The 230,686-nt window shown below is 68.8% G+C and carries 180 protein-coding genes, 3 pseudogenes and 3 riboswitches (2 of these 186 only partly in view); of the genes and pseudogenes, 89 read left to right on the forward strand and 94 right to left on the reverse strand.

Annotated elements, in window-relative coordinates; genetic code table 11:
- Positions 1–376, forward strand: partial view of a periplasmic heavy metal sensor gene (locus ULB03_RS18260; protein WP_322484529.1) — the 3' portion only. 83 nt of this gene lie to the left of the window's left edge; the window shows 376 of its 459 coding nt (coding positions 84–459); the start codon falls outside the window, past its left edge; the stop codon is at positions 374–376.
- A 2-nt stretch (positions 377–378) separates the two neighbouring features.
- Here ULB03_RS18260 and ULB03_RS18265 read toward each other — a convergent pair whose 3' ends face one another.
- Together ULB03_RS18265 and ULB03_RS18270 are read right to left on the reverse strand one after the other, a co-directional pair.
- Positions 379–1,074 carry a LysE family translocator gene (locus tag ULB03_RS18265; protein WP_322484530.1) on the reverse strand — a complete coding sequence of 232 codons (696 nt, stop codon included), beginning with the start codon at positions 1,072–1,074 and terminating at the stop codon, positions 379–381.
- Positions 1,075–1,579: 505 nt separating this feature from the next.
- A complete protein-coding gene (locus tag ULB03_RS18270) occupies positions 1,580–3,061 on the reverse strand; it encodes a catalase (RefSeq protein WP_322484531.1) in 1,482 nt (493 codons plus the stop codon).
- 156 nt (positions 3,062–3,217) lie between these two features.
- Here ULB03_RS18270 and ULB03_RS18275 point away from each other — a divergent pair, with 156 nt between their 5' ends.
- On the forward strand, positions 3,218–4,096 hold the full coding sequence (locus ULB03_RS18275) for a hydrogen peroxide-inducible genes activator (RefSeq protein ID WP_322484532.1): 879 nt from the start codon (positions 3,218–3,220) through the stop codon (positions 4,094–4,096).
- A 9-nt stretch (positions 4,097–4,105) separates the two neighbouring features.
- Here the strand turns inward: ULB03_RS18275 and ULB03_RS27490 are convergent.
- From ULB03_RS27490 to ULB03_RS18295, 3 genes and pseudogenes are all read right to left on the reverse strand, one after another.
- Positions 4,106–6,627: pseudogene (locus ULB03_RS27490) on the reverse strand (DUF3141 domain-containing protein).
- Between the two features lie 207 nt (positions 6,628–6,834).
- Positions 6,835–7,257, reverse strand: coding sequence for a hypothetical protein (locus tag ULB03_RS18290; RefSeq protein ID WP_322484534.1), 423 nt, complete (start codon positions 7,255–7,257; stop codon positions 6,835–6,837).
- 189 nt (positions 7,258–7,446) lie between these two features.
- The gene (locus ULB03_RS18295) at positions 7,447–9,147 is read right to left on the reverse strand and encodes a methyl-accepting chemotaxis protein (protein WP_322484535.1); all 1,701 of its coding nucleotides are present in this window, start codon (positions 9,145–9,147) and stop codon (positions 7,447–7,449) included.
- A 482-nt stretch (positions 9,148–9,629) separates the two neighbouring features.
- On the opposite strand from ULB03_RS18295, the gene ULB03_RS18300 reads away from it, so the two are divergent.
- Positions 9,630–10,547 carry a hypothetical protein gene (locus ULB03_RS18300; protein WP_322484536.1) on the forward strand — a complete coding sequence of 306 codons (918 nt, stop codon included), beginning with the start codon at positions 9,630–9,632 and terminating at the stop codon, positions 10,545–10,547.
- Positions 10,548–10,573: 26 nt separating this feature from the next.
- On the opposite strand, the gene ULB03_RS18305 is transcribed toward ULB03_RS18300, so the two are convergent.
- From ULB03_RS18305 to ULB03_RS18315, 3 genes are all read right to left on the reverse strand, one after another.
- Positions 10,574–11,872 carry a DUF3667 domain-containing protein gene (locus ULB03_RS18305; RefSeq protein WP_322484537.1) on the reverse strand — a complete coding sequence of 433 codons (1,299 nt, stop codon included), beginning with the start codon at positions 11,870–11,872 and terminating at the stop codon, positions 10,574–10,576.
- A 111-nt stretch (positions 11,873–11,983) separates the two neighbouring features.
- Positions 11,984–12,724, reverse strand: coding sequence for an HAD family acid phosphatase (locus ULB03_RS18310; protein ID WP_322484538.1), 741 nt, complete (start codon positions 12,722–12,724; stop codon positions 11,984–11,986).
- Positions 12,725–12,738: 14 nt separating this feature from the next.
- Positions 12,739–14,199, reverse strand: coding sequence for a metallophosphoesterase (locus ULB03_RS18315; RefSeq protein ID WP_322484539.1), 1,461 nt, complete (start codon positions 14,197–14,199; stop codon positions 12,739–12,741).
- Between the two features lie 271 nt (positions 14,200–14,470).
- On the opposite strand from ULB03_RS18315, the gene ULB03_RS18320 reads away from it, so the two are divergent.
- Entirely contained in the window at positions 14,471–15,346 is an 876-nt protein-coding gene (locus tag ULB03_RS18320; protein WP_322484540.1) for a DUF4349 domain-containing protein, read from the forward strand.
- On the opposite strand, the gene ULB03_RS18325 is transcribed toward ULB03_RS18320, so the two are convergent.
- The 5 genes from ULB03_RS18325 to ULB03_RS18345 are packed head-to-tail and all read right to left on the reverse strand — an operon-like array spanning position 15,343 to position 20,154.
- Positions 15,343–16,104 carry an SDR family oxidoreductase gene (locus tag ULB03_RS18325; protein WP_322484541.1) on the reverse strand — a complete coding sequence of 254 codons (762 nt, stop codon included), beginning with the start codon at positions 16,102–16,104 and terminating at the stop codon, positions 15,343–15,345. The genes ULB03_RS18320 and ULB03_RS18325 overlap by 4 nt on opposite strands.
- 12 nt (positions 16,105–16,116) lie before the next feature.
- Positions 16,117–16,860, reverse strand: a complete 744-nt coding sequence (locus tag ULB03_RS18330) for a histidine phosphatase family protein (protein WP_322484542.1) — start codon at positions 16,858–16,860, stop codon at positions 16,117–16,119.
- A 4-nt stretch (positions 16,861–16,864) separates the two neighbouring features.
- Positions 16,865–17,983, reverse strand: a complete 1,119-nt coding sequence (locus ULB03_RS18335; protein ID WP_322484543.1) for a phosphotransferase family protein — start codon at positions 17,981–17,983, stop codon at positions 16,865–16,867.
- Positions 17,980–18,861: an SDR family oxidoreductase gene (locus ULB03_RS18340; protein WP_322484544.1), complete on the reverse strand. Its 882-nt coding sequence runs from the start codon at positions 18,859–18,861 to the stop codon at positions 17,980–17,982. The genes ULB03_RS18335 and ULB03_RS18340 overlap by 4 nt, the downstream gene beginning before the upstream one ends.
- A 54-nt stretch (positions 18,862–18,915) precedes the next feature.
- On the reverse strand, positions 18,916–20,154 hold the full coding sequence (locus tag ULB03_RS18345) for an acyl-CoA dehydrogenase family protein (protein WP_322484545.1): 1,239 nt from the start codon (positions 20,152–20,154) through the stop codon (positions 18,916–18,918).
- 78 nt (positions 20,155–20,232) lie between these two features.
- On the opposite strand from ULB03_RS18345, the gene ULB03_RS18350 reads away from it, so the two are divergent.
- Together ULB03_RS18350 and ULB03_RS18355 are read left to right on the forward strand one after the other, a co-directional pair.
- On the forward strand, positions 20,233–21,186 hold the full coding sequence (locus ULB03_RS18350) for a LysR family transcriptional regulator (protein ID WP_322484546.1): 954 nt from the start codon (positions 20,233–20,235) through the stop codon (positions 21,184–21,186).
- 36 nt (positions 21,187–21,222) lie between these two features.
- On the forward strand, positions 21,223–22,212 hold the full coding sequence (locus tag ULB03_RS18355; RefSeq protein WP_322484547.1) for a tetratricopeptide repeat protein: 990 nt from the start codon (positions 21,223–21,225) through the stop codon (positions 22,210–22,212).
- Between the two features lie 17 nt (positions 22,213–22,229).
- Here the strand turns inward: ULB03_RS18355 and ULB03_RS18360 are convergent, their stop codons facing one another.
- The 3 genes from ULB03_RS18360 to ULB03_RS18370 all read right to left on the reverse strand — a co-directional run bounded on the left by ULB03_RS18360 (position 22,230) and on the right by ULB03_RS18370 (position 27,443).
- The gene (locus tag ULB03_RS18360) at positions 22,230–23,669 is read right to left on the reverse strand and encodes a hypothetical protein (RefSeq protein ID WP_322484548.1); all 1,440 of its coding nucleotides are present in this window, start codon (positions 23,667–23,669) and stop codon (positions 22,230–22,232) included.
- A gap of 212 nt (positions 23,670–23,881) precedes the next feature.
- Positions 23,882–24,937, reverse strand: coding sequence for a LacI family DNA-binding transcriptional regulator (locus ULB03_RS18365; RefSeq protein ID WP_322484549.1), 1,056 nt, complete (start codon positions 24,935–24,937; stop codon positions 23,882–23,884).
- 205 nt (positions 24,938–25,142) lie between these two features.
- Entirely contained in the window at positions 25,143–27,443 is a 2,301-nt protein-coding gene (locus tag ULB03_RS18370) for a TonB-dependent receptor (RefSeq protein ID WP_322484550.1), read from the reverse strand.
- A gap of 342 nt (positions 27,444–27,785) precedes the next feature.
- On the opposite strand from ULB03_RS18370, the gene ULB03_RS18375 reads away from it, so the two are divergent.
- Positions 27,786–29,414 (forward strand): tryptophan halogenase family protein, encoded by a 1,629-nt coding sequence (locus ULB03_RS18375; RefSeq protein ID WP_322484551.1) that lies wholly within the window; start codon positions 27,786–27,788, stop codon positions 29,412–29,414.
- Positions 29,415–29,432: 18 nt separating this feature from the next.
- Here the strand turns inward: ULB03_RS18375 and ULB03_RS18380 are convergent, their stop codons facing one another.
- Positions 29,433–31,379 (reverse strand): S8 family serine peptidase, encoded by a 1,947-nt coding sequence (locus ULB03_RS18380; protein WP_322484552.1) that lies wholly within the window; start codon positions 31,377–31,379, stop codon positions 29,433–29,435.
- Here ULB03_RS18380 and ULB03_RS18385 point away from each other — a divergent pair.
- On the forward strand, positions 31,360–31,746 hold the full coding sequence (locus tag ULB03_RS18385; protein WP_322484553.1) for a hypothetical protein: 387 nt from the start codon (positions 31,360–31,362) through the stop codon (positions 31,744–31,746). The genes ULB03_RS18380 and ULB03_RS18385 overlap by 20 nt on opposite strands.
- A 159-nt stretch (positions 31,747–31,905) precedes the next feature.
- A riboswitch (glycine riboswitch) is annotated at positions 31,906–32,003 on the reverse strand.
- Between the two features lie 324 nt (positions 32,004–32,327).
- Here the strand turns inward: ULB03_RS18385 and ULB03_RS18390 are convergent.
- Positions 32,328–33,377, reverse strand: coding sequence for a LacI family DNA-binding transcriptional regulator (locus tag ULB03_RS18390; protein WP_322484554.1), 1,050 nt, complete (start codon positions 33,375–33,377; stop codon positions 32,328–32,330).
- 285 nt (positions 33,378–33,662) lie between these two features.
- Here ULB03_RS18390 and ULB03_RS18395 point away from each other — a divergent pair, with 285 nt between their 5' ends.
- The gene (locus tag ULB03_RS18395) at positions 33,663–35,147 is read left to right on the forward strand and encodes an MFS transporter (RefSeq protein WP_322484555.1); all 1,485 of its coding nucleotides are present in this window, start codon (positions 33,663–33,665) and stop codon (positions 35,145–35,147) included.
- On the opposite strand, the gene ULB03_RS18400 is transcribed toward ULB03_RS18395, so the two are convergent.
- Positions 35,091–35,597 carry a PaaI family thioesterase gene (locus ULB03_RS18400; protein WP_322484556.1) on the reverse strand — a complete coding sequence of 169 codons (507 nt, stop codon included), beginning with the start codon at positions 35,595–35,597 and terminating at the stop codon, positions 35,091–35,093. The two genes, ULB03_RS18395 and ULB03_RS18400, sit on opposite strands and share 57 nt — an antisense overlap.
- Before the next feature lie 195 nt (positions 35,598–35,792).
- Here ULB03_RS18400 and ppk2 point away from each other — a divergent pair, with 195 nt between their 5' ends.
- Positions 35,793–36,788, forward strand: coding sequence for a polyphosphate kinase 2 (ppk2, locus tag ULB03_RS18405; RefSeq protein WP_322484557.1), 996 nt, complete (start codon positions 35,793–35,795; stop codon positions 36,786–36,788).
- A gap of 164 nt (positions 36,789–36,952) precedes the next feature.
- On the opposite strand, the gene ULB03_RS18410 is transcribed toward ppk2, so the two are convergent.
- Complete coding sequence (locus tag ULB03_RS18410; RefSeq protein ID WP_322484558.1) at positions 36,953–37,741, reverse strand: class II aldolase/adducin family protein; 789 nt, start codon at positions 37,739–37,741, stop codon at positions 36,953–36,955.
- Positions 37,742–37,882: 141 nt separating this feature from the next.
- Between ULB03_RS18410 and ULB03_RS18415 the strand changes: the two genes are divergently transcribed.
- The 10 genes from ULB03_RS18415 (at position 37,883) to ULB03_RS18460 (ending at position 48,734) form a co-directional block, all read left to right on the forward strand.
- Positions 37,883–39,664, forward strand: a complete 1,782-nt coding sequence (locus tag ULB03_RS18415; RefSeq protein ID WP_322484559.1) for an ankyrin repeat domain-containing protein — start codon at positions 37,883–37,885, stop codon at positions 39,662–39,664.
- 3 nt (positions 39,665–39,667) lie between these two features.
- Positions 39,668–40,351, forward strand: coding sequence for a Crp/Fnr family transcriptional regulator (locus tag ULB03_RS18420; RefSeq protein WP_322484560.1), 684 nt, complete (start codon positions 39,668–39,670; stop codon positions 40,349–40,351).
- Between the two features lie 263 nt (positions 40,352–40,614).
- Positions 40,615–41,670, forward strand: coding sequence for an aspartyl protease family protein (locus ULB03_RS18425; RefSeq protein ID WP_322484561.1), 1,056 nt, complete (start codon positions 40,615–40,617; stop codon positions 41,668–41,670).
- A gap of 321 nt (positions 41,671–41,991) precedes the next feature.
- Positions 41,992–43,062: a retroviral-like aspartic protease family protein gene (locus tag ULB03_RS18430; RefSeq protein WP_322484562.1), complete on the forward strand. Its 1,071-nt coding sequence runs from the start codon at positions 41,992–41,994 to the stop codon at positions 43,060–43,062.
- A gap of 190 nt (positions 43,063–43,252) precedes the next feature.
- Positions 43,253–44,299, forward strand: a complete 1,047-nt coding sequence (locus ULB03_RS18435; RefSeq protein WP_322484563.1) for a retroviral-like aspartic protease family protein — start codon at positions 43,253–43,255, stop codon at positions 44,297–44,299.
- Between the two features lie 554 nt (positions 44,300–44,853).
- Positions 44,854–45,429, forward strand: coding sequence for an RDD family protein (locus ULB03_RS18440; RefSeq protein ID WP_322484564.1), 576 nt, complete (start codon positions 44,854–44,856; stop codon positions 45,427–45,429).
- A 26-nt stretch (positions 45,430–45,455) separates the two neighbouring features.
- Positions 45,456–46,049 (forward strand): RDD family protein, encoded by a 594-nt coding sequence (locus ULB03_RS18445; RefSeq protein ID WP_322484565.1) that lies wholly within the window; start codon positions 45,456–45,458, stop codon positions 46,047–46,049.
- Positions 46,050–46,147: 98 nt separating this feature from the next.
- On the forward strand, positions 46,148–47,560 hold the full coding sequence (locus tag ULB03_RS18450) for a short-chain fatty acid transporter (protein ID WP_322484566.1): 1,413 nt from the start codon (positions 46,148–46,150) through the stop codon (positions 47,558–47,560).
- Between the two features lie 81 nt (positions 47,561–47,641).
- Positions 47,642–48,070 (forward strand): hypothetical protein, encoded by a 429-nt coding sequence (locus tag ULB03_RS18455; protein ID WP_322484567.1) that lies wholly within the window; start codon positions 47,642–47,644, stop codon positions 48,068–48,070.
- A gap of 88 nt (positions 48,071–48,158) precedes the next feature.
- Positions 48,159–48,734: a GNAT family N-acetyltransferase gene (locus ULB03_RS18460; RefSeq protein ID WP_322485228.1), complete on the forward strand. Its 576-nt coding sequence runs from the start codon at positions 48,159–48,161 to the stop codon at positions 48,732–48,734.
- Here the strand turns inward: ULB03_RS18460 and ULB03_RS18465 are convergent.
- Positions 48,731–49,213 carry a glutathione peroxidase gene (locus ULB03_RS18465; RefSeq protein ID WP_322484568.1) on the reverse strand — a complete coding sequence of 161 codons (483 nt, stop codon included), beginning with the start codon at positions 49,211–49,213 and terminating at the stop codon, positions 48,731–48,733. The two genes, ULB03_RS18460 and ULB03_RS18465, sit on opposite strands and share 4 nt — an antisense overlap.
- A gap of 108 nt (positions 49,214–49,321) precedes the next feature.
- Positions 49,322–49,702: a hypothetical protein gene (locus ULB03_RS18470; RefSeq protein WP_322484569.1), complete on the reverse strand. Its 381-nt coding sequence runs from the start codon at positions 49,700–49,702 to the stop codon at positions 49,322–49,324.
- 292 nt (positions 49,703–49,994) lie between these two features.
- Between ULB03_RS18470 and modA the strand changes: the two genes are divergently transcribed.
- The 3 genes from modA to modC are packed head-to-tail and all read left to right on the forward strand — an operon-like array spanning position 49,995 to position 52,624.
- Positions 49,995–50,795, forward strand: a complete 801-nt coding sequence (modA, locus tag ULB03_RS18475; RefSeq protein WP_322484570.1) for a molybdate ABC transporter substrate-binding protein — start codon at positions 49,995–49,997, stop codon at positions 50,793–50,795.
- A 24-nt stretch (positions 50,796–50,819) separates the two neighbouring features.
- A complete protein-coding gene (gene modB, locus ULB03_RS18480) occupies positions 50,820–51,521 on the forward strand; it encodes a molybdate ABC transporter permease subunit (RefSeq protein WP_322484571.1) in 702 nt (233 codons plus the stop codon).
- The gene (modC, locus tag ULB03_RS18485; protein WP_322484572.1) at positions 51,521–52,624 is read left to right on the forward strand and encodes a molybdenum ABC transporter ATP-binding protein; all 1,104 of its coding nucleotides are present in this window, start codon (positions 51,521–51,523) and stop codon (positions 52,622–52,624) included. Before modB ends, modC begins: the two co-directional genes overlap by 1 nt.
- A 13-nt stretch (positions 52,625–52,637) precedes the next feature.
- On the opposite strand, the gene ULB03_RS18490 is transcribed toward modC, so the two are convergent.
- Positions 52,638–52,985: a winged helix-turn-helix domain-containing protein gene (locus ULB03_RS18490; protein WP_322484573.1), complete on the reverse strand. Its 348-nt coding sequence runs from the start codon at positions 52,983–52,985 to the stop codon at positions 52,638–52,640.
- Positions 52,986–53,104: 119 nt separating this feature from the next.
- Between ULB03_RS18490 and ULB03_RS18495 the strand changes: the two genes are divergently transcribed.
- The 5 genes from ULB03_RS18495 to ULB03_RS18515 all read left to right on the forward strand — a co-directional run bounded on the left by ULB03_RS18495 (position 53,105) and on the right by ULB03_RS18515 (position 56,807).
- Positions 53,105–53,806, forward strand: coding sequence for a PadR family transcriptional regulator (locus ULB03_RS18495; RefSeq protein ID WP_322484574.1), 702 nt, complete (start codon positions 53,105–53,107; stop codon positions 53,804–53,806).
- Between the two features lie 10 nt (positions 53,807–53,816).
- A complete protein-coding gene (locus ULB03_RS18500; protein ID WP_322484575.1) occupies positions 53,817–55,187 on the forward strand; it encodes an MFS transporter in 1,371 nt (456 codons plus the stop codon).
- 235 nt (positions 55,188–55,422) lie between these two features.
- On the forward strand, positions 55,423–55,776 hold the full coding sequence (locus ULB03_RS18505; protein ID WP_322484576.1) for a hypothetical protein: 354 nt from the start codon (positions 55,423–55,425) through the stop codon (positions 55,774–55,776).
- Positions 55,777–55,851: 75 nt separating this feature from the next.
- Positions 55,852–56,229 carry an NAD-dependent epimerase/dehydratase family protein gene (locus tag ULB03_RS18510; RefSeq protein ID WP_322484577.1) on the forward strand — a complete coding sequence of 126 codons (378 nt, stop codon included), beginning with the start codon at positions 55,852–55,854 and terminating at the stop codon, positions 56,227–56,229.
- Entirely contained in the window at positions 56,226–56,807 is a 582-nt protein-coding gene (locus tag ULB03_RS18515) for an NAD-dependent epimerase/dehydratase family protein (RefSeq protein WP_322485229.1), read from the forward strand. Before ULB03_RS18510 ends, ULB03_RS18515 begins: the two co-directional genes overlap by 4 nt.
- Here ULB03_RS18515 and ULB03_RS18520 read toward each other — a convergent pair.
- Entirely contained in the window at positions 56,797–57,681 is an 885-nt protein-coding gene (locus ULB03_RS18520) for a LysR family transcriptional regulator (protein WP_322484578.1), read from the reverse strand. The two genes, ULB03_RS18515 and ULB03_RS18520, sit on opposite strands and share 11 nt — an antisense overlap.
- Before the next feature lie 162 nt (positions 57,682–57,843).
- On the opposite strand from ULB03_RS18520, the gene ULB03_RS18525 reads away from it, so the two are divergent.
- The 4 genes from ULB03_RS18525 (at position 57,844) to ULB03_RS18540 (ending at position 61,307) form a co-directional block, all read left to right on the forward strand.
- Positions 57,844–58,596 carry an SDR family oxidoreductase gene (locus tag ULB03_RS18525; RefSeq protein ID WP_322484579.1) on the forward strand — a complete coding sequence of 251 codons (753 nt, stop codon included), beginning with the start codon at positions 57,844–57,846 and terminating at the stop codon, positions 58,594–58,596.
- Positions 58,597–58,631: 35 nt separating this feature from the next.
- A complete protein-coding gene (locus ULB03_RS18530) occupies positions 58,632–59,528 on the forward strand; it encodes an SDR family oxidoreductase (RefSeq protein WP_322484580.1) in 897 nt (298 codons plus the stop codon).
- Positions 59,529–59,782: 254 nt separating this feature from the next.
- Complete coding sequence (locus tag ULB03_RS18535) at positions 59,783–60,064, forward strand: hypothetical protein (protein WP_322484581.1); 282 nt, start codon at positions 59,783–59,785, stop codon at positions 60,062–60,064.
- A 280-nt stretch (positions 60,065–60,344) separates the two neighbouring features.
- Entirely contained in the window at positions 60,345–61,307 is a 963-nt protein-coding gene (locus ULB03_RS18540) for an NAD(P)H-dependent flavin oxidoreductase (RefSeq protein WP_322484582.1), read from the forward strand.
- Between the two features lie 74 nt (positions 61,308–61,381).
- Here the strand turns inward: ULB03_RS18540 and ULB03_RS18545 are convergent, their stop codons facing one another.
- The 3 genes from ULB03_RS18545 to ULB03_RS18555 form a co-directional block, all read right to left on the reverse strand.
- The gene (locus ULB03_RS18545) at positions 61,382–61,726 is read right to left on the reverse strand and encodes a hypothetical protein (protein WP_322484583.1); all 345 of its coding nucleotides are present in this window, start codon (positions 61,724–61,726) and stop codon (positions 61,382–61,384) included.
- An 81-nt stretch (positions 61,727–61,807) separates the two neighbouring features.
- On the reverse strand, positions 61,808–63,235 hold the full coding sequence (locus ULB03_RS18550; protein WP_322484584.1) for an O-antigen ligase family protein: 1,428 nt from the start codon (positions 63,233–63,235) through the stop codon (positions 61,808–61,810).
- A 129-nt stretch (positions 63,236–63,364) separates the two neighbouring features.
- On the reverse strand, positions 63,365–64,315 hold the full coding sequence (locus ULB03_RS18555) for a glycosyltransferase family 9 protein (RefSeq protein ID WP_322484585.1): 951 nt from the start codon (positions 64,313–64,315) through the stop codon (positions 63,365–63,367).
- 232 nt (positions 64,316–64,547) lie between these two features.
- On the opposite strand from ULB03_RS18555, the gene ygfZ reads away from it, so the two are divergent.
- Positions 64,548–65,468 carry a CAF17-like 4Fe-4S cluster assembly/insertion protein YgfZ gene (gene ygfZ, locus ULB03_RS18560; protein ID WP_322484586.1) on the forward strand — a complete coding sequence of 307 codons (921 nt, stop codon included), beginning with the start codon at positions 64,548–64,550 and terminating at the stop codon, positions 65,466–65,468.
- Here ygfZ and ULB03_RS18565 read toward each other — a convergent pair.
- Positions 65,437–66,633, reverse strand: coding sequence for a glycosyltransferase family 4 protein (locus ULB03_RS18565; protein ID WP_322484587.1), 1,197 nt, complete (start codon positions 66,631–66,633; stop codon positions 65,437–65,439). The genes ygfZ and ULB03_RS18565 overlap by 32 nt on opposite strands.
- Before the next feature lie 331 nt (positions 66,634–66,964).
- On the opposite strand from ULB03_RS18565, the gene ULB03_RS18570 reads away from it, so the two are divergent.
- Positions 66,965–69,304, forward strand: a complete 2,340-nt coding sequence (locus ULB03_RS18570) for a HAMP domain-containing protein (protein ID WP_322484588.1) — start codon at positions 66,965–66,967, stop codon at positions 69,302–69,304.
- 149 nt (positions 69,305–69,453) lie between these two features.
- Here ULB03_RS18570 and ULB03_RS18575 read toward each other — a convergent pair whose 3' ends face one another.
- Together ULB03_RS18575 and ULB03_RS18580 are read right to left on the reverse strand one after the other, a co-directional pair.
- Positions 69,454–69,870 carry a hypothetical protein gene (locus ULB03_RS18575; protein WP_322484589.1) on the reverse strand — a complete coding sequence of 139 codons (417 nt, stop codon included), beginning with the start codon at positions 69,868–69,870 and terminating at the stop codon, positions 69,454–69,456.
- A 162-nt stretch (positions 69,871–70,032) separates the two neighbouring features.
- Positions 70,033–70,413, reverse strand: a complete 381-nt coding sequence (locus ULB03_RS18580) for a winged helix-turn-helix transcriptional regulator (RefSeq protein WP_322484590.1) — start codon at positions 70,411–70,413, stop codon at positions 70,033–70,035.
- Positions 70,414–70,644: 231 nt separating this feature from the next.
- Here ULB03_RS18580 and ULB03_RS18585 point away from each other — a divergent pair, with 231 nt between their 5' ends.
- Together ULB03_RS18585 and ULB03_RS18590 are read left to right on the forward strand one after the other, a co-directional pair.
- A complete protein-coding gene (locus ULB03_RS18585; RefSeq protein ID WP_322484591.1) occupies positions 70,645–71,268 on the forward strand; it encodes an NAD(P)-dependent oxidoreductase in 624 nt (207 codons plus the stop codon).
- A 231-nt stretch (positions 71,269–71,499) separates the two neighbouring features.
- Complete coding sequence (locus ULB03_RS18590) at positions 71,500–72,243, forward strand: acetoacetate decarboxylase (RefSeq protein WP_322484592.1); 744 nt, start codon at positions 71,500–71,502, stop codon at positions 72,241–72,243.
- Between the two features lie 36 nt (positions 72,244–72,279).
- Here ULB03_RS18590 and ULB03_RS18595 read toward each other — a convergent pair whose 3' ends face one another.
- Together ULB03_RS18595 and ULB03_RS18600 are read right to left on the reverse strand one after the other, a co-directional pair.
- Positions 72,280–72,954, reverse strand: a complete 675-nt coding sequence (locus ULB03_RS18595; RefSeq protein WP_322484593.1) for a LysE family translocator — start codon at positions 72,952–72,954, stop codon at positions 72,280–72,282.
- A gap of 23 nt (positions 72,955–72,977) precedes the next feature.
- Positions 72,978–73,080, reverse strand: a riboswitch (ZMP/ZTP riboswitch).
- 19 nt (positions 73,081–73,099) lie between these two features.
- Positions 73,100–74,377 carry an MFS transporter gene (locus tag ULB03_RS18600; RefSeq protein WP_322484594.1) on the reverse strand — a complete coding sequence of 426 codons (1,278 nt, stop codon included), beginning with the start codon at positions 74,375–74,377 and terminating at the stop codon, positions 73,100–73,102.
- Between the two features lie 807 nt (positions 74,378–75,184).
- Between ULB03_RS18600 and ULB03_RS18605 the strand changes: the two genes are divergently transcribed.
- The 5 genes from ULB03_RS18605 to ULB03_RS18625 all read left to right on the forward strand — a co-directional run bounded on the left by ULB03_RS18605 (position 75,185) and on the right by ULB03_RS18625 (position 81,074).
- The gene (locus ULB03_RS18605; protein WP_322484595.1) at positions 75,185–75,748 is read left to right on the forward strand and encodes a RidA family protein; all 564 of its coding nucleotides are present in this window, start codon (positions 75,185–75,187) and stop codon (positions 75,746–75,748) included.
- A 90-nt stretch (positions 75,749–75,838) separates the two neighbouring features.
- Positions 75,839–77,431: a flavin monoamine oxidase family protein gene (locus ULB03_RS18610; protein ID WP_322484596.1), complete on the forward strand. Its 1,593-nt coding sequence runs from the start codon at positions 75,839–75,841 to the stop codon at positions 77,429–77,431.
- A gap of 10 nt (positions 77,432–77,441) precedes the next feature.
- Positions 77,442–77,840: a c-type cytochrome gene (locus ULB03_RS18615; RefSeq protein ID WP_322484597.1), complete on the forward strand. Its 399-nt coding sequence runs from the start codon at positions 77,442–77,444 to the stop codon at positions 77,838–77,840.
- Positions 77,841–78,123: 283 nt separating this feature from the next.
- Entirely contained in the window at positions 78,124–80,589 is a 2,466-nt protein-coding gene (locus ULB03_RS18620; protein WP_322484598.1) for a TonB-dependent receptor plug domain-containing protein, read from the forward strand.
- Positions 80,590–80,711: 122 nt separating this feature from the next.
- On the forward strand, positions 80,712–81,074 hold the full coding sequence (locus tag ULB03_RS18625; RefSeq protein WP_322484599.1) for a DUF1304 domain-containing protein: 363 nt from the start codon (positions 80,712–80,714) through the stop codon (positions 81,072–81,074).
- A gap of 64 nt (positions 81,075–81,138) precedes the next feature.
- On the opposite strand, the gene ULB03_RS18630 is transcribed toward ULB03_RS18625, so the two are convergent.
- Positions 81,139–82,155, reverse strand: a complete 1,017-nt coding sequence (locus tag ULB03_RS18630; RefSeq protein ID WP_322484600.1) for a DUF6607 family protein — start codon at positions 82,153–82,155, stop codon at positions 81,139–81,141.
- 128 nt (positions 82,156–82,283) lie between these two features.
- Positions 82,284–84,587 carry a TonB-dependent hemoglobin/transferrin/lactoferrin family receptor gene (locus ULB03_RS18635; RefSeq protein WP_322484601.1) on the reverse strand — a complete coding sequence of 768 codons (2,304 nt, stop codon included), beginning with the start codon at positions 84,585–84,587 and terminating at the stop codon, positions 82,284–82,286.
- A gap of 241 nt (positions 84,588–84,828) precedes the next feature.
- Between ULB03_RS18635 and ULB03_RS18640 the strand changes: the two genes are divergently transcribed.
- Genes ULB03_RS18640 through pnuC form a run of 3 tightly spaced genes read left to right on the forward strand, consistent with a single transcriptional unit; the run spans position 84,829 to position 88,831 of the window.
- Positions 84,829–87,009 (forward strand): TonB-dependent siderophore receptor, encoded by a 2,181-nt coding sequence (locus tag ULB03_RS18640; RefSeq protein ID WP_322485230.1) that lies wholly within the window; start codon positions 84,829–84,831, stop codon positions 87,007–87,009.
- A 34-nt stretch (positions 87,010–87,043) separates the two neighbouring features.
- Positions 87,044–88,234, forward strand: a complete 1,191-nt coding sequence (locus tag ULB03_RS18645) for a phosphotransferase enzyme family protein (protein ID WP_322484602.1) — start codon at positions 87,044–87,046, stop codon at positions 88,232–88,234.
- Between the two features lie 21 nt (positions 88,235–88,255).
- Complete coding sequence (gene pnuC, locus ULB03_RS18650) at positions 88,256–88,831, forward strand: nicotinamide riboside transporter PnuC (protein WP_322484603.1); 576 nt, start codon at positions 88,256–88,258, stop codon at positions 88,829–88,831.
- Between the two features lie 49 nt (positions 88,832–88,880).
- On the opposite strand, the gene ULB03_RS18655 is transcribed toward pnuC, so the two are convergent.
- Positions 88,881–89,162 carry a hypothetical protein gene (locus tag ULB03_RS18655; protein ID WP_322484604.1) on the reverse strand — a complete coding sequence of 94 codons (282 nt, stop codon included), beginning with the start codon at positions 89,160–89,162 and terminating at the stop codon, positions 88,881–88,883.
- Positions 89,159–89,518: a hypothetical protein gene (locus ULB03_RS18660; protein WP_145734627.1), complete on the reverse strand. Its 360-nt coding sequence runs from the start codon at positions 89,516–89,518 to the stop codon at positions 89,159–89,161. Before ULB03_RS18660 ends, ULB03_RS18655 begins: the two co-directional genes overlap by 4 nt.
- Positions 89,519–89,656: 138 nt before the next feature.
- Here ULB03_RS18660 and ULB03_RS18665 point away from each other — a divergent pair, with 138 nt between their 5' ends.
- From ULB03_RS18665 to ULB03_RS18680, 4 genes are all read left to right on the forward strand, one after another.
- Complete coding sequence (locus ULB03_RS18665; protein WP_145734628.1) at positions 89,657–90,145, forward strand: Lrp/AsnC family transcriptional regulator; 489 nt, start codon at positions 89,657–89,659, stop codon at positions 90,143–90,145.
- A gap of 62 nt (positions 90,146–90,207) precedes the next feature.
- On the forward strand, positions 90,208–91,029 hold the full coding sequence (locus ULB03_RS18670; protein ID WP_322484605.1) for a substrate-binding periplasmic protein: 822 nt from the start codon (positions 90,208–90,210) through the stop codon (positions 91,027–91,029).
- Between the two features lie 139 nt (positions 91,030–91,168).
- Complete coding sequence (locus ULB03_RS18675) at positions 91,169–91,954, forward strand: transporter substrate-binding domain-containing protein (RefSeq protein WP_322484606.1); 786 nt, start codon at positions 91,169–91,171, stop codon at positions 91,952–91,954.
- Between the two features lie 135 nt (positions 91,955–92,089).
- Positions 92,090–92,758, forward strand: a complete 669-nt coding sequence (locus ULB03_RS18680) for a hypothetical protein (RefSeq protein WP_322484607.1) — start codon at positions 92,090–92,092, stop codon at positions 92,756–92,758.
- 89 nt (positions 92,759–92,847) lie between these two features.
- On the opposite strand, the gene ppdK is transcribed toward ULB03_RS18680, so the two are convergent.
- The 3 genes from ppdK to ULB03_RS18695 form a co-directional block, all read right to left on the reverse strand.
- Complete coding sequence (gene ppdK / locus ULB03_RS18685) at positions 92,848–95,535, reverse strand: pyruvate, phosphate dikinase (RefSeq protein WP_322484608.1); 2,688 nt, start codon at positions 95,533–95,535, stop codon at positions 92,848–92,850.
- Between the two features lie 258 nt (positions 95,536–95,793).
- Positions 95,794–97,923 carry a glycine--tRNA ligase subunit beta gene (gene glyS, locus ULB03_RS18690; protein ID WP_322484609.1) on the reverse strand — a complete coding sequence of 710 codons (2,130 nt, stop codon included), beginning with the start codon at positions 97,921–97,923 and terminating at the stop codon, positions 95,794–95,796.
- 3 nt (positions 97,924–97,926) lie between these two features.
- On the reverse strand, positions 97,927–98,841 hold the full coding sequence (locus ULB03_RS18695) for a glycine--tRNA ligase subunit alpha (protein ID WP_322484610.1): 915 nt from the start codon (positions 98,839–98,841) through the stop codon (positions 97,927–97,929).
- A 383-nt stretch (positions 98,842–99,224) separates the two neighbouring features.
- On the opposite strand from ULB03_RS18695, the gene ULB03_RS18700 reads away from it, so the two are divergent.
- From ULB03_RS18700 to adhP, 4 genes are all read left to right on the forward strand, one after another.
- Complete coding sequence (locus tag ULB03_RS18700) at positions 99,225–100,916, forward strand: bifunctional aminoglycoside phosphotransferase/ATP-binding protein (protein WP_322484611.1); 1,692 nt, start codon at positions 99,225–99,227, stop codon at positions 100,914–100,916.
- 5 nt (positions 100,917–100,921) lie between these two features.
- Positions 100,922–101,905, forward strand: a complete 984-nt coding sequence (locus ULB03_RS18705) for a DnaJ C-terminal domain-containing protein (protein WP_322484612.1) — start codon at positions 100,922–100,924, stop codon at positions 101,903–101,905.
- Between the two features lie 4 nt (positions 101,906–101,909).
- Positions 101,910–102,284: a chaperone modulator CbpM gene (locus ULB03_RS18710; RefSeq protein WP_322484613.1), complete on the forward strand. Its 375-nt coding sequence runs from the start codon at positions 101,910–101,912 to the stop codon at positions 102,282–102,284.
- 113 nt (positions 102,285–102,397) lie between these two features.
- On the forward strand, positions 102,398–103,426 hold the full coding sequence (gene adhP, locus ULB03_RS18715; protein WP_145734636.1) for an alcohol dehydrogenase AdhP: 1,029 nt from the start codon (positions 102,398–102,400) through the stop codon (positions 103,424–103,426).
- A 28-nt stretch (positions 103,427–103,454) separates the two neighbouring features.
- Here adhP and ULB03_RS18720 read toward each other — a convergent pair whose 3' ends face one another.
- From ULB03_RS18720 to ULB03_RS18730, 3 genes are all read right to left on the reverse strand, one after another.
- Positions 103,455–103,712: a hypothetical protein gene (locus ULB03_RS18720; RefSeq protein ID WP_322484614.1), complete on the reverse strand. Its 258-nt coding sequence runs from the start codon at positions 103,710–103,712 to the stop codon at positions 103,455–103,457.
- 165 nt (positions 103,713–103,877) lie between these two features.
- Entirely contained in the window at positions 103,878–105,374 is a 1,497-nt protein-coding gene (locus ULB03_RS18725) for a class I SAM-dependent methyltransferase (protein ID WP_322484615.1), read from the reverse strand.
- 72 nt (positions 105,375–105,446) lie between these two features.
- Entirely contained in the window at positions 105,447–106,421 is a 975-nt protein-coding gene (locus ULB03_RS18730; protein WP_322484616.1) for a glycosyltransferase family protein, read from the reverse strand.
- Positions 106,422–106,742: 321 nt separating this feature from the next.
- Between ULB03_RS18730 and ULB03_RS18735 the strand changes: the two genes are divergently transcribed.
- Positions 106,743–108,695: a glycosyltransferase family 2 protein gene (locus ULB03_RS18735; protein ID WP_322484617.1), complete on the forward strand. Its 1,953-nt coding sequence runs from the start codon at positions 106,743–106,745 to the stop codon at positions 108,693–108,695.
- A gap of 18 nt (positions 108,696–108,713) precedes the next feature.
- Here ULB03_RS18735 and ULB03_RS18740 read toward each other — a convergent pair whose 3' ends face one another.
- The 6 genes from ULB03_RS18740 to ULB03_RS18765 form a co-directional block, all read right to left on the reverse strand.
- Entirely contained in the window at positions 108,714–111,557 is a 2,844-nt protein-coding gene (locus tag ULB03_RS18740) for a diguanylate cyclase (protein ID WP_322485231.1), read from the reverse strand.
- Complete coding sequence (locus tag ULB03_RS18745) at positions 111,557–112,222, reverse strand: ligand-binding sensor domain-containing protein (RefSeq protein WP_416211171.1); 666 nt, start codon at positions 112,220–112,222, stop codon at positions 111,557–111,559. Before ULB03_RS18745 ends, ULB03_RS18740 begins: the two co-directional genes overlap by 1 nt.
- Before the next feature lie 421 nt (positions 112,223–112,643).
- Complete coding sequence (locus ULB03_RS18750) at positions 112,644–113,906, reverse strand: MFS transporter (RefSeq protein ID WP_322484619.1); 1,263 nt, start codon at positions 113,904–113,906, stop codon at positions 112,644–112,646.
- Between the two features lie 127 nt (positions 113,907–114,033).
- Positions 114,034–114,618 (reverse strand): nucleotidyltransferase family protein, encoded by a 585-nt coding sequence (locus tag ULB03_RS18755; RefSeq protein ID WP_322484620.1) that lies wholly within the window; start codon positions 114,616–114,618, stop codon positions 114,034–114,036.
- A 148-nt stretch (positions 114,619–114,766) separates the two neighbouring features.
- A complete protein-coding gene (locus ULB03_RS18760; protein WP_322484621.1) occupies positions 114,767–117,037 on the reverse strand; it encodes a TonB-dependent receptor in 2,271 nt (756 codons plus the stop codon).
- A gap of 185 nt (positions 117,038–117,222) precedes the next feature.
- The gene (locus ULB03_RS18765) at positions 117,223–119,040 is read right to left on the reverse strand and encodes an alkaline phosphatase D family protein (RefSeq protein ID WP_322484622.1); all 1,818 of its coding nucleotides are present in this window, start codon (positions 119,038–119,040) and stop codon (positions 117,223–117,225) included.
- Between the two features lie 176 nt (positions 119,041–119,216).
- Between ULB03_RS18765 and ULB03_RS18770 the strand changes: the two genes are divergently transcribed.
- The 3 genes from ULB03_RS18770 (at position 119,217) to ULB03_RS18780 (ending at position 124,315) form a co-directional block, all read left to right on the forward strand.
- The gene (locus ULB03_RS18770; RefSeq protein ID WP_322484623.1) at positions 119,217–120,413 is read left to right on the forward strand and encodes a glycosyltransferase; all 1,197 of its coding nucleotides are present in this window, start codon (positions 119,217–119,219) and stop codon (positions 120,411–120,413) included.
- 368 nt (positions 120,414–120,781) lie between these two features.
- Positions 120,782–123,109 carry a TonB-dependent receptor gene (locus ULB03_RS18775; protein ID WP_322484624.1) on the forward strand — a complete coding sequence of 776 codons (2,328 nt, stop codon included), beginning with the start codon at positions 120,782–120,784 and terminating at the stop codon, positions 123,107–123,109.
- 63 nt (positions 123,110–123,172) lie between these two features.
- A complete protein-coding gene (locus tag ULB03_RS18780; protein ID WP_322484625.1) occupies positions 123,173–124,315 on the forward strand; it encodes a metallophosphoesterase family protein in 1,143 nt (380 codons plus the stop codon).
- Positions 124,316–124,317: 2 nt separating this feature from the next.
- On the opposite strand, the gene ULB03_RS18785 is transcribed toward ULB03_RS18780, so the two are convergent.
- A complete protein-coding gene (locus ULB03_RS18785) occupies positions 124,318–130,377 on the reverse strand; it encodes a tetratricopeptide repeat protein (RefSeq protein ID WP_322484626.1) in 6,060 nt (2,019 codons plus the stop codon).
- Positions 130,335–132,839 (reverse strand): tetratricopeptide repeat protein, encoded by a 2,505-nt coding sequence (locus ULB03_RS18790; RefSeq protein ID WP_322484627.1) that lies wholly within the window; start codon positions 132,837–132,839, stop codon positions 130,335–130,337. Before ULB03_RS18790 ends, ULB03_RS18785 begins: the two co-directional genes overlap by 43 nt.
- A 246-nt stretch (positions 132,840–133,085) precedes the next feature.
- On the opposite strand from ULB03_RS18790, the gene pseB reads away from it, so the two are divergent.
- Both pseB and pseC read left to right on the forward strand, forming a co-directional pair.
- Entirely contained in the window at positions 133,086–134,108 is a 1,023-nt protein-coding gene (gene pseB, locus ULB03_RS18795; RefSeq protein ID WP_322484628.1) for a UDP-N-acetylglucosamine 4,6-dehydratase (inverting), read from the forward strand.
- Complete coding sequence (pseC, locus tag ULB03_RS18800) at positions 134,108–135,325, forward strand: UDP-4-amino-4,6-dideoxy-N-acetyl-beta-L-altrosamine transaminase (protein ID WP_322484629.1); 1,218 nt, start codon at positions 134,108–134,110, stop codon at positions 135,323–135,325. Before pseB ends, pseC begins: the two co-directional genes overlap by 1 nt.
- Here the strand turns inward: pseC and ULB03_RS18805 are convergent, their stop codons facing one another.
- The 7 genes from ULB03_RS18805 to ULB03_RS18835 form a co-directional block, all read right to left on the reverse strand.
- Positions 135,326–136,564: a UDP-N-acetylglucosamine--peptide N-acetylglucosaminyltransferase SPINDLY family protein gene (locus ULB03_RS18805; protein WP_322484630.1), complete on the reverse strand. Its 1,239-nt coding sequence runs from the start codon at positions 136,562–136,564 to the stop codon at positions 135,326–135,328.
- Positions 136,565–136,649: 85 nt separating this feature from the next.
- Positions 136,650–138,980, reverse strand: a complete 2,331-nt coding sequence (locus tag ULB03_RS18810) for a PAS domain-containing hybrid sensor histidine kinase/response regulator (RefSeq protein ID WP_416211172.1) — start codon at positions 138,978–138,980, stop codon at positions 136,650–136,652.
- Positions 138,926–140,608, reverse strand: a complete 1,683-nt coding sequence (locus tag ULB03_RS18815; protein WP_322484632.1) for a PAS domain S-box protein — start codon at positions 140,606–140,608, stop codon at positions 138,926–138,928. Before ULB03_RS18815 ends, ULB03_RS18810 begins: the two co-directional genes overlap by 55 nt.
- Before the next feature lie 101 nt (positions 140,609–140,709).
- The gene (locus ULB03_RS18820) at positions 140,710–142,563 is read right to left on the reverse strand and encodes a prolyl oligopeptidase family serine peptidase (protein ID WP_322484633.1); all 1,854 of its coding nucleotides are present in this window, start codon (positions 142,561–142,563) and stop codon (positions 140,710–140,712) included.
- A gap of 445 nt (positions 142,564–143,008) precedes the next feature.
- On the reverse strand, positions 143,009–145,144 hold the full coding sequence (locus tag ULB03_RS18825) for a prolyl oligopeptidase family serine peptidase (RefSeq protein ID WP_322484634.1): 2,136 nt from the start codon (positions 145,142–145,144) through the stop codon (positions 143,009–143,011).
- A gap of 156 nt (positions 145,145–145,300) precedes the next feature.
- The gene (locus tag ULB03_RS18830; RefSeq protein ID WP_322484635.1) at positions 145,301–145,930 is read right to left on the reverse strand and encodes a helix-turn-helix domain-containing protein; all 630 of its coding nucleotides are present in this window, start codon (positions 145,928–145,930) and stop codon (positions 145,301–145,303) included.
- Between the two features lie 221 nt (positions 145,931–146,151).
- The gene (locus ULB03_RS18835) at positions 146,152–148,662 is read right to left on the reverse strand and encodes a methyl-accepting chemotaxis protein (protein ID WP_322484636.1); all 2,511 of its coding nucleotides are present in this window, start codon (positions 148,660–148,662) and stop codon (positions 146,152–146,154) included.
- A 244-nt stretch (positions 148,663–148,906) separates the two neighbouring features.
- Between ULB03_RS18835 and ULB03_RS18840 the strand changes: the two genes are divergently transcribed.
- Positions 148,907–149,434, forward strand: a complete 528-nt coding sequence (locus ULB03_RS18840) for a hypothetical protein (protein WP_322484637.1) — start codon at positions 148,907–148,909, stop codon at positions 149,432–149,434.
- Between the two features lie 232 nt (positions 149,435–149,666).
- Here ULB03_RS18840 and ULB03_RS27495 read toward each other — a convergent pair.
- The 3 genes and pseudogenes from ULB03_RS27495 to ULB03_RS18855 form a co-directional block, all read right to left on the reverse strand.
- Positions 149,667–150,698: pseudogene (locus ULB03_RS27495) on the reverse strand (diguanylate cyclase); the annotation flags it as partial.
- Positions 150,699–150,809: 111 nt separating this feature from the next.
- The gene (locus tag ULB03_RS18850; protein WP_322484639.1) at positions 150,810–151,028 is read right to left on the reverse strand and encodes a hypothetical protein; all 219 of its coding nucleotides are present in this window, start codon (positions 151,026–151,028) and stop codon (positions 150,810–150,812) included.
- A 45-nt stretch (positions 151,029–151,073) separates the two neighbouring features.
- The gene (locus tag ULB03_RS18855; protein WP_322484640.1) at positions 151,074–151,709 is read right to left on the reverse strand and encodes a PadR family transcriptional regulator; all 636 of its coding nucleotides are present in this window, start codon (positions 151,707–151,709) and stop codon (positions 151,074–151,076) included.
- 166 nt (positions 151,710–151,875) lie between these two features.
- Here ULB03_RS18855 and ULB03_RS18860 point away from each other — a divergent pair, with 166 nt between their 5' ends.
- The 5 genes from ULB03_RS18860 to ULB03_RS18880 all read left to right on the forward strand — a co-directional run bounded on the left by ULB03_RS18860 (position 151,876) and on the right by ULB03_RS18880 (position 155,644).
- Entirely contained in the window at positions 151,876–152,664 is a 789-nt protein-coding gene (locus ULB03_RS18860) for an SDR family NAD(P)-dependent oxidoreductase (protein WP_322484641.1), read from the forward strand.
- A complete protein-coding gene (locus tag ULB03_RS18865) occupies positions 152,661–153,056 on the forward strand; it encodes a Rieske 2Fe-2S domain-containing protein (protein WP_322484642.1) in 396 nt (131 codons plus the stop codon). Before ULB03_RS18860 ends, ULB03_RS18865 begins: the two co-directional genes overlap by 4 nt.
- Positions 153,056–154,012, forward strand: a complete 957-nt coding sequence (locus ULB03_RS18870; protein WP_322484643.1) for an RHO alpha subunit C-terminal catalytic domain-containing protein — start codon at positions 153,056–153,058, stop codon at positions 154,010–154,012. Before ULB03_RS18865 ends, ULB03_RS18870 begins: the two co-directional genes overlap by 1 nt.
- Positions 154,009–154,569 carry a GNAT family N-acetyltransferase gene (locus ULB03_RS18875; protein ID WP_322484644.1) on the forward strand — a complete coding sequence of 187 codons (561 nt, stop codon included), beginning with the start codon at positions 154,009–154,011 and terminating at the stop codon, positions 154,567–154,569. The genes ULB03_RS18870 and ULB03_RS18875 overlap by 4 nt, the downstream gene beginning before the upstream one ends.
- Positions 154,570–154,654: 85 nt before the next feature.
- Positions 154,655–155,644, forward strand: a complete 990-nt coding sequence (locus ULB03_RS18880) for a rhamnan synthesis F family protein (RefSeq protein WP_322484645.1) — start codon at positions 154,655–154,657, stop codon at positions 155,642–155,644.
- Positions 155,645–155,653: 9 nt separating this feature from the next.
- Here ULB03_RS18880 and ULB03_RS18885 read toward each other — a convergent pair whose 3' ends face one another.
- From ULB03_RS18885 to ULB03_RS18910, 6 genes are all read right to left on the reverse strand, one after another.
- Entirely contained in the window at positions 155,654–157,336 is a 1,683-nt protein-coding gene (locus ULB03_RS18885) for a methyl-accepting chemotaxis protein (RefSeq protein WP_322484646.1), read from the reverse strand.
- 174 nt (positions 157,337–157,510) lie between these two features.
- Positions 157,511–158,071, reverse strand: coding sequence for a TetR/AcrR family transcriptional regulator (locus tag ULB03_RS18890; RefSeq protein WP_322484647.1), 561 nt, complete (start codon positions 158,069–158,071; stop codon positions 157,511–157,513).
- Positions 158,072–158,075: 4 nt separating this feature from the next.
- Positions 158,076–158,540 (reverse strand): nuclear transport factor 2 family protein, encoded by a 465-nt coding sequence (locus ULB03_RS18895; RefSeq protein ID WP_322484648.1) that lies wholly within the window; start codon positions 158,538–158,540, stop codon positions 158,076–158,078.
- A gap of 134 nt (positions 158,541–158,674) precedes the next feature.
- Entirely contained in the window at positions 158,675–159,343 is a 669-nt protein-coding gene (gene ribB / locus ULB03_RS18900) for a 3,4-dihydroxy-2-butanone-4-phosphate synthase (protein WP_322485232.1), read from the reverse strand.
- A 169-nt stretch (positions 159,344–159,512) separates the two neighbouring features.
- Positions 159,513–159,669: riboswitch (FMN riboswitch) on the reverse strand.
- A gap of 95 nt (positions 159,670–159,764) precedes the next feature.
- Complete coding sequence (locus ULB03_RS18905; RefSeq protein ID WP_322484649.1) at positions 159,765–160,688, reverse strand: heme-dependent oxidative N-demethylase family protein; 924 nt, start codon at positions 160,686–160,688, stop codon at positions 159,765–159,767.
- Positions 160,689–160,691: 3 nt separating this feature from the next.
- Positions 160,692–161,774 (reverse strand): 3-oxoacyl-ACP synthase III family protein, encoded by a 1,083-nt coding sequence (locus tag ULB03_RS18910; RefSeq protein ID WP_322484650.1) that lies wholly within the window; start codon positions 161,772–161,774, stop codon positions 160,692–160,694.
- Between the two features lie 75 nt (positions 161,775–161,849).
- Between ULB03_RS18910 and pseG the strand changes: the two genes are divergently transcribed.
- Entirely contained in the window at positions 161,850–162,950 is a 1,101-nt protein-coding gene (gene pseG / locus ULB03_RS18915) for a UDP-2,4-diacetamido-2,4,6-trideoxy-beta-L-altropyranose hydrolase (RefSeq protein WP_322484651.1), read from the forward strand.
- A 3-nt stretch (positions 162,951–162,953) separates the two neighbouring features.
- On the opposite strand, the gene ULB03_RS18920 is transcribed toward pseG, so the two are convergent.
- The 4 genes from ULB03_RS18920 to ULB03_RS18935 all read right to left on the reverse strand — a co-directional run bounded on the left by ULB03_RS18920 (position 162,954) and on the right by ULB03_RS18935 (position 170,032).
- Positions 162,954–165,734, reverse strand: coding sequence for a TonB-dependent receptor (locus tag ULB03_RS18920; RefSeq protein WP_322484652.1), 2,781 nt, complete (start codon positions 165,732–165,734; stop codon positions 162,954–162,956).
- 107 nt (positions 165,735–165,841) lie between these two features.
- Positions 165,842–166,816: a FecR family protein gene (locus tag ULB03_RS18925; protein WP_322484653.1), complete on the reverse strand. Its 975-nt coding sequence runs from the start codon at positions 166,814–166,816 to the stop codon at positions 165,842–165,844.
- A complete protein-coding gene (locus ULB03_RS18930; RefSeq protein WP_322484654.1) occupies positions 166,813–167,310 on the reverse strand; it encodes an RNA polymerase sigma factor in 498 nt (165 codons plus the stop codon). Before ULB03_RS18930 ends, ULB03_RS18925 begins: the two co-directional genes overlap by 4 nt.
- A gap of 55 nt (positions 167,311–167,365) precedes the next feature.
- Positions 167,366–170,032 carry a TonB-dependent receptor gene (locus ULB03_RS18935; protein ID WP_322484655.1) on the reverse strand — a complete coding sequence of 889 codons (2,667 nt, stop codon included), beginning with the start codon at positions 170,030–170,032 and terminating at the stop codon, positions 167,366–167,368.
- Between the two features lie 368 nt (positions 170,033–170,400).
- Between ULB03_RS18935 and ULB03_RS18940 the strand changes: the two genes are divergently transcribed.
- From ULB03_RS18940 to ULB03_RS18950, 3 genes are read left to right on the forward strand one after another with little or no spacing between them, the layout of a single operon-like run.
- Positions 170,401–174,516 carry a DEAD/DEAH box helicase gene (locus ULB03_RS18940; protein ID WP_322484656.1) on the forward strand — a complete coding sequence of 1,372 codons (4,116 nt, stop codon included), beginning with the start codon at positions 170,401–170,403 and terminating at the stop codon, positions 174,514–174,516.
- 27 nt (positions 174,517–174,543) lie between these two features.
- A complete protein-coding gene (locus tag ULB03_RS18945; RefSeq protein ID WP_322484657.1) occupies positions 174,544–174,726 on the forward strand; it encodes a hypothetical protein in 183 nt (60 codons plus the stop codon).
- Complete coding sequence (locus ULB03_RS18950; protein WP_322484658.1) at positions 174,723–174,998, forward strand: type II toxin-antitoxin system RelE/ParE family toxin; 276 nt, start codon at positions 174,723–174,725, stop codon at positions 174,996–174,998. The genes ULB03_RS18945 and ULB03_RS18950 overlap by 4 nt, the downstream gene beginning before the upstream one ends.
- A gap of 6 nt (positions 174,999–175,004) precedes the next feature.
- Here the strand turns inward: ULB03_RS18950 and ULB03_RS18955 are convergent, their stop codons facing one another.
- The 8 genes from ULB03_RS18955 to pseI all read right to left on the reverse strand — a co-directional run bounded on the left by ULB03_RS18955 (position 175,005) and on the right by pseI (position 181,558).
- Positions 175,005–175,238 (reverse strand): hypothetical protein, encoded by a 234-nt coding sequence (locus ULB03_RS18955; RefSeq protein ID WP_322484659.1) that lies wholly within the window; start codon positions 175,236–175,238, stop codon positions 175,005–175,007.
- A 73-nt stretch (positions 175,239–175,311) separates the two neighbouring features.
- A complete protein-coding gene (locus tag ULB03_RS18960; RefSeq protein WP_322484660.1) occupies positions 175,312–176,616 on the reverse strand; it encodes an amidohydrolase family protein in 1,305 nt (434 codons plus the stop codon).
- Positions 176,613–178,142, reverse strand: a complete 1,530-nt coding sequence (locus tag ULB03_RS18965; RefSeq protein WP_322484661.1) for an amidohydrolase — start codon at positions 178,140–178,142, stop codon at positions 176,613–176,615. The genes ULB03_RS18960 and ULB03_RS18965 overlap by 4 nt, the downstream gene beginning before the upstream one ends.
- A 200-nt stretch (positions 178,143–178,342) precedes the next feature.
- Positions 178,343–178,633, reverse strand: coding sequence for an acyl carrier protein (locus ULB03_RS18970; protein ID WP_322484662.1), 291 nt, complete (start codon positions 178,631–178,633; stop codon positions 178,343–178,345).
- Positions 178,630–179,466, reverse strand: a complete 837-nt coding sequence (locus ULB03_RS18975) for an alpha/beta fold hydrolase (RefSeq protein WP_322484663.1) — start codon at positions 179,464–179,466, stop codon at positions 178,630–178,632. Before ULB03_RS18975 ends, ULB03_RS18970 begins: the two co-directional genes overlap by 4 nt.
- Before the next feature lie 2 nt (positions 179,467–179,468).
- Positions 179,469–179,702 carry a phosphopantetheine-binding protein gene (locus ULB03_RS18980; protein ID WP_145734682.1) on the reverse strand — a complete coding sequence of 78 codons (234 nt, stop codon included), beginning with the start codon at positions 179,700–179,702 and terminating at the stop codon, positions 179,469–179,471.
- 42 nt (positions 179,703–179,744) lie between these two features.
- Positions 179,745–180,509, reverse strand: coding sequence for a glycosyltransferase family protein (locus ULB03_RS18985; RefSeq protein WP_322484664.1), 765 nt, complete (start codon positions 180,507–180,509; stop codon positions 179,745–179,747).
- Positions 180,506–181,558, reverse strand: coding sequence for a pseudaminic acid synthase (gene pseI / locus ULB03_RS18990; protein WP_322484665.1), 1,053 nt, complete (start codon positions 181,556–181,558; stop codon positions 180,506–180,508). The genes ULB03_RS18985 and pseI overlap by 4 nt, the downstream gene beginning before the upstream one ends.
- A 122-nt stretch (positions 181,559–181,680) precedes the next feature.
- Between pseI and ULB03_RS18995 the strand changes: the two genes are divergently transcribed.
- Positions 181,681–182,466 carry a HEAT repeat domain-containing protein gene (locus tag ULB03_RS18995; RefSeq protein ID WP_322484666.1) on the forward strand — a complete coding sequence of 262 codons (786 nt, stop codon included), beginning with the start codon at positions 181,681–181,683 and terminating at the stop codon, positions 182,464–182,466.
- 5 nt (positions 182,467–182,471) lie between these two features.
- Here ULB03_RS18995 and ULB03_RS19000 read toward each other — a convergent pair whose 3' ends face one another.
- The 3 genes from ULB03_RS19000 to ULB03_RS19010 all read right to left on the reverse strand — a co-directional run bounded on the left by ULB03_RS19000 (position 182,472) and on the right by ULB03_RS19010 (position 187,235).
- Positions 182,472–183,467, reverse strand: coding sequence for a KpsF/GutQ family sugar-phosphate isomerase (locus tag ULB03_RS19000; protein WP_322484667.1), 996 nt, complete (start codon positions 183,465–183,467; stop codon positions 182,472–182,474).
- Positions 183,468–183,642: 175 nt separating this feature from the next.
- Positions 183,643–185,763 carry an O-linked N-acetylglucosamine transferase, SPINDLY family protein gene (locus tag ULB03_RS19005; RefSeq protein WP_322484668.1) on the reverse strand — a complete coding sequence of 707 codons (2,121 nt, stop codon included), beginning with the start codon at positions 185,761–185,763 and terminating at the stop codon, positions 183,643–183,645.
- Entirely contained in the window at positions 185,760–187,235 is a 1,476-nt protein-coding gene (locus tag ULB03_RS19010; RefSeq protein ID WP_322484669.1) for a tetratricopeptide repeat protein, read from the reverse strand. Before ULB03_RS19010 ends, ULB03_RS19005 begins: the two co-directional genes overlap by 4 nt.
- 126 nt (positions 187,236–187,361) lie before the next feature.
- On the opposite strand from ULB03_RS19010, the pseudogene ULB03_RS19015 reads away from it, so the two are divergent.
- Together ULB03_RS19015 and ULB03_RS19020 are read left to right on the forward strand one after the other, a co-directional pair.
- A pseudogene (locus tag ULB03_RS19015) lies at positions 187,362–187,625 on the forward strand (Rieske 2Fe-2S domain-containing protein); the annotation flags it as partial.
- Between the two features lie 277 nt (positions 187,626–187,902).
- Positions 187,903–188,457, forward strand: a complete 555-nt coding sequence (locus tag ULB03_RS19020; RefSeq protein WP_322484670.1) for an RHO alpha subunit C-terminal catalytic domain-containing protein — start codon at positions 187,903–187,905, stop codon at positions 188,455–188,457.
- Positions 188,458–188,475: 18 nt separating this feature from the next.
- On the opposite strand, the gene ULB03_RS19025 is transcribed toward ULB03_RS19020, so the two are convergent.
- From ULB03_RS19025 to ULB03_RS19035, 3 genes are all read right to left on the reverse strand, one after another.
- Positions 188,476–190,206: a DUF885 domain-containing protein gene (locus ULB03_RS19025; RefSeq protein ID WP_322484671.1), complete on the reverse strand. Its 1,731-nt coding sequence runs from the start codon at positions 190,204–190,206 to the stop codon at positions 188,476–188,478.
- 83 nt (positions 190,207–190,289) lie between these two features.
- Positions 190,290–191,528: a glycosyltransferase gene (locus ULB03_RS19030; protein ID WP_322484672.1), complete on the reverse strand. Its 1,239-nt coding sequence runs from the start codon at positions 191,526–191,528 to the stop codon at positions 190,290–190,292.
- A 172-nt stretch (positions 191,529–191,700) separates the two neighbouring features.
- A complete protein-coding gene (locus ULB03_RS19035; protein ID WP_322484673.1) occupies positions 191,701–192,363 on the reverse strand; it encodes a hypothetical protein in 663 nt (220 codons plus the stop codon).
- A gap of 327 nt (positions 192,364–192,690) precedes the next feature.
- On the opposite strand from ULB03_RS19035, the gene ULB03_RS19040 reads away from it, so the two are divergent.
- The 3 genes from ULB03_RS19040 (at position 192,691) to ULB03_RS19050 (ending at position 196,447) form a co-directional block, all read left to right on the forward strand.
- On the forward strand, positions 192,691–192,903 hold the full coding sequence (locus tag ULB03_RS19040; RefSeq protein ID WP_322484674.1) for a hypothetical protein: 213 nt from the start codon (positions 192,691–192,693) through the stop codon (positions 192,901–192,903).
- A gap of 422 nt (positions 192,904–193,325) precedes the next feature.
- A complete protein-coding gene (locus tag ULB03_RS19045) occupies positions 193,326–195,455 on the forward strand; it encodes a methyl-accepting chemotaxis protein (protein WP_322484675.1) in 2,130 nt (709 codons plus the stop codon).
- A gap of 11 nt (positions 195,456–195,466) precedes the next feature.
- Positions 195,467–196,447: a BMP family ABC transporter substrate-binding protein gene (locus tag ULB03_RS19050; protein ID WP_322484676.1), complete on the forward strand. Its 981-nt coding sequence runs from the start codon at positions 195,467–195,469 to the stop codon at positions 196,445–196,447.
- Between the two features lie 119 nt (positions 196,448–196,566).
- Here ULB03_RS19050 and ULB03_RS19055 read toward each other — a convergent pair whose 3' ends face one another.
- The 3 genes from ULB03_RS19055 to ULB03_RS19065 form a co-directional block, all read right to left on the reverse strand.
- On the reverse strand, positions 196,567–197,184 hold the full coding sequence (locus tag ULB03_RS19055; RefSeq protein ID WP_322484677.1) for a 2OG-Fe(II) oxygenase: 618 nt from the start codon (positions 197,182–197,184) through the stop codon (positions 196,567–196,569).
- A gap of 116 nt (positions 197,185–197,300) precedes the next feature.
- Positions 197,301–198,410 (reverse strand): bifunctional DNA-binding transcriptional regulator/O6-methylguanine-DNA methyltransferase Ada, encoded by a 1,110-nt coding sequence (gene ada, locus ULB03_RS19060; protein WP_322484678.1) that lies wholly within the window; start codon positions 198,408–198,410, stop codon positions 197,301–197,303.
- A gap of 126 nt (positions 198,411–198,536) precedes the next feature.
- Positions 198,537–198,713: a hypothetical protein gene (locus ULB03_RS19065; protein WP_186455939.1), complete on the reverse strand. Its 177-nt coding sequence runs from the start codon at positions 198,711–198,713 to the stop codon at positions 198,537–198,539.
- A gap of 61 nt (positions 198,714–198,774) precedes the next feature.
- Between ULB03_RS19065 and ULB03_RS19070 the strand changes: the two genes are divergently transcribed.
- Entirely contained in the window at positions 198,775–199,041 is a 267-nt protein-coding gene (locus ULB03_RS19070; RefSeq protein WP_145734696.1) for a metal-sensing transcriptional repressor, read from the forward strand.
- 139 nt (positions 199,042–199,180) lie between these two features.
- A complete protein-coding gene (locus ULB03_RS19075) occupies positions 199,181–200,371 on the forward strand; it encodes a hypothetical protein (RefSeq protein WP_322484679.1) in 1,191 nt (396 codons plus the stop codon).
- A 160-nt stretch (positions 200,372–200,531) separates the two neighbouring features.
- Here ULB03_RS19075 and ULB03_RS19080 read toward each other — a convergent pair whose 3' ends face one another.
- Positions 200,532–201,530, reverse strand: a complete 999-nt coding sequence (locus ULB03_RS19080) for a ParB/RepB/Spo0J family partition protein (protein ID WP_322484680.1) — start codon at positions 201,528–201,530, stop codon at positions 200,532–200,534.
- Positions 201,527–202,783 (reverse strand): plasmid partitioning protein RepA, encoded by a 1,257-nt coding sequence (repA, locus tag ULB03_RS19085; protein ID WP_322484681.1) that lies wholly within the window; start codon positions 202,781–202,783, stop codon positions 201,527–201,529. Before repA ends, ULB03_RS19080 begins: the two co-directional genes overlap by 4 nt.
- Positions 202,784–203,947: 1,164 nt before the next feature.
- Between repA and ULB03_RS19090 the strand changes: the two genes are divergently transcribed.
- From ULB03_RS19090 to ULB03_RS19140, 11 genes are all read left to right on the forward strand, one after another.
- Positions 203,948–204,895 carry a replication initiator protein A gene (locus ULB03_RS19090; RefSeq protein WP_145734700.1) on the forward strand — a complete coding sequence of 316 codons (948 nt, stop codon included), beginning with the start codon at positions 203,948–203,950 and terminating at the stop codon, positions 204,893–204,895.
- Between the two features lie 126 nt (positions 204,896–205,021).
- Entirely contained in the window at positions 205,022–207,121 is a 2,100-nt protein-coding gene (locus ULB03_RS19095) for a S46 family peptidase (protein WP_322484682.1), read from the forward strand.
- Positions 207,122–207,623: 502 nt separating this feature from the next.
- Positions 207,624–207,812 carry a hypothetical protein gene (locus tag ULB03_RS19100; RefSeq protein WP_322484683.1) on the forward strand — a complete coding sequence of 63 codons (189 nt, stop codon included), beginning with the start codon at positions 207,624–207,626 and terminating at the stop codon, positions 207,810–207,812.
- A 237-nt stretch (positions 207,813–208,049) separates the two neighbouring features.
- On the forward strand, positions 208,050–210,122 hold the full coding sequence (locus ULB03_RS19105) for a S46 family peptidase (RefSeq protein WP_322484684.1): 2,073 nt from the start codon (positions 208,050–208,052) through the stop codon (positions 210,120–210,122).
- A 300-nt stretch (positions 210,123–210,422) separates the two neighbouring features.
- A complete protein-coding gene (locus ULB03_RS19110; protein WP_322484685.1) occupies positions 210,423–211,487 on the forward strand; it encodes an HlyD family secretion protein in 1,065 nt (354 codons plus the stop codon).
- Between the two features lie 10 nt (positions 211,488–211,497).
- Positions 211,498–213,105 carry a DHA2 family efflux MFS transporter permease subunit gene (locus tag ULB03_RS19115; protein ID WP_416211159.1) on the forward strand — a complete coding sequence of 536 codons (1,608 nt, stop codon included), beginning with the start codon at positions 211,498–211,500 and terminating at the stop codon, positions 213,103–213,105.
- A 5-nt stretch (positions 213,106–213,110) separates the two neighbouring features.
- A complete protein-coding gene (locus ULB03_RS19120; protein ID WP_322484686.1) occupies positions 213,111–214,637 on the forward strand; it encodes an efflux transporter outer membrane subunit in 1,527 nt (508 codons plus the stop codon).
- Positions 214,638–214,670: 33 nt separating this feature from the next.
- A complete protein-coding gene (locus tag ULB03_RS19125) occupies positions 214,671–215,315 on the forward strand; it encodes a TetR/AcrR family transcriptional regulator (protein ID WP_322484687.1) in 645 nt (214 codons plus the stop codon).
- A 255-nt stretch (positions 215,316–215,570) separates the two neighbouring features.
- Positions 215,571–217,097 carry an efflux transporter outer membrane subunit gene (locus tag ULB03_RS19130; protein ID WP_322484688.1) on the forward strand — a complete coding sequence of 509 codons (1,527 nt, stop codon included), beginning with the start codon at positions 215,571–215,573 and terminating at the stop codon, positions 217,095–217,097.
- Positions 217,090–218,304: an acyltransferase family protein gene (locus ULB03_RS19135; protein ID WP_322484689.1), complete on the forward strand. Its 1,215-nt coding sequence runs from the start codon at positions 217,090–217,092 to the stop codon at positions 218,302–218,304. Before ULB03_RS19130 ends, ULB03_RS19135 begins: the two co-directional genes overlap by 8 nt.
- An 80-nt stretch (positions 218,305–218,384) precedes the next feature.
- Positions 218,385–218,732: a hypothetical protein gene (locus ULB03_RS19140; protein WP_322484690.1), complete on the forward strand. Its 348-nt coding sequence runs from the start codon at positions 218,385–218,387 to the stop codon at positions 218,730–218,732.
- 15 nt (positions 218,733–218,747) lie between these two features.
- On the opposite strand, the gene ULB03_RS19145 is transcribed toward ULB03_RS19140, so the two are convergent.
- Entirely contained in the window at positions 218,748–220,115 is a 1,368-nt protein-coding gene (locus ULB03_RS19145) for a sensor histidine kinase (protein ID WP_322484691.1), read from the reverse strand.
- A gap of 49 nt (positions 220,116–220,164) precedes the next feature.
- A complete protein-coding gene (locus ULB03_RS19150) occupies positions 220,165–220,836 on the reverse strand; it encodes a response regulator transcription factor (protein ID WP_322484692.1) in 672 nt (223 codons plus the stop codon).
- A 202-nt stretch (positions 220,837–221,038) separates the two neighbouring features.
- Here ULB03_RS19150 and ULB03_RS19155 point away from each other — a divergent pair, with 202 nt between their 5' ends.
- The gene (locus ULB03_RS19155) at positions 221,039–222,052 is read left to right on the forward strand and encodes an FkbM family methyltransferase (RefSeq protein WP_322484693.1); all 1,014 of its coding nucleotides are present in this window, start codon (positions 221,039–221,041) and stop codon (positions 222,050–222,052) included.
- A gap of 104 nt (positions 222,053–222,156) precedes the next feature.
- On the opposite strand, the gene ULB03_RS19160 is transcribed toward ULB03_RS19155, so the two are convergent.
- From ULB03_RS19160 to ULB03_RS19170, 3 genes are read right to left on the reverse strand one after another with little or no spacing between them, the layout of a single operon-like run.
- The gene (locus ULB03_RS19160; RefSeq protein WP_322484694.1) at positions 222,157–225,267 is read right to left on the reverse strand and encodes an efflux RND transporter permease subunit; all 3,111 of its coding nucleotides are present in this window, start codon (positions 225,265–225,267) and stop codon (positions 222,157–222,159) included.
- A 13-nt stretch (positions 225,268–225,280) separates the two neighbouring features.
- On the reverse strand, positions 225,281–228,496 hold the full coding sequence (locus tag ULB03_RS19165; RefSeq protein ID WP_322484695.1) for an efflux RND transporter permease subunit: 3,216 nt from the start codon (positions 228,494–228,496) through the stop codon (positions 225,281–225,283).
- On the reverse strand, positions 228,493–229,899 hold the full coding sequence (locus tag ULB03_RS19170; protein WP_322484696.1) for an efflux RND transporter periplasmic adaptor subunit: 1,407 nt from the start codon (positions 229,897–229,899) through the stop codon (positions 228,493–228,495). The genes ULB03_RS19165 and ULB03_RS19170 overlap by 4 nt, the downstream gene beginning before the upstream one ends.
- Positions 229,900–230,647: 748 nt before the next feature.
- On the opposite strand from ULB03_RS19170, the gene ULB03_RS19175 reads away from it, so the two are divergent.
- Positions 230,648–230,686, forward strand: the 5' end (the start) of a protein-coding gene (locus ULB03_RS19175) for a hypothetical protein (protein ID WP_322484697.1). The gene runs 207 nt beyond the window's last position; only the first 39 of its 246 coding nucleotides appear in the window; the start codon lies at positions 230,648–230,650; the stop codon falls past the right edge of the window.

Raw genomic sequence — 230,686 nt, forward strand, 5'->3', positions numbered from 1 at the left:
GTGGCGCCAGCGCGCGGCCCTGGGCACCCTGCCCCCGATGCTGGCCCGTTCCGCCGCTGGCAACGCCCTGGCCACCATCATTGGCCAGTTGGCGGAAGAATTGCCGCCGGAGGATAGCCGCCTGCTGCGGGCCGCCATCCTCAGCCACATGACGCAACTGGAGACGGCGCAGGGCCGCTTCGCCGACGCCATGAGCCAAGTCAGGGCCGAAATCGACCGCACACCGCTGAACCCAGACGCCCTGCGCGCCGCCATGGCCAACGCCCGCGAACAGCGCCAACCCATCGGCCCGGTGTTGGAGGACATCATGATGGAGGTGCTGCCCAAGATGTCCCCTGAAGGGCGGCACATCCTGGCCCGCTATCGCGGACGCTGACCTCATAGCGCCGCCCGCCACAGCTCCAGCGCCGCGAAGGCCAGGAAGGCCAGCCCGGTGGTGATGTCCAGGGCCCGGGCCAGGCGCGGCGCGATCATGCCGCGCAGGGTTCCCACCCCGGCCACCAGGACGGCCCACCACAGCATGGATCCGGCGGCCACGCCGGCGACGGTGGTGGTGATGCGCAGCCGCGCCATATCGGCACCCGCCAGGGTGGCCGCAGGCACGACGGCTGTCAGCATGGCGGCGAAGACGATGATCGTCGGCGGATTGGTCAGGGTCAGCAGGAAGGCGGAAACCCAGGCCCGGGGTAGGGACAGGGTGACGGCCGTGGGTGCGGCGTCCGCCCCCGGGGCGGCGGTGGGCTTGTGCCGCAGCGCGGCGACCGCCAGCCAGGCCAGGAACAAGCCGGCCGCCAGGTGCAGGGGCCGGCCATGGTCGGCCACGAAGGCCGACACCTCCGTCAGGCCCAAGGCGGCGACACCGGCGTAGACCCCGTCGCCGCTGGCGATGCCCGCCCCGGTGGCCAGGCCCAGGCGCCAGCCGCCGGCCAGGGTGCGTCGCATGCACAGGAAAGCCATGGGCCCCACCGGGGCGGCCACGCCCAGGCCCAGCAGCATGGCCTTGAGGAAGACGCCGGCGAAGGCGGCCGGCAGGAACAGGTTGGGCGCGATGGTGATCAGCGTGTCCAGGTCCATGAGAACCATCCCAATTTTAAAAGGTCGTTCCCGCGCCACCCTGGAAATGCAAGAGGGTGGGGCCCTCGCCCCCCTGGGGGCGGACGGCATCGGGCGGGATTGGGGAGTCGGAAATACAAAAAAGCCCCGCGGGCGGTGCTCGCGGGGCCTGTTATCGGGTGCGTGGGTGGCGGCGTTTAGCCGTTATCCCCCAATACCCCTGCCATAAACAGACAAAGCCCCACCCCAACCGGCACAGCGGTTTGCTGGCTAAATTGGGGGACGAGGCGCATCGGAATATGACCATTTGTTGTGATGGGCTGGAGGCTAAGCCGGCAGCCCGTCATCTCACAACCTGAAAGTGCGCGTTGCTGAAAGAAAAATGTGACCGGGTGGCTTTCAGGGCACACCCGGTCACTAGGCTCCCTGGTGCCAAGGCCGGTTCCCGGTAAGGGGACGTACGGGGAAGGGCCGGTTTGGGGGACGGGCTCCAGGGTGGGGGATGGCTAAATCAGAGGATGTCCAATCAGGGGACGGCGGTTTCCGGGCGGGCGGCACCGGCCGCCTGGGCCAGGGCCCGCCGCACGCCCTCGGCGTAGTCGGGGTGGACCTTGGCGAAGTGGCCCAGCTGACGCTCCACGATGGTTTCCGGCACCCCCTGCATGGCGGCGGCGATGTTGGCGAACAGCCGGTTCTTCTGGCCCTGGTCCATCAGATTGAACAGGGCGCGGGGCTGGCCGTAGTCGTCATTGCCGGCACGGTGGTCATGGCGGGCGACGTCACCCGACAGGCGCAGGGGCGGTTCCGCGACGCTGGGGTCCTGGGCGGGGCCGCCCAGGCTGTTGGGCTCGTAATAGGCATCGGGGTTGCCGGTGTCGTTGCGGAAGAAGCGCATGGCCCCGTCTTTGTGATAGTGGTGCACCGGGCACTTGGGCTGGTTCACCGGCAGCGCCTCGTAATGCGTGCCCAGGCGATAGCGGTGCGCGTCGGCGTAGGAGAAGATGCGGGCCTGCAGCATCTTGTCCGGGCTGTGGCCGATGCCGGGCACCACGTTGGACGGGCTGAACGCCGCCTGCTCGATCTCCGCGAAGTAGTTGTCCGGGTTGCGGTTCAGCTCGACCACGCCGACATCGATCAGCGGATAGTCGGCGTGCGGCCACACCTTGGTCAGGTCGAAGGGATTGTAGGGCGTCTTGTCGGCGTCGGCCTCGGGCATCACCTGGACCTGCAGGGTCCAGCGCGGGAAGTCGCCCGCCTCGATGCTGCCGAACAGATCCTCCTGGTAGCTTTCGCGCGACCGGCCGACCACCTGGGCCGCTTCGTCATTGGTCAGGTGCTTGTGGCCCTGCTGGGTCTTGAAGTGGAACTTCACCCAGAAGCGTTCGCCCTGGTCGTTCCAGAAGCTGTAGGTGTGGCTGCCGTAGCCGTTCATGAAACGCGGGCTGGGCGGCAGGCCGCGATCCGACATCAGGATGGTGACCTGGTGCAGGCTTTCCGGCGACAGGGACCAGAAGTCCCACATCGCCGTGGGGCTACGCAGGTTGGTGCGGGGATGGCGCTTCTGCGTGTGGATGAAGTCGGGGAACTTCAGCGGGTCGCGGATGAAGAAGACCGGCGTGTTGTTGCCCACCACGTCCCAGTTGCCTTCCTCGGTATAGAACTTGACGGCGAAGCCGCGCACATCGCGCTCGGCATCCGCCGCACCCAGCTCACCGGCGACGGTGGAGAAGCGGATCAGCAGGTCGGTCTTCTTGCCCACGGCGCCGAACAGCTTGGCCCGGGTGTAGCGGGTTATGTCGTGGGTCACGGTCAGGGTGCCGAAGGCGCCCCAGCCCTTGGCATGCACCACGCGCTCCGGAATGCGTTCGCGGTTCTGGTGCGCCAGCTTTTCCATCAGCTGATAGTCCTGCATCAGGACGGGGCCGCGCGGGCCGGCGGTCAGGCTGTTCTGGTTGTCGGCGATGGGGGCGCCGGCCGTGGTGGTCATGCGGGGCGGCTGCTGGGTCATGGCTAAGGTCCCTCGTCGTCTCATTGGCTGGGGCGCCCGCGGCGCCCGACACAGCAAAGCTAGGCCGTGAGGGCCCATTGGTAAAATCGATTGTTCAAATCGTGACGATAGGTCACATATATCAACGAGCCTATGACATGAGGTGAAGCGCGCCCCATGAACCTGCGTGACCTGCGATACCTGCTGGCGGTGGCCCAGCACCGCCATTTCGGCCGGGCCGCCGCCGCCTGCCACGTCAGCCAGCCGACGTTGAGCAGCCAGGTGGCCAAGCTGGAGGCGCGGTTGGGCGCCCCCCTGTTCGAGCGCACCAACAAATGGGTGGCGCCGACCCCCTTGGGCGAGGAGGTGCTGGTCCATGCCGCCCGCGCGGTGGCGGAGGCGGACGCCATCGTGGCGCTGGCGGGCGCGCGCGACCCTTTGGGGGGCCCCTTGACCCTGGGCGTCATTCCCACCCTGGGGCCCTATCTCATGCCCCGGATCTTCGCGCCCCTGCGCCAGCGCTGCCCGGCCCTGACCCTGGAATTGTGGGAGGACACCACCGACGCGGTGGTGGAACGGCTGCGCCGACGGCAGCTGGACGCTGCCCTGATCGCGACGCCCGTGGCGGGCGACGATTTGGTGGAGCGGCCGCTATTCCAGGAAGGATTCCTGGCCGCCCTGCCCCCCGACCACGCGCTGGCGGAAAGCGGCGAAGCGGTGGACGAGGCGGCCCTGGCCGCCGACCTGCTGGTGCTGGCGGATGGCCATTGCCTGCGGGACCAAGCCCTGGCGGCCTGCGCCCGGCCCGATCCCGGCGGCTGGTCCCTGCGCGCCACCAGCCTTGAAACCTTGTTGAACATGGTTGCGGCCGGCTATGGCACCACCCTGGTGCCGGCCCTGGCGGCCCAGGCCCACGCGGGCCGCCGGGACGTGGTCTTCCGCCCCCTGGCCGGGGCGGCCACGGGGCGGCTGATCCGCCTGGTCAGCCGCGCCACCTTCACCCGCCAGCCGGCGCTGGACGCGCTGGCCGGATTGGTGAAAGAGGCGACCGCCTGACCACCCGCGTCAGCGCCGGGGCACCGTGGCGCGACGGGGAGCGGGCGCACGCTTGGGTACGCTCGCCGGGGCAGTGGCAACGGGGCCAGCGGCAGTGGGGGCGGTGACGGGAGCGGTGGCAACGGGCCCCGGCTCGGGCGCCGCCGCGACGTCCACCGGCGGGGCGGCGGGCGCGTCGGTGATAACCGACGTCTCGGCCGGCGGCGGCTCACTGGGAGCGGGGGCCGCCTTGGCCCGGCGCACCTTGGCCGCGGCCGGCTTCGGTGGCTCCGGCGCGGGCGCCGGCTGGGGCACAGCGTCGCCGGGCGCCTTCTTGGCCGCGACGTCGCGGAATAGGGCCACGATGCTGTCCAGCCGTTCCTGGCCGCGCGTGTCCAGCGCGCCGGCGGCATTCGCCACCGCCACCAGGGTGTCCGACAGCTGGTGGATCTCCTCCGCCGTGGCGCCGGCCAGCAATTCCGGCAGGGTTTCCAGGGCGGCGGCCGGGTCCAGCAGCAGCATCAGGAACTGGTCCCGCACCAGTTGCTTGAACTCCGCCAGTTCCAGCCCACGACCGTGGGTGTCGCGCAGGCCGCGCAGGGCGTTGAAGCCCCGGGCGTCGGCCATGCGCTCGGCCAGGGCCACATGCAGCAGGGCGCGCAGGCCAGCCTCGCGCAGGCCGCCGACATGCAGGCGGCGGCGCAGTTCCGCCCCCTGCTCCGCCAGGAAGCGGCGGTGCTCCGGCGTTTCGCCCGGGTGGCTGCGCGGCGGGGCGTCATCGGCGTCCAAGCCGAATAGCGCCTGGGTCAGGGGATGGCCGTAGATGCCCATGAACAGCGCCTCGGCCGTCGCGTCGCGGCGGTCACGATAAACGTCCAGCGCCGTTTCCATGTGATGCGCCAGGTGCTGTTCCATGCGGCGCCACATATTCTCCTCCCCCACCGCGCGGCGGTCGCGCCGGGCGGCGGCGGCTAGCGCCGGCACCCCGTTCAGCCAGGGGTTGGTCTCGGAAAACAGCTCATAGCTGAGGCGCAGGGGGTGCAGGTTGCGCAGCGCCTCCGCCGTGGTTTCGCCCACCAGTTGCCGCACCCAGGGCTGCATGAAGTCGCGGTACAGCCCCAGGGTCACCCGCGACAGGCGGGCCACGGTGGCGAAGCGGCGTTCATCATCCGGCAGCGGCTGCACATGCGCCGCCACGTCATTGATGCTGCGCGCGGCGAAGCGCAGGACGTTGGGGTCGCCCTCCTGCCCCGACTTGCCGGAGGGGGCGGCCTCGGCCGGCAGGATTTGCGCCTCGTACAGGCCGGGGGGCAACACGTCGATGAAATCGATGTTGGACGCGAACTCGCGATGCTCCTTCCGCGCCACGGCGGCGGAGACGAAGATGCCCAGATGGCCCACGCTTTCATGCACGGCGTAGACGATGGTCTGGCCGTGGCAGCGGATGTCGTCCACGCTTTCATACAGGTCGCAGATCCAGCCCAGCGCCTGCGGCGGGGGGAGATGTTGTCGCCCTTGGAGCAGAAGACGATGATGGGGGAGCGGATGGCCCGCAGGTCGACGCGCACGCCGTCCTTGGTGACGATGTCGGCCGTGGCCAGGCGGTTGCCCACGAACAGCTTGTCGACGATGTACTGGATTTCCTCGCCGTTCAGCAGGACGTGGCCGTTCCACCACTTCTCAAAACCGAGATAGCGCGGGGCCTCGGTATCGACCTTGTCCCACAGGGCGTACTGCTTGCCGACCAGGGTATTGGCGGGGTTCAGGTTCTCAAAGTTCTGCACCAGCCAGGCGCCATCGAACAGGCCGGCACCCAGATCGCTCGCAAGCGCCGTCAGCCAACTGCCGCCCAGCAGGCCGCCACTGTAGCGCATGGGGTCCTTCCCCCGCTGGCCGGCCCAGAAGGACAAGGGCGTGCCGGCGATGATGATGGGGCCGAACAGGTCGGGGCGGATGGCGGCCGTCATCATCAATTGCCAGCCGGCCTGGCAGTTGCCGATAACCACCGGCTTGCCCTCGGCCTCGGGATGCAGCTCGATGACCTTTTCCAGGCAGGCGGCCTCGGCCGCGATCACATCCTCCACCGTCTGGCCCGGGATGGGCCGCGGCAGGAAGCCGATGAAATAGCAGGGATGGCCGGCACCCAGGGCCACGCCGATCTCGCTGTCCGACTTGAAGCCGCCGATGCCGGGGCCATGGCCGGCCCGGGGGTCGACAATGACGAAGGGGCGCTTCTTCAGGTCCAGCTCCACACCCGCCGGCGGGATGATGCGCTGCAGCGCATAATTCACCGGCCGGGGCAAGGTGGCGCCGTCCAGCACGGTTTCGCTCTCGAAGCTCAGCACCGTGGGGGCCGTCTGTGCCATGTGCTCGTGATACTGGGCGCCGCGCTGGCGCAGCACATCCATCACCAGGGCGGTGCGCTGGCAGGCGTCGATCGTATACGCCAAGCCATCCTGCCACAGGCGGAAAGGCCAATGATTGCTGGGATCCAGGAAACCCTCCGGCACCCGGAACGGGCCCTTAGGGCTGGTCGCGTCGGTAGAAGCCATCGGCTGTCCCTCTCCAATCCTTCCCGTCCCACTGCCAGGACGACGGAATAACCCCGCGGGGTGGGAGTATAGCCAACCGCTCCCGCAAGTGCGAAGAAGGTTTTGCGTCGCACAAAGGGGATAGGCCGCCGGGGGTCTCGACCGGCGGCCTATCCCGGGTCGGGGCGTTCGGGTGTCGCCCACCGCACCGACCGTTCCGTGCGCGGGTCAGTAACTGAGGCAGCGATCCCCGGCACCCGCCGCGCCGTCCAGCACGATGGCCAATTCGGCGGCCACCGTGCGGGCCTGCCGCCAGGAGGCGCAAGGGATGCGATAGCGCCAGGGCACGGGCTCGCCCGCCCACACCACGATCTGGGCCAGCGCTTCTGGCCGGGCGATGTCGGCCGGGCGGATGGGTTGGACCGTCACCTGTGCCAGGGGGAAGTCGCCCGCGCGGCGGGGGTCGCTGACCCACACCCGACCGGCGGCCATGTCCACGATGACGGAGCCGCCCGCCGGCAGGTGGGCGGGCGTGGCGAAGGACCAGTCTGCAGACCGGGGAGTGGGCCGGGGGGACGGCCCTTCAGAGGGGACGGCGCGTTGGGCCGTGGCGTGGGTGACGAGGTCGATCAGGGTGTTGAAGCCCAACATGGCGGCATATCCGGCAAGGGTCGTTCAGGCCCCCATTCAGCCGCCAGACGGGCATTAAAATTCCATAGCAGAAGGCCCTGCCGTTCATTAAAGCCCCCTTGAACCAGGCCAGGACGACCTGGCCGGCAGCGGGCGGCGCCCCCGGGTTCCCGCCCCCCGGGGCGCCACGCCAGCGCGACCCCGGCGGCCCTAGGCCGCCTTGACGCCGGTGATGAAACGCGCGACCTCGGCGTTCAGGTCCTCCGCCTGATGCGACACGTCGCGGGCGGAGTCCTGCAACTGGCCGGCGGCGGCGCCGGTCGCCACCGCCGCCTGATGCACGCCGGTGATGTTGCGGGACACATCCTCCGTCCCCTTGGCGGCCTCGTTCACGCTGCGGGCGATTTCCGAGGTGGTGGCCGACTGTTCCTCGATGGCGGAGGCGATGGCCATGGCGATGTCCGACATCTGGTTGATGGTGCGGCTGACGCTTTCGATGGCGGCCACGGCCTGGGTCGTCAGGCCCTGGATTTCGCCGATCTGGCTTTCGATATCGCCGGTCGCCTTGGCCGTCTGGTTGGCCAGGCTTTTCACCTCGCTGGCCACCACGGCGAAGCCCTTGCCCGCTTCACCGGCCCGCGCCGCCTCGATGGTGGCGTTCAGGGCCAGCAGGTTGGTCTGGCCGGCGATGTCGCTGATGAGTTGCACGATCTCGCCGATCCGGTGGGCGCTGTCGGCCAGGCGGCGCGCGGTGCCGCTGGTCTCGGTCGCCTCCTGGATCGCCTTGGTGGCGATGGTGCGCGACTTTTCCACCTGGCTGCCGATCTCCTGCACCGTCGCCACCATCTCATCAGTGGCGGACGCCACCGTCTGCACGTTGGCGGAGGCCTGCTGGGCAGCGGCGGCGACGGCACTGGACTGGGCGTTGGTTTGCTCCGCCGTGCTGGTCATGCTCTGCGCCGTAGCCTCCATCTCCGTGGCCGCCCCCGCCAGGGCGTCGACCAGCTGGGCCACCTTGGCCTCGAAGCCCTGAACCAGGTTTTCCAGCGCCTGGGCCCTACGTTCCTTGGCCTGGCGCTCCGCCTCCTGGGCCTGGGCAAGCTCCCGGGCCCGGACCATGCCATCGCGGAACACCTGCAGGGCACGGGCCAGGGTCCCCACCTCGTCACCGCGATCGGTGTCGGGGATGGCAACCGCCAGGTCGCCGGCGGCCATGGTCTCGACCACGCCCGTGGTGCGGGCGATGGGCCGGACCACGCCGGCGACGATGACCACCGTGGCGCCAACGCACAGCAGGGCGCTGACGGCTATGGCCGCCCAGGTCATCCACAGGGCGGCCGTGTACAGGGCCGCCCCCTGGTCGGCGGCCTTCTTGCCCTCAACCCGGTTGAAGTCGGTATCGGCCATGACGCTGCCCTGGGCGGCCTTGAACGCCTTGAGTTCATCGCCCAGGAACAGCGTCAGGGCCTTCGCCGCCTCCCCCTTGCGGGCCAGATCGTCCACCTGTGCGGCCATCGCCTTGTATTGGACCCAGGTGTCGTCGAAGGCCTTCATCAGGCGTTCGTCATCCGTGCCCACGGTGATCAGCGGCTGGTAGTCGGCCCGGGCCTTGTCGGCCGCGCCCACCGCCTCGGCGTACTGGGATTCCGCGGCCTTCAGCAGGGCGGCATCGTTGGCGGCGGCGGCGATGACCAGGCGCCCCTCCACCGCGCGGGCATCGGTCACCGCCACCCCCAGCCGGCCCAAAGCCGCGGTGGACGGCAGCCAGTTGTCGCGCATGTCGGCCGCGGTATTGCTCACCGCCTCCGTCCGGCTGAGACCGAACAGGCCCAGGCCCAGCGTCGTCAGAAACACCACCAGAAAAGCCGTCAGGATCTTGAGGCGGATGGAAAGGTTGCGCCAAGCTGTCATGATTTTTCCTTTCCTGGAGTCGGGTTGGGATGAGCCATCGATTGGGCCACACCATCACCATCCGTCATTCAACTTTTCCGGTTAAGGAGGAGTTAATCGCCGCGTCATCCCCGCGCTCGAGGCATCCTGTGCAAATCATTGATATAAATTATTTTATGGGCGACTTCCCTGTACTGGCAGGGTCCGAAACAGCGACAACGCGCGCAAATGCCGCACCCGCAAAAGTGGATTTATCGCGGTCGGCAGGACCGGCAGGTGGCGGCCTAGGCCGCAAGCGTTAACGACCGGCTAACCCTTGATGGCCTAGTCTCGGCCCCCATCGGCAACCCTGGTCCGAAGGATCAGCGGTCGCCGCGGGAGAAGGCCGCCGATAACGTCGGCCCCAACAAGGACCCCAAGCGGGAAATCCGCCGGCAGGGTCCGCCACCACCAAGCGAGAACGGCCCCTTTGGCAGAAGGCGGCCGCAGGATGTGTTTGCGCCATGCCCCTGCCCCCTCTTCACCGTTTATGCGCCCTTTGGCTCGCGTTCTGCCTGGTGGCGATGCCGGCCCTGGCCGCCGGCCGTAACGACGACCCCGTCGACATGGGCGGCCTGGCCGCACCGGTGGCCGCCCCGCCCACCCCGGCGCCGCTGGTGGTGCACGCCCTGAACCAGGGCACCGCCTCGGCCTATGTGCTGAAGGTGCTGAAGCTGGCGCTGGCCAAAAGCGGCCGGCCCTATGTGCTGAAGATCGACGACCACCCCCTGCCCACCGCCCGGGTGCTGCGCCTGCTGGAGCAGCCGGACAACGGCGTGGTGGATGTCTATTGGCTGCCCACGGCCCCGGCGCTGGAGGCCCATTTCCAGCCGGTGCGGGTGCCGTTGGACCGGGGGCTAATGGGGTATCGCCTGCTGGCGGTGGGTGAGGCCGGACAGGCCAAGGTGCAAGAGGGCCAACCCCTGGCCCTGGCGCAGGGAAGCGGGTGGCCGGAAGCCCGCCTGTTGCGCGCCGCCGGCCAGATCGTGCACGAGACGGCGGGCAACCCGTACACCGACATCGCCGACGGCGCCGCCGACGCCGTGCCCCGTAGCAGCCTGGATATCGATCAGGAGGTGGAGCGGGCGCAAGCGGCGGGCGTGCCGGTGACGGTGGCGCGCGATGTCGCCCTGTTCTACCGCGACTTCTACCTCTACTTCTTCGTGGCCAAGCATAACGACCGCCTGGCCGACATGCTGCTGGACGGCCTGTATGAGGCCTATGCCGACGGCTCCTTCATGGCGCTGTTCCGCAGCGACCCGCAAATCCAGGCGGCCCTGGCCTATACCAAGCAGGGGCGGCGGGTGCTGGCCCTGCCCAACCCCGACGCCACCACGCCCACCCGCGCCCTGGCCGCCAGTCTGACGGAAAGCCTGGAATAGCGGCCCGCCGCCCTTCCGCCGCCCCCCTACTCCACCAGGCCCATCGAAACGATGAAAACCAGGTAGAAGGTCAGCGCCAGCATGGCCACCCACAACAGGCCGATGGTGCGCCACAGGGCCCCGAACGTGCCCAGCCGATAAGCGCCCTTCAGGTGGGCGTACATGTGGATGGGGGGAACGAAGCACATCAGGACGCCGATGGCATCCGCCCCCAGCCCGGCCCGCGATCCCAGGGCCGCGACCGCCGTCAGCACCGCCATGAACGAGAGGGAGTGCAGGGCGAAGACCACATGGTCGTAGAGAAAGACGCCGCGCTTGAACAGGAACATCAGCCAGATGAAGGGCACCGACAGCGGCACCAGCAGGAAGGACAGCTTGGAGGCTGATTCCTTCATCTTGTAGAGCGTCAGTTCGGGATTGCGCAGGGCGTGGCGGACATGCTCCTCCAGCTTGGGCATGCCGAGATCAACGTCGAACAACTGCTTGGAATCGGCCAATTGCTTGGCGGAGCGGGCCCAGGCCGGTTCATCGCTGGTGGCGGGTTCCGCATCGGGGGCGGCCGGCCCCTCGGCCGTGGGGGCGGCCAGCTTCGTTTCCCCGCCCGTTTCCCCGCCTGCTGGCACCGGCACGGCTTTCCCAGCGTCCGGGGCAGGCGACGCGGTCGCGGCCTTGACCTTCAGGCCGGCCGCCGCCGCCGCGTCGAAGGCCTTCAGCATGGCCTCCGCCACCTTCAGTTCCTGCTGGCGCTTGTCCCGGACGGCGGTGGCATCGGCGGTGTCGCGCCCCTCACGCTGAGCCTCCGCCAGATCGTTTTCCGCGTCCTTGAGTTCCCCCTTGGCGTCGGCGACGGTGGACTCCAACTCCGCCCGGCCTTCCGCCAGGGACTGGTGATCCAGGCTTTTCAGCGGGTTGCCGCCCAGTGACTTCGCCGGCGTATCGACGAAGGACAGGGAGAAGAACATCAGGAAGACGCAGAACAGGAACAGCGCCAAGGGCGAGACATAGCGCACGCGATGCCCATGGACATAGCGCCGCGTCAGGCTGCCGGGGCGGAAGGCCAGCATGGGGAAGGTGCGCCACACCTTGCTGTCGAAATGTAGGATGCCGTGGAAGAACTCCTCCACGATGTGCAGCATGGACCGGTGGACGTGCCCCGGCTGGCCGCAGGCATGGCAGTAGGCCCCGGTCAGATGCGTGCCGCAATTGGCGCACCGATGGTGACCATCCTCATGGGTGACGGCAGCCTGATGCCGTTCGCCCTCGATCGCCCTGGCGACCAGGCCGGCTTCCGCCAGGCCGCCGGCCGCCTCAATCTCCCCGCTCATTCCCCTGCCCCCCAAGGCCATACCCCGCAGCGGCGCGAGGCCGGCGCCGAGGATGCGGGCAGCACGGCTTAATTGCAAGATTGGCGGGGCGCCCTACGGCGTTAGGACGGCTTAAGGGATGAAATAGAAGGGGTTGGGCAGTTTAAAGCCACGCTCGGCATGGCCGCCGGCCAAGTCGCTGTCCTGGTCGCCCATGTTGGCGATGATGGTGTAGCCCTGGGCCTCGATGCGCGCCCGCTCCGCCGCCTTGTAATCCGCCGCTGAGGGGCCGTGGGCCCCGGGCGCGCGCAGCACCAGGCCGGCCCAGCCCTCATAGCCCGCCGCCGCCAGGTTGCGGGCGGTGGCCTCGCGCTCCGTCTCCGGGCGGCCGGTGATGAAAAAGACGGCGACGCCGGCGGCCCGTGCCTGACGGTAGAGTTCCAGCGTCGGCGCGATGACGGCGGCCCGGCCCATCATCTCCCAGGCCGGGGCGGCACACGGGCCCCGCTGCAGGTCGCAGCCCCCCGCCGTGATGTAGCCGAAATCATTGATGCGCAATTGCGGCCAGTTGCTGAGCGAGGTCTCGTCAATGTCCAGCACCAGGGCCGGGCGGGCACCGGCCGGCAGGGTGGCGGCGCGCGCCTTGACCCAGGCGGCGGCCTCGCCCGCCACACGGGCCAGGTCGCGGTCATAGGCGCCGCTGTCGTGATAGGCCACCAGTTGGGTCTTCACCACGCCCAGGTTGGGCAGGTCCGACGCCGGCGCGGTCGTCGCCAGGGGCGCCTGATGGGCGCAACCGGCCAGCATGGCCAGCCCCAGGGCGGCCAAGGCCCGGATCGACCGGACCCGGATGGATGGGGCGCGAACGGACATGCGGGCGGGCTCCTTCAGGGCTGGGGACAAGCGCAGCGGGTGTAGCCATCGACCTGGGTCTGGTCCAGGGCGCACAAATACAGCGGCTGACTGTCCGGCGTCATGGCGGAGGCATCTGGCCGGGCGACACTGTAGACGGCGCGATAGCGCACCCTGGCCGGTCCGCTGTCGCGGATGTGGGCGATGATGTCGCGCAGCGCCTGGGAGGTCAGGACCGGCGCCCCCCAGGCCTGGGCCGTATCGTACTCGGGCAGCCAGCGGGCGGTGCGCACGCTGGGCCCATCGACCAGATTGGTCAGGTAGTAAGTGGTCAGGCGGGCGACCGAGCCGTCGGCCGCCGCCACCCCCAGCTTGAACGCCGGGCTTTGCTGGTAGACCGGGCTGACGGCCGGCGTCACCAGCACGGGCACCCCGGCATCGGGAGGACCCACCAGGCGCAAATCGTCCATATGGACATGACCGGCGAACAGCACCTTCACGATGTCATGGTAGGGCGCCAGCTCCGCCTCGAACCGCGCCTCCATGCCGGGGGCGAACAGTTCGACCGGCGCGGTGCAGGCGGGCGCCGGCTGGCCGGCGGTGGCCGCCTCCTTGCCCGCCTTGGCCCAGGCGCTGGCGGTGGCATAGCTGTCGATGCCCGGCACGACATGGGTGATCAGCCAGACGCTGTCGCCGGCCGCCCTGGCATCCGCCAGCGCCTGGTGCAGCCAGGCCAGCGTGGTCTCCTGCGGCGTGTCGCCGGGGCGCCCGCAGCTGTTCTTGTACTTGCGGGCCAGGGGCACCGTGTCGAAGGACACGATGCGCACACCCTTCAAGGTCGGATGGGGGATGACGTAGTTGCCGGCCAGGCGCCAGTCCTGGGCTATGGCCGCCTGATCCACTCCGCCGCCAAGACCGGGACCGAAGCCACGGGTCAGCAGCGGCAGGGTGTCCGCCAGGAAAGGACCGTTGGGCGCCACGGCATAGTCGCCGCAATAGCTGTCGTTGTTGCCCAGCGCCGTCAGCACCGGCACGCCGGGGAAGGTCTGCCGCAGGGTTTCCAGCAGCACCGTCACCGTCTTCAAGGTGAAGGCGCGGTAGGCCGCGTCATCCCCCTTGTGCGCCGGCAAGGTCTCCTCGAACGTGTCGCGGAAGTCATGGGCCAGCATGTCGCCGGTGTGCAGGATGTAGGCGGGATGCCGCTGGGCCTGCCGCATGGCCGCGAAGGTGGAGCGAAGCAGGAACCAGTTGCTGTCCCGGCCGAAGGGGGACAGGCGCTGGCCGGCGGTGCTGTCCAGGATGGCCGGCCACTCCTGGGCGGGCGCGGCGTCCAGCCGGGCGGCCAGGCTGGCATCATCCAAGGGATTGAAATGCAGGTCGCTGACCACCAGAAAGGGCGCGGCCGGCTTGGCCGCCGGTGTTCCGGGCTCCCCCAACAGGGACAGCCCCATCGCCACCGCCATGACCATGGCCGGCCAGGTCTTCCGCTTCACCACCAGCTGCCTCTTGGTTCGCACCCGCAGTATCACGCCCCGTTGATGGCGGGCCACCCCCGCCCTGTCAATGGCCCCGGGCGTCACGGCGTGAAAACATGACCAAATGGACAGGATTTTGACGACACGCGGATCGTGTCCTTGATGCCTCATCCACGAAGTACGCGCGAATATCGTGACCATTGCGGCAGGAACGCCACAAAATCCCCATAGATTTGCCGCCTCGGGTTGCCATGTTTCACCACCGTTCAATCTTTACGATGGGGATCGTGCCATGAGGGAGTGGAAGGGCGGGCTCTGCCTGCCGTTGGTGATGGTTGCCTGTTTGGCGCTGGGTGCCTGCGGCAAGGAGCCGGAAAAGAAAGAGGTGATAAGGGCCAGCGCGCCCGTCCCGGGCTCCAAGGAAAACTTCGTGGTGCCCTTCGGCGCGTCGCCGCCGGCACCGCAGACGATGCAGGGCAAGTACGTGGCGGTCAGCCATAGCTATACCCTGCGCCTGCCGGCGGATGCCGTGGAGGCCGTTCAGCGCCGCCACCTGGAAATCTGCATCAAGCTGGGCTGCGAGGTTGTCGAATCCCAGATGAACCGCAACGGAAACAGGGCCTGGGTCACCGCGCACACCAGTGTCCGCCTGCCCCCCGCGGCCCTGGCCTCATTCACGGCGGACTTGACGGCTCCACCGGTCGAGGTGACCGCCCATTCGGAGACCAGCGAGGACAAGACGCTGGCTGTCCTGGATGTCGACAAGCGGTTGGAGACCAAACTCGCCCTGCGCGAGCGGCTGACCACCCTGCTGCACCAGACCAACACCAAGAACGTGAGCGACCTGCTGAACGTCGAACACACCCTGGCTCAGGTCCAGGGCGATATCGAGAGCGCCACGGCCCAGCGCGACTACCTGCGCGCCCAGACGGAAATGGTGAAAATCGACATCCGGTATGAGGGGGCCCAGCCGGACGAACCCAAGCCGGATGGCATCGATTGGCGTCCCCTGAAGAACGCTGCCAAGGACTTCATCGACATCCTGGTGGAGTCGCTGGCCAATGTCATGACCTTCACCGCCCGCATCCTGCCCTGGACACCGGTGGTGGTGCTGGCCGGCTGGCTGGCGCGCCTGGTGTGGCGCCGTTGGCGGCGCAAGGCCGCTTAAGCCAACCGCGCCACCAGCGACAGGGGCAGCAGCTTCAGGATCGGCGCCATATAGGCCCAGGGCCAAGCGGGGACATGGGCCGTGGCGGGTTCCCGCTCGATGGCGCGGACCAGCAGGCGGCTGCCCACATCGCCGGGGATGGCGAAGGGCAGGCGCTTGGCGCCCGCGTTCAGTTCGGTGTGGATATAGCCGGGGAACAGGGTGGTGACCCGGATGGGGGTGCGCAACAGCTCGGCCCGGATGCCCTCCGCCAAGGCGGCCAGGCCCGCCTTGGTGGCGGCGTAGGTGGTCAGGTGCTTGGGCAGGCCGCGCAGCGCGCTCATGGACGAGACCACCACCAGATGCCCATTGTTCCGGGTCCGGAATAACTCAACCGCCGCCTCGCACTGCGCCAGGGCGGCCACGAAATTGGTCTGCGCCGTCGCCAGATTCTCGGCGAAATGGCCGGTACCGATGCGCCGGCCGGACCCGATGCCGGCGTTGACGATGATGCGGTCCAGCCCACCCATTTCGCTATCGAAAGCACGGAAGGTCTCGAACACCGCCGCGTGGTCGGTGACGTCCAGCGGCCGTAGGATGACACGGATGCCGGGGTAGGCCTGCAGCAGCTCTTGCCGCAAGGCCTCCAGCCGGTCGGTGCGCCGCGCGCACAGCGCCAAGTCCCGGCCGAGGGCGGCGAATTCCCGGGCCATGCCCAGGCCCAGGCCGGAACTGGCGCCGGTGATGAGGATCGTTTTCCGAATGGGACGGGCCGTCATGGGCGCCTCTCGCTAGCGATAGGTCAGCAGGCCGTCCGGCCCTTCCAGGCCCGCCTGCTCATTGAGGCTGGACAGCGACCAGCCGGGCCCCACCCGGCCCACGGCCCGGGTCGGGACCAGCAGCTTGGTGACGCCGCCATTGACCAGGCCCCAGTGAACCTGGCGCGCGGCGGCGGTATCCAGGCCCAGCACCGCCTGCACCGCCACCATGATGGGCCCGCCGGAGGTGAAGACCAGGACGGCGGCGGCTGTCTGTCCGCTGGCCTGTCCGCCCGCCTGCCCACCCGCTTGGGCCGCCCGCGCCAAGCCGGCCAGCACCCGGTTGCGGAACACGGGCCAGCTTTCGGCGTAGTCGGCATCGTGGTCCCCGGCCATCCACCGGGTCACCGCCTCGGCGAACAGCGCCTGATAGGCGCGGCGGGGATCGGGTGCCAGGGACAATTCCGCCCTGAGCGCGGCGGCGTCGGCCAAATCCGGCCGGTGGCGGGCGACCAGGTCGGCGGGATCGTACTCGTTGAGGTCCGTGTCGATGGTCACGGCGGTCCCGCCCCGGCCCATGGCCTCAAGACAGGCGGCGGCGGTGTCGCGGTGCCGGGTGAGGCTGCCGCTGACGGCGACGATGTCCGCCGCGCCCAACCGGGCGGCCAACTGGCGGCTCACCGTCTGGGCCTGCACGGCGCCCAGCGCCGACAGGCGGTCATAATCATCCGCCCCGAAGGACGCCTGGCCATGGCGGATCAGGTACAGCGCCACCATGGGGTCAGTGCCCGGCCCGGCGCAGGATGCGGCGGCAGCGCCACTCCAGATACGTGACCAGCAGCCAGAAGCGCTTGAACGCCGGGTTGCGGGTCTGGCGGTGGTGATAACGGTAGTAGATCTGCTGGGCGATGACGGCCAGGCGGAACAGGCCGAACACCTCATAGAAGGTCCAGTCCACCGCCTTGGCGTCCAACCGGTCCCCCATGGCCGCCAGATAATGGGCCACCACCTCGTCCCGGGTCAGCATGCCGGGCAAGTGGGTGGGCTGCCGGCGGGTGGAGCGCATGATGAAATCATCATCCGCCTGCACCCAGTAGGCCAGGGCCCCGCCCAAATCCATCAGCGGGTCGCCAATGGTGGCCATCTCCCAATCCAGCACGCCGATCACGCGCGTGGGGTCGGCGGCGTCCAGCACCAGGTTGTCGAAGCGCCAGTCGTTGTGGATGACGCAGGCGGCGCTGTCCGCCGGCGTGTTGGTCGCCAGCCAGGCCCGCACCCGGGCGAAGGAGGGCACGTTCCAGGTGCGCGCCTTGAGGTAGCGGCCGGACCAGCCCTCCACCTGGCGGCGACAGTACCCCTCGCCCTTGCCCAGGCCCGACAGTCCAGCGGCCTCCGGGTCCACCCGGTGCAGGGCCACCAGCTTGTCCACCATGGCCAGGCACAGGCGGCGCACCGCCTCCGGGCCCATGTCCAAGCCACGCGGCAGGTTGGCGCGGGGAATGATGCCGGCGATGCGTTCCATGACGTAGAAATCGGCACCGATGAGCTGATCGTCCTGGCACAGCCCCACCATGGTCGGAACCCAGGGGAAGACGGGCTTCAGCGCCTGCTGCACGCGGAATTCGCGCACCATGTCGTGCGCGGACTTGGCCTTGGTGCCGGCCGGGGGACGCCGCAGGATGAAGTCGCCCCCGGCCCCGTCCTCGCCATAGGCCAGGCGGTAGGTCCAGTTGCTGGCACCACCGGAATACTGCGTCACCTGCGGCTGGCCCGTCAGCGTGGGCCGCTGGTCCTTCAGCCAGCGATCGACCGGGACCACGTCCAGTTCCTCCCCCGCCCGCACCGGGCCGGCCCGGTCGGTCACGGGCCGGGGTGGGGCGTCACCCGGCGCCACCGTCATCGGGCGCCGGCCGCCGGCTGCTGGGCCGGGGCGGCGGCCGTGCGCGACGGTGTCGCCATGCTGCGGGCCCGCCGGTCGATCATGGCCACGTACCAGGCGCGGGGCATCAACCGCTTCATCAGCCAGAAGCGCCGCCCCTCCTTGTGCGGCAGCAGGTGGCAGCGGCCCACGGCCACGCCCTGGTAGACATACTCGGCCACGTCGTCGGCCGTGATGCCGGGGCGGTTCAGCAACTTGTCCACCCGGGCGCGCAGCCGGGGATCGGTGGTGCGCAGGCTGGATGCCAGGTTGGTCTTGAAAAAGGACGGGCAGATGACGCTGACGCCGATGCCGCTGGGCGCCAGTTCATGCTGCAAGGTTTCCGAGAGCGACACCACCGCCGCCTTGGTGGCGTTGTAGGCGCTCATGGTCGGCATATCGAGCAGGCCGGCCATCGAGGCGGTGTTGACGAAATAGCCGTGGCCCTGCGCCTTGAACATCGGCGTGAAGGCCCTGCAGCCCCGCACCACCCCCATCAGGTTGATGTCGATGATCCAGCGCCAGTCGTCCAGCGGCGTGTCGTCGATGTTGCCGGCCTGGGCCACGCCGGCGTTGTTGACGACGATGTCGACCCCGCCCCAGCGCTGGGTCAGGGCCTGGGCCGCGGCATCCAGGGCGCCGTCGTCGCGCACGTCGCACGGGATGGCGAAGGCATCCGGGGCGATGGCCGACAGCTCCGCCACCGCCGCCGCCAGGGCATCCGGGTTGATGTCGCCCACCGCCACGCGCCACCCGGCGCGGGCGTAGCGCTTGCCCAGCGCCAGGCCCAGGCCGCTGGCCCCACCGGTGATGAAGATGCGCCCGCCGCCGCTGCCCATCTTCGGTGTGATCGTCCCCATGCCGTCAACCCTCCCTTTATTGTTCAGCGACCTGTACCGGCACGCGCCGACGGCTCAGGCCGGGGCTTTCTTGTAACCGCGCTTGGCCAGTTCGATCCGGGCGATCATCGCCTTGTGCACCTCATCCGGCCCATCGGCCAGGCGCAGGGACCGCGCCTGGGCATAGAACCCGGCCAGGGGCGTGTCGCCCGACACACCGGCGCCGCCATGCATCTGGATGGCCGCGTCCACCACCCGCTCCAGCACGCTGGGCGCCACCACCTTGATGGCGGAAATCTCGGTCAGGGCGGCCTGGGTCCCCACCTTGTCCATCTTCCAGGCGGCGAACAGGGTCAGCAGGCGGGCCTGGTCGATGGCGACGCGGGCTTCCGCCACCCGCTCGCGGTTGCCGCCGAGGTCGATCAGCGGCCGGCCGAAGGCGGTGCGGGCCATGCCACGGCGGATCATGAGGTCCAACGCCGCCTCTGCCGCCCCCAGGCAGCGCATGCAATGGTGGATGCGGCCGGGCCCCAGGCGGCCCTGCGCGATCTCGAACCCCATGCCGGGCCCGGCGATCAGGTTGGCGGCGGGCACGCGCACCCGGTCGAACGTCACCTCGCCATGGCCGTGCGGCGCGTCCAGGGTGCCGAAGACGGGCAGCATGCGCTCGATGCGCACACCGGGCGCGTCCAGGGGCACCAGCACCATGGAATGCTGGTGATGCCGGTCGCGATTTTCATCCGGGGTGCGGGCCATGACGATGGCGATGCGTGCGCGGGGGTCGCCGATGCCGCTGGACCACCATTTGCGGCCCGTCACCACCACCTCGTCCCCCTCCACCACCGCCGTGGCCGCCATGTTGGTCGCGTCGGAGGAGGCGACCTCCGGCTCCGTCATGCAGAAGACGCTGCGGATCTCACCGGCCAGAAGGGGTGTCAGCCACTGTTCCCGTTGCGCCGGGCTGCCGTAGCGCCACAGCACCTCCATATTGCCGGTGTCGGGGGCGTTGCAGTTGAACACCTCCGGCGCCATGGCGCTGTGGCCCGTGGCCTCGGCGATAGGGGCGTATTCCAGGGTGCTGAGGCCGGCGCCCAGTTCCGCGTCGGGCAGGAACAGGTTCCACAACCCCTCCGCCTTGGCGCGGGCCTTCAGCTCTTCCATCTTCGGCGGCACGCGCCAGCCGGTCCAGTCGGGTCCGTCATGGGCCGCCACGTCGCGCCAGTACTGCGCCTCCACCGGCGCGATATGATCGGCGATGAAGCGGCGGACTCGGATTAGATAGTCCTGGGCCCGCGCGCTGGGCTGGAAGTCCATGGCGTCCTCTCCCTTTTGTTGAGGGAAGTGTAGCGCCGGATTGACATGAACAGTCCGGAAGTTTATGCGCGATAAATCATGAATGATGTTCATGATACGCGCCTGTTGGCCAGGCTGGACCTGAACCTGCTGCGGGTGTTCGACGCCGTTTACCGGGCGCGCAGCCTGACCCGCGCGGCGGATGAGCTGGCGCTGTCGCAATCGGCGGTGAGCCACGCCCTGGCCCGCCTGCGCGACCAGTTGGGCCCGCACCTGGGAACGGAAAACGAGGCCCTGTTCCCCCGCGACGGCCGGGGGGTGGCCCCCTCGGCCCTGGCGCGTCGCCTGGCGCCCCGGGTGAGGGAGGCGCTGGCCGCCCTGGGCCGGGCCCTGGCCGACGCGCAGGATTTTCAGCCGGACCGGGACCTGCGCCAGGCCATCATCGCCATGCCCGAGGCGGTGGAGCCGGCGCTGCTGCCGGTCATGATGGCGCGCCTGAGACAACAACTGGCGGAAGGGTCCAGCCCCCGCCTGGACAGCGTGCGGCTGGACCGCGCCACCATGAAGGCCGACCTGGCCCGGGGCCGCATGGATCTGGCGGTGGACGTGGCGCTGGCCCCCGACCCGGACCTGTGCCACCTGCCCCTGCTGCAGGACGATTATTGCCTGGTCGCGGCGGCCGGCCACGCGCCGGTGGATCTGGACGGATACCGGACGGCCGCCCACATCGCCGTCTCCTCCCGCCGCAGCGGGCCGGCGGTGGAGGACTACGCCTTGCTGCGCCTGGGCATACAGCGAAAAATCGCCCTACGCTGCCAACGGTATGAAACCGCCTGCCGCGTGGTAGCGGAAGCCGGCCTGAAAGGGGGTGGGTTGTTGCTGACCATGGGCCGGCACCATGGCCAGCCGCTGGTGGACGGCAGCCGGGGGGCCCTGATGATCCTGCCCCTCCCCCTGGACATGCCGCCATTGGCGTTTAATCTCTACTGGCATCGGACCAGCGACAACGACCCCGCCAGTCGCTGGCTGCGCGACGTTCTGCGCCCGGGTTGAGGCGCGCCGTCATCTCAAAGGTCAAGGACCACCGCCATGCCGCGATTCCTGCGCCCCGCCCCGTTGAGCCCCTGGTGCCGACGCATCCTGCCCCTGACCGTCGCCGTCCTGCTGGCGTTTGGCCTGGGGGCGGCCCCCGCCCGGGCCGACAACGCGACGGACCTGGCCATGGCGCGCCTGGCCATGGCCAAGCACGATTACGCGGAAGCCCTGCCCAAGCTGACGGCGCTGGCCCAACAGGGGGACGCCGGCGCCATGGTGGAGCTGTCCAAGGCATACGGCCAGGGCCTGGGCGTGACGGTGGACAAGGACAAGGCCTTGGCCTACCTGCGCCAGGCGGCGGACAAGGGCAATGCCCAGGCCCAGGTGGGCCTGGCGGTGCTCTATGACCAGGGCAGCAACGGCCTGCCCAAGGACCCGGCGGAGGCCGCGCGCCTCTACAAGCTGGCGGCGGACCAGGGCAACGCCCGCGGCCAAGTCAGCCTGGCCTGGCACTATGAACACGGCAGCGGCGTGCCCCAAGATGTGGCCGAAGCCGTGCGCCTCTACACCCTGGGCGCCCGGCAGGGCGATCCCGCCGGCCTCACCAACCTGGGCTGGATGTACCAGAACGGCACCGGCGTGCCGGCCAACCTCACGGAAGCGGCGCGCCTGTACAAGCAGGCGGCCAGCCAGGGCTTCGTCCGCGCCCAGGGCCAGATGGGGGCCATCTACCTGGCGGGCTTGGGCGTCACCAAGGACCCGGTGGAGGCCGCCCGCTGGAACATGATGGCGGCGGAACGGGGGTGGGCGCCGGCCCAGTTCGCCCTGGGCTTCCAGTATCGCCAGGGTGAAGGCGTTCCCCGGGACGACGCCAAGGCCCTGCAATGGCTGCGCAAGGCGGCCGACGGCGGGGAACAGGGCGCCATCACCCTGCTGGCGCAGATGTATGAAAGCGGCGACGGCGTGCCCAAGGACGTGGCGGAGGCCAAACGCTTGCGCGCCCTGCTGCCCGCGGACCGGCGGCCCGGCACACCGGCGCAGTAGCCCCGGCCCTGTTACCCTCAAGCCCCGGATGACTGCCGCGAATTGGCCAGCAGTTCCACGCGCGTCAGGCGGGCGATGTGCCGGGGTGTCATCGTCCAGCCGCCGATGAGGTCGCCGGCCACGAAGTCGGCGCCGACGCGGTCGATCAACGCCTCCGCCTCCACCGTGTGCACGCCCTCGACATAGAGCTTCAGGCGCCGCCGCTGCGCCTCCGCCGCAACCAGCCCCAGGTCGGTGGCCACCCGGTCGGCAAGGGGCCGTTCCGTTCCCGGGCCGTCCAGGGCCGTGGGAAGCGCCAGGGGGTCATCCACCCCCGGAAGGACGACGCCCACGCCCTTCACCCCCGCCGCCTCCAGGATGCCCATGTCCTGGCGTCCCAAGCGCACCTCCACGGTGACACCCCGGCCGACCGGGCGCAGGGCGGTGACGAAGTCGGCGAGGCGGCCGGTGGGCGTGCCTGCGGGCAAGCCCACGAGGTGATAGCTGAGAAAGGGCACGAGATGCGCCGGGATGCGGCTGGCCAGCGCCAGATAGGACCGGCGGCGGCGCATGGCGGCCAGGGTTTCGTAGTGGACGGGCAAGGACAGGTAGAACCGGAAACGGCTGTCGTAGAGGTCCAGATACACGGCGATGGCCTGGCGCACCGTCTCCTCATCCAATTCCAGGATGGCGGCGAGGTTCTCGGCGGACAGGCTGCCGGCGGCGGTCTGCGGAATGGTGTCGTAGCCGTAAACCGCCTGGCCCCCGCGCCGCACCCGCCGGCCACGCGCGACATATAGCGAGACGGACTGGTGGATGGCGTCCCAGACGGGGCGATAGACGATTTCCAGCGGCCCCAGCTGTCCCCGTGCCGCCCAGGCCGCGGTCACGTCATCCTGGCGGAAGGTGCCGCCCCCCTGCGCCGCCAGGGGCACCCATCCCGGCTCGCCCGGAGTACCACCGGCACCAGTCAGCGAGGCGGCCCGGCCTCCCGGTGGGGCCCCCGCCGTACCTTGGTGGTCGGCCCCCTCCGGCTTGGCATCGGACTCGCCCGCGGCATCGTCGGCGGCGGCGTCCGCCATCATGTCGGACAGACGGTGCGGCCGGACCACAAGGTCGCCGGAAACCTGGCGCACGGCGGTGCGCACCACGATGGTGGCGGCATCGGCGTCCCCCAGCAGCAGGCGCTGGAGGTCTTGCAGGATCCGGGCGCACAGCAGGCTGGCGGCGCGTTCGTCCAGGCGCGCGAACACCACCAGGTAGGTGTCGGTGCCATAGGGGAAAACGATATCGGCCGGATCCAGCGACTGTTTCAGCAACCGTTCGGTCAATTGATGCACCCGGTCCCGGACCGCCGGCCAACGGGGGCCCAGCCTGTCCCTGAGACTTTCCAGGCCCAGCAGTTGGACCGTGCCGGCGCAGATCCTGGCCTGGCGTTCCAGGATGGTGCTCAAGCGGTTCTGCAGGTCGTCAGACACCGACTCGGGCGTGACGGACTCAAGGGATGGTCGCCGCGCCGAAGCCGCCGGGCGCGGTCCGGGCGGGTCATCCCCCTGCCACCAAGCCGTTATTTTGGTGATCAGATTTGACATGCCGCCGTCTGTCGCCCCCCGCTTGCCCATGCGTCCTTTTCATGGTGCCGATACCAGCGAGCCAGGAGAACTATAACAGGCGGGGTAGCCCGGCGGGGTCAGCGGCGGACCCCTTTGGAGGGGGGCGCCGCCGTCGATTCCCGTACCACCACCTCAAACTCCAGCAAGCGGCGGGGCATGGGATGGCTCCACGGCTGACGCCGGACCGCCCGGTCGATCAGCAGGTCGGCGGCGGCCGCCGCCATGCGGGTGATGGGTTGGCGGATGGTGGTCAGCTGCGGCCAGATGATGCGGGCGACCGGCGTGTCGTCGAAGCCGGCGACCGACAGGTCGGCCGGCACGGACAGGCCCAGACGCTGCGCCACCGCGACCGAGGCGGCCGCCATGTCGTCGTTGCTGGCGAAGATGGCGGTGGGCCGGTCAGCCAGGGTCAACAGCTGTTCAGCGCAGGCCATGCCGGTGCGGTAGGAGAAGTGGCCCGGCCGCACCAGGTCCGGGTCCAGCGGGATGCGGTGTTCCGCCAATTCGTCGCGAAAGCCCTGGTAGCGCTGTTCCGTGGCGCCGTGGTCGGGATGGCCCAGCAGGAAACCGATGCGACGGTGCCCCAGGCTGATGAGATAGGCCGCCATCTGGCGGGCGGCGGCGTAGTCGTCCATGTAGACGAAGGGTGCCGTCTCGCGGTCTGTGTGGGGCGCGATGCGCACCAGTGGAATGCGGGAAGTCCGCAGGGCCTGCAGCACGCCGGCATGATCCACCAGCGGCGGGGTCAGGATGACCCCCTCCAGCCGCAACTGGGAAATGAGGTCGAGGACCTGGTCGCCGACGGAGGGATCCGTGCTGTCCCACGGTTCCACCAGCAGGTGGAAGCCGCCCTCGCGGCAGCGGGCCACGGCACCCGTCTGCACGTCGCTCATATAGTGGGCGCTGGGGTTGTCGTAAAACAGGCCGATCAGGAAGGAACGGTCGCCGGCCAAGCCCCGGGCGTTCAGGTTGGGGCGGTAGTCCAGACGATTGATGGCATCCTGGACGCGGCTCTGGGTCTCATGGGAAACGCCGGCCTCGCGGTTGATGACCCGCGACACGGTCTTGATGGACACCTTGGCCAGGTCCGCGACCTCCCGGATGGTGATCGACCGCTTCTCCGGCTGGACCATGGAGTATTCCAAATCAAGGGGTGTGGGGCGCCATCGTTATGGCGCCGGATGGGACGGCGTGAAAGGAATAAAGGATGGGCGGCGCGGAGGGCACCGCCCATCAAGGCGCAGGATTCGGGGAGAGTGCATCCTGCCAGGAAGGGTACCCGGGGCCTGGGAAAAACCATTCCCTAAGGCCCCGGGGTCAAACGCACGAACGAACGGGTCAGAAGCTGGCGCGGGCCCGCACGCCCCAGGTCTGGGGCGGCTGGTACACGGCGGTCCACACCGGGGTCGCCGGCCCGCCGAAGGCGCCGGCGTTGGTCTTGATGTTGGCGTTTTCCAGGTTCTGGACGAAGCCTTCCAAGGACCACCTGCCGCTGGGCGCGTCATAGCGGACGGACAGGTCAGTGCGGGTATAGGCCTTCTGCTCGTCATAGTTGGCGACGTTGAAGAAGGACAGGTAGCTGCGCGTCTCGAAATGGGTGGAGACGCGGGGCGTCAGCGTGCCGCCGTTGGGCAGATCGAAGACGTGCTCATACCCGACGGTGCCCGACAGGGACGGGGCGTGGGGCAGCTCGTTGCCCTTCAGCTCGACCAGGTGGGAAACGTCGCCGCCGCTGTACAGCCGGGCGTCGATGCTCTGCAGTTCCTCCAGCTCGGTATGCTGGGCGGACAGCGCCAGGTTGACCGTGTCTCGCGGGGTGATCTTGGCCGCCAGTTCGGCCTCCAGGCCATAGGCCTTGGCGCCCTTGGCGTTCTGGGTGACGATCTGCGAGCCGATGACATGGCCGGCGGCGTCACGGGTGGTGACCGCCTGGTTCACCTGATAGCCCGTGAAGTCCTCATAATAGGCCGCCACGTTGAAGGTGGCGCGGCCGCCGAACAGCGTCGTCTTGGCGCCGACTTCATAGTTGGTCAGCGTCTCGGGGCCGGCCAGCTTGCCGCCGTCCTCAATGTTGCCCGACTTGAAGCCCGTGCCGACGCTGGCATAGGTCATCAGCACGTCCTTGATGATGTCGGCGTCGGCCCGAACCAGCCAGGTGGCCTTGCTCCACTGGCCATAGACGTCGTTGGGCGACGCCGTGTAGCCGGGGATGGAGTAGGGATCACGGCCGAAGATGCCCTGGGTGCAGCCGTTGCAGGTGACGTTGCGGCCGCCGATGTCTTCCTTGTCGTCGCGGGTGTAGCGCACACCACCCGTCAGGCGGATGTCGTCGGTGACGTGCCAGGTGGCCTGGCCGAAACCGGCGGCGGATTCGATCTCACGATCCGACTGGATGAAGCTGCCGGCCCAGCTGAAGGTGCCCAGGCGATAACCGTTGGCCTGGTCGATGTCGAAGCGGATCTTGTTGGTTTCGTGGGAATAGTAGGCACCGACGATCCAGTCGACGGTGTGAACACCCGACGACTTCAGCTGAAGCTCATGGCTGAAGAACTCATAGCTGGACCAGACGGTGCTGTTCTGCTCGAACGCGCCGGACGGGGTGGTGGCGCTGGTCGGCGGCAGGGTGCCGGCGTCGGCGTCCACCTGGTTGTTGCCGCCCAGCCAAGAGGCGCCGGCGATGTAGGAGAACTGCAGGTAATCGTTGATGTCGTAGTCCATCTTGCTGTGGACGGACTTGGCGGTGCGGTCCTGGAACGGCGCCGTGTCGGCCTGCACCGACCACAGGTTGTTGCCGGGACGCGGGTTCTGCATCAGGGGTTCGACCGGGGTGCCGGTGTCCTCATACCACTCGAAGTTCAGATCCCAGCTGAAGCTGTCCGTCGGCCGCCAGGCGCCGCTGACGCGGAAGGACTTCTGGTCCCCCGCGTAGTATTTCGGGCCGCTGGTCACGTAGGCGGCGGGATTCACGCCCGGCACGTTGGGGGCAGGCTGGTAGTCGACATAGCCGTCGTGCTTGTCCGTCACGAAGGCGACGCGGAAGGCCAGCTTGTCGGAGACAGGCATGTTGAACATGCCGCGCGTGCCGAACCGGCCGTAGGAACCGGCGACGACCTCGGCGTTGCCGTATTCCTTGTCGAAGGTCGGCTTGGCGGAGATCAGGCTGACGGCGCCGACGGTGGCGTTACGGCCGAACAGGGTGCCCTGCGGCCCGCGCAGCACTTCCACGCGCTCCATATCGTACATCAGCACCGAGGCGCCCTGGGCGCGCGGCGAATAGATGCCGTCGACATACATGGCGACTTCGGGGTCGGCCACCTCGGTATAGGCGCTGTCGTTGCCGATGCCGCGCAGGGTCAGGGTGATGGCGTTCTGGTCGCCCTGCTGGCCAAAGGCCAGGCTGGGCACGTATTTGGACAGGTCGGTGATGTCCTTCACCTGCTGCTTGTCCAGGCTGTCCTGGCTGAACGCCGAAACGGCGATCGGGGTTTCCTGCAGCTTGGTTTCCCGCTTGGTCGCGGTAACGACGATTTCGGCAATGGTGTCTGAGTTGGCCGGAGCCGACGCGGTCTGCGCGTACGCGCCACCGGAAAGGGCAATCACGGCCGCAGCTTGCAGATAGAGTCCGAGTCTCGCCTTCATCTCGCTTCCTCCCTTTTATTCTAGCCCGATTACTCAAGGCGGATATTCAGCAGCGACCGCCACACGCGTTGGGTGCGGTGCTGTTGTGGCTGGCATGTTTAGCGGGGCGGCCCATGCTGTCAACAAAATTATGACAACGTTGTCGCACAGCGCTGTCATGTTGCACCAATCGTGATACTCTTGCCCCATGGTCCAAACGACACCCGCGGCGTTGCAATAATCAGTCTGCAACCAGGGGCGCGCCCGCCCCCCGCTGGTGGGGCGGTTTGACCTTAGGCGTTGAAATCATAAGAAAGTCCGCCACGGCGCCGCAGGGTGCCCAACGCGGGAGGGAGGATGCGAATGACCGTTGCGGAAGGCGCCCGGCGCCGGATCGTGATCGTGGGCGGCGGCACCGCCGGTTGGCTGACGGCGGCCTACCTGGCCAAAACCCTGGGCACGGGCCTGTCCGGCGGGACAGACATCACCCTGATCGAATCGGCCGACATCGGCATCATCGGCGTGGGTGAGGGCACCTTCCCCACCATCCGGTCCACCCTGGCGGCCATCGGCATCGATGAGGCGCGCTTCCTGCGGGAAAGCACCGCCACCTTCAAGCAAGGCGTCCATTTCGTGGATTGGGCGGAGGCGCCGGCGCCGGACGCGTCGCCCACCCAGGCGCTGGGCGCCGTGCCGGGGCACAGCCACTATTTCCACCCCTTCAACTTTCCCCACCAGGTCAAAGGGCCGGAATTGCTGCCCTACTGGCTGCTGGGTGCCGCCGGGGACCTGCCCTTCGCGGAAGCCGTGACCCTGCAGAAGGCGGTGGCGGACGCCTGCCGGGCGCCCAAGCGGCCCGTCGACCCGCCCTATCACGCGCCGCTGAACTACGCCTATCACTTCGACGCCAACCGCCTGGCCGTCCTGCTGCGCACCGTGGCGGTGGAACTGGGCGTCCGTCCCCTGGTGGGCACGGTGGACGAGGTGATCCTGGACGACACCGGCGCCGTGGCGCGGCTGAACACGCGCGAGCACGGCGGCCTGACAGCCGACCTGTACATCGACTGCACCGGCTTCCGGGCGCAAATCATCGGCCAGGCGCTGAAGGTGCCCTTCAAGCCCTGTGGCGACGTGCTGTTCAACGACCGGGCGGTGGCCCTGCAGGTGCCCTACGATCGACCGGACGCGCCCATCCCGTCCTACACCGTGGCCACGGCGCATGAAGCGGGCTGGACCTGGGACATCGGCCTGAACGACCGCCGGGGCACGGGCTATGTCTATTCCAGCCGCCACACCGACGACGCCCGCGCGGAAGAGGTGCTGCGCCGGTACATCGGGCCCATGGCGGCCGGGCGTGACGTGCGCCTGCTGAAGTTCGAGTCCGGCTGCCGCAGCCGGCACTGGGTGGGCAACTGCGTGGCGGTGGGCCTGTCCGGCGGCTTTTTCGAGCCGTTGGAGTCGACCGGCATCATGCTGATCGAGGTGGCGGCCCACATGATCGCCCAGTTCTTCCCCTGGGGACCATCAGGCCTGGACAGCGCCCAGACGGCGGCGGCCATGGCCGCCACCGCCCGGACCTACAACGCGCTGATGGCCGCGCGGTATGACCGCATCGTCGATTTCCTGAAGCTGCACTATTGCCTGACCCGGCGGACGGACAGCGCCTACTGGCGGGACAACGCCGACCCCGCCACCGTGCCGGACTCGCTGCGCGACCGCCTGGCCCTCTGGGCCCACCGGCCGCCCGGCAGGTTCGATTTCGTGGCCGACCACGAAACCTTCCTGCCGGCCAGCTACCAGTACGTCCTCTATGGCATGGGCTTCAAAACCGACCTGGAGCCGGCGCGGGCCCTGTACCGCCGCATGGACGAGGCAAAGCATGAGTTCCGCGGCCTGCGCACCGTGATGCCCCAGGCCCTGTCCAGCCTTCCCAGCCACCGCGACCTGGTGGAGGAGGTCTACCGCACCGGCTTCCGGCCCGGCGGGCGCTGAGCGGCGGACACTAAAAAGCTAACCCACCAGTCTCAGCAGCACGCCGCCGGTGGGTGCTGCCGACGCGACAAGCTGGCCGTCCCCGCCGGTGTTCAGGGTGAGGTGATAGGAGGACATGCCGGCATCGGGGGAATAGTCGAGCGCGCCGGTGGCCGCGTTGAAATTGAAGCGGAAGCCAAAGGTCGTGGTGTCGCGGATCACCAGCGCGTCGTTGATCGAGAAATCGGTGATGACGTCGCTGTTCAGCTGGGCGGCGCTGGCTTGGAAGACATCGTCGCCACCGCCGCCGGTCAGGACCTGGCCGCTCATCCCGCCGACGATGGTGTCGTCAAGGTGCGTTCCGGTCAGCTTCTGGGCCTGGTCATTCTCAATGACACCCGTGGCGGCGAAGTCGACGGCCGTGCCCTGGACCAGGCCGGCACCCGCCGTGGGGTTGCTGCCCGCCGGCGCGCCGGGGTTGTAGCGGTCCGTCATCGGGATGGCGCTGTCTTGAAGCAGGCTCTTGACGTCCGTGGGGCTCAAGGCGGGATCGGCCTGCAACATCAGGGCGGTCAGCCCCGCGACATGGGGCGCGGCAGCCGACGTGCCCAGGAAATTCGGCAGACCATCGCCGTCCGTGTCCGTGCCAAAGAAGGTGTTGTCGCCGCCATCCGGCCCGCTGACGGTCACGCCGGGCTGCACCCGCGGCGTGGCGAGCCGCTGCCCGTCGACGCCATAGGTGACCAGCGACGTGCCGGTGGAGGAAAACGGTTCCGAGGTCGGTGCCGCGGCGCCGAAGGCCGGCGTGTCCTGATAGTTGACGGCCCCGACGGTGATCGCGGCATCGCTGCCCATGTGGCCGAAGATCGTCCCGGCATTGGTGTTGGACGCCAGGGCGCCGAATTGCACGGGCGCGTTCTCATCCAAAGCCATCAGCTTGAAGTCACTGGGGGGCGGCCCGCCATTGAGCGCCACCTTGATATGGAAGGTGACGGGACTGCCTTGCGTGGTCAGGAAGAAGGACTCCAAGGGGTCGCCGCCGATATTCTGCTGGGCGGCCGCGAACAGCAGATTGTTCTGATCGTCATAGACAAGCACGTCCAGATTGGACTGGGCGCCATGGCCGGGGCTAACCGACGCGGCGGGGTCGTCCCATTGCAGCCGGAACGAGACGGAGCTGTTGGCCCCAATGGTGACGGGGATGTAGTCCTGCCCGGGCGCGAACTGGTGCAGTATCACCGTATTCGACCCGATGGTGACGGGCCCGGCCGCCGCGTTGAAGGCGGCCTCATACCCCCGGTTGCTGTTATTGCCGGCGGCGGTGACGTACACCACCCCTTCCGACACGACCTTTTGAATGGCCTGCGTGATCTCGCTGTCCTGATAGGTCGTTTCGTCCCGGATCATCCAATCATCGACGATGATTTTCGCGCCATCCGCCGCCAACTGAAGAATGGCGTTGGCCATGTCATGGATTTCAGTGCTGGTTTGGGAGGCGGCGACAAATTCGATGGACGCGCCGGGGGCGACGTCGTGGATGATCTGGGCCATGGCGCGGCCCTCGTCATTGCCGCGCACGCCTTCGGTCACGATCTTGGTATCGGTGGGCAATTCGCCATTGGCGATGTCGGCGCCCATCTGAGTCTTGAGATTGAAGCTGTCGGAAATGATGCCGATTTTCAGGCCGGTGCCGTCCACCTGGTCGCGGATCCGGGCCATATCGGTGCCCATGGCATGGTCCCCTTGGCTGATCACCCTGCCCTGGGGCGGCACATCCCACCGGCGGGTCGCGGCGGCGGACAGGAATTGCGCGCTCGCCTGGCCGACTGACCGCCTGCCGGAGGCCCCAATCGTGCCAACCGGGTCCATCGAGGCCTCATCAACGCGCCCAAGCTGCTGAAAGGCGGACGGCGACAGGGCCGCATAGCCCGGCTGGCCAGCGGGCACGCCGCTGGAGGAGACGGCGATGTCCACGCCGTGGGCCATGGAAACGGGTCCGCCATCATTCGCCGCCCGCCCGTCGTTCAGCGACGACGCCTTTGGCACGAGGATTCCCCTTTTCCAGCTTGGGAGAGCCTTGTCAGCCATCGTCTTTTACCCCTTGTGTTGGCATGATGGTTTCAAAAGCCAGAAACTTGGCTCCGGCCCAATGACGAAGTCCAGGCAAAGCGCCATTCATAAAAACCAAAATAAATTCATAGGATTTATTTTAAAGATTGGTCTTGAATATTCGAAAAAGGCACAGGAAGACCGTCGCGCAAACACGGCGCGCGATGCACTCATCCTGAAAAAACATTCCCTGCCGCCGCAAAAACTAGCGGCCGGCACCAATGGTCACGAAGCCCCTGGCTAGGAGGGGTTTAAAAAATAAGGAAGGGAGTCGAGGGAAGGGCCATGCGCCAAAATCCAGTGAACGTGAAGCTCAGGTCGGCGCCCCATCTGTCTTTTTGCCTGAGAGATTTGCTCCGTCGGCGGGCATGCCGGTGAACCGGCAACCTCTTTCCAGATTGTCAATGCCCGCACGGTCCTTTTGCCTGAGAGTTTCCGGGGCGGTTGCTCCTTCGGCGTCGGTGTTGCCTTGGCAACCCCGATCTCTCCCGTGCGATGCTTAGATAATTTCGTTTAAGAAAAACAAAATGTCAATTGCATCCCTGCGATTGATGCAATTATGACCGAAATATGATCCCCCGACCCACCTCCCTCACCCAGAGCCGCCATCCAGCGCCACCTCACCATCCCTAGAGGCATGGAGATGAAGGGGTAATCCGGCCCCCGGACCGTTGAGCCGGACGGGCGAGGCGGCGTTCCTGGACTCAGGATAGGGGCCCTTGGCCGCCGCGGGCGGGGCCGGATGTGCCAATCCGTCGCAGCGTCACCTGGGCGCCAGAGCCTCTCGCGCCAAGTGCGGCACGACGGGCGCGGAACGCCCAGCCCTCAGCCCTTGACGGGCGGGCGGGCGGTGGATTGGCGCAGCAGGATGGTGTGGGCCAGCACCTGGTGGGGCACGGGCTTGGGCCAGTCGACCTTGCCGCGCTGGGACAGCAGGCCGATCAGGATGTCGGCCGCTGCCTCCGCCATTTCGCGCACCGGCTGGCGTACGGTGGTCAGGGGGGGCCACATCATTTCCGCCAGGGGCGTGTCGTCGAAGCCGACGACGGAGAGCTGGGCCGGCAGGCTGAAGCTGCGGTTATGCGCCTCCGCCACCACGGCGGCGGCCATTTCGTCGTTGCTGGCGAAAATGGCCGTGGGCCGATTGTGCTGGTCCAGCAGGCGCCGGGCGCACGGCACGGCCGAGGCGTAGGTGAACTCCCCCTGCTCCACCAGCACCGGATCGACCGCCACGCCGGCGTCGGTCAGCGCCTGGCAATAGCCGGTGTAGCGCAGGATGGTGGCGGTGTGGTTGGCCTTGCCCTTGATGAAGCCGATGCGGCGATGCCCCAGCGCCAGCAGATGCTGCGTCAGGGTATAGGCGGCCTGCCGCTCATCGATGCGGACGGACGGGGAGGTTTCCGATTCCTGCTGCGGCGTGACCCGGACATAGGGCACGCCCGCATCCTCCAGGATGCGCAGCACGACGGGGTTGTCGGTCACCGGGGCCGTCAGCACCACACCATCCAGGCGCATCTGGTTGACGATGGCGCTGGCCCGCTGCTCCACATTGGGGCTGCGATAATCGATTTCTTCTATCATCAGGTGATAGCCGTGGTCGCGGCAGCGGTTCAGCAGGCCCACCTGGATCTCCAGGGTGTAGGGGCCGCCGGCGTCGCCGTAGAGGTGGCCGATGAGGTTGGACCGCTCGCTGGCCAGGCTGCGGGCCATCATGTTGGGCTGATAGCCCAACTCGGCCACCGCCTTTTCGATGCGCTCCTGCATGTCGGGGCTGACGTAGCGTTCCTTATTGATGACTCGCGACACCGTCTTGATGGACGCCCCCGCCAGGCGCGCCACATCGATGATCGTCGGCTTGCGGTCAGGCCCCGCCATATGTCCACTCCCCATTCCTCAACTATGCCGGCTCACAATCGCCCAAGGCGCCCGGTTGCGGCAATCCTGCATCGTTGGCGCAAAAAATCGCGCGCGTCCATCATTTGACCGTCTTTGCCCCCCACCTGGCCGAAAGGGACGCTGGCGCGACCACCACAGGATGTTGTTTCCTGGGGGCGGTTGGGGCGCTAGGGGGCGATGGCACCGCTGTCATTTCCCCTGTCGCCACCAACCCACGGATAAAGACCCCGGGGGAAAATGGCTTACGGACAGGCGCCCGTCGCCTTGAAGATAAAGCTGGGTTACGCCATCGGCGACCTGGGCCTGAACCTGCATTGGCAGGCGATGACCCTGTTCCTGGCCTATTTCCAGACGGACGTGCAGGGCGTGCCCCCGGTATGGGTGGGCGTGGGCTTCCTGGTGGCCGCCATCGTCGACGGCCTGGCCAACCCGCTGATGGGGGTCTGGGCCGACCGCACCAGCACCCGGCTGGGCCGCTACCGCCCCTTCATCCTGTGGGGGGGCCTGCCCCTGGGGGCGGTGATGGCGGCATGCTTCGCAGCGCCGGGCTTGGGCCAAGGGGGCCTGATCGCCTATGCCATCCTGAGCCATACCGTGTGGCGTGGCGTCTATACCATCGTCTCCATCCCCTACGCCTCGCTGTCGGCGCGCATCACCCAGGACGCGGAGGAACGGTCCAGCCTGACGGGCTATCGCATGACCTGCGCCTTCATCGGCGGCATCACCGTGTCCTTCCTGCTGCCGGCGCTGGCCGCCCGCATCGACCACATGGCGACCGGCGGACACGCCAGCGCCTATGGGGGTTTGGGGTACACCATCAGCGGCCTGGTGGTCGGCGCCCTGTCCGTCGCCCTGTTCTGGCTGTGCGCCAGCGTGGTGAAGGAGGAGCCGTGGCCGGCCCTGGCGCCGGCCTCCCGCGCCACGCTTGACAGCGATGTCGTCGGATTCCTGCGCACCCTGGGCCGGTCCGGCCCGCTGATGCGGCTGTTGCTGTCCATCGGCCTCATCCAGGTGGCCGGCGCCCTGCAGTTCCGCAACCTGGTCTATTTCTTCAAGTATGACGTGGGCGACATGGACCTGGCCGCCTATGCCATGCCCGCCTTCTCCGCCGCCAGCGCCATCAGCGTCCCCTTCTGGGTGTGGCTGTCCCGCCGCACCAGCAAGAAGGTGTCGTGGCAGTTGGGCACCGGCCTGGCGGCCCTGTCATCCCTGGCTTTCCTGCTGGCGCCCAGCGACCAGCCCGCCCTGGCGGTGGCGGCCATCGCCGCCCTGTTCGTGGGCTGCACCGTCCACGCCGTGGGCTTCTGGGCCATGCTGCCCGACCTGGTCGATTACAACGAATGGCGCTTCGGCCGCCGGGACGAGGCCAAGATTTTCGGCGTGGCCTCCCTGGCGCAGAAGGTGGCGCTGGGCCTGGCCGGCGCCCTGCTGGGTTGGCTGCTGTCCGCCATCGGCTTCGTGCCCAATGCCACGCAGTCGGCGGAAACGCTGAGCGGCCTGCGCCAACTGATGTCGCTGCTGCCCTGCGGCCTGTTCCTCGCCACCCTGGCGCTGATGGCGGGATATCCGCTGGACGGCGCCCTGCATCGCCGGGTGGTCGAGGCGCTGGGCGCGCGCGCGGCCGGGAACGTGCCCCCGGACCCGCTCCCCACACCTGCCCCCCTGGCGCCCCCCGCGGTGCCCCCCAGCGCCTCAGGCCTGGGGCGGCCGGGGATCGAACATCAGGCACGTGGTGGTGCCGTGGGCTAACAGCCGCCCCTTGCCATCCAGCAGCCGGCCCTCGGACGTGGCGGTGCGGCCGCCGGCGTGGATGATGCGCCCCTCGGCCCGCACCGGGCCCGTCGCCTCCGTCACCGCGCGGACGTAGTTGATCTTCAGTTCCAGCGTGGTGTAGCCGCGCCCGCCGGTCAGCGTGGTCTGCACGGCGCAGGCCATGCAGCTGTCCAGCAGGGTGGCGATCCACCCGCCATGGACCGACCCGATGGGGTTGTAATAGGCGTGAACCGGCGTGCCGGTGAAAACGGCGTAGCCGACCTCGGCATGGGTCAGCGTGAAGCCCAGCGTCTGGTTGATGGGCGGCGGGGGCAGGTCCCCGGCCATCATGGCGTGCAGGAAGGCCAAGCCATCCATGCGGGCCAGCGCCGCCAGGCGCTCCGCCTCACCCACCTGCTTTTCGGCATCGTTCACCAGGGCCGTCATCGTCCATCCTTTCATCAGGGCGTCGGACGCGATCCTGAGCCAGAGGCTTTCATCATGCAAGCCGCATAACCGAAGGGGCACATTGACATGGCGCATGGAGGGGGCGCCCCATTCGGGGACAAGGTGACGACGGGACCGTAATGGTTCACCCGCACACCCTTAACCCGCACACCCTTTCGGGAGGCCTGACGCGCCATGGCCGGCAAGTCCAAGAAGCACGCGAACCAGAACACGCAGAACGGCAACGGCGCCGCCCCAGGCGGCGAGGCGGGCGCTGAAACGGCGGACTCCACGCCGGCGGAAACGGCCGACGCCACCTCGGCCCCGGCGCTGGACGGCGAAATCCTGCGCAACGCCAAGGAGCACAAGCGCATCGAGGACCGCTGGAACATCCTGGGCCCGGGGAAGCCCGGCCGGCCGCCCAAGCACTACAAATACATCGATGAGATGGCCCGCCTGCAGTTCGAGCTGCTGAAGCTGCAGGAATGGGTGCGCATCCAGGGCCTGAAGGTCGTGGTGCTGTTCGAGGGGCGCGACGCCGCCGGCAAGGGCGGGGTCATCAAGCGCATCACCGAGAGCCTGAACCCCCGCATCTGCCGCGTGGTCGCCCTGGCCACGCCGACGGAGCGGGAGAAGGGCCAATGGTATTTCCAGCGCTATGTCCAGCACCTGCCCGGCCAGGGGGAGATGGTCCTGTTCGACCGCAGTTGGTACAACCGTGCCGGCGTCGAAAAGGTCATGGGCTTCTGCACCGACGATGAGTACCAGGAGTTCCTGCGCGCCTGCCCCCTGTTCGAGGAGATGCTGGTGAAATCCGGCATCATCCTGATCAAGTACTGGTTCTCCGTCAGCGATGAGGAGCAGGAGAAGCGCTTCGTGGAGCGCATGCACAATCCCATGAAGCGCTGGAAGCTGTCGCCCATGGACCTGGAGTCGCGCGGCCGCTGGGTGGAATATTCCAAGGCCAAGGACGTGATGCTGGCCCATACCGACCACGCCCACGCCCCCTGGTACATCGTCGACGCCGACAACAAGAAGAAGGCGCGCCTGAACTGCATCGCCCACCTGCTGCACCAGATTCCCTACAAGGATCTGAGCCCGGTGGACCTGCCCCTGCCCCCGCGCCAGCCGGACAACGGCTACAAGCGGCCGAAGAAGTCCAGCCAGCACTGGGTGGACGAGGGGTATTGATGGGACGGGGCGAGAGGTCGGGGCTTTTAGTGTGCCCTCAAGTGCCGGGCGCCGCCATGCGGCGGCTTGGCTTCCGCGCCTCACGGCGCGCGGCGGCAGTCGCCGCCGATACCAAGGAGTGATGTATGGGAATCATCGCTCCTTGGTATGACTGGGCGTGAGCGTCAGTCCTGATAGCCCGGCATCTGCCGCGCCAGGCGGCGCAGCAGGGCCGGCCAGACCAGCAGGTTGGCCGCCTGGGACACGCCCATGCGGCTGATCTGGATGTTGCGCTCGATCGCCTGATGGGCGGCGGGGTAGAGCGGCCGGCCCATGGTCAGGGTGCGCACCTGCATGGTGCAGGACCGTTCCAGGAAGTACATGCGGGTGAACGCCTCCGCCACCGTGCGGCCCACGGTCAGGGTGCCGTGGTTGCGCAACAGCATGGTGTTCTTGGTGCCCAGGTCGCGCTGCAGGCGCGGGCGCTCGTCATGCTCGAACGCCACGCCTTCGTAGTCATGATAGGCCAGGTCGTCGATCACCAACTGCGCCGTCTGGTTCAGGGGCAGCAGCCCTTCCTCCAAGGTTGAGACCGCCGTGCCGTCGGCGGTGTGCAGGTGAAGCACGCAGCCCGCGTCCTCGCGTACCTGATGCACGGCGGAATGGATGGTGAAGCCCGCCGGGTTCACGGGGAAGCCGGTGTCCAGCACCACCTTGCCGTCCATGTCGACCTTCACCAGGCTGCTGGCGGTGATCTCCTCGAACAGCATGCCGTAGGGATTGATGAGGAAGTGATGCTCCGGCCCCGGCACCCGGGCGGAGATGTGGGTGAACACGAGGTCGTCCCAGCCGAACAGGGCCACCAGGCGATAGGCCGCCGCCAGATCGACACGCAGCCGCCATTCCTCGGGCGAGACGCGGTCGCGTAACGGCGGCTGGTCGGCGGGGGCCAGCGTGGGCGCGGTGTCGAACATAGGGTCCTCCCGGTGTTTTTTTGAGGAGGTCAGCCTATGCCAGGACGGCTTCCAAGAGTGTCGCGGATTTGACAATTACCTCCGTTGTCCCCGGACCGCACTTGCGCTAGCCATTGAAGGCCACAACCTGGGTTTGAAGCCATGCGTCGCCTCTGGGCTCTCGCCGCCGTTCTGCTGCCCCTGTCCATCGCGAGCGTGGGAAAGGCAGCCGACAGCCCCAGCTTCGACTGCGCCAAGGCGGCCAGCCCCATCGAGAAGCGCATCTGCGCCGACCCCGGCCTGGCGGCGCGGGACCGGCAGATGGCCGATGCCTACAAGCGTCTGCTGGACGTCAGCGGTCCCCAGCATGACCGCGTGGTCCGGAACCAGCGGATGTGGCTGAAGGCGCTTCAGCTGTCCTGTGGACTCGCGGACGCGAACCCGGTGGACACGCCCGCCTGCGTGGAAACAGCCCAGCAGAACAGGCTGGAGGCCCTCACCCAATTGATGGAAGACATCCGGGGCGGCCTGGATGTCACCAAGGTGGATGAAGACTTGGCCGCCCAGGATGACAAAATCATCAACATCGCTTTCTCCGAGATGGCGGAGGCGCCGGCCGTCGCGACGGCCATCCTACGGGCTTATCACACGCCGACAGCCAAGATCGGCCTGGCGACGGCCCTGCGACTGACGTCGCGAAGACCAGCCGCCCATGCCGTCGAGGTGAGGCAGTTATTGCGGGAGGTCGCGGCCGATTTCGGAAAGGATGCCTTCCCTTACCTTCGCGAGGATGCGGAAAAGGACCAAGGCGACGCCAAGAGCCTAATTCCTTTTCTGCACGTGGTGGGAGATGAGGTGCGCCTCTCCTGTAAGCTATTGTATCAGCATCCAGAATTGATACGGGCCTTGTCCCCTGAAATCTACACGGCCGAAGCCCGCTTTACGCCAATGGCATCGTGCGACAAGAGCGACTTCCCCAACGATAGCATCGCCAAATACAGCGAGTTGGTGCACGCCCATGATGGCAGCGGCTTCGTCATGCCGTGCGGCGGGTCAGAAAGCACCAGGCTCAACGACCTGATGGCGGTATTCTATTCCGAAGCGATGACCGCCGCCCCGCAGTACCTTGCCCTCAAGGTGTCAGCCGGCGGCGGAGAGACAGATGATGGCCGGGCGTGGCAGCCCCCTCCGGTACCGCTTGAGGAATGGTCCTACCTCAGCGCCTGGAATCGGGCGAAATTCCAAGCGGTACAGGCTCAGTTCCAAACAACCACGCAGGAGGTGGCGGCCTACTACCAGCGGCATTTCAATATGCCGGCCGAACAGGCGCGACGCTATGCCTACATCAACTTGATCGCCGGATACGGCTGGACCTACGTCAGCGCTCCAGCCATCAATATAGCCATCATGAATGCCGACGTCCGGCCGTCCTTGGCCGATCTGTTAGCGAAAGGCACGCCTGTGGAGGTGCCGGCGGAGCAGAAGGGCGAACCGCTACTGTCCCTTGCCGTCGCACGGCCGGCGGCCATCGCCCCCCTGCTAGCGGCGCACGCTCCAGTGAACGCCGTGAACCCCATGGGCAAGACGCCGCTGATGACGGCAGCGCAGTTCAATAGCCCGGAGGCTCTGAGCACCTTCATCCAGGCGGGCGCCGAGGTGAACACTCAATCCCTGGCACCGGAAAAGATCGCCGACAACTACGAGTGTGCCGCATATCACATCACCCACGGCCAACGCACCGCCCTGATGTACGCGGCGGCCAATGCCGGGCTGCCGGTCATCCAGGCCCTGCTGGCGGCCGGTGCCGACACCAGGCCGCGCGACAGCCAAGGCGCCACGGCGCTGGATTACCTGGAGGGGCGCGGGCCCGTGCCCGCTAACCCGCTACTGTCCGGGGAGGAGCGGGAAACGGCCCGCCGACTGCTGACCCCACCGGCGCATTAACCCATGGACAAGCGGAACGCCGCGGCGGTTTTGGAAACCCGGGGTTGGCTGGCGGAGCAGCCGGCGGACCTGCGCGCCGAGATCCTGGCGCGGGGGCGGCTGCGGGCCTATGCCGACGGCCAGGCGGTGTATCGCGGCGGCGACGCGCCGGATGGGCTGTACGCCCTGGTCGCGGGCCGCATGCGCCTGGCCACCGTGCAGGAGGACGGGCGGGAGGTGGTGATCCTGCACGCCGGGCCGGGCCAGTGGTTCGGCGAGGTGTCCATGGTGGATGGCCTGCCTAGGGGACAGACGGCGGTGGCCAAGGGCGACAGCCTGGTGCTGCATCTGCCGGGCGATGCCTTCGCCCGCATCGTGGAGGCCAATCCCCGCCGCTGGGCCAACTTCGCCGGCATCCTCAGCCGGCACTTGCGCCAGGCCACCCATTACCTGGGGGAGGTGCTGGCCCTGCCCACCCCACAGCGCACCGCCCGCCTGCTGGCCCTGCTCTGCCGGCTGGAGGAGGGCGCGGAAAGCGGGCCGGTGCTGCTGCCCCTATCGCAGGAGGACTTGGCCGGCATGCTGGGCCTCAGCCGCCAGACGGCCAACCGGGCGCTGGGCCGGCTGGAGGCGGCCGGCCTGGTGCGCCGGGGTTATGGCGGGGTCGAGGTGCGGGACAGGGCGGCGCTGGAGCGTTTCGCGGATTAAGCCTCGCGGCTCGCCATATCGGTCCCCTCGGGGGCCGGCGCCATGACGGGCCACTTGACCATTCCCATGAGGGCATCACCGGCTGAGCGCATTGCGCGCCTCTCTAGAATTTTTGTTCCATCGCCCGCGCTCTTTGGCACTCTTGCCCTATCCGACCAGACTATGGCACCACCTGTCATGGCTTGAAGATTACCATTGGGGATCAAATGGATAAGTGCGTGTGGGCCTGTCAGGGACCGTCAACACGGCGGCGGCGGCGGTGGATGCAGGCTTTCGCCGCCCTGTCACTGATGGCAACCACCCTGGCGGCGATGCCGGCCGCCGGTGATGAGTGCAAGCTGGCGCGCGAAGCCGTGCTGCCCGTGATTGTGGATCAAGGCCGCCTGATTGTATCGGGGGCGGTGAACAATCAATCCCTGCGCCTGAAGGTCGCCACGGGCACACCGTATAGCTGGATTATGCAGGACTCCGCAGATCGGCTGGCTCTGCCCCGCATACAAGACCATTTGGTCACCAAGCGTGAATTGAAGGGGGGGCGGGCCGGGGGGCCCCGTACGCTCTATGTTGCGACAATTGACGAGTTGGCTCTGGGCGCCCCCGCAGTTTGGCGGGCACGGGACTTAGAGTTGCCCCTGCTGGACCTCAGCAATCCTTCCGACCCGCCCAATTACGATGGGATTCTTGGAGCTAATTTCTGGAGCGGTTATGATCTGGAGTTCGACTTGGCCCATAATCGCCTGACGCTGTTCAAACCGCAGCATTGCGAGGATACGGCTCTGGCTTATTGGGATGGCGGCTTTGAAGAGATGGATTTCGATTCCGCACACAAGGACTCCACCCTGCCCTGGCTGGGGGTGACGATCAACGGCACACCGTTGCGGGCCATTCTATCCTCCGACAGCAACGTCAGCATCTTGACGCGCGAGGCGGCGGCACGGTTGGGCGTTACCGCCGACAGCCCCGGCGCCAAGCCGACCGGGAGCACCCACGCGGTCGGCGACGACCTGACGGAGGATTTCGTTGCCCCCTTTGACGCCTTTTCCATCGCGGGCGAGAGCATTAAGCATACGCGCCTGCGCGTCGGTGACATCTATGGGATACGCGGTGCCGAAAACCGCCATAGCTTACCGGACATGGTGCTAGGCCTAGACTTCCTGACGGCACACCGTGTGATGCTGTCCTATGGACAGCGTAAAATTTACTTCAGCTATATCGGCGGGCCGGTATTCCAGCTAACTGGTCCTCGCAGAGCGTATAGTTCGGTGGAGGGCAACGCGTCTGATGAGAGACAAAAGAAGGACGCTCCTTACCCTCCTTGACGCGCCTCTTGCACTGGCGTTACGCATAGACAAGCCGCCTAGTCCGATCCTGTAGAGACGGCGAAGGCGGGAATGTCGGACTGTGACGAGGGGGAACCCGGTGCCGGTTGGGGATCGGCACGGTTCAGGCGCCGGGGGACGCCGGACCATATGCTTGACGCGGATGCCGGTGGACCGTCGCCTGACTGGGAAGCCCACTGCCCTGCAGTCGTTCATCACCGCCATGGAATTACCAATGGGGCGTGGCTCGGACATCGCCGACGTTCCAGCCTCACGCGCTAGCCGGCAGCCGCCGGCCTTCAAACCAGAGAGATGCTAACCATGACGACGCACCGCCGTGGCGCGTTTCGTAGCCTTGCCGCAACGTTGAGCCTGACCCTGGCTTGCCTGGCATCCGGCCCGCATGGCCGCGCCCAGGCGGGGGAGGATAAGCAGAGATGCCAGTTGCTGCATGTTGGCACCTTCAACCTGACCATGGACTCCAACATGCCCCTGCTGGACGTGTCCGTGAACGGCCATGACGGGTACCTGATGATGGACACAGGCGCCGCATACGGCATGATCACCAAGCCGGCGGCGCAACGTCTTGAATTGCGCCCGAAACTGGTTCCCGGCCTCCATATGGAAGGCGTTGGCGGGCTGATTAATGTCCAGGAAGCGCGGATTGATGATTTGCGGCTCGGCGACTGGACCGTCCACCATATGGATTTCCCGGTCGCCTCCAACCATGACCTGTCCGAGAATGAGAAAATCTTCGGCGTCCTGGGCGAAAATTTCCTGGCGAAGTTCGACCTGGATATCGACATCGCCCACAACAAGGTCACGCTATTTCAACCCCGGAATTGCGATGATACCACCCTGGCTTATTGGGGTGGGGACTTCAACGAAGTCGACATGGACCGCTTCTCAAAAGACGATCCGGTCATAACGCTGAACGTCCTTATCAACGGAAAGGAAGTCCGCGCCATTTTGGATACCGGCGCCTCCACCTCGATATTGACCGAGCGCGCGGCGGCACGGGCGGGGCTGACGCCGGAAAGCCCCGGTGTGAAACATGCCGGCAAGAGCAGCGGCGTCGGCGATGACGAGGTGGACGACTATGTCGGGGTCTTCAACACCTTCCGCTTGGGGGATGAGGAGATCAAAAATGTCCGCTTGCGGTTCGGAGAAATGTTCGGCCTCAGCGGATTGAACCCGGAGATGCTGCTGGGCCTGGACTTCCTGCGCGCGCACCGCATGTTCATCTCCCACAGTCAGCGCAAGATTTATTTCTCCTATGTCGGTGGCCCGGTCTTCCAGGTCATGGGCCCCCGCCTGCGCCGGGATGCCCCGCAGCCAGAGCCAGGGGCTGAAGACGCATCCAAGGACGAGACGCCGGAGGGCAAAAAGTAAGCGTCCGCGTTTGCCTTCCTGGCCATCACCGGGGTGCGATCCCCCTGGACCGCGCGCGCCACCGGCTCTGCGACAAAAAGCGCCCAACACGCGCTTGTGTTTCAGGTCCCGGGCATGAGACACGCCAAAGGACGCCATGCTGGGGCGCCGATGGCGGGAGCGGGGTCGGGGGATGACGCTTTGGAGCGGAATGCGGGGGCGGATCGCCGGTGCCGTCGTCGGGACGCTACTGGCCCTGCCGGCCGCCGCGGCGGAGTCCTCGAAATGCCAATTGCTCTCGGTCGGCACCCTGGACTTGATCATGGACGGCAACGCGCCCTTGGTGCCGGTTGAGGTGAACGGGCAGAAGGTCTACTTGCTCATGGACACGGGTGCCGCCATGGGCATGCTGACCACCCCCGCCGCCACGCGCCTGAACCTCACCCACCATTGGGTGCCTAACCTGTATGTCGATGGCATTGGGGGGCGGGTTAGCGTCGACGTCGCAAGGGTCAAGGATTTCAGCTTGGGTTTATGGACAACCCATAACCTGGATTTCCCGGTGGCGGGCAAGCATGACATCGGCCCCCCCAACGTCGTGGGCCTGTTGGGCGAAAGCTTCTTGTCCCGGTTCGACCTTGACCTCGACATCGCGCACAGCCGGGTGAAACTGTTCAAGCCTGAGGATTGCGACGACGTCGTGCTCGCCTACTGGGGCGGCACATACAGCGAGGCCGATATCGGCCGATCCAGCGAGACCAACCCCAAGATTTGGCTGACCGTCAAGGTGAACGGCACGGAACTCCGCGCCGCCCTGGACACGGGGGCCTATACCTCGGTGATGACGGAACGGGCGGCGGAAAAGGTGGGCATCACCAGGGATAGCCCCGGCGTCACCCGCAGCGGCCTGTCGCATGGCATCGGCAACGACGCCGTCGACGATTACATCGGGGTGTTCGACAGCTTTGAATTGGGTGGGGAGCAAATCAGGCATGTGCGCCTGCGCTTTGGCGAATTGTTCAGCCGCGGCGGGAGGGAAATACCGGAGATGCTGCTGGGCCTGGACTTCCTGAGGGCGCACCGCATGTTCGTGGCCCACAGCCAGCGCAAAATATACTTCACCTATGTCGGTGGGCCCGTCTTCCAGGTGACCGGCCCACGGCTGCGTCGGGTGGCCCCGCAGCCGGAACCCTTGGCCAATGACGCGCCCACGGCCGCACAGCCGGCGACCGCGACGGACGCCGACAAGCGCCCCTGAACACGTAAGACATTCCCGTTCCCGTGGCGGTTGGGCCAGGGGACGGGGGACGGGGCCAGGGGACGGGCGGTAGCCGATCCCCGCGCGATACCGACTCGCGGGGGCTTCGGCGCCCATGCGGATGGTTCCCCGAGGGCGGGCGCCTTATCGCAGGATTGCAAATGTGACCGGATCGCAAGAAAGACCAATCAAAAATTGAACTTCGATTTCCGATAAATCTGAGGCGGTGCAGAAACTGTCACAACCTGTCACAGCCCGACACTTAGTCAACAAACTATCATGCCGAACCCCTTGCCCTGTCGATCCCAGGGTGATATGCGTTGTCCCACAATAATCACAGCGTCGTTTACTTGGATGAACGGCCATTAACTCGGCAGAACACCCTATTTTAATGTAAACGGCGCTTTAATAGAGGCAATATTACGGACATTGCCGCTGCCTTCACAGGCCCCGCCTCATTCAAGGCGGTGACACACGTTGTGGCGGCATTGTCCTTATAGATGGCCGACCTATGTCCCTGAGGTCCGGCCTCTTTCATAGGATATCGAAGGTTCATGAGCGTCGACACGACCGAAGCCGCCTTCCCCATTGCCAACGCGGCCTTCCCCGCAGGATGGACCTATGGCGGTTTTTGGCGCCGGGCCCTGGCCGCACTTATCGACGGCCTGATCCTGTTTGTCCTCTCCTTGACCCTGGCCGTGATCTTCGGCTATCCGCTGGCGCCCCAGCCGCCTGAGACAATCGACATCGCCGCGCTGACACCGCCAACGGCGGCGTTGGTGAACATCAGCCTGTACCTGGGCTATCACACGCTGTTCGTCAGCAGCCGGATGCGGGCGACCCCGGGCAAGCGCTTCATGAACCTGGTGGTGGGCAGAACCGACGGCAGGCCTGTCAGCCCGGCCTTGGCCTTCGCGCGCATCGGGGTGCAGGAATTGATCACCGTGCCCCTGGTCCTGTTGCAGCCGCTGGCCAAGACGGCACCGCTGCTGTACGGCGGCGTGGCCCTGGTCGTCTGCGTGGCTATCCTGGTCAATTACCTGATGGTGGCCTTCACCGACCAGAAGACCGCCGGCCACGACCGTATCTGCGGCACCCGTGTATTCCATCGTCCGGACGACAGTGTATAAATAACTGAATATCGGCTTATGAACGGATGATGTCGATTATGCAAACTGGGGCTCTGGCACCAATAATACAATCCGCGACCGAAGACGCATTAACCCCAACCCCTCACGGGGGATATGCGGGATTTTGGACACGCGCCATTGCTACATGGGTTGATTTTCTTATTTATTTAGTCGTATCAGTTATATTTGCAGCATTTACCGCCATTGTTATCCATCTGATTTCCCCAAACAAGCACTTAAAAGATTTTGTTATGCTTTCCATATTGCTGACCATCCTGTTCATGGCGGCACGCGTCGCGTACGAAACCGCCTTTTGCGCATCAACCTGGCGGGCTACACCGGGAAAACGGGCGCAAAGACTTTTCGTTGGCAACCGCGACACCGGCCGGTTGACCAGCCGAGCCGCCTTCATGCGCGGTCTGGCTAAGCTAGCGTTCAATGCGCCCCCCATCATCCTGGGCCGAATGGATGAAGTAGCTGCGCAACACCCGCTCTTGATGCTGGCGACCTTTGTGCCCATGGGCATGAACTACGGCATGGCGTTGGTGACCCGCGAAAAAGCCGCCGGTCATGACCTGTTATGCGGGACGCGGGTTTTTCGGCGGCCACCATTGCCATAAAGCGTCAATCGGCTACCCCCCACCTTCCCGCTGGTTTTCCCCGCCCCCGCCGCTAAGGTTAATGGAGCGGCGAAAAGATCCGCGTGGAGGAAACGTGAATGGCAATCAATAAGATGGTGGATGCCGGGGTGGACGAGGGGCTGTTGGCGCGCAGCGCCATCGCGTTCACCCGCTGGGCGGAAAAGTGGTTCCCCGACGCCTTCGTGTTCGTTGTGCTGGGGGTCATCATCGTGGCGGCGGGCAACCTGGCGACGGGCGCACCGGTCGCCGCCGTCGCCACGGGCATGGGCGACGGCTTCTGGTCGCTGATCCCCTTCACCATCCAGATGTCCATGGTGGTGATCACCGGCTATGTCGTGGCCAGCTCACCGCCGGTGCTGCGGCTGATCGAGTGGCTGGCGCGCCTGCCGGCCACGGGCCGGGGGGCGGTGGCCTTCATCGCCTTCGTCAGCATGGCGGCGTCCTACCTGAACTACGCCCTCAGCCTGGTGCTGGGGGCCCTGCTGGTACGGGCGCTGGCGCGGCGGCGGGACATTCGCGTGGATTACCGCGCGGCCGGGGCGGCCGCCTATCTGGGCCTGGGCGCCACCTGGGCCCTGGGCCTCAGCTCATCCGCCGCCATGCTGCAAGCCAACCCCGCCAGCCTGCCCAAGGCGGTGGCGGACATCACTGGCGTCATCCCCCTCAGCCAGACCATCTTCCTGTGGCAGTCCCTGGTAATGGGGCTGGTGATCCTGCTGGCCTCCGTCGCCATCGCCTATTACTCGGCCCCCGGCGACGCGCAGGCCCGCACCGCCGCCGACCTGGGCATTGACGTGACCGAGGCCGCCCCGGAACAGGGCGTCGCCACCCGGCCCGGCGACTGGCTGGAACTGACCCCCCTGTTGCCGCTGGTCATCGTGGCGCTGGGCGCCGGATTCCTGGTGCACGAGTTCCAGAACAAGCCGGCGCTGACCGTCATCTCCACCCTCAATACCTACAACTTCTTCTTCGTCATGCTGGGCCTGTTGCTGCACGGCCGGCTGCGCGGCTTCCTGAACGCCGTGTCCAAGGCCGTGCCCAGCACCGCCGGCGTCCTGATCCAGTTCCCTTTCTATGGCGCCATCGCCCAGTTGCTGACCCAGGTGCCGGGGGCGGACGGGCAGTCCATCTCCCACCACCTGGCGCACCTGTTCGTCAGCCTGGCCAACGGCGGCACCTTCCCCGTGGTCATCGGCGTCTATTCCGCCATCCTGGGCTTTCTGGTGCCCTCGGGTGGCGGCAAGTGGATCATCGAGGCGCCCTACGTCATGCAGGCCGCCATAGACGTGAATGCCCACAAGGGCTGGGCGGTGCAGGTGTACAACGCGGCCGAGGCCCTGCCCAACCTGATCAACCCATTCTGGATGCTGCCCCTGCTGGGCGTGCTGGGCTTGAAGGCCAAGGATATCGTGGGCTTCAGCTTTACCCAGCTGCTGTTCCACCTACCTTTGGTGTTGTTCCTGTTGTGGCTGCTGGCGCCGGCGGCCTGACAGGGCGCCCCGCCCGAAATTGAACGCGGGCGCCGGCTTGGTCTATCCTGCCGGCGCCTCACCTTGCCAAGGGGTCCATCCATGAAGACCGCCGCCCTTCTCATCCTCGGTTCCGCCCTGCTGGCGGGGTGTGCCACCCAGCCCTTGACCACGGAGGACGCCGTTCACTACGCCGCCGCCGTGGCGCCCGACGTCTGGTCCGACACGTACGTCCTGGACGTGGTGGCGACGGGCCGGCAGAATGGCCGTATCTTCCTGAATTCCCAGGAAGATTATCGGGACCCGCACACCCTGACGGTCGAAATCCTGCCCAGCGCCCTGCCGGCGTTCAAGCAGGCGTACGGCCAGGATGCCGACGCCACCTTCAAGGGCCATCGCATCGCCGTCCTGGGCGAGGCGCGACGCGTGACCATCTGGTACCTGAACCAGAAGGGGGAGCGCACCGACAAGTTCTATTACCAGACCCACATCGTGGTGTCCGACCCGGACCAGATCAAGATCGAGTCCTGACAGGTCCAGGCCAGGGTGCCGTCATGACCGACGCGGCGGTGATCGCCGCCCCCCGATCCTGCCCATCCTGAGCGACGGTGTCGTCATTCTGCGCCCTTTGCGCGAGGATGACGCCATCGCCCGCCTGGCCCTGGGCCGCGATCCGGAAATCCATCGCCTGATGGGCTGGGACGGTAGCGGGGGGAACCCTCCCTACACACCGGCCGACGCCCATTCATGGATGACCGACCAGCTCAAGTTCCCCTACACCTGGGCCATCACCCTGCCGGAGCCTGGGGTCGCGGGGCCGGATGGCCCCGCACCGGGCGCCGCCTTGCCTGACCGTATGGTGGGCAGCGTCCGCCTGGGCGGGGTGAACGAGGCGCTGGCCCCCGGCCTGCGCACCGCCAGCCTGGGTATAGGCCTGCTGGACCCCACCGTTCTGGGCCGGGGCCTGGGCATGCGGGCGATGCGCCTGTTGTTGCCCTACGCCTTCGGCCCCTTGGGCCTGCACCGCATCGGCCTGCGGGTGCTGACCATCAACACCCGCGCCATCCATTGCTATGAGACGCTGGGCTTCCGCATCGAGGGACGCGAGCGGCAGACCTTTTCGCTGATGGGCCAATGGCACGACAGCCTGGTCATGGGCCTGCTGGCCGATGAGTACGGGGCAAGGTCCGGCTAAGCGTTCAGCGCCGCCTGGATGGCCTTTTCCAGCTGCTCGGGCTTGGCCAGCGGGGGATAGCGCTTCACCTTGCCGTCCTTGCCCACCAGGAACTTGGTGAAGTTCCACTTGATGGACTTGCTGCCCAGGAAGCCGCGGGCGCGGGCCTTCAGGTGCTCATAGAACGGGTCCGCGCCGGGGCCGTTGACCTCGATCTTGGCCAGCACCGGGAAGGTGACGTCATAGGTCAGGGAACAGAAGTTCTGGATTTCCTGCGCGTCGCCCGGTTCCTGCTGACCAAACTGGTTGCAGGGGAAGCCCAGGATGACCAGGCCCTGGTCCTGGTACTTGCGATAGAGGGCCTCAAGCCCCTTGTACTGCGGGGTGAACCCGCACTTGCTGGCGACATTGACCACCAGCACGACCTTGCCCTTGTAGGCCGCCATGTCGACCGGGGCGCCGGCCGCATCCCGCACCGTGAAGTCGTAAACCGTGGCCATGTCTGTCCCCCCATCCATCCAGACCGGACGACCTGGGGCCTGCCGCCCCAGGGAGCCGAATGGCCCTGAGGCTACAGGATCAATTTGATTGCGCGCAATGTAATTTGATTACACCAGCATGTTGAGCGCGCTGATCTGCGACCCTTGGCCGGCGCTATTGCTGGCGCTGCCATCATTGCTGCTACCGGATTGGCTGGAACCGCCCTGGCCGCCGCTGGCGGATTGGGTCGGCGGCGTGGTGGTCACGGTCGAGGAGCCGTCGGAATAGCTGACCGTGGTGGTGGTCGACCCGTCGGAGGCGGTGGTGGTGACCGTGCTGGTGACCGTCTTCGCGGAGGAGGCGCTGCTGGTGGAACCGCTGCTGTCGGTCGAAGAGGACGCCGACGACGACGCGGAGGACGCGCTGCTGGCGGTGGACCCGCCGCTTTGCAACAGCGAGGTGAGCGAAACCGTCATGTTGGTGCCGGTGGTCGACGAAATGCTGGTCATGGCGACATCCCCCAAAAGGCGTGACACGGGCGCGGGGAATGCCCCCGCCTACGGACAGACGCAAGGGTGGCGCGCACGGCCGTCCGCTCGCCAGCGGCAAGAGGGCATGCGGTCCGCCCATAAATACCGCGACTGTCTTTTCCCGCTACGACGTTGCCCCCGTATGCAGGCCCACCGGGGATGTTTCGGCACCCGCAAGACGATAGCGCGCCGGTTCCCATAGCGGCCCGCGCCGCCACACGCTATATTCATCGAGATATAGCGTTGGGATTAGGCGCGAGGGGGCAGGAACATGGGTAAGGTTTTGAATCGGCTGGTGCTGGCGGTGGTCTTGGTGATGGCGGTCGCGGTGGGGGCGTCCCCTGTGCGGGCGCAATCGGCGGGCCCGCTGGTGTTCGCGGCGGCCAGCCTGAAGAACGCCTTGGATGCCGCCAACGCCGCCTATGTCGCCGGCGGCGGGGCCAAGGCCACCGTGACATACGCGGCCAGTTCCGCGCTCGCCAAACAGATCGAGGCGGGTGCGCCCGCTGACATCTTCATCTCGGCCGATGAGGACTGGATGGACTATCTGGCCGGCAAGGGCCTGGTCCAGCCCGCCACCCGCCGCGACCTGCTGGGCAATCGCCTGGTGCTGGTGGCCGCCACCGACAGCAAAACCAGTGTCGAGATCAAACCGGGCTTCGCCCTGGATCGGGCGCTGGACGCCGCGCAGAAGGGCGGCCGCCTGGCCGTGGGCGACCCGGCCGCCGTGCCCGCCGGCAAATACGCCAAGGCCGCGCTGCAGAAGCTGGGCGCCTGGGACACGGTGCAGGACCGGCTGGCCCCGGCGGAAAACGTGCGCGCCGCCCTGGCCCTGGTGGCGCGGGGCGAGGCGCCGCTGGGCATCGTTTACGCCACCGACGCCGTGGCCGAACCGGGCGTGCGCATCGTCGCCACCTTCCCGGCCGACAGCCACGCGCCCATCCTGTACCCCATCGCCCTGGCCAAGGAGAGCACCAGCCCCCAGGCGCAGGCCTTCCTGGAGTTCCTGACCAGCCCCAAGGCGCGCCCCCTGTTCGAGGCCCAGGGTTTCACCGTACTGTCGGCGAAGTGACCCTCTGCTGAGCGACAGGCCTACATGATCGACCTTGGCTTCGGCCCGGATGAGGTGGCCGCCATCCAGCTCAGCCTGAAGGTGGCCATCTGGGCCACCCTGGCGGCGCTGCCCCCCGGCATCGCCGTGGCGCTGGCGCTGGCGCGTGGCCGGTTCTGGGGCCGCGACCTGCTGAACGGCGTCGTCCACCTGCCCCTGATCCTGCCGCCGGTGGTGACCGGCTATGGCCTGCTGCTGCTGATGGGTCGGCAGGGGTGGCTGGGCAAGCCCTTGTCCAGCCTGGGCATCGTCTTCGCCTTCAACTGGACGGGGGCGGCCCTGGCGGCGGGGGTGATGGGCTTCCCCCTCATGGTGCGGGCCATCCGCCTGTCCATCGAAGCGGTGGATACGAAGCTGGAGCAAGCGGCCGGCACGCTGGGGGCGCCGCCGTTGTGGGTGTTCGCCACCGTGACCCTGCCCCTGATGCTGCCCGGCGTGCTGGCGGGCGCCGTGCTGGCCTTCGCCAAGGCGCTGGGGGAATTCGGCGCCACCATCACCTTCGTCTCCAACATCCCCGGCCGCACCCAGACCCTGTCGGGCGCCATCTACACCTACACCCAATCCCCCGGCGGGGACGCCGGGGCCCTGCGCCTGGTGGCGGTGTCGGTGGCGCTGTCACTGATGGCGTTGCTGCTGTCGGAGGCGCTGGCGCGCAAGGTCGGGCGGCGCCTGGGCGGGGTGTCGTGATGGGCCAAGCCGCTGCGGCGCTGGACCTGGACATCGCCCTGCGGCAGGGCACCTTCCAGGTTGAGGCCAAGATCACCGCCGGCCCGGGCCTGACCGTGCTGTTCGGTCCGTCTGGCTCGGGCAAGAGCACCCTGGTCGACCTGGTGGCGGGCCTGAAGCGGCCTGACCGGGGCCGGATCGCCGTGGATGGCGTGCCTCTGGTGGACACGGCGGCGAGCCTCTGGCTGCCGCCCCACCGTCGCCGCGTCGGCTATGTGTTCCAGGAGGCGCGGCTGCTGCCCCACCTGACGGTGCGGCAGAACCTGCTGTATGGCCGGTGGTTCGCGCGGCGGCATCTGGCGCCGGACTCGCCCACCTGCGACTCGGTGGCCGACCTGCTGGGCATCGCGCCCCTGCTGAACCGGCGCCCCGCCGCGCTGTCGGGCGGGGAAAAGGCGCGGGTGGCCCTGGGCCGCGCCCTGCTGGCCCTGCCGCGCATCCTGCTGATGGATGAGCCGCTGGCCGCGCTGGATGAGGCGCGCAAGGCCGAGATCCTGCCCTATCTGGAGCGCCTGCGCGACCATGCCGGCCTGCCCATCCTATACGTCACCCACGCGGTGGCGGAGGTGGCGCGCCTGGCCACCACGGTGGTGATGATGGACCAGGGCCGGGTCCGCGCCATCGGCACCCCCTCCACCCTCTGGTCCCGCCCCGACCTGATGGACCTGACGGGCGGGACGGAGGCGGGGGCGCTGCTGGATGCCGTGGTGGGCCTGGCGAACGGTGATGGGCTGTTCGCGCTGGACACCCCCGCCGGCCGTATCCTGGTGCCCCATCTGCCGGCTCACCTGGGGCCCGGCAGCCGGACCCGCCTGCGCATCCCCGCGCGCGACGTCCTGCTGTCCGACCGGCCGCCGCAGGGGCTGTCAGCGCTGAACGTCCTGCCGGGCATGGTGGACGATGTGCGGGAGGACGCCGACGGCAGCCGGGTGGTGCGGCTGGATTGCGGGGGCGCGTCCCTGCTGGCCCGCGTCACCCGGACCAGCGCCACCGCGCTGGCCATCGCCCCCGGGCAGCCGTTGTGGGCCATCGTCAAGGCGGTGGCCTTGGACCAGGGAAGCTGACCCAGGGCAGGCCTCAATCGGCGGGGGCCCGCAGGCGGGCGGCCAGGCCGGCGCGCACATCCGCCGTGGCCGCCGCCGCCGCCTTTTCCATGGCGCGGTAGGCCGCCACCAGTTCCTGGCCGAATTCCGTCAACGCGGCCCCGCCGCCACCGCCGCCGCCGACCTGGGTGGTGACGGAGGGCTGGGCGAAAGTCTGGTTCAGGGCGTCCACCAGTTGCCAGGCGCGGCGATAGGACATGCCCATGGCCCGCCCGGCGGCGGAGATGGAGCGGTGCTCGGCGATGGCCTCCAGCAGACGGATCTTGCCGGGGCCGACGGCGCCTTGGTCACCGAAATCGATGCGGAGGGTGAGGCGGTTCATGGCCCGCGCATTGAATCGCGGGCCGGGCCCGCCTGCAAGGGGCATGCGCGACCCGCGTCGCAAAAGCCCAAGCGACGCCGGTTGATAGTTTAATCCAACTATATTAGTTTGATTAAACTATGAAAGCGGAACTCCTCATCCTGGGCGTGTTGCAGGGCGGCGACCTGCACCCCTATGAAATCAAGCGGCGGCTGACGGCGGCCCATGTCGACCATTACATCGACGTGGACGTGGGCACGCTGTACTACGCCGTGCGCAGCCTGGCCCGGGACGGCCTGATCGAGGCCAAGGGGGTGGAGGCGGTGGCCAGGGGCGGCGAGCGCACCACCTATGGCCTGACGGCCGCCGGTCGCGCCCGGTTCCACGCCCTGATGGCGGAGCGGTTGGCCGACCTGACGCCCCGCTATCATCCGCTCTATCCCGCGCTGATGTTCCTGCACCATGCGGACCCGGCCACGGTGGCGACGGCCCTGCGCCAGCGGTTGGAGGCGCAGCGCGACTATCACGCGCCCCTGAAGGCCTTGGCGGATTACTTGGCGCCCATCCACTCGACCGGCATGCGGGCCATCCTGGAAAACGGTCTGGCGCACCTGGAGACGGAGAACACCTGGCTGGCCAAGCTGGTGGAGACGCTGGAAACGGGCGACATCCGCCCGCCCGACTATGACGCCGCGCGCCGCCTGGGCCTGTTTCCCGGCGGCCAAGCCCCTTTCCTGCCACCTGGATACCAGCAACTGCCCCCACCGCCGGCCGCCAAGGCCGCGCGCGCCAAACGGTCCCGCAAGGCCCCCAAACCCACCCCCATCCCCCCATCGCCCTGAGGCCCCTCGCATGCGCCCCGAAGCCAAGCCCAAGCGTCCGCCCAACCCGCTGATGCGCGACCGGAACTTCCTGTGGCTGCTGAGCGGCGGCGTCATTTCCATGCTGGGCGACCAGTTCACCTTGCTGGCGATGCCCTGGCTGGTGCTGGCCGTCACCAACGACACGCTGGCCATGGGGGTGGTGCTGGGGCTGATCAGCCTGCCGCGCGCCGTGTTCCTGCTGGTGGGGGGCGCGCTGGTGGATCGCTACCCGGCGCGCAGCGTGCTGCTGCTGACCAAATATGTGAACGCGGTGCTGCTGGGCGGGCTGGGCGTCGGGGTGCTGACCGGCACCCTGACCGTGCCCGTCCTATGTGTCGTCGCCTTCAGCATCGGCCTGGCCAGCGCCTTCAGCATACCGGCCGGCACCACCATGCTGCCCCGCGTGGTACCGGGCGACCAGTTGCAGGCGGCCAACAGCATGATGATGGGCCTGCGCCAAGCCACCCTGCTGTTGGGCCCGTTGATGGCCGGTGGCCTGATTGCCGTGGTGGGCGGCAGCGGCAAGGCCGCCGCCGGGGCGCAGGCGGCCGGCGATCTGGCCGGCCTGGGCGCCGCCTTCCTGGTGGACTGCGCCAGCTTCGTCATCTCCGCCCTGACCCTGTACCGGGTGCGGATGCTGACCCTGCCGGGCGATGGGAAGCCGGCCCAGGTGGAACGGCTGGGCACGGTCTTCCGATCCATCGGCGACGGCATCCGCCACTTCTGGAACGACCCGGAGCTGCGCGCCCTCTGCCTCTACTTCTCCGCCACCACCTTCTTCATCGGCGGGCCGATGCAGGCGGTGCTGCCGGTCTTCGCCCGGGACCGGCTGGGCGATGGGGCGGATGGCTACGGCCTGATGATGGGCCTGCATGGCGTGGGCACCCTGGTGGGCATGGTTGTATCCGGTGCCCGGCCATCCTTCCGCCTGCGCACGCTGGGCGCCACCATCCTGCTGGTGGACACGCTGTTGGCGCTGGTGTTCATGCCCATGGGGTTGGCGCGGCACACCTGGCAGGCGGCCTTGCTGATGGGGGCAGCGGGCTGCCTGGCGGGCTTCATCCAGATCGGCGTCTTCACCTGGATCCAGCGCCGCATCCCACCCGCCATGCTGGGGCGGGGCATGAGCCTGTTCATGTTCATCGTCATGAGCCTGGCGCCCTTGTCCTCCGCCCTGTGCGGCTGGCTGATGCGCTCCCTGCCCCCGCAGATCCTGTTCCTGGGCAGCGGGCTGGCGCTGTGGGGCATCGTCGGCCTGGGCCTGACATCCCGGTCGCTGCGGGCCATCGCCCTGCCGCCCCGCACCCCACCCGCGGCCGCGCCGGCGGAGACGCCGTTGGAGACACCATCGGTGGTGTGACCGCCTTGCGGGACCTGTCAAACGGGGGGCTAGTCCGAACGGTCCTGCCCGTTTGGCAGCCTCCCGACCGGGGCGGCCGGATGGTAGGGTGGCGGCATCTCAGCATCCCGTCCCCGCCCGTCGGTCCCCCTCGCCCCGAAGGCTGGTCAACAGCCCCCCGAAGATGGGCCGGCACGGGTGCCAACGACCCTACGCGTAGTCCAGACCGACCACTTCCTTCCGAAGGAACGGCCCGATGACGCCACCGGACACTCCCGAGACCGACCCACAGGCCCTGTGCCCGGCCCAGCCCCCCGCCGGACTGGGCGACGGCATACCGTATGGCCAAGACCCGGACGGTGCCGCCGCCCGCATGCGCCACCTGTTTCACACCGGCACGGCGGCCCAGACCGCCGACTGCCGCGCGCTGGCGGAATTGCTGCTGAACGCCGCCACCGATCTCACGGCCGCCGACGCCCTGGCGGTGGAGGCCATCCTGCAGCGCCAGCCGGTGGAATTGCGGGGGTGGCTGCTGCAACGGGCCACCGCCTTGGCGGCCGCCACCGGCCGCGTCAGGCACAAGATCGCCACCGCCGCCAACCTGCAGTGACCGTATCCGGTTGCCGTACGGGGCGCGTCCGTGTCATTGAGGCGCCGGAAGAGACGGGGGATCGGGAAGGCGGACATGGCCAAGATCGTGGTGACCGGGGCCACCGGATTCGTCGGGCGCGCCCTGCTGCCCCGCCTGCTGGCAGGGGGCCATGAGGTCGTGGCCGTGGTGCGTGCGCCTGACACCCGCCTGCCGGCGGGCGTGGTGGCGGCGCCGGTGGGTGACATCGCCGGTCCCGTGGACTGGGCCCCGGTGTTGGCGGGCGCGGAAGCCCTGATCCACCTGGCGGGCCTGGCGCATCAGCGTCATGTCACGCCCACGGCATTGCGGGCCCTGAACGTCACCGCCACCGTCCGGCTGGCCGAGGCGGCTCACGCGGCGGGACTGCGCCGCCTGGTCTATGTCAGCAGCGTGAAGGCCCAAGGCGACCATAGCCCCCCGGCCGCCCCCTGACGGAATCGGACCCGGCGCGGCCGGAAGACGCCTATGGCGATTCCAAGCGCGCGGCGGAACAGGCGCTGCGGGCGCTGTGCCCGCCGGACGGCGCCCTGTCGCTGGCCATCCTGCGCCCGCCCCTGGTGCATGGACCGGGCGTCAAGGCCAACATGGCGGCGCTGGTGCGCCTGGCGACGGAGTGGCCCGTGCTGCCCCTGGGCGGCATCGACAATCGGCGCAGCCTGATCAGCCTGGACAGCCTGACCGACGCCATCGCCCGCGCGGTTGAGCGGCCGGAGGTCACCGGCACCTTCCTGGTCGCCGACCAGCCGGCCCTGTCCACAAGCCGCTTGGTGGCCCACCTGGCCGCCGCCGCCGGCAAGCACCCCTGGCTGGTCACCCTGCCGCCGGCCGCCTGGCGCCTGGCCGGCCGCCTGCCCCGCCTGTCCGGCATCGTCGACCGGCTGACCGGGTCGCTGGAGCTCGATGACACCGCGTTCCGCGCGGCCTTCGACTGGCAGCCGCCGCTCAGCCAGGACGACGCCCTGGCGCGCACGGTGAGCGCTCACCTGCGCGGCATCCGGTCTACGCCCTGAACAGCGCCGCGACCCAGTCCACGAATACCCGCACCCGCGGCGACAACTGCCGGTTATGCGGATAGAGCACCGATACCGGCAGGGCGGGCGGGGGATGCAGGGGCAGGACCTCCACCATCGTGCCCGCCGCCAGGTCCGCCGCCAAATGATAGCGCGGCACCTGGATGAGGCCCAACCCCAGGCGGGCCGCGGCGGTGAAGCTGTCGGCACCTGTTACGCTGACCCGTCCGGGCAAGGTCAGGCGCCGCGTTTCCTCCCCGACCGTGAATTCAAACGGGTAAGGCCGCCCGGTGGAGGAGGAGACGAAGTTCACCGCCTGGTGGCCTTCCAACTCGTCCAACGTCGCCGGTGTGCCGAAGCGTTCCAGATAGGCCGGACTGGCCACCGTGGCCTGGGGCAGCAGGGCCACCCGGCGCCCGATGAGGGCGCTGTCGCGCGGTTCGCCCACCCTCAGCACGCAATCCACCCCTTCCCGCACCAGGTCGACCAGCCGGTCGCCCTCGCTGATGCTCAGGTCCAAGCCCGGGTGGCGGGCCAGGAGGTCCGGCAGGGCGGGGAACAGGTAGCGGCGCGCCAGCGTGCCGTGCACATCGACCCGCAGCAAACCCTTGGGATCCGTGGCGCGAAAGGCCCCCTCCGCCTCCTCCACGTCCGCCAGCAGACGCAGGCAGCGCTGATAAAAGGCTTCGCCGTCCAGGGTGGGGCTGACATGCCGGGTGGTGCGGTTCAGCAGCCGCGTGCCCAACCGTCCCTCCAACTGTTGCAGGGTATGGGTCACGGTGGCCCGGGGCATGCCCAGATCCTCCGCCGCCGCGGTGAAGCTGCGGCGCTCGACGATACGGGTGAAGACGCGCATGGCGTCGAAGCGATCCATGGGGCTCGGAGATTGTTTATGAAATTTGGATAGTAATGCCACAGATCGGCTGTTTATCCAAAGGAACCTGAAAGCCCATCTTTTCTTCATCACCATTACGGGCGCGCCCCGCAACGGGCGGGTTCCCGACCGAAGGCCCCCACCGAAGAAAAGGATCACGCCATGACCACGACGGCCAACAAGACCGCCCCCAAGATCGCGCTGGTGACGGGGGCGTCCCGCGGCATCGGCGCCGCCATCGCCGAACGGCTGGGGCGCGACGGACATACCGTCATCGTCAACTATGCCGGCAACGTCGCCGCCGCCGAGGCCGTCGCCGCGACGATCGAGGCAGCGGGCGCCAGGGCCCTGACCGTACAGGCCGACGTGGCCGACGCCGACGCGGTGAAGACCATGTTCGACCGGGTGGAGGCCGCGTTCGGCGGTATCGACATCCTGGTGAACAACGCCGGCATCATGCCCCTGGGGGCCATCGGCGACATGGGCGACGACACCTTCGACAAGCTGGTGGACGTCAATTTGCGGGGCACCTTCAACACCCTGCGGGAGGCGGCGCACCGCTTGCGCGACGGCGGCCGCATCGTGAACTTCTCCTCCAGCATCGTGGGGCTGTACCCGCCCACGTACGGGGTGTACGCGGCCACCAAGGCGGCGGTGGAGACCCTGACCATCGTCATGGCGCGGGAGATGCGCGGGCGGTCCATCACGGTGAACGCCATCGCCCCCGGCCCCACCGCCACCGACCTGTTCCTGGACGGCAAGTCGCAGGAGGTGGTGGACCGCCTGGCCAAGCAGGCCCCGCTGGAACGGCTGGGACAGCCCGACGACATCGCCGCCGCCGTCGCGTTCCTGGCAGGTCCGGACGGCGCCTGGATCAACGGGCAGGTGCTGCGCGCCAACGGCGGCATCATCTGAAATCCGCACCCTGATAGAGACGCGAGGACCCGACCATGAAGCAGATCATCGTCATCACCGGCGCCTCCAGCGGTTTCGGCGCCCTGGCCGCCCGCGCCCTGGCCCGGGCCGGCCACACCGTCTACGCCACCATGCGCGACACAAGGGGCCGTAACGCCCCGCAGGTGGAAAAGGCCAAGGCCTATGCCGCCGAGCACGGCGTGGATCTGCGCACGGCGGAAATGGACGTGCAGTCCGACGCCTCCGTTGAGGCGGCCGTGGCCCAGATCCTCCAGGAGGCCGGCCGATTGGATGTGATCGTCCACAACGCGGGGCACATGTCCTTTGGCCCGGCCGAGGCCTTCACGCCGGAACAGTACGCCCAGTTGTTCGACATCAACGTGCTGAGCACCCAGCGGCTGAACCGCGCGGTCCTGCCCCACCTGCGGCGCCAGGGCAAGGGCTTGGTGGTCTGGGTGTCCAGCAGCAGCACCCGGGGCGGCACCCCGCCCTATCTGGCGCCCTATTTCGCCGCCAAGGCCGCCATGGACAGCCTGGCCGTCAGCTATGCCTCGGAACTGACACGCTGGGGCATCGAGACCGCCATCATCGTCCCGGGCGCCTTCACCAAGGGCACCAACCACTTCGCCCATGCCGGCGCCCCCGCCGACGCCGCCCGCGCGGCCGAGTATGACGAGGGGCCCTACGCCGGTGTGCCAGCCCGGGCGCTGGAGGGACTGGCGGCGTTGGAGCCGCCGGACGCCGACGCCGCCAGCGTGGCCGACGCCATCGTGCGTGTGGTCGACCTGCCCCACGGCAAGCGCCCCTTCCGCACCCATGTCGACCCCTCGCAGGACGGGGCGGAGGTGGTCAACGGCGTCGCCGACCGCGTGCGGGCCGAGATGTTCCGCCGCATCGGGCTGGAGGATCTGCTGTCGCCCAAGGTGTCGTAAGCTCAGGGCAGCCCTTCCTACACCAACCCGCGTAGGCCGGAAGGTGGTTCCCCAGTTCTGGCGCACACCCTTTTGTCATTGGAAAGACAAGGGCCAGAACTCACCCACCTTTCCGCCTACGTCGGACTGCTTCATGACAGGTGGCGGCACCCATGCTAGCGTTCCACCTGTGATTGGTTATTTGCAGGTCGATTTCCTGATCCGTGGATAAGACTTGGGGGCGTTGTTCAAACCCATGCCGACCGGAGAAAATCATGGAAAGTAATCGCCACCGTCTCCTTTGGCGCGGCCTTCTGGCTGCCGCCTCCCTGACCACCGTCGCCGCCTGCGGATCACCCCGGCCCGAGCGCGTGGACCTCAGCCACAGCTACCGCATGGTGGATGAGCGCGGCCGCACCGCCGGCCAGGTGGTGTTCTATCCCGCTGGCGGCGGCGCGGTTTACGACGCCGACAATAACCTGATCGGCAGCGTCGCCCCGCCCAGTTCCACCACCATGGCGCCACCCCCGGCGCCGGCACCGCGCAACTATCCTTAATGTCCCCCAGTTCCCAGTCTTGTGATCCCCCTCCCGTCTGAGGCGCCTCGGGTGGGGACCGGTGGCCCCGGTCCCCACCCGTTTTCTTGTGTGCCGGGCCCCTGAAAAAATTTATGCCGGCGGCAGTGGGCTGCGCCTGGGCTTTGCCGTTTCCTCTGGAAAAGCGGTCCCTTCCCCCGCATTGACGGCCCCAGGGCCCCATGGCATTGAGGCCGGATCGGCCGCCTGCAGCCGCACAAGAAACGCGGCCGTTCAAGAAATACAGGGGAGATGCCATTCCATGAGCCTGCCGCCCGTCCTTGCCCAGAACCTGGCGCTGCCGGTCATCGCCTCGCCCATGTTCATCGTGTCCAACCCGGATCTGGTCATCGCCCAGTGCCTGGGCGGCATCGTCGGATCCTTCCCGGCGCTGAACGCCCGGCCGAAGGAGGCGCTGGAGGAGTGGCTGACGCGCATCGACACCACCCTGGCCGACGCCCGCGCCGCCAATCCGGACGCCAAGATCGCGCCCTATGCCGTCAACCAGATCATCCACCAGTCCAACGACCGGCTGGAGCATGACATGGAGGTGTGCGTGCGGCACAAGGTGCCGATCATCATCACCTCGCTGCGGGCGCCGGGCGACATCGTGCCCCATGTCCACAGCTATGGCGGCCTGGTGTTCCACGACGTCATCAGCCTGCGCCACGCGGAGAAGGCGCTGGAGGCCGGGGTGGATGGGCTGATCCTGGTGGCCGCGGGGGCCGGCGGGCATGCCGGGGCGCTCAGCCCCTTCGCCCTGGTGGGGGAGGTGCGGCGCTTCTACGACGGCCCCATCATCCTGTCCGGCGCCATCGCCACCGGCGACGCCATCCTGGCGGCCCAGGCCATGGGCGCCGACCTCGCCTACATGGGCACCCGTTTCATCGCCACGACCGAGGCCAACGCCGCCGCCGCCTACAAGCAGGCCATCGTCGACGCCAGCGCGTCCGACATCGTCTACACGCCTTTCTTCACCGGCGTGGCGGGCAATTACCTGAAATCCAGCATCGTGGCCGCAGGCATGGACCCCGACAACCTGCCCCAGGTGGACCGCAGCAAGATGAACTTCGGCGCGGCGGCGGCCTCGGGCGCCAAGGCGTGGAAGGACATCTGGGGGGCCGGCCAAGGCGTGGGCGCCATTGGCGAGGTCATGCCCACCGCCGACCTCATAGCGCGGCTGAAGGCGGAATATGCCGCCGCCCGCGCCCGGTTGAGCCTGTAAAGGGAAGACGCCCCCAAGAAGGAAAAGGGGTGCGACGGTCCAGCCGTCGCACCCCTTTTCGCTTCACCGCGGCTTCAGTGATCGGAACCGTGCAGGATCTGGTCCCGGATGCCGGTGTCGTACGCCAGGCCTTCCTCGGTGATGATGGCGGCGTTGGGGAATTGCGACTTGATCAGGCCCTTGCGCTCCAGCGCCACCCAGGCGGCCGGGTTGGCCAGGCCGGTGGCGTCGGCCGACATCACGGTGTACGGGCCCAGGTGGAAGTGGTTGCCATGCGCGTGCGGGAAACGGTCGACCAGGACACCGCCCTCGACCACCGGCTGCCCCACGCCCTCGATCCCGGCCAGAACCTGCAGCAGGGTCAGGGTCTTGAGCTGCAGGGGATTCAGCTTCAGCGGGTTCTTTTTCGCGGGCGACATGGGCGTGTCCTCAAAGGAATGACGGGGAAGCGTTGATATGGGGGTGCCATTTACCCCCGCCAGCCCGCCGCCCGCAAGCCATCAGCGTTTTTGGCGCGCCTTCACCGCTCGTGCCTTCGCCGCTCCTGGGCCGCGCGCCCACCAGCCCGCCGGCAAGTTCAGTTCCAGCAGGCCCGCCGCCAGCATGATGCCGCACAGCCACCAGGTCTGCCACGCGCCGTAGGAGAAGCAGCCCACCGCGATGGTGGCGGCGATGGCCGCCAAGGCCGTGGCCTGGGCATAGGCGGGCAGGCGCCGCGTCGCCAAGGCCAGCCCCGCCCCCAGCCAGGTGTGCAGCACGCTGCCCACCACGCCCAGCTCCAGCAGCACCTGAAGAAAAATGTTGTGCGGATGCAGGGGGATGATGGGGGATTCGGGGTGGAACTTGGAAACCTCGCCCTCATCCGGGATGTTGCGGGAGCTGTCGAGCCCCCAGCCGAACACGGGCTTTTCCAGGATGCGGCGGGCGGCGACGTCCCATATCTCCACGCGATGACGGAAGCTCCACGGCATCCGCGTCTCTTCCGTCAGGCCGGCGCGGTGCAGGCCCAGGGAAATGGGGATGGACAGGATGGGCCCGGCCAGCAGCAGGGCGATCATCACCGCCCGCGCCGTGCGGGCCGACAGCCGCGCCAGGCCGTAGAACACCAGGCCGGTCCCCAGGCCCACCTTGGCCGAGGCGCTGGTGCCGCCCAAGGCCGTCAGGAAAAAGGCGGCGGGCATGACCCAGGCCCAGGGCATGGCGCGTCCCGCCGGGGGCGGCACCATCGCTGCCAGCGCCGGCAACCGGGCGAACGCGCCCCGGCCGGTGACCCAGGCCAGGCGGGCCAGGGCCAAGCCCAGGGGCCACGCCAGGGTGGCAAACAGCACGGCCGGCCGGTTCAGCGCCCGGTCATGATCCACCTTGGTGCCCTCCAGCGCCTTTTCCAGGCGATAGATGGGCTGATCGCCCAACACCTCGATGGCGAAGATGGCAAGACCGACGACCATGCCCAGGGTGGCCCAGCGCAGCAGCAGCCAGCGCCGCCGCTCATCCACCTCGCGCAGGGTGCCCATCCAGAATAGGAAGGGCACGACCGTGTAGAGGAAGGTCAGCAGTTGGGAGATGCCGTCCTTGCGCACCGGCGTCCACAACACGGACACAGCCCCCAGCGCCAAGCACAGCACCAGCGGCAGCATCGGGCTGGCCCGCCAAGTGGCGCGTGCGGTCAGGAAAGCGGGAAGACGCCGGGCGCGCAGCGCGTAAAGGATGCCCCCCAGGACCGACAGGCTGATCAGCGTGGGTGCCGTGCCCAGGGGCAGCAGCGCGCAGATGAAGCCGAGTATCGTCACCAGGAACAGCGTAAGCCCCATCCACGGCAGGCTGAACGGCAGCGCCTTGGTGGTGGAGAGGGTGTGCCCGATGGGATGAGGCGGGGGGAGAACCGGCGCTGTGGTCCGCAGGTCAGGCGTGGTCTGGGTCAACGACATCTTGCTCCAGTCTCTGTCCGATGGCTAAGAGCCCCCCAGCCCCGCCATGCAAGCCCCCTTCTTTTACTCGGGAATAGGCCCGCTCCCAGCGCTTTTTCACAGCATCACACCATTGGCACGATATCGGGGTCATACCCGGGCCAGCAAGTCGGCCGCGGCGGCCGCCACCTGCTCCAGCGAGAGCGCCGCCATGCGCGCCTCGGCCGTCGGTTCGTCCCCGCCATTCGGCGGGATCGGCGCCACCACGGCCTGGGCCCGGGGCCCCCACGGGGCGTAAAGATGCGACGGTGTGGGACCGAACAGGCCCACGGTGGGCGTCCCCGCCGCCGCCGCGACATGCATGAGGCCGCTGTCATTACCCACGAACAGGCGGGCGTGCTCCAGGCAGGCCCCTGCCAGCAAGGGATCGGTGCGCCCCACCAGATCAATGACGCGGTGCGCGCCCAATGCGGCGGACAGGGCATCCAACACCGGGGCGCAGCGCGGCCGCTCCGCCTCCGCCGCCAGGACCATGACCCGGGCGGGGGCGGGCCCGGTGGCCAGCGGCCCCGTAACCAGGCACTGGGCCAGCGTGGCGAAGCGGTCGGCGGGCCATTCCTTGCCCGTCCAATTGGCCGCGGGCCCCAGCGCCAGGATGGGCCCGCCATCGGGGCCGACCAGCGCGCGCGCCTGGGCGCGCAGGGCGTCATCCAGGAAAAGGCGCGGGCTGGGGGGCGGATCCAGGCCCAGCACCCGGCCCAGGGAGACGACCTTGGGCTGGCGGTCATCCCCGCCCCGGAAGGTGGCGCGGCGGCGGGCCAGGATCAGCCAGGAAACGGCGCTGTCGCGCAGGTCCACCACCAGATCCCACCGATGGCCCACCACGTGACGCCATAGCGCCAGCCAGTGGCCGGCCATGCGCCGCTTGGGCATGGCGATGATCTGGTCCAGACGCGGCACGGCGCGGAACAAGGGGGCGGCGATGGGACCGCAGGCGATGGTGAAACGCGCGTCGGGCAGGCTGTCGACCAGATGCCCCAGGAGACCGGTGGTCAGCACCGCGTCGCCCAGACGGGTGGAGGTGATGAACAGAACCCGCAACAGACTGACCCCCACACCCACGGCCGATTCCGGCGACGGCCCCTTATACAAGCGTCATCAGACGCTTGCCAATGCGGCGATGGCGGCGGACCATTGCCCTGGTATCGCAACCCGGGTTCGCGCCCACGCGCTTTCCCGGGAGGACGGCATGCAAGGCCCGCCCCTTGCGGCGACGGGCATCGTCCCTTACGTGTTGAAGCCATTCCCGGGAAAACTGTTCAGGTTCAGCATCATGACCGAAGGCGTCGCATTTTCATGGCCCCCCGCCCCGGCGGCGGGTGCCGGCCAGTTGGCGGACCGGGGAGTCCTGGCGCTGACCGGGCCCGACGCCCGCACCTTCCTGCAGGGCCTGATCACCAACGATGTCCGGCGCGTCGCCCCGTCGCGCGCCCTCTATGCCCTGTTCCTGACGGCCCAGGGAAAATTCCTGCACGAGATGTTCGTGGTCGCCCACGTCGACGCCACGGGGGAAGAGACGCTGCTGATCGAGACGGAGGCCGCGCGGGCAGCCGACCTGCTGCGCCGCCTGTCGCTGTACAAGCTGCGGTCCAAGGTGGCCCTGGCCGATGCCGGCGCGCGCTGGGCCGTGGCCGTCGCCCCCGGCGCGTCGGGGGACGGTGAACCCGGAAGCGCCTGGACGGTGGAGACGCCGGACGGAAGCGCCATCGCCTATACCGATCCGCGCCATCCCGGCCTTGGCCTGCGCCTCCTGCTGCCGCGCGCGGCGGCGGAGGCCCTGCCGGACGCGTCGGAGGCCTATGCCCGCCTGCGGCTGGACCTGGGCGTGCCCGATGGCAGCCGCGACCTGGTGCCTGAAAAATCCATACCCCTGGAAAACGGCATGGATCACCTGCATGCCGTCGCCTTCGACAAGGGCTGCTACATGGGGCAGGAATTGACGGCGCGCACCCATTACCGCGCCCTTATCCGCAAGCGTCTGATGCGGGTTGCCGCGACGGCCGGCCAGGCCCTGCCGCCCGCCGGGACGCCCGTCGTCTGGGGCGACCGCGAGGTGGGGGAGATGCGCAGCAGCTTGGGCGCGCACGGCCTGGCCCTGCTGCGTATCGAGGATGTGGAAAAGCCGGACGTGGCCCTGACCAGCGATGGGGTGCCGCTGGTGGTCAGTGGCCCGGTGCCGGCGCCCCGGCCTTAGGCGCCGCGCCAACCTCGGCGGACGCGGCGGACTCAGCGGACGCGACCAATTCGGCGTAGAGACGCTCCAGCGCCTCCAGGCTGGCGGCTTGGCTGTAGGCGGCCAGCGTGGGGCGATGGCGCAGGCGGATACCGGAGTCCCGGGCCTGCGCCACGGCGTTCAGCGCCACGCCCAGGGCCTCCGCCAAATCATCGGCATCGCCCAGCGCCGCCAGGGGCGCCAGCGCCAGCCCATTGCCCGTGCGCACACCATCCGCCACGCCAAAGGCGTCGTGCCCTTCCAGCGACGGCGGTTGCAGCACGGTGCGCGCCCCTTCAGAAGCGGAGGCCACCACCGGCACACCGGCGTCCAGGGCCTCCAGGAACACCAGGCCGAATGGTTCGAACCGGGAGGGGGAACAGAACAGGTCGGCGGCGTGGTAGAAATCCTTCACGTCGCCGCGGAAGCCCATGAGACGGATGGCCGGGCAATCCGCCGCCTGCTGGCGCAGGGGCCCCATCTCCGGCCCGTCGCCCACGATGGCCAGTTTCAGGTTCGGACGATCCAGACCCCGCACGGCGCTGACCAGCAGGTCGAAGCCCTTTTCCCGCACCAGCGGCCCCACGCCCAACACCAGCACGTCGCCGGGCAGTTCCGCACCCATTTCGCCGCGCAACGCGGCGATGCGGCCCTTGTCGGGGGCGGGGTGGGCCTGCTGCCACAGGTTGACCCGGGCGATGCGCCCCTCGAAACCGCCCAGCTTGGCCTCTTGCGCCTGCCAGTCCGTGGTCGCGACGACGGCGTCGTGATTCTGGTACCAGCGGCGGCGATAATCGGGATGCATGGTCGCCAGGACCGAGGGGCGCCCTGGCAGCAAGGGCCGGAGCCGGCCCACCGTTTGGCCCGCCCGGCCGCCATGGCAGTGGATGACATCAGGCCGGAACCGGCGGATATGACTCCAGATCCCCGGCGCCATGAGCCCGGGTCCCACCGTCACCACCCTCAACCCCGGCAGTTCGCCCGAACTCGGCAGTTCATCCCGGATGGACCGGCCGCCAGCGTCGGCACAGTCGGCCCGCACGATCAGCAGAACATCGTGATGGCGCGCCTGGGACATGGCCAGACTGGCCACGTGCCGCTCGGCCCCGCGAAAGCCCTTGGACAAGATAATCTGGACGATACGCATACAGGCCCTCGACACGAAACCCGCGCAGCCACACCGGTGCAGCCAACCGGGCCCCCGCAGCCAGGATCCAGGCATGTCATCCTGCCCGACCTGATCCTTCCTACGCCCTGGCCAGCGTGGGGGCAAGCCCAAGGCGGCCTCTGCCGCGCAAGGTCGCAGGGAACACTTGTTCTATCACGGGCCAGCGACGCCAACCTTTCGCCCGCCCCCCGGCCGAACCGCGCCGTACAAAGTAATTGACGAAGGCCGGCCACCCTTACACACCATGGCGCCTTGGGAATGGGTCGCCTTCCGGTGGCCCGGTGCGCGCGGGCGATAGGCGGGTGGGGGTATGAAGTCAGGGGTCAGTTCAACACCCACGGCCAGGAAGGGCGCGGCGAGGGGCAGCCTGCGTCACGCCAGCGGCTGGATCACCGCCCTGGTCATCGCCGCCTCGATCGCCCTGGTGGCGGCCGCGACCTATAACATGGCCTTGTTCAGCCGGGTCGATCGCTCGCTGGATGAAACGCCGGCCGTGGCCGCGGCCAAGTCCCGCGCCCTGGATGAGACGCGGTCGGCGCTGGGCAACGGTGGCCTGCTGAACGCCCTGGCCGTTTACGCCGAGACCGGCAGCGTCCAGGCGCGGGCCGACATTTCCCAGGCGCTTGAGACGGCCGACCGCAACGTTCGCGCCTTTGAAGGCAACCGCCTGACCACCGCCGAGTCGGACTTGGCGCGCGACCTGCACCGTTTGATCGACCGCTACCGGGCGGCGGTGAACGCCGCGGGCGACAAGCCACAGGCGCTCTCCGGCGCCACCGGCCTGTCGCTGATGACGCTGCACGCCGCCGTGGCCGACCGTATCGCCCAATTGCGCCGGCAAGAGGTGCAGGCCACGGCTGATGTCCTGGCGGGCCCCGCCCGCGCCGGGTTCTGGCTGGGCATCGCGGCCGTTGGCGCCATGCTGGCCACGGCGGCCGCCGCGCTGTGGCTGATCCGGCTGCGACTGCTGGGGCCGCTGGACCAACTGCGCGATAGCGTGGGCGGCGTGGCCCGGGGCGATTGGCGCGTGCCGGTGGCCGGCACGGACCGCGCCGACGAGCTGGGCGACATGGCCCGTGCCATCGAATCCTTCCGCCGCCAAGTGGCCGACCTGCCGGACGTCTCCATCATCACCGAGGACGGGCGGACGCGCCTGAAGTTCGACGGCGACGCCCGCGACCTGTTCGACCAGCTGACCAGTCGGCTGCGCAGCGCCGGCGACACCCTGGCCGGCAACGGCGACGCCGTGTCCAGCCTGGTGGCCGACACGCGGCGCGACCTGACGGCGCTGCTGGGGGACACGCGCCAGGAGCTGACCGACGGCGTGCGCCGCATGGGCGAACTGTGCGGCGCCGTGGCCAAGGCGGCCGGCGACAGCAACCGCGAGATCAAGGAGGCGACGGAGCTGTTGAGCCGCGCCGCCTTGCAGGTGCACGCCTTCGACGACCGGGGCGGCGGCGGCGGGCTGGACAATCTGGTGGAGGCCCTGCGCCGCAACGCCGAGCTGGTGGCCGGCACCGTCCTGACCGCGGGCGAGGACGTGGGCCGCGTGGTGCGTGGCCTGTCGGAAACGGAAGGCGCCTTGCGGCGCGCCACCGGCGACGCGCAGGAGGCCAACGAGCGCATGAACGCCGCCATGGGCGACCTGCAGGCCAAGTTGCTGGCCTCGGTCAAGCTGCTGCGCGCGTCGGGCGAGATGTTGGCCAGCAGCACGGCGGAGGCCACCAGCGGCCTGACCCGGGCGACGGAAGCCGTGGGCAACAGCGACCGCAACCTGCAGGCGGCCTTGGCCCATGCCGGCGACCGGCTGGAGCGCGTGACCGGCCGCGTGGAAAGCTCCGCCGAGCTGCTGCGCGGCACCGCGGATGAGGTCACGCGCAACCTGTCGGGCGCGCTGGACGGCCTGAACCGGGCCAACCGCCTGATCGAGACCGCCGCCGAGGCCAACAGCACCCGGCTGGAACCCGTGGCGGAAAGCCTGGCCGCGGTGCAGCGCGACCTGGCGGGCGCCGCCGCCGGGGTGGCACTACGCGCCGGCGAGATGACCCGCACCCTGGAGGGACTGGGCAAGGTGTCGGAGGCGATGCGCGCCGAGTTGGAGCGCCGCAGCGCCGACCCCGACCAGAAGGCCGCCGCCGACGAGGCCATCGCCCGGCTGGAGGCGACCGCCCATGCCCTGGGCGACCGGGCGGGCAGCATCGGCGACACCGCCACCCGCCTGTCGGACATGCTGAGCGCCGGTCTGGGCGACGCGGGCGCCAAGGTGGAGGGTGCGGTGCGCGACCTGCAGCGCGAGGCCGCCAGCCTGGCGACCGACGCCAGCGGCGCCACCAACGCGCTGAACCGCGCCTTGGCGCGCCAGGACGAGGCGACGGAGGCGCTGCGCGCCCTGACCGGCAGCCTGGCGGAGGCGCTGGCGCCGCGGATCGACCCCAACCTGGCCACCGTCGAGACACTGGCCGACGGGCTGCGCATCCGCATGGAGGCGGCCGACCGCACCATCCGCGGCCTGTTGGACCTGACCGACCATCTGAGGGCGCTGGTCGACACCAGCCGCGCCCATGAGCAGGCGAGCACCGCCGCGACCAAGGAACTGGGCGACCGCCTGGCGGCCATCGCCGAACAGCTGCGCGCCGCCACCGGCGGCTGAGGAAGCCGCTCCGGGGCCGGCGATGACGTGTCTGGCCGTTGTTTCCCGCGGCTTTTCCGCCTGAAATGCGGCGGTCGCACTTTGATACGATAATTAAAAAGGGCGGCGGCCGAGCAGCCGCCGCCCTTTTTGCTTCTGCAGCGACCGGCTTATTTCGCGGCCGGGGCGGCCGGCGCCGCTGGCGCGGTCGTCGGGGCCGGGGCGGCGGTGCCAACCGGCACCAACGTGACGTTCACGGGGCTGTCGTACTTGTTATCGGCGCCGCTGGCGCTATCGATCGCCCAACCAATACCGCCACCGGCCAGGATATTGCCGACCGTGGCGCCGGCGGTGCCGGATTTGTTCAGGAAGGTCGCTTCCTGGAATCCATCCTTGGTGCACCGGATAGTGATGTCGTGCTTGGTCTTCTTCACCGTGGCCGAGGCGGGGGTCTGGCTCACGCGGGCAATGACCGTGCCTTCCCGTTCCAGGGCGCAACTGGCGCCAGCGGGATTGGTGTTGATGGTGATTTCCTGGGAGGTGCCCTCAATAATGGAGGAGCAGGCCGACAAGCTGAATATGGCCAAGGTGGCAGCAAGCGCTAACCGAATATGCATAACGAGTCACCACTTAAGAGATAGCAAGACCCGCAGCATATTAGTTGCGACAGCGTTATTCATTGCACGAATGCGGTTAACGGCACATCGTCGCAGCGGCATAATGTCGCACATCCGCCAGAGCGTTGCGGCCTACTCCTCCCCGTCCAGATGGGCCGCGTCATAGGCCCGGCGGCTGGCGCGGATGGCGGGCTGGTGGTGCGTGGCCCACTGGGCCAGTTGCGCCAGATGGGTGGAAAAGCTGCGCCCCAAATCCGTCAGGGCGTATTCCACCTGGGGCGGGGTGGTGGGAAAAACGGTGCGGCTGGCCAGGCCGTCGCGTTCCAGCTTCCGCAAGGTTTGCGCCAACATGCGCTGGGAGATGCCGGCGATGGCGCGGCGCAGGGCGTTGAAGCGGGCCGGCCCCTGCTCAAGGTGGCTGATGACCAGCACGCTCCACGCATCCCCCAGGCGATCCAGCACATCGCGCACCGGGCAGACGCCGTCATCCCCGTCGGCCATGGGGCCGGCCATCACGAGATCCAAGGTGGTGGCGCTTTTTCCGGCGCCGCGCGGGGGTAACTGTCCATCGATGTCTCCTTGCAGGCCGGGCAATTCACACCGGCGCCGGGCGGTAATGCCGCGATAACCAGGGTACGCGCACATGCCTTCTTACAAACCGGCAGCCGAAATGGCATCTGGTTACCGAACGTAACCTAGTTCGCTGCGCGAGGGTTCGCCAGCGTCAAAACAGGAGTGACCCACATGAACATCGCCCTGATCGGCGCCACCGGCAATGTCGGCACCCGTATCCTGGCGGAGCTGCGCCGCCGCGGCCACACCGTCACCGCCATCGTCCGCAACGCCGCCAAGGTGCCGGCGCAGGAGGGGGTGACGGCCAAGGCCGGCGACATCGGTGACGCCGCCGGACTGGCGCCCCTGCTGGCCGGCCATGACGCCGTGATCAGCAGCATTCCCTTCAGCGGCCTGGACCTGACCTCGCTGGTGACGGCCGTCAAGACCGCCGCGGTGAAACGCCTGCTGATCGTCGGCGGCGCCGGGTCGCTGGAGGTGGCGCCGGGCGTGGCCCTGATCGACACCCCGGAGTTCCCCGCCGCCTACAAGGCGGAGGCCAGCGCCGGCCGCGATGTGCTGAACGCGCTGCGCCAAGGCATCGCCCAGGAAGGTGGGGTGGAGTGGACCTTCCTGTCGCCGTCCGCCTACATCTTCCCGGGCGAGCGCACCGGCCAATTCCGGCTGGCTGACGACCAGTTGCTGGTCGACGCCGAGGGCAAGAGCCACATCAGCTACGAGGATTTCGCGGTCGCCCTGGTGGATGAGGTGGAAAGCCCCGCCCACGCCAACCGCCGCTTCACCGTCGGTTATTAAGACCAAATTGAGGGCGGGGGTGCGGCCATCCGCCACCCCCCGCCCCCGTTTGGTTTAGGTGCGACGCAACAAAGATTACTCGGGCGGGGAATGGTTTTCCCGGGATGCGTCCGTCATCCTGGCTGTGCTCCGCCCGGGTATCGGTCCCATGCCACGTTAGCCCACCCGCCCCGTCGACCGGTCCCGGCACCTCACTTCCCCCATGGTCCCAACACCGGGAGTCGTGCCGACATGAATCGTGACGAGATCCTCTCCGCCAGTTCCATGCCGCTGTTCAGCCCCAGTTATCCGCGCGGCCCCTACCGTTTCATGCGCCGGGAATACCTGATCATCACCTATGAAAGCGACCCGGAGGCCATCCGCCGGGCCCTGCCCGAACCGTTGGAACCGGCGCCGGGCAACCTGTGCTTTTATGAATGGATGAAGATGCCCGACAGCTCCGGCTTCGGCGATTATGAGGAAAGCGGCACCGGCATCGTCGCCCAGTGGAACGGGCAGCCGTGCAACTTCTCCGTCCAGATGTACCTGGATGACGAGCCGCCCATCACCGCCGGCCGCGAGATCTGGGGCTTCCCCAAGAAATACGGCGTGCCCCGCCTGAAAGTGCAGAAGGACACCCTGACCGGCACCCTGCATTACGATGAGGAGCGGGTGGCAATGGGCACCATGACCTATAAGCACCACAGCCTGGCCGACCGCCTGGATGAGGTGGCCAAGGGCATCGGCAAGCTGAACGTGAACCTGAAGTTCATCCCCGATGTGGATGGCGGGCCCAAGGTGGCCCAACTGGTGGGTTACAACCTGACCGACGTCCATGTGCATGGCGCCTGGGACGGTCCCGCCCGCCTGCACCTGACGCCGCATGTGAACTGCCGCGTGGCCGACCTGCCGGTCCGGCGCATCGTCGGCGGACGGCACCAGGTGGTGGACTTCACCCTGCCCTTCGGACGGGTGCTGCACGATTATCTGGCGTAATGGGCCGGTGGGCGCATCCGCGCCCACCTTCCCCGCTCAACGGGCGGAGGCCACGTCGCGCACGGCATCCGCCATCAGGCGCAGGCCCAGCACGCCCATGATAGTGCCGGTCACCCGGTCGATGCCGCCTTTGGCCTTGAGATAGGCCCGGCGCGGCGCCCCCGCCGAGAAGGCCAGGGCCACCACGCTGTACCAGCCAGCCTCGATCAGGAAGATCAGGGGCGGCAGGACCAGCAGCAGGTGGCGCGGCGGTTCCCCGACCTGGGACTGGGCGGGCAGCAAGGCCGCGAAGATGCTGGCGTAGGCGATGGCGGTCTTGGGATTGCTGAGCTGGGTCGCCAGCGCCACGATGAAGGCGCGGCCCAGCGACGGCACCTGACCGCCCGCCGGCACGCCATCAGCCATGGCCGAGGGCATGGCAAGGGGCACGCCGGCACCCTGCCACAGGCGCAGGGCAAGATAGAGAAGGTAGAGGCCACCCGCCAGGCGCAAGGCCATGTTCAACCAGGCCACCTGGGTCAGCAGCGCGGTCAGGCCCAGCAAGGCCAGGGTGCCGAAAAAGGCGCCACCCACACCCATGCCGACAGCGGCGGCCAAGCCGTTGCGGCGGGATTGCGCGACGGCGGTGCGCGTGACAAGCACGAAGCTGGGCCCGGGGGACATGGCCCCCAGCAACAAGGCGACAAGAATGGGGATCAGGCTGGCAAGCATGGGGCGTCCCTTCCGTTGCGACGGTCGATGGCCCAGGCGCGCGGCACAGGATGCCCCCGCGCTTCCCGATGGTGCCCCATCTTGGACCCCGCCGTCGGGGGTCACGCGCCAGCCACGCGGATAGGGGAGCGTAACCGTTGTGGGCTTAGCCGGCAACGGCGGCATGCCGGTCGGCCCGCCGGCCGAAGGTGCCGGCCATGGCCAGGATGGCGAGCCCGCTACAGGCCATGACCAGGGGCGTGGGCAGCAAGGTCAGCAGCGTGGGCGCCGCCATCATGGCCACCAGCGTCCCCAGGCAGTCCAGCACCAGGAACAGGCGGAAGACGGCGGCGATTTCCCCGCCGGTGAACCGGGTCTGGCGCAAGGTGGTCACCGGAATCTGCGACAGCGGGCCACCGGTGGCGGTGGCCATGGCCGCCGCCGCCATGGCGGGCAGCGTCCAGGGGGCGGGCAGCAGCGTGGCCAGCGACAGCACGACGAAGCCGCCCCCGACCAGCCCGTCACCCGCCGCCACCAGGGCCAGCGGCCGCCGCGCGAGCAGGCCGCCCGGTGGCAGGCTGCCCACCACCAGGTTGCTGACCAGATTACCGGCACCGTAGGCGGAGAACAGCAGGGCCAACGCCGATAGGCCGCTGAGGCCGAAGCCCGCCACCCCCTGCTGGCGCACAAGCAGCGGCAGCGACAGCCAGATGGTCAGGGTCCACAGCCCGCCCGTCAGCCCGTTGCGCCAAAGCAGATAGGTGAAGGGCGGTTCCCGCCGCACCAGGCGCCAGCCCGCCAACAGCCGGGCGGACAATCCATCCGCGACCCGGGTGGGCGCCGCCGGCTCCGGCGCGGGCGGATCGGCCAGGTAGGGCCGCACGCTGAACACGGCGAGGGCGGAGGCCAGGAAGCTGAGGCCGTTCACCCCCATCAGGGCCACCGGCGGCATCAGGGTGGCCAGGGCCCCGGCCAGCGTGGGACCCACCAGGCGGGCCAGGCGCAGCGTGCCGTCGAACAGGGCGTTGGTGGCGGCCAGCAGGCTGCGGTCGCCCGCCAGCCGGGGCAACGACGCCTGAAGCGCGGGATCGAACAGGCCAGCCAAGGCGGACAGCGCCACCGACGGCACCACCAGGGTCCACAGCGTCAGGTGGCCGCCCAAGGCCGCCAGCACCGGCACCGCCGCCAGCCCGGCGCGCGCCAGGTCGGCCGCCATCATGACGCTGCCATGGTCCCACCGCCCCACCCAGGCGCCGGCCAGCAGGGCCACAGTCATCAACGCCAGCGTATCCGCCGCCGCCACATAACCGGTGTCCGCCCCCACCAGGCCCACGGCCAGCCAGACCAAGGCCATCTGGTGCAATTGGTCGCCCACGGCCGAGAGCGACAATGCGCCCCATAGACGGGCGATGGGGCCGTGCGTCAAAGGTTTCAACAGGCGCATGGTTGGGCTTTGGGCTGAGGACCGGAAGGGTGGGCGCGGGCCCCCTGCTTACAGCAAGCGCACGATCCGCGCAGTGCCGAACCCCACAGGGCCCGCATCGGTGGGCTTATCCACCCAAAAGCTGCACAGCTTTGCGGCAACATGCCTGTAACAATCCAGAACTGCCCAATCACTGGGCGCTGATCCCACCCTCCGCGCAGCCGAAATGCTTATATCGCAGCAGCGAAGCAACTGGCCCGGTTATTGCTGACATCCCCAGATAGAGTGAAAGCGGTCCCACGTCCCCTAAACGGGCGTCGGGCGGCACTTTTTTGGCAGATGGGTCGAGTAAAGACAGCAATAAACCAGTTTTCCCAACCCATGAATTGACAGAGACGAATGACGAAACGGGCCGTCACCATCATTGTCAAAGCCATAAACCGGATTCCGGACACTGATGTTCGGCGTCTCGTTACCGCAATTGGGACGAATACGACCCTCATTTCTTCGAAAATGCATAGTCACAACTTCCATATGGCTGCCCATCGGGGCGGCCATTTGCATTTGCGAACCTTCCATTACCCATCAACCCCAGCATGAGGCGATGCCCCGGGAGCCGAGCGCGGCGCTGACCCGGCAGCGCACCCCGTCACCGGCGGACCTTAACACGGTGCATCGCACCCGGGCCGCCGCCGATTACCCCACTCCGCCCGCCGGGTCTGACCCGGCGGGCCGGAGACGAAAGTCGAAGACGACGCCGCGCCCCCGTCACCCTTGGGGCGGGCGGATGCAGGACCACAAAAAATAACGGAACAGGAGAGCCTTGCCTTGACCACGAATCCTCCGCCGCGCACCGCGCGCCGCATGGCCCGTTTTCTGGGCGCCCTGGCCCTGACGGCCGTGCTGGCCGCCATCATCACCGAGGCCGGCGTCATCTCCTCCAGCGGCACGGCCAAGGCCAAGCAGCCGATCACCCGCACCGACGCGGGCAGCTTTCCCATTTCCGCCGCCGTATCCGTCCCGGCGGGAGCCGACGTCGTATACCTCAGCGGCATGACCCCGTCGGTCGCCGACCCGAACGCGCCCAAGGGCAGCATCGAGTCCTATGGCGACACCGCCACCCAGACCGTCAGCGTCCTGAACAAGATCAAGGACGCGCTGGCCGCCCAGAAGCTGACCATGGGCGACGTGGTCATGATGCATGTCTACCTGGTGGGCGATCCGGCCCACGACGGCAAGATGGATTTCGCCGGCATGATGTCCGGCTACACCCAGTTTTTCGGCACGGCCGACCAGCCGAACAAGCCCGCCCGCAGCACGCTGCAGGTGGCGGGTCTCGCCTCCCCCGGCCTGTTGGTCGAGATCGAGGTGATCGCCGCCCGCGTCCCCTGAGCCGGGGCGCCCGTCGCCAGGCCATCGCCCGGCGACGGAACGGCCAGACGATCGCTTCGACGCTGATGAGGAAGGTGCATATTGCCTGCCATGACCGAATTGCCCGGCGCCGGCGTGACCCGGCGTCATTTCCTGGAAAAGGCGGCGCTGCTGGGCGGCAGCGCCATGGTGATGACCGCGCTGAACGCCTGGGGCGCCGGCATCGCCTCCATGACCAGCGCGCCGCCCGCCCTGCGCGGGTCCGGCGCGGGGCACAAGCTGCTGATCCTGGGGGCCGGCGTCGCCGGCATGACCGCGGCGTATGAGATGTCCAAGCTGGGCTACCAGGTGACCATCCTGGAGGCCCGCGCCTTCGGCGGCGGCCGCTGCCAGACGGCGCGCAAGGGCTTCAAGCTGACGGAGCTGGGCGGTGAGGAGCAGGAGTGCACGTTCGATGAGGGGCTGTACCTGAACCACGGCCCCTGGCGCATCCCCTTCTGCCATCGCTCCACCCTTCATTACACCAAGACCTTCGGCATCCCGCTGGAGGTCCTGGTCAACGAGAACGACGCCAGCTACGCCCGCTTCGACACCGTGAAGGGGCCCCTGGCCGGCAAGCGGGTGCGCCAGTTCGAGGTGCGGGCCGACATGCGCGGCTACACCTCGGAACTGGTGGCCAAGGCGGCCACCTCGGGCAAGCTGGACACCGGCCTGGCCAAGGATGACGTGGAGCTGTTCGTCGAATACCTGCGCGGCGAAGGCTATCTGGAAAACGACCTCAGCTATCGCGGCACGGAAGGCCGGGGGTACAAGGTCAACCCCGGGGCCGGCATCGACGACCCCGGCCCCGGCGTGCCCAGCACGCCCTACGCCTTCCCCGACCTGGTGCAATCCAAGCTGTGGCGCATGGTGCAATCGGTCGGCACCTTCGACCAGCAGCACACCATGTTCCAGCCGGTGGGCGGCATGGACCGCATCGCCAAGGGCTTCGAGAAGCATGTCGGCCACCTGATCAAGTACAACGCGGAGGTAGAGCGCATCCGCCAGTCCGACGGCGGCGTGACGGTGGACTACCTGGACACCAAGACCGGCAAGCGCAGCACCATCAGCGCCGATTACTGCCTGTGCACCATTCCGGTCAGCGTGCTGCGCACCATCGACGCCGATTTCTCCGACGCCTACAAGCAGGCCATGGGCCTGCTGTCCTATGACCCGGTGTGCAAAATCGGCCTGCAGATGAAGCGCCGGTTCTGGGAGGAGGACGACGCCATCTATGGCGGCCATGTCTACACCGATGCGCCCGGCATCAATCTGATCAGCCTGCCGTCGTCCGGCTGGCAGTCGGCCAAGGGCGTGCTGCTGGGCTATTACATGTTCGGCGCCGACGCCACCGACATGAGCGGCAACACCCCGGCGGAGCGCACGGCCATCGCGTTGGATGTGGGGCAGCGCATCTTCCCGCAATACAAGGAGAACTTCGAGAACTCGTTCTCCGCCTCCTGGCACCTGATCCAGTACAATCTGGGCGGCTGGGGCAACTGGAGTGCGGAGGCGCGGAAGGTCGCCTATCCGGTGCTGAACAAGCCCGACCGCCGCATCTACCTGGCGGGGGAGCATATCAGCTACATCGGCGGCTGGCAGGCCGGCGCCATCGAATCCGCCTGGCACCAGATCGCGCAAATCCATCAGCGCGTCGTGGCGTGAGGGGGACAGGATGCGCGCAACCCTTCTTGTCGCCGCCCTTGCCACCGGCACCTTTCTGACCACGGCGCCCGCCCTGGCGCAGGACGTGGCCAAGGGCCAGGATCTGTTCAACCACAAATGCGCCGCCTGCCATCAGAAGACGGGCCTGGGGGTGAAGGGCGCCTTCCCCGCGCTGGCGGGGGATCCCTTCGTCGTGGGCGACCCCGAACCGGTGGTGCGCACCGTGCTGCAAGGGCGGGGCGGCATGCCCACCTTCGCAGCACTGCTGAGCGAGGATCAACTGGCCGACATCATCAGCTACATCCGGCAGGCCTGGGGCAACAGCGCGCCGGCCGTGAACACGGGCTTCGTCGTCACCGTGAAGACGAACGCCCATCCGCAGGACAAGGCGCCGACCGTCACGCATTGAGCGGAACGGCGGCAGGGTTTCAACGGGCCCCAAGGACATCGTGACCGGGTTGGACGTCGGGAAGCGTCCAACCCGGTTCCGGAACCGAGGGGCGGAGAAGGAAAGGAGCGCATCGGCAAGTCAAAGCGCCTTTGAAAAAGGCGATTTGACTTGCGCCAAAACAGTTGTTTGAGATTTCAAAAAAAGGCGGACGGGGCAATGAGCCGCCTTATTCTGAAAAAATGCGGGGAATCGCGCCATCAAGCGCCATGATCTAACAAAATCCAAAGATCAGGGGGCCAACATGACGCATACAAACAACACCAACGCCATAGGTGCGCGTGCCATCCGTGCGCGTAAAGCCTGGACCATCGCCCTGCTGTGCACGGCGGGCTATCTCGCCATGGGCACGGCCAGCGCCGCCACGGCGCCGGCACCGGCGGCCGACACCGACAGCCTGTCGGAAATCGTGGTGACCGGCAGCCGCCGCGTCGACCGGTCGGTCGCGGATTCGCCGTCGCCCATCGATGTCTTCTCGCCGGAGGATCTGTCCCGCCAGGCCGGCGGCGACACCAACGACCTGCTGCGCCAGCTGGTGCCATCGTTCAACGTCGCCCGCTTCTCCATCTCCGACGGGTCGACCTTCGTCCGCCCGCCGACCTTGCGCGGCCTGCCGCCCGATGAAACCCTGGTGCTGATCAATGGCAAGCGCTTCCATCGCTCCGCCCTGGTGCAGATCGGCGCCAACGGTCTGACCCAGGGGTCGCAGGGGCCCGACCTGGCGCAGATCCCCTCCATCGCCATCAAGCAGCTGGAAGTGCTGCGCGACGGCGCCGCCGCCCAGTACGGTTCCGACGCCATCGCCGGTGTCATGAACTTCACCCTGAAGGACAGCGCCGACCAGGGCACGGTGGTGGCCCAGTGGGGCCAGACCTATGCCGGCGACGGCGGCAGCGCCCACATCCAGGCCAATTCCGGCCTGCCCTTGGGCGACCGCGGCTTCGTCAACATCAGTGCCGAGTATGTGAAGAACGATCCGACGTCGCGCGGCACCCAGCGCCCCGACGCCGCCAAGCTGGCGGCCCAGGGCCTGACCATCCCCAACCCCGCCCAGCGCTTCGGCGACCCGGCGGTGGAGGCGGAACGCCTGTTCGTCAACAGCGGCATCGACCTGGGCGACAATTCCAAGATCTACCTGTTCGGCAACTTCGGCCACAGCTACGCCAAGGAAAGCTTCAACTACCGCAACCCCACCACGGTGTCGTGGCTGATCACGCCCATCACCCTGGACAGCGGCGCCACCTTCAAGTGGAACAGCGTCTTCCCCAACGGCTTCACGCCCTGGTTCTACGGCGACATCCTGGATAGCAGCATCACCGGCGGCTACAAGACGACGCTGAAGAACGGGCTGATGATCGATGCCAGCGCCAGCTACGGCAAGGATGAGCTGCGCTACAGCATCCGCAACACCGTCAACCCCTCGCTCGGGCCGAGCAGCCCGCACCAGTTCTACGTCGGCACCCAGATTCAGGAGGAAACCAACCTGAACCTGGACCTGACCTATCCCGTGAACCTAAGCTGGCTGGCCAGCCCGCTGACCCTGGCGGGCGGTGGCGAATACCGGCGCGAAACCTACACCATCAAGTCGGGTGACGTGGCCTCGTACCAGGCGGGCAAGTACTACACCTACGGCATGCCCATCGGGTCCAACGGCTATCCCGGCTTCACCGCCAGCGACGCCGGCCAGTATCCGCGCGGCAACTACGCCTTCTATGCCGACGCGGAAGCCGACATCATCAAGGACCTGAGCGCCGGCGTGGCCCTGCGCTATGAAGACTTCGACGATTTCGGCGACACCACCAACTGGAAGGTCTTCGGCCGCTATCAGCTCACCAACTGGCTGGCCATCCGCTCGTCCGTCAACACCGGCTTCCGCGCGCCGACGCCGGGGCAATCGCACATCAGCAGCACGCAGACCACCTTCAAGGCGGGCAGCCCGGAACCCATCGTGCTGGGCACCTTCCCGGTGGACAGCGCGGTCGCCCAATATTACGGCGCCAAGACGCTGAAGCCCGAGACCTCGTTCAACATCGCCGGCGGCCTGGTCTTCGACCTGCCGGGCGGGGTCAACCTGACCGTCGACTATTACAACATCAAGGTCGAGGACCGCATCGGCATCACCAGCGATTTCACCGTGTCCGCCGCCGACCAGATCAAGCTGGCGGCGCTGGGCGTGGTGGGCGCCAACACCCTGGGCAACGTCAACTACTTCGCCAACGCCTTCGACACCCGCAGCCAGGGCGTCGACATCGTCGCCAACAAGACCTTTGACCTGTATGACGGCGAACTGCGCCTGACGGCGGCGGCCAACATCAACCACACCGACGTCACCAAGTACGACTCCACCGTCATCGATGCCAACCGCAAGGCGGACATCGAGAACGGCCTGCCGCACTATCGCGTGAACCTGACCGCCACCTATGACATCGGCGCGTTCAACTTCATGTATCGCGGCAGCTATTACGGCGCCTGGCAGGACAACTCCAGCGCCGGTCAGCACTACGACCCCAATTGGATCTTCGACGCGGAGATCGCCTACAAGGTGACCGAGGACCTGACCGCCACCGTCGGCGCGCAGAACCTGTTCGACACCTATCCGCAGAAGAACCGCAGCGCCGGTCGCCTGAACTATGGCGACCAGTACCCGGACACGTCGCCCTTTGGCTATGACGGCGGCATGTATTATTTCCGCCTGGCGTATAAGTTCTGATCGCCCAACTGGGCGCAAGGGAAGGCCGTCCGGGAAACCGGGCGGCTTTTTCTTTGGGCGAACGCGGTCTTTCCCGTCATAGTGGCAGCCATAACAACGCAAAAATGGGGAACGCCCTTTTCATGAGCATGATCGCGAACATCCTGGTGGCCCTCGTGGCGCTGCTGCACGCCTGGATCCTGGTGCTGGAAATGGTCTTGTGGACCAAGCCCGCAGGCCTGCGGGCCTTCCGCAACTCTCCCGAAAGGGCCGCGCAAACGGCCGTGCTGGCCGCCAACCAGGGTCTGTACAATGGTTTCCTGTCGGCGGGCCTGCTGTGGGGCCTGGTCTACCCGGACCCGTCGGCGGCCCTGCACATCAAGACCTTCTTCCTGCTGTGCGTGATCGTGGCGGGCGCTTACGGCGCCTGGTCCGTCAGCCGCCGCATCCTGATGATCCAGGCCCTGCCGGCGGCCGTGGCCCTGGCGGCGGTTTGGCTGGCATGAGGATCTGAAAAAAAAGCCGGCGCCCCCGGTACGGGCGGGTAACGGGGGCACCGGCCGGGGGACGTCAGGCGCCGGACTTCGCGGAGCCTTGAGTCGCGTCGGCGATGACGCGGCGTGCTTCGGCGATGGCGTCGGGCGTGCTTTTGCCCCCCTTGGCGATGCTGTCGGCCAGGCCCATCAGCGCCTTGCCGGTGACGGAGCCGTTGTTGGCCTCTTCCACCACGCTGACGCCCTGGTGCCGGGCGATGACCTGGTCCCAGGCGGCGCGGACGGCCGCCCAGTAGGTCATGGTCTTGGTCCAGTACTCATCCGCCACGGCGATGGGGAAGGCGTTGGACCGGCTGTAGGTGTTGATCACCGTTTCATGCACGAAGGTGACCAGGCCCCCCTCCCGCAGCCCCAGCTTGGCATTATCCTGCTCATGCACCCAGCCGGCGGGCGTCAGCGCGTGGCGGTTGGTGCCGCTGTAGCGGTCATAGGGCGGATGGCGGGTGGCGTCACGGCGGGCCAGGGGGCGCCAGGTCTCGTCACTGGTCCAGCGCGAGACGCCGGCGTCGTGGCGCCAGCGGCCAACCCCGCCATACCGCGGGGAATCGTCCGTCTGCCACACGATCTGGGACCAGGCCCCCTTGGCCACCGCCCCATCCACCGGGGTCAGCGACCAGTGGCCCGTCCCCTGGTAGGCCAGCACGGCGACCGGCTGGTAGGTCCAGTCCTGCCGCCAGTGCTTGACCACCACGGGCAGGCCATCCTCACCATCCACCACCAGGATGTGCTGCAGGCGGATGACGGAACCGCCGTCCTCCACCACCCGCACCACCTCGTTCCCACCACTGACCTTGGGCGCGATGGGCGTGTAGTCGGGCAGGAAGGACGTGGTCTCACGGAAATCGAAGGTCACCTTATAGGTGCCGGCCATGCCCAGGATGGCCCGCCTGTCCTGGTCCGGGGCGGGACCCGAGGGATAGGTGGCCGTTTCGGCCGCGCGGGCCGCCGGCGGCAGGTGGGTGGCGACACCCAGCAGGGCGGCGCCGGTCAGGAAGGCGCGGCGGCCGGTCTTAAGCGTGTCACGCGGGATCATCGGGGTGCCCTCCTTGGGCAGCTCATGCGATTGGGGAGGAAGGTGGCGGCGGGCACGGGCGGGGCCCGCCGCCACCCGGATCCGGCCGGACGTCCCCCCGTCGGCCGGATCGGCTCAGCACGTCGGCGTCACAGCTTCAGGGTCAGCGAGGCGCCGACGTTGCGGCCCGGCTGGGTCCAGGCATCCAGCACGGTGGAGGTGGCGGACTGCCCGCGCACATCACCCCACCACCAGTACTTTTCATCCGTCAGGTTGAAGATTCCGACGCGCAGGCTGGCGTTCTCCGTCACCGTCCAGTAGGCCGTGGCATCCAGGATGGTGAAGGCCTTGGGCAGGAAGTAGGTCGCGCTGCTGACGTCGGACCGGTCCTTGGCGCCGGAATGGGTCATGGTCAGCTGGCCGCCATAGCGGCCGGCCGGATCGCGGTAGGTCAGGCCCAGCACCACCTTCCACGGATCGACGCTATCCAGCGGCGTGGTCACGCCGCCGGAGGTGCTGTCACCCTGGGTGTAGGAAAAGGCGGCCAGCGCCCCGATGCCGGAGTTCAGGGTGACCTGGCCCTTGGCCTCCGCCCCGCGCAAGGTCACCCGCGACAGGTTCACATACTGGTAGATCGCCGGGTTGGCGGCGGTGAAGGTACCGCCAACCTGCACCTGGTCGATGAAGTCGCGGTAGCGGCCGGCGTAGCCGGTGACGCTGGCATCCCAGCGGCCGCCGCCCAACACGGCATCGCCAGAACCCGCACCCGCCGCTTTTTCACCCCAGCCCCCGTTGAACTTGAAGCCACCCTCGATGGTCTGGCTGGTCTCCGCCTTCAGGTTGGGGTTGGAGACGGACTTGTAGTTCTGCGTGGGGTTGGCGAAGCCGTTGTTCACCTGCGACGGCGACGGCGCCTTGAAGCCTTCCGCCAGGTTCACGAACACGCCCACGTCCGGCAGCACATGGTAGAGGATGCCCAGCTTGGGCGAGACATGGCTGTCGTTCTTGGAAATGGGCGTCAGCGCCGTGAACAGCGGGTCGTCCTTCTTGGGCGACAGGTCGTAATAGTCGAAACGCACGGCGGGATAGAGCGTCAGCCGCCGGTCGAAGGCGTTGATCTCGTCCTGCACAAAGACGCCCGCCAGCGTGTAATCGGTGGTGGGATAGGCGCGCGACGGGAAGGCATCGCCGGCGGACGGCACCGTGCCGTCGCGCAGCGATTCCTGGTGGGTGACGGAGTAATCGCCGCCGTACACGAAGGTGTGCGTCAGGTCGTGGCCCAGCGTCTTGCTCTGCGCCTGAAGGTCGAAGCCGTAGACGTTGGTATCGAAGGTGCTGTCGCGCGTGCGGTCGGCGGCGGTGTTGCGATCCTCCGCCCCATATTGGGTGGCGTGGGTTTCCTGGTAGTAGGCCGTCCAGCGCAGACTGTCGATCACGGCCGCGCCGATATCATAGCGGTGGTCCAGGCTGACGCGGTTGCGGTCCTCGCGGTCGCGGGCGATGAGGCCCAGCACGCTGGTGGAGGACAGCGGCGGCTTGGCGATGGCGCTCAGCACCGTGGTGTTGGTGTGGTTGTCGTCATGGTCGAAGGTCAGGCGCAGGCGGTGCGCGTCCGACGGTTCATAGACCACCTTGGCCAGGACGGCGTTGGACTGCAGGTCCTGCGGGTTGGCGGTGGTGCGGTCGGTGTTGGCGGCGTTGTTGCCGCCATTGGTCGCGGTCTCGTTGCCGTCGCGCCGGGTATAGGCCACCAGGGCCTGCACCTTGCCCACCCGGCCCGCGGCCACGGCCCCCTTGGACCAGGCGCCGTCGGCGGAGGTGTAGCCGACCGAGCCCTGCGCCGCCCAATCCCTTGTTTTCCCATCTGGGCCCGCGGTCAGAAAATCTTCCGGATCCTTGGTGATGAAGCTGACGGCACCGGCCACGCCGTCGCTGCCATAGAGCGCCGAGGCGGGCCCGCGCAGGATTTCCACGGACTTCAACAGACCCAGGTCGACATAATCGCCACGCCCCATGTTCTGGGCGCCGAAGCTGTAGGCGTCGGGCACGCGGATGCCATCGGTCAGCATCAGGACGCGGTTGCCCTCCAGCCCGCGGATGTTGAAGCCGCTGTCGCCGTCACGCCCGGTGGATGATCCGGCCAAGGTGAAGCGCGCCGGGCTTTTGCGGACCGAGACGCCGGGTTCGTAGCGCACCAGATCCTTGATGTCCGTCACCAGTTGCTCATCCATCTGCTGGCTGGTGATGACGCTGACGCTGGCCGGGACGTCACTGATGTCCTTGGCCGTGCGCGTGGCGGTGACGGTGATCGTCGCCGTGGTGTCGGCATCGGCCGCGTCCGCCGGCGCCCCGTCAGGTGCCGCCGCCGCCAGCGCGGCATGGGACAGGGTGGCGCCCCCCAGCGCCGCCAACAGCCAAAGCGGAACGGTCGCCTGCAACAGCGTTCGCTGCATTTTTTCCCCCGTGAGGTTGGTTCCTGCCGCAGCTATATGACTAATGATATTAAGAATCAATCTCATTCTCATTGTGGCACTATTGCAACGGCGCAACCCGGCCCTGACCAGGCAAAGGTTTGACCCGGCGGCGGGAATCCGCCAAAAACCGCCCATCCCAATTCTGTTCGTGGCTTGCCCCACGCCGCCCTTCCCGCGGCGGACAGGACAGGCCGCCCCTTTCAGGATGACAGTCCCCGTGATGATTTCCCTCCGCCGTTCCCACCGCCTGATGCACTCCGTGGCGGCGATCGCCCTGGTGATGGGCGGGGCCGCGCAGGCCGAGCCGGCCGACCAACCGGCCACCGTCATCGTCACCGGCGTGCGCGATCAGGGCTTCCGCGCCACCGACACCCAGTTCGGCGCCGCCGGCACGGTGCTGGACACCCCGGCATCGGTCAGCGTCGTCACCCGCGACCTGATGGACGACCAGCAAGCCCGGCGGCTGAGCGACCTGATCCGCAACGACGCCTCCATCGGTGAGAACTACGCACCCGAAGGCTATTACGAGGACATCGCCATCCGGGGCTTCCCCCTGGATCTGGCCACCGGCCTGCAGATCAACGGCCTGACCATCGCCGGCGAACAGCCGGTGGCGCTGGAGAACAAGCAGCGGGTGGAGTTCCTGAAGGGCCTGGCCGGCGTGGATGCCGGCGTCGTGGCCCCGGGCGGCCTGGTCGACTACGTCACCAAGCGGCCGGCGGACGTGCGCAGCCTGACCCTGGGCACCGACAACCGGGGTGGTTTCTACAGCGCGGTGGACGTCGGTTCCGTCTTCGGCGAGCGCAAGCAGTATGGCCTGCGCCTGAACGCGGCGCATGAGGACATCGCCAGTTACGTCGACCATGCCGACGGCTACCGCAACTTCGGCTCCATCGCCGGCGATTGGCGCGCGACGGAGAACGACACCTTCAATCTGGACCTGGAATACCAGCGCCGGGTGCAGCACTCCGTCTCCGGCTATCAGTTGCTGGGCGGCACCGCCCTGCCGGCGCTGGACACCGTGTCGCCGGAGCGGATGCTGGGCGCGCAGTCCTGGACCAAACCCGTCACCATCAACGCCCTGAACCTGTCCGGCCAGTATGAGCACCGGTTCAGTGACGATTGGCGCCTGGCGGTTTCGGCCGGCCACAGCCGCACGGTCATCGACGACAACGTGGCCTTCGCCTATGGCTGCTACAACGTCCCCAGTTGCGCCGCCGGCGACTCCCCCGGCTACTACTTCGCGCCCAACGGCGACTTCGACGTCTATGACTACCGCAGCCCCAACGACGCGCGGGAGGATGACCAGGCCCAGGCCCTGCTGCTGGGCAAGGCGGCGACCGGTGCCATCGGCCACAGCCTGACCCTGGGCGCCAGCGTCTTCCGCCGCACGGTGACGCAGACCGACTACGTCTATGACTATGTCGGCAGCGACAACATCTATAACCCCACCCCCCTGGCCTTCGACCGTTCCCCCAACAACCCAGGCGCCAATTACCAGCGGCTGGACAGCCGCCAATATGCGCTCATCGGCATGGACAGGGTGGACCTGGGCGCCCTGGTCCGGGGGCTGGAGTTGGACGCCGGCGTGCGCGGCGTGTTCCTGCGCGAACGCGCCTATGACGTCAGCCACACCACCATCCGCAACACGGCGGAGACGCTGCCCCTGCCGCAGGCGGCCCTGGTCTACAAGCCGCTGGCGGCCGTGACCCTATACGCCAGCCATTCGCGCGGCCTGTCGCTGGGCGGCCAGGCGCCGGCCTGGGCCACCAACGCCAGCGAGATCCTGTCGCCGTCGCTGTCCTGGCAGGACGAGGTGGGCGCCAAGTACGATTGGAACGGCCTGCTGCTGGGCGCCAGCGTCTTCCGCCTGAGCAAGGCGTATGAGTACGCCAAGCCCGACGACAGCGCCTACGGCTTCACCTATGTGCGCCAGGGGACGGAACGGCACGACGGGCTGGAGCTGAACGCCGCCGGCCAGGTGACGGACGCCCTGCGCCTGACGGCCAGCGCCACCTTCATGCATGCCGTGGCCTATGGCACGGGCACGCCCGCCTATGACGGCCACCAGGCCATCAACGTGCCCCACGTGCGTACGGCGCTGTACGCCGATTACACCCTGCCCCACCTGGACGGCCTGGCCTTGCTGGCCGGGTGGCAGTATGTGGGCGCGCGGGCGGCGGCGCGCGACGCCGTGGCCACCGCGCCGGCCTATCATCTGTTCAACGCCGGCCTGCGCTACGCCCCCAGCGCACTGGACGAAAAGCTGACCCTGCGGCTGTCGGTCGACAACCTGCTGGATCGGCGCTACTGGAAGGATGTTGGCGAAAGCGCCGGCGACGCCTATCTGCATCTGGGGGCGCCGCGCACGGCGCGCTTCACGATCCAGTATTCCCTGTAAGGCCAACAGTCCCTGTAAGGTCCGTCCCCATTTCATGAGCGCCTCCCCCGCCCGGTCCCGGTTAGAGAGCCCGTCCCCCCTGGCCCACGGCATGGGCATGGACGCGGTGCTGCCCGACTGGCCGCCCCTGACGGTGGCGGAGGTGGCGGGCCTGCTGCGCCATTACCCGGACGCGGGCACGGTGCGCGGCATCCTCAGCCACAGCCCCCGCCCCTTTTCCGCCGCCTCGGTGGTGGCGATGGTGGGCGGAACCCGCGCGGCGGTGTTCGTGAAGCGCCACCACGCGCGGGTGCGCAGCGCCGCCCAGTTGGGGGACGAGCACGCCTTCATGGACCATCTGCGCCGCAACGGCGCGGCCTTGGGGTTGGGGATCTGCGACGTGCTGGTCACCGGCACCGGCACCCGCGCCGTGACGATGGGCGAGTGGACCTATGAGGTCCACGGCCTGGCGCCGGGCCTGGATGTCTATCGGGACGCGCCGTCCTGGACCCCGTTCCAGGAGGTTTCCCACGCCCACGCGGCGGGCGGGGTCATGGCCCGACTGCACCAGGCGGCGGCGGGCTTTGACCGACCGCGGCGCGCCGGCCAGCCGCTGGTGTCGGGCTTCACCCTGTTCGCCGGCGACGATCCGCTGGCGGCCATGGCGGACTACGTGGCCACCCGGCCCGCCCTGGCCGACTATCTGTCCACCCGGCCCTGGCGGGAGGACACGCGGCGCCTGCTGCTGCCCTTCCATGACCGGCTGAGGCCCCACCTGGGCCATCTGGCGCCGCTGTGGACGCACAACGACCTGCACGCCTCCAACCTCACCTGGACGGGTGCCGGCCCCACGGCGACGGTCGCGGCGGTGCTGGATTTCGGCCTGGCCGACCGCACCACCGCGCTGTACGACCTGGCCACGGCCATCGAGCGCAATACCTTGGAATGGCTGGCGTTGACGGAGTCACGGGCCCCCAAGGTGCATCACGACCAAGTGGCGGCCCTGCTGGCCGGCTATCACGCCGTCAGCCCCCTGGACGCCGGGCGGCGCCAGGCGCTGGCCGCCCTGCTGCCCCTGGTGCATGCGGAATTCGCCCTGGCGGAAACCGACTATTTCCACGGCATCACGCGATCCGCCGGGAATGCCGGCCTGGCCTACGAGGGGTATTTCCTGAGCCATGCCGAATGGTTCCACGGCACCGACGGGCAGGCCCTGCTGGCCTTCATCCGCGACCTGACCCTGTAACAACCAACGGCGCCGCCCCTCATGTCCCCGCTGGAAATCGTCGCCGTCATCATCAGCGCCCTGGCCGTCTGGACCACCACCCGCCGGTCCCTGTGGTGCTGGCCGCTGGGCCTGGCGTCCGTGGCGCTCTATGGCGTGGTCTTCCTAGAGGCCAAGCTGTATTCCGATATGGTGCTGCAGGCGGTGTTCGGCGCCTTCCTGGTCTATGGCTGGGTCTGCTGGCGGCGGGGCCTGCGCGATGAGGGACAGGTGGTGGTGCGGCCGCTTTCCGCCCGGGGCGCGATCCTGGCCCTGGCCGCAGGCGCCGTGGCCAGCGCCGCCTGGGGCTTGGCCATGGCCCGCTGGACCGATGCCTCCCTGCCCTATCTGGACGCCACCCTGGCCGGCTTCAGCCTGGTGGCCCAGTATTGGACGGCCCGCAAGCATATCGAGAATTGGTGGCTGTGGATCGCGGTCGACGTGGTCTATGTCGCCCTGTACCTGGTCAAGGACCTGTACCTGACCGCCGGCCTCTACGCCGCCTTCATCGTTCTGGCCATCCTGGGCCTGCGCAGCTGGCGGGCCGGCACCGAAGTCCCGGCCGTGCAGCCGCTTTAAGCTGTTCCCTCAATTGCCGGGCGGACGCGGTCGCGTCCTAATTTTTCCCTTAGACCGAACCGGCGACTTGATGCACGCCCACCACGTTGCGGAACAAGGCCGCCACCCGGTCGCTATACGCCGATGCCGTATCGGGCAGCTGGATGTCCACCTCCAGCATGTCCTCACCCGGAACGTCGGCGCGGCGGCGGGCGTAGACGTGTAGAGGCACGATGTCCAACCGGGCCAGCGTACCCATCAAGCGGGACAGCAGGCCGGGGCTGGCGTCGGCCGCCACCGAAAGCATGACGGGGCTGGAGTTCAGGGGCGCGGCGGCCGTCGCCGCGCTCATACCCGAGTCTCCGGCAGGCCGGCCACCGGCACGGCGGCCACGGCTACGGCCCGGCGCACGGCGGCCTCCGCCGCCTCGCCCTCATGCCCCACGACGACGGCGTGGGCCGTGGCCCAGGGCCGGCCAGCCCGCCGGTCGGCCTCACCCCGATGACGGGCGACCGATAGGGCGTAGTCGATGGCGGCATCCAGGCCGTCGGTGTTCTCCACAGGGTCCAGGCGGCTCCAGTCCAGGGTCACGTCCAACGGACCGGCACGGTTGACGGCCAGGGCGACGAAGCCTTCGCCGCTGCGCACCAGCGTCAGGGTGGGATGCAGGACGGCGTAATCGGCGGGAGAACAATCCAAGGGGGGCATGGCGGCGGCTCTTCAACAAATCGTGTTCCGATGAGAGCAACAATAGCGACCATGGCGCGCATAGTCTTTGCGAAGACGGTGTAATTTTGCCATTCTCAACATGGATCATGTTTCAAAATGCCATCATGGAAATGAGTCATGCGACATAAGCTGGATGGGCTGGATTGGAAAATCCTGGACGTGCTGCAGCAGGACGGCGCCGCCTCGGCCGCGGACGTAGGCGACAAGGTGGGGCTGTCGCAGTCCCCCTGCTGGCGCCGCATCCAGCGGCTGGAGGAAACCGGCCTGATCCGGCAGCGGGTGGCCCTGCTGGACCGGCGGGAGCTGGGCCTGAACTTCCTGGTCTTCGCCCATGTGAAGCTGGAGGCGCACGCTGGCGACAGCCTGGACGCCTTCCGCCGCGCCATCGCCGACATTCCAGAGGTGCTGGAATGCTTCGTGCTGATGGGCCAGGTGGATTTCCTGCTGCGCATCGTCGCCAAGGATGTCGAGGCCTATGAGGCGCTGTTCTTCAAGAAGCTGTCGCAACTGCCGGGCGTGCGGGAAATCAATTCGATGATGGCAGTGTCGACCGTCAAGGAGACGACCGCGTTGCCGTTGGGGCAGCTGCGCGCGGATCTAGGGTAGTTTAGGAACCTAACGTTTCCCACCTAAGCGGGAACGCCCTTGATACCGGCCGGCCGCCAACCATGATCTTGCACCGCCGCACCGTCCTGTCCCTGCTGCTGGCCTTCAGTGCCGGCGGGGTCCGCGTCGCCCCAGCCCAGGAAGTGATGCAGGCGCCACCACCCCCCATCCGCATGCTGGTGCCGGAACTGCCGGTTCTGGGGGAGCGTGATGCGCAAGGACACCCCACCGGGCTGGTGGTGGAGCAAGCCCAGGCCATCCTGGACCGCGCCGGCATTCCCGCCACCATCGAGCTGGTGCCGGCCGTGCGCCTGTATGCCGAACTGGCGCGGGCCGACCTGGCACCGGCAGGGGCGCCGATGGAAGCGGGCGGCCCCAAAACCTACGGCATGATCGCCCTGCCCATCCGCGCGCCCTATCAAGCCATCGTGCCCTTGGCCCTGACCATGTCCGCGCGCCTGGTGGCGGTCGCCCGCCGGGGGGTGCCACTGGCCACCCTGGAGGACTTGCGCCAAGTGGGCCCCGTGGCGATGAGCGCCACGGGCACCCAGGCGCTGGCGCCCATCATTCAACGCTACGGCCTGGCGGTACAGACGGTGCCCTCCATCGTGAACGGCCTGCGCATGCTGACCCATGGCCGGGTGAACGCCGTCCTGGGCATCGCCGCCGTCATCGATGTGGTGGCTCGGGAGGATGGCCTGACCGATCAGTTGGGGGACCGCCTGGAGATCACCACCATGGAGGCCTGGCTGGCCTGCGGCCCCACCGTTCGCACTGCGCCGGAAACCGCCGCCCTGCGTGACGCGGCCGAGGCGCTGTATCGCGAAGGTCGGCTGGAGGCCATCACCCGCCAGCATTTCCGCAAGGCCGACAGCGGCAGCTGAACCACCGGTCAGCGGGCGTGCTCCGGGGCCAACGTGACAGCTTGCAATTAGGTCAATTACGCATCGATTTGGGGTAGTCCAGACGGGGACGGTCGCCCACCTGACCGATGACGTCACCATTCCCAGGCCTGCCTGTCCCATGACCCTAGATCGCCGCGCCCTGCTGTTCGCGCTGCTGGCTGTGACCGCCAGCACCAAGGGGCGCGCCCAAGCGCAGGCACCAACGGGGCCGATCCGTTTGCTGGTGCCCGAATTGCCGGTATTAGGCGCGTGGAACGCCCAGGGGATGCCCACGGGGGTTATGGTGGAACAGGCGCAGTCCATCCTGGACCGGGCTGGCGTCCGCGGCACCATCGAACTGCTACCGGCCGTGCGCCTCTATACCGAACTGCTACGCGATCAGGGCAGCGGTGGCCCCAAGACCTACGGCATGATCGCGCTTCCCCTTGAGGCCCGTCACAAAGCCATCGCGCCCCTGGCCCTGACCATGCGCGCGAACGTGGTGGCTGTTGCCCGCCGGGGCGTGCCGCTGGCGACGCCGGACGATTTGCGCCGGTTGGGAGCGGTGGCGGTCAGTGGCGCCGGTATCCAGGTGCTGGCTCCCCTGATCCAGCGCTACGGGCTATCGGTGCAGGCGGTGCCCTCCATGGTCAATGGCCTGCGCATGGTGGCCCGGGGCCGGGTGGACGCCATGCTGGGCATCGCCTCGGTCATCGACGTGGTCGCGCGGGAGGATGGACTGAGCGATCAGTTGGGGGAGCGCCTGGAGATCACCACCATGGAGGCCTGGCTGGCCTGCGCCCCCAACACCCAAGGCGCGCCGGAAACCGCCGCCCTGCGCGAGGCGGCTGAGGCGCTGTACCGCGAAGGCCGGCTGGACGCCATCGCCCGACCGTATTTCCATAAGGCAGACAGCGACAGCTGAGCCGCACGCCGGTGGCGCGAATACAACTTTTAATAAAAATACATTTGCTGATGCATCCAAATTGGCGCACCGTGATGTTTGTTGCCCCGGTAACCCCGCCGGGGCTCAACACAGACATCCAGCGGGAGGATGCGCATGCTCACGCCCATGAAGGTGCCGCAAGGCGGCTTCAACCAAGAATTCAGACAGCACCCGAATTTCCCCGGCGGCTATATCTACAGCCACACCGGTGACAACTACGACGCCTATATGAGCGATATCTATCCGCTGCTGCCGGACCGGGTGTCGTTTTCCACCCATGAGCTGCCGAGCGACCTTCAGAAGGACCAGCCCGGGACCAACGGAATCCCGCAGACGGCGGTACTGTACCCCTATCCCGGCACGCCGCCGGCGGGCATGCCCTGGCGCATCACCCTGCGGGCGGGCCACGCGACGGTGGACTGCCTGCTGATCGCCCGCATTCTGACGATGCAGCCCGTGTCCGGGGACGACGGCACATCGGACGCCAGCGTCACCTGGTCCAAGGGGCTGATCGAGCGCCATACCGAAACCACCCTGCTGGCCGGCAATACGCTGTATGAGCTGGTGGGGGAGGACGGCGACCGCTATGCCCTGGTGGCGACGTTCCCGACGGACGACGGGTCCAGCGACGCGATCGACCTGCCCCCGCCGCCGCCCGGCTATCAGTATGAAACCAGCCCGCTGGAGGAGGACTTCGTGCTGACCTGCCACCAGTTGGCCCACATCCTTGTCACCAGCGGCTATAACTTCCAACGCTACGAGCGGGGAAGCCGCCCGGACTGAGGACAACCGGACAAGCGTGGGGCCGGGAAGTCGCCCTCCCGGCCCCGTTACCCGTTGATCACCCCTTGCGGGATTTACGCCTCGGGGCTTTACGCCTCGCTGGCCGGCCGGTCGCCCATCAGGGCCGCCTGCGCCGCCGCCAGGCGGGCGATGGGCACGCGGTAGGGGGAGCAGGAGACGTAGCTGAGCCCCACCTTCTCACAGAAGTAAACCGACGCCGGGTCGCCGCCGTGCTCGCCGCAGATGCCCAGCTTGATGTCCGGGCGGGTCTTGCGGCCCCGTTCGGCGGCGATGGACACCAGCTCGCCCACGCCTTCCGTGTCCAGGGTCACGAAGGGGTCGTGCTCGAAGATGCCGGCCCGCTGGTAGTCGGGCAGGAAGCTGGCGGCGTCGTCGCGGCTGATGCCGAAGGTGGTCTGCGTCAGGTCGTTGGTGCCGAAGCTGAAGAACTCCGCCGACTGGGCGATCTCCGCCGCCCGCAAGGCAGCGCGCGGCAGCTCGATCATGGTGCCGACCAGATAGTCGATCTGCACGCCGGAGGACTGCTTCACCTCGCCCGCCACCCGGTCGATCACGGCCTTCAGGATGTCCAGTTCCTTCTTGGTGCCGACCAGGGGGATCATGATCTCAGGGATCACGCTCTGGCCGTCCTTGCCCACCTCGACCGCCGCCTCGAAGATGGCGCGGGCCTGCATCTCATAGATTTCGGGATAGGAGATGCCCAGGCGGCAGCCGCGATGGCCCAGCATGGGGTTGGCCTCGTGCAGCTGCAGGGCGCGGTGGCGCACCCGCTGGATGTCCGTGCCGGCGGCCTTGGCCACCTCGTCCATCTCCGCCTCGCTGTTGGGCAGGAACTCGTGCAGCGGCGGATCGAGCAGGCGGATGGTGACCGGCAGGCCGGCCATGATGCGGAACAGCTCCACGAAATCCTGGCGCTGCATGGGGGCGATCTTGGCCAGGGCGGCACGGCGGCCGGCCTCCGTCTCCGCCACGATCATCTCGCGCACGGCGATGATGCGCTCGGTATCGAAGAACATGTGCTCGGTCCGGCAGAGGCCGATGCCCTCCGCCCCGAATTTCACCGCCGTGCGGGCGTCCAGCGGGGTTTCGGCGTTGGTGCGCACCTTCATGCGGCGGAAGCGGTCGGCCCAGCCCATCAGGATGGCGAAGTCGCCGGACAGTTCCGGCTGGATGGTGGGCACATGGCCCAGCATGACCTCGCCGGTCGAGCCGTCGATGGTGATGATATCGCCGGCGGCGATCTTCTCGCCGCGCACGGTCATCACGCCGGTCTTGTAGTCGATGCGCAGTTCACCGGCACCCGACACGCAGGACCGGCCCATGCCGCGCGCCACCACGGCGGCGTGGCTGGTCATGCCGCCGCGGGTGGTCAGGATGCCGGCGGCGGCGTGCATGCCGTGGATGTCCTCCGGGCTGGTTTCCACGCGGCAGAGGATGACGGCATCGCCCATCTGGGACAGGCGCTCCGCCTCATCGGCGGAGAACACCACCTTGCCGCAGGCCGCACCCGGGCTGGCGGGCAGGCCCTTGGCGATGATCTTGCGCTCGGCCTTGGGGTCCAGGGTGGGGTGCAGCAGCTGGTCCAGGGACTTGGGCTCGATGCGGCGCACGGCCTCGGCCTCGTCGATCAGGCCTTCCTGCGCCATGTCCACGGCGATCTTCAGCGCGGCGGCGGTGGTGCGCTTACCATTTCGGGTCTGCAGCATGTACAGCTTCTTCTGCTGCACCGTGAACTCGATGTCCTGCATGTCGCGGTAGTGCCGCTCCAGCTTCAGGCGCACGGCGTCCAGCTGCTGGAACACCTCCGGCATGCTCTCTTCCATGGCCGGCAGGTCGGACCCGTTGGCCTGGCGGCCGGCGATGGTCAGGTGCTGCGGCGTGCGGATGCCGGCCACCACGTCCTCGCCCTGGGCGTTGATGAGGTATTCGCCGTAGAAGGCGTTCTCACCCGTGGACGGGTTGCGGGTGAAGGCCACGCCGGTGGCGCAGTCGTTGCCCATGTTGCCAAACACCATGGCCTGGACGTTCACCGCCGTGCCCCAGCTGGCCGGAATCTCGTGCAGCTTGCGATAGGTGATGGCGCGCTGGTTCATCCAGCTGCCGAACACGGCGCCGATGGCGCCCCACAGCTGTTCCTGCACATCCTGCGGGAAGGGGCGGCCCAGCGCCTCCTGCACCACGTCCTTATAGCCCTCGATCACCGCCTGCCAGTCGCCGGCCTCCAGGTCGGTATCGTAGCTGAGGCCCCGGTCGCGCTTGTGGCTGTCCAGGATCTCCTCGAAATGGTGGTGGTCCACGTCCAGCACGACGTTGCCGTACATCTGGATGAAGCGGCGGTAGCTGTCATAGGCGAAACGCTCGTCCCCCGACCGCTTGGCCAGGCCGCGGACGGTGATGTCGTTCAGGCCCAGGTTCAGCACCGTGTCCATCATGCCGGGCATGGAGGCTCGGGCGCCGGAACGGACGGAGACCAGCAGGGGGTTGTCCGCGTCGCCGAAGGTGGCGCCGATGATGCCCTCAACCGCCCTCAACCCGGCGGCGACCTGGTCCTTCAGCTCGGCCGGGTACTGGCGGCCGTTGTCATAGAACCAGGTGCACACCTCGGTGGTGATGGTGAAGCCGGGCGGCACGGGCAATCCCAGATTGCTCATCTCCGCCAGGTTGGCACCCTTGCCACCCAGAAGGTTCTTCATCTCGGCCCGGCCCTCGGCCTTGCCGTCACCGAAGCTGTACACCCACTTGGACACGCTGCTCATGGTTCCTCACCCGATGCGTTCGGCGGGGCCGCGGCCGGTTGTCTGTTGGGCCGCCGCTCGCCAGTTTCCCCGAAGTTTTCACTGCGATTTATGTTTTTTCGGGGTCCGGCCAAGACCGGCCCCGTTTTGGTCACGCGTACTGATATCAAAGCCTTGCAAACAATCCCGGCCAGCGGAAGGGCCAAGATTGTGACCGCCCGATGCGGTGGGCGCGGGCGGCCATACGAAAACGGGGGCCGGTTTCCCGGCCCCCGCGACTCATCCCTCGATGACCGAGAAATCCGCCACATGGTTCAGCGTGCGACGGATGCCGGCCAGCAGACGCAGCCGGTTGGCCCGCAGGGCCGGATCGTCGGCGTTCACCGTCACCTTGTCGAAGAAGGCGTCCACCGGGCCGCGCAAGGTCGCCAGGGCGGCCATGGTGCCGACGTAGTCCTCGGCGGCCAGGGCCGGTTCGGACGAGGCGCGGGCCGTATCCAGCGCCGCCGCCAGCGCCTTTTCCTCATCCACCTGCAACAGCGCCGCGTCCGGCACGCCGTCATGGGCGTGGCCGTCCTTCTTCTCCTCGATGCGCAGGATGTTGGCGGCGCGGCGGAAGGCGGCCAGCAGGTTGGCGCCGTCGTCGGTGTTGACGAAGCCGGCCAGCGCGTCCACGCGGGCCAGCAGGCGGACCAAATCGCCCTCCGCCCGGCCGGCGAGCGCCGCCGCGATCAGGTCGTGGCGCACGCCCTTCTCGCGCAGGGCCACCACCAGGCGGTCCGCGAAGAAGGCCAGCAACTCGCCATCCAGGGCGGCGTTGTCCAGGGCCAGTTGGCCGCGCGCCACCAGGAACAGGTCGCTGAGGTCCACGCGCAGGCCGTTCTCCACCACCAGGCGGATGACGCCCAGGGCGGCGCGGCGCAGCGCGAACGGATCGCGGGAGCCTGTGGGCTTCTCATCGATACCGAAGAAGGCCACCAGGGTGTCGATCTTGTCGGCCAGGGCCACCGCCACGGAAACCGGCGCGGTGGGGCAGCTGTCGCTGGGGCCCAAGGGCTTGTAATGGTCGGCGATGGCCTCGGCCACGGCGGCATTCTCGCCCTGCTCATAGGCGATGTAGCGGCCGACGACGCCCTGCACCTCGGGGAACTCACCCACCAAGCCGGTCACCAGATCGGCCTTGGCCAAGCGGGCGGCGCGGCGGGTGGCGTCCACGTCGGCATGGATGGCCCGGGCGATGACCGCCGCCAGGCCTTGCACCCGCTGGACCTTGGCCGCCGTGGTCCCCAGCTTGGCATGGAAGGTGATGTCGGCCAGCTTCTCCGCCTGCTTCTCCAGCGGCACCTTGCGGTCCAGGTCCCAGAAGAACTTGGCGTCCGACAGGCGGGCGCGCAGCACGCGCTCGTTGCCGGCCACCACGGCCCGGCCTTCGTCCTCGGTGGTGCGGTTGGCCATCAGGATGAAGCGGGGCGCCAGCTTGCCGTCAGCCGTCTCCAGCGCGAAATAGCGCTGGTGCGTGCGCATGGAGGTGGTCAGCACCTCCGCCGGCACGTCCATGAAGGCCTGGTCGATGGTGCCGATCAGGCCCACGGGCCATTCCACCAGGCCCGCCACCTCTTCCAGCAGGCCGGGATCGTCGCGCAGGGTGAGGCCCTCGGCGGCGGCTAAGGCGTTGGCCTGTTCCAGGATGCGGGCCTTGCGCGCCTCACGGTCCAGCACGACGAAGGCGCCGGCCAGCTTTTGCTGGTAGTCGGCGAAGTCGGCGATGGTCAGCACGTCGGGCGCCAGGAAGCGGTGGCCGCGCGTGGTGTTGCCATAGGGCAGGGTGACGGCGGTGGGCTCACCAGCCAGGCACACGGTGCCCTCGGACGCCTCGGGCGCCGGCTCGGCCGTCTTCAGGGTGAGGTAGCCCGGCACCACCGCGCCGTCGAACAGCGCCAGGATGGACTGCAGCGGCCGCACCCAACGGAAGGTGTTGCCGCCCCAGCGCATGGATTTGGGCCAGGGCAATTCACGGATGGCGGCGTCGATGATGCCCGGCAGGGCGTCGATGGTGGCCCCACCCGGCTTTTCCACCACGGCGAACCAGAACACGCCCTTGCCGGTGTCGCGCTGTTCGCACTGGTCCAGGCTGGTCAGGCCGGCGCCGCGCAGGAAGCCCTGCACAGCCGCGTCGGGGGAGCCGACGCGCGGGCCCTTGCGCTCATCGCGCACGTCGGCCTGGCGCACCGGCAGGCCGGTCACGGCCAGGGTCAGGCGGCGCGGGGTGGAATGGGCGATAGCGTCGGTGAAGGACAAGCCGGCGTCGGCCAGCTTGGTGGTCACCAGGCGCTTGAGGTCATCGGCCGCGCGCACCTGCATGCGGGCGGGGATTTCCTCGGAAAACAGCTCGATCAGCAGCTCGGCCATGGTTCAGGCCCCCTTACCGGAAACGGGCCCAGGCAGGGTCCAGTCGACTTTCTTGTCCCCCGCCACCCAGGCCTCGCAGCAGGCCTTGGCCAGGTTGCGGACGCGCAGGATATAGCTCTGCCGCTCCACCACCGAAATCACGCCGCGCGCGTCCAGCAGGTTGAAGTTGTGCGAGGCCTTGATGCACTGCTCATAGGCCGGCCAGGCCAGGCCGCGCTTCAGCAGCTCGGCGCACTCATGCTCCGCGTCCTCGAAATGGCGCAGCAGCATGGCGGTGTCCGCCACCTCGAAATTATAGGCGCTCTGCTCCCGCTCATTGCGGTGATAGACATCGCCGTACTTCACGCCCTGGCCGTTGAAATCCAGGTCGTACACGTTCTCGACGTTCTGGATGTACATGGCCAGGCGTTCCAGGCCGTAGGTCAGCTCCGCCGCCACGACCTCGCACTCGATGCCGCCCACCTGCTGGAAGTAGGTGAACTGCGTCACCTCCATGCCGTCGCACCACACTTCCCAGCCCAGGCCCCAGGCGCCCAGCGTGGGGCTTTCCCAGTCGTCCTCGACGAAGCGGATGTCGTGCTGCGCCGGGTCGATGCCCACGCGGCGCAGGCTTTCCAGGTAGATCTCCTGCACGTTGGCCGGCGAGGGCTTCAGGATCACCTGGTACTGGTGATGCTGGTGCAGGCGGTTGGGGTTCTCGCCATAGCGGCCATCCTTGGGCCGGCGCGACGGCTGCACGAAGGCGGCCTTCCACGGCGTGGCGCCCAGGGCGCGCAAGGTGGTGGAGGGATGGAAGGTGCCGGCCCCCATCTCCATGTCATAAGGCTGGAGGATCAAGGCCCCCTGCTCCGACCAGAACTGGTGGAGCGTCAGGATTAATCCCTGGAAACTGAGCTTCGCCGCGCCTGAGGCCGCCATCGCCTGACCGTCTTCACACTGGAAGGGCGGAAAAGGAACCTTTCGGGCCCGAAAACCCGTCCTCCCCAGCCCTTTGTTGCGTTGCGGCGCACCTTACAAGGCGGGCGAACCCCAAATCAAGGCGGCGACCGGCGCGTTTGCCGCATGCGGCCCCCCTTTTGGCGCGGGTGTGGCAGGCATGTTTCGCGGGGCACCGGCGCCGTTTTGAAAAGGTCCCGTGCTGTTTCGCAAAGGCCCGCGCTGTTTTGCAAAGGAATGGGCCCGCTTGATCCCGCTCAACGCGGCGGAACCCAGGGCCGACGTATCGTTTTTCCAAGAGGAGCCTGCCGGCGCCCCCAGCGCCCCAGGTCCCCGCCCCCCTTTTCCCAGGGAGTTTGCCTTTCATGGACGACCAGACCGAAACGCTCGCCTTCCTGACCTATCCGGACTCCTTCGGCGCCCGGGGGCGGGTGGAGCGTATCGACACCCACATCTCCCACGTCTTCCTGGCGGGCGACCGGGCCTACAAGCTGAAGCGCGCCGTGCGCTATTCCTATCTGGATTATTCCACGGTGGAACGGCGGCGGCACTTCTGCCTAGCGGAGCTGGCGGTCAACCGGCGTTTCGCCCCCAACCTGTACCTGGGCCTGCGCCCGGTGCTGCGCACGCCCGACGGCCTGATGCTGGGCCCGGAATGGGCGGCGGGGGAGGATGAGCCGCCGCTGCCCGAGGGCCAGGTGGTGGATTGGCTGCTGGTCATGCGCCGTTTCGACCAGGACGCCCTGCTGGACCGCATGGCGACCCAGGGGCGCCTGACGCCGCAGCTGATGCTGGATCTGGCCGACCGCCTGGCCCGCCTGCACCGGGCCCAGCCCGCGCGGATGGATGGCGGCGGGGCCCAGGGCCTGGGCGAGGCCATCGCCATTACCCGCGCCAACCTGAAGCCGGGCGACGCCTTCACCGCCAGCGAAATCCGCGCCTGGAACGCCAAGGCGCAGGCGGCCCTGGCGGCGCAGGGCTTCCTGCTGGACGCGCGGCGCGACGCCGGCCGGGTGCGCGACTGCCACGGCGACCTGCACCTGGGCAACGTCTGCCTGGTGGATGGCGCCCCCACGCCCTTCGACGCCATCGAGTTCGACCCCAGCCTTGCGCGCACCGACGTGCTCTATGACCTGGCCTTCCTGCTGATGGACCTGTGCTTCCGCGAGCGGACGGATTTGGCCAGCCTGGTGCTGAACCGCTATCTGGACCTGACGGGGGAGGATGTGCCCAGCCCGGAGGGGCGGCCGGTGGGCGGCCTGCCCACCCTGCCCCTGTTCCTGTCGGTGCGCGCCGCCGTGCGGGCCCAGGTGACGGCCGCAGCCGCCCGGCGCCAGACCACGCCCACGCAGAAAACGGCGGGGGCGGTGGAGGCCGACCGCTATCTGCAACTGGCGCTGGAGTTCCTGCGCCGCGACCGGCCGCGCCTGGTGGCGGTGGGCGGCTTCAGCGGCACGGGCAAGTCCACCCTGGCCCGCGACCTGGCGCCCCTGCTGGGTGTCGCGCCCGGCGCCCGGGTGCTGCGGACCGATGTGATCCGCAAGCAACTGTTCGGCGTGGCCCCGGACCAGCCCCTGCCGGATGAGGCCTACACCCCCGCTGTGGGCGCCACCGTCTATGACCGCCTGCGCACCCAGGCGGTCGCCTGCCTGGCCGCCGGGCGCAGCGTCATCCTGGACGCGGTCTTCGCCCGGGCGGAGGAACGGGATCTGGCGGCAAAGGTGGCGGCGGAGGCGCGCGTGCGCTTCACCGGCCTGTGGCTGCAGGCGCCGCAGGATGTGCTGGCGGAGCGGCTGGCCCGCCGGGAGCAGGCCCCCGTCCGGGACGCGTCGGACGCCGACCTACCCGTCTTGCTAAGCCAGATGCGCCAGGGCGCCGGCGACGTGCGCTGGGCTATCCTGGATGCCGGCATGCCCCCCGCGGCGGTGCTGCGCCAGGCGGAAGAGCTGGCGCAGCGCCCGGCGGCGGAGGGCAGGACCGGCCGTCCACCCACTGGCCGCGCCGCCCGGTCCGTCGACCCCATTTTCGGCCCTGGTCCATTCCCTGGAATGAGGTAGCTCCGGTGGATCCCTATGCCCTGCTGGGCGTCGCCCGCGACGCCGATGAAAAGGCCATCCGCACCGCGTACCGCGCGCTGGCCAAGAAGCATCATCCGGACCTGAACCCCGGCAAGCCGGAGGCGGAGGCCAAGTTCAAGGAGATCGCCGCCGCCTACGCCCTGCTATCCGACCCGGAGAAGCGCGCCCGGTTCGACCGGGGGGAGATCGACGCCACCGGGGCGGAGACCGCGCCGCGCGGCCCGACCGGCGGAAGCGGTGGGTTCTATCGCCAGCACGCCGGTGACCCCTTCGCCAGCGGGCACGGGCGCTATCAGGCCGGCCCCGAGGACCTGGGCGGCTTCGACCATGAGGATCTGGAAAGCCTGCTGCGCCGCGCGTTTGGACAAGGTATGGGCGGGCACGGCATGGGGGGCCAACCCGGCGGGGGACAGCGCGGCGGCTTCCCGCTGAAAGGGACGGACGCGCACTATTCCCTGACCGTGGATTTCCTGACCGCCGCCAAGGGCGCCACCCGCCGCCTGACCCTGCCCGACGGGCAGGTGCTGGACGTGGCCATCCCCGCCGGGCTGAAGGACGGGCAGTCCCTGCGCCTGGCGGGCAAGGGCGGGCCGGGCCTGAACGGCGGCCCGCCCGGCGACGCGTTCGTGGAGGTGACGGTGTCGCCCCACCCGCTGTACCGCCGCGACGGCGACGACATCGTCATCGAACTGCCCGTCACCCTGAAGGAGGCGGTGCTGGGCGCCAAGGTCAAGGTGCCCACCATCCACGGCAGCGTCATGCTGGCCATCCCGCCGGGGTCCAGCAGCGGCACCCGCCTGCGCCTGAAGGGCCGGGGCATCCGTCAGGGCCACCAGGTGGTGGAACTGGCGGTGGTGCTGCCCAAGGGGGAGGAGCCGGAGCTGGCGGCCTTCCTGGAGGGATGGACGCCCCGGCACGACGCCGACCCCCGCGCGGGTCTGGCCGACCTGGACCGTGAGGGAGCTTGAGGCCATGAGCACGACCCTGTTGACGCTGGAGTCCGTGAGCGCGCGGTTTCCCGATATCGCCGTGCAGGAAATCCACTGGTGGGTGGCGCAGGGCTGGGTGCGGCCGGATGGCGACCGCGCGCCGGAGCATGCCGGCGACTGGCGCTTCCATCCCGTGGACGTGGCCCGCGTCGGCCTGATCCGCGACCTGCGCCATGACATGGGGGTGGCGGAGGACACGCTGCCCCTGGTCCTGTCCCTGATCGACCAGGTCTACAGCCTGCGCGCCGCCCTGCGCGGCGTGGCCGGCGTGCTGGACCGCCTGCCGCCCGAGGTGCGCCAGGTGGTGCTGTCGGCGACGGCGGAACCGGAGCCCGACGGGAACCGCCCCAAGCCTTGACCCATCTCAAGGCCAGGAGACGCGCGGGGGTGTCTTCTGTCGGCGACTGGACGGCCCCCACGGGGCGCCGCCCCACCCCTCCCGACAGAACCACGACAGGAAGGACCACCCCAATGTCTTTGCCCCGGACCATGAAGGCCGCCGTCGTCCACACCCTGGGCCAGCCCCTGGAGCTGCGCGAGGTGGCGGTGCCCGAGGTCGGCCCCGGCCAGATCCTGGTGCGCATCCAGGCCAGCGGCGTCTGCCACACCGACCTGCACGCCGCCGATGGCGACTGGCCGGTGAAGCCGCAGCCGCCCTTCATCCCCGGCCATGAGGGTGTCGGCTACGTCGCCGCCGTGGGCGCCGGCGTGACCAACGTGAAGGAAGGCGACCGGGTGGGCGTGCCCTGGCTGTACACCGCCTGCGGCCACTGCGAACACTGCCTGACGGGCTGGGAAACGCTGTGCACCGCCCAGCAGAACACCGGCTATTCCGTCAACGGCGGCTATGCCGACTATGTCCTGGCCGATCCTAATTTCGTCGGGGTGCTGCCCGACAGTGTGGGGTTCGAGGAGATCGCCCCCATCCTGTGCGCCGGCGTCACCGTCTATAAGGGCCTGAAGGAGACGGAGGCGCGGCCCGGCCAATGGGTCGCCATCTCCGGCATCGGCGGGCTGGGCCATGTGGCCGTGCAATACGCCAAGGCCATGGGCCTGCACGTCGCCGCCATCGACGTGGCCGATGACAAGCTGGAGCTGGCCCGCAAGCTGGGCGCCGACCTGACGGTGAACGCCCGCAAGGAAGACCCGGCCAAGCGCCTGCACAGCGACATCGGCGGTGCCCACGGCGTGCTGGTCACCGCCGTCTCCCGCCCCGCCTTCACCCAGGCCGTGGGCATGAGCCGCCGCCACGGCACCGTGGCCCTGATCGGCCTGCCGCCGGGCGAGTTCGGCCTGCCCATCTTCGACGTCGTGCTGAACCGCATCACCGTGCGCGGCAGCATCGTCGGCACCCGCGCCGACCTGGCCGAAGCCCTGGCCTTCGCCGGCGAGGGCAAGGTGAAGGCGGAGGTGGAGGTCCAGCCCCTGGACGCCATCAACACCATCTTCGACCGCCTGCGCGCCGGCACGGTCAACGGCCGCGTGGTGGTGACGCTGTAAACAAAGTATCCAGCGGCGCTGACATCCGTCAGCGCCGCTGCGGGCACTCGGGCTTGCCGCAGGGGGTGGAGTTGCGGGCGACGTAGGCGCCGCAAATGGCGCAGGCGTGCAAATCCTCGGCGGCGGGTTCCGGCGCCCGGGGGGCGGCGGCGCCAGGCGCACGCGCGGTGGGCGCCCCACCGACCGCCCCGCCGGCCATCTTGCGCCGCTGGGCCATGGCGCCCCACTGATACGCCTTCCACACCAGGACGACCAACCCGACCAGGACCACCAGCTTCGCCAGCATCAACGGCCCCGCGCGGCGGTGAAGGGCTGGGGGAACGGGGCGTGGGTCATGGGCGGGTCGTCTTGGGATAATAGATCAGGCGGCGGAGAGTAAGCCGCCGCAAGCCGGTCGTCAAAGCGGCATGCGCCGCTGGAGCGTCAACGCGGCATGAGCCGCTGGGGGGCGTCACAGCACGCCCAGCCGCGCCAGGCGGGACAGGGCGTCGGGCGGCATGACCACCTCACCCGCCCAATGGGCGGCCAGGGCGCCCATCTCCTCCACCGAAGCCATGACGCCGCCGCCGGTGACGGCGGAGGCCAGGCGTTCGGGCAGGCGGACCTCATGGTCCGGCGCGGCGCCCATCAGCAGGCTGTCGGCCAGCAGGGCCTGGTTCAGGCGGCGCACCCCCGGCAGGGCCGCCTGGATTTGCGCGTCGGCCAGGCAGGGGGACAGCACGTCGCCGGCCACGAGGATGGCCACCGCCCGCAGCAGGCAGCCGGCGCTGTCGGGACCCCAATCCGGCACCGTGCGCGCCAGATGCTCCACCAGGTCGGCCAGGGTGGCGGGGCCGCCGGCCAGCACCGCCAGCACCGGATGGAACAGCCGCGACACCTCGGGATCGGGGCTGCCCAGCGGCAGGGTGAAATCGGGCAAGGCGGCGCCGGGCTCGCCCAGGGCCACCAGGCGCAGGGCGCCCAGCCGGGCCACCCGCTGGCGGGCGTCCAGCGCCAGCGGCCCGCGCACGAAAATGTCCCGGCGCAGCGGCTGATTGGTGACGTAGTCCTTCACCGTTTCGGCCAGGGCGCGGGTGGGGGCGGACGCGGCCATGTCCTGCTGCGCCCGGGTCATCATCAGGTCGGGGAAGTTCTCCACCCAGGCGGCGCTGGCGGCATAGCTGAGCTTGGCCGCCGCCAGGTCGTCGGCCACCTGGGCGTGGTAGGCCGGCTGCCAGCCGCTGTGCATGTACTCATGCACCAGATAGGGCGCCGTGGCGCCGCGCAGGCGGTCGGTACGGGCACTGGCCGCCGCGTTGCCGGTGAAATAGCCGGCCCCCTGGTTCAGCAGGTGCAGCAGCAGGTCGCGTGCCTGGTCGCCGGCGGCGGCCTTGGGGCCGGGCAGCGCCTGGCCATAGGCGTTCAGCAGGAACTGCACCGGCATGGCCGCCGCCCATCCCGGCAGGCAGTTGTAGCTGAGATAGGCGGCACCGCCCGGCTTCAGCCGGCGGGCGATGAGGCGGGCGATATGCCGCCGGCTCTCATCCCCCACCCAGGTGTAGACGCCGTGCAGGGCCACATAATCCACCGGCGGCAGCAGGCCCGTCGTGTCTTCCGCCAGTTCCGCGAAGTCGGCCTCGACCAGGCGGATGTTGGCCAGGCCGGCGGCGTGGGCCAGGCGCTGGGCGCCATGGATGTGGGTGGGGTTGAAATCGACGGCGATGACCGTCATGTCCGGCCGGGCCGCCGCCAAGGCCAAGGCCGACAGCCCATGGCCGCAGCCCAGTTCCAGCCAGACCGGTCCCGCCCCTGCCGCCTGCGGCGGCGAACCATTCCCAACAGCCGCCTGCGGCGGCGCGACACCCGCCAGCGCCAGCGCCGTGTCCAGCCACAAGGGCGACAGTTCCCTGTACCAGCCCCGGGTGTAGTCGATGTCGGAGGCGTAGCCCCGGGTCCAGTCGGCGGTCATGGCGGTGTCTTCGCGGCTGAAAAATCACTGATAGTGCGGGGCTTAACCGGCGACAAGCCCGGCTTTGGGATGTCATCCCTGGGGGCGCCCCTGGGGGTGTTCCGGGGGGCGCTGGATCAGGCCGCGCCACAGCCCGCCGGCGACGGCGGCCAACTTGGCCCCGCGCCCCCGTTCCAGCACCGCGATCTTGACCACGGTGCTGGCCAGGATGCGCAAGGTCCACCCCGTGAGCGCCGGCACGGCGCGGCCATGCAGGCGCCAGGTCCACACCGCGTTGCGAGCCTGGAACCAGCGGCGCCGGGCCCCATGATGGGTCACGGCCAGGGACCGCCCCCCCACGAGCACCTGAGTGAGGGCGCCCAGCCGATGGTCCACCAGGGCATCCCGCACCGCCACCAGGCGGAAGCCGGCGCGGCGCAGGCGCAGCGCATATTCCACATCCACCCAGTCGATGAAAAAATCATCGCGCAGGGGGCCGCAGGCGCGGAAGGCGGCGGCGCTGACCAGGCTGCCCGAGGCCGGGGCCAGCAGCAGGTCGGACAGCAGCGGCCCCTCCATGCGGGGCACCACCGTCCAGCGCCGGCCATCGGCGCTGACCACCCAGGGGGTGTCGGGAACACCAGGTTCCACATTGCGTGCCGCCAGTAGGCCGGTATCCGCCGGGGCGGTGGCCAGGGCGGCGGCGAAGGCGGCCCGCAGGCCCGGCCGCGCCACGCTGTCCTGGTCCAGCAGCAGCAGCCAGTCCGCCCCCGCGGCCAAGGCCTGGACCGCCAGGCGATTCTGCGCCGCCGCCAGGCCGATGTTGGCGGTGTCGGTGGCCAGGCTGGCCCCCGCCGCCGCCACGGCCCCGTCCACCCGCGCGTCATCGGTGGCGTCCCGCCCCCGTTCCTGCTGGAACAAATGCACGCTATCCGCCACGGCGGCGGCGGCGGCCAGGCAGGCGGCCAGCCCATCGTCGGGCCGATAGGCGACGATGAGGGCGGCGATGCGGCCGGGAAACCGGGGGCCCAGGGGCGGCGGGGCGGAAGAAGGCGGTGGGGCGTCCATGACCGCCTTGCATACCAGCCGGCCCCCGCCTTGGCGACACCCGTCGCACGGGGGGCATGGCCTGGGGCAGGACACCAGGGGAGGCGCGCCGGCCCGCCCCCGCTTTGCCGCTTGACCCAGGGCCGCTCTGTCCCCCATGAATCGCCTGAGAATGACACGGGCGGCCCCGGGGAATACGGGGACTGGCCGGTTGGGGGAGCGCCGATCGGTGTGCGGGGAAACCTGGCACAGGGGTTGGCGCTTTGTTGTTTGTGGGCTTGGCGGCGCAAGGGGCGCCGCCAGACCCGAAAGCCGTTATCCAAGAGGCGGGGCGACCGGCACGTGGATCAGAAGAACCCGGACCACCCCGAGGCGGGGTCAGCGCAAGACGCCGCGGCCGCGCACGGTCAGGCCACCAGCGACCTGGAGGGCGCCCCCTTGGGGGCCGATCCCGGCAGCCTGCATGTACCGGGCACCGCCATCGACGCGGCCCCGCCGCCGCCCACCCGCCCCTTGCGTGGCCCCACCGGCATGGCCCTGGCCCGCGCCGTGAGCCGCATGGTCGCGCATGGGCAATTCGGCGACGTGGCCAGCCGCCTCTGGCAATCGCTGGCCCCACGATCCTTCTATCGCGCCTGGACCCTGCGCCGCGACGGGCCGCGCCGCACCGAGGCGGGCGAAATATCCGTCGCCCTGGCCCGCCTGCCCGCCCCGCCGCGCATCAGCCTGATCATGACAGGAGCCGAGGCGAGCGGCCTGAAGCCCGCCGCCTGGGCCACCGCCGTGCGCCGGACGGTGGACAGCCTGACCCGCCAGATCCATGACGCCTGGGAACTGTGGCTGCCCGCAGACACCGCCGTGGACTTCCGCGATCCGCGCGTGAAGCGCCGGGAGGCCGGCCTGCCCGTCCTGGGCCAGGTGGAAGGCGACACGGTGGCGCTGCTGACACCGGGCGACCTGCTGCCGCGCCACGCCCTGGCGCTGTGCGTGCTGGCCATGGCGCAGAACCCGGACACGGAGATCCTGTACACAGACGAGGAATGGACCGATCGGCTGGGCCACCCCTTGCGCCCGGTGCTGAAGCCCGCGTTCGACCCGGACCTGCTGTACGGGTCCAGCGGTGTCTACCCCGGCCAGTTGCTGCTGATGCGCACGGCGCTGGCCCGGCGCGCCATGGCCGTGGGCCAGCAGGCGGGGCAACTGGACCGCTACCGCCTGTTGCTGGAGGCCACCCACCTGGCGGGGCGGGGGCATATCCGCCACATGCCGCGCGTCCTGCTGCGCCGCCGCCGCCCCCTGCCCCTGGGCGGCCTGCCGGCCCTGCAATCCTTCCTGGCGACCTATCATCCGGGCGCGGTGGCCGAACCCGTGACGGAAAAGGACGGCAAGGGCGAGGTCCACACCGCGCGCCGGGTGATCTGGCCGCTGCCCGAGCGCCTGCCCGTGGTCAGCCTGCTGATGCCGACCCGCGACCGGGTGGAGATGTTACGCCCCTGTGTCGAGGCCATCCTGGGCGAAACCCGCTATCCCGCCTTCGAGCTGGTGGTGATGGACCATGAGAGCCGCGACCCGGAGGCCCTGGCCTATCTGGATGGGCTGCGCGACCGACCGGGCGCCCGGGTCATCCCGCACCGCGGCCCGTTCAATTTCGCCGACATGATGAACCGCGCCGCCGTCGCCGCCGCCGGCGAGGTGCTGGTGTTCCTGAACGATGATGTGGAGCCGCAGAACCCGGACTGGCTGCGCGAGCTGGTGTCGCAGGCCATCCGCCCCGATATCGGGGCCGTGGGGCCTAAGATCCTGGCGACCAACGGCACGGTCATGCATGGCGGCATCGTGCTGGGCCTGGGCAACGGCCCGGGTGCCGCCCGCCTGGCCGGGTCCCGTTTCGCCGGCCGGCCGGGCAACACCGTGGGCGACCTGGGCATCGGCCTGTGCGCCCATCGCGTCAGCGCCGTGGCCAGCGCGTGCATGGCCATCCGCCGTAGTTGTTTCGAGGCCGTCGGCGGCTTTGACGCCGACACCTTTCCCATCGCCTTCAACGATGTGGACATCTGCCTGCGGCTCGAACAGGCAGGGTATGCCACCCTGTGGACGCCCCACGCCGTGCTGACGGCGCTGGAGCCCTACGCCTCCGACCGCCGGGAACGGGTGGAGCAGGAGCGCCTGGCCTTCCTGGAGCGCTGGGGTGCGGCCATCGGCCACGACCGGTCCTGGAACCCCGGGCTGTCGCTGGACGGGCCGGAGGACTGGCTGGCGCTGCCGGGGCTGGTTCACGGTCCGGTGACGCGGTGACCGCGTGAGCCTTTCAGATCACTGGGAGGCTGCTTTCGGCAGGGTGCCATCGGGCGGCATGTCCTGGTCGGGGCTGGCCACCGGCCGGTTGTGGGTCTCGCGCTCGTAGGGGTCGACCAGGGCGGTGTCACCCAGGCCGGCCAGCCGGGCCAGCGGTTCCAGGGGACCGGCCGCCAGCGCCACGCCGTCGCCCGCCCCAGCATCGACCCCGCCAGCATCGCGCCCTGGGCCATTGCCGGTGGGGCCATTGCCGGTGGGGCCATCACCAGTGGGAACAATGGCCCATCCCTGGCGGGCGCTGCGATCCAGCGCGTCATAAGCCGACACCGTCCGGTTGCGGCCACCCTTCTTGGCCTGGTAGAGGGCGCCGTCCGCCCGCGCCAGCAAATCCTCCAGCGTTTCATCGGGACCGCGCCACTGGGCGACGCCCAGGCTGGCGGTCACCTGGGCCGTCTGTCCGTCATAAGCCACCTCCAGCGCCGCCAGGCCGATGCGCACGCGTTCCGCGACCGCCCGGGCGCCGGCAAGGTCCGTCTCCGGCAGCAGCATCATGACCTCCTCCCCACCGAAGCGGGCCAGCAGGTCCACGGTCCGGCAGGCTTGGCCCGCCTCCTTCACCGCCGCGCGCAGCACCTCATCCCCCATGAAGTGGCCATAGGTGTCATTGATGCGCTTGAAATGATCCAGGTCGAACAGGATGACGGAGAAGACGTGGCCGTAGCGGCGTGACCGGTCCCATTCCAGGCGCGCCAGTTCGAAGAAGCGGCGGCGGTTGAGTATGCCGGTGAGGGGGTCGGTGCTGGCCAGCTGTTCCAGCTTGGCATTGGCCGCCCGCAGATCCCGGGTGCGGGTGGCGACGATGCGGCCCAGCGCCCGCTCGCGCCGCATCTGCGTCTCGGTGCGCACCGCCAGCACGCAGGCCAACAGGGCCAGCAGGCCGAACAGCACCAGCAGCCGGAACCAGGGCTGCTCATACCAATGAGGGAGAACGGTGATGTGGAAGGCCAGTTCCGCCAGGGGCGGGATGGTCAGCGCGGCCATGGCGCCCGCCGTCGGCTGGGCCACCGGCTCGGCGTCCGGATCGAAGCCCACCACCGCCTCCTGCTTGTCCGACAGGACCAGGCCGGGCAGGTCGGTCCAGGCGCGCACGCGGAAGGTATAGTCGCCATGCGGCAGGTTGGTATAAACGGCCTGCGGCTGGGCGCCGCTAGCCTCCACCCAGTCCTCGTCGAAGCCATCCAGACGATAGGCGTAGCGGGTGTCGCGCGGCGCGCGGAAATCCAGCAGCGACAGGGCCAGACGTATTGTCTTGACCCCCGGCTTCAGCGTCAGCGTGCCGCCCGGCGTGGGCAGGCGGCCGGGCGGCTGCACCACGTGGTTGACATCCAGCGAGGTGATGGCCAGCACCCCGATCGGTACCGAGGGCGTCAGCAATTCCGGCCGGACGACGGTCAGCCCCCCCAGCCCCCCGAACAATACGCTCCCATCGGGCGACAGCGCGGCCGCCTTGATGTTGAAGGAACGAACGATGACGCCATCCCGGGCACCCAAGACCCGGGGCGGGAAGCCGGGGCCGCTGAATTTCACCAGGCTGGCGGCGGCGCTGGCCCAGATGTGGCCATCCCCGTCCACGGCCAGGGCGGATATGGCGTTGCTGGGCAGTCCCTGCGCTTCATCCAACACCTGGGGGACGACACCCAGCCGCCCGGCCAGGGCATCGCGCATCCGGGCCGGCGTCAGGACGACCACCCCGCCACCGTAAGTACCGGCCCACAGGTTGCCGACGCCGTCCAGGACGATGTCGTTGACCACGTCGTGCGTCAGGACGCCGACCGTCCCCGGCCGCGATTCGGTCCGCAGGGTATGGAAGCGCAAGCGCGGCAGGTCGCGCAGGTCGGCCACGGCCAGGCCGCCGGATGTCGCCAGCCAGACCGCGCCAGCCGGCGCGGTGACGTCGGGCAGCGTCACCACAATCTTGTTCACCTGATCGCCCGGCAGGCTCTGCGGGTCCGCCGGATCATGGACCAGATGGGTCAGGGTGCCATCCGGCCCCTGGATGAAAAGTCCGTCATAGCCACCCGCCAGCACGCTGGCGCCCCCGGCAGAGGGCACGATGGCGAGGGACAGCACGATGGTGCTGTCCAGGGCAGGTATCCAGGACGACCTGCCCACCAGGGTGTCAGGATCGATGCGGGTGACACCCCGGCCCCCCACCAGCACCCCACCATCGGCCATTATCACGACGGTGCAGATATCAATGCCCTCATCCGCCGAAGGCAGCTGGACATGACGCAGGACGCCGCTGGAATCCACGACGTCCACCCGCCCATGGCCAAGCCCCAGCCACACCCGGCCGGCGCCGTCCACGGCCAAGGCATGCACATCGGGATCGGCCAGGCCGGTGCCACCGGGGGCGGCCGTCTGAACCGTGGAAATCAGGCGCCGTCCCGCGTCCGTCCGGTCGGCGCCACGCTCCGTCCCCACCCAGACATTGCCGCTGTGGTCGCGCAGAAAGGCATGGACGACATCGGCGGCCAGCGAGGTCGCCACCATCTCGGAATGGGTCAGGCGGCCAACTTGGCCATCGGCGTCCCGCGTCACGATGCCGGCGCCATCGGTGGCCAGCCAGAGCGGACCGCCCGGGCCCTCGGGTTCGATGAAGGCGCGGATCATGTGCCGCGCCGCCGGGCTGTCCCGGTCCGTCAGGCCGCGCACCTCCTGCGCTCGGGCATGGACGGGGTCCCAGATGAAGGCGCCACTGTCGACGGTGCCAACCCATACACGGCCCTGGGCATCCTCATAGAGGGCCCGGATGTCATCCGCCAACGCGCGCGCCAGATCGGGGCTGCCGGCGGGCGCCATCACTCGGGTGAAGCCCACCTCGCCCGCGGCGCGCCGGAACAGCCCCGGATGCCCCCCAGCCACACGGTGCCGCGGCTGTCCTGCAGCACCGTGAACAGCCGGGTACTGATGCCCCTCGGGCCGGCATCAGCGATCGGCGTCGCCGTGGCCGTGGCCGGATCGTAATGGTCCAGTCCCTGGTCCGAGACGATCCAGGCGCCGCCGTCCTGGGCCCGCGCCATGCCCATGATGCGGGCGGCCGCGTCGTGGCGCACGATGGGCACGGGGCGGAAGCCATTGACGTCCGGGTCGAAGCGCACCAAGCCCCCGGCATTGGTCCCCACCAGCAACTCACCGTTTTCCAGGACCAGCAGGTTGCGCACATAGGCGTCGGGCATGACCCCGGCTGATGTGGGCGCACCTGGATCCCGCGTGACGGCGGCGCTGACATCGGCCGCCGCCCGGTAAATCTGCGCGCGATAACCGTCAAACCGCACCAGGCCGGCAGGCGTGCCCAGCCAGATGAGGCCCTTGCGGGTTTGCGCCACGCTGGTCACCACATCATTGGGCAGATGCTGCGAACTGATGAAATGATCGAATTCGGGCCCCGACAGGCGCGCCCAGCGGTCGGTGGCCTCGACCTCACCCCTCCGACTATCGGCTATCGGGCTGTCGACGGGCCGCATGTCCACGGTTCGCATGTCAACCGGTGGGTCGGATGGGGCCTCGGCCTGGGGTACGGATTGCGGCACGGGGCCGGCGTACGCGGGCGCGACCGCACAGGCGACCAGGAGCGCCGCGCCCAGTCGCCGCATCAGGGCGGTCGCCGTTCCGCCTGACCGCAAGAAACGCCGTCCCACCATGGCCGGGCTCAATGCCCCTTCCCAGTTTGAAGAATTCGCCACGACGGGCGACCTGGCGAGCATGTTTGGCCAGGAATTCTTACCAAATCCTCGCCACCAAGCGACATCGCCCTCGATTTTGGAAAATTACCTTGGTTGCGCGCGATAAAGACTGGGAATCGCGGGCGGAACCACCAGTGCAAAAGGTTAGGCGCCCCGGATGGGGCGCTTGGCGAAGGACGGCAGCGGCGGGAGCGGGAACGGGTCAGCTGTCTTGGCGGCGGGCGTGGGCCAGCAGCCAGCAGCCCAGCAGGGCCAGGGCGATGGCGCCCCCCGTGCCCGACACCGCCAGCCAGCCGCCATGGTCCCAGGCCAGGCTGGCCACGGCGGAACCGCAGGCTCCACCCACGAAGTAGGTGGTCAGGTAGACCGTGGTCACCCGCCCCCGCGCACCGTGGTTGCCGGCGTAGATGATACTCTGGTTGGTGATCTGCAGGCCCTGGACGCCAACGTCCAGCAACAGGATACCGGCCGTCAGGGCCACCAGCGGCCCGACAAGGCCGGAGCCCGGAAGGGATAAGGAGGCCCAGGGAACGACGGGCGCCAGCAGCGCCATGAGCAGCCAGGCCCCCAGGCAAGCGGCGGCGAACAAGCCCGTCGCCCGGTGGGCGTGACCGCCGTCCGCCAAGCGCCCCGCCCGGCTGGCCGCCAGCGCCCCGGCCAAGCCCGCCAGGCCGAACAGGCCGATGGTGGCCTGGTCGAAATGATAGGGCGCGTCGCTGAGCACGAAGGTCAGGCCCGTCCACAGCACGCTGAAGCCCGCGAAGCCCAAGGCCCCCATGAGGGAGCGCCAGCGCAGCACGGCATCGGTGCGGGCGAGGTGCAGCACCGAGGCCATGAGACGGCCATAGGGAATACGGGGCCGCGCCGGGTCGGCCGGCAGCGCCCGCGCCAGCAACAGGCCCAGCACCGCCATCGCCACGGCGGCGGTGATATAAACCGCGCGCCAGCCGGCATAATGGGCGATGGCGCCGGCGATGGTGCGCGCCAACAGGATACCCAGGATCAGGCCACTCATCACCGTGCCGACCGTGCGCCCCCGGCTGTGGTCCGGCGCCAGCGAGGCGGCGAAGGGCACCGCCACCTGGGCGGCGCAGGACAGCACGCCCAGGCCCAGCGACGCCGCGGCGAAGGTCAGGAAGGTCGGGCTGGCCGCCGCCGCCAGCAGCAGGGCGATGCACAGGGCCAGCAAGGCCAGGATCAGGCGCTTGCGGTCGTGGGTGTCGCCCAGCGGCACCACCAGCAGCAGGCCCAGGGCGTACCCCACCTGGGTCACGGTCACCAGCATGCCCGCCGACGCCATGCCCACCTGGAAGCTGGCGGCGATATCGGCCAGCAAGGGCTGGACATAGTAGATGTTGGCGACCACCACGCCACAGGTGATGGCGAACAACACCGTCAGGCCGGTGGACAGGTTATGGCCGGCATCAACGGTGGGCGCGGACGGCATGGGGGACGGCACGGACATGGGATAAGGCGACCTTCGCTGGAAACAAGGACGGCCACCCTCTGTACCGGGCATGGGTTAATTAGGAAACGGTTAGTTGCGAAAAGCAGGTCCGCCAGCCTGGCGGCTTGACGATCAACGGGGGTGATCAGTCCCCGTCCACCTGCAGCAGGGGCCAGCGCTCCAGCCACCGCTTGTCCCGCACCCGCTGCCGCACAATGCCCAGCTTGGTCCCGCGAAAGGCGGGCGTGGGGCGGATGATGCGACCGAACAGATCAGCCAATCCGAAGGGCGCCAGGATCTCCAACTCGTCCGCGTCCGTCAGGCGGATCGCCACGGCGGTGGCCGTTTCCGGCCAATGGCGCAACGCGTCAGCGGTGGAGGCATAGGGCGCGTCGCTGTTGCGGCTGTGCATGCGGGCCTGGTTTTTCACCGACCAGGGCGCGTCCGGCTCAAGCGCCAGCAGGCGATCGGTCAGGTCGCGATCAATCGCCAGGGAAGGTCGATCCGGATCGAACCACAGCACATCGACATCGCTTTCCGGCAAGTCGGTTTCCAAAGGCTGAACCGCCCGCACACGGTGCAGGTGATCCCAAACTGCATTGCGAACAAAGCCGGCGCCAATCCAGCAGTCGGGCAGGCCCAGCGCGCGGACGTGGCCCAGCAGGCGCATCCGGCGGGCATCGCCCCGGATGATGCCCTTCAGGCGATCACCGTAAGTCAGTTGCTGCATGAGGGATGCCCCGGCGCCGTTTCCACATAAGGTTGAGCCTCGCCAGTCTCCCGGCGAGGCTCTTTAGTGGTATCGGTCTTTGGTCAGGGGGAAATAGACCGCAAAAGGTCACATCCCAAAATGTCGCAGTTATGCAACCAACCCCGACTTAGAACTTCTTCCGCACGGAGACGAACAGGGCGGTGGGGGCACCGGCCTGCAGGGTCTGGAAGGTGCCCGTCGGGTCGCTGACGGTGTAGCCGTTGGTGCCGATGGACGACACATAGTGGCGATCGAACAGGTTGGTCACGTTGCCCTGGATTTCCAGGTCCCGCTGCCAGCCGCCGCCCTGGAAGCGGTAGCCGAAGGTGAGATCCACCGTCATGTAGCCGGGGACCTTGCCGTCGTCAATGTAGGTGTAATAGCGCTCGCTCATGTAATTGCCCGAGATGGCGCCGAACAGCATGCCGTTATCGAACGACAGTTCAGCCTTCACCATGTTCTTCGGGCTGTCCACCGTGGTCTTGCCCTTGGTGGCGGCATACAGGCTGCCGTCGCCATTCAGGGTGTCGTCGTCATAAGTGGACTTGTTGTAGGAATAGGAGCCGTACAGCGACCAGTTCTTCACGAACTTCCAGGTGCCGGCCAGCTCGACACCCTTGGAGGTGACGCCGCCGACGTTGGACAGGGCCGACGGGTTGCCCTGGATGCCGGAACCGACGGTGGTGGCCAGCAGGCGGTCGTGGAAGCTGACGTAGTAGGCGGCGGCGACGGCCTCGAAGGTGTCGACATGGGCGCGGTAGCCCAGTTCGAAGGCGTCCGAGGTTTCGGGCTTCAGCTTGTCCTTGATGGCGTTGAAGCCGGCCTGGGTGGTCGAGAACGGACCGTCGGTGTGCGAGCTGACGAAGGCGCGGGCGTTCTTGGCATAGTCGCCGAAGACTTCGCTGTTGTCGTTCAGCTGATAGTTGAAGCCGATCTGCGGCAGGAAGCCCTTGGAGGTGTCGATCGAGCCGTTGATGATGTCGCTGGCCGACGTGTAATGCTCGGTGTTGCTTTCATTGTCGACCTTGATCGACTTGAAGCCGTAATTGATCTTCAGCGCGTCCAGGAGCTGCCAGGTGTCCTGCAGGTGGAACACGTAGGTCTTGGTGTTGAAGGCGTACTGCCACTGGGTGAAGAAGGGGTTGTCCTGGAACTCATCCGCCGTGCGGCCGGGGCTGTTGATGCCCAGGCCGTAGAAGCGGCGGGCCTGGTCGAAATCGTTGTTCTCGAACCAGATGCCGCCTTCGATGGTGTGCTTGTCCAGGGTGTAGGTCAGGCTGTCCACCGTGCCGATGCGCGACACCGTGTATTCGGTGGTGCGCATGGCGATGGGGGAGCCGCCGAAGGCCGCCGGCGTGGCCACGTAGGGCGTATCCCAGGTGCCCATGCCCTTGTCATGATGGCCGTAGACCATGGCCTTCAGGGACAGGCGGTCGTTGATCGGGTATTCCAGCTTGGTGGAGCCGATGATGTCCTGGCGGTTGCCGGCGCCATCATAGTAGACGTCGTCGGGCGTGCTGTAGGGGGCCGGGATGGCCTTGCCCGACTGGTAAGCGGTGGCGATGGCCTTGGCCAGGGTGTAGTTGTCCGAGATGTTGTCCAGCTTGTAGCCGAACTTGCCGATCAGGGCCAAGGACAGGTCCTGGTAGTCGTTCTCATGCCGGTCGGAGTAGTTGACCATGGTGGTCAACGTGCCCTCGCCCACCGGCTGCACGAACTTGCCGTTGGCCTGCTGCTGCCACTGCTCGCCGCTGCCCTTCCACTTGTTGCCGTGCTGGTAGTCGTAGCTGATGTAGCCGCGGCCGCCGCCGTCGATCTCACCCGATTCGATGCGGCCGAAGGCGCGGACGGTGGCGTTGCTGCCGTAGGCGACGCTGGCCAACCCGCCGGCCGTCGTGTCCGGATCGACGGACGTGAACTTCAGCGTGCCGCCCAGGTTGGAGGTGGAGGCCGTGTCCAGGGCGCCGGTGCCCTGGGCCATCTGGGTCACGCCCAGGTTTTCGGACGAGATGGCGCGGCTGATGTGCAGGCCGTTGTCGTTGGCGTAGCTCATGTCGCCCAGCGGGATGTCATCGAGCGTGAAGCCCAGCTGGTTCTGGTTGAAGCCGCGCACGGAGATGCGCACCGCCCATTCATAGGCGCCGTAGGGATCGGCGGCCTGATAGTTCACACCCGGCAGCTTCGCGATCACCTTGATGGGGCTGGCGCCGGGGACGGCGATCTGCATGTCCGTGGGCGTGATGGCCTGCACCTGGCGGGTTTCACCGCGGCCGAACACCACGATTTCCTGCATCGCATCGGCATCCGCCGCGGCGTCCGGCGCCGTCTGGGCGAACGCGGCGGAAGAAACACTGAGGATCAGCAGGGACACACCCGCCAACAACCGATTCTTCAACATCGAATTTTCCCCCTTCGATTTATTGAAAGGCTTCCCATTTTGATAAATATACGGAAGCGGTATCCGCCTTTTGGCGGCTGACTTGACGTGCGTGCTGCATAGCAACACGGTATGAATATTTTGCTACAGTGCCGTGACCGATCTATTTACTGGTAACTGTGTGACATTTCGGCACCCAGTCGACGTCAGACCGGTTGCGGCCGCTCCACCCCCGGCGCGGTCGTGGCCGGCACCCGCCAGCGGCCCAGCGTGCGGGCCTGATAGGGCTTGGCATCGATGGTGACCGCGACCAGGTCCGCCACCGCCGCCTCATGCGTCAGCGTCAACAGGACGTAGCCCTTGGCTGTGTGGTCGTTCAGCAGCACCTCGGGGTTCTGCGCCTTCAGGATGTCGCCAAGCTGCGGCAGGCCGAGTTCCTCACCCGGGGAGGGGCTGGTGATGGAACTGGCCCCGAATTCCGCCGCCACGCGGGTGGTGCCGGCGGCGTCGCGCAACTCATTCACCCAGAAAGCGTGGCTGTCGCCCGACAGCACCACGGTGTTGCCGGCACGGCCATCCACCACCGCCGCCTTGATGGCATCGTAGACCCGCTCGCGGGCCGCCGGATAACCGTCCCAGCCGTCCAGGTCGTAGGGAATGTCGAAGCTGGCCATATGAACGATGGGCGCCAGCTTGGCCCGCGCCGTCTCGGGCAGGGCCCCCAGCCAGCGGGCGACACCATCGGCGCCCATGGCCTTTTCCAGTTTGGGCGCGATGGTGCGGGCCATCACCACCTCGTTGCCCAGGACCTGCCAGGGGGTGCCCGCGGCAACCGACGCCTTCAGCGTGGCCGCCAGCCATTCCTCCTGCCGCACGCCCATCATCTGGCGTTCGGGGTCGGCGCAGAAGGTGCGGATGGCATCCTCATCCGGGCCCAGGACATAGGGCGCCGGCGCCGAACCGCCAGCCTTCACCGCCGCCATGACCTTGGCCGTCACGCCGGCGTCGGCCACCTTGCGCCGGCTCTTGTCCGCCGCGACCTCGTAAACCGCCATCGGCAGGTCGCCCGGCACGCTCCATTCCAGCTGGCGGGACCGGGCCTGCAACCGCGTCTCCACCATGACCAGGGTGGCCAGGTCGCCGAACTGGAAAGCACGCTGGATCTCCTCCGCCGCCTGGCCGACGCGCGGCTCGCGGATGGGCATCCACTCGTAATAGGCGCGCACCGCCGCCGCCTCGCGCGTCAGGAAGGCGCCCTGCTCGGGATGATGGTTCTCCGCGCCGCCGGCCCAGGTGTCGTTGCACACCTCGTGGTCATCCCAGACGCAGATCCACGGGGCGCGGGCATGGGCGGCCTGCAGATCGGGGTCGCGCCGGTACTGGGCATAGCGCAGGCGGTAATCGGTGAGCGTGACGATGTCGTGCGGCGGCTCCGGGATGCGGCCCAGGCGGCGGCCGTTCTCCATGCCGTAGTCATCGTCCTTGGCGCCATATTCGTAGATGTAGTCGCCCAGTTCCACCACCGCGTCCAGGCGGTCCAGCTTGGCGATGTGGTCGTAGGCGTTGAAATAGCCGTTGGGGTAGAGGGCGCAGGTGACGGCGGCCATCACCACGCTGTCGATACGCCCCTGGGGCAGGGTGCGGGTACGCCCCACAGGCGATGTCGCCGTGCCGCAAGTGAAACGATACCAGTAGTCCTGGCCGGGCTTCAGCCCATCGACGTCAACCTTGGCGGTGTAGTCGCGGGCGGACGTGGCATCCACCGTGCCGCGCCGCACCGGCCGCTGGAAGGCGGCATCGGCCGCGACCTCCCACGCCAGACGCACGCTGGCCGCCGCCGCCGGGGCATCGGGCGTGACCCGCGTCCACAGCACCACCCGGTCAGCCAAGGGATCGCCACTGGCGACGCCATGGCGGAAGGCCACCCCCGACGCCGCCCACACAGGCCGCGCGCCAAGCGCCAGCGGGGCGGCGGCCCCCAGCAGCAGAAGCGACAGGGCCCGGCGGCGGCTCAGCACGGTCATCGGTGGTCATCCAGCAATGGTTAAGGAGGACCGTCCGTTACGCCATCCACTTGAAAGAACGAGGACATATTGATTAACGATTCATGACGACCCCACCCCGCGCGGCCGATGCTGGCGCCACGAGCCATGCTGAGGCACCTTAGGCGCCGGGGCCCGGACGCCCCGGGGGAGAGGTCATGCGTATCGTTCTGCTCAAGGGCCAGTCGCAGTATGGCTCGCTTCGGCTGCATATCGACCAGTTGGCGGCGGCCTTCGCCGCCATGGGGCACGAGGCCATCGTCGTCGACCTGGCGGCCCCGGACGGGGTTGCGCGGCTGAACGCCGCACTAGCCCGCCCCGTGCAGTTCTTTTACGCCCTGAACAGCATGGGCGTGGACCTGCGCGTCGGCGATCGGTCGCTGTACGAGGTGGCGGACGCCCTGTTCATCACCCTGCACGTCGACCATCCGGTGCATCTGTGGTCCCGGCTGGAAACGAAGATGGATCGGCGTTTCGTCGTCAGCTTCCTGGACGAGACGCATGTGAAGCTGGCGCGCGACAGCTTCCCGCCGGACCATTTCGCGGCCCTGTCCCTGATGCCGCCGGGGGCCAACACCAGCATCCCACCCGCCATGCCAGACGAGAGGCGGCTGTTCCAGCGGTGGGAGGATGACCGCGACATTCCGCTGCTGTTCACCGGCACCTACCGCGGCATGCCCCAGCGCGGCTGGCGCGGTGCCGAACGCAACTTCGTCACCACCCTGTTCGATGATGCCGCGGACCTGGCGCTGAGCCGGGACACCGTGGGGCTGGAGGACGCCATCGACCAGGTGCTGGCCGCCCGCGACACCAGTCTGCCGCCGGCCAGCCGCACCCAGCTGATCCAGAAGTCGCGGGAGGTTTATCAGTATGTCGAGGCCTACCGGCGCCACCAGTTGCTGGTGACCCTTAACCGGGCCGGCGTGCCCCTGGTGGTCTATGGCAAGGGGTGGGAGGATCGGCCCTTCCCCGCCTTCGACTGGCGGGGCGAGGGCAGTTTCGAACAGACGCTGGGCCTGCTGCGGCGCACCCGGCTGGTCCTGAACAGCAACAACAACTTCGTCGCGGGCGGCCATGAGCGGGTGTTCGCGGCCCAGATCAATGGCGCCGCCGTCCTGTCGGACACCAGCCGTTACTACGACCGGCACTATGCCGATGGGCGCGACATGCTGTTCTACCGCTGGATGGCGCTGGATGCCCTGCCGGCCCGCATCGAAGCGGCCCTGGCCGATCCAGTCGGCTTGGCCGCCATCGCCCGCGCCGGCTTCCACCAGACCGCCACCCACCACACCTGGGATGTCCGCGCTCGCCACATCGTGGACCTGTTCGCCGCCGTCAACATCCTGACGCGCTGATCGGCACGGACAACGGGGCGCTGCCGCTCGCCGCCAAGGGGCCGCGTCATAATGGCGCATGTGGCGAGCGCGCCTCGTGACACTCATTCTCAATATCCATCGGCTTTTTCCCCCGGCCCGGCCAGGATCGTGTCGCTGGACGAATGGCGCCCACCAATAGGACCCAAGTGATTCCGCGTAGTGCGGGTTGGCAGAGCTTGCCCACCGCTTGGATATTTAAATTCTAACGAAGCCGTTAATATTGATTCAGCCAGTATTATTTCTTTCGATGTAATAATTACGAAATAACACATCAATCAAAATTTAACGTGCACCCCCAAAGCGCCAAACCTAGTGAAGCGCAACGTTTTTCCTGGGGGAGCCGAAAAATGTTCAACAAAAGCAAAAGCAGCCGCTGTTTCCGCCCTTGCGGACTTCGCGGCCACGACCTTCTGGGCAGCGGCCTCTTACGCCGCGCCCTGCTGGCGGGCAGTGCCGTGGGCATGGTTTGGACGGCCAGCGCCTGGGCGGCGCCGGCCGACGCCGCTGCCGACGCGGGCGCCAGCCGCGCCACCGCCGGCACCGGTTCGGAAGGCGTGGAGGTGGACACCATCCTGATCGAGGCGGAACGCAACCGCGCGGCGGCCGAGGCGCCAGTGAAGGCGTCGCTGGACCAGAGCCAGCCGAAATCCATCATCAGCCGCCGGTATATCGAGCAATCGACGCCGGAGACGGGCGACATCACCACCACCGTCCTGATCGCGCCCAGCATCGGCGGCATCGCGTCCAACGGCGGCGGCGTGGGCGAAACCAACAAGACCACCCTGCGCGGCTTCGCCGACGGCCAGTACAACATCACCTATGACGGCATGGCCTTCGGCGACACCAACGACCCGACGCATCACCCGGCCTCCTACTTCCCGGCATCCACCATCGGGTCGGCCGTCGTGGATCGCGGCCCGGGCGCGGCCGGCGACCTGGGGCAGGCCAATTTCGGCGGCGCCATCCATTATTTCTCGCCCACCGTGGACGATCAGTTCGGCCTGTCGCAGAAGATCACCTTCGGCTCGTTCAACACCCAGAACTTCGTGTCCACCATCCAGACCGGCAAGCTGGACGCGCTGGGCGGCACCAAGATCCTGCTGAACTTCGACGAGCGGCAGTCGGATGGCGAGCTCAGCTTTTCTGGCGGTGACGCGCAAAACCAGCTGATCAAGATCCAGGTGCCGATCAGCGAGAAGTGGCAGGCGACGCTGTTCGCCACCCACAACCGCACGCACTTCTACCAGTCCGATGCCGGGCCGGGGGAGACATGGGCCCAGGTCGTGGCCTATGGCAAGGATTTCGCCCTGAACGACAATCCCAAGGATGAGCATTACTACAAGTACAACCAGCAGCGCAAATCCAGCGACTTCGACTACATCAACCTGAAGGGTGATCTGGGCGACGGATACAGCATCGACAACGACGCCTACACCAACTTCTATTCCAACCAGACGGAATCGGTAAACGACGTCACCGGCCTGGTCGGCGCCGCCAACACCTCCGCCCCCGGCAACAAGAAGCTGCCCAAGACCGACATCGGTGGATACAGCAAGGGCAACCGCTATCGCGTCTTCGGCGACATCCTGCGCGGCAACAAGGACTGGAGCTTCGGCACCCTGAAGGTGGGCGGCCTGGTCGAAACCTCCAGCACCGACCGCCACAACCTGTTGCAGGACCTGACCCAGGGCATCGACGACCTGAAATATTCCAGCCTGACCAAGCCGGTGGTGGCCAACGTCTCGAACGTGAAGACGCTGGAGGACAGTTCCTGGCTGCAGTACCAGATGTTCGCCGATTTCGAGCTGCGCCCCACCGACCGGCTGACCATCACCCCGGGCGTGAAGTACGTGAACTTCGACCGCACCGTGGACGCCGCCATGGAGAACAGCGGCGTCGCCAACTTCACCCGTGGGCCGCTGCACGGCGACAACGTCTATGACAAGACGCTGAAGTTCCTGACGGCCAACTACAAGATCACGCCGGACGTGGCGGTCTACGCCCAGTACGCCACCGGCTTCCTGATCCCGTCCCTGTCCACGCTGTACGTCAACAACCTGGACCTGAACGCCCTGAAGCCGCAGGAAACCACCAACTATCAGTTGGGCGCGGTGTGGAGCAGCAACAACGTGACCATCGACGCGGACATCTACCGCATCGACGTCACCAACCTGTCGGTGGCCGACCCCACCGGCCAGTTCTACGTGAACGCCGGCAACGCCCGGTACAGCGGCGTGGAAGGCCAGGCGGCCTATAGCTTCGACAACGGCGTGACCTTCTTCGCCAACGGCTCGATCAACGCCGCCAAGGACCTGACGGCGCACCAGGGCCTGACCAAGGTGCCGAAATGGACGGACGCCATCGGGGTGCTGTTCAACCAGGGGCCCTGGCAGATGTCGCTGAGCCGCAAGCAGGTGGGCCGCCAGGTCGTGGCCTATAACGGCGGCACCGCCACCACCACCGCCGACGGCACCTTCCTGACGCCGGGCCAGGCGTGGGAGATTCCCGCCTACACCACCACCGACGCCTCGGTCTCCTACGACTTCGGCATGGTGCGGCTGAAGCTGGCGGCCTTCAACCTGGCCAACGACCGGGCCATCACCACCTATGGCGGTGGCCTGTACACCTTCCAGGCCGGCCGCCAGATCCAGGGCACCATCCAGGTCAAGTACTGACCCATCCGGCCGGGCGGGGGATGGGCACGCGCCGTCCCCCGCCCCCACACAGGGAATTCCCCCATGATCCGCCCCGCCCGCCTGCTGGCCTTTGCCGGTGCCTGCCTGTCCGTTTCCGTGGCCTGTGCCGCCCCCGTCGACGCGCCCGCTGGCGACCCTGTGGTGTTCCACTTCGCCACCGTGGGCGACAGCCGGCAGGATCCGGACGACCCCCGCCTGACCATCCATGACGCGCCGTTCCTGCAGGCGACACGGCAACTGGCCCGCATCAACCGGGAGGTGGAGGCGGCGCACGCCCAGGCGCTGATCTTCCTGGGCGACATGGTCATGGGCTACAGCCCCGACCGGTCGCTGCTGGACCGCCAGTACGCCTATTGGCGCGGCATGATGGCGCCCCTGATGGAGGCTGGCACCTATGTCCTACCCGTGGCCGGCAACCATGAGACGGAAAGCAAGGTCAAGCAGCCGAACGGCAAGACCCTGAAGCTGGCGAACCCCGCCAATGAGGATGCCTGGCGCGCCAACATGGGCGACCTGCTGCTGGACACCGCGCTGTGGCAGAGGCTGACCGGCGTGCCCGCCACGCACTGGTCGGTGGACAACACCCCCGCCCCCGGCACCGACCGGATCACCAGCGACCAGCGCCAGCTGACCTACAGCTTCGACGCCGGCCCCGTGCACATCGCCGTCATCAACACCGACCCCAGCGGCGCCGACGGCACCGCCCCCGTCGCCTGGCTGGAGGCCGACCTGGCGGCGGCCCAGGCGCGCGGCGCCACCCATCTCTATGTCTTCGGCCACAAGATGGCCTACGGCTACGACTTCCCCGTGGCCAAGAACGGCAAGGCGGAGAAGGTGGAGAAGGAAACCGGCCTGGACGCGGGCGACGCGGCGCTGCGCGACGCCTTCTGGCAAACGATCGAGCGCCACCACGCGACCTACTTCTGCGGCCACGAGCACATCTTCCACGCCTGGCAGCCGACCCAGGCCCAGGGCGGCCAGTCCTGGCAGGTCATCATCGGGTCCGGCGGCTCCCCCCTGGCGGCGGTGAAGGCCGGCGGCACGCAGGAGGTGGACCGCCTTTTCGCCTGGGCGGAGGTCTGGGCCTACCGCAGCGGGCGCACCCATATCGCCATCCATGGCTTCGACGAAGGCGACGCGCCCAGCCGCACCCTGCAGGAATGGGACATCCCCGCCCAGCCCTGACGTCAAGGGGCCATAAGGCGGCGCAGCTCCATGGCCATGGCGGTCAGCGCCGCCGCCGGCCGCAGGTCGTGATCCTCCAGCGCGAACAGGCGGTGCGATGGGAACCAGGGCCGCACCCCCGTGCCCAGCGTGGTCCAGTCGCGCGATGCGAAGCGCCAGCAGGGGGTGCCCACGGCCCCGGCCATTTCCCCGACCGAAGTGGCGGCGCTGATCACCAGGTCGCAGGCGGCGGTCAGCGCCGCCGCCGTTTCCAGGTCGTCGCGCAAATCGGCGTCGGCGAAACGGTGCAGCGTGATGCCGTGGTCGCGCGCCAGCGCCGCGATCTCCTCCTCCGCCGGCTGATAGTGCAAGCTGACCGCAACCACCCCCGGCAGTGACAGCAGCGGCAGCCATTGCGGCAGGGTGGAGTAGACGCGGGACCGCTCGGAGCCCAGCTGCCCCGACCGCCAGGCCACGCCCAGCACCAGGGGCCGCCCCGGGGCGAGGCCCATCAGCCGACCCCGCCAGTGGTCCACCCGGTCCGCCTCGGGCCGCAGGAAGCCGCCGTCGCGGCCAGCGAAGCCCGCCAAAGTCGGCGCCAGATGGGCCGCCAGGTCGCCAGCCGCCACCGTCAGGTCGGCCCCCGCCGCCTCCAGCGCGCCCGCGCCCGTCCGGCGCGGCAACGGCAGGAAGCGCAGGGTGGGGAAGCTGCGCCCCAGCAGCCCGGCCAGGCGCGGATCGCATTCCACGGAAACCGCCTCGGCCCCCTGATCCGCCGCCAACGCGACCAGGGCGGGATAGAGGCTGGCGAACAGCAGTTCGTCCCCCAGGCCCTGTTCATGCCAGACCCTGAGGCTGCGCCCCGCCAGGCTTTCGCCGCGCCAGGCGGGCCGGTCGAAGCCGGGCGCATGGCCCTTGTCCTCCGCCGCGAAGCGATAGGCGTATCCCTGCCAGCCGCGGGGCAGCGCGCCCAGTTGCAGATCGACCAGGCCGCAGTTGAGGCGCGCCGTGGCCAGGGTGGGGTCCAGCGCCACCGCGCGGGCGTAGCTGTCGCCCGCGGCGGCGTACTGGCCGGCGTCGTTCAGGCAGCGGCCCCGGTTGTTCCACACCGTCGCCTGATCGGGCGCCAGCGCCACGGCCCGGTCCAGCCAGGGCAGGCCGGCGTAGAGGTTCCCATCCCGGCGCAGCGCCTCGCCCAGGCCGCAGAGGGCGTCGATGATGACCGGGTCCGGCGTTTCCGGCACCTGGCGCGGCGTCAACGCCCCGCCCAGCGCCCGGCGAAAGGCGTCGATGGCCGCCGCCGGCCGGTCCAGCGCCAGCAGGGCCGTCCCCAGGTTGGACGCCGCCGCCGCCAGGCCCGGCGCCAGGGCCAATGCCCGTTCCTGGCAGGCCGCCGCCTCTGCCGCGCGCCCCTGGGCCAGCAGGGCGTTGCCCAGGTTGGTCAGCACGTCCGGCCGGTCCGGCGTCGCCGCCAACGCCTGGCGATAGTGGGGCTCGGCCTCCGCCGGCCGCCCCAGCGATTGCAGCACATTCCCCAGGTTGGACTGCGCGGCGGCATAGCCGGGCATCAGGTCCACCGTCCGGCGCAGGAAGGGCAGGCCGGCTTCCGCTCGGCCCACTTGCGCCAAAGCCAAGCCCATGAGGTGCAAGGCCACCGGCTGGTCCGGCTGCCGGTCCAGCACTGCCCGGTAGAGCGGCAGGGCACCGGCGGCGTCGCCCGCCTGGTGCCGCGCCGCCGCGTCGGCCAGCAAGGCATCGACGTCAGGCTCCATGGCCCCGTCTATGGCCGGCTCCGGCATGGGAGGGGGCGGCGTTTGACGCAGCCGGTCCAGCGCCGCCACCACGGGCGCCGCCACGTCCGCGGCGCGGCCATCGGCGGGGGCCGGGACCACGGCCATGCTGGCGAACCACGGCCGCACCGCCGTGCCCAGCATAGACCAGTCCAGGCGCGTGCCCACCCGCCAGACGGGCACGCCCAAGGCGCCCGCCAGTTCACCGACGGAGGTGGGGGCCGTGACCACCACGTCCAGGCAGGCGGTCAGGGCGCCCGCCGCCTCCAGATCCTGGCGCAGGTCCGTGTCCGGCCAGCGGTGCAGGGTGACGCCCAGGGCAGCCTCCACCGCGCGCACCTCATCCTCGACCTCGCCATATTGCAGCATGACGGGTATCACCCCCGGCAGGCGCAGCAGGGACGCCCAGTCGGCCAGGCGGGTGTAGGCGCTGTCGCGGTCCAGGTCGCGCACCATGCTTTGCCAGCACAGTCCCACCCGCAGGCCGGGGCCCAGGGCATCCAGGCGCCGCCGCCAGTGGCCCAGCCGCGCCGGGTCCGGCGTCAGGTAGGGCTGTCCACCGAATTCGCCCAGCCGTGCGCGCAACAGCCGGGGCAACCCACCGGCGGGGATGTGCAGGTCGGCGCGGGCCGCCTGCGCGGTGATGAAATCCGCCACGACCGTCACACGGCCCGCCATACCTTCCGCCGCCGTCGCGAACGCCCGGGTGAAGTAGCCCACCAGCCGCGCGTCGCATTCCAGGACGAATTCCGCCTCGGGGTGCGCGGCGATCAGGTCGCGGTACAGGCTGGCGAACATCAGTTCGTCCCCCAGTCCCTGCTCCCGCCAGACCAGCAGGCGGCGGCGGCCCAACGCCTCCCCCTGCCAGCGGGGCTGGGGGAAGCGCCGGTCGGGCAGGGCTTGGCCGGCGGCGAAGCGGGCCTGATATCCGTCCCACCCCGCGTCCAGCCGCCCTTCCGCCAGATCCAGGACGGCCAGGTTGTACCGCGCCGGCGCGAAGTCCGGCCGCAGGGCCAACGCCCGCTGAAAACCCTCGCGCGCCAATGCCTGGCCGCGCCGGGCAACCTCGCGCGTGGGGCCGCGCTGGCCCAGCCAGGTAAGGGCCAGGTTGTTGGCGGCCTCGACATAGCCGGGGTCCAGGGCCAAGGCCCGTTCATGCTCCTGGCGGGCAGCACCCCACATCTCCTCCGCCCCCAGGGCCAAGCCCAGGTTGGTCAGGGTGTGGGGCGTCCGCTCCGCCGCCACGGCGGCCCGCGCGGCGTGCAGGGCCGGCCCCGTCCGCCGCAGGCCGGCCAGGGCGCGCGCCTGCTCCACCAGCACCCTGGCATAACCGGGACGCAGGGCCAGCGCCCGCTCCGCCGCAGCCAGCGCCGGGGCCCAGGCGCCCCGGTCATTGTGGGTGCCGGCCAAATTGCCCCAGGCTTCGGCATAATCAGGGGCCCGGTCGGTGGCAGCGGCGAAGGCCGCCTGCGCGCCCGCCAGATCGCCCAGGGTGCGCAGGGCCCCGCCCAGGCTGTTGTGCGCCTGGGCGAATCCGGGGTCCAAGGCCACCGCCTGACGCAGCAGATATGCCGCCTCCTCCACCTCGCCATCCTGCATAAGGACCACGCCCAGCAGATGCAGGGCGTCGACATCCTGCGGCGCCCGCGCCAGCACGGTGCGGTAGACGGCCGCCGCCACCACCAAGTCGCCCGCGCGGTGCGCGGCCATGCCGGACTCGACCGTCGGCCCATCGGGCGGGGCCGCCGCCTCTTGGGCCAGGTGCAGCAGGCTTTGGCGCATGGCGGGCACCACCTGCTCGGGCAGGCCCCAGCCCGACAGCCAAAGGCGTTGCGCCGGCAGCCAGGGCCGCGTGCCGGTGCCCAGGGCCGCCCAGCCCGCCATGTGCTGGAAGCGCCAGGTGGGCACGCCCAGGGCGGCGGACAGTTCCCCCACCGCCGTGCCGGCGGACACCACCAGGTCCAGCCCGGCCATCAGGGCGGCGACACCCTCCTGGTCGTTCCTGAGGTCCAGGTCCTCCCACAAATGCAGGGTCACGCCGGTGGCGGCCGTCACCTCCGCCATCTCCGCCGCGGCGTCACCGGCGTGGGCGTCATATTGCAGCACCACGAAATGGGTGTGCGGCACGGTGAGCAGCGGCACCATCTGCATCAGGGTCAGATACAGGTTCTGCCGCCCCAGGCTGCGCAGGCCGCTGCGCCAGCATAAGCCCACCTTCAGGCCGGGCCCCAGGGCGGCCAGCCGGTCCCGCCACGCCGCCACCCGTTCCGGGTCAGGCCGCAGCCAAGGATCGTTGGTGGTCGTCGGGAAGTCCCCAAGCGCCCCGCGCAGCAGGGCCGGCAAGCCGCCCATGGGCACATGCATGTCGGCATCGCGCGGCGTGTTGGTGCGGCCCCGCACGTCCAGGGCCATGCCCGCCGGCACCTGGGGGGCCAGCGCCCGGGCCAGCAGGCCGGAAAGCCGGGCGTCCATCTCCACCACCAGCCGGCGGCAGCCGCGCGCGCCCAGCCATCGCAGCAGGTCGGGCAGGCAGCTGGCGAACATGATCTCATCGCCCAGGCCCTGCTCCGCCCACACCAGCAAGGTGCGGTCCCGCACGTCGCCACCCGTCCAGGCCGGCAGGACCAGGTCCGCGCGGGCGGGGCTGTCCGGCACGGCGAAACGGGCGGGATAATCGCGCCACCCCGCCGCCAGCTCGCCATGCTCCAGCGCGGCATAGGCCATGTTGACCCGGGCCGCCGGCCACCCCGGCCGCAGCTCCAGGGCGCGGCGGTAATGGTCGCGGGCCTCCGCCATGCGGTGCATGTCATAGAGAAGGCGGCCGGTGGTGAGATGGATATCCGGACTGTCCGGCTGCAGCGCCAGGGCGGCGCGCAGATGGACCAGGCCGGCCCCCGGGTCGCCCAGCAACTGGCACAGGCTGGCCAGCCCCAGCAGGGCGGGAACCGAGGCCGGCTCAATCGCCAGCGCCCGCACGAAAGCCTCGCGCGCGGCGGCGGCCTCGTTCAGCTTGGTCAGGGCCAGCCCCAGGTTGACCCAGCCGCCGACCCAGGCGGGATCGGCCTCGGTCGCGCGGCGTTGCGCCTCCGCCGCCCCCCGCGCATCGCCCAGCGCGTCCAGCGCCAGGCCCCGGTTGGCGTGCAGGGCGGCGCGCCCCGGCGCCAACCGCAGGGCCCGGTCATGGCAGCGGAGGCCGTCCGCCGCCTGGCCCAGGCCCACCAGCGACAATCCCAGGCCGGACAGGGCGTCCGGATTGTCAGGATTCAGGGCCAACACCTGGCGATAGCGCTCGGCCGCCGCCGCCCACCGCTGTTCCCGCCGCAGCAGGCTGGCCAGCGCCGCCAACGCGGCGGCATGCCCGGCATCCGCCGCCCGGCCCAGTCGGTCGATGGCCATGTCCGCATCGCCGGCGTCCCGCGCCGCCAGACCTTGCGCATACAGCGCGTCGGGGGACGCGGGCGATGCCTCGATCCGCGCCGGTACGGCGGCGGCCAGGCTGGCCAGCCGCCACGCCAGGGCCGGCAGCGTCACGCCGATGACCTCGCCCTCCGGCGGGAAAACGGATTGCTGGCTGGCAAACCAGGGCCGGGCGCCCGTGCCCAGGCGCGTCCATTCGAAGGTGGGGCCCAGGCGCCAGCAGGGCACGCCCAGCGCGCCCGCCAATTCCGATACGGCGGTGCCGGCCGCCACCACCAGGTCCAGCCGGGACATGAGCGCGGCGACGGCATCCAGGTCGTCACGCTGGTCCAGGTCGGGCCAGCGATGGATGCGTATGCCCAGGCGCGCCTCCACCGCCGCGATCTCCGGCTCCGCCGCCGCCGCATCGTATTGCAGGCTGATGAACTGGACGCCGGGCAGCCGCAGCAGGGGGGCCCACTCGTCCAACTGCGGGTACAGGAGGCGCCCGCGTTCCGCGGTGCGCAGGCCGCTGCGCCAACACAGGCCCACCTTCAGCGCGGGGCCCAGGGCGGCCAGGCGTCCCCGCCAGGCGTTCGCCAGGGCCGGGTCGGCCGTCAAATAGGCGGGGCGCCCCTCCGCGAACCTTAACAGGGCGGGCCGCAGCAGGGCCGGCAGGTCCCCGGCCGACAGGGCGGCATCGACCGGCGGCGCGCCCTGGCCGCCGGGGGCGATGACGGCCCCGGGAAAGGCGCGGGCGAACAAGGCGGCCAGACGCGGGTCGCAATCGATGACCAGGCGCCCCACCCGGCCCAGGAGATCGGGGTAGAGGCTGGCGAACAGCAGCTCATCCCCTAAGCCCTGCTCGCGCCGCACCAGCAGGGTGCGCCCGTCCAAGGGCTGGCCGCGCCAGGGGGGGCCGGCAGCGGGGCCGCCGCCTGGCCCCCCAAGGCGCGATGGGCATACCCGGCCCAGCCGGCGGCGAGGTCGCCCTGGGCCAGGCGGGCCAGGCCCAGGTTGAAGGCGATCAGGGCGTCGCCGGGGTCGCGGGCCGCGGCGGCGGCCAGGCAGCGGGCGCCATCGGCCAGGCGGCCCTGGGCCACCAGCGCCGTGCCCAGGTTGCCCTGCGCGTGCGCCATGTCCGGCGCCAGCGCCAGCGCCCGCCGCGCCAGGGATTCCGCCTGCCACGGCGCGCCCAGGGCGGTCATGGTTCCCGCCAGGTTGACCAGCGCCTCCGCATTGTCCGGGGCCATGCGCAAGGCGTGCAGCAAGGCGGCCTCCGCCCCCGCCAAATCGTCGCGGTCGCGCAGCAGCGCCCCCAGGTTGGAGGCGGCCGGCGCCAGGGCGGGGTCCAGGGCCAGAGCGCGGCGGTAGGCGGCCTCCGCCTCCGCCGGGCGACCCAGCTGGCGCAGGATGTTGCCCAGATTGTTCAGCGGCATGGCCGACTGCGCGGGCGGCAACAAGGCCAGGGCTTGCTCGATAGCCGGCACCGCGCCGGCGGCGTCGCCCGCCTGGAAACGGGCCAGTCCCAGCAGGTGCAGGGCCTGCGCGCGGGCCGGCGGCGCCAGCGTGCCCCAGTGGAGCAGGGTGTCGAGGGCGGCCACCGCCTCGGCCGCGCGGCCCGCCGAGAAAAGATCGTAGGCCTGGACCAGCGTGGGCAGCACCGGCGGCGGTGACACTGGTGGCGGGGAAACTGGTGGCGGGGAAACCGCCAATTTTATTTCGGTATCGAAATCAGCAAGCGCAGCCAGGGCACCCTGCGCGCTTTCCAGGGCTTGGGCCACGGTCTTGGCCGAAAAGATGCGCATGGACGGATACCAAGGCCGGACGCCGGTCCCCAGCATGGACCAGTCGCCCTCAAGCTCCAGGCGCCAGATGGGTACACCCAGGGCACCGGCCAGTTCCCCGACGGAGGTGGGCGCGGTAATGACGAGGTCCAGGGCGGAAACCAGGGCGGCCACGCCCTCGATATCGTTGCGCTGGTCCAGGTCGGCGAAACGGTGCGGCAGGGGCACACCCTTCGCGGCAGCGGCCTGCCGCTCGGCCGTGACGTCGCTGTATTGCAGATCCACCCAGACGATGCCGGGCAGGGACAGCAAGGGTGCCCAGCGCGTCAACCCCAGGTAATTGGGGTCCCGGTGCGGCGCCTTGACCCCGGAGGTCCAGGACATGCCGATCTTCAGGCCCGCCCCCAAGGCCGCCAGCCGCTGGCGCCACCGCGCCACGGCCGCAGGTTCGGCGGTGAGCCACCCGCCGGCGCGCCCGGCGAAGGCGCGCAGGCTGTCGCCAAACAGGGCCGGCAGGCTGCCGGCGGGCAGATGCACGTCGAAATCGTCGCCGGCCTGGGGCTCGGGGCGCAGTTCCACGCGGCTGGCCAGATCTGGCAGCTCCCGCCGCAGGTAACGGCCGATCAGGCCCAGCAGCCGGGGTTCGGTGAGGATGACGACACTGCCGCCGGACGCCAGGGCGGCGCGAAGGGCCGGAACGTAGAAGGGGGAGAACATGAATTCGTCCCCCAATCCCTGTTCCCGCCAGATCATGAGACGCCGGCCGCGCAAGGCATCCCCCGTCCAGCGGGGCCGGTCGGGATAGCGCCAAGGCTTGGTATTTCCGACAGCGAAACGATAGGCGTAATCGTCCCAGCCGTCCCGCAGCCGGCCCAGGGCCAGCCGCACAGGGGCGCGGTTGTGGTGGGCGACCGGATCTTCGGGATACAGCGCCAGCGCGCGCGTGAACGCCGCGTCCGCCCCCGCCAGATCACCCTGGACCTGAAGCGCGTTGGCCAGGGCGATCAGGGCCGGCTGGCTGGTCGGATCCTGCGCCAGCGCCCGGCGCGCCATGATCAGCGCGCCGTCGCCATCGTAAAGCTGGCGCATCAGGTCGCTGAGACTGGACAGCGCCCAGACGTCCGTGGGGGCGATGTCCAGCAGGCTGCCGTACGCCGCCTGGGCCGCCGGATAATCATTCAACGCGCGATGGGCCAGGGCCAGCGACCGCCAGGCGGAGAGGGATCGCGGATGCAGGCGCAGGGTGCGGGTCAGCAAGGCCACCGCCGCCGCCGCGTCCCCCTGCTCCAGCAGCAGCAGGCCCAGGTTTTCCAAGGTTCCCTGGTCGTCCGGCCGCACCGCCAGCGCACGTTCCACCAACGCGCGCCCCTCCACCGACCGTCCCTGTTGGTGACAGGCCACACCGCAGAGGTTAAGCGCGTCGGGGTGCGCCGGGTCGATGGCCAGGACGCGGCGGTACAGCGCCTCCGCCCCCGCCAGGTCACCCGCGCGGTGCCGGTCCATGGCCTGGGCCAGCAGGCCAGCGGTGTCGCGGCCACCCTTCGCACCGTTCCCGGCCCCGCCGTGGACCATTCTTCACCTGTCAGGCACATTGTTTGGAGATCGAACCGCCCGCCGGCCGCCGCCCGTGGGGGTCTTCCCCGTGTAACCACCCCTTCAGGATAGCAGTTGTGGGGTGACTACATAAACCACACAGATTGTTGATACTTGCAGCGGTGTTGGCGCTATACTCCCGCAATTCATCCGGCGACCGTCCTTTGCGGCGATCTCCGCGACTTTCTGGCCGGGGGGACGGTCCCGTCGGCGGCGGGAGCAGACATGACGTCGAAATTCCTCAAATCCGCCATGGCCGATTTCAACGGCGCGTCCATCCTGATCACCGGCGGAACGGGGTCCTTCGGCCGCCAGTTCGTGCGCTATCTGCTGGAACACGCCAAGCCGCGCCGGATCATCATCTTCTCCCGCGATGAATTCAAACAGTACGAGATGCAGCAGCAGCTGGGCACCACGCATGAGGGCGTGCTGCGCTTCTTCATCGGCGACGTGCGGGACCGGTCGCGCCTGGAGATGGCGATGCGCGAGGTCGATTATTGCATCCACGCCGCCGCCCTGAAACATGTGCCCACGGCGGAATACAACCCCATCGAATGCATCCGCACCAACGTCTATGGCGCGGAAAACGTGGTGCATGCGGCGCTGGCCGCCGGCGTGCGCAAGGTCATCGCCCTGTCCACCGACAAGGCGGCCAGCCCCATCAACCTGTATGGCGCCAGCAAGCTGGCGTCGGACAAGATTTTCGTGGCGTCCAACAACCTCTCGGGGTCGGTGGGCACGCGGTTCGCCGTCGTGCGCTACGGCAACGTCGTGGGCTCACGCGGCAGCGTCATCCCCCTGTTCCGCCGCCTGATCGCCGAAGGCGCGGCGGAGCTGCCCATCACCGACGACCGCATGACGCGTTTCTGGATCACCCTGCAGCACGGGGTGGAGTTCGTGGCCTCCTGCTTCGGGATGATGCAGGGCGGCGAGATCTACGTGCCCAAGATCCCCAGCATGCGGGTCAGCGACCTGGCGCGCTGCATGGCGCCGGACCTGCCGCACAAGGTGATTGGCATCCGCCCCGGCGAAAAGCTGCATGAGGTCATGATCACCGAGGATGACAGCCGCCAGACCTTCGAAATGGAGGACCGCTACGTCATCGAGCCGGCATTCAACTGGTGGACACGGCAGGCCTACGTCAAGCTGGGCGCCAAGCCCGTGACCGACGGCTTCAGCTACCGCAGCGACAGCAACACCGACTGGCTGACGCCCGAACGCCTGGCCGTGCTGTTGCAGAGGCCGTGATGGCCGCGCCCCCGCCCTTCCTGCCCTATGGCCGGCAAAGCATAGACGAGGACGACATCGCCGCCGTCACCGCCGTGCTGCGGGGCGATTGGCTGACCCAGGGGCCCACCGTCACCCGTTTCGAACAAGCCTTCGCCGACGCCGTGGGCGCCCGGCATGCCATCGCCTGCGCCAACGGCACCGCCGCCCTGCACCTGGCGTGCATGGCGCTGGGCCTGGGGCCGGGCGACGCGGTGGTGGTGCCCAGCGTCACCTTCCTGGCCACGGCCAACGCCGCCCGCTATTGCGGGGCGGAGGTGGCGTTCGCTGACGTGGACCCCCGGACGGGCCTGATGGGCCGGGCGCAGGCGGAGGCGGCACTGGCGCGGGCGGAGGCGGCCGGCTGGCGGGTGCGGGCCCTGGCGCCGGTCCACCTGGCCGGCCAGGCGGCGGACATGGACGCCCTGGCCGACCTGGCCGAGGCGCGCGGCCTGGCCCTGATCGAAGACGCCTGCCACGCCGTGGGCAGCCGGCGCACCGGGCGCGGCGGGGGCAGCATCGCCATCGGCGCCTGCGACCGGTCCGCCATGGCCTGTTTTTCCTTTCATCCCGTCAAGACCATCGCCGCCGGCGAGGGCGGCATGGTCACCACCAATGACGACGCCCTGGCGCGCGCCCTGCGCCGCGACGTCAGCCACGGCATGGTACGCGACCCGGCGTCCTTCCAGGACCGCGAGGCGGCCTTCGCCGCCGATGGGACCGCCAACCCCTGGTATTATGAGATGCCGGCGCCGGGGTACAATTACCGCCTGACCGACATCCAGGCCGCCCTGGGCTTGAGCCAGTTGGGCAAGCTGGACCGCTTCGTCCGCCGCCGGGCGGAGATGGTGGCGCGCTATGATGACCGGCTGGCGCCATTGGCACCCGTCATCCGGCCGGCCGGGCGCAGCGGCGGGACGCCCGCCTGGCACCTGTACGTGGCGTTGCTGGACTTCGCGGCGCTGGGCCGGGACCGCGCCGCCGTCATGGCGCAGCTGCGGACGGCCGGTGTGGGCAGCCAGGTGCATTACATACCGGTCCACCACCAGCCCTATTACCGGGCCCGCTATGGCCGGCTGGACCTGCCAGGCGCCGATGGCTGGTACGGCGCCTGCCTGTCCCTGCCGCTGTTCCCGGCCATGACGGACGGCGACGTCGACCGGGTGGCGGCGACGCTGGCGCGGCTGGCCGGGGCGTGATCAGCCCGCCCGGGCGGCCAACCGGGCCAGTCGTTCCTGATAACCGGCCGGATAGAGCGCCAACTGACGGTGCATCAGCGGGCCGCCTTCCTGGTTGGCCTCACGGTAGATGGCGACGGCTTCCTGGGACTGCCCGGCACCGTCCAGCACCATGGCCAGCAACAACTTGGTCAGGGGCTGGTTGGGCGCCTGCGCGCTGGCCTGCCGCAGACTGGCCACCGCCTGGGCCAGGGCCCCGGTCTCGAACTCCACCAAGCCCCGGCACTGGTTGGCGAAATAGTTGCGCGGCTCACGCTGGCAACCCGCCTGGGCATGGGCCATGGCCTGGGTGGCATCCCCCCGCCGCAGCGCCACCACGGCGCGATAGCTTTCCGGCACGGCCCAGCCGGTATCGATCGCGGCGCACCGCGCGAAATGCTCCTCCGCCGCCGCCAGATCGCCGGCGCACAGGTCGCGCAGGCCCCATTGGTGCAGCAGGTTCTTGTCGTCGCCACCGGACCCTGAATCGGCGAGGTAGCGCTCAATCTCCGGCAGCGCCTCCTGCGGACGCACCAGCCGGACCAGGCAACGGATGACCTGGAAGCGCAGGTCCGGGCGGGTGGGCACCAGATGGCTGGCGACCTGCGCCGCCGCCAGCGCCAGTTCCGTGCGCTGCACCTGGCCATCGTTCCAGTAGGCGAACAGCGTGTTGGACACGTCGGCCAGGGCGGTCGCCACATCCTCCGCGGAGGCCGCCGGGATGTCCGTCGCCAAGGTCAGGGCGTGGGCCCAGGCGGCCAGCGCGTCGGCGGCGCGGCCCTCCACCTGGGCGGCCAGGCCGGCCAGGGCCGGCACGCGAATGTCGCTGGCGGGCGCCTGCGCCGCCACGCGGCGGACCCAATCCGCCCCTTCCGCCTTGCCATCCTTCAGAAGCCGGGCGGCCAGGGCGGCGCAACCGTCCAGCCACAGGGCCGGCGCGCGAGCCTGCAGGTCAGCCTGGCGCTGGCGGGCCGCGTCGGCATGGCCCAGCTTTTCCTCGGCCAGCACCAGCAGGGGGTAGACGATGGCGAGATCGGGCTGAATCTCCATGGCGCGCTGCAAGGCGCCGTGAGCCGCCTGGGCGTCGCCCCCCATCAGCAGGGCGATGCCCATTTCGAAATGATAGTTGGCGAAGGTGGTCTGGCGTATGCGGTCCCGCCAGCGGCCGATCGCCGCCTCGTCCAGCGCGATTGCCGCCTGTGCCCCTGCCGTCACGCTCATCTCCTGCCTTTGGTCGACGCCGAACCGTCGGCGCACTCTATCAGGGCGCCCCGTCCCCAATCCATGGCCTATCAACACTTAGCGTCTAGCCTTCGGCTGTCTCCATCGCCCTGCCGGCGAAGCGGCGCCCCAGCGCGGCCCAGGCGGCCGGGCCGACGCGCGCCAGGCGGGCGGCCAGCGCGCGCACGCGGGGGGTGTCGCTGGCGATGCAGGCGTCGATCAGCTGGCGGCCCAGCGTCTGGAGCCCGGTCAGGCCGGCGTTGCCGGTGGTGGCGACCAGATCTTGCGCCTCCGCCCGCAGGGAGGCGAGGTCGCCGGCCTGGGCCAGGGCGCCGACACGGCGGACGCGCGCCTCGCCATGTTCCACGAAGTTACGCACCAGGATGGCGAAGTCCGCCGGTGGCACCAGGGCCTGCAGCGCCGCCAGCGGGGCGGGATCAAGGCGGCAGAGACCGGCGTCATCGTCCTCCATGGTGGTGGGCCGGGCGGCCGGCACGGCCATGTCGCCCGGGGGATTTTCGCCATGGTCGGTGCCGCTGGCCACCCAACGGGCGACCGTATCCAGGAATTGCTGCTGGTCGAACGGTTTGGACACATAGTCATCCATGCCGGCGGCCAGGTAATCCTCGCGCATGCCCACCATGGCGTTGGCGGTCATGGCCAGGATGGGCAGGCGGCGCAGGCCCAGGTCGCGGCGCAGCGCCCGGGTGGCGGTCACCCCATCCATCACCGGCATCTGCACGTCCATCAGCACCAGGTCATAGCCGGTGGCACGGCACGCGGCCACCGCCGCCTGCCCATCCTCCGCCATGTCGACGGTATAGCCCTCGCGTTCCAGCATGATGCGCGCGACGGAGCGGTTGACCATGTTGTCGTCGACCAGCAGCAGGTGGCGGCCCTGCCCCCGTGCCGCCGCCTGACGCCCGACGCGTTGACCCACCGGGGACGCCGCGTCGCCCTTCCCGGCGGCCGCCACCTCGGCGGCGGTACGGCCGCCGTGCGCGCCGGCGGGGCGCAGCGGGATATCCACGATGAAGGTGGCGCCGGCACCCGGCGCGCTGTCCAGGGTGATGGTGCCGCCCATCAGCCGCACCAGTTCCCAGGAAATCGCCAAGCCCAGGCCCGTGCCGCCGAATCGGCGATTGATGGAGGTGTCGGCCTGGGTGAACTTCTTAAACAGGCGGCCTTGCTGGTCCGCGTCCATGCCGACGCCGGTATCGGCGACGGTGAACCGAAGAGGGCGCCGCGCGTCCGGCGCCGCCTGCCCCCCGACCGCCTCCGCCGGAACCAGCGACACGGTCAGGCTGACGCGACCCTCGGCCGTGAACTTGACGGCGTTGCCCATCAGGTTCAGCAGCACCTGGCGCAGGCGGGTGGGGTCGCCGTTGTAGGCGCCGGCCGCCTCGGGCGCCAGGGTGGCGGTCAGCTCCAGGCCCTTTTCTCGCGCCTGGGGCGAAACCAGGGTCATCACGCCGTCCACCACTTCGCCCAGGGCGAAGTCCACCGTCTCCAGCTCGACCTTGCCGGCCTCCAGCTTGGAGATGTCCAGGATGTTGTTGATGATGTTCAGCAGGCCCTGGGCGCTGTCGTGAATGGCCTCGGCATAGGCCCGCTGCTCGGCGACCAGGGATGTGCCCAGCAGGATTTGGGTCATGCCCATGATGCCGTTCATGGGGGTGCGGATCTCATGGCTCATGTTGGCCAGGAAATCCGACTTCGCCCGGCTGGCCGCCTCCGCCGCCTGCTTGGCGCCCGCCAGATCCTCCGCCAAGGCGGCCAGTTCACCCTCGCGCCTCTTTTCCCGGGTCACTTCCGACAGCGTCACCACCAGGCCGCGTCCCCAGGGCACGGCGGTGACGCGGAACCAGCGGTCATCCTGGTCGCGGTGGTATTCGAAGGTGGCGGGGACGCCCGTGTCCACCACCTCGACATAGCGGGTGAAAAGACTGTCGCGGGCCAGTTCCGGGAACAGTTCCTTCAGCCCCTGGCCCACCAGGTCGGATGCGTCGCGGCCCGCCATTTTCTCGCCCGCGACGTTGACCAGGGCGAAGCGGAAGTCGCTGACGGAGCCATCCTGGTCCCGTACGGTCTCGTAGGCAAAGACGCCGTCGAGGGAGGCGTTCAGCACGCTGTCCAGCAAGGTCCGCTGGGCCTGAAGGGTGGCGCGCGCGGCCTCCAGCTCCGTAACCTGGGCGTTCAGTTGCAGCGTCGCCGCCACCTGGTCCGACACGTCGCGCAACAAGGCGACATAGTGGGTGATCCGCGTGTCCACCCGGGCGGGGAAGATCGCCAGGTCCGCCCAGAAGGCTTGCCCATCGCGCGTGTAGTTCTGCAGGCGCTGGCGCACCGGTTCCCCGGCCTTCAGCGCTTGGCCGATCCGCTCCAGCGCGGCCTTGTCGGTGAGCGGTCCCTGCAGGAAGCGGGGGAACGTCCCACCGCCTCCTCGCGCGGGTAGCCCGTCACGGCGGTGAAGGCCTCGTTCACGAAGATGATGCGGGGGCCCGGCTCCTCCAGGCTGCCCGCCTCTGTGATCATGATGCCGTCCGTGGCATGGACGGCGACGGACTGAAGCAGGCGCAGCCGTTCCTCGGCCGCCACCTGGCTGGTGCGGTCGCGCCCCGAGCCGCGATAGCCCAGGAAGGTGCCGGCCTCGTCGAAGACGGGCTTGCCGCTGACGACCACATGGCGGGGCACCCCATCCTCGCCGCGAAGGCTGTAGGCCAGGTTGCGGAAAGGCTGGCGCGCGGCCAGGCATTCCTCGTAGGCCCGGAAATCCCCGCTGTCGGGGTCGATGGCGAAATCGCGGCGGGTGCGCCCCAGGAAGTGCGCTGCCGGCACGCCCAGGCTGGACACCCCCTGGGACATCTGGATGAAGCGGCCCTGCGGGTCCGTTTCCCAGAACCAGTCGCTGGACACCTCGGTCAGGTCACGGAACTGGGCCTCGCGCTGGGCGATGTCGCGCTCGTGCCGGTCCAAGGCCACCGCCATGTCGTTGAAGGCGCGCGCCAATTGGCCGAACTCCGCCGCCCCGGGGGCGACATCGGCCCGCACCCCGCGGTCACCGGCCCCCAGGCGGGAAACGGCATGGCGCAGGGACACGACGCCCCGCAGCACCGTCGCCTCCACCCCGACCCAGCCCAGCAACAGGGCGCACAGCGCGGCCACGCCGCCGAACGCCAGGGTGCGCCGCTGGTCGGCCAGGATGGGGGCGAGGACGGCGGCGCGATCCACCGCCACCACGACATGGGCGCCGCTGCCGGGCAAGGTGGCCATGCCCACCAGCCGATCCACCCCGTCCAGCGTGACGAACTCGCCCCGGTCGGCGGTCCCCGTCAACACCGCCTGGACGAAGGGATGGTCCTTGAAGTTCCGCCCCACCAGATCCCCCCGCTCCGGCAGGCGGGCCAGCACCGTGCCGGTGCGGTCCAGCACCAGGAACAGGGAATCCTCATGGGCGAAGCGGGCACCGGTCTTTTCGATCCAGTCCATGCTGAGGCCCGCCATCACCACCAGCACCGGCTTGGCCGGTTCGGCGCCCGCATGGTCGGTGGCGCCAACCGCCACCGGGACGGACGCGAACACCGGCTGGGCGGTCCCCATGATCACCCGGTTGCTGGGCCGGCCGAAGACATAGTCGCTGGTGCTGGGCCGGCCGGTGTCGAAGGCCTGCCGCACATAGTCGCGGTCGCTGTAGTTGGACCACGGCTGGTCGGCGGAGGAACAGACGACCGAGCCGTCGGGCCGCACGACATGGATGTTGGAAACCCAGGGCTGGGACGCCTTCAGGATACGGGCGTCGTCCACGCACTGTTCCGGGGGCAGCTGGGCCGAATGCTGGGCGAAGCCCCGGCTGAGACGCCGCACCTGGTCCAACAGGCGTTCCTGGTCGTCCGCCGCCATGCCGGCCAAGTCCGCCGCCTGGGCCTGGGCGGCGGCGATGGCCTCATCCCGCCGGGCCCGGCTTTCGCCCAGCAACAACAGGAAAAAGGGCACGGTCGTGCCGATCAGCAGCAGCAATAGGCGCCGCCGCAAGCCCAAGGCCATCCGATTTTCCCCCTCAAGCCGGGCGTCCCGTCCCGGCCGATCATCACCGCCCCCTTTGTCGCATCCGCCGACAGCGGCGTCCACAACGCGGACGGGGAGGCTTACTCGGCGGCCCCGGCCACCACCTGGCCACCCGCCGGATGATCCGTCGGCCGCCCCATGAGGCGGGAGGCGAAATAGGCCAGTTCCAGGGCCGGCCCCCGGGCACGGGCGGCATCGTCCAGGCCCCGGGTGCCGTGCCCGCCCTCGTCGCTTTCATAGAACAGCACCGGCTTGCCCAGCGCCTCCATCCGCGCGGCGAACTTTCGGGCGTGGCCGGGACCCACCCGGTCATCGTGGGTCGCCGTCATGATAAGCGTTTCCGGATAGGTCCGGGTGGGATCCAGCCGCTGATAGGGGGAAATGCTGGCCAGGAAGGCGCGCTCCTCCGGCACGGAAACGCTGCCATACTCCGCAACCCAGGATGCGCCGGCGGCGATGGCCTCATACCGCAGCATGTCCAGCAGAGGCACCTTAATGGCGACGGCCCCCCACAGATCCGGGTGCTGGGTCAGGGCGACGCCCATGAGCAGGCCGCCGTTGGACCCGCCGCTGATTCCCAGGCGGGCGGGCCGGGTCACCTGGCGGCTGATCAGATCGCGGGCCACGGCGGTGAAATCGTCGAAGGCCTTTTGGCGGTGGGTCTTCAGCGCGGCCTCATGCCAGGCGGGACCGAATTCCCCGCCGCCCCGGATGTTGGCGACGACGTACACGCCGCCCCGGTCCAGCCACAGCTTGCCGATGGTGGCGGAATAGGAGGGCAAGCGCGACAGGTTGAAGCCGCCGTAGGCGGTCAGCAGGGTGGGGTTGTCACCGTTGAGAACCAGGTCCTTGCGGTGGACGATGAAGTAGGGGATGGCGGTCCCGTCGGTGGAGACGGCCTGCCATTGGTCCACGGTGTAGGGGCTGGCGTCGAAGCCGGGCGTGCCGGCCTTGACCAGTGTCGCGGCGGCACTGTCCAGGTCCACGCTCCACAGCGCCTGCGGCGTCAGGAAGCCGGCCACGGACACGGTGAGCTTGTCCTTGTCCTCGCTGCTGGACTTGATGCTGATGGCGGACATGTCCGGCAGGTCGACGCGCTGCACCTTCCACCCCCCGTCCGCGCGGGTCAGCACGGTCAGCCGGCCGCGCACGTTCTCGTCACTGGTGACCACCAGGTGCGACTTGGCCTTCACCAGGTTGGTCACGGCCTCATGCGGGCCGGGCAGGTAGACGGGGGCGGCCCGCAGCTTGGCCGGTTCGTGCCGGGCGGCGTCCAGGTCCACCGAAACGTAGGAGCCGCCGGGAAAGGTGCGGCCGGTGGCCGACTGCCAGTCCTGGCCCAGCTTCACCACCAGTTGCCCATTGGCCAGAACCGTCAGTTCCGCCAGCGGCGGCAGGCCCAGCCGCAGGGTGCGGCGGCCCTCCACCAGATAATGCTCCGTCGTGAAATAGGTGGGCCGGCGCACCAGCACGATGGCGCGGTGGCCCTGGCGGTCGCGGAACACGGCCGGGCTGACGGAGGTGTCGGTGACCAGGCCCCGGAAGATCTCATGCGCCTCTTCCAGCCGCTGGCCCCGCTGCAGCACCTTGACCACATAGGGATAACCGGCACGGGTCATCGCCGTGCCGCTGGAATCCCAGCCCCGGGCCACCAGCAGGGTGTCGTGATCCAGCCACACCACCGTCTGCTTGGCATAGGGCAGATGGAAACCGCCGGGCACATAGGCCTTGGCCGCCGGATCGTATTCCCGCACCTCCACCGCGTCCTCGCCGGTGCGCGACAGCGACACCAGGCAGGTCCGCCCCACCACCACCGGCTCGGCGCCGGGCGCCAGCGGGGGCGCGTCGGGATCGACCGTGCCGAAGCAGTTGGAACCGGCGTAGACATGGCGCACGCCGTCGATGGTGGTGACGGCCGGATCCTTGCCATCCACCGCCCCGCCGGAAGGCAGGGCGCCGCTTCCCCCTCCTCCGAGGCCTCATGCGCCAAGAGGGTGGCGGTGGTCGTGAAATCGGCCAGCGGGGCGTCCCGCGTCAGTTCCGCCAGGGTGCGCGCGTTCTGTTGCGCGACCCAGGCCAGAGCGTCCGGCGAGTTGGCGCTCTCCAGCCAGGCATAGGGATCGGTATAGGTGGACGACAGGCCCGACAGCGGCGGGGCCGCGTCCACGGGGGGATTGGTCGCGCACGCCGCCAGGGACAGCGCCAAGGCCAGGGCGGGAAGGATGCGCGCCAGGGCAGGGAAACGGGGACGGGACGGCATGGGGACGCGACAGCCTCGGCGGATCGGAACCCGTCCCCCGGCGCGCCGGCGCGAACGCTGGCGTCAGGGGGACGATGAAACGGGGCCGGAAACATCCGGCCCCGTCCCATGGTTGATCCCTAATCCTTGAGTTTCCGTAAAAGATAGGTGAACTCCAGCGCCTGCCGGCGGGCGGTTTCCTTCAGGTTGGCGCTGGCGGCGTGACCGCCCTCGGTGTTCTCGTAATAGAGGAAGGGCAGGCCCATCTCCTTCATCTTGGCCGCCATTTTGCGGGCGTGACCGGGATTCACGCGGTCATCCTTGGCCGAGGTGACGAACAAGGGTTCCGGATAGGTCACGCCTGCCTTGAGATTATTGTAGGGCGAGATGTGGGCCAGGAACGCCCGCTCCTCCGGGATCGAGGGATCGCCGTACTCGCCGATCCACGACGCGCCGGCGCCAATGACGGGGAAGCGCAGCATGTCCAGCAGCGGCACCTGGATGACGACGGCGCGCCACAGTTCCGGATGCTGGGTGAACTGGACGCCCATCAGCAGGCCGCCGTTGGACCCGCCCTCGATGCCCAGCCGGCGGGTGCTGGTCAGCTTGGTGGCGATCAGGTCACGGGCCACGGCCACGAAGTCGTCGTAGATGGTCTGGCGCTTGGTCTTCAGGCCGGCCTCATGCCAGGCGGGGCCGAATTCCCCACCGCCCCGGATGTTGGCCAGGACATAGGCGCCGCCCCGTTCCAGCCACAGCTTGCCGGCGGTGCCCAGGTAATGGGGCAGCATCGGCACCTCGAACCCGCCATAGGCGTACAGCAGGGTGGGGGTGGAGCCATCGAAGGGCACGTTGCGCGGCCGCACCACGAAGTAGGGGATGTGGGTACCGTCGCTGGACACCGCCTCGCGCTGTTCCACCACCGCGTTGGACGCGTCGAAGCGCGGCGGGGAGGACTTAAGCTTTTCCACCTTGCCCGTGTTGGTGTCCACCAGCGACAGGGTCAGCGGCTCCAGGAAGCTGGCGACGGTGACGAAGGCGCGGTCATGGTCGCGGTCGGCGCCGGTGATGGTGACGTCGGCGTTGTCCGGCAGTTGCAGCTGGGCGCGGCGCCAAGTGCCGTCGGCGTTGCGGTCGGCCACGTAGAGCCGGCCCTTCACATTCTCGGTCAAGCTGAGCAGCAGGTGGTGCTTGGTGAAGTCCACGCCGGTCAGGCCCTCACGCGCGGTGGGGGCGTAGACCACCACCGGGTGCAGATGCTCGGGATCGGCCGCGGCCGCCGCCAGGTCCACCGCCACGACGGAGCCCTGGCGAACGGCGGTGCCGCCGGCGTCCCAGTCCTGCTTGACCTCGACGATCAGCTGGCCATCGTGCAGGCCCTGGACCTGGACCTTCAGCGGCAGGGCCAGGCGCTTGGGCTGGCCGCCCGCCAGCAGGTAGGTCTCCGCCTCGAAGAAGCTGAGGTTGCGGATGATCAAGGTGGCCTGGTGACCCTGGGCGTCGCGCACGGTCATCGCGCCGACCGACATGTCGGTCGGCTGGCCGCGGAACACCTCCGTCGCCTGCTCCAGCGGCTGGCCGCGCTTCAGCGACTTAATGACCAGGGGATAGCCGGCGTTGCTCATGGTGCCGGGGCCCCACTCGCGGGCCACCAGCAGGGTTTCCGTGTCGGCCCAGGCCACCGTCTGCTTGCCGCGCGGCAGGCTGAAGCCGCCGGGCACGAAGGCCCGCGTCTTCATGTCGAATTCGCGCAGGGTGACCGCGTCCTCACCGCCGTTCGACAGGTGCACGACGCAATGGCGGCGGGTTTCCTCGTCGCAATCCGTGCCCTTGAACACCCACTTCACGCCTTCGGCCTTGGCCAGCGCGTCCACGTCCAGCACGGTCTGCCAGTTGGGCTTTTCCTTGCGGAAGCTGTCCAGGGTGGTGGTGCGCCATAGCCCCTGCACATGGTCGGCGTCCTGCCAGAAATTATAGACGGCCTCGCCCCGGAAGCTGACGCCGGGCACCCGGTCCTTGCTCTCGGCGATGGCGGTCGCCTCGGCCAGCAGGGTCGGGTAGCGCGGATCGGCCTGCAGCACGGCGGTGGAACGATCCGTCTCCGCCTTGGCCCAGGCCAGGGCGTCGGCGTTGTTCATATCTTCCATCCAGGCGCGGCTGTCTTCCGGGATGCCGGTCCCGGGGGCGCTTGTGGTCGGCGTGGAATCGGCGAAGGCGGCGGTCGCCCCCAGCAGCAAGCCGGGCGACAGCAGAAGTGCGCTGATCGTGTTTTTCATGAACCCCATCCGTGATGGCGGTCGTCCGCTGCCACGGATCGGCCGCCGCCCCACTGTCTATGCCCCTTGGTAGGGGACCGGATAGTAGTGGGTCAGGACGGAGACGGATGCAATATCCTGATTGGGGCAACTTGATTGGGGCAAATCCGCGCGGGCTCAGGCGTCCCCGTCGCTGGCATCCCCATCGCTGGCATCGACGACGCCATCCGGCGCCTTGCGGAAGACGGACGGGGTGCCGACGTACAGCAACACCGCGTCACGGTCGGACGTGTTGCGGGCGCCATGCGGGTGCAGGGCATCGAAATGCAGGCTGTCACCGGGGCCCAGCCTGGCCTTGGTATTGCCCACCACGCCGGTCACGTCGCCCTCGATGACATAGAGGAAATCCTCCCCCTTGCGCTGGCCGGTGGGGAAGGCGTGCCCGGGCGGCACCCGCATCAGGACGATGTCCAGCTTGCGATCCGCCAGGTCGCTGGCCAAGTCGATGTAATCCACCGGGCCGTCGGCCTCGATGCGCCGGGGCTTGGCCGCGCGATGGACGATGGGGCCGCCCTCCGGCACCTCCATGAAATAGCTGAGATCCACGGTCAGCGCATCGGCCAGCGCCAGCAGCGACACCAGCGACGGCACGCTCAAGTCGCGTTCCGCCTGGCTGATGAACGGGGCGGACAGGCCGGAGAGTTGGGCCACCTGTTGCAAGGTCAGGCCCAGCGCCTTGCGCCGGGCGCGGATACGGTCGCCCATCGGCATCTGACGCCGCCGGTCGGCGGTGCTGGCGATCTGCATGGCAAAGCCCCCTCTCGTCCCGGGCCCCCCGTGGCCGGGCCCGGCCGCACCCCCTGGGTTCGCCCCAGGATGGTGATGCCGGCTGAACAGTTGTTCCCTCCTGTAAAGGGCGGACGCGCCGCGGTAAAGCCGGCAACCCCAGCCCCGGCCGCATGGCCGCGACGCCCCCGACGGGACGGTTCAAAATTATTGATGGGTCACATATTTGATGGCGAAGCGCCTCAGGCGTCCTTGAACGCCACGCGGACATTGCCCCAGACGCGGCCGCGCACCCGGATGGGGGCGTCCACCTCCTTCAGGGTCACGATGACGCCGCCGCCCATGTCGCGGGAATACGACTGCACCAGGAAGTCGCCGGTGTTGCGGCCGGCGGCCAGGCCGGCGCGGTCGTTGAACAGGCGGCGGTTGCGGCTGTTGGCCATGTTCCACACATATTCCCCCGGCCGCTGCGGCTGCGACACCCGCTTCATGTGGGTCGGCAGATAGCCGGAGGGGACGACGGCGGCGCAGAACTGGACACGGGGGTCGCCCGCCGCCACCGTTTCCTGGATGTCGGGGAACAGGCGGTCGGTCACGGCGGTGTAGGGCGCCATGTACTGTTGCGGGTCGGTGCCGGGTATGGGGTCCAGGTCGGGCGAGAACAGCGCGTCCTCGGCGAGGTCACCTGATTGCAACGCCCCTTCCAGCGCCTGTCCCATGCGGCCGGCGGCGGACAGCGCCAGGTCGATGAAGCCGCGATGCCGTTCCAGGGCCCGGTCCATTACCGACCTCAGCCGGTCGGTGGCGGCGGCGTCGACATGGACGAAGCACAGGTGCAGGCCCAGCTCGCTGGTCCCGGCCACGACAGCGGCGACGGTGCCCAGGCCATCGGCCGCCAGCGCCACCTCCTGCTGGTCAGCCAGGACCGGCAGGCCGTCCACCGCCACCACGGCGCCCCGCACCGACAGATCGCGCAACTGGCCGGAATAGGCCCGCCCCTCCACCCGCACCGTGGCCGGCAGGTCGCAGGGCACCCGGTCGGCCGCGCGGCGATCACCGGCCACCGACTGGCGCAAGGCGATGGTCATGCGGCGTTTCAGGTCCACCATCGCCGTTTGCGTCTCGCCCACGCGCAGGTCCAGGTCGGCGGCGATGGCGGCGATGTCGTCGGACTGGTCCCGGATGCTGCCCACGCTTTGGGACACCTGCTCCGCCGCACCGGCGGAGTCGGAGGCGCTGCGCCCGATTTCGGCATTGGCGGCGGACTGCTGTTCGACCGCCGCCGCCGTGGCGGAGGAGGTCTCGTTGATCTCGCCGATCACAGCGATGACGGCCTGGATGGCGTCCACGCTGGCCGCCACGGCCGCGCGCAGGCCCGCCACCTGGGCCCCGATCTCATCGGTCGCCTTTTGCGTCTGGCCGGAGAGCGACTTCACCTCATGCGCCACGACGGCGAAGCCCTTGCCGGCCTCCCCCGCCCGCGCCGCCTCGATGGTGGCGTTCAGGGCCAGCAGGTTGGTCTGGCCGGCGATATCGGCGATCAGGGTGGTGACCGCGCCGATCTGCTGCGTCGCCTCCTCCATCCGGTCGATGGCGCCGGCGGCCAGCTGGGCGCTGTCCACGGCACGACGGGCCACGTCGCTGGAGCGGGCGGCCTGCCGGGCGATCTCCTCCCCGGCGGCGCTCAGTTCCTCGGTCGCGGCGGCGACGTTGCCGGCGTTGCCGCTGGCCTGTTCCGCCGCCGCCGACACGGCCACCGTGTTTTCGCGCACCACGGCCACGGACTGCTTCAGGTGGGCGACCCCGTCCACGGCCCGATGGCTGCCCCGTTCCACCCCCATCCAGGTGGCGGTCAAGTCGGCCTCGATGGCGCGGCAGGTTTCCAGCAGCGCCTGGCGCGCCTCCTCGCGCGTGCGCTCCATCAGCTCCGCCTTTTCATCGGCGCCGAACGCCAGCCGCGCGCGCAAAGCGCGCAGGCTGGCGGTCACGGTCTGGAACTCCGCCGCCGGGTCGGGCGGCATGGCCTGGTCGAAGCGCCCCGCCGCCAGGGCGGCGAAGTGTCCCTCCTGGCGGTCCAGGGCCTGGCGCAACGTACGCAGAACCCAGGCGCCCCCCAGCACGGCGATGGCCAGCGACAGCAAGGTCATGACGACGTTGGCGCCCAGCCACGAACCGCCGGCGGCCGCCCCGCCCGATCCCAGGAAGCGCACGCCCCCCGCGCCCAGCGTGCAGGCGATCATCGCGCCCATGGTCAGGACGATACGGCCGCGCACGCTGCCCGCCAGGGATGCCAAGCGCGCGCCCGGGCCGGCGGCCACGACGACGCCCTCCTTCAGGGCGCCTCGGCCGCTGCGAAGCCCGGCATACAGCGCCTCCGCGGCGCGCACCTCATCCCGGGTGGGCTTGCTGCGGATGGAGATGAAGCCGGTGACCGCGCCGTCCTCCACGATGGGCGTAACGTTGGCGCGCACCCAATAGTGATCGCCGGTCTTGGTGCGGTTCTTGACCAGGCCATCCCAGGGACGGCCGGCCCGGATGGTGGCCCACAGGTCCGCGAAGGCGGCCTTGGGCATGTCGGGATGGCGCACCAGGTTGTGGGGGGCGCCGATCAGTTCCTCATGGCTGTAGCCGCTGACCCGGATGAAGGCGCGGTTGGCATAGGTGATGCGCCCCGACGGATCCGTGCGGGAAACCAGCAGCTCACCGTCGCGCAGCTCCACCTCGCGATTTGTCACGGGTCCCGTGTCGCGCATCGCCATCATCCTCCCCAGACGCCACCCAGGCCCAGGCACCCCGGGCCACGTTCCCGCCCTCGGTCCCCTTCGGGGCGCCAAGCGGGCGTTCCGCATCACACCGTATAAGGTAATCCCACGGGATGCCATGGACCGACTAACCAAAAAGGCGTGCCCAGTGCCGTCAACACGCTTCATCGTTACGCTTGAGATTGAGAGTGATTCTCATTACTGTGCCCGCGACGGTCACAGCAGCAGGTTCGATATGCCCGACGATCTTATGATCAGCCCCCGCGACCATCGGCCCCCGCCCACCCCGCTGGAGGGGTTGAGCGCCGGGGAGCGGCTGTTGGTGTGGAGCCTGCGCCACATGGCCCAGCCCTATGCCGGGTCCAGCCCGGCCCGGCCCGGCTGTCCCTTGATCCGCCACGCCTTCCTGCAGGCCTGCGGCGAGGATGCGGATGAGGTGATGGTGACCTTTCGCGCCTTCCTGCTGCTGTATGGCCGTTCGGCGCGGGAGCGGCCGCGGGTGGGCTGCCCGGGATGCCCCGACCTGACACCTGATGAACGCCAGTTGCTGCGCCTGCTGGCGCTGGCCCAGCCCTCGGCCGAGCCCAGCGCCCCGGCTCGGCTGTACGCCCTGGTGGAACATCTGATGCGGCCCGGCACCAGCGACGGCGTGCTGGTGGCGTCGCGGGCCATGGCCTGCGCGCTGGGCGCGCATGGCCTGTCCCTGCCGGTGCGCCCCCTGGCGCTGGAGCGCATGCCCCTGCCCGGGCGCTACGACGCCTGAGGCGGGGGGCGTGCCCCTCATCGGTGTCAAGCTGCACGCGGTCGCCGCCCGCCGCCTTGGCGGCATCCAGGGCCTGGCCGGCGCGGCGCAGGGCATCCGCAAGGACATCGCCACCGGGGCTCCCACCGGGGCCCCCGCCGGGGACCTGTCCAGGGGCGTCCTTGGCCGACGCATCCCGGGTCAGGGTCGTGGAAACCCGGGCGATCCCGATGCTGACCGTCCAGGCCAGGGTGGCCTGGCCGTTGATGGGGGCGGCGCCCACCGCGCGGCGCAAGCCCTCGGCGCGGGCGGTCGCGTCCATCAGGTCGGCATCCGGCAGCATCACGGCGAAGGCCCGCCCGCCCATGCGGCCGGCGACCTCGCCCTGCCGCAGCCATCCCCGCAGCAGCCGGCCGAACTGGTCCAGGGCCCGGTCCCCGGCCTCAGGGCCCAAGGACTCGTTGAGGGCCCTGAAATGGTCGATGTCGATGAGCAGCAGGGCCACCGGCTGGCCCGCCTCCCGCCGCCGCCGCACCTCGCGCCCCGCCACATCCAGGAAGTGGCGGCGGTTGGGCAGGCCGGTCAAGGCGTCATGGGTCGCCATGTCGTAAAGCCGCGTGGCGGACGCCTTCAGCCCGCTGACCAGGGGCCGGAAGATGAACAGCGCCTCCGCCAGCAGGGTGGTCAGCAGGATGGCCAGCACCCCCTGCTGCGCCCGGCGCAGCCCGTCGATCCGCTGCGCCGCCTCCACCTCGAACTGGCGCACGGCCTCGTCCAGCAGGGGGATGATGACGTCGCGGGTCTGGGTGCGGATGTCGGCGAAGGATCGGGCGCGCAATTCCACGCTGGAATTCGGCGGCCCCTCGTCCCGAGCAAGGATGCGTACGGAGAGGATCAGGTCGCGGGTGCGCCGGTCCAGGTCGGTCGGCGCCGAAAAGTAGAGGGCGCGGGCGGTGTCCGACAGGCCATGGGTGATGCCCAGGTCGCCGTTTCCGGCCAACAGCGCACGATGGGCCCGTTCCATTGCGGCCGCGGCCTGCAGCAGGGGTGTCCGCGCCCCCTCGTCATGATCTTCATAGAAGTCGCGCGCCAGCAGGCCGATGCGCTGCGACAGCATGCGCTGGCGGCCCGCGACATTGATGATGGTGCCGCTGTCGCGCTGCTGGGCGATGACGTGGTCCAGCAACAGGTGCACCGCCCCCGACAGCAGGGCGATCAGGGACAGGGCTACGACATAGGCCACCGTCAGGCGGCGGGTCGGGAGGCGGTCGTCGGCACGCGTCATGTCACCGGGGCGGTCCTGTGTGAAACGGACGGCCCCGACCGGGGCGCTACCGCGGCCAGATCATCAACCGGACGGTGTCGCGTGACAAGGGCGGCGGGGCTGACCTGACGGCTAGTCCCGATCCGGCGTGCCGGGCGGCCCGCCGCCCTGGCCGCCGCCTTGGCCTCCGTCGTGGCGGACCACGCGGCGGCCCAGCGCCCGGGACCGGGACAGCGCCACCAGCCGGCCCCGGATGTCGGCGGCGGTCAGGTCGGCAGGGGCGTCACCGGCCGGCGGCGCGCCGTCGACCGGCGATGCACCACGCCGACGGCCTGTAGGCTGGATGGTCATGGCGATCCTTTCCGGGTGGTGCATGGGGGCGCGCCGGGAGGAAAGTCAGGCCCGCTCAATGGCCTGGGCCGCCTGGTCCAGGGCCTGGGCGATGGCGCGCGCCTGTTCTTCCGTCAGGCTTTCGCCGCGCAGACGCAAGCGCAGGGCCACTTTCAGGTTTTCCATGGCCCGGACGACGGAGGCGGGCGGCATCCAACCGCGCTGGGCGCTGACCTTGTCCAGCCGTTCCTTGATGGCGGCCAGGACATGGCGGTTTTCCTCCAGGAAGGCGGCGCCGGCCGGCGTCAGGGTGTACAGCTTCTTGCCGCCCTCACCCACCGCCACCTCGGTATGGCCCATTTCCTCCAACAGGGTCAGCGTCGGGTAGACGACGCCCGGGCTGGGGCTGTAGCCGCCGCCGACCTTTTCCTCGATGGCCTTGATGATCTCATAGCCGTAGCGGGGCTTTTCCTGGATCAGGTCCAGGAACAGGAAGCGCAGGTCGCCGTTCTCGAAGACCCGCGCCGCGCCGCCGCGGCCACCCCGGCCGCCGAAGCCCTCGCGCTCCCCCCGGCCCCAGCGGTCGCCATGGCCGCCCCAGTGCGCCCCCCAGGCGCCCCAGAACCCCTCGCCGTCGCGGCCACGGGCATGGCGACGGCCCCCTTCGCAGTGCCGGCCCTCATGATGTTTGAAAAAGCGCATGATGATGTCCTCGATCCTATCTAGTGTGTTATTCGATATATCGTGAGCTAAGATATATCTTGACCCTTTCTTGAGTCAAGGGTGGCGGCGCGGATTTATCGCAGATCATTGACGGCCCGGGGCGGCACCCCGGATAGTCGGGGCGCAAAAGAAGGAAGGCCCCGCCATGTCCCCCGACACCCTGCACAACCCCATGAGCCTGGTCGGCCGGTCCATGCTGGTGACCGGGGCGTCGGCCGGCATCGGCCAGGCCACCGCCGTGCTGCTGTCGCGCCTGGGCGCCCGCGTCACCCTGAACGGCCGGGATGAGGGGCGGCTGGGCGATACCCTGTCGCGGCTGTCCCCTGTTTCAAATGGTCCGGACGGGGGGCACCGCGTGGCGCCCTTCGACCTGGGGGAACTGGACGCCATCCCGGCGTGGATGAAGGAACAGGCGGCCCTGTCGGGCGCCTTCGACGGCGTGGCGCATTGCGCCGGCATCCAGACGCTGCGCCCCATCCGCATCTTCACCCAGGAGTTCTTCGACCAGGTGATGCGGGTCAACCTGGGCTCCTGCCTGGCGCTGGCCAAGGGGCTGCGGCAGAAGGGCGTGAAGGCGGAGCGCGCGGCCATGGTCTTCATCTCCTCCACCGCCGCCACCGCCGCCTCGCCGGCCAACATCGTCTATGCGGCGGCCAAGGGCGGCATCATCGCCGCGACCAAGGGCCTGTCGGCCGAACTGCTGCCCGACGGCATCCGCGTGAACTGCGTGGTGCCCAGCATCGTCATGACCGACCTGATCGAGCGCGGCTTCGAAAAGCTGAGTCAGGAGCAGATCGACCATCTGCAACGCCTGCAACCCCTGGGCTTCGGCCATGTCGATGACGTGGCGCACGCCATCGCCTATCTGCTGGCCGACACCGGCCGCTGGATCACCGGCACCGCCCTGACCGTCGACGGGGGGCGCACCGCGTGACCACCCCCTGGGTCAAACTAGGCGACGCGGCGGCGCTCGCCAGCCATGGCGACTATCTGACGGGCCGGGCGCCCGATGCCGAGGGCGCCGCCATTCCCGTGGTGGTGCAGAATTTCCAAGGAGTGCTGAAGGCCTTCCGCAACGTCTGCTCCCATCGCTTCGCCCTGATCCATGACCAGCCCTGCGGGCGCGGCCTGCTGCGCTGTCCCTATCATGGCTGGGTGTATGACGCGGACGGCGTGCCCATCGGCATTCCCTTCGACGACAGCGATTTCCACCTGGATACGCAGGCCCGCCGGCGCCTGGCGCTGACGCCCGTGGGCCTGGCCGTCAGCGGGGGCGCGGTGTGGGTGAACGTGGATGCGGCCGCCGCCTTCGCGGGAGACGCCTGATGGGGGAGATGCTACCCGCCCGCTGGTTCGATGACCCGCAGTGCCATGCCCGGGAGATGGCGGCGCTGCGGCGCCAGTGGCTGTACGTCGGCACCCGCTTCGAGGCGCCCCTGACCCGGTCGGTGCTGGGCACGCCCGTGACCCTGGACAGTTCCCTTAAGGCCACCGACGACCAGGGCCGGCCCCTGGAAACGGACGCCTACGGCGCCTTCGTGTTCGTGCGTCTGGAAGGGAATGGCCCCAGCCTGGCGGAACATCTGGGGCCGGTGGCGGGGCACCTGGCCCGGCTGTCGGGGCAGTGCGATCAGCCCATCGCCGACGACCATGTGGAATTCGCGGCCAACTGGAAGGCACTGGTGGAAAACACCATGGACGACTTCCACGGCTCCACCGTCCATCCCACCACCATCCATCCCGCCGTGCATGCCGACTGGCAAACGCATCTGGAAACACGGCGCTTCGGCCGGCACAGCACGTCCAGCTGGCGGCTGAGCGAGGGGACGGAAGCGTGGTGGCGGCGGATCGATGCCAAGGCCGGCCTGCGCCGGGTGGTGGACCATGCGCGCTATGACCACTGCTTCGTCTTCCCTAACCTGTACGTCGCCAGCTTTTACGGGGCCATGGTCATCACCCACACGGTGACGCCGCTGGCCCCGGACCGCAGCCGCCTGGACTGGCGCCTGTTCCTGCCGGTGACGGCGCCGGACAAGCCGGCCGTGGCGGCCTTTCGCCGGTCGCTGGCCACCCTGCTGGCGCACTCCGCCCGCACCGTGATCCTGGAGGATCAGCCGCTGTGCGAACGGGTGCAGCAGGCGCGGGGGGCGGCCCAGGTCGCCGGCGTCCTGGGCCGGCGCGAACGGCGCATCGCCGATTTCCATCACGCCTGGGCCCGGACCCTGGGCCTGGACGCCCCGCCCCGGCCGGCGGACGCGCTCTATGAGGAGGGGGACGCATGACCCTGAGTTATCGCATCCCGACGCAGGACGATGCCCGGCTGCTGCTGGACTGGCGGTTGCGGCCCGACATCGCCCTCCACCTGTTCACCCAGGTGGAGGACGATATCGACAAGCAGCGCGCCTGGCTGGCCCGCTGCGCCGCCCGTGACGATTACCATCACCGCATCATGATGGTGGACGGGGTGCCGGTGGGCTACGCCTCCATCACCGTCAGCCATCCGGCCTGGGGCATCGCCACCCTGGGCGCGTACATGGCCGACCGGCGGGGGCGTACGGGATCGGCGCCGCTGAACTTCACCCACGCCCTGAACCATGTCTTTTACGCCCTGGGCCTGCGCAAGGTGGTGAACCAGGTCATGGCCGACAACGACCGTGTGCTGCGCGGCCAGACCATGCTGGGATACCGGCATGTCGGGGTGTTGAAGGACCATGCGGTGAAGGAGGGGCAGGCATACGATGTCCACCTGTTTGAGATGGCGGCGGCCGACTGGGCGGTGAAACGCCTGAAATTCCGGGAATATGCCGATTGGGATGGGCGCCTGTGGCCCCCCGCCTAAAGGCGGATTGGCGGCGCCAGCCCATAAGGTTAACTGTCGTGCAAGGAACAGAAGGCAGCTCCGTTCCAGGGCAAAGGCCCCCACGATGACGACGACCGATCCCTCCCCCCACGCCCCGCCCCGCCGGCCCTCGACGCCCCGCCGGGTGGTGCTGTTCGCCCATTTCGACCGCGATGGGCAGATTGACGATCATGTCCTCTACTACCTGCGCGGCCTGCGCGAGGTGGCGGAGCGCATCCTGTTCGTCTCCGACGGCGCCTTGATGGAGGGCCAGGCAGAGCGGCTGGGCACCTTGGCAGAGCTGGTCCATGCCGGCCGCCACGGCGCCTATGACTTCGGCAGTTGGAAGCTGGGCTTTCAGGCCCTGGGTGCCGACATCACCCTTTATGACGAGGTGATCGTCGCCAACGACAGCTGCTATGGCCCCGTCTTCTCCTTCGCCCCGGTGTTCGAGGCCATGGCGGACCGGGAGTGCGATTTTTGGGGCCTGACCGATGGGCTGGTGGATGGCGACATCCGGTACCTGACCAGCAATTTCCTGGTGTTCCGCCCGGCCGTGACCCGCCATGCGGAGTTCACCCGCTTTTGGGCGGAGGTGACGCGGCAGCCCGACAAGACCGCCGTCTGCCGCGCCTATGAGTTCGGCCTCAGCCAGCGCCTCATGGCCCTGGGTTTCCGGCCCGGGCGCTATCTTCCCCAGGCCTTCGTGGCCAAGGAACTCTATTCCGACGTCTATTTCGACGACTGCCTAGAGGTCCACCGCATGCCCCTGGTGAAGGCGGCGGTGTTCAGCCAGAACCAGCAGCGCGTCGCCCGCCTGCGCGAGCGTCTGGACCGCATGGCCCAGTTCTATCCCGTGGCCCTGATCGAGGCGCATGTGGCGCGCCTATGCGGCACCGCCCACCCCCCTATCCATGACCTGCCCTGGCGGCAGGAACGTACGCGCCTGGCCTTCCTGCCCGGCACGTACAGGCGCAGCAAGTACAGCCGGGACCTGCGCTGGTGGTGGTGTTACATCCGCGTCCTGGGGGTGCCGGTCTTCGCCGCCGCCCGGCGGGTGCGGGCGGCGGCGTGACAGGTATCCTCAGGCCGCCCGTATTTCCGCCAGGAAGCGCACCACCTCGGACCGCAGGGCGTTCGACTGGCTGCCCAGGGAGCGGGCGGCGGCCAACACCTGGGATGCGGCGGCGCCGGTCTCGCCAGCGGCCCCCGTCACCCGGGCGATGTTGGACGACACCTCCTCCGTGCCCTGCGCTGCCTGGGTGACATTGCGGGCGATTTCCAGCGTGGTGGCGTTCTGTTCCTCCACCGCCGCTGAAATGGTGGCAGAGATGCCGTTGACCTCCTCGATGGTGCCGCTGATGCCCTGGATGGCGGCCACGACGCCGCCCGTCGCCTCCTGCATCTCCTGGATCTGGCGGGCGATGTCCTCGGTGGCGCGGGCGGTCTGGTTGGCCAGGCCCTTGACCTCGCTGGCCACGACGGCGAAGCCCTTGCCGGCGTCACCGGCGCGCGCCGCCTCGATGGTGGCGTTCAGGGCCAGCAGGTTGGTTTGGCCGGCGATGGCCTGGATCAACTCCACCACCGTGCCGATGCGTTGCGCCGCGTCCGCCAGGCCCTGGACCAGGACATCGGACTGGTTGGCGGCCTGCGCCGCCTCTGACGCCACGGTGCTGGACCGGGCCGCCTGGCGGCTGATCTCCTGGATGGAGCTGGTCATTTCCTCCGCCGCCGAGGCCACGGTCTGCACGTTGGCGGAGGTCTGTTCCGCCGCCGCCGCGGTAGCGGTGGCCTGGGCCTTGGTTCGTTCCGCCACGTCGGCCATGCTTTGCGCCGTCGAATCCAACTGGGTGGCAGCACCGCTGACCGCCTCCAGGATGCCGGCGACAGCGCCATCGAAACCCTGGATCAGGCGATCCACCGCTTGGGCGCGCCGCAACTTGGCCTCTTCCGCCTGCCGTTGTTCGGCCGCCAGCCGATCCGCCTCGATGGCGTTCTGCTTGAACACCTCAAGGGCGCGGGCCATGGCGCCGACCTCATCCCGCCGCTGCAGCCCATCGACCGTGATGCCCCGGTCACCCTCCGCCAGGCGACGCATGCGGTCGGTCAAGGCGGCGATGGGGGCCGCGATGGCGCCCGACAGCATCAGCGCCGCCAGGATGGCCACCGCCACCGCGGCGACACCCCCCAGGATGGTGGTCCAATAGGTGGTGTGGAAGGCGGACTGCTGCTCCTCATGGCGCTGGTCCAGCAGAGCCCGCTCCGCCGTGGTGATTTCGGCCACCTTGGCGCGGATGGCGTCCATCTGCGCTTTTCCGCCCATCACCGACTGCAGCGTGCGCGCCTGGTCCCGCTGGTCCGTCTTCATCAGGGCCACCAGCTTTTCCGCGTAGTCACGGTGCCAGGACCCGGCGAGGCGCTCGATCTCGTCCAGGCGCAGCTGCTGGGCCGCGTTGTCCGCCGTCAGGGCCCGGGCCGTGGACATCGACTGGGCGTAGGCGTCGGCACCGCTTTTGTACGGGGCCAGCACCGCCTCATCTGCAGACACCAGATATCCGCGCAGGCCCGTTTCCTGGTCGACCAGGGCCGCCAGCGCCCCGTCGACGGCGTCCAGCACCTTGTAGCCGTGAGCCGTCCATCCGGTGCTGTCCTGGATGAAGGACACGCGGGTATAGGTCAGTCCGCTGACCGCGAAGGAAATGACCAGCACCAGGGAAAAGGCCGCGGCCAGTTTTCCCAGGATGCGAAGATTGCTCAGCAAAGTCATGAAGCGCGCTCCACCGGATGAATTTCACCCTTGGATTACGCAAGCTGGGCAGGTTCCGGACCACAAGACCTTGGTTTTGAAACCAAGGTGGTATGTCCAGCGGGATATCCGCCAAGAGTGGGGGCGCGGCCTAGGCGTTTACGGCAAAAAGGATAGTTCGATCAGTCGCTTGGCCTACCGATCCGCCAGCATTCGCCGCAGCCGCGCCAGGGTGCGGGTGAAGACGCCGTTGTCGTTCAGCGCCCGCGACAGCACCAGGGCCCCCTGGATGCCGGCCACCACCTCCTCCGCGTCGGCTTGTGCCTGGTCGGGGTCGCGGCCGGCCCGCACCAGGGCGCCGGCCAGGGCCTGGACCCAGGCGGCGAAATAGCCATGGACCTGCGCGGCGAACAGGTCGCGGGCGTCGCCCAGGGCGAAGACGCCCACGACGCACACCCGCTGGCCCGACCGGAAATACGCGTCCGTGGCCTGGAACATGGCCTCCACCGCCGCCAAGCCGCCGCCCTCCGTTTCCAGCGGGTCGAAGACGTGGGTGCGGAACCAGCCGTCGATATGGGCCAGCACCGCCTCCGCCATCTCGGCCTTGCCGCCGGGGAAGAAGTTGTAAAGGCTGCCCTTGCCCAGGCCGGTGCGGGCCGTGATGGCGGAGAGGCTGGCGCCCTCGAAGCCATGGTCACGGAAGACTTCCGCCAGGACGGGGATCACGTCCTGGCGGTCGGCAAGCGTACGCGCCATGCTGTCACAGCCCCAGGTCGCTGAGACCGGGATGGTCATCAGGGCGGCGGCCCAGCGGCCAATGGAACTTGCGTTCCGACTCCTTGATCGGATGTTCGTTGATGCAGGCGTGGCGCGCCCGCATCAACCCGTCGGCGTCAAACTCCCAATTCTCGTTGCCATAGGCACGGAACCAGTTGCCGCTGTCGTCGTGGTATTCGTACGCGAAGCGTACGGCGATTCGGTTTTCCGTGTACGCCCAGATTTCCTTGATCAGGCGGTAGTCCAGTTCCTTGGCCCACTTGCGGGCCAGGAAAGCCTCGATCGCCGGGCGGCCGGTGACGAACTCCGCCCGGTTGCGCCAGCGGCTGTCGACGGTATAGGCCTGCGCCACCTTGGCGGGATCACGGCTGTTCCAGCCATCCTCGGCGGCGCGGACCTTCTGGATGGCGGTATCAAGAGTGTAGGGGGGTAAAGGCGGACGGGACATGGGGACCTCCAAAGATTAGGGTTTGTAGAAGCAACTTGTACCGATCGGTACGTCATTTACCGATTGGTACAACGCCGCCCGTCGCCTGGCAAGAGGTCTTTTTCGTCCCGTCCTATTTTGGCAGGTGCCGATCCTCAGGCGACGGCGCGCTGGGGAACCGCCACCGCGACCAGATCCTCGATGCTGACCAGGGGCATGCCGTGGGTTTCGGCATAGGTCACCAGGTCCGGCAGGCGGGACATGTCGCCGTTCGGCAACATCACCTCGCACAGCACGCCGGCGGGCGGCCGGCCGGCGCGGCGCATCAGGTCGATGGTGGCCTCGGTATGGCCCCGGCGGGCAGCCAGCCCGCCCGGATGGGCGCGCAAGGGGAAGACATGGCCGGGGCGGGCCAGGTCTTCCGGCCGGGCATCGGCGGCGATGGCCGTGCGGATGGTGGTGACGCGGTCGGCGGCCGAGACGCCGGTGGTGACGCCGGTCTTGGCCTCTATGCTGACGGTGAAGGCGGTGCCGTAGCGCGAGGAGTTGGCCCCCACCATGGGCGGCAGGTCCAGCACGCGGGCGCGTTCGTCGGTCAGCACCAGGCAGACGATGCCGCTGCAGTCGCGGATCAGCAGGGCCATCTGCGCCACCGTCAGGCTGTCAGCGGCGTAGATGACGTCACCTTCGTTCTCACGGTCGGCGTCGTCGACGACGATGACACCCTGGCCCGCCTGGATGGCGGCCACAGCGCGGGCCACCCGGGTTTCGGCATCGCCGAAACGGGACAGCAAATCATCGTCATGGGCGGATATTTGGGAAATCTGACTCAAGGATCTCACTCCGTTCAACAGTCGGGCGAGCCTGAATCAGGGCAAAAAGAGAGCATGGGCGGACGGCGTGTCCCCCCGGGGCAGGCCACCATGCGCGTGCGCACGCCCGTCCCGGGCCCGGCAAGGCCCGAGGGGGTTCGCGCCCGCGTAGCGCAGGCCGGCTCATCCTCTTCCATCCGGACTGTAACCGTCGGCCCCGGCATTTCACCGGGTCTGCTGACCCCGTGGGCGTTACCGCCCCCGGGCGCTCGCGGGCTCCCCCTCCGTCAGGAGGGGATACCGCCGGTCGGGATTTTCACCCTGCCCTGAGAACAAGCGTATCGCCATCCGGCGGCGCCGGATGACAGGTTGATAGGACAACCATGCGCCCGCCCTGTCAACAGGGGGCATGGTTTGAATTTCCTCATGAGCCTTATGACGGGTCGGTCGCCCGCGCCGCCACACGATCCAGGAAAGCAAGGGCGGGGCCGGCGGTGCGCGGCAGGCCCTTATACCGGGCCACCGGCTCCGGCACCGTGCGCAGCACGTGCGCGACCTGGGCCGCTTCTGCGCCGGTCAGGTCGGCCAGGGCGCGCTGATAGGTGCGGATGGTGAACAGGATGGCGCCGGTGGCGGGCAGGCGGCGCAGGGTCTGGCGCTCGATGCGCAGGAACAGACGGTGCCCCGCGTTGTCCGGCGTGAGGGCGGCATCGGCGGCGGTGTGCGCCACCTCCTCCGGCTGGAACAGGGCGGGGTCGTCGTTCAGGCCCCAGTTCATGCGCCAGACCGGCCGTTCCGGCGCCAAGGTTTCCAGGAAGCGGTCCACCGGCCGCCCCAGCTTTTCCCCGTACAGGGCCACGGGCGCGTGGATGCCGGCCATGGGCCGGCCCAGCTTCTCCCGCAGCCGCCAGCGGTTGGGAAAGCACAGCACGGCGGCCGCCAGCACCGGCGCGCCGTCGTCACCGGGCAGCAGCAGACACAAATCCTCCGCCACCAGCCGGCCGGCCACCTCCAATGGATTGGGGGCGGCCGCGTCCAGGTCCCATGTCTCCCCCGTCAGGTGGCAGGTGAGGTGGCGACCGTCGCGGGCATAGGCGCCGGGGAAATGGCGGGGCAGATGATCCGCCATCAATGCCAGCACTTCCGCCTGGGCATCGTGGCTGCCCGGCAGGAATCCGGTCACGGCCCCGTGCCGGTTAGTCAGCAACACGCGCCGCTCGGCCAGCAGCGCGGGACAGCTGTCGTCCACCATCAGCCAACGGGCGGGGTCCAGGGCCATCAGGCCCATGGCCATGCGCCAGTCACCGGCATCGAACGGCCAGCACGGTTGTTCCGGCGGCAGGGTCCAGGCGGCCACGCCTTACACGTCCAGGGGCGCGAAATCCTCGGGCAGTTCGGCCAGCGTCGGCTCGGCGATGGGGCCGACCTCCGCCACCAGGGTGCCCCAGGACCAGCCGACGCCGAAACCGGCCATGAGCAGCTTTTTCGGGCCTTCCGCCAGCATGGGCCCCAGCCGGTGGCAGATGGCCAGGGGCACGGAGGCGGAGCTGGTGTTGCCGAACTTTTCCATATCGATGAGGAAGCGCTCGGGCGACGCCCCGATCTTCTTGCGGATGTGGTCCAGCATCATGCGGTTGGCCTGGTGCGGGACGATCATGTCGATATCGTCCAGCGTCACGCCGGCATGCTCCATCGCCTCGCGCAGCAGCGGCGGAACGGAGCGCAGGGTGAAGGTGAAGACCTCCGCCCCGTTCAGGTGTAGGCGGGCATCACGGTAGAGGCGCTTGTGCTCCTCCTCCGACCAGGGCTCCTCGCCCGGGATCAGGCAGTCGCGCTTGCCGCCGGCCTTCACGAAGATGTGCTTGGCCCCGCTTCCGTCGGTGCCCAGGATGGCGTGGATGGGCGGCGCGTCGGCATCCACCTCCAGCGCCGTGGCGCTGCCGGCGTCGCCGAACAGGGGCAGGGTGGCGCGGTCATCAGGGCGCAGCCAGCGGGCCGAGTTGTCGCCCGCCAGCACCAGGGCGCGCCGCGCCGTGCTGCCGCCCAGGAGGCGGGACGCCATCCAGGTGCCGTAGGCGAAGCCGGAACAGCCCAGCGGCACGTCGAAGGCGGCGGCGGTGGTGGGCAGGCCCAGGCGGCGCTGGATGATGGCGGCGGTGACGGGCAGGACGTAGTCCGCGTCCTGGCTGACAAAGATCAGCAGGTCGACGGAGGCCGGGTCCCAGTCCAACTGCCGCATCAGGCCCTCGGCCGCCGCCACGCACATGTCGGACGCCATGTAGGGCCGGGGCAGCAGGCGCCGTTCCGCCACGCCGATGGTGGCGTGCAGCTTGCGCGCCTCTTCCTCGGTGAACAGGGTGTGGTCTTCCAGATAGGAATGCCGTTCCTTCGGCACCACGGCCCGGAAGCCCTTGATCCGCACGCCTTCGACGATGGCCTTCACCGCAACCCGCCCTGAGAGAAGTGTCCTGAGCTGCTATAGTATGGCCATTCCCGCCCCGATGCCAAAGGCCCTCTGTTGATCGCGTCCCCCATACCCGCCGGCCCCACCGTCCTGATCCGCGCCGACGCCACCGCGTCCATGGGCACCGGCCACGTCATGCGCTGCCTGGCCGTGGCGGAGGCCCTGGCCGAGCGGGGGGCGGTGCCCCTGTTCGCCGCCGTGGACCTGCCGCCGGCCCTGGCGCGGCGGCTGGATGCCGCCGGTTTCGCCGTGGCCCTGCTGCCGGGGCCGGCGAGCGGGCCCGAGGATCTCGCCGGCCTGGCGGCGGAGATGGACCGGAGCAGGGCATGCGCCGTCATCCTGGACGGCTATCACTTCACCGACGCCTATCGGGCCGGATTGGCGGCCCGCACGGCGGCCCAGGGCGTGCCGGTCATGGCCTTCGACGACGGGCCCGGCACCCGGCCCCTGCACGCCAGGCTGATCGTGAACCCGGGTGCGGCGGTGAACCAGGCCGCCTATCGCGCCGCCAATCCGGACGCCGTGCTGGCCCTGGGCCCCGCCTACGCCCCCCTGCGGGCGGAGTTCCGCCGGGCGCGCGGCCAGGCCCTGCCGCCCTTGGACCAGCGCCGCCGCCTGCTGCTGACCTTCGGCGGCACCGACCCGGCGGGCCTGACCCTGCCCTGCCTGAAACGCCTGGCCCCGGCCCTGCCCGACGGCGTGGGCCTGGACGTGGTGGTGGGGGGCAGCAACCCCAACACCGACTGCATCCGCACGGCCGGGGAGCGCTTCCCCAACACGGTGGTTCATGTGGAAACGCCGCGCATGGCGGACCTGATGCGCGACGCCGGCCTGGCCCTGTCCGCCGCCGGCGGCACGCTGGGAGAGCTGGCCTGTCTGGCGGTGCCCACCCTGCTGGTGGTGGTGGCGGACAACCAGGCCAGCAGCGCCGGCGCCGTGGCGGCATCGGCCAAGGCCCGGGTCATCGACGCGCGCGGCATGGACAGGGCGGAGGCGGCCGAGCGCATCACGGCGGCCACCCTGGCGCTGTGGGCCGATAGCGACGCCCGCGCGGCCCTGAGCCACCGCATTGCCGATGGGCAAAGTGTGGATGGAAGGGGCGCGGTGCGGATCGCCCAGGCCTTGCTGGATGTGGCGCAGGCGTCAGCGGGATAGCGTTCAGCGGGACAGGCGTAGCGTCACCTCGACCGCCCGGCCGGGCAGGGCGCGGGCGGTGACCAGGCCGCCGTTGCGGCTGGCCACGATCTCGCCCGCGTTGGCGTCGCCCTGCATGATGGCCAGGGCGTTGGTCAGGTTGCTGCCGCGCACGATCACCTCGACACCGTCACGGGGACGCAGGGTCAGCGTGGCGCCCAGCAGGTGGACGGCGGGCAGCGCCAGGGTGTTGGCGTCATCGCCATAGCGGCTGCCCAGGAAGCGCCAGTCCGCCTCAAGCGACACGGCACCGTCGGCCAAGGTCAGCTGGGGCCGCAGGCTGGTCATCACCCGGGGGATGCGGCGGGGCAGGTTGCCGTCGAAACTGCGGATGGCCTGGCCGCCATCGTCCAGGGTGTCATGGAAGACGTAATGGGCGAAGCGGGGGTCCTGCAAGGTCGCGGTGGCGGAGACGGACAGCAGTTCCAGCGGCCGCCAGCTTCCCTCCAACTCCACCCCCACGGTGCGGGCCTGGGCGTTCAACCTTCTGCGCACCAGGGCGCCACTGGCGTCCGTATACTGGTCGCCGAAGGAGATGTTGTCGAAATCGTTCCAGAACAGGGTGGCGTAGGCCGCCGTCGCCACCGTCTCATGGCTGACGCCCAACTCGGCCTGACTGACCCGCTGAACGACCAGGCCGTCGGGTGTCACGGTGTTGCGGAAACTGCCGATTCCGGGGTCGCGGAAGGTGCGGGTTCCCCGCAGGAACAGGCCGGTGTCCTCCGCCGCCCGCCAGGACAGGCCGGCGGAGACTGCGGTGGCGTCATAGTGCCGGCCGAACCCCTGATACTGTCCCGTGCCCTGCGCCACCGCGTTGTCGGCCAGCGCCGCGGCACCGCCCACATCCACGGTCTGCACCCCCTCGACCACGCCGGAAAAGGCCTGCCGCTCCTGGCGGATGCCTAAGTCCAGGCGCCAGTCGGGGGCCAGTTGCCATTCATCGGCCAGGTACAGGGCCAGGGCCCCGGTATCCCCGGCCGTATGCTCATAGGTGGCGTTCTCGTTCAGCACGCCGCCATCCGTGACCTGGCTAAGAACCCGCCCGGCGGCATCCACCGCCACCACATCCAGCAGGCGACCCTGGCTTCGCGCCTGGACCAGCGCGCTGGCGATGTGCCGGCGGTAATCCATCCGATCGCCGGCGGCATAAAGCCCGGCTGTCACATCATGCGTTTCACCCCACAGCAGACGGCGGCCGCTGAGCGACACGTCCAGGATGGCCTCGCTAATGCCGATGTCGGCCTCGGTCGGGGCGACCCGCGCCACCAGGCTGTCCAGCGGGATGGGGCCGTCGCCGGCCTGGGGCTTGGCATACCTGAGGGTGGTCCTGTCGGCCCCGGGGTAGGCGGCGGCCACCTGCGGCCACAGAGTGGCCAGCATGTCGCCGGCCGTCATGGCCGCACCGCTGGAGGCGATGGAATAGCGCCAGGTGTCGGACCGGCGCAGCCGGGCCTTCACCGCCAGGCGGGTGTCCTCATCCACATCCTGGTCCCACAGCATCGTGCCGGCCGTCAGCCGGTTGACGTTGTTATGGCCGAACGGCACCTGGCGGCTGCCGTTGCCATCCTTCAGGGTCAGGGTCCGCAGGTCGGACCCGAACCAGCTGCCGTACAGCGGATCGAAACCGGACACGCCGGTGACGCCGTCCGCCGTGGACAGCAGCGGCATGGAGGAGGTGTTGAACGTGGCGTCGTCCTGGCGCCGGACGTTGAACCGCAGGGTGCCGGTTGGCAGGTCATGCGCCAGGCTGAGACGGACCTGCCCGCCATCCAGGTTGCTGACATGGTCGCGCACGCCGGCGTTGCGGGACCAATACCCGCCCAGGGCCGCGGACCAGCCGCCGCCCACCACACCGTCCTCCGCCCCATCAGTCCCCAGCGGGCCGCCGACATAGCCGTCGAAGCGGCGCAGCCCCCGGTCCGACACGGTGACGGCCGCCACCTGCGTCGGCTGGGCCGGGGCGCGGGTGATGAGGTTCAAGGTGCCGCCCACGGCGTTGCTGGCGAAGACGGAGGATGGGCCGCCACGCACATATTCCACCCGGTCCACCGTCTCATCCAACCGGAAATACTGGTCCACGTCGGCCCAGGGCAGGCTGCTGTCCTGCTGCACCGGCAGCCCATCCTCCAACACCGCGACACCGTTGTACCCATCCAGGGGCATGCCCCGGACCCGCATGGTGTTGGCGGCGACACCGGCCGAGGTGTCGGCCCAAACCCCGGGTATGGCCGCCAGCAGGGCGGCGCCGCCATCAGACCGGGGCACGCCCCGCAGGGTGGCGTTGGACTGGACACTGATGGAATAGCTGAGGTCCAGCCGCGACAGCGGCAGAACCCCACGCCGCCCCGTGACGATCACCTCCGGCGCATCCAGCGGCTCCACCGGCAGGACCGAGGGCGGCGGCGAAACGGCGGCGGCAGCGGCCGGGGCGGCGCGGCTGACCAGGATGCCGCCGCTGGCCACGCGGCACTCCAGGGCCAGCGGCCCGCACAGACGGCGCAGCGCCTCCTCCAGCGTGACGGCGCCGCTGACCGCCGCCGCCGTGCGCCCGGCCACGTCGTCCGGTCGCACTGCCAAGGGCAGGCCGGCGCGCTCAGCCAGGCGACGCAGGGACGTTTCCACGGAACCGGCCGGGAGATCCCAGGCGGCACGGTCGGGCGCGGACGCCCGCGCGGCGCCGGCCGGGACCAGCGGCACCAGGAAAAGGACGGCCCAGGCGACGAGGAAGGGATAGCGGAATGCCATGGGGGATGCGACGGGGCCCGGCGCCCGTCGGGGCCAGGGGCGGAGGGCGGCCCACTATAGGGACCGCGCATGACAATGGCGTGGCATTGCCGTCCGATGGCGGAAGGTCAGCCCAGCCGCAAACCGTCGCCGCTTTCGCCCAGCCGCAGGCCGTACAGCCCCGCGATCAGCCGCAGGCTGTCCGCCGGCTGGTCCAGGCGGAAGCGGCCGCTGATGGGCAGCTTGCCCAGGTCCGGCCGCGCCAGCGCCAGCGACCGGGGCGAATAGCGGGCCAGATGCGCCACCACCACATCCAGCCGCTGGTCGCGCACCACCAGCCAACCCTGGCGGAAGGCATCGGCATCGCCCGGGTCCACCCGGTCGCGGACCACCCCGCCGCCGGCGGCAACCACCAGCCGGTCGCCCACGGTCAGGTCATGGTGCCGGTCATCGACGCGGGCCGCCGCCCGGCCCGCCGTGACGGTCAGGTCAACCTGACCAGCCGACCGATCCAGGATGAACGCGCCATCGGCCACCTCAACCGCCAAGGACCGGGCCTGGGCGCGCCAGGGCTGGCCCGCCGGCGCCACCCGCACCGCCACCTGGCCGGCGAGCAGATCCAGGCGCCGGCCCGCCACCGTCACCCGGCTGGCGGCATCCAGGACCAGGGCGCCACCATCGGCCAGCGCCACCTCCCGCCGCTGTCCGATGGCGGTCGCATATTCATCATTCCGGTCCGGGGCCGCCCGATCCCAGGCCACCTGGCGGAGCCAGGCCCCGGCGCCGGCCAAGGCGGCCACCCCGGCGACACCAGCGGCCAGCGCCCGGCGCCGGCTGGCGAGAAACGGCCGCGGGACGTCATCGTTGGCCGCGGCGGGCACCCCCTCCGCCAGCGCCTGCGCCAGGGCCGGATCCTCCCACAGGGCCCGGACCTGTTCCGTCGCCCGGGCGTGGGCCGGATCGGCGGCCAGCCAGGCCAGGAAGGCCGCCTGCCGCGCCGGCGTCCAGGGCTCATCGGCCAACACCCAGTCGGCCGCCGCCTCCAGCATGGCCTCGCTGGGAGGGGCCCCGCCGGGGGACAGAGGGGGGGAACCGACGGTCATGCCGCGCCGTCCTCGCCCATCACGGCGGCCAGTTGGGCCAGGGCCCGGGTCAAATGCTTCTTCACCGTTTCCTCACTGATGCCCATGGCGCGGGCGATCTCCTGCCGGCTTTGCCCCTTGAGGCGGCGGCGCACCACCACCTCCCGACGCTGGGGCGGCAGGGCGCGCAGGGCCGATGTCAGGGCCGCCAACCGCTGGCGGCCCGACACCACCTGGTCCGGGGGCGGCGACGCGCACGGCAGGTCGTCCGCCAGCGGTTCCTGGACGGGTGTGTCGACCCGGTCCAGGATGACGCTGTGGGCGACGCGCAGGGCATAGGGGACGGGCTGGCGGACATCGCCCTCCCGCACCCGTTCCAGCATGCGAAGCATGGTTTCCTGGTAAACATCGTCCGCCTCGGCCGGATTGCGGATCCGGTTGCGGATGAAGGCCAGCAGCCGGCGGTTGCCCGCCAGCAGGTCGGCCACGATATCGGGATACCCCAAACTCAGCATACGGGTCGGTCCCATTTCCGCCGCCACGATGGGCACCTCCGGCGCGCCCGCCGGATCAGTAGCTGTAGCGCGCGCCCAGCAGGTACTGCGCCCCGCTGCGCGTGTAGCTATAGACGCGGTCACCCTTGGAATCCACGTACTCATTCTCAGCCTGGTTGGTCAGGTTCACCCCTTCCAGCGTCACCTTCAGCTTGTCGGTGACGTTGTAGAAAAAGCTGACATCCAGGTTGAGGGAGCCGTGATAGCCGGCCACGTCGTTGCCATTGCCGCCGGGCACGGAGGCCAGGTAGCCGTCCCGGTAGTTCACCGAGACGCGGCCGCCGTACTTCTCCGTCTCATAATATAGCGTGGCGTTGGCCGAATTGCGGGACAGGCCCGTCAGGTCGTACATGCCCGTGCCACCCGACGCCAGCTTGTACTGCGCGCGGGAATGGGCGTACGTGTAGTTCAGCAGGTATCCCAGGTTGTTGAAGGGCGCCGGCAGGAAGTCCAGCCCCTGCTGGTACATCAGCTCCACGCCATAGACGTTGGCGCCCTGGCCATTGACCGGCTGGTAAAAGGTGTAGCTGACATCGCCATCGCCGGCCGGGACCAGCGAGGCGGGCAGACCGGACTGGCTGTACTTCATGGTGGTGACGCCGTCGACGATGAAGCTGTCGATCTTCTTGTAGAAGGGCTGGGCGGCCACGATGCCCTGCTTGCCGAAGTACCATTCCGCCGACAGGTCGACCGACGTGGCGCGATACGGGTCCAGGTTGGGATTGCCGAAGGTGACGGTCTTGCCCGAGGTGTTGACGCTGGAGATGGCGGGCACCAGCGAGGATAGCGACGGCCGCGTGACGTTGCGGTTGGCGTCCAGGCGCACGCGGGTGTCGGCGCTGGTTTCCAGCACCAGGTTCATGGCGGGCAGCACGTCGGTGTAGTCGCGGTGGAAGGACACCGGCGGGAAGGATGGGTCGCGGTCATAGGAGTCGGTATCGGTCCGCACGACGCGCACACCCAGATTGCCGGTGAAAGGCAAGCCGAACAACTGGCTGCGCCAGTCCGCCTGGACATAGCCGGCCTTGGTGGTTTCCTGCACCCCTTGCGGGAAGCCGGTTCCGACCGGAACGGCCACCGTGTCCAGGCCCAAGGCGCTGGAGACCTTGTTCAGGTCCGCCACGATCCAGCGGCTGGGCAGGCCGGAGGTGCCGAGGCCCGTGCCGAAATTATAGGGCACCGTGGTGACGATGCCGGACAGGGCGCTGTCGGTCAGGGACACGCCGCGCAGGTTGCGACCCAGCAGGTTGGTGATGCTGTCATAAGAATTGCTGGTGCTGTCATAATTGAAGCGGCGCCAATCCAAACCGCTCTTCAGGTCCACATCGCCCAGGCTGTAGGTCGCGTCCACCTGGCCCGTGCCGAAGGTGTTCCCGACCATCTGACGGCGCAGGCGGGCCTGGTAGAACTGCCAGTCGGCGGGGTTGGTCAGGCCCACGCCATAGGTTTGCTTGGCAACACGGTCGTTGTCGCGCAGGTCGAAGCTGAAACTGGTGTTGGGCGACCAGAAATAGGTGCCGGTCTGGCGATCATGGAAGTCGGCCTCCTGATAGCCGCCGAACAGATCCACCTTCAGGTCGTCCACGGGGCGCAGGTGCGTCTTGAGGCTGGCGGCGTAGAAATCCGTGGTGTCCTGGTACAGCTGGTTGTCCGACCGGATGTCGACGTTGCGGAAGCTGCCCGCGACGATGTTGTTGCCGTCCACCGCCAGGCTGTCGACGATGGTTTGCGGCAGCCCGGTGCCGGCGCCATTGGTGTTGGACGTGGCGAAGGAGAAGGCGTCGAAGTTGTATTCTTCGCGATCCGTCTTCAGCTTGCCGTACAGCAGGTCCAGGTCCATGTCGATCCAGTCCGCCGGCCGCGCCTGGAAGGCGGCGGTCAGGCCCAGGCGCTTCTGGTCCTGGACATATTCGTCGTAGCGGAAATAGCGCGGGTAATAGAGGGCGTTGGCCGCGGTGGAGTTAAGGCGCGCCTTGATGGCGGGGTCCACGCTGGACGAAACGTTGTTCAGGTTCCAGCCGCCACTGGCCCAGCGCACGGTGCTGTAGCCCTGTTCCACCACGCTGCGCCGGCTGAAGGCGGCGGAGAACAGGGCGCCGTACTTGCCATCGCCGAAGGTGTCGGAAATCAGCAGCGCCGCCCGGGGATCGACCTCGCCCGAGTTCTCGCCATAGGCCATCTTGGCGGCGGTGGAAAAGGTGAACTTGTTGTAATCGAAGGGCTTGGGCGTCCGCAGATCCACGGTGCCGGCGATACCGCCCTCCTCATCCTGGGCGGAGGAGGATTTCAGCACATCCACGCGATTGAACAGTTCCGCGGCGAACAGGTTGAAATCGAAGGAGCGGGAGCGGTTGGTGCCACCGCGGGCGTCGATGCTCTGGGTGGTGCCCAGGGCTTCCATGCCGTTGATCTTCACCATGGTGAAGTCGGGCCCCAGCCCGCGCATGGAAACCTGCCGCCCCTCGCCGCCGTCGCGGGTGATGGTGATACCCGGCACGCGCTGCAGCGCCTCGGCCACGTTAAGGTCGGGGAATGCGGCCACGTCGTCGGCCAGGATGCTTTCCCGGCTGCCAATGGCGTCACGCTTCAAGTCCAGCGCGCGGGCGATGCTCTGCTTATAGCCCGTGACGACGATCTCATCCAGATCACCCCCGGCATCATCGGCCGCATAGGCAGAACCCATGACGGCAAAGGCACAGGACGCCAGTAATCCTCCAAGGCGTTTGATGATTTTCTTGGTATTATAGCGCATGATTTCCCCCAATCACGGTTAAATTGACTGAGGAAATCTTCCTTTTTGCCGAATATTTGTTACGGTTGTCCGGCACTATTTATTATTTATTTGTTAAGAAGCTTTATGCCATCGCGCATCCCCACTGCCCTCGTTAGGTAAGAGGGCCCCGTGATCCAAAAGGGGACAGGGGGAATGAAAAAAAATCCCGACGCGGGCGCGGTGCCGATACGCTGGTGATGCTGACGGCCTGAGCGCTACCCGCGTCGACCCGATGCCGCTATGGTCAACCCCTGCTCGCAACAGCGGACCATCCCAGCGTGATCCTCCCCGACCTAGACGCCCTGCCCCCCCTGGAACGCGCTGTCCTGCGGCTTGAGGCCCTGGCCGGCCCCACGACCGGCAAGAAGCGCCTGCTGGAATGCCTGAACCAGGCCCGGGTGGTGCGGCCGGCCTGCACCTGGGACGCGTTCTCGACGGCGCGGCATGACCTGCACCGCCGCGGCCTGCTGGACGAAACGCTGGCCTGCCCGCCAGCCCTGGCGCAAGCCGTGGCGGTCGCGGCGCTGGAGGAGGTTGAGGGCCGGGCCTTGGCGGCGGCCATCCGCGCCCGGATGCCGGCGGAATCCCAAGCCTATTGGGATTTCCGCCAGGTGGAGAACGATGTGTCCCGGGCGCTGCGCCTGGCCATCCTGATGAATGACGAGGCTGAATTCGTCCGGGTGGCCGGCCTGACCCGGCGGCCCATCGAGGATCTGGACCCGTTCACCGCCGCCTTCACCACCGTGCCCGTGGGCGTGGCCTGGCTGGCCACCCGGACGCCCGCCATCCAGCGCGTGCTGATGGTGCTGAAGGCCAACCACTGGGTGGCGACCGGCGAGATGTCCGCCGATTATCCCGATCTGGTCGATCATTGCCGCCGCGATCCCGCGCTGCGCGCCGCCTGCTTCCCTCAGATCGCCGACTTCACCCTGCTGAGCGGCAGGCTGGACGCGCTCGCGGAGCTGCTGGCGAGCCCACTGGACCCGGCCTCGGGCGTCCCCGCCGACGCCCCGGTGGCCTTCGCCGCCGCGCACCGCTTGCTGTCCGGGGACGCGCCCGGGGCGGTCACCCTGTTCACCGAGGCCCTGGCCCTGCGCCGGCGGGCCACGCGGACACGCAAGGGTGGCCTGCCCGGCTATATGGGCCTGCTGCATCTGTGCGCCCTGCTGGCGGCCGGCGGGGCCCAGAACCATGCCACCCTGGCAACGCTGTTGCAGGGCAAGGGCGCACCAGCCGGCGGCGCCCCGTTGGGCCAGTTGGCGCTGGAGGCGCTGTATGATCTGGTGCGCAATAACGCGGAGGCGGCGGCCACGGGCCTGAAATGGGCGCTGGGCGCGGTGGAGCGCATGGCCACCCCCTCGCCTGTCAGCCTGGGCCTGCTGGCCGTGGCCGCAGCGATCATCGATCCGCCCGCCGCCCGCGCCCATGGCGACATCTGGGCGCTGCACTTCCACCGCCTGGTCCCCACCATGCCCCTGGCCGCCGACCTTCTGGCGGAGACGTTGGAGCGCGTGGCGGCCGACCCCGCCCCCTATCAGGCCCATCTGGCCCGCCCGGACCGGCGCACGCGGCTGCGCTTCCTGTCCCTGGTGCCGGTGAAGGAGGCATGGGAGCGGGCGCTGGAAAACCTGGAGGTGCTGCTGGAGCCGCCGGCGGCGGCGGAGAAGAAGACCACGGGCAAGCGCCTGGCCTGGCTGGTCGATCCCGGCAGCGGCGCGGTGGAGCCGATGGAACAGGTGCAGCAGCGCGGCCCGACCAAAAGCCCCACCCAGGGCTGGAGCGTGGGGCGCCCCATCCCGCTGAAGCGCCTGTACCAGGGCGATGCGCAACTGTCCTATCTGGACGATTTCGACCGGCGGGTCATCGCCACCATCGCCCGGGATTACGATGGCTGGGGTCATGGCCGGTCCCGCTATGAGTATTACCTGCCGCCGCGCGACGCGCTGCCGGCCCTGGTGGGGCATCCGCGCGTGTTTTACCGGCGCGAGCCGGGACCGCCGGTGGAACTGGTGGCGGCGAAGGCGGAGCTGGTGCTGGCCAAGGCCCGGGGTGGCTATCGCCTGGCGTTGTCGCACCCGGCCACGGAGGCCGACGCCGTCATCGAGGTGGAAAGCCCCACGCGCTGGCGCGTGGTGGTGATTGATGACAAGGCCGTGGCCGCGACCCGCGTGCTGGGCAGCGAGGGCATCACCGTGCCGGCGGCGGCCCGCGACCGCCTGTCCGCCATCGCGCGGCGGCAGTTGCCCGACCTGCCGGTGCGGGTGGACGCGACGGAACTGGACGAAGGGCGGACGGAGGAGGGCGACCCGGCGCCGGTGGTGCGGCTGCGCCTGCTGGACCCGGGGCTGAAGGTATCGCTGATCGTGCGGCCGCTGGGCCCCGACGGCCCGCATTTCGTGCCGGGACAGGGTAGCCGACGCGTCACGGGCCAGGGCCGCCGCGCCTTGCGCGACCTGGCCGCGGAGGAGCGTCTGGCCCAGGCCCTGGCCGATGCCTGTCCCAGCCTGGGCGGTGAGGGTTGGGAGTGGGAACTGGAGGGCCTGAGCGCGGCGCTGGAATTCCTGAGCGAGCTGAAGGCCCTGCCCCAGCCGCCGGCCCTGGAATGGCCGGAGGGGCAGAAGCTGACCCTGCGCGACGCGGAGGCCGGCGCCAGCCATTTCAACACCACGGTCAAGAGCACAGAAAGCTGGTTCGCCGTGGCCGGGTCGCTGACCGTGGACGAGGGTCTGGTGCTGGACCTGAAGGACCTGCTGACCCGGCTGGAGGATGCGCCGGGCCGCTTCGTCCCCCTGGATGACGGCCAGTTCGTGGCCCTGGACCGCCATTTCCGCCAACAGTTGGACCGTCTGCTGCGCCTGGGCGGAACGGGGTTGAAGGTGCCGCGCGCGGCGGGCGCCGCCCTACGCGACCTGGTGGAGCAGGCGGCGTCAGCCAAGGTCGACACCGCCTGGCGCACCTTCATCCAGAACCTGGATGACGCGGCGGCCTGGCAGCCCCGTCTGCCCAACGGCCTGACCGCCGAACTGCGCGAGTACCAGGCGCAGGGCTATTTCTGGCTGAGCCGCCTGGCGCGCTGGGGGGCGGGCGCCCTGCTGGCCGACGACATGGGCCTGGGCAAGACGGTGCAGGCGATATCCCTGATGGCGTCCAAGGCGGGCGACGGCCCCCTGCTGGTGGTGGCGCCCACCTCCGTCGCCGGCAACTGGCAAGACGAACTGACCCGCTTCGCCCCCGGCCTGACCGTCCACCGCCTGGCCGAAACGGGCGGGCGGGGGGAGGTGCTGAAAACCCTGGGGCCCGGCGACGTGCTGGTCACCACCTACGGCCTGCTGGTCCGCGAGGAGGAGAAGCTGGCGGCCGTTCCCTGGGCCGTGGCCGTGCTGGACGAGGCCCAGGCCATCAAGAACCCGGACACGCGCCGCGCCCAGGCCGCCCGCGCCCTGACCGCCGGCTTTCGTCTGGCCCTGACCGGCACGCCGGTGGAAAACGACCTGGATGAGCTGTGGAGCCTGTTCCAGTTCACCAACCCCGGCCTGCTGGGCAGCCGCAAGGCCTTCGCCCAGCGCTTCGGCACCCCCATCCAGGCGGCGCGCAACCCGGGCGCCCGTGCCGCCCTGCGCACCGTGGTGCAGCCCTTCCTGCTGCGCCGGACCAAGGCCTCGGTGCTGTCCGAACTGCCGCCACGCACGGAGCAGACCCTGCTGATCGAACGCGGGGCCGAGGAGATCGCCTTTTACGAGGCCCTGCGCCGCCGCGCCCTGGAAAAGCTGGAGGAGATGTCGGGCGAGCGGTCGCGCATCCACATCCTGGCGGAGATCACCCGCCTGCGGCAGGCCTGTTGCCATCCCGACCTGGTGGCGGCCGACGCGGACCTGCCCTCGGCCAAGCTGGACGCCTTCCTGGAACTGGTGGAGGAACTGCGCGAGGGCGGCCACCGCGCCCTAGTGTTCAGCCAGTTCGTCGGCCACCTGGCCCGCGTGCGCACCGCGCTGGACCGCGCCGGCGTGACCTATAAGCTGCTGGACGGCAGCCTGACGGACAAGGAGCGCCAGCGGCGGGTGGCTGCCTTCCAGGCCGGCGAGGGCGACCTGTTCCTCATCAGCCTGAAGGCGGGCGGCGTGGGCCTGAACCTGACGGCGGCCGATTACGTCATCCACCTGGACCCGTGGTGGAACCCCGCCGTGGAGGACCAAGCGTCGGACCGCGCCCACCGCATCGGCCAGCGCCGGCCCGTCACCATCTACCGCCTGATCCTGAAGGGCAGCATTGAGGAAGGCATCGTGGCCCTGCATGGCCGCAAGCGCGACCTGGCCGACGCCCTGCTGCAGGGCGCCGACGCCGCCGGCCATCTGTCGGACGAGGACCTGCTGGAACTGATCCGCGGTGTGGGCTGAGCGGCGGACCTATGGTAGGCTGGCGCCATGACCCAGCCCGCCTCCATCTTCGACATCGTGGACGAGGACGCCAAGCGTCGCGCCATTGAGGAGGCGCGCGCGTCGGTTGCCGCCGGTGATGTCGTGGATCACGATGTCGTCGTGCAGTGGCTTGAGCAGTTGCTGGCAGGGGAAAAAGTCCCTCCGCCTTCCCCGTCCCGTCAAACTTGACGCGAATTCGCTGGTCCATCGACGCCCTGGGCGACGTCGATCAGCACGTGGCGTACATCGCCAACTTCAATCTTGCCGCTGCCGAACGTATTTTGCGGGCGCTGCTGACCACGGCGAACAGCCTGCTTACCTTCCCCAATCGGGGCCGTCCGGGCAGCGTGCCGGGAACGCGGGAGTTGCTGGTTTTTCCGCCCTACGTGATCGTCTACGAAATCATGGGTGACGAAGTGGTCATCCTGCGCGTCTGGCACGGGGCGCAGGATCGGGGTTGATCCCGGCTACCAGTGGCGGTCCACCCAGATCCATCCGGCGATGAAGCCGCCCACCACGGCCAGCAAGGCGGCGGTCAGGCCCAGGCTGCGGGCGAATTGGCCGAACTCGCCCTGCTTGTGCGCGCTGCGGGCCGTCAGCAGCAGGTAGGCCGCCACCAGGACGCCAATGATCACCCAGACGGAAACGCCTTGCATCCAACCGCTGACGGCGTCGCTGAGATCGTAATACCAGTCGGGCATGGTGGCGGGGTCCGGAAACCAAAAGGGGCGGGGCGCCCCATCGGAACGCCCCGCCCCCTTTAGACGATAAGGCTCAGTTGCGATAGGCCGGCGGCAGGGTCCCATCCGGCGTCTGGTAGCGGCGCGCCAAATCCTGCGCCCGGCTGCTCAGCGGCGCCTCCACCCCGCGGACGAAGACATGCTCCGCCACCGACAGGATTTCCAGGGGATCGCCCGACCAAACCACCAGGTCGGCATCCCGGCCGGGTTCGATGGTGCCCGCCCGGTCATTGAAGCCGAAGACCTTGGCCGGGGTGGCGGTGATGGCCGCCAGCGCCGCCGGCCAGGGCATGCCGTGGGCCACCGCGTTGCCGGCGTTGTAGCGCACCTGGCGGGCGTAATGGCCGACATAGGGCCCCTTGATCACCACCGTGGCGCCGGCCGCCTGCAGGATGGCCGCGTTTTCCAGCCGGGCGTTCAGGCTTTCGAACTCGCGCGGCAGGTTGGCCAGGGGATCGACCACCACGGGCACGCCCGAGGCGGCGATCTCCGGCGCCATCATCCAGCCTTCCTCCACCCCGTCCAGGATGAGCTTCAGCTTCAACCGCTTGCCCAGTTCCAGGGTGCGGCGGATGTCCGCCACGCGATGCACACCCACCAGCAAGGGCATCTTGCCCTGGATGACGGGCAGCAGCGCCTCCAAATCCTCCTTGCTCTGGCGGTAGGGGCGGTGCGCGCCATGCTCGTACCCGCCCTTGTTGGCGGCGTAGCTGGCCGCCTCCTCCAGGCTGGATTCCAGCAGTTGCAGCACGCCGCCATGGCTGCCGCCCAGGTGCTCCGTGGCGTCGGAACCGACATCCACCACCAGCACCGCCCGGCGCTTTGTGATGCTGTCGGTGCCGCCGGACATGTCGACCACCGCCGCCTGGCCGGCGAATAGCCGTTCGCCCTTCTTGTCGCCCCGGCCGGACAGTTCGGGCGTGACCAGGGCCCGGGTGACGCCGCCGACGCGGGCCACGGGCACCAACATGGAGGCGGGGTTGATGCCCAGCGACACGTCGAAGGAGGCCGACATGTCGGCCGTCGCCCCGGCGAAGTCGTTGCTGGAGGCCTCGCCCTCCACCTCGCCGGCGCCCAGGCTGGTGTCGCTGGCCACCAGGCCCGGCGTCACGATATGGCCCTGGGCGTCGACGCGGCGGGCGTCCGCCGGAATGGCGACCGAGGCGCCCACCGCCTGGATGCGGCCGTCGCGGATAAGGATGGTCCCGGACGAAATCTCTCCCGCCGGACCCATGGTTTCGATGCGGGCGTTGGTGATGGCCACCGTTTCGGCGCGGGCGGTGCCGGCCAGCAGGCTGAGCGTGGAGGCCGCCGCCATCAGGATGTGACGGGCGCTCATCGCGGCTGCTCCGTGCTGGTGGTCAAGACGGGGCGGCCGGGGCCGACACCCTGGGGCCCGGGATGGGCGGGACCGGTCTGGCCCAGTTCGAAGTCGGACTTGGGCTGCACCGCCGGATCGTGGCGGTCATAGACCAGGGCGCCGTCGATGAAGACCTGGTCGGCCGTGGCGTAGACGCTGAAGGGGTCGGCGCTCCACAGCACCACGTCGCCCATCTTGCCCGGCTCCAGCGTGCCGGTCTTGTCCAGCACGCCGATGGATTTGGCCGCGTTCGCCGTCACCCACTTGATGGCCTCGGCCTCGTCGATCTGGATGCCCATGCGCCGGCCGGCGGCCAGCGCGATGGTGGCCTCCTGCACCAGGTGCTGGGTCAGGATGTCGTCGTCGGAATGGATGACGGTGCAGACGCCGGCCTTTTGCAGCAGCGCGGCGTTCTCCTCGATGCCGTCATAGGCCTCCATCTTGAAGCCCCACCATTCGCCCCAGGTGGCGACGCAGATGTCTTCCTTCTTCAGGATGTCGGCGATCTTGTAGGCCTCCGAGCCATGGTGGAACATGGCGATGTGGAAGCCGAACTCGTGCGAGATGTCGATCATCTGCGCCATTTCATCGGCGCGGTAGCAGTGGTTCTGCACCAGGATGCTGCCGTCCAGCACGCCGGCCAGGGTGTCCATCTGCAGGTCGCGCTTGGGCGCGTCGGGCGCCTTGTCGCCCTTGCCGGCCTTGTAGTCGGCCAGCTTGCGGCGGTAGTCGTCCCACTTGCGGCGATATTCCTGGGCGTCGATCCAGGCCTTGCGATAGCCGAAGACGTTGCCCATGCGGGTGGCCGGGCTGCGGCCCTTGCTGCCGTAGACGCGCTTGGGGTTCTCACCGCAGGCCATCTTCAGGCCATAGGGCGCGCCGGGGAACTTCTTGTCCTGGACCGTGCGGCCGGGCACGTTCTTCAGGATGACGGCGCGGCCGCCGAACAGGTTGGCGGAGCCGGGCAGGATTTCCAGCGTGGTGATGCCGCCTTCCAGGGCGCGGATGAAGCCGGGGTCCTGCGGCCACACGGAATGTTCCGCCCACACCTGCGCGGTGTTGGGGTCCGTCATCTCGTTGCCGTCGGAATTGGCCCAGACGCCGGGCGAGGCATAGACGCCCAGGTGGCTGTGGGCGTCGATGATGCCGGGGGTCACGTACTTGCCATGGGCGTCGATGACCTTGGCCCCGGCCGGCACCGGGATGTCCTTGCCCACGGCCGCGATCTTGCCGTCCACCAGCACCACGGTGCCGCCATCGATGCGGGTGCCGGTGCCGGTGAAGACGGTGGCGCCCACCAGCGCCGTCGTGACCGACGGCAGGGGATGGTAGGTGCTGGGGAAGGGGTTTTTGTCCTCGACCGGGTCCAGGCCGGCATAGACCGGCTTGTCCTTGGCCTTGTCCCCGCCGGACGCGGCGGCGCTGTCCTGGTGGGCGTTGGTGGCGCAGGCGCCAAGCAGCGCCAGCGCGGCCACCAGCGGGACCACGCGATGGTGTCGTTTCATGGAAGTGTCGTCTTCCTGTTCTGCCGGGTGCCCAAAAAGCGCCGCGCCCAGGAATGGGAACGGCCCCTGCGCCCCTGTTGATTGTTGTAATGCCCCAAGAGGTTAAGGCGGGCCGCCTCAAAAAAGGACGGTGCATCAACCTTGTTGACGAGGTTAACAGAGGGCGGGGCACCTGCCTACGGCGCCGTTGCACGCCGGCGTCACCCCGCCGCCGCCTCCCCATATAGGGTGGCCAGTTCACCGGCGGTGGTGAACTGGCGGAAGCCGGCCCGGAAGGGATCGGTGCCGGTCAGTTGCTCCAGCGCCACCAGCAGGGTGGCGAGATCGAGGCTGTCGAAAGGCAATCCCCCGTCCAGGAAGCGCGTTTCCGGCCCGAAGGGACCGGCCCAGGATTCGCCCTTGTCCGCCAGGATCTTCAGGACCTCGGTATGGATCAGCGCCAGCATGGCGCCGCTGTCCAATCCGATCGCCGTGGGGCCATGGGTGCTCATTGATGGAACTCCGTCAGCAGGGCGTTGACCTGGGTGGCCGCCTGGGCCTGGGGCATGTGGCCAACGCCCGGCAAGCGATGCAGGGTGACATGGGAAGGAAGGTCAGCCGCGTCCGGCGGCGGCACGATATCGTCCGCGTCGCCCCAGATCAGTTGCAGGGGCGGCAGCGGCTGGGTCCAATCGAACCGCGACGGGGCGGCGCCGATGTCGGCCACCAGCCGGTCCAGCAGGCGGGTCAGGGGCCCCCGCGTCGCCGGGTCGGCCAGGCGAAGCAGGAAGGCGCGCGCCAGCGCTTCGCGGTTGGGCGGCGCGCCGGCGAACAGACGGTCGATCAGGCCGCGCGCCTGGTCCAGGGTTTCCAAGGTGCACAGCGCCTGCAGGAAGCCGGCGTCCACCCGGCTGCCCACGCCGGCGCAGGCGATCAGGCTCATGCGCCGTACGCGGTCAGGATGCCGCTCGGCCAGCAGCAGGCTGACGCGGCCGCCCATGGAATGGCCGACGATGTCGGCCCGTCCCACGCCCACCGCATCCATCAGCCGCACCACCCAGTCGGCGACCCCGCCCAGGCCGGCCGGTATGTCCAGGGTGGAGGCGCCGTGGCCCGGCAGATCCACGGCCAGCACGCGGCGGCCCGGCGACCCGGCCGCCCCCTTCACCAGGGCCTGGATGTTGAACTGCCAGGACAGGGCGTCACCGCCGAAGCCATGGATCAGCACCAGCGGAACGCCGCCGTTGTCCTGGGGGCCCCGGTCGACGGCGGCACCGGGGCCGCCGGCGAAGCGCAGCACCCGGCGGCCGGCCAGCAGGCGTTCAGGCTCGATCTCCACCGCCATCCTCAGGCCGTGACGTGATCCGACACCAGGGCCAGCAGATCGTCCACGGTCTTGGCCTTGGCCAGATCCTCACCCGCCACCACGGTGTTGAACTTCTCATCCACCAGGGCGATGAAGCTGATGACCGCCAGGCTGTCCCAGCTGTCGATGCCGTCCAGCTCCTCGCCCCCCTTCAGGGTGCCGGGGTCCAGCTCCAGCATCTCGTCCAGCGCGGCCAGGAATTCGTTGCGGTTCATGGGGATCATCCTCTTTCTTTTGGGTCAGCTCAGTCTTTTGGGTCAGACCAGGGGCTTCTGCACCACGTCGCGGTTCAGCAGCCCCCAATCGGGATGCCGGCGCAGCACGTCCAGACAATCGGTCCAGGTGAAGTGCGGCTTCGCCGGCAATAACTCTTCAAGCAAACGGCGGACCAGTTGGAAATCCTCCACCGTGTCCACGCACCAGCGTTGCATCCCCATCTCCACCGGCGCCGGTCCCTCGGGCGGCAGGGCGCCCAGGCGGAAGCGGTCAGGGCGGCGGTAGATGAAGGGCGTCACATGCTCACGCTCGAAGGGTTCCCTCGCCTCTTGCCACGCCGCCCGCAAAGCCGTCATTGACATGGCTTCGGCATCCAGGCCGCGCGGATAATGGCCGATGTCGACGGCGGCATGGTCCAGGGGCGGATCGGCCGCCAGGAACAGGGCCAGCAGGCGGTCGATCAAGCCCGGGTCGATCAGGGGGCAGTCGCCCGTCACCCGCACCACCACGTCGGCCCGATGGGCAAGGGCGGCCCGGCAAAAACGATCCAGGACATCCGGCTCGCTGCCGCGGAAGCAGGCCACGCCCAAGTCGCGGCACAGGTCGGCGATAGGATCGTCCGCCGGCCGGTCGCTGGTGGCCACCACCACCTCGTCCACCCGGGTGGCACGGCGCAGGCGGTCGATCTGATGGGCCAGCAGGGGCTTGCCCGCCACGGTGAGCAGCACCTTGCCCGGCAGGCGGGTCGATCCCATGCGCGCCTGGGTGATGCAGACGACGCGCGGTTTCTGGGCCGGGGCGGTCACGGCTGGACCATGCCCCAGTCAAGCGGCTGGCCGGCCTCCAGGTCCCGGGCGGCGTGGGCGCCCAGTACCTGGTCCAGATGCTTGGGCGGCAGCCCCAGGCCCGGCCGAACGGAGCGGACGTTGGCGGGCGTGAACGCCTCCCCCGCCTTGACCGGCGACGAGACGTAGAGGGAGCGGCGGAAGGACCGGCCACCCGCCTCCGACGGCTTAACCGCGTAGCCGACCTGGCCCAGCGCCGCATGGGCCACACGGCAGGCGTCCGCCATGGCCTTGAACTCCGCCGGCTCCAGGGAGAAGGAGGCGTCGACGCCACCCTCGGCCCGCGACAGGGTCAGGTGCTTTTCAATGACCACGGCGCCCAGCGCCACCGCCGCCACCGGCACGGCAATGCCGTGGGTATGGTCGGACAGGCCGGCGGGCACTCCGAAGGCCTGGGCCAGGTGGGGAATGGTGCGCAGATCGCACTCCTCCGGCGGGGTAGGATAGCCGCTGGTGCAGTGGAGCAGCACGGGGTCGGGCGTGCCCGCCGGCGCCGCCGCGCGCGCCGCCGACACCGCGTCGTCGATTTCACCCAGCGTGGCCATGCCGGTGGAGATGATCAACGGCTTGCCCTTGGAGGCGGCGTAGCGGATCAGCGGCAGGTCCACGATCTCGTACGACGCGATCTTGAAGGCCGGCGCGCCCAGCCGGTCGAGAAGGTCCACGGCCGTGGGATCGAAGGGGGAGCTGAAAAGGGTGATGCCGATGGTGGCGGCATGGGCGAACAGCTGGGGGTGCCAAGCCCAGGGGGTGTGCGCCTCCTCATACAACTCGTGCAGGCTGCGGCCGTCCCAGGGGCCGCCATGGATCTGGAATTCCGGCCGGTCGGACTTCAGGGTGATGGTGTCGGCGGTGTAGGTCTGCAGCTTCACCGCGTCCGCCCCCGCCTCCTTGGCGGCGTCGATGAGGCGGAGCGCGCGCTCGATCTCCCCCTTATGATTGCCGGACATCTCGGCGATCAGGTAAGGCGCCTGGCCGGCGCGGAAGGTGAGACGGGCGGGATCGGACATGGCGCGGACCCTCAAAGGCGAAAAGCTTACAAAGCTGTGGCCCCTTGATAGCACCTTGCGGGGGGCGGCTGGAATGCGCTTCGATAGGGCCGGCTCGCGACCCGAAAGCCCGGAGAGGCGCCATGCAGCCCAATGCCCAGGATATAGACGACTTGATTGAAGCCGCCGTGGAAGAGACCCGGCGCGATGACGACCGGACGCCGTCCGTGGTCGCCCTGCAGGGTATGGGCACACCGGAGGGGCTGGCCCGCATGCTGGACCTCAGCCTATCCCCAGACCCAATCCGGCGCCGTTTGGCTGCCTGCGTCCTGGGACAGATGCATGCCCCCACGCAAAAATGCGCTGGCGATCGGGCTTTTCCCGAACCCGCATGCGATGCCCTGCTGCATCTGCTTAAGGATGAGGACGTAGGCGTCATGGTGGAGGCCATCTTCGCCCTGGGCCATCTGCGCAACCACCGCTGCGACACGGCCTTGGCCGCGTTGCGCCATCACCAGGACTCACACGTCCGTTACGCCATCGCCTTCGCGCTGTGCGGCGGCACCTCAAGCGTTGCGGTGGAAGCCTTGCTCGCGCTGATGGACGACCCTTATGACCGTGCCCGAGATTGGGCGACGACGGGCATCGGCCATTGCCCCGAGTTGGACGGTCCCGAAATCCGCACCGCCCTGCTGCGCCGGACTGCGGATGACGACGTCTTTACCCGAGCGGAGGCGATGCATGGGCTGGCCCGGCGTCGGGACGCACGAGTATTGCCGCCGCTGCTTCATGCACTGAGCAGCGACCATCTCGTGCCCCACCTGTTCTTTGACGCCGCTCTCACCTATCTCGGCCTTGAAGCAGACGCGGACATTGAAGATGAGGACTTGATGGTCCTGCTGCGGGCGCGGATGGAGAAAGAAAACTAACCCCCTCACCCCGCCGTGCGCGCCACGTCCAAGCCGGCCAGGTCGTGCATGCGCAGGAGGCCCAGCACCTTGTTGTCCGCGTCCACCACCGGCAGGACATAGACCTGCGAGGGGCTTTCCATCTGGGCCAGGGCCGCCATGGCCGTGGTGCCGGTGCGGCAGGTGCGGGGCTTGGGCGTCATCAGGGCGCGGGTGTCGCGGTCCAGCAGATCCTTGCCCACGCGGGCCAGGCCGCGACGGATGTCGCCGTCGGTGATGAGGCCCAGCAGCCGGTCGTCCGCGTCAACCACCAGGGCGGCGCCGGAAGGGTGGCGGGTCATTTCCAGCAGGGTTTCCAGGATGGGCCGGTCGGGTCCCACCAGGGCCACATGGTCCGGCGCCCTGGCCATCAGGTCATCGACATACGCGCCCAGCACCACGCCCAGGGTGCCACCGGGGTGGTTGCGGCCGAAATCCTTGGCGGTGAAGCCCTTTTGCGTCGCCACCGCCACCACCAGGGCGTCGGCGAAGGCCAGCATGGCGGTGGTGCTGGCCGTCGGCAGCTTGGTGTCCGTCGCCTCGGACTCCACATGGACCTTCAGCGTCCAGTCGGCCATGCGCGACAGGGTGGAGGGCACGCGGCCCACCATGGCCGCCACCTTCACGCCGCGCGGCTGGGCCGCCTTGGCCACGTCCACCAGTTCCTGGGTCTGGCCGCTGTTGGACAGCAGGATCAGCAGGTCGCCCTCGCGCAGCAGGCCCAGTTCGCCGTGCAGGCTGTCGATGGCGCTGTAATAAAAGGCGCGGGCGCCGATGCTGGCCAGCTTGCTGGCGAACTGCCGCGCCACCAAACCGGATTTGCCGATGCCGGCCACCAGGGTGTTGCCGTGTTCGCCGCAGATGTGGGCGACCACGTCCAGGAAGTCGCCGTCCAGCGCCTCCACCTGGTGCAGGACGGCGTTGGCCTCGATGCGCAACAGATCGGAAGCGGCGGCAAGGGCGGCGGCGCGGTCGATGGTCATGCGGACGGTATCCATTACCTTGAGGTCGAGGCGGGCCGGCGATGGGCCCGGGAAATTTGCGCAACGGTTTAGCGCAAAGGGCAGATGCCCACCACGCGCCAGATCACACCGGCAGCCGTGTGCCATGCGTATGGTGGGGCGTATGGTGGGGCGTATGGGGGGGTTACGGCCACCCCTATACGTCCAAGTCAAAGCCCACGGGCGCTTGGCGGGCCCGCGCCCGGTCCGCCATACGGGCGTACGCCCGTTCCAACCGGCGGCAGAAGGCATCGGTGTCGAAGGGGCCGCCTGGTCGCGTCCGCGCCGTGGCCAGCCGGGTGCGTACGTCCGCCAGACGCGCGGGGTTCCTGGCAAAATCCAAGGCCGTGGCCTCGTACGCCGCGAGGTCGTACGTCACCAGGTCGGGCAGATCCAGGGCCATCAGAAGGCTGGCCGCGACCCGCGACGCGAAGGGACCGCCGGCGCGGGTGAGGACCGGCAGCCCGGCATAGAGCGCGTCCGCCGCCGTGGTGTGGGCATTGAACGGATGGGTGTCCAGGAACAGATCGGCGCAGGCGTGGCGGGCCAAATGATCGGCCATGCGGGCCTTGGGCAAGGCTGGCGCCACCACCAACCGGGCCGGGTCGACCCCATGGTGCGACAGCATTGCCTGCAACGCTGGCAGCGCCGCCCGGGGATCCAGAAGCCACAGGACCGACGCCGGCAGGGCGGCCAGCAGACGCGCCCAGCAGGCGACCACGTCCGGCGTCAATTTCTGGGCGGCGTTGAAGCAGGCGAAGACGAAGGCGTCCGCCGGCAAGCCCCAGTCGGCGCGGGTGCTGGGCGGCCCGATGGAGCGCCCAGCATCGTTGGCTTGGTAGCAGCCGGGCAGGCGCACCACCGCCTCATCCCAATACACCGCGCGGTCCGGGGGCAGCACCACGGCATCGGCCAGGACATAGTCGGCACCGGCGCCCCGGCCCAAGGTGCCGGGATAACCCAGATATTGCACCTGGACCGCCGCCGGGCGCAGCGCGACGATGCCGGGACGCCCGCCCTCGGTATAGCCCTTGAGGTCCACCAGGATGTCCACCCCGGCGGTGCGGATGGCCTGGGCCGCCGCCCGGTCGTCCATCCCGCGCAGATCGATGAAGCGGTCCGCCCCGGCCATGAGCCGGGCACGCATGGCGCTGCCGTCGTCGGGACCGTAGGAGAAGGCGGTGACGGTGACGGCCGCGCGGTCGTGCCGCTCCAGCACGCCGGCCATGAGATAGGCCGTGGGATGCTGGTGCCAGTCGGCGGACAGATAACCAAGGCGCAGCGGCTTTCCGGCCGTTCCCAGGCTGGCCGGCGGCAGGGGCGGCCCCGCGGCGCGGGCCACGGCGGCGGCGTGCAGGCGGGCCGCGCGCTGGTGCCAGGCCTCGTCCACAGTCAAGCACAGCAAACTGAAGGGCGGCGCGCTGTCGTCGCCGGCCTCGATGGCCGCCAGCAGGTCGGGGGTCAGGGCCGCGACATCGTCCCACAGGCACAGGCGCGCGTTGACGTGGACCAGATGGGCCAGGGCCCCCGCCCGCCGGCTGGTGTCCTGGCGCAAGGCCGCCTGCAGGCAGGGGATCGCCGCCAGGTCCCGATGCCGGCGCTGCAGCAGCGTGCCCAGGTTCAGCCAAGCGTCGGCCATGTCGGGCCGTTCCGCGGTCAGAATGCGGTATTCCGCCTCCGCCGCGTCCAGGTCGCCGCGATCCTCCAGGACGGACGCCAGGTTGAAGCGGGCGTTGGCCTGCGCCGGGTCGGCGGCCAGCGCCCCGCGCAGGACGGATTCCGCCTCGGCCAGGCGGCCCAGGCGATGCAGGGCCACGCCCAGGTTGACGCGCGCTGGGCCGTGGGCAGGGTCCAGTGCCACCGCCTGTTCCAGGGGCGCCAACGCCTCCGCTGGCCGCTCCAGGGTCAAGAGCAGGGTCCCCAAGGCGAAGGCGGCCCCAACGTGGGTGCCGTCACGGGCCAGGGCGGCGCGGAACGCCGCCTCCGCCGCCGGCATGCGGCCGACCGCGGCGCGCAGGCGGCCCAGGTTGGTCAGGATTTCCGCATCCGGCCGCAGGGCGGCGGCGCGGGCCGCCAGTCCCTCGCCCGCCGCCGGATCCCCCTGCTGGCCACGCAACACGCCCAGCAGGTGCAAGGCGTCCGGCTGATGCGGCGCCGACGCCAGCACCTGGGCATACAGGGCCGCCGCCTCATCCAGGGCGCCGGCCTGGTGCCGGGCCACGGCCTGGGCCAGGAGTTCACCGATGGCAACTCCGGGCCCGGTGCCCTCCCCGGTCATGGGGCCAGCCAGGCGCCCAGCCGGGCGGTGAGGCGCGACAGCGGCGCCCGCCAGTCGCCCATCTCCTCCTGCCGCAATTGCAGCAGGCTGGGATACCAGGGGCTGTCCAACCGCCCCTTTTGCCAGCGCCAGCAGCCATCATAGCGGTTCAGCAGCCAGACCGGCCGGCCTAGCGCACCCGCCAAATGGGCGACGGAGGTGTCGACGGTGACCACCAGGTCCAAGTTGGCCACCAGGGCCGCCGTGTCGGCGTAATCCGCCAGATCCGCCGTCCAATCGGTCAGCGCCAAGCCAGCGGGTGCGGCGGAAGCACCTTTTTGCAGGCTGATAAAGGCCGCCTGGCCGGCGAAGCGCGCCAGGGGCGCCAGCAGCGCCGGGTCCAGGCTGCGCCTGGCGTCGACGGGATTGCCGGGCGCCCCCGCCCAGCACAGCCCCACGCGGCGCCGGCCGGCAGCGACCGCGTTCAGCCGGCTGCCGAAGGCCGCCACCTGGGCGGGATCCGGCGTGAGATAGGGCCGGTCTATGGCCAGGTCGGCGGCGGTGGCCAAGCCCAGCCGCGCCGGCAGGCTGAGCAGCGGGCAATAGGCGTCGTACGCCGGCAGGGGATCCGCCGTGGACACGACCTGCGCCACCCCGGGAGCCGTCGCCAGCAGGCGCGCCAGTTCCGGCTGGCAGGCCAGGATGACCCGGGCGCCCTTGGCCGCCAGCGGGGCGATGAAGCGCGCGAACTGCAGGCTATCCCCCCGCCCCTGTTCGCTGTGGACCAGGATGGTCCGGCCGGCCGGGTCGGCGCCATCCCATTCCGCCCCCGGCGGACGGGCCAGAGCGTGCCCGGGCCGGTGGCGCCGCCCCTCGAACTGGGGCCAGCCGGCGGCGTAATCACCGGCCATCAGCAGGGCGACGGCCAGATCCCAGCGCGCCTCCGCCCCCTGCTGGTCCAAGGGCCGGCCCGGCGGGGGCGTGGTGATCTCCACCGCCCGGCGCAGAAGGGTCAGCGCGCGGGGCAACTGCCCCCGGTCGGTCAGGGCGACCCCCAGGTTGATGAGGGTGGCGGCGTGATCGGGCCCTAGAGGCAAGGCCCGGTCCAGACAGGCGATGGCGGCGGCCAGGCGGCCGGTGGCGTGCAGCAGGCCGCCCAGGTTGGCCATGGCGTCCACATGACCAGGATCAATGGCAAGCGCCTGGCGATAGGCTTCTTCTGCCAGATCGAATCGGCCTTGGGCCTTCAGGGCCGTGCCCAGGTTGCTGCGATAGCTGGGATTGTCCGGGGCCACCGCCGCCGCCAGCGTCATGCTCTCTGTGGCGCCGTCCAGGTCGCCCAGTTGCACGCGGGCCAAGCCCAGCAGGTGCAGGGCCGCGTGGTTGCGCGGCTCCGCGTCGAGGATGCGGCCATAGAGGGTCACCGCCGCGTCCAACCGGCCGGCGACGTGATGCTCATAGGCAGCGGAGAGGGCTTCGGTCACACTGGCCATGGCGGCAGAATGAGGGTTCCGGGGCGGCGGGACAAGAGCGGGCAGATAGCAGCCGGATAAGAGGCCCGGCCGATTAGGGGCTGGGAAATGAGAATGGATGCGGGAATGACGGACAGGTTGGCGGCGATGCGGGCGGCGTTGGCACCGGAGGACTACGGCGCCGCCACTGCGGCGGGGGAGACGGCAAGGCTGTTCGCCCGCCTCTGGCACTTCGTGGGATTCAGTGACGAGTTGCAGACGCCTGACGGCTATCTGGTGCGGACCATCGCCGGCGTGCCGGTGGTGGTTCAGCGCTTCGACGAGGATATCCGCGCCTTCCGCGACATCTGTTCCCACCGTCATGCGCGCCTGCACCGGGGGGACTGCGGCCACGGCCCCCTGCGCTGCCCCTATCATGGCTGGACCTATAATCGCGACGGCGTGCCGGCGGGCATCCCGGGCAACGATCCGTGCTTCCAACTGGACAAGGCGGACAAGGCGGCGTTGGCCCTGACGCGGTATGAGGTGGCATCGCGCGGGCGCTTCGTCTTCGTCCGCCTGGTTCCTGGCGGCCCGTCCCTGGACGACTGGCTGGGCCCGCTGGGCGCCTGGCTGGACGCCGTGTCCGACGGCTTCTCCCCCCTTCGACCAGGCGCCGCTGGACTGGCGGGCCGACTGGAAGGTGGGGATGGAGAATGTGCTGGAGGTCTATCACGTCGACGCCGTGCATCCGGAAACCTTCCGCACGGTCACGGCCGGCACCTGGATCTGCGCCGAGCATGGTCCCCACAGCACCGGCACCATCGGCCTCACCACCGAAACCCGCCGCTGGTGGGACGGGGTGGCTAAGCGGCTGAAGCTGACGCCGCTGACCGAGTTCACCGATTACGACCACGCCATCATCTTTCCCAACCTGGCCATCGGCCTGACCGCTGGCCTGATGGCCAGCGTACAGACGTACGAGCCGCTGTATGCGCCGGATGGCGCGGTGCTGCCCGGCCGTTGCCATCTGCGCTATCGCCTGTCACTGGCCAAGGCGCAGCCGGGGGCCAGCGCCGCCGCCCGCCAGGGTGTGGAAGGGCACCTGGCCGACTTCAACCGCCGTCTGCTGGCGGAGGACCAGTCCGTGGCGGAAGCCGCCTGGGCCGGCAGCCAGCAGGCCGACCGGCCAGCCCTGCTGGGCCATAACGAGGGGCGCATCCGCGCCTTTCATACCGCCTGGCTGGGGGAGATGGGCCGGTAGAAACGCGGGTAAACGCCGTTAGCGGCGGCTGGATATCCAGGCGCTCACCTGCTCCTCCAACAGGTCCAGCGGCAGGGAGCCGGACAGCAGCACGGCATCGTGGAAGGCGCGCTCATCAAAGCGGTCGCCCAACGTCTCCTCTGCCCGGCGGCGCAGGTCCAGCAGCGTCAGCTCGCCGATCTTGTAGGCCAGGGCCTGCCCCGGCCAGCCGACATAACGCCGGAGTTCCGTCTCTATATTATGGGGGGCCAGGGCGGTGTTGTCAGTGAAGCAGGCGCGGGCCTGGTCCAGGGTCCAATGCTTCCAGTGGATGCCGGTGTCCGCAACCAGGCGGCAGGCCCGCCACATGTCGAAGGACAGACGGCCGAACCGCTCATAATCATCGCGGTAAATGCCCATCTCCTCCCCCAGCTGCTCGGCATAAAGCCCCCAGCCCTCGCCATAGGCATTGATGTAGGCGCGGCGGCGGAAGGCGGGCAGGTCGTCCAGTTCGGCCGCCAGGGAGGTTTGCAGGTGGTGGCCGGGCACCGCCTCATGCAGGGCCAGGGCCGGCAGTTCGTAGAGCGGGCGCTGGTCCAGCTTGCTGGTGTTGACCATGAAGCCGCCGGCGATGCCCTTCGCGGCATCGCCCGGAAAATAGCGCCCGGTGGTGTACGTCTCCTCAATGTCGCGCGGCACCTCGCGTACACCATAGGTCAGGCGCGGCAGGCGGCCGAAATGGGCGGGCAAGCGGTCGTCGATACGCTTGGCGATCTCCGACGCCTTTTCCAGCAGGCTCTGGCGGGTGGTGACATAGAAGCGGGGATCGCTGCGCAGAAACGCCAGGAAGTCCTTGAAGTTGCCGGTGAAGCCGGTGCGGCGGATCAGATCCTCCATCTCCGCCCGGATGCGCGCCACCTCCCTCAGGCCGATGTCGTGCACGGCGTCGGGCGTCAGCCGGGTCGTGGTGTGGTGGCGCACGGCCCAGGTGTAGTAGGCCTCGCCCTCCGGAAGGTCCCGGGCCGCCAGGCTTTCGGGCGCCGCCGGCCGGTATTCCTGTTCCAGGAAGGTGACAAAGGCGCGCTGGGCCGGGCGGACCTGGTCAGCCAGGATCTGGCGGGCCCGCGCCCGCCAGGACGCGGCCTGTTCCGCCGGAATGGTCGACGGCAAGGCCGCCAGGGGCGACAGCAGTCCATCCTCGTCCAGCGGCGCTTCCGCCTGCCGCCGCGCGGTTTCCAACACCGCGTCCACGATCAGGCGCGGCTGGACGAACCGCGTGGCGATGCCGCGCCGGGCATTGGCGATATTGGCGGCGTAATAGTCCGGCACCGCCTCCAGGCAGGCCAACCAGGCCTCGGCCTCCGCCCTGTCATGCACCCGGGTGCGGTTGGCGGCATAGGTCAGGGTGACGTGAAAGCCGCTGTCGCTGTTGAAGGGCATGCGGTCGAGGTCGAACGCCATGCCGCCCAGGCGATCCTCCGCATCCCAGCGCATGAAGCGATAGGTCAGGCGGTCCGGGGGCGTCAGGTTCCGGGCGTCGACCGCGCCCAGGCGCTGGACGAAGGCCGCCATCTGGCGCCGTCGTTCCGCCGCGGCCGCCGGGCTGACGTCGGGCAGGCAGCCTCCCTCCTCCTTCCGGCCCAGCAACAGGGCGTCATAATCCCCGATCAGGGGCCCGAGGCCGCCCGGCCGGGCCCAGCCCGCCGCCGGCGCCAACGCCACCATCGTCACCAGGAGAATAGCCGCCGTCCTGCCCATATGCCGCCCCATCCGCTTCCTTTTCAGAAGACGGGATGGGCCGGCGCCGGGCAAGCGCGACGATGGATGATGCGGCGGGATGAGCGGGGCGGCGGTCAGACGGCGACCGGCGCCTGGGCGCCCGCCAACTGCGCATAAAGCGCGCCGACCTTGGCCATCTGCACCTCGGGACGGAAGCGGGCGAGGTCCACGCGGGGCGCGCGGACACGCCCCTCCAGCGCGGCCAGCAGGGTTTCCGCCATGGCGGGCGCATCCTCCGGCGGGCAGAGGAAAGGATAGTCGGCGCCCAGGATTTCCAGCGGCCCGCCCGTGCGGGTGGCCACCAAGGTCACGCCGGCATCGGCATATTCCAACAGGGTGAGGCCGAAGGGTTCGTGGCGGGAGGAGACGACACCAAGATCAAGGGCGGAGAGGTAGCGCCGCACGTCGGGACGGAATCCCGCGAAAACCACATGGTCCCCCAGGGCCAACTGCGCCACCTGTTGGCGGAGGGCGTCCATTTCCGTGCCCTGGCCAAACAGCACGAGGCGGGCGTCGGGCCGGTGGGCCCGCAACCGGGCGTAGGCCGCGACCAGCACATCGAAGCCCTTGCCCAATTCAAGCCGGCCCATGCCGCCGATGACAGGCGCGTCCAAGGGCAGGCCAAGGACCGCGCGCGCCTCCGTCCGGGTCAACATCCCGGTTTGCGGCAGCACCCAGTTGTGGACGGTGACGGACCGGTCCTGCGCCGCCGCCGGCATCATGCCCGCCTGGTAATCGGCGATGCGGATGATGCCGTCGAACCGTTCGTGCAGCCCGGCGCGAAAGCCATTGTGCAGGGTGACGACGCGCGGGCACCCCGGCCGGCAGCGCAACACCCGCCGGGCGGCGGTGTTGAGGTGGGCATGCACGATGTCCGGGCACAGGGCCAGCAGCTTCCAGAACAGCGCGGCGGTGCGCATGCGCGACGGCAGCCAGACGACGGACACCCGCGGGTCCAGCGACTGCGCCAAATGGCGGGCACCGGCCCCGCCATCCTCGCCCGGCCCCAGGATGACAACCACCTGGTGGTCATCGGCCTGGAACTCCGCCAGTTCCATCACATGCTTTTCCGCCCCGCCGAAACCGTGGGGAATGATGACATGGGCGATGCTGGTGACCGCCCCCGAGGCGGTGGGGGACAGGCGCCGGATCCCGCCACGGATGGCGGGACTATCTGAAAAGGCGATGGAGGACATGCCGACGCATTTCTCCCCTACGGATTGAATGGTTCCGCGGGCGACGGATACGGCGGCACCGCGCGGCGGCGCCAGGCTGGACAGGCCGCCACCACGGATGGCCAACTGCTTCGGCACGCCCAACCCGTCACCCACAGAATGGCAACTGTTCCGTTATACGCCGGGGATGGTGCTAACCTGTCGCAGGCCTGTAACATAGGGGCCCAAACGGACTATCCGATCAGGGCAGTGGGCCCGGCCAGGACACCAGGCCCCAGGACAACGGACGGCATCCGCCGGCGATGGTCGATCAGTCGTTGTCCGCGACCACGCGCCAGGCGCCGTCCGGCTGCTGGCAAGCGGTGCCGTAGGCCTGCTGCGTCTGACCGCCGATGGTCACGTTCTGCTGGAACTCGCGGCAATATTGACCATCGGTCGTGTGGCCGTCGCGCAGCGCGATGACGCTGCCGCTGGCGTTGCCGTCGTTCCAGACGATGGGTTGACCCACGGGCGCCATGGTGGCGCGGATCTGGGCATCCTCCAGCGCGCGTTGCTGCTGCTCCGCCAGGCTGTCCAGCACGGTGAGGGTGATGGCCGTCAGGCCCAGCCAGCGATAGGCCTCCTCATCCCGATAATAGTGCCCGTAACCCGTGTAATAGATACCGTAGGGCCGCAGCACCACCACGTCCCGATACAGGTGACGGCGCTGTTCCGGAACGAGGACCGGTCCCCGGCCATAAATGAAGACGTCCCGCTCCCGGAAGTGGCCGTAATGCGGCGCCCAGGGGCCGGGTCCGCGATGGTCGTCCCAACCCCGATGCTCCTCCCACCGGCGCTCGTCACCCCGGTGGTGATCGTCCCAGCGGTGATCCTCCCAACGGTCTTGGGCCATCGCCGGCGCGATGGTGGCGGAGGCGGCCACGACGGTGGCCAGGGCCAGACTGGCAAGGGTGCGGAACGAAAAGCGGCGCATACCGGAATTCCTGTTCATCAAAATAAGCATGGCCCGGATCGGGGCCGTCACAGCCAACGGGCAGGTCGGCTTGATAAAAGCCAGCCATTGCGACCGATTTATGGCCGGTGACGGGCAGGATCAAGAGGCGGGGCACGGTTTGACACTCCGACCACCCACCCCCGACCCTTCCAATGTTGTTCCAATTATGGAACGCGGAATGCCGATAAGCCCAACTACCGCCAAAATCGTTCCAGAAATATAGTTCAGACACCAACCAGATAGACCCCGGCCCCCGAGCCCCCGCAGCCCCGCCGCTAGGACCCGACGCCAGGAAAGGAGACGACGATGACGACGCTTTGCTTCGCTTGCCCCAACCGCTCGGCTCCGGCCGATCGCGCCGCCTTTCGCGCGGCGGTGATGACCACCATCGGCATCCGGGCCCGCACCCTGCTGCCCGCCCTGCTGGCCCTGACCGGCCTGTCCTTTGACCAGATGGTCGTCCTGCGCGCCGGCCTGGACATGGTGCTGCAAGGCACCCGCAGCGGCCGCTTCCACTGATCCATCGCGACCGGGTGGCTCCCGAGTCGCGATTCCGTTGGTCCAGCGCCGGCCCTCCTTCGTTATTTATCCAATATACATCGCTTTCCCAAGGCGATCCGCGGGTTCCGACCCGCCCCCACCCCGCCTCCCCTGCCTAATATTTCCTCTGACTGCCGTCCGCCTGGGCGCCGGGTGCGGACGCATGCCGGCCTTTGACCGTTTGGTCAGTTTTTTCTTTGGCCCCCCACCGCGCTGTCACACAGTGATCATCAACAATCCCTATGACTGCGGGGACGGTCGGTCAGCCTGATGGGGGCTGCGGGCGACGGGTGGATCATGGGGACGGGACAGGCCAAAGCCCGCCCGGATGGGGGAATCACGCGCCCAAGCCTCTACCAACCGCATCGGGCCCACCGCATCGGAAAAAGGGGGACGGAGCCATGGCCGCTACAACGATAGGGCCCATACGGGCGCAAACCATAGACGGCGCCGTCTGGCGCGGGCGGCGGCTGGGACTGGCCGCGCGCCTGGGTCTGGCCTTCGGTGCCATCATCCTGGCCATGACGGTCATCATCGGCCAAAGCTGGCTGACCTATGCCCGTGTCGACAGCACCTTGAACGGCATCGTCGGGGTGACCCTGCCCCGCCTGGACACGCTGGACGCCCTGAGCCGCGCGGCCGAGGGCCTGGCCGGCACCTCGATGGATGCCTCCATCGCCACCACCCATGAGGAGGCACAGGCCACGCGCAAGGCGCTGACCCAGGCGGAAAAGGCGTTCAACGACGCCCTGCGACAGGCCAACGCCCAACTGGGCCAAACCGCGCAGTTGGACGAGCTGCGGGTGCTGGGCGGCCGCTTCTCCGCGCTGCTGCAGGTATTGAATGGCGCGGAGGACGCCCGTTGGCGCCTGCGCCAAGCCGTGGCCACGCAGGAGAAAGCCGCGGCCGAGGCCGATGCGCAGGCCCAGGCGGCGGTGATGCGCGCGCTGGGTCGCGCGCCCACGCCCGCCCTTCTGTCCACCCTGGCGGACCTGCGGGCCGTCACGGCCCTGCTGGCCGCCCCTGCCGTCGCCGGTGAGGATGCGGCGGTGGCCAAGGCCGCGCTGGCGGAGGCCCTGGCCCACCTGCGCGCCACCCAAGCCGCCTTGCCGGCCGAGACGCGGGTCGCCATCGGCGCCAGCTTGGATGTCCTGACCCGCGTCGCGCTGGGGGATGTGGTCCCGGCGGCGCCGGGCTTCGGCGATGTCACCGCCGGCGGCCTGGCCGTGATGAAAGGCCGTCTGGCCGACGCCCAGGACCAGAGCGCCCGGCTGCTGCATCAGAGCGCCGCCATAGCGGCCCGGGTGCAGAAGCTGGGCGCGGAACTGGGCGCCCAGACCCAAGCGGAGGTGCGGACCCAGGCGCGGGCGTTGGAGGATGTGGTGGCCTTCGCCCGGCGTCTCCTGGTGGCGTCCGGCCTGGCCGGCATCGCCATCGCCGTGGGCGTGGCCGTCTTCTATGTCGGTCGCAGCATCGCCGGGCGCGTCGCCAACCTGTCGCGCGGCATGCTGAAGCTGGCCGGCGGCGATCTGGATGTGGAGATCGACACCCGGGGCAGCGATGAAATCGCGGAGATGGCGCGCACCGTCACCGTCTTCCGCGCCAACGCTGTGCAGGTGCGCCAGCATGAGGCCCAGTTGGCGGCCGAGCGGCGCGAAGCGGCGGAAAAACGCCACACCGCCATGGCTGCCATGGCCGATGGCTTCGAACAGTCGGTAGGCGGCATCATCGCGGCGCTGGTGGACGCGGCGGCGCAGATGACGGCCCTGTCGCAAAGCATGGGCCATTCGGCCGACGCCACCGCCGCGCAGGCCAACACCGTGGCCCAGTCCAGCCAGGCGGCCTCGCGCAACACCCAGACCGTGGCGGGCGCTACCGAGCAGTTGTCCCTGTCGGTGCGGGAAATCAGCGGGCAGTTGCAGCAGGCCATCAGCATCTCCCAGCGCGCCAATGAGGAGGCCGATGGCGCCGCCGGCATGGTGGAGCGACTGACCGGCGCCGCCGAGCGCATCGGCAGCGTCACCCGCCTGATCGACGACATCGCCGGCCAGACCAACCTGCTGGCACTGAACGCCACCATCGAGGCGGCCCGCGCCGCCGCCGCCGGCAAGGGCTTCGCCGTTGTGGCGAGCGAGGTGAAGAGCCTGGCGGGCCAGACCTCCAAGGCCACGGGCGACATTGCCGGCGAGGTCGCGGCCGTGCGCGGCGCCGTGGACGCGGTCGTCGATTCCATCCGCCAGATCGGCGGCACCATCGTGCAGCTGAGCCAGGTATCCAGCACCATCGCCGCGGCCGTGGAGCAGCAGAACGCCGCCACCGCCGAAATCAGCCGCTCAATCAGCGAGGCGGCGTTGGGGGTGGAGGAGGTCAACAGCACCATCGGCCAGGTCCACACCGCCGCCTTGTCCACCGGGCAAGCGGCCAACCAGGTGCGCGAGGGCGCCCAGGGGTTGGCCGACCAGGCGGCCCGCCTGAACGAGGCGGTGCGCCGCTTCCTTGATCAGGTTCGTGCCACCGAAGCCGCCGCGTGAGGGGGAATGCCATGACCCGATTGATCCTGATCGCCCTGACAGGCGCCTTTATCGCTGGCAATGCTGGCGTTGCCAGCGCCGCCCCCTTCAAGCCCTGCGTCGTTTATACGGAGGCCGGCAAGTTCGATAAGAGCTTCAATGAAATGGCCTACGACGGCAGCCAGGCTTTCGCGCAAAAGACGGGCGTCGCCGTGGCGGAGTTCGAGCCGGCGGGTGAGGATGCCTATCCGGGCGCCTTGCAGGCGGCGGTTTCCGCCGGATGCACCGACGTGGCGCTGATCGGTTTCCGTTTCCAAGCCGCCCTCGCCGCCTTCGCCCCCCAGCATGCGGACGTCCGCTTCACCCTGTTTGACGGCGTGGTGCCGGGAAACAACGTGGCCTCCGTCCTGTTCGCCGAGAACGAGGGGTCCTACCTGGTCGGCGTGGCGGCCGCGTTGGCCAGCAAAAGCGGCACAGTGGGATTCATCGGCGGCATGCCGGCCGCGGTGATCGAGCGTTTTGAGAAAGGCTATGCCCAAGGCGTCAAAGACACGCGCGCCGACGCCAGGGTGCTGACCGGCCTGGTGGCCGCCGATCCCAAGGGCTTCTCCGATCCCTTCGCGGCGTCGGAGATCGCGCGTGACATGATGCGGCATGGGACCGACGTGCTGTTCCCGGCCGCCGGCGTATCCGGCCTCGGGGCCCTGGACATCGGCAATTCCAAGGGCGCGCTGGGCGTGGGCGTGGACAGCAACCAGAATTACCTCTACCCCGGCCACATGCTGACCTCGATGGTCAAGCGCTTGGACGTCGCCATAGACCGCGCCTTCGATGCGGGGCGTCAACAGACCTTCAAGCCCGGCATCACCCGCCTGGGATTGAAGGAGGGCGGGGTGGACGTCGTGGTGGACGCGGACAATCGCGCCGTCTGGACACCCGCCATCGTCGCGGCCGTGGCCCGCGCCCGCCAGGCCATCATCAGCGGCCAAGTCAAGGTCGCCAGCCCCAGTTAGGTCGCCAGCGGACTCTGCCGAACCGCCGCCCACACTTATATAATGGGGGAGATTTCAGGAGAGCGTCAGCGCGCTGGAGATGCGGCCGGGTGGCCGCGCCCGGCATCTGAGGGCCCCTTTTATAAAGCGTCGTGGAAGATGATGCCCAGGGTGTGGCGCTGACCGGAGCGTACGCGACTGACACCGTGGCGCAGGGTGACACGGTAGGTGCCGCGCGTTCCCGATACCGGCCGGTGGTAAACGGCGAAGACGACGCCATCACCCTGGCGCAAGGGCACCACCTCCGCCCGGGATTGCTGGCGCGGCCGCTGTTCGGTGATCACGAACTCGCCACCCGTGAAGTCGCGCTCCGGTTCCGACAGCAGGACGGCGACCTGGAGGGGGAACACCCGCTCCCCATACAGGTCCTGGTGCAGGCAGTTGTAGTCACTCGGCCCATATCGCAGCAGCAGCGGGGTGGGCCGGACCTGCCCCGCCTCATGGCACGCCGCCAGGAAGTCGGCATGGCTGTCAGGGTAGCGCCCCACCTCCCCCAACCGCCGGGCCCACTGATTGGCCAGCGGCGCCAGCCGGGGATAGAGGGCCGTGCGCAGGGACTGTACCGTCGGCGGCAAGGGATAGGCCCAGTACTTGTACTCCCCCATGCCAAAGCCATGGCGGGCCATGACGACGCGGCTGCGGAAGCCCTGCTCCGCCGCGTACAGCGCGGCGAGGTCCCGACAGATGTCGGCGCTCAACAACGCCGGGAGTACAGCATTGCCGTACGTGTCCAAGTTTTGATGAAGGGCCGCCCAATCGTAAGTATCAATGCTAGCGATGCCATCATTGATGTCGGCTGCGGCGCCTGTCGCGATCATTCGCCCCGCTCCCGCGCCAGCAGGGTGCGCTTGCGATCCACGCCCCAGCGATAGCCCGAGATAGCGCCATCGGTACGCACCACGCGGTGGCAGGGGATGGCGATGGCGATGGCGTTGCTGGCGCAAGCCTGCGCCACCGCCCGCACAGCCTTGGGCGCGCCGATGCCGGCGGCCACCTGGGCATAGCTCACCGTCTGCCCCGCCGGGATGGCCCGCAGGGCCTGCCACACCCGCTGTTGAAAGGCGGTGCCGCGCACGTCCAGCGGCAGGTCCGCCCCCAGGCGTGGCGCCTCGACCAGGCCCACCACCCGGGCGACCAGGGCGTCGAAGGCGGGATCATCGCCGGTCAGCCGCGCACGGGGGAAACGGTCCTGAAGATCGCGCACCAGCGCGTCCGGATCGTCCCCCAAGGCGATGGCGCAGATCCCGCGCCCGCTGCACGCCACCAGCACGGCCCCCAAGCTGCACTGCGCCACAGCGAAGCGGATGTCGGTATTGGCACCGCCGGCGCGGTACTCGCCCGGCCGCATGCCCAGCAGTCCCTCCGCCGCCTCATAGAAGCGACTGCTGGCATTGAATCCGGCGTCATAGAGCGCGGTGGTGACGGTGGCGCCGGGTCGGGCCAGTTCCTCCCGCACCCGGCGGGCGCGATGCGCGACGGCATAGGCCTTGGGCGTCAGGCCGGTGATGGCCTTGAACACGCGATGAAAGTGATGGGGGCTGAACCCGGCCTCCGCCGCCAGGGCGTCCAGGCTGGGGGCATCCTCCGCCGCCTCGATGGCGCGGCAGGCCTGGGCCACCAACTGGGCCTGGCGCTGGGCCACGCTTTGCTGGTCCGGCTTGCAGCGCTTGCAGGGACGAAAGCCCGCCTGCTCCGCCAGGGCGGCGCTGTCATGGAAGGCGACGTTTTGCGGCTTGGCCTGACGGGAGGGACAGGAGGGGCGGCAATAGACGCCGGTGGTTTTCACCGAATAGACGAAGCGCCCATCCTGGCCGGCATCGCGGGCCAGGATGGCCTGCCAGCGGGGATCGGCCTCGACGGGCTGGGCGGCGCCGAGGGATGGAGGGGCAAGGGCATGCGCGGGGGATACGGTCAGGCGGGACATGGTCGTCATCCTGGGGTGGTGTCGTCTCTGCCCCTGATGTGCGCCCGAACGCCCCTGTCCGGCATCCCGGGTCTTGCGGTCAAATTCCGGGCGGCCAAATTCGGGGCGGCCCCACAGCGGCGCCCGTCATTGCATCCGGCTGTGCCCGGTCCATAGCGCCACGGCGGCCTCCGCGACCGGGGCGGCGTCTTCCGGATGGTTATACCGGTAGAGCACCAGGGCGGCCTCATACGCATGCTGGTCGGGGGCACCCGACGCCCGCATCTGGCGATAGGTCTTTTCAACGGCGGCGCGACAGCACATCGCTGGACAACTCCCCTTCAGGAATTTGACTTAACCCCCCAGGGGGGATAGGAGTCAAGGTATGACCCATACCACCACCCCCGACCTTCTGAACCGCCTCAAGCGCGCCCAGGGCCACTTCGGCAAAATCGTGCAGATGGTGGAGGAGGGGCGGGACGCCCTGACCATCGCCCAGCAGCTCCAGGCCGTCGCCCGCGCCATCGACAAGGCCAAGGTCGCCTTGGTGCTGCATCACATCGAACACCACCTGGAAGAGGCCACCGGCCCCCTGCCCAGTGACACCCGGGCCCGACTGTCGGAGATGGCGGAGATCACCAAATACCTTTGAGGCCGGCCGGGTATGGGAAATACCCCCGGTGGGATGATACTGCCACCCTGCTTGCGGGTGGAAAAAGTTAAACGTCGAATAGCTTGCTTTCCGCCCCGTACGTGTCCAATGTTTCTGGGCATTTTGGCGGGAGAGTAAGATGAGTGACGACTGGTGGGATGTGCCGGGGAACCCCTATGCCCCCGCCCCCGTGGCCCCCTCTCCCGTCGGGCCACCACCAGTGCCGGAGGCTCCCGGGGCCGCATCCCAAAATTCCGGACATGCGGATCACCGGCAGGACGGTGATCTGTGCGCACCGTACGCCGCAGCGGAGGGGCTGACCCTGGAAGCGGCCTCCGCCGCGCTGGTGCGATTGGATTGCGGACTGGCCGCCAGCAGCCCCGCCGTCGCCGCAGGCTGGACCAAGCGCATGGCCATTGAGGAGGCGGCCGCCTCCGCCCGGTTGAACGGCATCCTGGTCGATACCGCCGACCTGCGGCTGTTGGCCTGGGACAGTCTGGACCGGGCGCCCGATCCCGACCTCGCCCAGGCCCTTCCCCTGTACGACCTGGTTCGGCGCCTCACAGCACGCCATCCGCGACACCTGTACACCCCTCGCCGCCTGGCGGCGTTGGACCGTATCCGGAACAGCCGGTTCCAGGGCTTCTCCCTCTGGAGTGACGCGGAGGAAGATGTCGGGGCGGAACAGCGTTGGTCCGTGCTGCAGGCGGCCTTGGCGCCGGAAGCGCTGGCCCGTTTCCGCGCCGCCCCTGCCCTGGTCGGCGCCGCCACCTTCCTGGCCCATTGGCATGAGGTGGGGGCTGACCGGAGTGCTGGCGCCGCGCTGGGGCGCTTGCTGGCGGCGTGGTGGCCCGCCCGGCAGGGCCTGGTTCAGGGCCGTCGGGGAACCATCAGCCTGGCCATGGTCGAGGGTTCGGATACCTATGACGGGCCCACCCATCCCGCCTATGCGGGCGGGCCGGTACTGATGCCGTCCATCGGGTTCCTCGGTCATGCGATGGAATACAGGCCCGACCGTCGCGATGGCTGGGTCGGCGCCTATCTCAGGGCGGCAGAGCGCAGTTTGGACCGGGGTGAAGCCGTGTTGCGTCGATTGCGGGCGGCGGAGAGTGGATTGGCGGAGGCCCTGCGCCCCCGGCGGTCCACCTCGCGCGGGCCCCAGGTGGCGGCTTTCCTGCTGTCCCAACCCGTGGTGACATCCGGGCGCCTGGCCCAAGCCTTGGACATGAGTGGCACCGCCGCCCGTAGCCTGCTGGATGCCCTGCACAGGGATCGCCTGTTGATGGAGATTTCCGGACGGGACGCCTACCGCGCCTATATTGTGGAATGAACCCAGGGGCGCCAGCGCGGTTTTTCTGAAAAAACCTCGGTAACCGTTTCCTTGAGCCCCCCTTTGCCCAGGCCCAGGCCGGAAATGAAAAACCCCGCCACCAGGGCGGGGTCGTTCAAAGTTTTTTCAGAAAAACTGCGCTGCTGATAACGGGACGATCTCAGTCAGGAACATCCAAGCCACAGCGGCGCAAGGCATCCGGCAGTTGGGCAAAAAGGGCATCCAGCGCCTGGGGGGGAAGACCGGCGGCCAAGCGCAGGATGGGACGTCCCTCGTGCAGGGACAGGCGCACCAGCACCTGGCCGGTCCGCGACCGGATCACCCGCTCCCCGGCCATCTCCGGCTCCGCCGTCGGTTCGCCATGGGCCGCCACCATCAACGCCCGCAGCCGGGCACTGAAGCTCAGGCTGTCGTCCGCGCCCTTGCCGCTCAGCTCCGCGGCCACCTGTTCAACCCGGGTGGCCGCCTCATCGCTCTCCGCCATGAGGCGCGCCAGCTTGGCGCCGTCGCTGATCTTCAGCGGCCGGGGATCATCCAGGGCCGCGACGACCGTGGGCGGCAGTTCAGCGAACTTCAGCAGGTTGGACAGGTGCCCCTTGCTGAAATCCAGCCGCTCCATCAATTCCGCCCGGCTCATGAGGCCCGTGTCCAAAACGGTCTTCAGCTGCACCGCGCGCTCATAGGCGGAGATGTCGGCGCGGGCTTCGTTCTCCTGCACCATCTTGATCAGCAGGTCGCGGTCATCGGCCTGCATCACCCGGGCCACCACCTTGCGACCGAGCTGTCGGCAGGCTGCCGTCCGACGGTGCCCGGCAATGAGTTCATACCCCTGCCCGTCCGCCGCCGGCCGCACCAGCACCGGGGCCAATTGGCCATGGCGCAGGATGTCCTGCACCAGCGTGGCGAACGCGGCATCGGCGAAGGCGGCGACGTGCCGGTCCTGATACTGGGTGCTGTGGATGTCGGCCGGGTCCAGTTCCAGCAGCACCCGCCCACTGTCGCGCAGCGTCTCCAGCTCCTTGGCGCTGTCCTGGAACACGCTCTCGATCTGGTTGACGATCGGAATGGCCGAGCGTGGGGATGCCGGTCGCGCCGCCCGGGTGGCGGTCAGGTCGCCGATGGCGTTGTCCAGTTCGGCCATTCTGTCCTTGCGGCTCATCGCGTTCCCTCCCGCGCCGGCGTGCGCTTCCAGATGTCCCAGATCACGCGTTCGATCTCGGCGTTCACGTTGTTCAGATATTCCAGCCCCCGCTCATAGGTGCGGCGGTTCACATCGCTGGCTTCCAGTTCGTAATAGCTCTGCTTCAGGTTGCCGGCGCTATCCAACCCCGTGGTCAGGGCCATGCGGTTCTCCAGCAGCGTGTCAGCGAAGATGCTGCCCATCCACTTCACCAGTTGGCTCTGGTTCGTGTCAGCGGTCTGGTATTTGGAGACCAGCAGGCGCACGGCATCGAAGGTCTTCACCCGGCCCCCTTCGGCCTGCGCCAGGGTGGACAGCGTTTCATAGACCATGCGGAAGAACCGGCCGGCGGAGCTGAAGTCCAGCATGCTGGGCGGAATGGGGATCAGCAGGAAGTTCGCCGCCATGACGGCGTTGATCGACAGATAGCTGAGTGACGGTGGGCAGTCGCAGACGACGATGTCATAGTCCTGGTCGATGGTGGGCAGGGCGTCCGCCAGGATGCGCCAGAAACGCAGTTCCCGCTGGCGCATCTGCCGCACCGGCACCTCGAACTCCGTGGAATAAAGCCCCAGGTTCGCCGGGATGACGTCCAGCCCATCCCAATAGGTCTTCTGGATCAGCGGTCGCAGATCGTTGATCCGCTGGCTGTCATCCAGGGTGAACAGCCGATACAGCGTATCCAGCCGGTCGAACTGTTCATCCGGCACGAAGCCGAACAGCGACGTGGCGCTGGCCTGGCTGTCCAGGTCGACCATCAACACCCGATAGCCTTGCAGGGCCAGGTACTGCGCCAGATGGACGGAGTGAGTGGTCTTGGCCGCACCGCCCTTGAAATTGGCGACGGTGATGACCGACAGCTTCTCCCCCGCCTCCCGATCGCGGCCCACGCGATAACGCACGTCACCGGTCTGCTGGAACAGCTGGCGGCGAATCTGGTTCACCTCGGCCAGGGTGAAGCCGCGGCGGTTGTTGCCACCGATGACCGTGCCCTGGGGAAACTGCTCATTCTTCAGTAGGGCGCGCAGGTGGCTTTCCGAGATGCGGATCAGCCGGGCGGCTTCAGAGGTGGGGAACAGGCGCAGACTCTTGGCATGGCCGGGATAGGCCTGCACTTCGATGATCTTGCGCTGGATGGCGTCGCAGCCTTCCGAGTGGTCGAGGAAGATTTGCAGGGGATCGTCGCCGGCCGGGATGTTGCTATCGGCGGGCGCGCTGACATCGGTGGTCATTGGTGTATCCGAGGGGCTGCCAGAGATGGGCGGATAATGCCCAACCGCGATCCCGACGCCAACCGCGATCTTGAGGCAAATATGCGGATAACTGACGCATCATCGATTTTTTGCCTATTAGGCGGCAAAATTCGCTGATGGGATTTGAACAATTGGCCGAGCCCGTGTCGTCGGTAACTGTAACCTTGAAAGCCGGGCGATCGGGACTGGAAATCGCGACGATCTTTTCCTTGGCGGACCCCGATCTTCAAGGGAACGGATACCAATTTCCGATGCAGGGCGAAGGTGTTCAGAAATGGCGGATTTCCTAGGTTTTTGCGGAAATACCGCTGACGAGCGCGCATCGATCGCAAAACGAGCTGAAGGCGAACGCCCGCTCTGGAACCCGCCAAGCCTGATCCCGGTCCCGCCCGCGACGCCGTGGGAAAGCTGGCCTGTGGATAGTTTCCTTAAAAGGATTCAGGGTTAAACAGATATAGGGTTTAACTGTTACGGCCTCAAAAAACATAGGTTTTACAAGGGCTTAAACAGGGGTTTGGTAACCATTCCCACGACTCCCGGTATCTGAACCCTGGGGCCGCGGACTCCAAACCCTCGGGCCTTGGGTCACCGAACCCTTGGCGGAAGGTTGCTGAACCCTGGTGCCGGGAAAATCGGTATCCGAACCCTTGAGGGAAATTGGGGCGAGTCGCCCGGAGTCGGTTGCCGTAGCCTTGATCTTGGTTGCCGTTCCCTCAAACTGGGTTGCGGTTCCCTTGAGTTTGGGGACTCCGGCGGGGCGGTTTCGGACTCTGATACCGCGATCCGACTCACCCAGGCCCCGAGTCCGCCCGATTTACCGCCGCCGCGATGAGTTGGCCGAGTCCCCCGCCCGTCGATTCAAGGGATCGGTTACCCAAAGTCACGGGTTCGGATACTGATGCCTCCATCGACTCGGCGCCAACACCAGATTTTGGGGGTGGGCGTGCCAAAATCTCAAGGGATCGGCAACCGAATGCGCTTTTGCCGTTGGCGGCGATGAAGGGCCACGTTCATCATCCGAAGTCCGAACGCCCGATCCATGGTGGATGGGGCCTGCTTTGTGTGTGAAGGGTGGCGACAATGGCGGGGACGACGACAGGGACTGCGGACAGGATTTCCGCCCCGTCCATGGTGGAAGCCCCCATGGCTGGGGCCCAATTGGCCCTGGCGCTGGATAGCCCCCTGATCGGGAAGGTGAAGAACGACCGTTTGGTCATGGTCTTCAACTTCTTCGCCCTCAGCAAGGAGACGGTGACCGAGTTGCCGGTCTACGACGACGGGACCGTGCGTATCGAGGTCACCGGCACCAAACATGGCGTCGCCAACATCTGGGACAAGGAGGTGCTGATCTACCTCGTGTCCCTGATCCAGGACAAACTGAACCGGGGCGAACCGGTCAGCCCCCGCCTGACCTTCACCGGCCATGACTTCTTCCGCGTCGTGGGCATCCACGCCACCAACACCGCCTATCAGCGGTTGGAGGACGCGCTCAAGCGCCTGCAGTCGACCCAGGTCCTGACCAACCTGGAGACGGGGGGCGAGGGGGAGACGGGCGCCTTCTCCTGGGTGCTGGACTACCGCATCAACTACCGGCGGGACAAAGACGGCGGCAAGACCATGAAGTCGCTGACGGTGCAGCTGTGCGATTGGCTGTACCGCGCGGTGGTCAAGGACCGGAAGATCCTCACCTACCACCCCGACTATTTCAAACTGTCGCCCACGGAAAAGCGGCTGTACGAGATCGCGCGCGCCCATTGCGGCAACCAGGGCGCCTTCAAGATGAACATCGAGAAGCTGCGCCTGCGCGTCGGTGCCGAAAGCGACCTGAAGGTGTTCAAGGCCCGCCTGGTGGCTTTGGCCAAGAAGCGCCAGGCCCTGCCGGAATATGGCCTGACGGTGGTGGACCCCCGCCGCTGGGGCCGCGACCGCAACGCCCCGCCACCGCCCGGCCGCACGCCGCTGAAAAGCCACATGGTCTATTTCTTCCGCACCGACAGCCTGTCGGCCATGGCGCCCTTCGACCAGGCGCCGGAATTCCCCGACGCGCTGCCTGACATGATGATCGGCGACATGGACGGCTTGGCCGCCTGACGTCGTGGTAACGGTCGTCGTCCGGCCGCGACCGTTACCAATCTTGCAATCTCACGACAGACATGGTGCAAGTCCCCCAATCCTGGCTGCGGGGCCCGGGACAGACCTGTCGTGAGGATTCTCTCTATGCGTGATTTCCTGAAGGGGGCGCCCTTGAGCGCGCTGGCGGCGGCGGCTTTGGCCGGCCTCCTGCTGGCGCCCACGGTTGCGGGCGCCGATGAAGGCATGTGGACCTTCAACAATTTCCCCAGCGCCAAGGTGAAGCAGGCCTATGGCTTCAGCCCGGACCCGAAATGGCTGGAGCGGGTGCAGTTGGCCTCCGTCCGCCTGGCGCGCGGTTGCTCCGGCGCGTTCGTGTCGGCCAGCGGCCTGGTCCAGACCAACCACCACTGCGCCCGCGCCTGCATCCAGCAGGTGTCCACGGCCGAGCACAACCACATCAAGGACGGCTTCACCGCGGCCGAGCTGAAGGATGAGGCCAAGTGCCCGGACATGGAGGTCAACCAGCTGGTCCAGATCACCGATGTGACCCAGCGGGTGAACGCCGCCACCGCCGGCAAGGAAGGCGACGCCTTCTCCGCCGCGCTGAAGGAGGTGCAGGCCGCCATCCAGAAGGAATGCACCGGCGGCGCCGACGACACGCGCTGTGACGTGGTCGAGCTGTACCATGGCGGCGCGTACAACCTGTATAAGTACCACCGCTATCAGGATGTCCGCCTGGTGTTCGCGCCGGAAGAGGACATCGCCTTCTTCGGTGGCGATCCGGACAATTTCGAATTCCCGCGCTATGACCTGGACGTCTCCTACGTCCGTGTCTACGACAAGGACGGGAAGCCGCTGAACACCAAGGCCAACTATTTCCCCTACGCGTCCCATGACGCGAACGAGGGCGACCTGGTCTTCACCTCCGGCAACCCCGGCCGGACGGAGCGCCTGGACACCGTGGCCGAGCTGGAATACGACCGCGACCACGCCCTGCCCGACCGCCTGCTGTACCTGGCCGAACTGCGCGGCATCCTGCTGCAGTTCACCTCGCAGGGGGAAGAGAACGCCCGCATCGCCCGCACCAAGCTGTTCACGCTGGAGAACAGCTACAAGGCCCTGTACGGCGGCCTGCAGACCCTGGTTGACCCGGCGCTGATCGCCGCCAAGCGCAAGGACGAGGCGGAGCTGAAGGCCATCGTCGATGCCGACCCCGCGCTGAAGCAGCAGTATGGCGACCCCTGGGCCGCCATCGCCAAGTCGGTCGAGCATTTCGCCGTGGTGGCCACGCGCTACGACGTGCTGGAAGGGGGACGCAGCTTCACCCAGTCCGACATGTTCACCTTCGCCCGCAACCTGGTGCGCGCCGCGAGTGAACGGGCCCTGCCTGATGGCAAGCGCCTGCGCGAATACACCGACGCCAACTTCCCCTTCATCCGCCAGCGCCTGCTGTCCAACAGCCCGGTCTATCCGGAGCTGGAGCGGGTGCTGATGCGCATGCAGCTGGTCTACCTGCAGCGTCAGTTGGGCCCGGACGATCCGCTGGTGAAGAAGGTCTTCGGCAACCGCTCAGCGGAGCAGATCGCCGATGAACTGGTCAAGGGTTCCACCCTGGGTGACCCGGCGGAACGCAAGCGCCTGCTGGAGGGGGGCCAGGCCGCCCTCGACGCCTCGACTGACCCCATGATCAAGTTCGCCAAGCTGGTCGATGCCGATGCCCTGGCGGCCCGCCGGGATGTGGAGGCCAATGTGGCGGCCGTGCAGCAGAAGAACGCCGGCTATATCGCCCAGGCCATGTTCAAGGTTCACGGCACGTCCATCTACCCGGATGCCACCTTCAGCCCCCGCGTCTCTTATGGCGCGGTGAAGGGGTATGAGCAGAACGGCCAGCATGTCGCCCCCTTCACCACCATGGGCGGCACCTTTGAGCGCGCCACCGGCGCCTTGCCCTTCGCCCTGCCGGAAAGCTGGCTGAAGGCCAAGGGCGCCATCAACCCGTCGCAGAAATTCGATGCCGTCAGCACCAACGACATCATCGGCGGCAACTCCGGTTCCCCCGTCATCAACAAGGACGCGGAAATCGTGGGCCTTATCTTCGATGGCAACATCCAGTCGCTGGGTGGCGACTATGGCTACGACGGCTCGGTCAACCGCGCCGTCTGGGTCACGGTCGGCGCCTTGAAGGAGGCCTTGGCCAAGGTCTACCACGCCAACCGCCTGGCCAAGGAATTGGCCGGCCACTGAGTGAGCCCTGGTACGAAGGCCCGCGGAATGCATTTCGCGGGCCTTTTTCCATGCGCCGGGATCACGGTGGGTAAACCAAATGCCGCACCTGCCACGCCGTCAGGTAACGGCCATAATTCCGTATTATAGGGGAAAGGTGGTCCCGAGCGCCCCGGGGCCCTTTCCGGAAGTGGTCAGGGGCGGTTTTGGCGGACGCCTGATGCGTCGGGCCCGCCGCCTGAAAGAGGATGATCATGCAGCGCGTGTTCAAGGCACCGTTCCTGGTGATGATGTCGCTGGTGGTGGCCTTGCTGGCGCTGGCCGGCGGCAGCGCCCCGGCCGGGGCCCGCACCTTCGTCAGCGTGGGCATCGGCGTCGGCCCCTATTGGCGGCCCGCGGGCTATTACGGCCCTTATTGGCATGACCCGTATTGGCGCTGGCGCAACCCCTACTGGGCGCCCTATCCCGCGGTCTACGCCCCCTATTACGCCCCCCGCCCGTCTATGTGGCGCCCCCGCCGGTCGTGGTTCAGGCGCCTCCCCCGCCGCCGGTGGTGGTCGCCCCGCCTGTCCAGACGGTGGCGGCCAAGCCGGCCTATGACCAGTCCAATTGCCGCGAATACACCTCCACCATCACGGTGGCGGGACAGCCGACGCAGCAGGTGGGCACGGCCTGCCGGCAGCCGGATGGCTCCTGGCGCATCATGAACTGACCCCAGGGCGGGCCGCCGTTCCGGCCCGCCGCTGACCGATGGGCCGCTGATCGATGGAATGACGAAAGCCCCGGGCCGACGCCTGGGGCTTTTGCATAATCGTCCCCGGACTGTTTGCGTTTCCGTTACAAAATCCCGTCCCGTGCCGGGCCGCATTGGCGGTATGCTGACGCTTGTTCCACCCGGATCGGGAGGTCGGGGCGCAAGAACTGGGAACGGCATTCGAGGGACGGGATGATGCGTTTGGGGCTTCTGGCGGCCGCGCTGGGCGGTGGCCTGTTCATGGCGTTCGCCGCAGCCCGCGCCGACGAAGGCATGTGGACCTTCAACCATTTCCCCGCCGCCAAAATCCAGGAGACGTATGGTTTCGAACCCAGCCCGCAATGGCTGGACCATCTGCGCATGGCATCGCTGCGCCTTCCCCGGGGATGTTCCGCCGCCTTCGTTTCCCCCACCGGGTTGGTGCAGACCAACCACCACTGCGCCCGGGATTGCCTGCAGCAATTGTCCTCCGCCGCCCGCGACCTGGTCCAGGAGGGCTTTTACGCCGCCCGGCTGGAGGATGAGGTGAAATGCCCGGACGTGGAGGCCAACCAGTTGCTGGGCATCACCGACGTCACCCCCCAGGTGAGGGAGGCGGTGGCGGGGCGCGAGGGCATGGACTATGGCCGCGCCCTGCGGGAAGTGCTGGCCAAGCTGCAGCGTGACTGCGCCGGCGGGGATGAGGCCATCCGTTGCGACGTGGTGGAGCTGTACCGGGGCGGCGTCTACGACGTGTACAAGTATCGCCGTTACCAGGACGTGCGCCTGGTGTTCGCGCCGGAGGAGGACATCGCCTTCTTCGGTGGCGACCCGGACAATTTCGAATTTCCCCGCTACGACCTGGATGTCGCCTTCCTGCGTGTCTACGACGGCACCGGCGCGCCGCTGAACACCCAGGCCACCTATTTCGCCTACGCCCCCCGGGAGGCGCGGGAGGGTGACTTGGTCTTCACCTCCGGCAACCCCGGCACGACGGAGCGCCTGGATACGGTGGCGGAGTTGGAATACGACCGGGATGTCGTGCTGCCGGAGTCCCTGGTCTATCTGGCGGAGTTGCGCGGCCTGCTGCTGCAATTCTCGGCCGAGGGTGCGGAGCATGCCCGCGTGGCCTTCGCCAAGCTGTTCGCGGTGGAAAACGCCTATAAGGCGCGCCTGGGCCAGTTCCGCGCCCTGGTCAACCCCGGCCTGATCGACAGCCGCCGGCGCGCGGAGAACGACCTGCGGGCCAAGGTGGCGGCCGATCCCCAGTTCCAGCAGCGTTTCGGTGATCCCTGGACCGCCATCGCCCAGGCCGTGGCCCACTATCGCGCCGTCGCCGACCGCATGGAGGTGGTGGAGGAGGGGCGGGGGCCGCAGTCCGACCTGTTCGCCTATGCCCGTCTGTTGGTGCGCGCGGCGGAACAGCGCCAGCTGCCCGACATCAAGCGCTTCCAGGAGTTCACCGAGGCGGGCTTCCCCTTCACCCGCCAGCGCCTGCTGGCCAACACGCCCGTCTCCGCCGACCTGGAAAAGGTGCTGCTGCGCGCCTGGCTGGTGCAGTTGCGCCGGGTGCTGGGCCCCGACGATCCCCTGGTGCGCGATGTGTTGGGCGCGCAGACGGCCGATAGGATGGCCAGCGACCTGGTGGACCGCACCCGCCTGGCCGACCCCGCCGAGCGCAGGCGCCTGCTGTCTGGCGGGATCGAGGCCATCAAGAACAGCCGCGATCCCCTGATCCGTTTCGCCCAGGAGGTGGACAAGCAGGCGCTGGCCATCCGCCGGGATGTGGAAGTGAATGTCGAGGCGGTGGAGCGGCGCAACGCTGGCGTCATCGCCCAGGTCCTTTTCGCCGCCAAGGGAACCGACGCCTATCCGGATGCCACCTTCTCGCCGCGCATCTCCTACGGCATCGTCAAAGGCTATGAGGAGAACGGTCATCCCGTGCGCTACTACACCACCATGGGCGAGGCCTACGGCAGGGCCACGGGGGCCAAGCCCTTGGCCCTGCCCCCATCCTGGCTGCGCGCCCGGAGCGCGGTGGACCCGTTGCGCAAGCTGAACATGGTCAGCACCAACGACATCGTGCGCGGCAATTCCGGCTCGCCCGTCGTCAACACCGAGGGGCAACTCGTGGGGATCATCTTCGACGGCAACAGCCAGTCCCTGGGCGGCGACTTTGGCTTTGATGAGGCGACCAACCGCGCCGTCTGGGTGTCGGTCGGGGCGGTGAAGGAGGCGCTGGCCACCATCTATGGCACCACCCGCCTGAGCCGAGAGCTGGGCCTGTGACGGCGGCCATCGGCGGGCCCCGACGAATGACGTAAAGTTGCGCGGATTTGCGACTCGGGCGGGGAAAAACGCATTTGCCGCTTGTCGCATTCCAGATCTGCGCCATCCTCATTAGGCGCTGTTAAGTGTGATAAGCAATAACTTGCTTGCAAAAGATTTCCATGCCGCCGCGTTTCCGCGGCACCTTCCCCTCACCCTCCATTCCTTGACCGGCTCCGCCGGGCCAAGCCGCTCGCCCCTTGGAAAAGCCTGGTCGGGATAGCCCGGCCGGCCTCAACGATCAGGGACCAAAGGACCATCATGACCAGCACGCCCTCCGCCCTTCCGCCCAAGCGTTCCGTCCTGCCCCGTGTCATCGGCCTTGGTGTGCTGGCCGTCATCGTGGTCGGCGGCGTTGTCCTCTGGCTTGGTGGGCGCGGCAAGGAATCGACCGATGACGCCTTCACCGAGGGTCGGGTGGTGACGGTGGCGCCCAAGGTCTCCGGCCTGGTCGTCGAGCTGGCGGTGCAGGACAACCAGAAGGTCAAGGCGGGTGACCTGCTGTTCCGCATCGACCCCCGCGACTATCAGAACACCCGCGATCGCGACGCCGCGCAGCTGAAGCTGGCGCAGGCGCAGCTGGCGCAGGCCCAGACCAACCTGGAGATCGCCCAGGTCACCTATCCGGCGCAGCTGGACCAGGCCCGCGCCGCCCGCGCCCAGGCCGAGGCCACGCTGGTCCGGGCCAAGTCGGACCTGGCGCGCCAGACGGAAATCGACGTTCGCGCCACCACCAAGTCGCAAATCGACGCCGCCCAGGCGGCCTTCCGCACCGCCCAGGCGCAGTTGGCCGATGCCGATGCCAAGCTGCGCGCGGCTGAGCAGGCCCCGCGCAACATCGAGGTCGCCGCCAGCCAGGTGAAGCAGCTGGAGGCCCAGGTGGCTGCGGCGGAGGCGGAACTGGCCCAGGCTGAATTGAACCTGTCCTACACCACCATCGTGGCGCCCCAGGATGGCTGGGTGACCAAGCGCGCGGTGGAAAAGGGCAACTACCTGCAGGTCTCGCAGTCGGCCCTGACCCTGGTGACGCCGGAGGTGTGGGTGGTCGCCAACTTCAAGGAAAACCAGCTGAAGCACATGCGCGTGGGCCAGTCGGTGGATATCGAGCTGGACGCCTTCCCCGACCTCAAGCTGACGGGCGCCATCGACAGCTTCCAGATGGGCACCGGCTCGCGCTTCACCGCCTTCCCCACCGAGAACGCCACCGGCAACTTCGTGAAGATCGTCCAGCGCCTGCCGGTCAAGATCAAGGTGACCGGCGGCCTGCCCGCCGACCATCCGCTGCCGCTGGGGCTGTCGGCTGAACCCACCGTCCACCTGAACTAAGGGGCGGCCGGTGAGCGAAGGACTTCCCCCTCCCGAGGCTGATCACGGGGCGTCGACCTGGCGCCCCCGGCACAACCCTTATCTCGTCGCCATGGTGGTGACCGTCGCCACCTTCATGGAGGTGCTGGACACCACCATCATCAACGTGGCCCTGCCGCACATCGCCGGCAGCCTGTCGGTGGGCACGGATGAAAGCACCTGGACGCTGACCTCCTATCTGGTGGCCAACGGTATCGTGCTGCCCGTGTCCGGCTGGCTGGGCCGCATGATGGGGCGCAAGAACTACTTCCTGCTGTCCATCGTCATGTTCACGGTGTCGTCGCTGCTGTGCGGGCTGTCGACCTCGCTGCCGGAACTGATCGTCTTCCGCCTGTTCCAGGGCTTCTTCGGTGGCGGCCTGCAGCCCAACCAGCAATCCATCCTGCTGGACACGTTCGAGCCGTCGAAACGCGCCACCGCTTTCGGCGTCACCGCCGTCGCCATCATCGCCGCCCCCATCATGGGGCCGACGCTGGGCGGCTGGATCACGGACAATTTCAGCTGGCGCTGGGTGTTCCTGATCAATGTGCCGGTGGGCATCCTCGCCACCTTCGCCATCTCGGCGGTGGTGGAGGATCCGCCCTGGGCCAAGGCCGGTGCTGCCAAGGGCAAGCGCAACATCGACGTGATCGGCCTGTCGCTGATCGCCGCCGGCTTCGCCTGCCTGCAGATCGTGCTGGACCGGGGCGAGCAGGAGGACTGGTTCTCCAGCGGCTTCATCCAGGCCTTCGGCGTGGGCGCCGTGCTGGGCCTGGTGGGCGCCGTCGTCTGGCTGCTGGACCGGCCGGACCCCATCGTCAACCTGCGGGTCTGGAAGAACAAGGATTTCGCCATCGGCACCCTGTTCATCAGCATCATGGCCGCCACGCTGTACGGCAGCGCCGTGCTGATCCCGCAGTTGGCGCAATCGCAGCTGGGTTACACCGCCACCTGGGCCGGCATGATCCTGTCGCCCGGCGGCTTCATGATCCTGATCATGATCCCCATCATCACCCGGGTACTGCTGAAGAAGTTCCAGGCGCGGTTCATCGTGGCGGCCGGCTTTTTCCTGCTGGGGATCGCCATGTTCTATACGGCGACCATCTCACCGCAGGTGGACTTCCTGACGCTGATGAGCATGCGCATGGCGCAGACCTTCGGCACGGCGCTGTTGATGATCCCCATCAGCACGGTGGCCTTCGCCAGCGTTCCCCGCGAGATGAACGGCGACGCGGCCGCCCTCTATTCCATGGCGCGCAACCTGGGGGGCAGTATCGGCATCGCCTTGGTCACGGCCTACCTGACCCAACGGTCCCAGGTGCACCAGGCCTATCTGGCGGAGCATCTGACCGACCTCAGTGTGGGCTATCAGATGACCAAGCAGGCCTGGATGGATGGTTTGGCCAGCCAAGGGCTGACCCCGTCGCAACTGCAATCCTCGGCGCTGGGCGGCATGTACCGCACCCTGCTCCGCCAGTCGGCCATCCTGGGCTACGTCGATGTCTTCCGCATCTCCGGCGTCGTTGCCCTGTGCGTCGTGCCCCTGGCCTTTTTCATGAAATCCACCAGGGCGGCGCCCAAGGCCGCCGCCGCGGAGTGACCCCGATGTCCGCTACCACTCCCTTCGCCGCTTTCCCCCGCCGGGCCCGGCTGCTGGCCGCCACGGCCGCCTTGGCGCTGACCGCCGCCTGCACTCTGGGGCCCGATTACCAGCCGCCCAAGGCCGATGCGCCCGCGACCTGGAGCGCCACGACCACCCAGTCGGCGATGAAGATTCAGGCCAGCGCCGACCCCACGGTTCTGGCCCATTGGTGGACGGAATTCCACGATCCCACCCTGGACAAGCTGGTCGCCGACGTGGTTACCGGCAACCTGGACCTGAAGGTCGCGGAACAGCGCATCCTGTCCGCCCGGGCCCAGCGCCAGCAGGCGGCGGCCGCGCAGTACCCCAGCGTGAAGGGCGAGACGACGGCCATGCGCAATCGCCTGCCCCCGGGGGCGGTGGGGTCGCTGGGTGGCACCAGCAACATTTTCCTGGCGGGCTTCGACGCCTCGTGGGAGCTGGACCTGTTCGGCGGCACCCGGCGCAGCATCGAGGCCGCCGACGCCAACGTCGAGGCCGGTATCGAGAACCGCCGTTCCATGGTCATGTCCATGCTGGCGGAACTGGGGACCGATTACGCCGCGCTGCGCTCGCTTCAGGCGCGCACGGCCATCGCCAATGAGAATGTGCGCCTGTCGCAGGAAACCCGCGACCTGACCGCCGCCAAGTACAAGGTGGGCCTGGCGACGGAACTGCAGTTGGCCGAGGCCGACGGCCAGCTGGAACAGCAGAAGGCGGTGCTGCCGACGCTGGCGACGCAGGCGGCGCAGCGGGCCCACGCCATCGCCACCCTCACGGGCCGCACGCCGGCCGACGTGGACGGTCTGCTGACCACGGCTGGGCCGGAGGTGCCGCTGCCGCCGGCGCTGCCGGCCAGCCTGCCGTCCGAGGTGGTGCGCGCGCGTCCCGATATCCGCGCGGCGGAGCGCACCATGGCCGCCACCAACGCCGAGATCGGCGTGAAGGAGGCGGCGCGCTTCCCCAAGGTGTCGCTGGGCCTCATCGGCGGCTTCCTGAACCCGGACCTGGGCAAGCTGCTCCAGGGCGACAGCTTCGGCTGGAGCGTCGGCCCCACCGTCAGCGGCACCCTCTTCGATGGCGGGCGCCTGAAGGCCGGCGTCAAGGATGCCGAAGCCCAGGCGGAGCAGGCCCGGCTGACCTATCGCAAGACGGTGCTGACCGCCTTCCAGGAGGTGGAGGACGCCCTGGTCGCCTACACCAATGAACGCCAGCGGAACGAGACGCTGCACCGCGCCTTGGACGCGGCGCAGCGGGCCCAGGATCGCGCCCGGTCGCAGTACCGCGCCGGCCTGGCCGACTTCCTGAGCGTGCTGGACGCGGACCGCACCCTGGCGACGTCCAAGGACGCGGTGGCGCAGAGCGACTATGCCCTGGTGCAGCAGACCATCGCCCTTTACAAGGCGCTCGGCGGCGGTTGGCAGGCTGGTGAAACGGCGGCGGGTGAAACCGCCATCGCCGACACCGCCCCGGCCGGTTCCCGTGGGGGCGCCGGCAACCCGCCGGCGTGAGGCGGGCGCGGCGATGACGTGGGGTGGCAAGGCATGGTGACGGACTCCCCTGGTGAGGGACGCCCCACGGGACGCCCTGTGGGACGCCAGCGCAAGGCCGGCGATACCCGCCGGGCGGAAATCATCAAGGCCGCGCTGGAACTGCTGCACGAGGTGGGGCCCGCCGGCACCACGACCACGGCCATCGCCCGCCGCATCGGCATGGCCCAGGGCTCGCTGTTCCGCCATTTTCCGACCAAGCACGCGATGTGGGACGCGCTGCTGGACGACCTGTCCCAGCGCATCGCCCCCCCGGTGCAGGAAGCGCTGAACGGCGCCGGCAGTCCCATGACCCGCCTGCGCGCGGTCATGCACACCTGGCTGCGCCTGACGGAGAGCATCCCCGCCCTGTCGTCCCTGATCTTTATGCGCGGGGTGCTGGCCGACAGCCCGGACATGCGCCGCCTGCTGGTGGAACGCCTGCAACGGCCCCACCGCATCTATTGCACCCTGATACGCGAAGGCATCGCCGCGGGCGAGGTGTCGCCCGACACGGATGTGGAGCGCGTGGGCTGGATACTGTCGGGGTTGAAGCACGGGCTGGTGATGCGGTGGACCCTGTTGGATGGGACGCTGGACATGCACGCCGACCTGGACGTGATGCTGGACACCATTATCGCCGGCATCAGCAAGAGGTGAGGTCCCCCTCCGCCGCTGCTCCCGGGAAAGATCCGGCGGCCGCGTCATTTTTCCCGACAGGTTGACGCCTGTCTGCCCGTACCATCGGGCGGCCGGGTGCCGGTGGCGGTCCACTTCCGCCGTCCGCTGCCCCGCCAATCGGGCACGGGTCCAGTTCGTCCGTGACAGGGGGCTTCCGGTATGAAAAGAAGGGCGCCGGGTTCCCTTCCCATTCCGCGTTTCCGTCTGGCCTCCCTTCCTGGATAACGTCCCGCGATGCTGCGCCCCCGGTCGTTCCGCTTCCCGCTTTCATCCGCCCTGCTTTCGTCCGCGGCCCGGCCGGCCCTGCTGGCCTGCGCGATGGCTGGCGCGCTGACGGCCTGCACCGTGGGGCCCGACTATGAACGGCCCGAGACGCCGCAACCGACGGCGTATCGCGAGACGGTGACGGGCGATGCCGCGAAGGATGCGGCCCTGCGCAGCGAAATCGCCGCCGACTGGTGGAAGCGGTTCAATTCGCCGGAGCTGGACAGCCTGATCGCCCGCGTGGCGTCCAACAATTTCGACGTGCGCGCCGCCATGGCCCGCATCCGCCAGGCCGAGGGCACGGTGATCGAACAGCGCTCCGCCTTGTTCCCCACGGTGTCGGCCAGCGCCGGCCGCACCCGCAGCGAGACGGGCGGCGGCACCACCACCGTCAGCAACGGCAACTTCATCTCCCGCAACAACATCAGCAGCAATTATTCCGCCAAGCTGTCGGCCAGTTACGAGCTGGATTTCTGGGGCAAGAACCGTTCCGCCCTTGAATCGGCCAAGGCCAGTCTGAACTACAGCCGTTACGACAAGCAGACCGTGCTGATGACGGCCATCGCCTCGGTGGCCACCGATTATTTCCAGGCCTTGGCTTACAAGGACCGGCTGACCCTGGCCCGGCAGTCCCTGAAGGATGCGGAGGACGTGCTGCGCGGCATCCAGGCGCGCGCCCGCGCCGGCACCGCCACCGCCGTGGACGTCGCCAACCAGGTCAACGTGGTGGAGGCGGAGCGTGCCGCCATTCCGCAATATGAACAAAGCCTGGCGCAGCAGATCGATGCCCTGGCCATCCTGGTCGGCCTGCTGCCGGAACAGCTGAAGATCGAGGGCACCACCCTCAACGGCCTGGCGGAGCCCGAGGTGGCGCCCAATCTGCCCTCCACCCTGCTGGTTCGCCGTCCCGACGTCGCCTCGGCCGAGGCGCAGTTGATCGCGGCCAACGCCACCCTGCGCAATGTCATCGCGCAGCAATACCCCAGCCTCAGCCTGACCGGCAGCTATGGCTATCAGAACGAATCGCTGGGTGACCTGTTCAATCCGGCCAGCAAGCTGTGGTCCCTGGGAACGTCGCTGACCCAGACGGTGTTCGACGCCGGTAACCTCCAGGCCCAATCCGACGTGCAGCGCGCCAAGGTCGAGGAATTGGCGGCCGACTATCAGAAGGCCGTCGTCACCGCCTTCGCCGATGTCGAGGATGCGCTGGCGGGGGTGAAGTACACCCGCGACATCCGCGCCGCCCAGGAAAAGGCCACCGCCTCCGCCGATGAGGCGTTGCGCGGCACCACCGGCCAGTTCCAGCGGGGCACCGCCGACATGGTCAGCGTGCTGACGGCCCAGCGTACCCTGTTCAGCGCCCAGGACACCCTGGTGCAGAGCCGCCTGAATTACCTGACGTCCATCGTCACCCTGTACCGGGTGCTGGGCGGCGGCTGGTCGGTGGAACAGACGGAAGCCCAGGCCGACACCGCCCCGGTCAAGGCCGGTGGCTGAGGCACGGGCGGCCTTCCCGGCCGTCGTCCTGCCTGAGCGCCTCCTCTCCCTGGACGTGTTCCGGGGGCTGACTGTGGCCTTGATGCTGCTGGTCAACGATCCGGGAACCTGGTCCGATATCTATTGGCCGTTGCGCCATGCCAAATGGCACGGCTGGACGCCCACCGACCTGGTCTTCCCCTTCTTTCTGTTCATGGTGGGCATCACCACCCACCTGTCGCTGACCCGGCGGCGGGCGCAGGGGGAGGGGGACGGCGTCCTTGTGCGCCGGATCCTGCGCCGCGGGCTGATCCTGTTCGGCCTTGGCCTATTCATCGCCTGGTTTCCCGGTTACGCCGTGTCGGGGCACGGCCCGCTGGCCCACCGCGCGCTGGCGCAACTTCTGTCGTGGCGGATACCGGGTGTCTTGCAGCGCATCGCCCTCTGCCATGTCGCGGCCGGCCTGCTGTGCCTGCGGCTCGGCGTGCGGGGCCAAGGGGCGCTGGTCGTCGTGCTGCTGCTGGGCTATTGGGCGGTGATGACCGGCGTGCCGGTGCCGGGCACCGGGGCCACCGGCCTGGCGGCGCTGGCCCATCCCGGCGCCACCGTGGCGGCGGCGGTGGACCGGGCCTTGTTCGATTGGGGGCCCCTGGGCAATCACCTGTGGGCGGCCGCCCACACCTGGGATCCCGAGGGCGCCCTGTCCACCCTGCCGGCCATCGCCACCGCGCTGTTGGGTGTCCAGGCGAGTCGCTGGCTGGCCCGGCCCCTGCCGCTGCCGACGCGCATCCGGGGGCTCATCGTGGCGGGTGTGGCGGGCGTCCTGCTGGGGGAGGTTTGGGACCTGCTCTTCCCCATCAACAAGAACCTGTGGACCAGCTCTTTCGTGGCGCTGACCGCCGGCATGGCCTGCCTGTGCCTGGCGGCATTGCTTTGGGTGGTGGAGGTGCGGGGCTGGCGCCATTGGACCCGCCCCGCCCTGGTGTTTGGGCTGAACCCCATCCTGGCCTATGTTGGGTCCGAACTGCTGGCCATCGTCATCGGTGGTGTCATCACCCTGCCCTGGGACCACCGCATCGCCCCGCTGCAGGACGTGATCTACGAGGCGGTGTTCTATCCCTTGCTGCCGGAAAAGGCGGCATCCCTGGCCTACGCCATCCTGTTCGTCGCCCTTTGGTGGGCCCTCCTGGAGGCGCTGTACCGCCGCCGGATCTTCCTGAAGGTGTGAGGCGCATGCGCAAAACGGGGCTGGGTCTTACGGTGGCGCTCGCGTTATTGGCTGGCGGGACGCAAGCGGGAGAGCGCGTGGTGGTATCTGTCGATTCCCTGGGCCTGAAGCCAGGGGAGCGGATTGTCGCCTTTCACATCCATGTGGCCGGTGGGGGGATCCGCGCCCTGCCGCACCTGCCCATGGGCTGGTCCCTCAGCATCGATAACGACGCCTCCTGGCAAACCGGGATCGAAGGCGGAATTCAACTGGGATCCGCCGCCTTGGACCCGGCGGAGCTTCAGGATTTCCTGGTGGTGGAAACGTCAGGCTTACCCGACGGCGGCTTGCGCCTTTCGGGTGACTTGGTGGTCAGCGACGCGCCGGGCGAGACACAGCGCACCATCGCCCTGGATATGGCGGAACTCCGCCAGCGGAAAATTCGCTGACGACCCGACGGTGCTTCAGGCCGCCTTGTCCTCAAAACAAAGACTGAACAGGGCCCCGCCACCGTGGCGGTCGCGGGCGGCCAGACGGCCGCCGTGCTGGCGCATGATTTCCATGGCGATGGCCAAGCCCAGGCCTGAGCCGGTGATGCCGGCGCCGGCGGCGCCGCGGACGAAGGGCTCCGCCAGGGTCAGGGGGTCCTCGCCCTGCAATCCCGGGCCCCGGTCGGCGACGGACAGGATGGGGCCGGGACCCACCCGCACCTCCACCATTCCGCCGGCCGGGCCATAGGCGACGGCGTTTTCCACCAGGTTGCGCAACGCCTCCGCCACGGCGCCGGTGTTGCACACCAGGGGGAAGTCCTCCACCACCTCCAGCTCGATGGATTTTCCCAGGGACCGGATGAAGGGTGCCAGGGTCACCAGCTCGCCCGCCGTCAGCTCTCCCGCCATGACGCGGTCGGTGCGGGGCAGGGGGGTGCCGGACAGGCGCGACAGCGACAGCAACTGCGCCACTAGGCGCGACAGGCGGCGCACGTCCGCGCGCACGGCGGCCATGTCGGCCTCCCCGCTTTCCAGGCGCGCCTGCACCACGGCCAGGGGGGTGCGCAACTGGTGGGCGGCGTCGGCGATGAAGCGGCGGTGGTGGCGGAAGCTGCCCTCCAGCCGGGCCAGCGCCGTGTTGAACGCGTCCACCAGGGGCAGGACCTCGCTGGGCAGGTTCTTGCCGTCCAGGCGGTGGTCCAGCCGGTCCAGGCCAATGGCCGCCGCCTCCTCCGACACTTCCTGGATGGGGGTCAGGCTGCTGCGGATGGTCCACACGCCGATGGCGGCGGCGATCAGGGCCACCGGAATGCCGAACAGCAGGATGTCGCGGACGAATTCATCCAGCAGGCCGTTGATGATCTTCTGGTCGGCGGTGGGCGACTGCGCCACCGCCAGCGTCACGGTCCGGTCGCCCAGCTTGATGGGGGTGCCCAGGCCATAACGCTCCGGCTCCCCCGGCGGGCGGAAGAAATATTCGGTGTCCGTTTGGTTCAGCGCCTCGCGCAGGGTGCTGGCGGCGCGGGGCAGCGACTGGTTCAGCAGCCGCCCATGCTGGTCCCAGACGGCGTAGATGACGCCGTCCTCTTCCAGGGCGTAACGGTTGGCCAGATCCGGCGGCAGGCGGTCCAGCGACAGGCCGCCGTGATTGAAGGCGGCCATCAGTTCGTTGGCCTGGCCGCGCAACACCTTGCGCTGCACGACGCCGCCCGCCTCTTCCAGCCGCACGACCAGGGGCAGGATCGCCACGGCGACCGACGCCAGGAACAGCAGGCCCAGCCGCCAGGCCAGGCGGCCTTGCAGGGACCGGTGCCGCCAAATCTGCGCCAGGGTGGCGACCATCAGGAAGAGATCCGGGGCAAGGGGGGAAAGGGCGGGGAAGGGGACGGGCTCACGATGCGCTCATCATATAGCCCAGTCCCCGCATGGTGATAATGGCGGCCGTGGCCTCAGCCGCGACCAGCTTGCGGCGCAGGCGGGACACCAGCGCCTCCACGGCGTTGTCGGTCGCCTCGTTGCCGAAGCCGTACAGGGCGCTGTCGATGTGGGCCTTGGTCACCACCTGGTCCACCTTGCGCAGCAGCACCTCCAGCAGGGCCACTTCACGGGCGGTCAGGGCCAGGGGCGCGTCCGCCACGGCGGCGCAGCGGGCGGCGCTGTCGAAAGAGAGGTTCCCGCATTCCAGCACCACGCCGATCACGCCGCCCGGCCGGCGCAGCAAGGCCCGCAGCCGGGCCCCCAGCTCCCCCATGTCGAAGGGCTTCACCAGGTAATCATCGGCCCCGGCGTCCAGTCCCTCGATCCGGTCATCCAGGGTGGACCGCGCCGTCAGCATCAGGATGGGAATCTTGCGCCGGCCGCCGCGCAGTCGCCGCACCAGGCTGATGCCGTCACCATCCGGCAGGCGGCGGTCCAGCACCAGGGCATCGTAATCGGCGGTGGAGATATGGTCCTCGGCCTCGGCCAGGCTGCCGCAAGCATCGACGGTGAAGCCAATTCGCGACAGATGCTCGGCGGTCAGGGTCCGCAGGTCCCGTTCATCCTCAACCAACAGAAGCCGCATCGGCCAAGTTCCAACCCAAGTCCTCGGCACACCCACTATGGGCGGCAGATGTACCTATACGCGCTAGCGGCCGCGGCCTGTCGTTCCCCGGGGGATTTTCCCAGGCAGGGCGGGGTTGAGGACGCTGATATCCCCGTCAGCACGGCGTCAGCTTGACTGTGCCATCGTTGCCACGCGCTGATCAACCTGGGTGCCGACCATCATGACCGTCCTGACCGCCGCCCTGATGCCCGACTCTTCCGCCGCTCCGTGGGCGTCCTCGTCCGCCTGCGGCATGACATCCGGGGCCGCCGCCGGAACACCGGTGATGGACCACCGGACCCAGCCCCAGCAGGCGGATCACGGCTTCGGCCACCACCGCCCCGCTGGCCTGCCGGCCCTGCTGATGGCACTCAGCGCCGCCCTGCCGGCCAACGGCTTGGGACGGGTCGCCGGGGTGCTGCTGGGACCGGTGGTGCGCACGGTGGTGCCTTGGCTCTATGGCGCCGTCATCGATGTGACGGTGGATGGGATGCGGTGGCGCCTGCATGTCCGCGACCATGCCGACGACCGTCATGTCTTGGCGCTGCCCCGCCAGACGGCGGCGCAGGCCCGCGCCCGGATCGCCGCCGCCCTTCCGCTGGATGGTGTCTTTGTCGATGTCGGCGCCGGCACCGGCCTGCACGCCTTGGCCGCCGCGCGCCATTTGGGGCCGCGCGGCCGCGTGCTGGCGGTGGAGCCCAACGCCGCCACCCGCGACCGGCTGGCGGTCAACCTGTCCCTGAACGCGGTGACGGCCGCCGTCACGCTGGTGGACGACGCTGTCGGCCCGGCCTGTGACGGGCTGGTCCTGGCGGCGGGGAAGCGCAAGCCCGTGGCGGCACCCTCGGGCTGGGATGCTCCGCCACCTGCCCTGGTGCGGGCCCGGCCCTTGCTGGATCTGGTGCGCGCGGCCGGCCTCGGGCGGCTGGATGTGCTGCGCCTGGGCATGAAGGCCGGTGCCGACCTGGCGGTCATCTCTTTCCTGCAGGCCGCGCCACGGGCGCTACGGCCCCGGCTGATCCTGGTCGACCGTCGCGGGGCGAAGAGCTGGGGCACGGATTTGGCCGCGACCCTGGCGCTCCACGGCTATCACGCCAGTGGCGACACGCCGGACGCCCTGCTGTTCCAGGGTGACGCTGAGATCGACAGCGGCGCCCTGTGGGAACCGGACGACTGGTCCCTGGTCGCTTCCTGACCTGATTCATTCCCGCGTGGGACCCCGGATAGGACAAGGGCCCGCCGAGGCGACTCGGCGGGCCCTTGTTTCGGGTGCTGGATGGTGTCTTTCCGGGACGGGGTTCAGCTTCGCTCAACCCCCGCCATGGCAGCGTGCAGGCGGGACATCTTCGCCTTCCTGGGCCGCAGGGCCAGGTAGATCACCGGCGTGGTGTACAGGGTGATGAACTGCGACACCAGCAGGCCGCCCACGATGGCCACCCCCAACGGTTGGCGGATCTCGGCGCCCGTGCCGCCGCCGATGGCCAGCGGCACGGCGCCCAGCAGGGCGGTCAGGGTGGTCATGGTGATGGGGCGGAAACGTTCGCGGCATGCTTCCACGATGGCCTCCTGGGCCGACAGGCCGCGGATGCGTTCCGCCGCCAGGGCGAAGTCCACCAGCATGATGGCGTTCTTCTTCACGATACCCATCAGCAGGATGATGCCGATGAAGGAAATCATCGACAGCTCATATCCCGTGACCATCAGCGCCAGGATGGCGCCGATGCCGGCGGAGGGCAGGGTGGACAGGATGGTGATGGGCTGGACCCAGCTTTCATACAGCATACCCAGCACGATGTAGATGGTCACCAGCGCCGCCACGATCAGCAGGGGTTGCCCCTGGTTCTGCTGTTGGAAGATGCGGGCGATGCCGCCCACCTCCACCCGCATCGAGGCGGGCATGGCCAGTTCCGTCACCGCTTGCTGCGCCCGGGCCAGCGCGTCCACCTGGGCCACGCCATCGGCCAGGTTGAAGCTGAGGGTGGAGGAGGGGTACTGCCCCTCATGGTTCACCGACAGGGGGGATTCCTGCACCTTGACCTTGGCGAAGGTCGACAGCGGTACCATACCCGCCACCGACTTCACGTAGATGCGCACCAGGTCCTCCGGCCCCGTCTGCTCGTTGGGCGTGGCCTCCAGCACGACATGGTACTGGTTGCGCACGCCGTACAGGGTGCTGACCTGCTTCTGGCTGAAGGCGTTGCCCAGGGCGGCGTCCACGTCCGACGGCGTCAGGGCCATGCGCGAGGCCAGGTCGCGGTCGATCACCACCTTGGCGTCCAGGCCGGCCTTGTCCTGGTCGGAACTGACGTCCTGGAAGTAGTCGGGCAGCTCCTTCAGCCGGGCCACCAGCTTGGGCACCCATTCATAGAGGTCGTCCAGGTTGTCGCTCAGCAACGACACCTGGAACTGCGAGTCGCTGCTGCGGCCGCCGAACCGTAGGTCCTGCTCGGCCTGCAGGAAGACCTGCAAGGCTTCCAGCTTGGCGAACTTGGGCCGCAGGCGGGCGATGACCTGGTCGGCGGTGGCATCCCGCTCATTGCGGGGCTTCAGCGAGATGGTCATGCTGCCGGTGTTGGCGCTGCTGCTGCCCGGGCCGCCGCCACCGCCGCCGGTGGTGCCGCCGATGGCCGCGACCGCCGGATCGTCGGCGATGATCTTCACCACCTCCTGCATGCGGCGCTGCATGGTCTGGAACGAGGTGTCGGCGGAGGCGCGCACGCTGCCGCGCAACAGACCCGTGTCCTGCTGCGGGAAGCCGCCCTTGGGCACCACGCCGTACAGGTAGAAGGTGCCGAAGATGGTGCCCACCGCCACGAACAGCATGATGGTCCTGTGGCGCATCACCCAGCCCAGGCCCTTCATGTACAGGTTGGTGGCGGCGTCCAGCGGCCGGCCCACCCAGCGGTCGGCCCAGTTGGCCTTGCGCTCCCGGGCATGGTCGATGAAGCGCGCGCACATCATGGGCGTCAGGGTCACCGACACGATGCCCGACACCAGGATGGCCGCCGTCAGCGTCATGGCGAATTCGTGGAACAGCCGGCCCGCCAGCCCGCCCATGAAGATGATGGGCACGAACACGGCCACCAGCGACAGGGTCATGGACACGATGGTGAAGCCGATCTCGCGCGCGCCGTCCAAGGCGGCCCGCAGGGGTGGTTTCCCCATCTCACGATGGCGGACGGCGTTCTCGATCATGACGATGGCGTCGTCCACCACGAAGCCCACGCTGATGGTCAGGGCCATCAGCGACAGGTTGTCCATGCTGTAGTCCAGCAGCCACATGACGGCGAAGGTGCCGGCCAGCGACAGGGGCACGGCGGTGGCGGCGGCCAGGGTGGGCGCCAGGCGGCGCAGGAACAGGCCCACCACCAGGATGACCAGGCCGATGGAAATCAGCATGGTGACCTGCACGTCGTCCACGCTGGCGCGGATGGTGGCGGTCTGGTCGTTGACGACGTTGATCTCGATGCCCGGCGGCAGCCATTTCTGGATCTGGCCCAGGTTGGCCTTGATCAGGTCCACCGTCTTGATGACGTTGGCGCCCGGCTGCTTCAGAACCGACACCAGGACGGCCGGCTGGGTGCCGAACCACCCCGCCTGGCGGATGTTTTCCGAGCTGTTCAGCACCGTGGCCACGTCGCCCAGGCGGAAGACGGTGCCGCTGGCGGTGCGCACCACCAGGTCGCGATAGTCCTGCGCCTTCAGCATGGTGTCGTTGGTGGTCACCGTCATCAGCGTGTCTTCGCCGTCCATGGTGCCCACGGGCTGGCTGACGTTGGCGTTGGTGATGGCGGTGCTGATGTCGGCCAGGCTGATCTTGCGCGCGGCCAGGGCGTTCACGTCCACCTGGACCCGGATGGCGGATTTCTCGCCACCGGCGGCCGAGGCCTGGGCCACGCCTTCGATCTGCGACAGCCGCTGGGCCAGGATGCCGTCGGCGGCGTCGAAGATGGCCTGGTTGGTCAGGGTCTTGGACGTCAGCGCCAGCGTCATGATCGGCCGGCCGTTGGGGTTGGCCTTGCGGAAGATGGGCTGGCTGGTCAGGCCGGAGGGCAGGTCCGTGGCCGCCGCGCTGATGGCGGCCTGCACGTCCCGCGCGGCGTCCGAGACCGGGCGGTTGACGTCGAACTGCAGGATGATGGTGCTGACGCCCAGCGACGTGGACGAGGTCATCTCGTTCACGCCCGCGATCTCGCCCAGGTGCCGCTCCAGCGGGGCGGTCACCGTGGCGGCCATGGTCACGGGGTCGGCCCCCGATTCCCGGGCCTGGACGAAGATGATGGGCAGGTCGGTGTTGGGCAGTGACGCCACTGGCAGGAAGGCGTAGGCCACCGCCCCCACCAGCGCCAGGCCCAGCGCCAGCAGGGCCGTGCCGATGGGCCGGCGGATGAAGGGTTCGGAAATGCTCATGGGATGGCCACCCTCACTCCGCCAGGCCCGTCAGGGACGGCGGGGCGTTGGGCGGGGGCACGTCTTCCGTCCGGTCGCCGCCAGTGCGGCGTGCCACCCAGGCGCGCAGCCGCTCCATGTACAGGTAGATCACCGGGGTGGTGTACAGGGTCAGCAACTGCGACAGGATCAGGCCGCCGACGATGGTGATGCCCAGGGGGCGCCGCAGCTCCGACCCCGTGCCATGCTCCAGCGCCAGGGGCAGGGCACCCAGCAGCGCCGCCATGGTGGTCATCATGATGGGCCGGAAGCGCAGCAGGCAGGCCTCGACGATCGAGTCGTGGGCGGACTTGCCCTCCACCCGCTCCGCCTCGATGGCGAAGTCGATCATCATGATCGCGTTCTTTTTCACGATGCCCATCAGCAGCACGATGCCGATCAGGGCCACCAGCGACAGGTCGTTGCCGGTCAGCCACAGGGCCAGCAGGGCGCCGATGCCGGCCGACGGCAGGGTCGACAGGATGGTCACCGGGTGGATCACGCTTTCATACAGCACGCCCAGCACGATGTAGATGGTGACCACGGCGGCGGCGATCAGCCACGGCTCGCTGGCGATGGAGGTCTGGAACTCCGCCGCCTCGCCGGCGAAGGAGCCGGTCACCGTGTCCGGCATGCCGATGTCCTGTTCCGCCTTGGTCACGGCGTCCACCGCGTCGCCCAGCGACTGGCCCTCCGCCAGGTTGAAGGTGACGGTCAGGGCCGGGAACTGCGCCTGGTGGTTCACCGTCAGGGGCGCGCTGGTGGTTTCGATCCGCACCAGCGAGCTCAGCGGAACCTGGGTGTTGGTGGTGACCTGGGTGCTCTGCGCCACCGCGTTCACCGCCACTGGCCCGCCGGTGCTGGGCACGTACAGGCGGCCCAGCGCCTCCGGATTGGTTTGCAGCTTGTCCGGCACCTCCAGCACCACACGGTACTGGTTCATCTGGGCGTAGATGGTGGAGATCTGGCGCTGTCCGAAGGCGTCGTACAGCACGTCGTCGATGCTCTGGATGCTGACGCCCAGGCGCGAGGCCAGGTCCCGGTCGATGTTCAGCACCACCTGGCGGCCGTTGGTCTGCTGGTCGCTGGCCACGTCGCGGAACTGGGGCAGGCTGCGCAGCTTGGCCACCAGCTTGGGCGCCCATTCCGCCAGCTCCACGCCGTCGGCGTCGGCCAGGGTGTACTGATACTGGGTGCGGCTGGCGCGGGCGCCGATCTGGATGTCCTGCACCGACTGGACGTAGACCTCGCCCTGCACGCCCGACAGCTTGTGGCTCAGGCGCACGGCGATAGCGTCGGCGCCGTCCGCGCGTTCGTCCCGCGGCTTCAGGCCCACGGACAGGTGGGCGGTGTTGGGGGTGGGGTTCACGGTGCTGGCGCCGGCGAAGCTGGTCACCGACACCACGTCGGGGTCTTGCGCCACGATGTCGGCCACCTGCTGCTGCAGGCGGCGCATGGACGCGAAGGAACTGTCCTGGTCGCCGTCCACCGTGATGGCCAGGATGCCGGTGTCCTGGCTGGGCAGGAAGCCCTTGGGCATCCACATGTACAGCACGACGGTCAGGACCAGGGTGCCGATGGCCACCAGCAGCGTCAGGAACTGGAAGCGCATGACGACCGCCAGGGTGCGTCCGTACAGCTTCAGCATCCAGTTGAAGCCGGCCTCCGTCCATTCCAGGGGCGAATAGCGCGCCCAGCGCGAGCGGCGCTGGTGGGCGGCCTGCTCCGCGGCGTGGCTGCGCAGCAACCGGCCGCACATCATGGGCGTGACGGTCAGCGACACCACGGCGGACGCGACGACGGCGATGGTCAGGGTCAGCGAGAATTCGCGGAACAGGCGGCCGATGATGCCGCTCATGAACAGCAGGGGGATGAACACCGCGACCAGCGACACCGTCAGCGAGATGACGGTGAAGCCGATCTGCTTGGCGCCCTTGTAGGCGGCGGGCAGGGGGGCCTCCCCCGCCTCGATGTAGCGGATGACGTTCTCGATCATGACGATGGCGTCGTCGACGACGAAGCCGGTGCCGATGGTCAAGGCCATGAGTGACAGGTTGTCCAGGCTGAAGCCGCACAGCGCCATGACGCCGAAGGTGACGATCAGGGACAGGGGCAGGGCCACGGCCGGGATGATGGTGGCGCGGCCGGACCGCAGGAAGGCCAGGATGACCAGCACGACCAGCACGGTGGTCAGCACCAGGGTCTGCTGCACGTCGCGGACGGAGGCGCGGATGGTCTCGGTGCGGTCGGCGACGATGGTCAGCTTGATACCGGCGGGCAGGGCGGCCTGAAGCTCCTTCAGCTTGGACTTCAGCCGGTCGGCCGTCTCCACGATGTTGGCGCCGGGCTGGCGCTGGATGTCCAGCAGCACGCCCTGCTTGCCGTTGAACCAGGCGCCCACGCGGGCGTTTTCCAGGCCCCGGGTCACCACGCCCACGTCCTTCAGATGGACGGGGGCGCCGTTCTTGTAGGTGACGATGACATCGGCATAGGCCTCCGCCTTTTCGATCTGGTCGTTGGCGGTGATGGTGTAGGCCTGGGCGGCGCCGTCGAAGCTGCCCTTGGCCTGGTTCACATTGGCCTTGCCCAGGGCGGTGCGGATATCCTCCATGCTCAGGCTGTACGCGGCCAGCCGCTCCGGCTGGATCTGGATGCGTACGGCAGGGCGCTGGTTGCCCTGCACCGTCACGCGGCCCACGCCGGACACCTGGCTTAGCTTTTGCGCCAGCAGGCTGTCGGCCGTGTCGGACAGGGTGGCGATGGGCAGGGTTTCGGACGTCAGCGCCAGCGACAGGATGGGCGGATCGGCCGGGTTCACCTTGGCGTAGGTGGGCGGATAGGGCAGCGTCTTGGGCAGGGTGCTGCCCGCAGCGTTGATGGCCGCCTGCACGTCCTGCGCCGCGTCATCGATGTTGTGGCCCAGGCCGAACTGCAGCGTGATGTTGGACACGCCGAAGCTGGAGATCGACGTCATGACGTCCAGACCGGGAATCTGGCCCAACTGGCGTTCCAGCGAGGCGGTGATCAGCGTGGACGTGGTGTCGGCGCTGGCGCCCGGCAACTGGGTGGTGACCTGGATGACGGGGAAGTCCACTTCCGGCAGGGATGACACCGGCAGGGCCTGATAGCCCAGGACGCCCACCAGCACGATGCCGATCGCCAGCAGCGTGGTGGCGATCGGCCGGGCGATGAAGGGGGCGGAAACGTTCATCGCGGCTGACCGCCCAGGCTGTTTCCTGATGCAGGCTGGCCATTGGCGGGTTGGCCATTGGCGGGTTGGTTGGCGTTGGGCGCGCCCTGCGCCGGGTCGGTGCCCGGCTGGCCGCCCTGGTTGCGGCGGCGGTGATGCTCCCCCTCGGGACCGGCCGGGCCGTTGCCGCCCTGGTGACGGCGATGTTCGCCGGCCGCAGCGGGGGCGCCGGCCGCCGGGGTCGGACCGGCGATGTTGATCTTGGCGCCATCCTGCAGGCGGTCTTGGCCGTTCACCACCACGCGCTCGCCCACCTTCACGCCGTCGGACAGGGCGGACTTGTCGCCCTCGTTCAAGGTGACGGTGACCAGGCGCGGGGTGACGGTGTTGTCGTCGTTGACGATGTAGACGAAGGTGCCGTTGGGGCCGTGCTGGATGGCGGACGCCGGCACCACCGCCAGCTTGGGCTTCACCTCCAGCAGCAGGCGCATGTTGACGAAGCCGCCCGGCCACAGGCGGTTGTCCTTGTTGGGGAAGGTGGCCTTCAGCTTGATGGTGCCGGTGGTGGTGTCCACCTGGTTGTCCAGGGTGGTCAGCGTGCCCTTGTCCAGTTGGTGGCCATCGGAATTGACGGCCAGCACGCTCAGCGTCTCGCCCTTGGCCAGGTGGCTGTTGATCACGTCCAGCTGCTGCTGCGGCAGGGTGAAGGTGCCGGCGATGGGCTGCATCTGGGTGATGATCACCAGGCCGGTGCTGTCGCTGGAACTGACGATGTTGCCCACGTCGACCAGGCGCAGGCCGGTGCGGCCATCGATGGGGGCCTTGGTGACGGTCCAGTCCAGGTTGGTACGGGCGGTCTCGACGGCCGCCTGGTCGTACTTCAGGGTCGCCTCATACTGGGCGACGGTGGCCTTCTGGGTGTCGTAGGTCTGCTGCGTGCCATACTTCTCCGCCGCCAGGGCGCGATAGCGCTCCAGGTCCAGGCGGGCGTTGGCCAGCTGCGCCTGGTCCTGCGCCACCTTGGCCACGGCCTGGTCGTAGGCCGCCTGGTACAGGCGCGGATCGACCACGGCCAGGACGTCGCCGGCCTTCACGGTCTGTCCTTCAGTGAAGGACACCTTGGTCAGCTGGCCGCCGATGCGGGTTCTGACCGTGACCGTGTTCAGCGCCTGCACCGTGCCCAGGCCGTCCAGATAGACCGGCATGTCGGCCAGGACCACGGGCGTCACCGCCACCGTGGGAATGGAAAAGCCGCCGCGACGTCCGCCAGGACCACCCGGCGGTCCGCCCATGGGGCCGCCCGGGGGCGGGCCACCCATGGCCCCCCGCGCATCCTGGCTGCCCGGCTTCTTGTGCATCACCCACCACGCGCCACCCCCCAGCAGCACCACGACCAGGGCAGACACCCAAACACTGCGTCGCATCGAAATCCCAACCTTCCCGATGATCTCTAGAACCGGGGTTTATACGCCGGCCAGCCTGAGATCCTGTTGTCCCGTCTATTGTATGGATGGCTATGGCCGGTGAGATAGGGAATGGCCCGTACCCGACTGCCCCGCCCGGTGTTTCGCGCTTCCTCTTACCCTGAAAAACCACGGGCGTCAGCACCGCTTGCGCCCGCCGGGTCCGGTCCGCTTTGGCCGTTCCGCCAAGTGGTTGCCCCGGCGCGTGCCGCCGGGTCCCCCTGGCCGCGCATGACCGTTTTATGGCATCCACGGTCCGTCGTCCCCCGCGCCAATCGGCGCATGGCGCCAAACCGGGCCCCAACCTGCACTCAAACTGGGGCACCCAACGGGGGCCGTCGCCGTCCTGCACGGACAGAAGTTTTTGCATTGCGGCAAATTGCGCTTTTGTTTGGGGTTGACGCAGGTCCCCCACCCGGTTTATTGGCGGGCCGTCGGTTGTCCTCCGCCGTTTGGAACTTCTGGTTCCGGATGACGGGCGGCACGCCGTCAACCCCACAGATAGCCACCCTGAGAATGAACCCTCGACCTAGTGAGAGCGGCGCGGACCCGTTTGGCCGGACCCATCCGGCGCGACTGGGCGCTTCAGACCGCCAGCCGGGACAGGGGTGTGGGTGGGCGCGTCGGATCCCTTGCTGAGACGGGGGCGCCGCCGCCCCCATCCTTCACCTCGTCCCCGCCGGGCACCGGCCGCGTGACGGAGGCAGCAATGGCCCTCAACAAGACCCGTTTTTCCACCGGGACCGAT

Origin of the sequence: Nitrospirillum goiasense (assembly GCF_034427435.1) — a bacterium.
Lineage (GTDB): Bacteria > Pseudomonadota > Alphaproteobacteria > Azospirillales > Azospirillaceae > Nitrospirillum.

Excerpts from the sequence above, each read along its gene's own strand:
- ULB03_RS19160 (WP_322484694.1), bottom strand. The coding sequence starts at position 225,267 with ATGAGCATTTCCGAACCCTTCATCCGCCGGCCCATCGGCACGGCCCTG.
- ULB03_RS18790 (WP_322484627.1), bottom strand. The coding sequence starts at position 132,839 with ATGGTCCACGGCGGGGCCGGGAACGGTGCGAAGGGTGGCCGCGACACC.
- ULB03_RS18325 (WP_322484541.1), bottom strand. The coding sequence starts at position 16,104 with ATGACGGCCCGTCCCATTCGGAAAACGATCCTCATCACCGGCGCCAGT.
- ygfZ (WP_322484586.1), top strand. The coding sequence starts at position 64,548 with ATGACCGAAGGCGTCGCATTTTCATGGCCCCCCGCCCCGGCGGCGGGT.
- ULB03_RS18505 (WP_322484576.1), top strand. The coding sequence starts at position 55,423 with ATGACGCCACCGGACACTCCCGAGACCGACCCACAGGCCCTGTGCCCG.
- ULB03_RS18730 (WP_322484616.1), bottom strand. The coding sequence starts at position 106,421 with ATGGACGCCCCACCGCCTTCTTCCGCCCCGCCGCCCCTGGGCCCCCGG.
- ULB03_RS18720 (WP_322484614.1), bottom strand. The coding sequence starts at position 103,712 with ATGCTGGCGAAGCTGGTGGTCCTGGTCGGGTTGGTCGTCCTGGTGTGG.
- ULB03_RS18340 (WP_322484544.1), bottom strand. The coding sequence starts at position 18,861 with ATGGGGACGATCACACCGAAGATGGGCAGCGGCGGCGGGCGCATCTTC.
- ULB03_RS18420 (WP_322484560.1), top strand. The coding sequence starts at position 39,668 with ATGGACAAGCGGAACGCCGCGGCGGTTTTGGAAACCCGGGGTTGGCTG.
- ULB03_RS18750 (WP_322484619.1), bottom strand. The coding sequence starts at position 113,906 with ATGTCCGTGCCGTCCCCCATGCCGTCCGCGCCCACCGTTGATGCCGGC.
- ULB03_RS18410 (WP_322484558.1), bottom strand. The coding sequence starts at position 37,741 with ATGTTCGACACCGCGCCCACGCTGGCCCCCGCCGACCAGCCGCCGTTA.
- ULB03_RS18665 (WP_145734628.1), top strand. The coding sequence starts at position 89,657 with ATGCGACATAAGCTGGATGGGCTGGATTGGAAAATCCTGGACGTGCTG.
- ULB03_RS18980 (WP_145734682.1), bottom strand. The coding sequence starts at position 179,702 with ATGAACCGCAACGAATTCCTGGCCGCGCTGGACGAGATGCTGGAGCTG.
- ULB03_RS18955 (WP_322484659.1), bottom strand. The coding sequence starts at position 175,238 with ATGCCCGACTGGTATTACGATCTCAGCGACGCCGTCAGCGGTTGGATG.
- ULB03_RS19050 (WP_322484676.1), top strand. The coding sequence starts at position 195,467 with ATGACCCGATTGATCCTGATCGCCCTGACAGGCGCCTTTATCGCTGGC.
- ULB03_RS18925 (WP_322484653.1), bottom strand. The coding sequence starts at position 166,816 with ATGACCGTCGGTTCCCCCCCTCTGTCCCCCGGCGGGGCCCCTCCCAGC.
- ULB03_RS18385 (WP_322484553.1), top strand. The coding sequence starts at position 31,360 with ATGTCCACGCCGTGGGCCATGGAAACGGGTCCGCCATCATTCGCCGCC.
- ULB03_RS18775 (WP_322484624.1), top strand. The coding sequence starts at position 120,782 with ATGTTCAACAAAAGCAAAAGCAGCCGCTGTTTCCGCCCTTGCGGACTT.
- ULB03_RS19070 (WP_145734696.1), top strand. The coding sequence starts at position 198,775 with ATGACCCATACCACCACCCCCGACCTTCTGAACCGCCTCAAGCGCGCC.
- ULB03_RS19170 (WP_322484696.1), bottom strand. The coding sequence starts at position 229,899 with ATGCGACGCAGTGTTTGGGTGTCTGCCCTGGTCGTGGTGCTGCTGGGG.
- ULB03_RS19065 (WP_186455939.1), bottom strand. The coding sequence starts at position 198,713 with ATGTGCTGTCGCGCCGCCGTTGAAAAGACCTATCGCCAGATGCGGGCG.
- glyS (WP_322484609.1), bottom strand. The coding sequence starts at position 97,923 with ATGGCCGAGCTGCTGATCGAGCTGTTTTCCGAGGAAATCCCCGCCCGC.
- ULB03_RS18855 (WP_322484640.1), bottom strand. The coding sequence starts at position 151,709 with ATGCGCTTTTTCAAACATCATGAGGGCCGGCACTGCGAAGGGGGCCGT.
- ULB03_RS18680 (WP_322484607.1), top strand. The coding sequence starts at position 92,090 with ATGCTCACGCCCATGAAGGTGCCGCAAGGCGGCTTCAACCAAGAATTC.
- ULB03_RS18875 (WP_322484644.1), top strand. The coding sequence starts at position 154,009 with ATGACCCTGAGTTATCGCATCCCGACGCAGGACGATGCCCGGCTGCTG.
- ULB03_RS18725 (WP_322484615.1), bottom strand. The coding sequence starts at position 105,374 with ATGACCGCCGACTGGACCCGGGGCTACGCCTCCGACATCGACTACACC.
- ULB03_RS18300 (WP_322484536.1), top strand. The coding sequence starts at position 9,630 with ATGCCCCTGCCCCCTCTTCACCGTTTATGCGCCCTTTGGCTCGCGTTC.
- ULB03_RS18470 (WP_322484569.1), bottom strand. The coding sequence starts at position 49,702 with ATGACCAGCATTTCGTCGACCACCGGCACCAACATGACGGTTTCGCTC.
- ULB03_RS18320 (WP_322484540.1), top strand. The coding sequence starts at position 14,471 with ATGAGGGAGTGGAAGGGCGGGCTCTGCCTGCCGTTGGTGATGGTTGCC.
- ULB03_RS19035 (WP_322484673.1), bottom strand. The coding sequence starts at position 192,363 with ATGCGCCGCTTTTCGTTCCGCACCCTTGCCAGTCTGGCCCTGGCCACC.
- ULB03_RS18270 (WP_322484531.1), bottom strand. The coding sequence starts at position 3,061 with ATGACCCAGCAGCCGCCCCGCATGACCACCACGGCCGGCGCCCCCATC.
- ULB03_RS18965 (WP_322484661.1), bottom strand. The coding sequence starts at position 178,142 with ATGAAACGACACCATCGCGTGGTCCCGCTGGTGGCCGCGCTGGCGCTG.
- ULB03_RS18565 (WP_322484587.1), bottom strand. The coding sequence starts at position 66,633 with ATGCGTATCGTCCAGATTATCTTGTCCAAGGGCTTTCGCGGGGCCGAG.
- modB (WP_322484571.1), top strand. The coding sequence starts at position 50,820 with ATGATCGACCTTGGCTTCGGCCCGGATGAGGTGGCCGCCATCCAGCTC.
- ULB03_RS18455 (WP_322484567.1), top strand. The coding sequence starts at position 47,642 with ATGAAGACCGCCGCCCTTCTCATCCTCGGTTCCGCCCTGCTGGCGGGG.
- ULB03_RS18495 (WP_322484574.1), top strand. The coding sequence starts at position 53,105 with ATGAAAGCGGAACTCCTCATCCTGGGCGTGTTGCAGGGCGGCGACCTG.
- ULB03_RS18450 (WP_322484566.1), top strand. The coding sequence starts at position 46,148 with ATGGCAATCAATAAGATGGTGGATGCCGGGGTGGACGAGGGGCTGTTG.
- ULB03_RS18375 (WP_322484551.1), top strand. The coding sequence starts at position 27,786 with ATGACCGTTGCGGAAGGCGCCCGGCGCCGGATCGTGATCGTGGGCGGC.
- ULB03_RS18335 (WP_322484543.1), bottom strand. The coding sequence starts at position 17,983 with ATGACGGTGGCGCCGGGTGACGCCCCACCCCGGCCCGTGACCGACCGG.
- ULB03_RS18615 (WP_322484597.1), top strand. The coding sequence starts at position 77,442 with ATGCGCGCAACCCTTCTTGTCGCCGCCCTTGCCACCGGCACCTTTCTG.
- ULB03_RS19125 (WP_322484687.1), top strand. The coding sequence starts at position 214,671 with ATGGTGACGGACTCCCCTGGTGAGGGACGCCCCACGGGACGCCCTGTG.
- ULB03_RS18740 (WP_322485231.1), bottom strand. The coding sequence starts at position 111,557 with ATGGCGCCCGCCGGCAGCCCCGATCTGGCGCGCGCGTTGGCGGATGAC.
- ULB03_RS18530 (WP_322484580.1), top strand. The coding sequence starts at position 58,632 with ATGAAGCAGATCATCGTCATCACCGGCGCCTCCAGCGGTTTCGGCGCC.
- ULB03_RS18960 (WP_322484660.1), bottom strand. The coding sequence starts at position 176,616 with ATGAGCGCCCGTCACATCCTGATGGCGGCGGCCTCCACGCTCAGCCTG.
- ULB03_RS18700 (WP_322484611.1), top strand. The coding sequence starts at position 99,225 with ATGGACGACCAGACCGAAACGCTCGCCTTCCTGACCTATCCGGACTCC.
- ULB03_RS18425 (WP_322484561.1), top strand. The coding sequence starts at position 40,615 with ATGCAGGCTTTCGCCGCCCTGTCACTGATGGCAACCACCCTGGCGGCG.
- ULB03_RS18400 (WP_322484556.1), bottom strand. The coding sequence starts at position 35,597 with ATGACGGCCCTGGTGAACGATGCCGAAAAGCAGGTGGGTGAGGCGGAG.
- ULB03_RS18295 (WP_322484535.1), bottom strand. The coding sequence starts at position 9,147 with ATGACAGCTTGGCGCAACCTTTCCATCCGCCTCAAGATCCTGACGGCT.
- ULB03_RS18440 (WP_322484564.1), top strand. The coding sequence starts at position 44,854 with ATGAGCGTCGACACGACCGAAGCCGCCTTCCCCATTGCCAACGCGGCC.
- ULB03_RS18880 (WP_322484645.1), top strand. The coding sequence starts at position 154,655 with ATGACGACGACCGATCCCTCCCCCCACGCCCCGCCCCGCCGGCCCTCG.
- ULB03_RS18550 (WP_322484584.1), bottom strand. The coding sequence starts at position 63,235 with ATGTCGTTGACCCAGACCACGCCTGACCTGCGGACCACAGCGCCGGTT.
- ULB03_RS18895 (WP_322484648.1), bottom strand. The coding sequence starts at position 158,540 with ATGTCCCGTCCGCCTTTACCCCCCTACACTCTTGATACCGCCATCCAG.
- ULB03_RS18535 (WP_322484581.1), top strand. The coding sequence starts at position 59,783 with ATGGAAAGTAATCGCCACCGTCTCCTTTGGCGCGGCCTTCTGGCTGCC.
- ULB03_RS18935 (WP_322484655.1), bottom strand. The coding sequence starts at position 170,032 with ATGGGTTCTGCCTATGCGGCCGATGATGCCGGGGGTGATCTGGATGAG.
- ULB03_RS18355 (WP_322484547.1), top strand. The coding sequence starts at position 21,223 with ATGCCGCGATTCCTGCGCCCCGCCCCGTTGAGCCCCTGGTGCCGACGC.
- ULB03_RS19080 (WP_322484680.1), bottom strand. The coding sequence starts at position 201,530 with ATGAGCCGCAAGGACAGAATGGCCGAACTGGACAACGCCATCGGCGAC.
- ULB03_RS18805 (WP_322484630.1), bottom strand. The coding sequence starts at position 136,564 with ATGAGCGTGACGGCAGGGGCACAGGCGGCAATCGCGCTGGACGAGGCG.
- ULB03_RS18625 (WP_322484599.1), top strand. The coding sequence starts at position 80,712 with ATGAGCATGATCGCGAACATCCTGGTGGCCCTCGTGGCGCTGCTGCAC.
- ULB03_RS18330 (WP_322484542.1), bottom strand. The coding sequence starts at position 16,860 with ATGGTGGCGCTGTACCTGATCCGCCATGGCCAGGCGTCCTTCGGGGCG.
- ULB03_RS18380 (WP_322484552.1), bottom strand. The coding sequence starts at position 31,379 with ATGGCCCACGGCGTGGACATCGCCGTCTCCTCCAGCGGCGTGCCCGCT.
- ULB03_RS18580 (WP_322484590.1), bottom strand. The coding sequence starts at position 70,413 with ATGGCCGGCCCCATGGCCGACGGGGATGACGGCGTCTGCCCGGTGCGC.
- ULB03_RS18780 (WP_322484625.1), top strand. The coding sequence starts at position 123,173 with ATGATCCGCCCCGCCCGCCTGCTGGCCTTTGCCGGTGCCTGCCTGTCC.
- ULB03_RS19090 (WP_145734700.1), top strand. The coding sequence starts at position 203,948 with ATGGCTGGGGCCCAATTGGCCCTGGCGCTGGATAGCCCCCTGATCGGG.
- ULB03_RS18755 (WP_322484620.1), bottom strand. The coding sequence starts at position 114,618 with ATGCAGCAACTGACTTACGGTGATCGCCTGAAGGGCATCATCCGGGGC.
- ULB03_RS18610 (WP_322484596.1), top strand. The coding sequence starts at position 75,839 with ATGACCGAATTGCCCGGCGCCGGCGTGACCCGGCGTCATTTCCTGGAA.
- ULB03_RS18640 (WP_322485230.1), top strand. The coding sequence starts at position 84,829 with ATGATTTCCCTCCGCCGTTCCCACCGCCTGATGCACTCCGTGGCGGCG.
- ULB03_RS18655 (WP_322484604.1), bottom strand. The coding sequence starts at position 89,162 with ATGAGCGCGGCGACGGCCGCCGCGCCCCTGAACTCCAGCCCCGTCATG.
- ULB03_RS18745 (WP_416211171.1), bottom strand. The coding sequence starts at position 112,222 with ATGCGGCCCGTCGACAGCCCGATAGCCGATAGTCGGAGGGGTGAGGTC.
- ULB03_RS18760 (WP_322484621.1), bottom strand. The coding sequence starts at position 117,037 with ATGTTGAAGAATCGGTTGTTGGCGGGTGTGTCCCTGCTGATCCTCAGT.
- adhP (WP_145734636.1), top strand. The coding sequence starts at position 102,398 with ATGTCTTTGCCCCGGACCATGAAGGCCGCCGTCGTCCACACCCTGGGC.
- ULB03_RS18540 (WP_322484582.1), top strand. The coding sequence starts at position 60,345 with ATGAGCCTGCCGCCCGTCCTTGCCCAGAACCTGGCGCTGCCGGTCATC.
- ULB03_RS18995 (WP_322484666.1), top strand. The coding sequence starts at position 181,681 with ATGCAGCCCAATGCCCAGGATATAGACGACTTGATTGAAGCCGCCGTG.
- ULB03_RS19020 (WP_322484670.1), top strand. The coding sequence starts at position 187,903 with ATGGAGAATGTGCTGGAGGTCTATCACGTCGACGCCGTGCATCCGGAA.
- ULB03_RS18825 (WP_322484634.1), bottom strand. The coding sequence starts at position 145,144 with ATGAAAAACACGATCAGCGCACTTCTGCTGTCGCCCGGCTTGCTGCTG.
- ULB03_RS18520 (WP_322484578.1), bottom strand. The coding sequence starts at position 57,681 with ATGGATCGCTTCGACGCCATGCGCGTCTTCACCCGTATCGTCGAGCGC.
- ULB03_RS18600 (WP_322484594.1), bottom strand. The coding sequence starts at position 74,377 with ATGCGCCTGTTGAAACCTTTGACGCACGGCCCCATCGCCCGTCTATGG.
- ULB03_RS18695 (WP_322484610.1), bottom strand. The coding sequence starts at position 98,841 with ATGGCGGCCTCAGGCGCGGCGAAGCTCAGTTTCCAGGGATTAATCCTG.
- ULB03_RS18415 (WP_322484559.1), top strand. The coding sequence starts at position 37,883 with ATGCGTCGCCTCTGGGCTCTCGCCGCCGTTCTGCTGCCCCTGTCCATC.
- ULB03_RS18310 (WP_322484538.1), bottom strand. The coding sequence starts at position 12,724 with ATGTCCGTTCGCGCCCCATCCATCCGGGTCCGGTCGATCCGGGCCTTG.
- ULB03_RS18350 (WP_322484546.1), top strand. The coding sequence starts at position 20,233 with ATGAATGATGTTCATGATACGCGCCTGTTGGCCAGGCTGGACCTGAAC.
- ULB03_RS18885 (WP_322484646.1), bottom strand. The coding sequence starts at position 157,336 with ATGACTTTGCTGAGCAATCTTCGCATCCTGGGAAAACTGGCCGCGGCC.
- ULB03_RS19110 (WP_322484685.1), top strand. The coding sequence starts at position 210,423 with ATGACCAGCACGCCCTCCGCCCTTCCGCCCAAGCGTTCCGTCCTGCCC.
- ULB03_RS18345 (WP_322484545.1), bottom strand. The coding sequence starts at position 20,154 with ATGGACTTCCAGCCCAGCGCGCGGGCCCAGGACTATCTAATCCGAGTC.
- ULB03_RS18860 (WP_322484641.1), top strand. The coding sequence starts at position 151,876 with ATGTCCCCCGACACCCTGCACAACCCCATGAGCCTGGTCGGCCGGTCC.
- ULB03_RS19095 (WP_322484682.1), top strand. The coding sequence starts at position 205,022 with ATGCGTGATTTCCTGAAGGGGGCGCCCTTGAGCGCGCTGGCGGCGGCG.
- modC (WP_322484572.1), top strand. The coding sequence starts at position 51,521 with ATGGGCCAAGCCGCTGCGGCGCTGGACCTGGACATCGCCCTGCGGCAG.
- ULB03_RS19150 (WP_322484692.1), bottom strand. The coding sequence starts at position 220,836 with ATGCGGCTTCTGTTGGTTGAGGATGAACGGGACCTGCGGACCCTGACC.
- ULB03_RS19155 (WP_322484693.1), top strand. The coding sequence starts at position 221,039 with ATGACCGTCCTGACCGCCGCCCTGATGCCCGACTCTTCCGCCGCTCCG.
- ULB03_RS18500 (WP_322484575.1), top strand. The coding sequence starts at position 53,817 with ATGCGCCCCGAAGCCAAGCCCAAGCGTCCGCCCAACCCGCTGATGCGC.
- ULB03_RS18545 (WP_322484583.1), bottom strand. The coding sequence starts at position 61,726 with ATGTCGCCCGCGAAAAAGAACCCGCTGAAGCTGAATCCCCTGCAGCTC.
- ULB03_RS19165 (WP_322484695.1), bottom strand. The coding sequence starts at position 228,496 with ATGAACGTTTCCGCCCCCTTCATCGCCCGGCCGATCGCCACCACGCTG.
- ULB03_RS18830 (WP_322484635.1), bottom strand. The coding sequence starts at position 145,930 with ATGCAGATCGCCAGCACCGCCGACCGGCGGCGTCAGATGCCGATGGGC.
- ULB03_RS19105 (WP_322484684.1), top strand. The coding sequence starts at position 208,050 with ATGCGTTTGGGGCTTCTGGCGGCCGCGCTGGGCGGTGGCCTGTTCATG.
- pseI (WP_322484665.1), bottom strand. The coding sequence starts at position 181,558 with ATGTCCGATCCCGCCCGTCTCACCTTCCGCGCCGGCCAGGCGCCTTAC.
- ULB03_RS19005 (WP_322484668.1), bottom strand. The coding sequence starts at position 185,763 with ATGACCGGGGAGGGCACCGGGCCCGGAGTTGCCATCGGTGAACTCCTG.
- ULB03_RS18370 (WP_322484550.1), bottom strand. The coding sequence starts at position 27,443 with ATGAAGGCGAGACTCGGACTCTATCTGCAAGCTGCGGCCGTGATTGCC.
- ULB03_RS18930 (WP_322484654.1), bottom strand. The coding sequence starts at position 167,310 with ATGCTGAGTTTGGGGTATCCCGATATCGTGGCCGACCTGCTGGCGGGC.
- ULB03_RS19130 (WP_322484688.1), top strand. The coding sequence starts at position 215,571 with ATGCTGCGCCCCCGGTCGTTCCGCTTCCCGCTTTCATCCGCCCTGCTT.
- modA (WP_322484570.1), top strand. The coding sequence starts at position 49,995 with ATGGGTAAGGTTTTGAATCGGCTGGTGCTGGCGGTGGTCTTGGTGATG.
- ULB03_RS19025 (WP_322484671.1), bottom strand. The coding sequence starts at position 190,206 with ATGGGGCGGCATATGGGCAGGACGGCGGCTATTCTCCTGGTGACGATG.
- pseC (WP_322484629.1), top strand. The coding sequence starts at position 134,108 with ATGGCCGCGCCCCCGCCCTTCCTGCCCTATGGCCGGCAAAGCATAGAC.
- pseB (WP_322484628.1), top strand. The coding sequence starts at position 133,086 with ATGACGTCGAAATTCCTCAAATCCGCCATGGCCGATTTCAACGGCGCG.
- ULB03_RS18850 (WP_322484639.1), bottom strand. The coding sequence starts at position 151,028 with ATGACCATCCAGCCTACAGGCCGTCGGCGTGGTGCATCGCCGGTCGAC.
- ULB03_RS18710 (WP_322484613.1), top strand. The coding sequence starts at position 101,910 with ATGAGCACGACCCTGTTGACGCTGGAGTCCGTGAGCGCGCGGTTTCCC.
- ULB03_RS18490 (WP_322484573.1), bottom strand. The coding sequence starts at position 52,985 with ATGAACCGCCTCACCCTCCGCATCGATTTCGGTGACCAAGGCGCCGTC.
- ULB03_RS18585 (WP_322484591.1), top strand. The coding sequence starts at position 70,645 with ATGAACATCGCCCTGATCGGCGCCACCGGCAATGTCGGCACCCGTATC.
- ULB03_RS18430 (WP_322484562.1), top strand. The coding sequence starts at position 41,992 with ATGACGACGCACCGCCGTGGCGCGTTTCGTAGCCTTGCCGCAACGTTG.
- ULB03_RS18635 (WP_322484601.1), bottom strand. The coding sequence starts at position 84,587 with ATGCAGCGAACGCTGTTGCAGGCGACCGTTCCGCTTTGGCTGTTGGCG.
- repA (WP_322484681.1), bottom strand. The coding sequence starts at position 202,783 with ATGACCACCGATGTCAGCGCGCCCGCCGATAGCAACATCCCGGCCGGC.
- ULB03_RS18770 (WP_322484623.1), top strand. The coding sequence starts at position 119,217 with ATGCGTATCGTTCTGCTCAAGGGCCAGTCGCAGTATGGCTCGCTTCGG.
- pnuC (WP_322484603.1), top strand. The coding sequence starts at position 88,256 with ATGTCCCCGCTGGAAATCGTCGCCGTCATCATCAGCGCCCTGGCCGTC.
- ULB03_RS18595 (WP_322484593.1), bottom strand. The coding sequence starts at position 72,954 with ATGCTTGCCAGCCTGATCCCCATTCTTGTCGCCTTGTTGCTGGGGGCC.
- ULB03_RS19040 (WP_322484674.1), top strand. The coding sequence starts at position 192,691 with ATGACGACGCTTTGCTTCGCTTGCCCCAACCGCTCGGCTCCGGCCGAT.
- ULB03_RS18765 (WP_322484622.1), bottom strand. The coding sequence starts at position 119,040 with ATGACCGTGCTGAGCCGCCGCCGGGCCCTGTCGCTTCTGCTGCTGGGG.
- ULB03_RS19000 (WP_322484667.1), bottom strand. The coding sequence starts at position 183,467 with ATGACCATCGACCGCGCCGCCGCCCTTGCCGCCGCTTCCGATCTGTTG.
- ULB03_RS19145 (WP_322484691.1), bottom strand. The coding sequence starts at position 220,115 with ATGGTCGCCACCCTGGCGCAGATTTGGCGGCACCGGTCCCTGCAAGGC.
- ULB03_RS19010 (WP_322484669.1), bottom strand. The coding sequence starts at position 187,235 with ATGGCCAGTGTGACCGAAGCCCTCTCCGCTGCCTATGAGCATCACGTC.
- ULB03_RS18645 (WP_322484602.1), top strand. The coding sequence starts at position 87,044 with ATGAGCGCCTCCCCCGCCCGGTCCCGGTTAGAGAGCCCGTCCCCCCTG.
- ULB03_RS18920 (WP_322484652.1), bottom strand. The coding sequence starts at position 165,734 with ATGGCATTCCGCTATCCCTTCCTCGTCGCCTGGGCCGTCCTTTTCCTG.
- ULB03_RS18970 (WP_322484662.1), bottom strand. The coding sequence starts at position 178,633 with ATGAGCACCCATGGCCCCACGGCGATCGGATTGGACAGCGGCGCCATG.
- ULB03_RS18840 (WP_322484637.1), top strand. The coding sequence starts at position 148,907 with ATGCCCGACGATCTTATGATCAGCCCCCGCGACCATCGGCCCCCGCCC.
- ULB03_RS18435 (WP_322484563.1), top strand. The coding sequence starts at position 43,253 with ATGCGGGGGCGGATCGCCGGTGCCGTCGTCGGGACGCTACTGGCCCTG.
- ULB03_RS18510 (WP_322484577.1), top strand. The coding sequence starts at position 55,852 with ATGGCCAAGATCGTGGTGACCGGGGCCACCGGATTCGTCGGGCGCGCC.
- ULB03_RS19075 (WP_322484679.1), top strand. The coding sequence starts at position 199,181 with ATGAGTGACGACTGGTGGGATGTGCCGGGGAACCCCTATGCCCCCGCC.
- ULB03_RS18890 (WP_322484647.1), bottom strand. The coding sequence starts at position 158,071 with ATGGCGCGTACGCTTGCCGACCGCCAGGACGTGATCCCCGTCCTGGCG.
- ppdK (WP_322484608.1), bottom strand. The coding sequence starts at position 95,535 with ATGAGCAGCGTGTCCAAGTGGGTGTACAGCTTCGGTGACGGCAAGGCC.
- ULB03_RS18675 (WP_322484606.1), top strand. The coding sequence starts at position 91,169 with ATGACCCTAGATCGCCGCGCCCTGCTGTTCGCGCTGCTGGCTGTGACC.
- ULB03_RS18390 (WP_322484554.1), bottom strand. The coding sequence starts at position 33,377 with ATGGCGGGGCCTGACCGCAAGCCGACGATCATCGATGTGGCGCGCCTG.
- ULB03_RS18570 (WP_322484588.1), top strand. The coding sequence starts at position 66,965 with ATGAAGTCAGGGGTCAGTTCAACACCCACGGCCAGGAAGGGCGCGGCG.
- ppk2 (WP_322484557.1), top strand. The coding sequence starts at position 35,793 with ATGGCCGGCAAGTCCAAGAAGCACGCGAACCAGAACACGCAGAACGGC.
- ULB03_RS18660 (WP_145734627.1), bottom strand. The coding sequence starts at position 89,518 with ATGCCCCCCTTGGATTGTTCTCCCGCCGATTACGCCGTCCTGCATCCC.
- ULB03_RS18290 (WP_322484534.1), bottom strand. The coding sequence starts at position 7,257 with ATGTTGGGCTTCAACACCCTGATCGACCTCGTCACCCACGCCACGGCC.
- ULB03_RS18525 (WP_322484579.1), top strand. The coding sequence starts at position 57,844 with ATGACCACGACGGCCAACAAGACCGCCCCCAAGATCGCGCTGGTGACG.
- ULB03_RS18465 (WP_322484568.1), bottom strand. The coding sequence starts at position 49,213 with ATGGCCACGGTTTACGACTTCACGGTGCGGGATGCGGCCGGCGCCCCG.
- ULB03_RS19120 (WP_322484686.1), top strand. The coding sequence starts at position 213,111 with ATGTCCGCTACCACTCCCTTCGCCGCTTTCCCCCGCCGGGCCCGGCTG.
- ULB03_RS18870 (WP_322484643.1), top strand. The coding sequence starts at position 153,056 with ATGGGGGAGATGCTACCCGCCCGCTGGTTCGATGACCCGCAGTGCCAT.
- ULB03_RS18305 (WP_322484537.1), bottom strand. The coding sequence starts at position 11,872 with ATGAGCGGGGAGATTGAGGCGGCCGGCGGCCTGGCGGAAGCCGGCCTG.
- ULB03_RS18275 (WP_322484532.1), top strand. The coding sequence starts at position 3,218 with ATGAACCTGCGTGACCTGCGATACCTGCTGGCGGTGGCCCAGCACCGC.
- ULB03_RS18620 (WP_322484598.1), top strand. The coding sequence starts at position 78,124 with ATGACGCATACAAACAACACCAACGCCATAGGTGCGCGTGCCATCCGT.
- ULB03_RS18670 (WP_322484605.1), top strand. The coding sequence starts at position 90,208 with ATGATCTTGCACCGCCGCACCGTCCTGTCCCTGCTGCTGGCCTTCAGT.
- ULB03_RS18945 (WP_322484657.1), top strand. The coding sequence starts at position 174,544 with ATGACCCAGCCCGCCTCCATCTTCGACATCGTGGACGAGGACGCCAAG.
- ULB03_RS18445 (WP_322484565.1), top strand. The coding sequence starts at position 45,456 with ATGATGTCGATTATGCAAACTGGGGCTCTGGCACCAATAATACAATCC.
- ULB03_RS19045 (WP_322484675.1), top strand. The coding sequence starts at position 193,326 with ATGGCCGCTACAACGATAGGGCCCATACGGGCGCAAACCATAGACGGC.
- ada (WP_322484678.1), bottom strand. The coding sequence starts at position 198,410 with ATGTCCCGCCTGACCGTATCCCCCGCGCATGCCCTTGCCCCTCCATCC.
- ULB03_RS18590 (WP_322484592.1), top strand. The coding sequence starts at position 71,500 with ATGAATCGTGACGAGATCCTCTCCGCCAGTTCCATGCCGCTGTTCAGC.
- ULB03_RS18975 (WP_322484663.1), bottom strand. The coding sequence starts at position 179,466 with ATGGCGGTGGAGATCGAGCCTGAACGCCTGCTGGCCGGCCGCCGGGTG.
- ULB03_RS18835 (WP_322484636.1), bottom strand. The coding sequence starts at position 148,662 with ATGCGCGACACGGGACCCGTGACAAATCGCGAGGTGGAGCTGCGCGAC.
- ULB03_RS18365 (WP_322484549.1), bottom strand. The coding sequence starts at position 24,937 with ATGGTCCAGCCGGAGAAGCGGTCGATCACCATCCGGGAGGTCGCGGAC.
- ULB03_RS18265 (WP_322484530.1), bottom strand. The coding sequence starts at position 1,074 with ATGGACCTGGACACGCTGATCACCATCGCGCCCAACCTGTTCCTGCCG.
- ULB03_RS18630 (WP_322484600.1), bottom strand. The coding sequence starts at position 82,155 with ATGATCCCGCGTGACACGCTTAAGACCGGCCGCCGCGCCTTCCTGACC.
- ULB03_RS18815 (WP_322484632.1), bottom strand. The coding sequence starts at position 140,608 with ATGGCCTTGGGCTTGCGGCGGCGCCTATTGCTGCTGCTGATCGGCACG.